At 68.4% G+C, this 222,746-nt stretch carries 213 protein-coding genes and 1 riboswitch (1 of these 214 cut by a window edge); of the genes, 129 read left to right on the forward strand and 84 right to left on the reverse strand.

The window, feature by feature from the left end:
- The first annotated feature begins 833 nt into the window (after window positions 1–833).
- Together R0232_RS43565 and R0232_RS43570 are read left to right on the forward strand one after the other, a co-directional pair.
- The gene (locus R0232_RS43565) at window positions 834–1,463 is read left to right on the forward strand and encodes a lipase family alpha/beta hydrolase (protein ID WP_296779215.1); all 630 of its coding nucleotides are present in this window, start codon (window positions 834–836) and stop codon (window positions 1,461–1,463) included.
- A gap of 241 nt (window positions 1,464–1,704) precedes the next feature.
- Window positions 1,705–1,911 carry a hypothetical protein gene (locus tag R0232_RS43570; RefSeq protein ID WP_296779218.1) on the forward strand — a complete coding sequence of 69 codons (207 nt, stop codon included), beginning with the start codon at window positions 1,705–1,707 and terminating at the stop codon, window positions 1,909–1,911.
- A gap of 84 nt (window positions 1,912–1,995) precedes the next feature.
- Here the strand turns inward: R0232_RS43570 and R0232_RS43575 are convergent, their stop codons facing one another.
- A complete protein-coding gene (locus R0232_RS43575) occupies window positions 1,996–2,136 on the reverse strand; it encodes a hypothetical protein (protein WP_296779220.1) in 141 nt (46 codons plus the stop codon).
- 647 nt (window positions 2,137–2,783) lie between these two features.
- On the opposite strand from R0232_RS43575, the gene R0232_RS43580 reads away from it, so the two are divergent.
- Together R0232_RS43580 and R0232_RS43585 are read left to right on the forward strand one after the other, a co-directional pair.
- Window positions 2,784–5,042, forward strand: coding sequence for a TonB-dependent receptor (locus tag R0232_RS43580; RefSeq protein WP_431513491.1), 2,259 nt, complete (start codon window positions 2,784–2,786; stop codon window positions 5,040–5,042).
- Between the two features lie 13 nt (window positions 5,043–5,055).
- A complete protein-coding gene (locus R0232_RS43585) occupies window positions 5,056–6,102 on the forward strand; it encodes an enolase C-terminal domain-like protein (RefSeq protein ID WP_296779225.1) in 1,047 nt (348 codons plus the stop codon).
- On the opposite strand, the gene R0232_RS43590 is transcribed toward R0232_RS43585, so the two are convergent.
- Window positions 6,062–6,646, reverse strand: coding sequence for a TetR/AcrR family transcriptional regulator (locus tag R0232_RS43590; RefSeq protein ID WP_296779227.1), 585 nt, complete (start codon window positions 6,644–6,646; stop codon window positions 6,062–6,064). The two genes, R0232_RS43585 and R0232_RS43590, sit on opposite strands and share 41 nt — an antisense overlap.
- Window positions 6,647–6,722: 76 nt before the next feature.
- Between R0232_RS43590 and R0232_RS43595 the strand changes: the two genes are divergently transcribed.
- From R0232_RS43595 to R0232_RS43640, 10 genes are all read left to right on the forward strand, one after another.
- The gene (locus tag R0232_RS43595) at window positions 6,723–8,330 is read left to right on the forward strand and encodes a serine hydrolase domain-containing protein (protein ID WP_296779229.1); all 1,608 of its coding nucleotides are present in this window, start codon (window positions 6,723–6,725) and stop codon (window positions 8,328–8,330) included.
- A complete protein-coding gene (locus R0232_RS43600; RefSeq protein ID WP_296779232.1) occupies window positions 8,323–9,627 on the forward strand; it encodes an MFS transporter in 1,305 nt (434 codons plus the stop codon). Before R0232_RS43595 ends, R0232_RS43600 begins: the two co-directional genes overlap by 8 nt.
- A 13-nt stretch (window positions 9,628–9,640) precedes the next feature.
- Entirely contained in the window at window positions 9,641–11,104 is a 1,464-nt protein-coding gene (locus tag R0232_RS43605; RefSeq protein WP_296779234.1) for a M81 family metallopeptidase, read from the forward strand.
- A complete protein-coding gene (locus tag R0232_RS43610; RefSeq protein WP_208512614.1) occupies window positions 11,101–12,228 on the forward strand; it encodes an aminotransferase class I/II-fold pyridoxal phosphate-dependent enzyme in 1,128 nt (375 codons plus the stop codon). Before R0232_RS43605 ends, R0232_RS43610 begins: the two co-directional genes overlap by 4 nt.
- Before the next feature lie 97 nt (window positions 12,229–12,325).
- Entirely contained in the window at window positions 12,326–12,709 is a 384-nt protein-coding gene (locus tag R0232_RS43615; RefSeq protein WP_296779237.1) for a RidA family protein, read from the forward strand.
- Entirely contained in the window at window positions 12,699–13,937 is a 1,239-nt protein-coding gene (locus tag R0232_RS43620) for an NAD(P)/FAD-dependent oxidoreductase (protein WP_296779239.1), read from the forward strand. Before R0232_RS43615 ends, R0232_RS43620 begins: the two co-directional genes overlap by 11 nt.
- Before the next feature lie 373 nt (window positions 13,938–14,310).
- Window positions 14,311–14,736: an energy transducer TonB gene (locus tag R0232_RS43625; RefSeq protein WP_281078575.1), complete on the forward strand. Its 426-nt coding sequence runs from the start codon at window positions 14,311–14,313 to the stop codon at window positions 14,734–14,736.
- 125 nt (window positions 14,737–14,861) lie between these two features.
- The gene (locus R0232_RS43630; protein ID WP_431513492.1) at window positions 14,862–15,734 is read left to right on the forward strand and encodes a MotA/TolQ/ExbB proton channel family protein; all 873 of its coding nucleotides are present in this window, start codon (window positions 14,862–14,864) and stop codon (window positions 15,732–15,734) included.
- Between the two features lie 87 nt (window positions 15,735–15,821).
- Window positions 15,822–16,256 (forward strand): ExbD/TolR family protein, encoded by a 435-nt coding sequence (locus R0232_RS43635; RefSeq protein WP_208512619.1) that lies wholly within the window; start codon window positions 15,822–15,824, stop codon window positions 16,254–16,256.
- Window positions 16,257–16,266: 10 nt separating this feature from the next.
- Window positions 16,267–16,695: an ExbD/TolR family protein gene (locus tag R0232_RS43640; RefSeq protein WP_208512620.1), complete on the forward strand. Its 429-nt coding sequence runs from the start codon at window positions 16,267–16,269 to the stop codon at window positions 16,693–16,695.
- Window positions 16,696–16,788: 93 nt separating this feature from the next.
- Here R0232_RS43640 and R0232_RS43645 read toward each other — a convergent pair whose 3' ends face one another.
- Window positions 16,789–17,712 carry a GlxA family transcriptional regulator gene (locus R0232_RS43645; RefSeq protein WP_208512621.1) on the reverse strand — a complete coding sequence of 308 codons (924 nt, stop codon included), beginning with the start codon at window positions 17,710–17,712 and terminating at the stop codon, window positions 16,789–16,791.
- A gap of 245 nt (window positions 17,713–17,957) precedes the next feature.
- Between R0232_RS43645 and R0232_RS43650 the strand changes: the two genes are divergently transcribed.
- Window positions 17,958–18,761: a LuxR family transcriptional regulator gene (locus R0232_RS43650; protein WP_208512622.1), complete on the forward strand. Its 804-nt coding sequence runs from the start codon at window positions 17,958–17,960 to the stop codon at window positions 18,759–18,761.
- A gap of 95 nt (window positions 18,762–18,856) precedes the next feature.
- Here R0232_RS43650 and R0232_RS43655 read toward each other — a convergent pair whose 3' ends face one another.
- The gene (locus R0232_RS43655; protein ID WP_208512623.1) at window positions 18,857–19,453 is read right to left on the reverse strand and encodes an acyl-homoserine-lactone synthase; all 597 of its coding nucleotides are present in this window, start codon (window positions 19,451–19,453) and stop codon (window positions 18,857–18,859) included.
- Between the two features lie 401 nt (window positions 19,454–19,854).
- Between R0232_RS43655 and R0232_RS43660 the strand changes: the two genes are divergently transcribed.
- The 6 genes from R0232_RS43660 (at window position 19,855) to R0232_RS43685 (ending at window position 24,290) form a co-directional block, all read left to right on the forward strand.
- On the forward strand, window positions 19,855–20,217 hold the full coding sequence (locus R0232_RS43660) for a chorismate mutase (RefSeq protein WP_208512624.1): 363 nt from the start codon (window positions 19,855–19,857) through the stop codon (window positions 20,215–20,217).
- The gene (locus tag R0232_RS43665) at window positions 20,196–20,543 is read left to right on the forward strand and encodes a helix-turn-helix domain-containing protein (protein ID WP_408908480.1); all 348 of its coding nucleotides are present in this window, start codon (window positions 20,196–20,198) and stop codon (window positions 20,541–20,543) included. The genes R0232_RS43660 and R0232_RS43665 overlap by 22 nt, the downstream gene beginning before the upstream one ends.
- A gap of 194 nt (window positions 20,544–20,737) precedes the next feature.
- Window positions 20,738–22,540, forward strand: coding sequence for a phage integrase family protein (locus tag R0232_RS43670; RefSeq protein WP_431513493.1), 1,803 nt, complete (start codon window positions 20,738–20,740; stop codon window positions 22,538–22,540).
- A gap of 126 nt (window positions 22,541–22,666) precedes the next feature.
- Complete coding sequence (locus tag R0232_RS43675) at window positions 22,667–23,047, forward strand: nuclear transport factor 2 family protein (protein ID WP_296779253.1); 381 nt, start codon at window positions 22,667–22,669, stop codon at window positions 23,045–23,047.
- Window positions 23,044–23,475, forward strand: a complete 432-nt coding sequence (locus R0232_RS43680) for a PaaI family thioesterase (RefSeq protein WP_296779255.1) — start codon at window positions 23,044–23,046, stop codon at window positions 23,473–23,475. The genes R0232_RS43675 and R0232_RS43680 overlap by 4 nt, the downstream gene beginning before the upstream one ends.
- Window positions 23,472–24,290 carry a helix-turn-helix domain-containing protein gene (locus R0232_RS43685; protein WP_208512629.1) on the forward strand — a complete coding sequence of 273 codons (819 nt, stop codon included), beginning with the start codon at window positions 23,472–23,474 and terminating at the stop codon, window positions 24,288–24,290. The genes R0232_RS43680 and R0232_RS43685 overlap by 4 nt, the downstream gene beginning before the upstream one ends.
- On the opposite strand, the gene R0232_RS43690 is transcribed toward R0232_RS43685, so the two are convergent.
- Window positions 24,278–27,280, reverse strand: a complete 3,003-nt coding sequence (locus R0232_RS43690) for a CHAT domain-containing tetratricopeptide repeat protein (protein ID WP_296779260.1) — start codon at window positions 27,278–27,280, stop codon at window positions 24,278–24,280. The two genes, R0232_RS43685 and R0232_RS43690, sit on opposite strands and share 13 nt — an antisense overlap.
- Before the next feature lie 170 nt (window positions 27,281–27,450).
- On the opposite strand from R0232_RS43690, the gene R0232_RS43695 reads away from it, so the two are divergent.
- From R0232_RS43695 to R0232_RS43705, 3 genes are all read left to right on the forward strand, one after another.
- Window positions 27,451–27,891, forward strand: coding sequence for a hypothetical protein (locus tag R0232_RS43695; protein ID WP_296779262.1), 441 nt, complete (start codon window positions 27,451–27,453; stop codon window positions 27,889–27,891).
- A gap of 5 nt (window positions 27,892–27,896) precedes the next feature.
- Window positions 27,897–28,754, forward strand: a complete 858-nt coding sequence (locus R0232_RS43700) for a zinc ribbon domain-containing protein (protein ID WP_296779263.1) — start codon at window positions 27,897–27,899, stop codon at window positions 28,752–28,754.
- A gap of 122 nt (window positions 28,755–28,876) precedes the next feature.
- Window positions 28,877–29,095 (forward strand): hypothetical protein, encoded by a 219-nt coding sequence (locus tag R0232_RS43705; protein ID WP_296800631.1) that lies wholly within the window; start codon window positions 28,877–28,879, stop codon window positions 29,093–29,095.
- 7 nt (window positions 29,096–29,102) lie between these two features.
- Here R0232_RS43705 and R0232_RS43710 read toward each other — a convergent pair whose 3' ends face one another.
- Complete coding sequence (locus tag R0232_RS43710) at window positions 29,103–29,504, reverse strand: PaaI family thioesterase (protein WP_296779269.1); 402 nt, start codon at window positions 29,502–29,504, stop codon at window positions 29,103–29,105.
- A 176-nt stretch (window positions 29,505–29,680) separates the two neighbouring features.
- Here R0232_RS43710 and R0232_RS43715 point away from each other — a divergent pair, with 176 nt between their 5' ends.
- Together R0232_RS43715 and R0232_RS43720 are read left to right on the forward strand one after the other, a co-directional pair.
- Window positions 29,681–30,118, forward strand: a complete 438-nt coding sequence (locus tag R0232_RS43715) for a RidA family protein (RefSeq protein WP_296779274.1) — start codon at window positions 29,681–29,683, stop codon at window positions 30,116–30,118.
- On the forward strand, window positions 30,115–30,435 hold the full coding sequence (locus R0232_RS43720) for a putative quinol monooxygenase (RefSeq protein ID WP_208508169.1): 321 nt from the start codon (window positions 30,115–30,117) through the stop codon (window positions 30,433–30,435). Before R0232_RS43715 ends, R0232_RS43720 begins: the two co-directional genes overlap by 4 nt.
- A gap of 20 nt (window positions 30,436–30,455) precedes the next feature.
- Here R0232_RS43720 and R0232_RS43725 read toward each other — a convergent pair whose 3' ends face one another.
- Both R0232_RS43725 and R0232_RS43730 read right to left on the reverse strand, forming a co-directional pair.
- Entirely contained in the window at window positions 30,456–31,208 is a 753-nt protein-coding gene (locus tag R0232_RS43725; RefSeq protein WP_296779282.1) for an SDR family oxidoreductase, read from the reverse strand.
- Window positions 31,209–31,221: 13 nt separating this feature from the next.
- Entirely contained in the window at window positions 31,222–32,034 is an 813-nt protein-coding gene (locus R0232_RS43730) for an alpha/beta fold hydrolase (RefSeq protein WP_431513494.1), read from the reverse strand.
- 408 nt (window positions 32,035–32,442) lie between these two features.
- Here R0232_RS43730 and R0232_RS43735 point away from each other — a divergent pair, with 408 nt between their 5' ends.
- From R0232_RS43735 to R0232_RS43750, 4 genes are all read left to right on the forward strand, one after another.
- Entirely contained in the window at window positions 32,443–37,557 is a 5,115-nt protein-coding gene (locus R0232_RS43735; protein ID WP_431514668.1) for a trifunctional serine/threonine-protein kinase/ATP-binding protein/sensor histidine kinase, read from the forward strand.
- On the forward strand, window positions 37,554–38,258 hold the full coding sequence (locus R0232_RS43740; protein WP_431513495.1) for a response regulator transcription factor: 705 nt from the start codon (window positions 37,554–37,556) through the stop codon (window positions 38,256–38,258). Before R0232_RS43735 ends, R0232_RS43740 begins: the two co-directional genes overlap by 4 nt.
- A gap of 101 nt (window positions 38,259–38,359) precedes the next feature.
- Window positions 38,360–38,749 (forward strand): response regulator transcription factor, encoded by a 390-nt coding sequence (locus R0232_RS43745; protein WP_296779298.1) that lies wholly within the window; start codon window positions 38,360–38,362, stop codon window positions 38,747–38,749.
- 163 nt (window positions 38,750–38,912) lie between these two features.
- The gene (locus tag R0232_RS43750; protein ID WP_296779302.1) at window positions 38,913–39,944 is read left to right on the forward strand and encodes an ATP-binding protein; all 1,032 of its coding nucleotides are present in this window, start codon (window positions 38,913–38,915) and stop codon (window positions 39,942–39,944) included.
- 191 nt (window positions 39,945–40,135) lie between these two features.
- On the opposite strand, the gene R0232_RS43755 is transcribed toward R0232_RS43750, so the two are convergent.
- Complete coding sequence (locus tag R0232_RS43755) at window positions 40,136–41,485, reverse strand: pyridoxal phosphate-dependent decarboxylase family protein (RefSeq protein WP_296779306.1); 1,350 nt, start codon at window positions 41,483–41,485, stop codon at window positions 40,136–40,138.
- Window positions 41,486–41,711: 226 nt separating this feature from the next.
- Between R0232_RS43755 and R0232_RS43760 the strand changes: the two genes are divergently transcribed.
- Window positions 41,712–42,212: an Lrp/AsnC family transcriptional regulator gene (locus tag R0232_RS43760; protein ID WP_057595974.1), complete on the forward strand. Its 501-nt coding sequence runs from the start codon at window positions 41,712–41,714 to the stop codon at window positions 42,210–42,212.
- A 22-nt stretch (window positions 42,213–42,234) separates the two neighbouring features.
- Here the strand turns inward: R0232_RS43760 and R0232_RS43765 are convergent, their stop codons facing one another.
- Complete coding sequence (locus R0232_RS43765; protein ID WP_431513496.1) at window positions 42,235–43,527, reverse strand: epoxide hydrolase family protein; 1,293 nt, start codon at window positions 43,525–43,527, stop codon at window positions 42,235–42,237.
- Between the two features lie 218 nt (window positions 43,528–43,745).
- Between R0232_RS43765 and R0232_RS43770 the strand changes: the two genes are divergently transcribed.
- Window positions 43,746–46,622 carry an ATP-binding protein gene (locus tag R0232_RS43770; protein ID WP_431513497.1) on the forward strand — a complete coding sequence of 959 codons (2,877 nt, stop codon included), beginning with the start codon at window positions 43,746–43,748 and terminating at the stop codon, window positions 46,620–46,622.
- 24 nt (window positions 46,623–46,646) lie between these two features.
- Here the strand turns inward: R0232_RS43770 and R0232_RS43775 are convergent, their stop codons facing one another.
- Window positions 46,647–47,879: a hypothetical protein gene (locus tag R0232_RS43775; RefSeq protein WP_296779315.1), complete on the reverse strand. Its 1,233-nt coding sequence runs from the start codon at window positions 47,877–47,879 to the stop codon at window positions 46,647–46,649.
- Window positions 47,880–48,017: 138 nt separating this feature from the next.
- Here R0232_RS43775 and map point away from each other — a divergent pair, with 138 nt between their 5' ends.
- From map to R0232_RS43790, 3 genes are all read left to right on the forward strand, one after another.
- The gene (gene map, locus R0232_RS43780) at window positions 48,018–48,809 is read left to right on the forward strand and encodes a type I methionyl aminopeptidase (protein WP_296779318.1); all 792 of its coding nucleotides are present in this window, start codon (window positions 48,018–48,020) and stop codon (window positions 48,807–48,809) included.
- A gap of 132 nt (window positions 48,810–48,941) precedes the next feature.
- On the forward strand, window positions 48,942–49,244 hold the full coding sequence (locus R0232_RS43785; protein ID WP_296779319.1) for a hypothetical protein: 303 nt from the start codon (window positions 48,942–48,944) through the stop codon (window positions 49,242–49,244).
- On the forward strand, window positions 49,244–50,989 hold the full coding sequence (locus R0232_RS43790; protein ID WP_431513498.1) for a RecQ family ATP-dependent DNA helicase: 1,746 nt from the start codon (window positions 49,244–49,246) through the stop codon (window positions 50,987–50,989). The genes R0232_RS43785 and R0232_RS43790 overlap by 1 nt, the downstream gene beginning before the upstream one ends.
- On the opposite strand, the gene R0232_RS43795 is transcribed toward R0232_RS43790, so the two are convergent.
- The gene (locus R0232_RS43795; protein ID WP_296779325.1) at window positions 50,961–52,049 is read right to left on the reverse strand and encodes a YihY/virulence factor BrkB family protein; all 1,089 of its coding nucleotides are present in this window, start codon (window positions 52,047–52,049) and stop codon (window positions 50,961–50,963) included. The genes R0232_RS43790 and R0232_RS43795 overlap by 29 nt on opposite strands.
- A gap of 176 nt (window positions 52,050–52,225) precedes the next feature.
- On the opposite strand from R0232_RS43795, the gene R0232_RS43800 reads away from it, so the two are divergent.
- A complete protein-coding gene (locus tag R0232_RS43800; protein WP_296779328.1) occupies window positions 52,226–52,558 on the forward strand; it encodes a hypothetical protein in 333 nt (110 codons plus the stop codon).
- A 13-nt stretch (window positions 52,559–52,571) separates the two neighbouring features.
- Here the strand turns inward: R0232_RS43800 and R0232_RS43805 are convergent, their stop codons facing one another.
- The 5 genes from R0232_RS43805 to R0232_RS43825 are packed head-to-tail and all read right to left on the reverse strand — an operon-like array spanning window position 52,572 to window position 57,631.
- Entirely contained in the window at window positions 52,572–53,564 is a 993-nt protein-coding gene (locus tag R0232_RS43805) for a Bug family tripartite tricarboxylate transporter substrate binding protein (RefSeq protein ID WP_296779330.1), read from the reverse strand.
- A gap of 33 nt (window positions 53,565–53,597) precedes the next feature.
- A complete protein-coding gene (locus R0232_RS43810) occupies window positions 53,598–54,398 on the reverse strand; it encodes an enoyl-CoA hydratase-related protein (protein ID WP_296779332.1) in 801 nt (266 codons plus the stop codon).
- Window positions 54,395–55,723 (reverse strand): CaiB/BaiF CoA transferase family protein, encoded by a 1,329-nt coding sequence (locus R0232_RS43815; RefSeq protein WP_431513499.1) that lies wholly within the window; start codon window positions 55,721–55,723, stop codon window positions 54,395–54,397. The genes R0232_RS43810 and R0232_RS43815 overlap by 4 nt, the downstream gene beginning before the upstream one ends.
- A 25-nt stretch (window positions 55,724–55,748) precedes the next feature.
- Complete coding sequence (gene gcvA / locus R0232_RS43820; protein ID WP_431513500.1) at window positions 55,749–56,660, reverse strand: transcriptional regulator GcvA; 912 nt, start codon at window positions 56,658–56,660, stop codon at window positions 55,749–55,751.
- Between the two features lie 5 nt (window positions 56,661–56,665).
- Window positions 56,666–57,631, reverse strand: coding sequence for an AraC family transcriptional regulator (locus R0232_RS43825; RefSeq protein ID WP_296779342.1), 966 nt, complete (start codon window positions 57,629–57,631; stop codon window positions 56,666–56,668).
- 136 nt (window positions 57,632–57,767) lie between these two features.
- On the opposite strand from R0232_RS43825, the gene R0232_RS43830 reads away from it, so the two are divergent.
- On the forward strand, window positions 57,768–58,610 hold the full coding sequence (locus tag R0232_RS43830) for an oxidoreductase (RefSeq protein ID WP_431513501.1): 843 nt from the start codon (window positions 57,768–57,770) through the stop codon (window positions 58,608–58,610).
- Here the strand turns inward: R0232_RS43830 and R0232_RS43835 are convergent.
- Complete coding sequence (locus tag R0232_RS43835) at window positions 58,601–59,326, reverse strand: FadR/GntR family transcriptional regulator (protein ID WP_203207964.1); 726 nt, start codon at window positions 59,324–59,326, stop codon at window positions 58,601–58,603. The two genes, R0232_RS43830 and R0232_RS43835, sit on opposite strands and share 10 nt — an antisense overlap.
- Before the next feature lie 98 nt (window positions 59,327–59,424).
- Between R0232_RS43835 and R0232_RS43840 the strand changes: the two genes are divergently transcribed.
- A complete protein-coding gene (locus R0232_RS43840) occupies window positions 59,425–60,111 on the forward strand; it encodes an RraA family protein (RefSeq protein ID WP_057596250.1) in 687 nt (228 codons plus the stop codon).
- Window positions 60,112–60,167: 56 nt separating this feature from the next.
- Window positions 60,168–60,968, forward strand: a complete 801-nt coding sequence (locus R0232_RS43845; RefSeq protein ID WP_093352892.1) for a transporter substrate-binding domain-containing protein — start codon at window positions 60,168–60,170, stop codon at window positions 60,966–60,968.
- 21 nt (window positions 60,969–60,989) lie between these two features.
- Here R0232_RS43845 and R0232_RS43850 read toward each other — a convergent pair whose 3' ends face one another.
- The gene (locus R0232_RS43850) at window positions 60,990–61,118 is read right to left on the reverse strand and encodes a hypothetical protein (protein WP_431513502.1); all 129 of its coding nucleotides are present in this window, start codon (window positions 61,116–61,118) and stop codon (window positions 60,990–60,992) included.
- A complete protein-coding gene (locus R0232_RS43855) occupies window positions 61,096–62,058 on the reverse strand; it encodes a hypothetical protein (RefSeq protein WP_431513503.1) in 963 nt (320 codons plus the stop codon). The genes R0232_RS43850 and R0232_RS43855 overlap by 23 nt, the downstream gene beginning before the upstream one ends.
- Before the next feature lie 169 nt (window positions 62,059–62,227).
- On the opposite strand from R0232_RS43855, the gene R0232_RS43860 reads away from it, so the two are divergent.
- Together R0232_RS43860 and R0232_RS43865 are read left to right on the forward strand one after the other, a co-directional pair.
- Window positions 62,228–62,857 (forward strand): ABC transporter ATP-binding protein, encoded by a 630-nt coding sequence (locus R0232_RS43860; RefSeq protein WP_366929000.1) that lies wholly within the window; start codon window positions 62,228–62,230, stop codon window positions 62,855–62,857.
- 112 nt (window positions 62,858–62,969) lie between these two features.
- Window positions 62,970–63,236, forward strand: a complete 267-nt coding sequence (locus R0232_RS43865) for a hypothetical protein (protein ID WP_208508194.1) — start codon at window positions 62,970–62,972, stop codon at window positions 63,234–63,236.
- A gap of 34 nt (window positions 63,237–63,270) precedes the next feature.
- Here the strand turns inward: R0232_RS43865 and R0232_RS43870 are convergent, their stop codons facing one another.
- Both R0232_RS43870 and R0232_RS43875 read right to left on the reverse strand, forming a co-directional pair.
- On the reverse strand, window positions 63,271–63,960 hold the full coding sequence (locus R0232_RS43870; protein ID WP_431513504.1) for a glycosyltransferase: 690 nt from the start codon (window positions 63,958–63,960) through the stop codon (window positions 63,271–63,273).
- Window positions 63,961–64,031: 71 nt separating this feature from the next.
- A complete protein-coding gene (locus R0232_RS43875) occupies window positions 64,032–66,455 on the reverse strand; it encodes a catalase (RefSeq protein ID WP_431513505.1) in 2,424 nt (807 codons plus the stop codon).
- A 189-nt stretch (window positions 66,456–66,644) separates the two neighbouring features.
- Here R0232_RS43875 and R0232_RS43880 point away from each other — a divergent pair, with 189 nt between their 5' ends.
- From R0232_RS43880 to R0232_RS43895, 4 genes are read left to right on the forward strand one after another with little or no spacing between them, the layout of a single operon-like run.
- Window positions 66,645–67,397, forward strand: coding sequence for a Crp/Fnr family transcriptional regulator (locus R0232_RS43880; RefSeq protein WP_296779367.1), 753 nt, complete (start codon window positions 66,645–66,647; stop codon window positions 67,395–67,397).
- The gene (locus tag R0232_RS43885) at window positions 67,390–67,608 is read left to right on the forward strand and encodes a hypothetical protein (protein ID WP_208508198.1); all 219 of its coding nucleotides are present in this window, start codon (window positions 67,390–67,392) and stop codon (window positions 67,606–67,608) included. The genes R0232_RS43880 and R0232_RS43885 overlap by 8 nt, the downstream gene beginning before the upstream one ends.
- A 7-nt stretch (window positions 67,609–67,615) precedes the next feature.
- Window positions 67,616–68,017, forward strand: a complete 402-nt coding sequence (locus tag R0232_RS43890) for a hypothetical protein (protein WP_431513506.1) — start codon at window positions 67,616–67,618, stop codon at window positions 68,015–68,017.
- Between the two features lie 38 nt (window positions 68,018–68,055).
- Window positions 68,056–68,268 (forward strand): hypothetical protein, encoded by a 213-nt coding sequence (locus tag R0232_RS43895; protein WP_431513507.1) that lies wholly within the window; start codon window positions 68,056–68,058, stop codon window positions 68,266–68,268.
- Window positions 68,269–68,296: 28 nt separating this feature from the next.
- Here R0232_RS43895 and R0232_RS43900 read toward each other — a convergent pair whose 3' ends face one another.
- Window positions 68,297–68,626: a hypothetical protein gene (locus R0232_RS43900; RefSeq protein ID WP_431513508.1), complete on the reverse strand. Its 330-nt coding sequence runs from the start codon at window positions 68,624–68,626 to the stop codon at window positions 68,297–68,299.
- Between the two features lie 307 nt (window positions 68,627–68,933).
- On the opposite strand from R0232_RS43900, the gene R0232_RS43905 reads away from it, so the two are divergent.
- Together R0232_RS43905 and R0232_RS43910 are read left to right on the forward strand one after the other, a co-directional pair.
- Window positions 68,934–69,170, forward strand: coding sequence for a hypothetical protein (locus R0232_RS43905; RefSeq protein WP_208508202.1), 237 nt, complete (start codon window positions 68,934–68,936; stop codon window positions 69,168–69,170).
- Between the two features lie 140 nt (window positions 69,171–69,310).
- The gene (locus tag R0232_RS43910) at window positions 69,311–69,520 is read left to right on the forward strand and encodes a DUF3606 domain-containing protein (protein WP_431513509.1); all 210 of its coding nucleotides are present in this window, start codon (window positions 69,311–69,313) and stop codon (window positions 69,518–69,520) included.
- A 12-nt stretch (window positions 69,521–69,532) separates the two neighbouring features.
- Here the strand turns inward: R0232_RS43910 and R0232_RS43915 are convergent, their stop codons facing one another.
- The 7 genes from R0232_RS43915 to R0232_RS43945 all read right to left on the reverse strand — a co-directional run bounded on the left by R0232_RS43915 (window position 69,533) and on the right by R0232_RS43945 (window position 78,914).
- Window positions 69,533–70,366, reverse strand: a complete 834-nt coding sequence (locus R0232_RS43915) for an inositol monophosphatase family protein (protein WP_431513510.1) — start codon at window positions 70,364–70,366, stop codon at window positions 69,533–69,535.
- A 46-nt stretch (window positions 70,367–70,412) separates the two neighbouring features.
- Complete coding sequence (locus tag R0232_RS43920) at window positions 70,413–71,441, reverse strand: LLM class flavin-dependent oxidoreductase (protein WP_431513511.1); 1,029 nt, start codon at window positions 71,439–71,441, stop codon at window positions 70,413–70,415.
- Window positions 71,438–72,178: an ABC transporter ATP-binding protein gene (locus R0232_RS43925; protein ID WP_431513512.1), complete on the reverse strand. Its 741-nt coding sequence runs from the start codon at window positions 72,176–72,178 to the stop codon at window positions 71,438–71,440. Before R0232_RS43925 ends, R0232_RS43920 begins: the two co-directional genes overlap by 4 nt.
- On the reverse strand, window positions 72,175–73,176 hold the full coding sequence (locus tag R0232_RS43930) for a FecCD family ABC transporter permease (protein WP_431513513.1): 1,002 nt from the start codon (window positions 73,174–73,176) through the stop codon (window positions 72,175–72,177). The genes R0232_RS43925 and R0232_RS43930 overlap by 4 nt, the downstream gene beginning before the upstream one ends.
- A complete protein-coding gene (locus R0232_RS43935) occupies window positions 73,173–74,084 on the reverse strand; it encodes an ABC transporter substrate-binding protein (RefSeq protein ID WP_431513514.1) in 912 nt (303 codons plus the stop codon). Before R0232_RS43935 ends, R0232_RS43930 begins: the two co-directional genes overlap by 4 nt.
- Before the next feature lie 2 nt (window positions 74,085–74,086).
- On the reverse strand, window positions 74,087–76,171 hold the full coding sequence (locus R0232_RS43940) for a TonB-dependent siderophore receptor (protein WP_431513515.1): 2,085 nt from the start codon (window positions 76,169–76,171) through the stop codon (window positions 74,087–74,089).
- Window positions 76,172–76,357: 186 nt separating this feature from the next.
- A riboswitch (cobalamin riboswitch) is annotated at window positions 76,358–76,614 on the reverse strand.
- A 74-nt stretch (window positions 76,615–76,688) separates the two neighbouring features.
- A complete protein-coding gene (locus R0232_RS43945; RefSeq protein WP_431513516.1) occupies window positions 76,689–78,914 on the reverse strand; it encodes an ATP-binding protein in 2,226 nt (741 codons plus the stop codon).
- Between the two features lie 317 nt (window positions 78,915–79,231).
- Between R0232_RS43945 and R0232_RS43950 the strand changes: the two genes are divergently transcribed.
- The 5 genes from R0232_RS43950 to R0232_RS43970 all read left to right on the forward strand — a co-directional run bounded on the left by R0232_RS43950 (window position 79,232) and on the right by R0232_RS43970 (window position 87,103).
- Window positions 79,232–80,818, forward strand: a complete 1,587-nt coding sequence (locus R0232_RS43950; protein WP_431514669.1) for an acyl-CoA carboxylase subunit beta — start codon at window positions 79,232–79,234, stop codon at window positions 80,816–80,818.
- A gap of 90 nt (window positions 80,819–80,908) precedes the next feature.
- On the forward strand, window positions 80,909–82,075 hold the full coding sequence (locus R0232_RS43955; RefSeq protein ID WP_431513517.1) for an acyl-CoA dehydrogenase family protein: 1,167 nt from the start codon (window positions 80,909–80,911) through the stop codon (window positions 82,073–82,075).
- A gap of 15 nt (window positions 82,076–82,090) precedes the next feature.
- A complete protein-coding gene (locus R0232_RS43960; protein WP_431513518.1) occupies window positions 82,091–84,169 on the forward strand; it encodes a biotin carboxylase N-terminal domain-containing protein in 2,079 nt (692 codons plus the stop codon).
- Complete coding sequence (locus R0232_RS43965; protein WP_296779406.1) at window positions 84,162–86,003, forward strand: acyclic terpene utilization AtuA family protein; 1,842 nt, start codon at window positions 84,162–84,164, stop codon at window positions 86,001–86,003. The genes R0232_RS43960 and R0232_RS43965 overlap by 8 nt, the downstream gene beginning before the upstream one ends.
- A gap of 56 nt (window positions 86,004–86,059) precedes the next feature.
- A complete protein-coding gene (locus tag R0232_RS43970) occupies window positions 86,060–87,103 on the forward strand; it encodes a Bug family tripartite tricarboxylate transporter substrate binding protein (RefSeq protein WP_431513519.1) in 1,044 nt (347 codons plus the stop codon).
- A gap of 11 nt (window positions 87,104–87,114) precedes the next feature.
- On the opposite strand, the gene R0232_RS43975 is transcribed toward R0232_RS43970, so the two are convergent.
- Window positions 87,115–87,969: a LysR substrate-binding domain-containing protein gene (locus R0232_RS43975; protein ID WP_431513520.1), complete on the reverse strand. Its 855-nt coding sequence runs from the start codon at window positions 87,967–87,969 to the stop codon at window positions 87,115–87,117.
- A gap of 71 nt (window positions 87,970–88,040) precedes the next feature.
- Between R0232_RS43975 and R0232_RS43980 the strand changes: the two genes are divergently transcribed.
- The 5 genes from R0232_RS43980 (at window position 88,041) to R0232_RS44000 (ending at window position 93,367) form a co-directional block, all read left to right on the forward strand.
- Entirely contained in the window at window positions 88,041–88,940 is a 900-nt protein-coding gene (locus R0232_RS43980) for an enoyl-CoA hydratase/isomerase family protein (RefSeq protein ID WP_431513521.1), read from the forward strand.
- Window positions 88,941–88,980: 40 nt separating this feature from the next.
- Window positions 88,981–90,165 carry a CaiB/BaiF CoA transferase family protein gene (locus R0232_RS43985; protein WP_431513522.1) on the forward strand — a complete coding sequence of 395 codons (1,185 nt, stop codon included), beginning with the start codon at window positions 88,981–88,983 and terminating at the stop codon, window positions 90,163–90,165.
- Window positions 90,162–91,409: a CaiB/BaiF CoA transferase family protein gene (locus R0232_RS43990; protein ID WP_431513523.1), complete on the forward strand. Its 1,248-nt coding sequence runs from the start codon at window positions 90,162–90,164 to the stop codon at window positions 91,407–91,409. Before R0232_RS43985 ends, R0232_RS43990 begins: the two co-directional genes overlap by 4 nt.
- A gap of 61 nt (window positions 91,410–91,470) precedes the next feature.
- Complete coding sequence (locus R0232_RS43995; RefSeq protein ID WP_431513524.1) at window positions 91,471–92,640, forward strand: acyl-CoA dehydrogenase family protein; 1,170 nt, start codon at window positions 91,471–91,473, stop codon at window positions 92,638–92,640.
- A 121-nt stretch (window positions 92,641–92,761) separates the two neighbouring features.
- On the forward strand, window positions 92,762–93,367 hold the full coding sequence (locus R0232_RS44000) for a class I SAM-dependent methyltransferase (protein WP_431513525.1): 606 nt from the start codon (window positions 92,762–92,764) through the stop codon (window positions 93,365–93,367).
- Between the two features lie 16 nt (window positions 93,368–93,383).
- Here R0232_RS44000 and R0232_RS44005 read toward each other — a convergent pair whose 3' ends face one another.
- Entirely contained in the window at window positions 93,384–94,178 is a 795-nt protein-coding gene (locus R0232_RS44005; RefSeq protein ID WP_208508216.1) for an AraC family transcriptional regulator, read from the reverse strand.
- A gap of 144 nt (window positions 94,179–94,322) precedes the next feature.
- Between R0232_RS44005 and R0232_RS44010 the strand changes: the two genes are divergently transcribed.
- From R0232_RS44010 to R0232_RS44035, 6 genes are all read left to right on the forward strand, one after another.
- Window positions 94,323–95,561 (forward strand): MFS transporter, encoded by a 1,239-nt coding sequence (locus R0232_RS44010; RefSeq protein ID WP_431513526.1) that lies wholly within the window; start codon window positions 94,323–94,325, stop codon window positions 95,559–95,561.
- An 18-nt stretch (window positions 95,562–95,579) separates the two neighbouring features.
- Window positions 95,580–97,208: a thiamine pyrophosphate-binding protein gene (locus R0232_RS44015; protein ID WP_431513527.1), complete on the forward strand. Its 1,629-nt coding sequence runs from the start codon at window positions 95,580–95,582 to the stop codon at window positions 97,206–97,208.
- Between the two features lie 169 nt (window positions 97,209–97,377).
- A complete protein-coding gene (locus R0232_RS44020) occupies window positions 97,378–98,841 on the forward strand; it encodes a tannase/feruloyl esterase family alpha/beta hydrolase (protein WP_431513528.1) in 1,464 nt (487 codons plus the stop codon).
- A 107-nt stretch (window positions 98,842–98,948) separates the two neighbouring features.
- Complete coding sequence (locus R0232_RS44025) at window positions 98,949–100,148, forward strand: PQQ-dependent sugar dehydrogenase (protein ID WP_431513529.1); 1,200 nt, start codon at window positions 98,949–98,951, stop codon at window positions 100,146–100,148.
- 57 nt (window positions 100,149–100,205) lie between these two features.
- Window positions 100,206–100,925 (forward strand): response regulator transcription factor, encoded by a 720-nt coding sequence (locus R0232_RS44030; RefSeq protein ID WP_208514190.1) that lies wholly within the window; start codon window positions 100,206–100,208, stop codon window positions 100,923–100,925.
- A complete protein-coding gene (locus tag R0232_RS44035; RefSeq protein WP_431513530.1) occupies window positions 100,922–102,292 on the forward strand; it encodes an ATP-binding protein in 1,371 nt (456 codons plus the stop codon). Before R0232_RS44030 ends, R0232_RS44035 begins: the two co-directional genes overlap by 4 nt.
- 1 nt (window position 102,293) lies before the next feature.
- On the opposite strand, the gene R0232_RS44040 is transcribed toward R0232_RS44035, so the two are convergent.
- A complete protein-coding gene (locus R0232_RS44040; RefSeq protein WP_431513531.1) occupies window positions 102,294–103,211 on the reverse strand; it encodes an MBL fold metallo-hydrolase in 918 nt (305 codons plus the stop codon).
- A gap of 343 nt (window positions 103,212–103,554) precedes the next feature.
- Here R0232_RS44040 and R0232_RS44045 point away from each other — a divergent pair, with 343 nt between their 5' ends.
- Window positions 103,555–104,043, forward strand: a complete 489-nt coding sequence (locus R0232_RS44045) for a tripartite tricarboxylate transporter TctB family protein (protein ID WP_208514180.1) — start codon at window positions 103,555–103,557, stop codon at window positions 104,041–104,043.
- 40 nt (window positions 104,044–104,083) lie between these two features.
- Complete coding sequence (locus tag R0232_RS44050) at window positions 104,084–105,595, forward strand: tripartite tricarboxylate transporter permease (RefSeq protein ID WP_093352978.1); 1,512 nt, start codon at window positions 104,084–104,086, stop codon at window positions 105,593–105,595.
- A gap of 43 nt (window positions 105,596–105,638) precedes the next feature.
- Here the strand turns inward: R0232_RS44050 and R0232_RS44055 are convergent, their stop codons facing one another.
- The 4 genes from R0232_RS44055 to R0232_RS44070 form a co-directional block, all read right to left on the reverse strand.
- Window positions 105,639–106,364 carry a hypothetical protein gene (locus R0232_RS44055; protein WP_431513532.1) on the reverse strand — a complete coding sequence of 242 codons (726 nt, stop codon included), beginning with the start codon at window positions 106,362–106,364 and terminating at the stop codon, window positions 105,639–105,641.
- Window positions 106,364–106,738, reverse strand: coding sequence for a hypothetical protein (locus R0232_RS44060; RefSeq protein WP_431513533.1), 375 nt, complete (start codon window positions 106,736–106,738; stop codon window positions 106,364–106,366). Before R0232_RS44060 ends, R0232_RS44055 begins: the two co-directional genes overlap by 1 nt.
- Window positions 106,739–106,838: 100 nt before the next feature.
- Window positions 106,839–107,291 (reverse strand): RidA family protein, encoded by a 453-nt coding sequence (locus tag R0232_RS44065; RefSeq protein ID WP_208514179.1) that lies wholly within the window; start codon window positions 107,289–107,291, stop codon window positions 106,839–106,841.
- Window positions 107,288–108,637 carry an aminotransferase class V-fold PLP-dependent enzyme gene (locus R0232_RS44070; RefSeq protein WP_431513534.1) on the reverse strand — a complete coding sequence of 450 codons (1,350 nt, stop codon included), beginning with the start codon at window positions 108,635–108,637 and terminating at the stop codon, window positions 107,288–107,290. Before R0232_RS44070 ends, R0232_RS44065 begins: the two co-directional genes overlap by 4 nt.
- A 212-nt stretch (window positions 108,638–108,849) precedes the next feature.
- Here R0232_RS44070 and R0232_RS44075 point away from each other — a divergent pair, with 212 nt between their 5' ends.
- Window positions 108,850–109,668: a helix-turn-helix transcriptional regulator gene (locus tag R0232_RS44075; RefSeq protein WP_431513535.1), complete on the forward strand. Its 819-nt coding sequence runs from the start codon at window positions 108,850–108,852 to the stop codon at window positions 109,666–109,668.
- Between the two features lie 25 nt (window positions 109,669–109,693).
- Here the strand turns inward: R0232_RS44075 and R0232_RS44080 are convergent, their stop codons facing one another.
- Window positions 109,694–110,815 carry a branched-chain amino acid ABC transporter substrate-binding protein gene (locus R0232_RS44080; protein WP_431513536.1) on the reverse strand — a complete coding sequence of 374 codons (1,122 nt, stop codon included), beginning with the start codon at window positions 110,813–110,815 and terminating at the stop codon, window positions 109,694–109,696.
- 200 nt (window positions 110,816–111,015) lie between these two features.
- On the opposite strand from R0232_RS44080, the gene R0232_RS44085 reads away from it, so the two are divergent.
- Window positions 111,016–111,603 carry a TetR/AcrR family transcriptional regulator gene (locus R0232_RS44085; protein ID WP_093352991.1) on the forward strand — a complete coding sequence of 196 codons (588 nt, stop codon included), beginning with the start codon at window positions 111,016–111,018 and terminating at the stop codon, window positions 111,601–111,603.
- A gap of 19 nt (window positions 111,604–111,622) precedes the next feature.
- Here the strand turns inward: R0232_RS44085 and R0232_RS44090 are convergent, their stop codons facing one another.
- Window positions 111,623–112,516: a LysR substrate-binding domain-containing protein gene (locus R0232_RS44090; RefSeq protein WP_431513537.1), complete on the reverse strand. Its 894-nt coding sequence runs from the start codon at window positions 112,514–112,516 to the stop codon at window positions 111,623–111,625.
- A 106-nt stretch (window positions 112,517–112,622) separates the two neighbouring features.
- Between R0232_RS44090 and R0232_RS44095 the strand changes: the two genes are divergently transcribed.
- The 3 genes from R0232_RS44095 to R0232_RS44105 all read left to right on the forward strand — a co-directional run bounded on the left by R0232_RS44095 (window position 112,623) and on the right by R0232_RS44105 (window position 115,658).
- Entirely contained in the window at window positions 112,623–113,519 is an 897-nt protein-coding gene (locus R0232_RS44095) for a DMT family transporter (RefSeq protein WP_431513538.1), read from the forward strand.
- A gap of 98 nt (window positions 113,520–113,617) precedes the next feature.
- A complete protein-coding gene (locus R0232_RS44100; RefSeq protein WP_431513539.1) occupies window positions 113,618–114,604 on the forward strand; it encodes an AraC family transcriptional regulator ligand-binding domain-containing protein in 987 nt (328 codons plus the stop codon).
- 19 nt (window positions 114,605–114,623) lie between these two features.
- The gene (locus R0232_RS44105; RefSeq protein WP_431513540.1) at window positions 114,624–115,658 is read left to right on the forward strand and encodes an SDR family oxidoreductase; all 1,035 of its coding nucleotides are present in this window, start codon (window positions 114,624–114,626) and stop codon (window positions 115,656–115,658) included.
- On the opposite strand, the gene R0232_RS44110 is transcribed toward R0232_RS44105, so the two are convergent.
- On the reverse strand, window positions 115,648–116,070 hold the full coding sequence (locus tag R0232_RS44110; protein ID WP_431513541.1) for a MerR family transcriptional regulator: 423 nt from the start codon (window positions 116,068–116,070) through the stop codon (window positions 115,648–115,650). The two genes, R0232_RS44105 and R0232_RS44110, sit on opposite strands and share 11 nt — an antisense overlap.
- Before the next feature lie 84 nt (window positions 116,071–116,154).
- On the opposite strand from R0232_RS44110, the gene R0232_RS44115 reads away from it, so the two are divergent.
- The 15 genes from R0232_RS44115 (at window position 116,155) to R0232_RS44185 (ending at window position 132,557) form a co-directional block, all read left to right on the forward strand.
- On the forward strand, window positions 116,155–116,901 hold the full coding sequence (locus R0232_RS44115) for an alpha/beta fold hydrolase (RefSeq protein ID WP_431513542.1): 747 nt from the start codon (window positions 116,155–116,157) through the stop codon (window positions 116,899–116,901).
- Window positions 116,902–117,012: 111 nt separating this feature from the next.
- Window positions 117,013–117,489 (forward strand): MaoC/PaaZ C-terminal domain-containing protein, encoded by a 477-nt coding sequence (locus R0232_RS44120; RefSeq protein WP_431513543.1) that lies wholly within the window; start codon window positions 117,013–117,015, stop codon window positions 117,487–117,489.
- Window positions 117,486–118,268: an enoyl-CoA hydratase/isomerase family protein gene (locus R0232_RS44125; RefSeq protein WP_431513544.1), complete on the forward strand. Its 783-nt coding sequence runs from the start codon at window positions 117,486–117,488 to the stop codon at window positions 118,266–118,268. Before R0232_RS44120 ends, R0232_RS44125 begins: the two co-directional genes overlap by 4 nt.
- A 9-nt stretch (window positions 118,269–118,277) precedes the next feature.
- On the forward strand, window positions 118,278–118,664 hold the full coding sequence (locus R0232_RS44130) for a Zn-ribbon domain-containing OB-fold protein (RefSeq protein WP_431513545.1): 387 nt from the start codon (window positions 118,278–118,280) through the stop codon (window positions 118,662–118,664).
- Window positions 118,661–119,818: an acetyl-CoA acetyltransferase gene (locus R0232_RS44135; protein WP_431513546.1), complete on the forward strand. Its 1,158-nt coding sequence runs from the start codon at window positions 118,661–118,663 to the stop codon at window positions 119,816–119,818. Before R0232_RS44130 ends, R0232_RS44135 begins: the two co-directional genes overlap by 4 nt.
- A gap of 7 nt (window positions 119,819–119,825) precedes the next feature.
- On the forward strand, window positions 119,826–121,478 hold the full coding sequence (gene paaN / locus R0232_RS44140; RefSeq protein WP_431513547.1) for a phenylacetic acid degradation protein PaaN: 1,653 nt from the start codon (window positions 119,826–119,828) through the stop codon (window positions 121,476–121,478).
- Window positions 121,479–121,515: 37 nt separating this feature from the next.
- Complete coding sequence (locus tag R0232_RS44145) at window positions 121,516–122,877, forward strand: phenylacetate--CoA ligase family protein (RefSeq protein WP_431513548.1); 1,362 nt, start codon at window positions 121,516–121,518, stop codon at window positions 122,875–122,877.
- Window positions 122,874–124,094, forward strand: coding sequence for a CaiB/BaiF CoA transferase family protein (locus tag R0232_RS44150; protein WP_431513549.1), 1,221 nt, complete (start codon window positions 122,874–122,876; stop codon window positions 124,092–124,094). Before R0232_RS44145 ends, R0232_RS44150 begins: the two co-directional genes overlap by 4 nt.
- 72 nt (window positions 124,095–124,166) lie before the next feature.
- Window positions 124,167–125,276 carry a hypothetical protein gene (locus tag R0232_RS44155; protein ID WP_431513550.1) on the forward strand — a complete coding sequence of 370 codons (1,110 nt, stop codon included), beginning with the start codon at window positions 124,167–124,169 and terminating at the stop codon, window positions 125,274–125,276.
- 19 nt (window positions 125,277–125,295) lie between these two features.
- Window positions 125,296–126,309 carry a 2Fe-2S iron-sulfur cluster-binding protein gene (locus R0232_RS44160; RefSeq protein WP_431513551.1) on the forward strand — a complete coding sequence of 338 codons (1,014 nt, stop codon included), beginning with the start codon at window positions 125,296–125,298 and terminating at the stop codon, window positions 126,307–126,309.
- A gap of 51 nt (window positions 126,310–126,360) precedes the next feature.
- Window positions 126,361–127,527 (forward strand): ABC transporter substrate-binding protein, encoded by a 1,167-nt coding sequence (locus R0232_RS44165; RefSeq protein WP_431513552.1) that lies wholly within the window; start codon window positions 126,361–126,363, stop codon window positions 127,525–127,527.
- A gap of 22 nt (window positions 127,528–127,549) precedes the next feature.
- The gene (locus R0232_RS44170; RefSeq protein ID WP_431513553.1) at window positions 127,550–128,587 is read left to right on the forward strand and encodes a branched-chain amino acid ABC transporter permease; all 1,038 of its coding nucleotides are present in this window, start codon (window positions 127,550–127,552) and stop codon (window positions 128,585–128,587) included.
- The gene (locus R0232_RS44175) at window positions 128,584–130,371 is read left to right on the forward strand and encodes a branched-chain amino acid ABC transporter ATP-binding protein/permease (RefSeq protein WP_431513554.1); all 1,788 of its coding nucleotides are present in this window, start codon (window positions 128,584–128,586) and stop codon (window positions 130,369–130,371) included. The genes R0232_RS44170 and R0232_RS44175 overlap by 4 nt, the downstream gene beginning before the upstream one ends.
- Complete coding sequence (locus R0232_RS44180) at window positions 130,368–131,132, forward strand: ABC transporter ATP-binding protein (protein WP_431513555.1); 765 nt, start codon at window positions 130,368–130,370, stop codon at window positions 131,130–131,132. Before R0232_RS44175 ends, R0232_RS44180 begins: the two co-directional genes overlap by 4 nt.
- A 15-nt stretch (window positions 131,133–131,147) precedes the next feature.
- On the forward strand, window positions 131,148–132,557 hold the full coding sequence (locus tag R0232_RS44185) for an FAD-binding oxidoreductase (RefSeq protein ID WP_431513556.1): 1,410 nt from the start codon (window positions 131,148–131,150) through the stop codon (window positions 132,555–132,557).
- Window positions 132,558–132,567: 10 nt separating this feature from the next.
- On the opposite strand, the gene R0232_RS44190 is transcribed toward R0232_RS44185, so the two are convergent.
- On the reverse strand, window positions 132,568–133,062 hold the full coding sequence (locus R0232_RS44190) for an Lrp/AsnC family transcriptional regulator (RefSeq protein WP_261216279.1): 495 nt from the start codon (window positions 133,060–133,062) through the stop codon (window positions 132,568–132,570).
- A 119-nt stretch (window positions 133,063–133,181) separates the two neighbouring features.
- On the opposite strand from R0232_RS44190, the gene R0232_RS44195 reads away from it, so the two are divergent.
- From R0232_RS44195 to R0232_RS44270, 16 genes are all read left to right on the forward strand, one after another.
- On the forward strand, window positions 133,182–136,691 hold the full coding sequence (locus R0232_RS44195) for an indolepyruvate ferredoxin oxidoreductase family protein (RefSeq protein WP_431513557.1): 3,510 nt from the start codon (window positions 133,182–133,184) through the stop codon (window positions 136,689–136,691).
- Between the two features lie 16 nt (window positions 136,692–136,707).
- Entirely contained in the window at window positions 136,708–137,046 is a 339-nt protein-coding gene (locus R0232_RS44200) for a YciI family protein (RefSeq protein WP_431513558.1), read from the forward strand.
- A 35-nt stretch (window positions 137,047–137,081) separates the two neighbouring features.
- Complete coding sequence (locus R0232_RS44205; RefSeq protein WP_431513559.1) at window positions 137,082–137,642, forward strand: MarR family winged helix-turn-helix transcriptional regulator; 561 nt, start codon at window positions 137,082–137,084, stop codon at window positions 137,640–137,642.
- A gap of 187 nt (window positions 137,643–137,829) precedes the next feature.
- Entirely contained in the window at window positions 137,830–138,834 is a 1,005-nt protein-coding gene (locus R0232_RS44210) for a Bug family tripartite tricarboxylate transporter substrate binding protein (protein WP_431513560.1), read from the forward strand.
- 15 nt (window positions 138,835–138,849) lie between these two features.
- The gene (gene hppD, locus R0232_RS44215) at window positions 138,850–139,914 is read left to right on the forward strand and encodes a 4-hydroxyphenylpyruvate dioxygenase (RefSeq protein ID WP_431513561.1); all 1,065 of its coding nucleotides are present in this window, start codon (window positions 138,850–138,852) and stop codon (window positions 139,912–139,914) included.
- A 4-nt stretch (window positions 139,915–139,918) separates the two neighbouring features.
- Window positions 139,919–140,242 (forward strand): YciI family protein, encoded by a 324-nt coding sequence (locus R0232_RS44220; RefSeq protein WP_422099405.1) that lies wholly within the window; start codon window positions 139,919–139,921, stop codon window positions 140,240–140,242.
- Between the two features lie 7 nt (window positions 140,243–140,249).
- Window positions 140,250–141,440, forward strand: a complete 1,191-nt coding sequence (locus tag R0232_RS44225) for a homogentisate 1,2-dioxygenase (protein ID WP_431513562.1) — start codon at window positions 140,250–140,252, stop codon at window positions 141,438–141,440.
- Window positions 141,437–142,417 carry a fumarylacetoacetate hydrolase family protein gene (locus R0232_RS44230; RefSeq protein WP_431513563.1) on the forward strand — a complete coding sequence of 327 codons (981 nt, stop codon included), beginning with the start codon at window positions 141,437–141,439 and terminating at the stop codon, window positions 142,415–142,417. The genes R0232_RS44225 and R0232_RS44230 overlap by 4 nt, the downstream gene beginning before the upstream one ends.
- Entirely contained in the window at window positions 142,414–143,793 is a 1,380-nt protein-coding gene (locus R0232_RS44235; RefSeq protein ID WP_431513564.1) for an FAD-binding oxidoreductase, read from the forward strand. The genes R0232_RS44230 and R0232_RS44235 overlap by 4 nt, the downstream gene beginning before the upstream one ends.
- Before the next feature lie 38 nt (window positions 143,794–143,831).
- Window positions 143,832–144,797 carry an ABC transporter substrate-binding protein gene (locus R0232_RS44240; RefSeq protein WP_431514670.1) on the forward strand — a complete coding sequence of 322 codons (966 nt, stop codon included), beginning with the start codon at window positions 143,832–143,834 and terminating at the stop codon, window positions 144,795–144,797.
- Window positions 144,798–144,815: 18 nt separating this feature from the next.
- The gene (locus R0232_RS44245; protein WP_431513565.1) at window positions 144,816–145,742 is read left to right on the forward strand and encodes an ABC transporter permease; all 927 of its coding nucleotides are present in this window, start codon (window positions 144,816–144,818) and stop codon (window positions 145,740–145,742) included.
- The gene (locus tag R0232_RS44250) at window positions 145,736–146,530 is read left to right on the forward strand and encodes an ABC transporter ATP-binding protein (RefSeq protein ID WP_431513566.1); all 795 of its coding nucleotides are present in this window, start codon (window positions 145,736–145,738) and stop codon (window positions 146,528–146,530) included. Before R0232_RS44245 ends, R0232_RS44250 begins: the two co-directional genes overlap by 7 nt.
- Before the next feature lie 125 nt (window positions 146,531–146,655).
- On the forward strand, window positions 146,656–147,831 hold the full coding sequence (locus tag R0232_RS44255; protein ID WP_431513567.1) for an alpha-hydroxy acid oxidase: 1,176 nt from the start codon (window positions 146,656–146,658) through the stop codon (window positions 147,829–147,831).
- On the forward strand, window positions 147,828–148,187 hold the full coding sequence (locus tag R0232_RS44260) for a RidA family protein (RefSeq protein WP_208510501.1): 360 nt from the start codon (window positions 147,828–147,830) through the stop codon (window positions 148,185–148,187). The genes R0232_RS44255 and R0232_RS44260 overlap by 4 nt, the downstream gene beginning before the upstream one ends.
- A 24-nt stretch (window positions 148,188–148,211) precedes the next feature.
- Window positions 148,212–149,516, forward strand: coding sequence for an MFS transporter (locus R0232_RS44265; RefSeq protein WP_431513568.1), 1,305 nt, complete (start codon window positions 148,212–148,214; stop codon window positions 149,514–149,516).
- Window positions 149,517–149,544: 28 nt separating this feature from the next.
- Window positions 149,545–150,654, forward strand: a complete 1,110-nt coding sequence (locus tag R0232_RS44270) for a M14 family metallopeptidase (protein ID WP_431513569.1) — start codon at window positions 149,545–149,547, stop codon at window positions 150,652–150,654.
- Between the two features lie 4 nt (window positions 150,655–150,658).
- Here the strand turns inward: R0232_RS44270 and R0232_RS44275 are convergent, their stop codons facing one another.
- A complete protein-coding gene (locus R0232_RS44275; protein ID WP_431513570.1) occupies window positions 150,659–151,552 on the reverse strand; it encodes an SDR family oxidoreductase in 894 nt (297 codons plus the stop codon).
- Window positions 151,553–151,645: 93 nt separating this feature from the next.
- On the opposite strand from R0232_RS44275, the gene R0232_RS44280 reads away from it, so the two are divergent.
- Entirely contained in the window at window positions 151,646–152,482 is an 837-nt protein-coding gene (locus R0232_RS44280; protein WP_431513571.1) for a helix-turn-helix transcriptional regulator, read from the forward strand.
- A gap of 204 nt (window positions 152,483–152,686) precedes the next feature.
- Here the strand turns inward: R0232_RS44280 and R0232_RS44285 are convergent, their stop codons facing one another.
- The 3 genes from R0232_RS44285 to R0232_RS44295 all read right to left on the reverse strand — a co-directional run bounded on the left by R0232_RS44285 (window position 152,687) and on the right by R0232_RS44295 (window position 155,671).
- Window positions 152,687–154,156 (reverse strand): MFS transporter, encoded by a 1,470-nt coding sequence (locus tag R0232_RS44285; RefSeq protein WP_431513572.1) that lies wholly within the window; start codon window positions 154,154–154,156, stop codon window positions 152,687–152,689.
- 196 nt (window positions 154,157–154,352) lie between these two features.
- On the reverse strand, window positions 154,353–155,213 hold the full coding sequence (locus R0232_RS44290) for a LysR family transcriptional regulator (protein ID WP_208510495.1): 861 nt from the start codon (window positions 155,211–155,213) through the stop codon (window positions 154,353–154,355).
- A gap of 95 nt (window positions 155,214–155,308) precedes the next feature.
- On the reverse strand, window positions 155,309–155,671 hold the full coding sequence (locus R0232_RS44295) for a hypothetical protein (protein WP_431513573.1): 363 nt from the start codon (window positions 155,669–155,671) through the stop codon (window positions 155,309–155,311).
- Window positions 155,672–155,799: 128 nt separating this feature from the next.
- On the opposite strand from R0232_RS44295, the gene R0232_RS44300 reads away from it, so the two are divergent.
- Window positions 155,800–156,588, forward strand: coding sequence for an AraC family transcriptional regulator (locus tag R0232_RS44300; protein ID WP_431513574.1), 789 nt, complete (start codon window positions 155,800–155,802; stop codon window positions 156,586–156,588).
- A 72-nt stretch (window positions 156,589–156,660) separates the two neighbouring features.
- Here R0232_RS44300 and R0232_RS44305 read toward each other — a convergent pair whose 3' ends face one another.
- Window positions 156,661–157,227 (reverse strand): MarR family winged helix-turn-helix transcriptional regulator, encoded by a 567-nt coding sequence (locus R0232_RS44305; protein ID WP_208510492.1) that lies wholly within the window; start codon window positions 157,225–157,227, stop codon window positions 156,661–156,663.
- 141 nt (window positions 157,228–157,368) lie between these two features.
- Between R0232_RS44305 and R0232_RS44310 the strand changes: the two genes are divergently transcribed.
- The 5 genes from R0232_RS44310 to R0232_RS44330 all read left to right on the forward strand — a co-directional run bounded on the left by R0232_RS44310 (window position 157,369) and on the right by R0232_RS44330 (window position 161,589).
- Window positions 157,369–157,818 carry a VOC family protein gene (locus tag R0232_RS44310; protein WP_208510491.1) on the forward strand — a complete coding sequence of 150 codons (450 nt, stop codon included), beginning with the start codon at window positions 157,369–157,371 and terminating at the stop codon, window positions 157,816–157,818.
- Window positions 157,819–157,842: 24 nt separating this feature from the next.
- Window positions 157,843–158,529: a flavin reductase family protein gene (locus R0232_RS44315; protein WP_431513575.1), complete on the forward strand. Its 687-nt coding sequence runs from the start codon at window positions 157,843–157,845 to the stop codon at window positions 158,527–158,529.
- Between the two features lie 10 nt (window positions 158,530–158,539).
- Window positions 158,540–159,343 (forward strand): 2-oxo-hept-4-ene-1,7-dioate hydratase, encoded by an 804-nt coding sequence (gene hpaH, locus R0232_RS44320; protein ID WP_431513576.1) that lies wholly within the window; start codon window positions 158,540–158,542, stop codon window positions 159,341–159,343.
- A gap of 169 nt (window positions 159,344–159,512) precedes the next feature.
- Window positions 159,513–161,096, forward strand: coding sequence for a 4-hydroxyphenylacetate 3-hydroxylase family protein (locus tag R0232_RS44325; RefSeq protein WP_431513577.1), 1,584 nt, complete (start codon window positions 159,513–159,515; stop codon window positions 161,094–161,096).
- 1 nt (window position 161,097) lies between these two features.
- Window positions 161,098–161,589: a flavin reductase family protein gene (locus R0232_RS44330; RefSeq protein ID WP_208510488.1), complete on the forward strand. Its 492-nt coding sequence runs from the start codon at window positions 161,098–161,100 to the stop codon at window positions 161,587–161,589.
- A 72-nt stretch (window positions 161,590–161,661) separates the two neighbouring features.
- Here the strand turns inward: R0232_RS44330 and R0232_RS44335 are convergent, their stop codons facing one another.
- A complete protein-coding gene (locus R0232_RS44335) occupies window positions 161,662–162,600 on the reverse strand; it encodes a LysR substrate-binding domain-containing protein (protein WP_431513578.1) in 939 nt (312 codons plus the stop codon).
- A gap of 219 nt (window positions 162,601–162,819) precedes the next feature.
- Between R0232_RS44335 and R0232_RS44340 the strand changes: the two genes are divergently transcribed.
- Together R0232_RS44340 and R0232_RS44345 are read left to right on the forward strand one after the other, a co-directional pair.
- Complete coding sequence (locus tag R0232_RS44340; protein ID WP_208510486.1) at window positions 162,820–165,750, forward strand: FAD-binding and (Fe-S)-binding domain-containing protein; 2,931 nt, start codon at window positions 162,820–162,822, stop codon at window positions 165,748–165,750.
- Window positions 165,751–165,769: 19 nt separating this feature from the next.
- Window positions 165,770–166,693, forward strand: coding sequence for a dihydrodipicolinate synthase family protein (locus tag R0232_RS44345; RefSeq protein ID WP_208510485.1), 924 nt, complete (start codon window positions 165,770–165,772; stop codon window positions 166,691–166,693).
- Between the two features lie 15 nt (window positions 166,694–166,708).
- Here R0232_RS44345 and R0232_RS44350 read toward each other — a convergent pair whose 3' ends face one another.
- Window positions 166,709–167,557 (reverse strand): helix-turn-helix domain-containing protein, encoded by an 849-nt coding sequence (locus R0232_RS44350; RefSeq protein ID WP_208510484.1) that lies wholly within the window; start codon window positions 167,555–167,557, stop codon window positions 166,709–166,711.
- Window positions 167,558–167,715: 158 nt separating this feature from the next.
- Here R0232_RS44350 and R0232_RS44355 point away from each other — a divergent pair, with 158 nt between their 5' ends.
- The 4 genes from R0232_RS44355 to R0232_RS44370 all read left to right on the forward strand — a co-directional run bounded on the left by R0232_RS44355 (window position 167,716) and on the right by R0232_RS44370 (window position 172,918).
- On the forward strand, window positions 167,716–169,278 hold the full coding sequence (locus tag R0232_RS44355; protein ID WP_281077857.1) for a sugar ABC transporter ATP-binding protein: 1,563 nt from the start codon (window positions 167,716–167,718) through the stop codon (window positions 169,276–169,278).
- Between the two features lie 19 nt (window positions 169,279–169,297).
- The gene (locus R0232_RS44360; RefSeq protein ID WP_208510483.1) at window positions 169,298–170,383 is read left to right on the forward strand and encodes an ABC transporter permease; all 1,086 of its coding nucleotides are present in this window, start codon (window positions 169,298–169,300) and stop codon (window positions 170,381–170,383) included.
- Between the two features lie 62 nt (window positions 170,384–170,445).
- Complete coding sequence (locus R0232_RS44365; protein WP_208510482.1) at window positions 170,446–171,552, forward strand: substrate-binding domain-containing protein; 1,107 nt, start codon at window positions 170,446–170,448, stop codon at window positions 171,550–171,552.
- Between the two features lie 118 nt (window positions 171,553–171,670).
- Window positions 171,671–172,918 carry an LVIVD repeat-containing protein gene (locus R0232_RS44370; RefSeq protein ID WP_431513579.1) on the forward strand — a complete coding sequence of 416 codons (1,248 nt, stop codon included), beginning with the start codon at window positions 171,671–171,673 and terminating at the stop codon, window positions 172,916–172,918.
- A gap of 112 nt (window positions 172,919–173,030) precedes the next feature.
- Here R0232_RS44370 and R0232_RS44375 read toward each other — a convergent pair whose 3' ends face one another.
- Complete coding sequence (locus R0232_RS44375) at window positions 173,031–173,942, reverse strand: bestrophin family protein (protein WP_431513580.1); 912 nt, start codon at window positions 173,940–173,942, stop codon at window positions 173,031–173,033.
- Between the two features lie 128 nt (window positions 173,943–174,070).
- Here R0232_RS44375 and R0232_RS44380 point away from each other — a divergent pair, with 128 nt between their 5' ends.
- Window positions 174,071–174,526 carry a hypothetical protein gene (locus R0232_RS44380; protein WP_431513581.1) on the forward strand — a complete coding sequence of 152 codons (456 nt, stop codon included), beginning with the start codon at window positions 174,071–174,073 and terminating at the stop codon, window positions 174,524–174,526.
- Window positions 174,527–174,621: 95 nt separating this feature from the next.
- Here the strand turns inward: R0232_RS44380 and R0232_RS44385 are convergent, their stop codons facing one another.
- The 3 genes from R0232_RS44385 to R0232_RS44395 all read right to left on the reverse strand — a co-directional run bounded on the left by R0232_RS44385 (window position 174,622) and on the right by R0232_RS44395 (window position 176,921).
- Window positions 174,622–175,254, reverse strand: coding sequence for a glutathione S-transferase family protein (locus tag R0232_RS44385; RefSeq protein ID WP_431513582.1), 633 nt, complete (start codon window positions 175,252–175,254; stop codon window positions 174,622–174,624).
- Window positions 175,255–175,297: 43 nt separating this feature from the next.
- The gene (locus R0232_RS44390) at window positions 175,298–176,047 is read right to left on the reverse strand and encodes an SDR family NAD(P)-dependent oxidoreductase (protein ID WP_431513583.1); all 750 of its coding nucleotides are present in this window, start codon (window positions 176,045–176,047) and stop codon (window positions 175,298–175,300) included.
- Between the two features lie 127 nt (window positions 176,048–176,174).
- Window positions 176,175–176,921 (reverse strand): SDR family NAD(P)-dependent oxidoreductase, encoded by a 747-nt coding sequence (locus tag R0232_RS44395; RefSeq protein WP_431513584.1) that lies wholly within the window; start codon window positions 176,919–176,921, stop codon window positions 176,175–176,177.
- 159 nt (window positions 176,922–177,080) lie between these two features.
- On the opposite strand from R0232_RS44395, the gene R0232_RS44400 reads away from it, so the two are divergent.
- The gene (locus R0232_RS44400) at window positions 177,081–177,989 is read left to right on the forward strand and encodes a LysR family transcriptional regulator (RefSeq protein ID WP_398492556.1); all 909 of its coding nucleotides are present in this window, start codon (window positions 177,081–177,083) and stop codon (window positions 177,987–177,989) included.
- A gap of 21 nt (window positions 177,990–178,010) precedes the next feature.
- On the opposite strand, the gene R0232_RS44405 is transcribed toward R0232_RS44400, so the two are convergent.
- Both R0232_RS44405 and R0232_RS44410 read right to left on the reverse strand, forming a co-directional pair.
- On the reverse strand, window positions 178,011–179,108 hold the full coding sequence (locus R0232_RS44405) for an alpha/beta hydrolase family protein (RefSeq protein ID WP_431513585.1): 1,098 nt from the start codon (window positions 179,106–179,108) through the stop codon (window positions 178,011–178,013).
- On the reverse strand, window positions 179,105–180,076 hold the full coding sequence (locus tag R0232_RS44410; protein WP_431513586.1) for an SDR family oxidoreductase: 972 nt from the start codon (window positions 180,074–180,076) through the stop codon (window positions 179,105–179,107). The genes R0232_RS44405 and R0232_RS44410 overlap by 4 nt, the downstream gene beginning before the upstream one ends.
- Window positions 180,077–180,159: 83 nt before the next feature.
- Here R0232_RS44410 and R0232_RS44415 point away from each other — a divergent pair, with 83 nt between their 5' ends.
- Entirely contained in the window at window positions 180,160–180,789 is a 630-nt protein-coding gene (locus R0232_RS44415; protein ID WP_431513587.1) for a TetR family transcriptional regulator, read from the forward strand.
- A gap of 123 nt (window positions 180,790–180,912) precedes the next feature.
- Here the strand turns inward: R0232_RS44415 and R0232_RS44420 are convergent, their stop codons facing one another.
- The 13 genes from R0232_RS44420 to R0232_RS44480 all read right to left on the reverse strand — a co-directional run bounded on the left by R0232_RS44420 (window position 180,913) and on the right by R0232_RS44480 (window position 194,377).
- Window positions 180,913–182,343 (reverse strand): aldehyde dehydrogenase family protein, encoded by a 1,431-nt coding sequence (locus tag R0232_RS44420; RefSeq protein WP_431513588.1) that lies wholly within the window; start codon window positions 182,341–182,343, stop codon window positions 180,913–180,915.
- A 22-nt stretch (window positions 182,344–182,365) separates the two neighbouring features.
- A complete protein-coding gene (locus R0232_RS44425; protein ID WP_093345264.1) occupies window positions 182,366–183,067 on the reverse strand; it encodes an ABC transporter ATP-binding protein in 702 nt (233 codons plus the stop codon).
- Window positions 183,054–183,839, reverse strand: a complete 786-nt coding sequence (locus tag R0232_RS44430; protein WP_208510471.1) for an ABC transporter ATP-binding protein — start codon at window positions 183,837–183,839, stop codon at window positions 183,054–183,056. The genes R0232_RS44425 and R0232_RS44430 overlap by 14 nt, the downstream gene beginning before the upstream one ends.
- A complete protein-coding gene (locus R0232_RS44435) occupies window positions 183,836–184,786 on the reverse strand; it encodes a branched-chain amino acid ABC transporter permease (RefSeq protein ID WP_208510470.1) in 951 nt (316 codons plus the stop codon). The genes R0232_RS44430 and R0232_RS44435 overlap by 4 nt, the downstream gene beginning before the upstream one ends.
- Window positions 184,783–185,655, reverse strand: coding sequence for a branched-chain amino acid ABC transporter permease (locus R0232_RS44440; protein ID WP_093345272.1), 873 nt, complete (start codon window positions 185,653–185,655; stop codon window positions 184,783–184,785). Before R0232_RS44440 ends, R0232_RS44435 begins: the two co-directional genes overlap by 4 nt.
- 11 nt (window positions 185,656–185,666) lie before the next feature.
- Window positions 185,667–186,830, reverse strand: a complete 1,164-nt coding sequence (locus R0232_RS44445) for an ABC transporter substrate-binding protein (RefSeq protein WP_208510469.1) — start codon at window positions 186,828–186,830, stop codon at window positions 185,667–185,669.
- Entirely contained in the window at window positions 186,827–187,678 is an 852-nt protein-coding gene (locus R0232_RS44450) for an NAD(P)-binding domain-containing protein (RefSeq protein ID WP_208510468.1), read from the reverse strand. The genes R0232_RS44445 and R0232_RS44450 overlap by 4 nt, the downstream gene beginning before the upstream one ends.
- On the reverse strand, window positions 187,678–189,036 hold the full coding sequence (locus R0232_RS44455) for an MmgE/PrpD family protein (protein ID WP_431513589.1): 1,359 nt from the start codon (window positions 189,034–189,036) through the stop codon (window positions 187,678–187,680). The genes R0232_RS44450 and R0232_RS44455 overlap by 1 nt, the downstream gene beginning before the upstream one ends.
- A gap of 9 nt (window positions 189,037–189,045) precedes the next feature.
- Window positions 189,046–189,984, reverse strand: coding sequence for an NAD(P)-dependent oxidoreductase (locus R0232_RS44460; RefSeq protein WP_431513590.1), 939 nt, complete (start codon window positions 189,982–189,984; stop codon window positions 189,046–189,048).
- Window positions 189,985–190,181: 197 nt separating this feature from the next.
- A complete protein-coding gene (locus R0232_RS44465; protein ID WP_208510465.1) occupies window positions 190,182–191,138 on the reverse strand; it encodes a helix-turn-helix domain-containing protein in 957 nt (318 codons plus the stop codon).
- A gap of 139 nt (window positions 191,139–191,277) precedes the next feature.
- Complete coding sequence (locus R0232_RS44470) at window positions 191,278–192,777, reverse strand: diguanylate cyclase (protein WP_431513591.1); 1,500 nt, start codon at window positions 192,775–192,777, stop codon at window positions 191,278–191,280.
- 613 nt (window positions 192,778–193,390) lie between these two features.
- On the reverse strand, window positions 193,391–194,053 hold the full coding sequence (locus tag R0232_RS44475; RefSeq protein ID WP_431513592.1) for a Crp/Fnr family transcriptional regulator: 663 nt from the start codon (window positions 194,051–194,053) through the stop codon (window positions 193,391–193,393).
- A gap of 24 nt (window positions 194,054–194,077) precedes the next feature.
- Window positions 194,078–194,377 carry a hypothetical protein gene (locus tag R0232_RS44480; protein ID WP_431513593.1) on the reverse strand — a complete coding sequence of 100 codons (300 nt, stop codon included), beginning with the start codon at window positions 194,375–194,377 and terminating at the stop codon, window positions 194,078–194,080.
- Between the two features lie 556 nt (window positions 194,378–194,933).
- On the opposite strand from R0232_RS44480, the gene R0232_RS44485 reads away from it, so the two are divergent.
- Window positions 194,934–196,214, forward strand: a complete 1,281-nt coding sequence (locus R0232_RS44485) for a hypothetical protein (RefSeq protein WP_431513594.1) — start codon at window positions 194,934–194,936, stop codon at window positions 196,212–196,214.
- A 96-nt stretch (window positions 196,215–196,310) separates the two neighbouring features.
- Here R0232_RS44485 and R0232_RS44490 read toward each other — a convergent pair whose 3' ends face one another.
- From R0232_RS44490 to R0232_RS44510, 5 genes are all read right to left on the reverse strand, one after another.
- Window positions 196,311–196,922, reverse strand: a complete 612-nt coding sequence (locus tag R0232_RS44490; protein WP_431513595.1) for an MFS transporter — start codon at window positions 196,920–196,922, stop codon at window positions 196,311–196,313.
- Between the two features lie 9 nt (window positions 196,923–196,931).
- Window positions 196,932–197,474 (reverse strand): hypothetical protein, encoded by a 543-nt coding sequence (locus tag R0232_RS44495; RefSeq protein ID WP_431513596.1) that lies wholly within the window; start codon window positions 197,472–197,474, stop codon window positions 196,932–196,934.
- 48 nt (window positions 197,475–197,522) lie between these two features.
- Entirely contained in the window at window positions 197,523–198,320 is a 798-nt protein-coding gene (locus R0232_RS44500; protein WP_431513597.1) for a hypothetical protein, read from the reverse strand.
- A gap of 221 nt (window positions 198,321–198,541) precedes the next feature.
- Window positions 198,542–199,336, reverse strand: coding sequence for a crotonase/enoyl-CoA hydratase family protein (locus tag R0232_RS44505; RefSeq protein WP_431513598.1), 795 nt, complete (start codon window positions 199,334–199,336; stop codon window positions 198,542–198,544).
- Window positions 199,329–200,093 (reverse strand): IclR family transcriptional regulator, encoded by a 765-nt coding sequence (locus R0232_RS44510; RefSeq protein WP_431513599.1) that lies wholly within the window; start codon window positions 200,091–200,093, stop codon window positions 199,329–199,331. Before R0232_RS44510 ends, R0232_RS44505 begins: the two co-directional genes overlap by 8 nt.
- A gap of 123 nt (window positions 200,094–200,216) precedes the next feature.
- Here R0232_RS44510 and R0232_RS44515 point away from each other — a divergent pair, with 123 nt between their 5' ends.
- From R0232_RS44515 to R0232_RS44530, 4 genes are read left to right on the forward strand one after another with little or no spacing between them, the layout of a single operon-like run.
- On the forward strand, window positions 200,217–201,365 hold the full coding sequence (locus R0232_RS44515) for an acyl-CoA dehydrogenase family protein (RefSeq protein ID WP_431513600.1): 1,149 nt from the start codon (window positions 200,217–200,219) through the stop codon (window positions 201,363–201,365).
- On the forward strand, window positions 201,362–202,441 hold the full coding sequence (locus R0232_RS44520; RefSeq protein WP_431513601.1) for an acyl-CoA dehydrogenase family protein: 1,080 nt from the start codon (window positions 201,362–201,364) through the stop codon (window positions 202,439–202,441). Before R0232_RS44515 ends, R0232_RS44520 begins: the two co-directional genes overlap by 4 nt.
- On the forward strand, window positions 202,438–203,715 hold the full coding sequence (locus tag R0232_RS44525; RefSeq protein ID WP_431513602.1) for a CaiB/BaiF CoA transferase family protein: 1,278 nt from the start codon (window positions 202,438–202,440) through the stop codon (window positions 203,713–203,715). Before R0232_RS44520 ends, R0232_RS44525 begins: the two co-directional genes overlap by 4 nt.
- 43 nt (window positions 203,716–203,758) lie before the next feature.
- Window positions 203,759–204,769, forward strand: a complete 1,011-nt coding sequence (locus R0232_RS44530) for a Bug family tripartite tricarboxylate transporter substrate binding protein (protein WP_208509813.1) — start codon at window positions 203,759–203,761, stop codon at window positions 204,767–204,769.
- A 149-nt stretch (window positions 204,770–204,918) separates the two neighbouring features.
- Here the strand turns inward: R0232_RS44530 and R0232_RS44535 are convergent, their stop codons facing one another.
- The 8 genes from R0232_RS44535 to R0232_RS44570 all read right to left on the reverse strand — a co-directional run bounded on the left by R0232_RS44535 (window position 204,919) and on the right by R0232_RS44570 (window position 213,695).
- The gene (locus tag R0232_RS44535; RefSeq protein ID WP_431513603.1) at window positions 204,919–205,212 is read right to left on the reverse strand and encodes a YciI family protein; all 294 of its coding nucleotides are present in this window, start codon (window positions 205,210–205,212) and stop codon (window positions 204,919–204,921) included.
- A gap of 13 nt (window positions 205,213–205,225) precedes the next feature.
- A complete protein-coding gene (locus tag R0232_RS44540) occupies window positions 205,226–206,194 on the reverse strand; it encodes a tripartite tricarboxylate transporter substrate binding protein (protein WP_431513604.1) in 969 nt (322 codons plus the stop codon).
- A 39-nt stretch (window positions 206,195–206,233) separates the two neighbouring features.
- On the reverse strand, window positions 206,234–207,139 hold the full coding sequence (locus R0232_RS44545; protein WP_431513605.1) for an SMP-30/gluconolactonase/LRE family protein: 906 nt from the start codon (window positions 207,137–207,139) through the stop codon (window positions 206,234–206,236).
- A gap of 170 nt (window positions 207,140–207,309) precedes the next feature.
- Entirely contained in the window at window positions 207,310–208,023 is a 714-nt protein-coding gene (locus tag R0232_RS44550) for a hypothetical protein (RefSeq protein WP_431513606.1), read from the reverse strand.
- A gap of 68 nt (window positions 208,024–208,091) precedes the next feature.
- The gene (locus R0232_RS44555; protein WP_431513607.1) at window positions 208,092–208,703 is read right to left on the reverse strand and encodes a GyrI-like domain-containing protein; all 612 of its coding nucleotides are present in this window, start codon (window positions 208,701–208,703) and stop codon (window positions 208,092–208,094) included.
- Window positions 208,704–208,736: 33 nt separating this feature from the next.
- Window positions 208,737–209,525: a helix-turn-helix domain-containing protein gene (locus tag R0232_RS44560; protein WP_431513608.1), complete on the reverse strand. Its 789-nt coding sequence runs from the start codon at window positions 209,523–209,525 to the stop codon at window positions 208,737–208,739.
- A 17-nt stretch (window positions 209,526–209,542) separates the two neighbouring features.
- Complete coding sequence (locus tag R0232_RS44565; protein ID WP_431513609.1) at window positions 209,543–212,089, reverse strand: penicillin acylase family protein; 2,547 nt, start codon at window positions 212,087–212,089, stop codon at window positions 209,543–209,545.
- A gap of 106 nt (window positions 212,090–212,195) precedes the next feature.
- A complete protein-coding gene (locus tag R0232_RS44570) occupies window positions 212,196–213,695 on the reverse strand; it encodes an MFS transporter (RefSeq protein WP_431513610.1) in 1,500 nt (499 codons plus the stop codon).
- Window positions 213,696–213,833: 138 nt separating this feature from the next.
- On the opposite strand from R0232_RS44570, the gene R0232_RS44575 reads away from it, so the two are divergent.
- Both R0232_RS44575 and R0232_RS44580 read left to right on the forward strand, forming a co-directional pair.
- Window positions 213,834–214,754, forward strand: a complete 921-nt coding sequence (locus R0232_RS44575; protein ID WP_431513611.1) for a LysR substrate-binding domain-containing protein — start codon at window positions 213,834–213,836, stop codon at window positions 214,752–214,754.
- Window positions 214,755–214,887: 133 nt separating this feature from the next.
- Window positions 214,888–215,628, forward strand: coding sequence for an SDR family NAD(P)-dependent oxidoreductase (locus tag R0232_RS44580; RefSeq protein ID WP_431513612.1), 741 nt, complete (start codon window positions 214,888–214,890; stop codon window positions 215,626–215,628).
- Between the two features lie 3 nt (window positions 215,629–215,631).
- On the opposite strand, the gene R0232_RS44585 is transcribed toward R0232_RS44580, so the two are convergent.
- The gene (locus R0232_RS44585) at window positions 215,632–216,039 is read right to left on the reverse strand and encodes a winged helix-turn-helix transcriptional regulator (RefSeq protein WP_431513613.1); all 408 of its coding nucleotides are present in this window, start codon (window positions 216,037–216,039) and stop codon (window positions 215,632–215,634) included.
- 56 nt (window positions 216,040–216,095) lie between these two features.
- Between R0232_RS44585 and R0232_RS44590 the strand changes: the two genes are divergently transcribed.
- From R0232_RS44590 to R0232_RS44610, 5 genes are all read left to right on the forward strand, one after another.
- Window positions 216,096–216,482 carry a YybH family protein gene (locus tag R0232_RS44590; RefSeq protein WP_431513614.1) on the forward strand — a complete coding sequence of 129 codons (387 nt, stop codon included), beginning with the start codon at window positions 216,096–216,098 and terminating at the stop codon, window positions 216,480–216,482.
- A gap of 168 nt (window positions 216,483–216,650) precedes the next feature.
- Window positions 216,651–218,567 carry a bifunctional metallophosphatase/5'-nucleotidase gene (locus R0232_RS44595; RefSeq protein ID WP_431514671.1) on the forward strand — a complete coding sequence of 639 codons (1,917 nt, stop codon included), beginning with the start codon at window positions 216,651–216,653 and terminating at the stop codon, window positions 218,565–218,567.
- Between the two features lie 215 nt (window positions 218,568–218,782).
- Window positions 218,783–220,126, forward strand: a complete 1,344-nt coding sequence (gene gdhA / locus R0232_RS44600; RefSeq protein WP_093353132.1) for an NADP-specific glutamate dehydrogenase — start codon at window positions 218,783–218,785, stop codon at window positions 220,124–220,126.
- A gap of 65 nt (window positions 220,127–220,191) precedes the next feature.
- On the forward strand, window positions 220,192–220,464 hold the full coding sequence (locus R0232_RS44605) for a type II toxin-antitoxin system Phd/YefM family antitoxin (protein WP_296787229.1): 273 nt from the start codon (window positions 220,192–220,194) through the stop codon (window positions 220,462–220,464).
- Window positions 220,461–220,781 (forward strand): type II toxin-antitoxin system RelE/ParE family toxin, encoded by a 321-nt coding sequence (locus tag R0232_RS44610; protein WP_296787232.1) that lies wholly within the window; start codon window positions 220,461–220,463, stop codon window positions 220,779–220,781. Before R0232_RS44605 ends, R0232_RS44610 begins: the two co-directional genes overlap by 4 nt.
- A gap of 40 nt (window positions 220,782–220,821) precedes the next feature.
- Here the strand turns inward: R0232_RS44610 and R0232_RS44615 are convergent, their stop codons facing one another.
- The 3 genes from R0232_RS44615 to R0232_RS44625 form a co-directional block, all read right to left on the reverse strand.
- A complete protein-coding gene (locus R0232_RS44615) occupies window positions 220,822–221,400 on the reverse strand; it encodes a dihydrofolate reductase family protein (RefSeq protein WP_431513615.1) in 579 nt (192 codons plus the stop codon).
- Window positions 221,401–221,643: 243 nt separating this feature from the next.
- Window positions 221,644–222,606, reverse strand: coding sequence for a Bug family tripartite tricarboxylate transporter substrate binding protein (locus tag R0232_RS44620; RefSeq protein ID WP_398492006.1), 963 nt, complete (start codon window positions 222,604–222,606; stop codon window positions 221,644–221,646).
- 27 nt (window positions 222,607–222,633) lie between these two features.
- Window positions 222,634–222,746: the final stretch of a metallophosphoesterase gene (locus R0232_RS44625; RefSeq protein WP_431513616.1), read on the reverse strand. The gene runs 1,963 nt beyond the window's last position; only the last 113 of its 2,076 coding nucleotides appear in the window; its start codon lies off the right edge, out of view — the gene reads right to left on this strand; it ends in the stop codon at window positions 222,634–222,636.

Here is a 222,746-nt window from a genome sequence, read left to right on the forward strand (position 1 = left end):
GTCGATTCTAACATTGGCCTGCTGTCCGCAGTCGTCGTCGGCCAGGAAGAGATGTGCGGAAGCGTCAAAATTCGGATTCGTGGCACGGGGGGTATGAAGCGTCTTCGAGCGCTGTCGCCGGTCACCGGCACGAGAAAATGCCAGGCAAGCAATACCGCCGTCGATGAACGAGCTGATTGAGTATTAGCGAGGGTTTCCCCAGGCCAAGTGCGTTCCTTCAGACCAATTGAACCGACACGAGGAATTGCAGTTTCGGGCGCCACAATCTTGTTTGTACCTTACTTTTCTTGCAGTTTTCCATCGATAAATATGACTTCAAGTCGTTGCGAGATGCGTAAATGAAAAGAGCCCTGGCTCCCAGTCGATTCACGTTTCGCCAAGAAAAGAGCGCGGACTGCGTCGGGAGAAATGCGCTGCCGGCAAAAAAACAAGTCACATTGGAAGTTGTTTTGAAAATTCGGATTGCTGGCACATTTTCCGTCATACCGGCTGCAAGGACAAAAATGGCTTGGCGCGGGCTCTAAGGGCCGCACTGTGTTCGATGACTGGGGGCTGATGATGTGGAACGTAATGTCGCGCGACAGCGATGCCGTGAAGCATGGTTCGTGAATGCGATCGAAGTCCATCGACCACGCTGACCGCAGCTGATCTCCAGCGGGTGGTGGCCCGGTAGCGGTCTTTCCACCACAGCGCAGCAAGCCCACCGCCTACGGTGTGTGGCAGGCCCCGGCCGCCCACTGCGTGGCCTTAGCCCCTTTTCCCCGTCAGGCCCCATGCTTCATACTGCCCCAAGCGCACCTCCCTCCTTTCTGCTGCTGCTTGAGGGCCGCGCGATGGCCGAAGTCGCAGCCACCTTCGCTTGCTGGCCGCTACTGCAGATGGCGCCGCGCGGCGACGGCCATCCCGTACTCGTGCTCCCCGGCCTGGGCTCCGATGACAACGCCACCCATCTTCTGCGCCATTACCTCGGTTCGCGCGGCTATGACGCCCACGGCTGGAAGCAGGGGACGAATTGGGGCATCCGGCCCGGTCTGGAAGCCCGGCTCGAAGAACGCCTTGACTATCTCGCGGCCACATCGAAGGGGAGTGTCAGCGTGATTGGCTGGAGCCTGGGCGGCGTGTACGCGCGGACGCTGGCAGTCCGCCGGCCCTCGGCGGTGCGATGCGTGATTACTCTGGGCGCGCCACTAAACGGGAGCGCAGCGAAGCGATCGTTGTCCGTACCCACGACTTCGATTTTCAGTCGAACCGATGGCATCGTATCCTGGCGATCGAGCATGCAGTCGCGCGAGGCTGCGACCAGCGAAAACATCGAGGTCCATGCGAGCCACTTGGGCCTCGGCAGTCATCCGTCGGTGCTCTATGCGATCGCAAACCGCCTTGCCCAGGGGCCCGGTGAATGGCGGCGATTCGTCGCACCGCGCCAACTGGCCGAACACTTTCCCGATCCGCACCGGCCCTGAAGCGAAAGCGTGGGCGCGGGTGCCGGAAGGCGCGTCCGCGAACCTGGCCAGATGGACGTTGCATGCCGTCGACAAACGTCGCAACACAGGACGTCGGCGCAGGCTGCTGACCGCTCCATGATGGATGCCCCACGTAGTGCCGGGCTCATGTCCGACGAACTGCCGCCGTCGCTTCCATAATTTAGCGGCCTCTCACTGCGGTTGTGCGTGCGAGCTAGAGCACTCTCAGCCAAGGATCACGATGACCGATCCCACGAACGAGCCCGCGTCCGCGCGGCGGGCGCCTTCGCGCCAGCTCCTGAGCTTGCGGATCAATGGCGCGCCGCAGGCGCTCGAGGTCGAGGCCTGGGTCAGCCTGCTCGATCTGCTGCGCGACCGGCGCGGAGTGACTGGCAAGGCCCTCGGCCGCACGTGTCAGAGGAACATTTTTCGTTACGCTCCCCTTTGAGGTGATGGTCAATATATTTGCGCAGCACCTTGAACTTGGCATCGAACTTCGCGTTGATCTCCTCGGCGTTCTGGATCTGGGCGATCAAGTCCTTGGCGCTGGCGCGCTCGACCTCGGCCCCTTCGAGCCGACGATTTGATCATAGGCCGCGAAGAGCGTCTTCACGTTCTTGTGATCCGCGCCGAGCAGGGTGCAAGCATCCGACTCGGCGCGCTGGGTGGTCATGAGAATTTTCTTTGCAGTTTGTGGGAGCCGTGACATTCAGCTCGAGCCTGCTGATCCGGCATGGGTCAGTCGACGCCGTTTTCCGGCTCCGTAGACGCGATCAGGAGCTTACGCGCCGCCGAGAGAGTCGCCGGATTTGGAGTGCGAATACTCTACGGCGGGTTTCCCTCTCGCACAGCCGACGTGCTGAGGCTCGCATACAAAGCCCGGAATTGCGCCATCTTCAGCAGCTGCAATGAAGCCCACGCTCGGGTCTGAGGCCACAACAACCGCCTAGTACGACAGAACGGCCCGTTTCACGACAGCTGACACGCAGCCCCAACGGGCGTGAACGTCACGCGAGGACACTTGCGAGACCGAGGCGACCGCAGGGCGGGCCCGCACGTTACTCGGCGCGCTACGCCCTGATCGGACTCCGGCACTTCATGCCCACGTACCTATAGCGACCGCTCCGGGCTTCGATGCAGTTCGGCTGCGCGCTGTGCACCAAATCTAGCAGCTCCTTCCTTTGTGCGGCCGCGAGCAGGCGGCCACGGCTGCATTCTTTCGGATGCATGCACGGACTTTTGAACTACCCCTTGCACCTGCGAACGAAAAACCGCACAATCCAAAAAAAACGAAGCCTCATTCATTTTGATAGGAGACAAATGCTAGTTCTTCGAGATCAACTTCGCGCGCACCGGCGCCCTGCTTGGCTGCGAGCCACGATCGCCATTGCCTGTGGCAGCGTGCATCTTTACGCCAGTGCGCAGTCAGAAGCATCACCGGCTGTGCCCGCCGCCGAGTCCGTTACCCCCAAATCAATTGAATCGATCAGCGTCACCGCGCAGCGGCGAAGGGAGCCTGCAAGAGAGGTCCCGTTGACGGCGGACGTGCTCAAAGGAGAGGACATGGAGCGCGGCGGTTACCAGTCGCTGAGTGACCTGGCCGCGTTGCTGCCGGGCATGAACCACAACCAGTCGGGGGGTGGCACAGGCGGAAGCCAGATCACGATGCGCGGTATCTCGACGGGCTCGCAAGTCGGCGCGACGGTGGGCATGTACGTGGATGACGTTCCATTCGGCTCGAGCTCCGCCTATGCGGGTGGAGGCTCGTCCTCGCTGGACCTGGGCCTGTTCGATCTCGCGAGCGTCGAGTCGCTTCGTGGACCCCAGGGAACGCTGTATGGCGCCGGCGCCATGGGGGGGCTGATCAAGTATGTGGCAGTAGAGCCGGATCCGAGCGCGTTCAGCGGCCAGGTCACCGCTGAAGCCTCCGGCGTGCACGGCGGCAAGGCCGGGCACGTCATGCGCGGCATGCTGAACGCGCCGCTGAGCGACGGCGTCGCCGGCTTGCGGGCGACCGTTTATCAGCGTTCGGATGGCGGATTCATCCGTGACGTCAATCGCTCCGGACGCCTGGTGGACGGTTCGAAGACGGACGGTGCTCGCGTCGCCTTGCTGCTGACGCCTTCGAAGGACGTGACTGTCCGGCTGACCGCGTTGACCCAGAACCAGGAGCGTGACGGCGCCTCAACGCAAGACATGGACATCGCGACAGGTCGACCTCTCTACGGCGCACTGACGAAGCGGCTCATGTTGAGCGAGCCATCCGAGGTCCGCAACGACCTGGTATCCGCAGCACTCAAGGTGGACCTGAAGTGGGCCACGCTCGATGCGATCACCGGATGGCAGCGCACCTCGAGCGCGGGGCGCGTGGACACCTCCGCACTCTACGTGCCGTTGCTCGCTCCGCAAGGGATCGTCAACAGTGCCTACGGCATGGACTATGGCTTCAGCAACCGGAAGTTCACCCAGGAGGTGCGTCTGACCTCGCCGCGCAGTCGGCAGTTTGAATGGCTGGGGGGCTTCTTCTATACCGACGAAACCGGCTCCAAGACGCAGCATCTCAGCCCGTTCAACGCGTTCGCGCAGCCGACGAATCCGATTCTGGCGGATGCCAAATTTCCATCGACCTTCCGTGAAACCGCCATCTTCGGCACCGGCACTTACTACATCACGCCGGATGCCGACGTCACCATGGGGGTGCGCCACAGCCGTAACAGCCAACGCCTGGATCAGCAGTTCAGCGGCATCTTCGCGCCAAAGCCCCAGCCTGCGTCTCAGTCATCGGAGGGTGTGACGACCTGGTTGCTCACAGGAAGATGGCGTCCTGCCGAACATCAAGCGATCTATGTGCGCGCTGCGAGCGGATACCGCCCGGGGGGGCCGCTGCCGCTCATCGTGAATCCATTGACCGGCGCACCGCTCACGAACTCCTCCTTCAAATCCGACAGCTTGTGGAGCTATGAGCTGGGCTGGAAAGGCGACGTGATACCGGGCCGCTTGTCGACTGAGGTGGCGCTGTACCAGATCGACTGGAAGGACATGCAGGTGTTCACGTCGAGCGCGGGCTTCTCCGGCATCGGAAATGCGGGGCGCGCGCGTTCTCGCGGCCTTGAATGGACGATGCGGGCTGCCCCGATCGACTCGCTGCGATTGGCTACCTCGCTCAGCGTCATCGACGCGAAGCTGGTGGACGACAGCCCTGATCTGGGCGGAAGGGCTGGCGATCGACTGCCCAATACGGCGCGCGTATCGGCCGCGGTGCAGGCTGACTACAACTTCAGCGTCAGCGGCTATCCGGCGTACTTCGGCGCGACGCTGCGCTATACGGGCGACCGCTTGAACAGCTTCAAGTCCTCCCCCGGCATTCCGCAATACAGGTTGCCAGCCTACACCGCGATCGACCTGCGCGGCGGCGTACAGGTGGGTAAGGTCAATGTGGGTCTGTTCGTGCGCAACTTGACCAATCGCCGTGGACAGACGGCAGCGGACACCACGCTGAGCACTGCGGGCGGACCGGCACGGGTGAACCTGATCACGCCGCGCACCATCGGGTTGCAGTTTTCGATGGACTTCTCCTGAGGGTGAAGACGCGATGGAAATTCTCGCGTCCGCGCAGGACATCCTTTTCAAGCAGCCGTTGGCCATCGCCGGGCGTGTGCTGTCGGGTCAGTGCGTCCTGAACGTCGACGCGCGCCACGGGCCTCATGTCGTGCACGCGGAGGCTGCCGGTGTGTTCTACCGCGGCGAGGATGGCCTCCGAATGAAGCAAGACATCGAGGCCATGCGCGAATGGGTGCCGCAAGACCTTCTCGGCGCGTGGCGCGAAGTTCAGAAAATGCCCACAGGTGGCGCGCGCAATGCGCTCGATTGGGTGCTCTGGCAGCTCATGGCAGCGCACCGGGGAGAACCCGTCTACCGCATGGCATTTCTGCCCTCGCTGCGTCCACTCCTCACCATGGTGACGCTTGGCGTCGACGATCCGGAACAGATGACGCAGGTGGCGCGCTTGCATCCGAGTGCCAAAGCTCTCAAGCTCAAGCTCGAAGGCAACGACATCGATGTCGATCGGGTCAATGCGGTGCGTGCGGCACGGCCGGACGTCACGCTCTCCATCGACGCGAACGAGGGTTGGTCGATGGCCCATCTCGAGCGAATGATGGGTACGTTGCTCGCCTGCAGGGTGGCGCTCATCGAACAGCCACTGCCCGCAGCCAACGACCGCGATCTACAGGGCTACTTCTCGCCGATCCCGATCGCCGCGGACGAGTCGTTGCAGACCATCGAGGACCTGGACCAAGTCGCACAGAGATATCAGGTTGCCAATATCAAACTCGACAAGTGCGGCGGCCTGAGCGCTGCCATGCTGTTGATCCGCGCTGCACGCGAGCGCGGCATGAAAGTAATGGTCGGCTGCATGGGGGGACGATCTCGTGCCATCCAGCCGGCGTTCATCGCGGCCCAATGGGCCGATCTGGTCGATCTCGATGCGCCCCTGCTGATGGCTTCGGACACCGCGCCAGCGGCAACCTATGCGGATGGCTACATCGGCTTTGACGATACAGCCTTCGCCATCGAAACAAGTGAACGGCCGCCATGGGCTAACGCTTCACCTTCACGGGGGCGCCATGCAGCAACTTGATCAGCAGCCGTGCGGCCTTGAGTTTGGCTTCCGCATGGGTAGGAACCCCGATCAACATCTGAGCTTGAGCCGCTACAAGCAGCGCCAGCATCGATTCGCCGATGGCGAGCACTTCAGTGTCATCTCCATGACCAGATGCCTGGCCGATGCGCACCACGGCCTCGAGCAGGGCGCGGCGCAAGCTCTTGAAGTTTCTGGTGACAACGGCTTGGACCTCGGGGTTGCGTCGCGTGATGGCGGCTACTTCGAGTGCCGTGCGCGCCGTCTGGTTGCTGGCATCCGGCCGCTCCTGAGCCTTCAGCAGGCCCTCGACAAGACCGAGCAACTCGCCCGCACTGGTGCACTGCTCGAAAGGCGATGCATTGACGTCTGCCGCTTCGATCAACTGAAGCAGGACGTCCTCCTTTGCACGGAAGTGCACGTAGATGGTGCCGATCGAAAGGCCCGCTTGGGTGCTGATCTCGGCCATCGATGCGTCGGCGACTCCCTTGCGCTCAAAAACGACGCGGGCGGCGTCCAGGATTTGCTTGCGCACCGACGCCATGTGGCTCTCATCTCGTTTGGGCATGCCGCTTCAAAAAATAATGATTGATTGTTCATTTTAGGACTGAATAAATACCATGACCCTTGACCGCACAGAAAAGCTGGAAGCCGTGCTTTCCTCGCTCCACCGCAACGACGCTCCCGGCCTGGTGGCGAGCGTGCAGCACCATGGGAAAACGTTGCTGCGCCGGGGCTACGGCATGGCGAGCCTGGATTCGGGCGTCATCAATACGCCCTCCACAAAGATGCGTATCGGCTCGACGAGCAAGCATTTCGCCTGCGCGCTGGCGCTGCTGCTTCGCGATGAAGGCGTGCTTTCGATCGACGAGCCGGCGAGCCGTTGGCTGCCCGAGCTCCCAGCAAGCCAGGGCGTGCGCACGCTTCGGCAGTTCATGAACCACACGGGGGGCACGCGCGACTATTTGGACCTCTCGTTGTTGTCCAACGGAATGACCGTGGTGCCGAGCGAAGGGGCCTTCGAGTATCAATGCCGACAGCAAGAGCAAAACTTCGAGCCTGGCGAGCAGTTCATGTACAACAACGGTGGATACCGCATGTTGTCGAAGGTGCTCGAGCGTGTGCTTGGCGTATCGTTGGCGCAGGGGCTGCGAGAGCGGTTGTTCGAGCCGCTGTCGATGAACGACACCTTCCTATGGTGTACGGACCTCGATCCGCTGCTGGGCAGCGCAACATCGCACATTGCCAAGGCCGAAGGCGGGTTTTCAAAGGGGATTTTCCCTTCCGTCATTCTGGGCGAAGGTGGCATCGCTTCCACATTGGATGACATGCAGCGCTGGCTGAGCCATCTCATCACGCCCAGGATCTGGCCCCAGGCGCTGTCGCAGGAAATGATGGCGCCGACCGAGCTGAACAATGGATACCTCAATCCGTACGGCTTCGGTCTCATTCGTGAGACTTGGCGCGGCGTGCGGATCTTTCATCATGCCGGGGGCGTGGTGGGCGGGACATGTCAGATGCTCGCGGCGCCCGAGCATGGCGTACAGATCGTGGTCATGAGCAACCGCAGCGACGTGACCGCGGCGGAGATCGCACAACAGCTGCTGATCGTGATGCTCGAGGATGAGCTCGAACCGCCGGAGGCTCCGGTGAGCCCGCAGCATTCGGATGCGCTGTGCGGTGACTACCACTGCGCCTTGAACGGTCGCCACTTTGCCATCGCGAAGCACGAAGAGACCCTGGTCCTTCGCAGCTTCGGGCTTCCGCTGCCGTTGACTCAGGCGACATCGGATGTGCTGCGCGTGAACCTGCTGTCGGTGATTGCCTTGACGGTCGAACTCGTGCGCGGCGATACCGAAAGGGTTATCGCCATCGACGTTATCGAGCAAGGACGCCGCTATCGGTGTGATCGGGTTGGGGACGCCGAAAAGGGGCCGCAGGTCGTCGAGCGCTTCGCGGGTAAATGGCACAGCAATGAACTCGGTGGCGATGTCGTGATTGGCGAAGGGCGCCCCGAATCGATGCGCGTCGCGGGACTGTATGGCCGTAGCACGTACAAGTTGGAACCCTTGCTCGAAGACACATGTCTGATGGTCAGCGAAGACCCCGCAGTACCCCTGCACGGCACGCTGCGACTTGTGACTGGCAAGGATGGCCAACGCGAGATGCTGTTGGATACCGCACGCACACGACAGCTACGGTTCACAAGGGATCGCGCCCATGGCTGAGATGCGCGCGCCCTCGCGCATAGCCCTGGCTGGATTCGGTGCCGGGGCGTTCGGCTCGACTTTGAGTTCTGGCGTGGTGCCTCTGCTCTTTCTGTTCTACCTGACAGAGTTTGCAAAGATACCACCCGCACTTGCAGGCGTGCTGTTGGCCATTCCCAAGCTCGCTGATCTGCTGCTCGACCCATGGATCGGGCGCCGGAGCGACAACGCCGCGCGCGCGGCGGGCAGTCGAAGTCATCTGATTGCCTTCAGTGCCTTCTCGCTCCCCTTGATTCTGGTGCTGCTCTTTGTGCCAACAGTGGCCTTTCCGATGCCGGTCAGGATCTTTGTGCTGGGGTCCTTCTTGGTCCTGCAATCGCTGTTGCTCACCGTGTTCACTGTAGCCCACACTGCAATCGCGAGTGATATGTGCGATGGCATGGAACATCGCAGCACCTTGATGTCCTCACGCGCACTTGGACAAACCATCGCAGGACTTTTGGTGACCGTGTTGGCGCCGCAGATCGTCGCACGCTTCAGCGCATTTCATGGCGGTTACCTCGGCGCAGCACTGGTCCTCGCCGCCGGCGCTTTTGTCGCTTTGGGTGTCTGTTGGTGGGTTGTGCGGCGGGTTCCATTGCGCACCGGAGTCGAGCGAGAGCGGCCGCCGTCGCTGCCGAAGGCTCTGCGGGCAACGCTACGCAACAAGGCCTTCTACGGCGTCGCTCTGATCCTTGTGCTGCTCGGCACCAGTTCGACTGCGCTCTTCAGCGCCTTGCCCTACGCCAACAAGCATTTGCTCAAGGCAGGTCCAGAAAACCTCTCGGTACTGCTCACGCCGATCTTTGTCGCCCTGCTGGCGGGAGTCGCCGCGGCGCCATGGGTCGCGCGTCGCGTTGCACCCGCGCGCATCCTCGGCGGCGCGCTATTTTTGGCGCTCGTCGGCGTCGTCTGGTTCACGGCCGGGCCGCGCACGCTGACGTCGATGGTCGCCGGGGGCGCGATGTTCGGTGTCGCGTGCGGAGGACTTACGGTACTGATCACCACACTGGCAATGGAGACTGCCACGCGGTCGTCCGCGAAAGGCGAAAGCCTCGGGCTCTACCTCGGCGTTCTCTTTTCCGCCGAAAAGCTTGGCCAATCGCTCGGCGGCATCGTCGTCGGGATCGGGCTCGACTGGGTCGGGACCCTGGGCGCGACGCCCGATGCGCCTTCGCTACAGCGCCTGGCTTCGCTGTGGATGGCGGCGCCGGCTTCGGTACTCGTGCTCGCGCTGGTGATGGTCGCTTCGCTCGCGCCACGTTTGCGTGCGCTTTAAGACAGGCTTTTTCATGAAGATTTTTACTTCTGCGCTGGTCACGGAGACCAACACGTTCTCGGAGCATCCAACCACGCTCGCATCGTTCGAGGAGCTTGGCATCATTCGTGGGCCCACGCCGGCGCGAGCGCTGGGCGATGTTGGCCCGATTGTGGAGCAGTGGCGTCTTCGCGCGCGCCGCTATGGCGATGATGTGATCGAAGGCGTGTATGCCATCGCGCAGCCGGCGGGGCGCGTGAGGGCCGAGGCATACGCACAGTTGCGTGGGGAGATCCTCAACGCAGCGCGCGCAGCGATGCCGTTGGACATGGTGCTGTTGTTCCTTCACGGGGCCATGGTGGCCGAAGGCGAAGACGACTGCGAAGGAGATCTGATCCGGGCCATGCGCGAACTCGTGGGCCCGCAGTGCGTGATCGGCGTTGAACTCGATCCGCACTGTCACATGACGTCCACCATGACCCAGCATGCCGATGTCATCATCCTCATGCGCGAGTACCCGCATACCGACTACGAAGCCCGGGCCACGGAGCTGTTCGATGCGTGTCGGGCCGCGGCAAGCGGCGTCACGCGTCCGGTCATGGCTGTGGCGGATTGCCGCATGGTTGGCTTCTATCCCACGACCATCGAGCCGATGCGCGGGCTTGTGAACTGGATGAGCGAGGTGGAAGCGCGCCCTGGCATCCTGTCGGTGAGTCTCGTGCATGGATTTCCATGGGGCGATGTGCCGGATGCAGGGACCAAAGTGCTCGTGGTGGCGGACGGCGACGCCGCCTTTGCCATGGCCCAGGCAACGGAGCTCGCACAGGCGCTCTATCGGATTCGTCATGCGATGCTGCCCCGCCTGGAAACCGTCAGGCAGGCGCTCGATGGCTTCGATGCACAGGGCGGAAAGCCACGACTGTTGGCAGACGCAGGCGATAACCCGGGCGGCGGGGCGCCAGGCGACCACACCGTCCTGCTCGCCGAACTGGTGCAGCGCACGAAGTTGCGTAGCGCTGTGGGGATGTTGGTAGACCCGGAGAGTGTCCAGGCGTGCTTCGAGTCAGGTATCGGAGCCCGCTTGCAACTGAGCCTGGGCGGCAAGGGGGGCGCGGTATCAGGACAACCGCTCGAGGTCGAAGCAAGTGTTCGGGGACTCGCACTCGACCATGTTCAGTGGGTTGGGAATATTCGCGACCCACTCGGTCGCGCTGCATGGATCCGAGTCAACGCCACGGACATCGTCCTGAGCAGCCGACGGCAACAGACGCTGTCGCCCACCGCTTTTACCGGCCTGGGCGTTCCACTTCACGAAGCGCAGGTCATCGCGGTGAAGTCCAGCCATCACTACTACGCGGAGTTCTCCAAGCTATCGACCGACCGGCACGTGATCGAAACCGGTGCTGCACTGTCGATGGACTTTGCGCATCTTCCGTACCGCAATCGACATATGCACTTCTTTCCCGCGACGGACAACCCGTCTCCGCATTTGGCATGAATACCACTACCTCCCTCGCTGCCGGCGAACGACAACCCCGTCTTGTCGGGTCGCCCAGTGGCGCGTCGATGATGGTTGACGGGCGGGAACTGCTTTGCTTTGGCGGTTCGGCCTATCTCGGTCTGGGCGGCATGCCCGAGCTCGTCGAGGCAGGTTGCTCCGCATTGCGGCAGTTCGGCGCGAGCACCCATCTTCCGCGCCACTATGGTTTCAGCTCGGGCGCGAACCAGCAGGCCGAGGCTGAAGCCCGTCGATTCTTCGGCGCGGAAGCTGCGATGTACTTCGGAACCGGCTATTTGTTCGGCCTCGTTGCTCTCACCGGTCTAGCACTCGACTGCGATGTCATATACATCGACGAATCGGCTCACTACAGCCTGCGGGACGGTGCGCATGCGACGGGAAAGCCAATTCATTCGTTTGCCCACTGCGATGCGGAAGACCTGGCGCGCGTTCTCGTGCATACCCTCAAACGCGGTCAACGGCCACTTGTTGCAACAGACGGCATGTTCGCGACGACGGGTGCGATCGCGCCGCTTTCGGCTTACGCACAGGTCATCGCATCTTCAGATGGGTGGCTGGTCGTTGATGAGTCGCATGCCTTCGGAACGATCGGTCCGCAGGGGCGGGGCAGCGCGGAACTTGCGCAGCTGCCTTTCCATCGCCTGGTGGTCGGTGGCTCCGCGGCCAAGGCTTTCGGAGCGCACGGAGGACTGGCACTCGGTGATGCGCGGGCCATCGCACAACTCTGGCGGACACCGGTGGCGCGTGGCGCGGTGCTGGGTTGCTCCGCTGGCGCCGCAATGACCGCGGAGAGCCTGCGCCTGATTCGCAAGCGCCCCGAAATCCTTCAGCGCTTGCGAGAGAACGCGCGTTCGCTCAAGGCGGGGCTGCGCGCACTGGGTCTGACGGTAGAGGACAACGCCGGACCGATCGCTGCCTTCGTGCATGGGGACAGTCTTCGCATGCAGCGCATCCAGCGCGCACTCTGGGACCAGGGCATCTTCGTTGCGTATTCCACCTATGTGGGTGCCGGACCCATGGGCGTGCTGCGTTGCGCTGCCTTCGCGGACCACACGCCTGAGCAGATCGCCCGGCTGCTCGGGGCATTGCGCAAGCTGCTGTAAACCGCGCGCAGCCCGATCGCTCGTAACGCTGAGTCGAGCTTTTCATCTTTCAACCCAAAGAAGTTCTCTGTGCCCCAAGGGCGAGACAGAACACATCATGACTCTTACTGCCAACCAACTTCCGTTTTCCAAGCTTCGCAGTACGAATGGGCTGCTTTTCCTTTCCGGTGAGCTCCCGATTCCAGATGCCGGACCCATACCTGAGGACATTGCGCTTCAAACTGATCTGACACTCCATCGCATCGATGCCTCGCTCCGTGGTGTCGGCCTGAGCTTGGCGAGTGTTGTGCAGGTTACCGTTCACCTCGCGCGGGCGGAAGACTTTGCGGCGTTCAATGCAGCGTACCGCAAGCACTTTCAATCGCCGTATCCGACGCGCACGACCGTGGTCGCGCAGCTATTGCTGCCCGGAGCGCGCATCGAGATCACGGTGATCGCAGCCATGGAACCAGCAACTGAAGCCACATCCGATGCCAGATGAAATCGTGGTGTTGGGAGCGGGCATGGTCGGCACCTGCACGGCCCTCGAACTGACGCTGCGCGGGCATTCGGTCACGCTGGTCGATCGCTCGCCGATTGGTCGGGAGACGAGTTATGGCAATGCGGGTGTCATTCAGCGCGAGGCCGTCGAGCCCTACACGTTTCCGCGCGACTTGAAGGCACTGATGCGGGCTGCCCTGGGACATGGGCTGGACATCAACTATCACTTCACCGGCCTTTTGGCCGCTCTACCTCAATTGGTGCGCTACTGGAGGAACTCGGCCCCCTCCCAGCATCGGCGCATCAGTCGTGAGTATGCCGGTCTCATCGAACATGTCACCGATGAACACGGGCGCTACATCGCCCTTGCTCGAGCAGAAGATCTCGTGCGGCGCAAGGGCCTTCGCTTGATGTACCGAACTCAGGGCGCGTTCGAGGATGCGGTCGTTCAGGCCGAGCGTCTGAACCAAGAGTACGGCATCTCCTTTGACGCACTTGACAGCCATGACATGGCGTTGGCCGAGCCGTCGTTCCGAAGGCCCGTCGCCGGTGCTGTGCATTGGGTGCAGTCATGGAGCGTGAGCGACCCAGGGGCGCTGGTCGAACGCTACGCCAAAGCCTTCGCGCGACGGGGCGGCCATTTTTTGCGTGCCGATGCGATCGCGCTGCAGGAGCGTTCCGTTGGATGGGAGGCGCGCCTCGACGGGGGCATCCTGCACGCACGGCATGTGGTGGTCGCGCTTGGGCCTTGGTCCGATGCATTGATCAAGCCCTTGGGTTACCGGTTGCCGCTGTTCGTCAAACGCGGTTATCACAGGCACTACGTCGGGGGTGACGGGGTGCTGGTTCCGACGTTGGACGCCGAGCGCGGCTACGTGATGTCCTCGCAGCGCCGAGGCTTGCGCATTACGACAGGCGCAGAGATTGCACGCATCGATGCGCATCCGACCCCACGCCAACTCGCCGGTGCAGAAGCCGAGGCGCGCGAACTGTTGAGTTTGGGAATTCCCGTCGAAGACGAGCCTTGGATCGGCGCGCGGCCATGTTGCGCCGATATGAAGCCGGTCATCGGGCGAGCGCATCGACACCGGGGACTGTGGTTCAACTTCGGGCACGGGCACCACGGATTCACGTTGGGGCCGGCGGGGGCACGGCTTCTGGCTGACCTCATCGAGTGCAAGCAGCCATACACGGAGGCGAGGGCGTTCTCACCCTCGAGGTTCGCATGAACGGATCGCTCAACGCTTTTGTTGCCATCGATGCATCTGCATCGACTTGTTTCTTGCCGGCATCTGGTCGGCAGATCGACGGCTAGGGGATTGATCAATGGATTTCAGTGAAAGCCGAAGACCCGGAAGCAAGGTGGTCGGGTTCTGTATCGTGGTGGGGCTGCATCTGCTTTTGGGCTGGGCGCTGGTAAGCGGATTGGCGCGTCGGGTCGTGGAGGTCGTGAAACCACCCGTTGAAGTCAGCATCCTGGAGGAGCCCAAGGCACCGCCTCCCCCGCCGCCACCTCCCCCGCCGCCACCTCCCCCGCCGCCGCAAGAGCCACCCCGACGGCCCCCGCCTCCGCGCAAAGTGGCGCCGCCGCCGCCAAGCTACATGCCTCCGCCGGAGGTCAATGTTGCTCAGCCTGCAGACCCACAGCCGTCCATCACGGCCAGCTCTGTGCCGCCCCCTCCCGCGCCGGTGGTGATTGCGCCGCCAGCCCCGCCCGCTGCGCCTCGAGCCTTGGGTACACCTGCACGGATCGACGTGTCGTCTTGCGAGAAGCCCGAATATCCGAGGTCGGCACTGCGTGCGGAAGTCACCGGGACCACACGCATACGCTTCACGATCGATGCCTCGGGACGCGTGGCGAAAGCGGAGATAGATCGACCCTCAGGACCCACCCGAGAGCACCGCTCGTTGGACGCGGCGGCGGTGGAGGTCCTGAGCAGGTGTCCGTTCAAGCCCGGTACCGATACCGAGGGGCAGCCAGTAGGCGGTGCGGTGGCCACCGTCGAGTACGTGTGGAAGCTCGAATAGTGCCTTGTCCGCCGCCGTGCTCCCCCCGCCCCACATCCGCGTCCCAGGTCGCCCGAGAAGCGGCCAGGCTCGATCCACGTGCCAGTGATGCACGTCCTATCAAATTTTCTAATGGAGAAGCTCTCATGACCCTCGTCAAATTCCTTCGCAGCACCATGCTTGCTGTCATATCTGTCGCCCTGCTTCTTGGCGCACTGGCTGCATCGGCCCAAAGTGCGCTGAGCCCGGCGGCGCCGGCAGCCAGTGCGACGCCAGCAGCGAACACCAACGCGAGCGTATCCTCATCGGCGACGGGCGAAGGCCAGGGGAATGCCGCCGGTGGATCGTCTTCCACCCATGCCATCGAGAATCCCTACGGCTTGAGCGCCCTGTGGGCTCAGGGTGACTTTGTCGCCAGAGGCACGCTGATCATCATGGTGATCATGAGCATCGGCAGTTGGTGCATCATCTTCGTCAAGCTGTACGAGCAGCAGAAACTGCTCAACGCCGCCAATGCGGCCAGCAAGTCGTTCTGGAAGGCCGGCAGTGTGCAGGCTGGCGCGCAAACATTGCGCAACGGAAGCGCTTTTCGCTATATCGCCGAGCAGGGCTTGACTGCCAGCCAGCATCACGAGGGGACACTGGTCGAGCAGATCGATCTGCACACCTGGGTGACGATGAGCATCCAGCGCGCTGTGGAGAAGGTGCAGAGCAGGCTGCAGGATGGGCTCGCCTTTCTTGCGACTGTCGGTTCTACCGCGCCTTTTGTGGGACTTTTTGGCACGGTCTGGGGCATCTACAACGCACTGACGGCGATCGGTGTATCTGGCCAAGCTTCAATCGACAAGGTGGCTGGCCCCGTCGGTGAGGCGTTGATCATGACCGCCATTGGCCTGGCTGTCGCGGTGCCTGCGGTGATGGGGTACAACTGGCTGATCCGGCGCAACAAGAGTGCCATGGAGCGGGTGCGCAATTTCAGTGGCGATCTTCACAATGTGTTGATCGGAGCCAAGCGATGAGCCTCGTCGTTCTCATACCGGCTTATCTGCTCCAGGCCTATGGAACGGTGGGCTTGTCGTCGCCGCCCGTCAAGACGGAGCCATGAAATGGGAATGAACGTCAGCGCCGACGGAGATGATGAGGCTTTGAACTCCAGCATCAACACGACCCCTTTGGTCGATGTGATGTTGGTACTGCTGATCATCTTCTTGATCACCATCCCGGTTGTGACTCAGTCCATCAAGCTCGAACTCCCGAAAGAGAGAAACGTCCCCACACAAACCAAGCCGGAAAACATCGTGCTTGCGGTCAGTCGCAATGGCGAAATGTACTGGGGAATCGAGCGTATGCCCGACGTGGAGACAGTGGTCGCGCGACTGAAGACCATCGCAGTCAAGGAGCCGCAGCCCGAGGTCCACATCCGCGGCGACGCGGAGGTTCCGTACGAGGCGGTCGGGCGACTGGTGGCGGCCTGTCGACGGGCAGGCATCCAGAAGGTTGGATTCATCACCGAGCCGCCTGCGGGTAGCGCGAGTCGATAGGAGAGCAAAAATGGCAATGAGTGCAAGCAGCGGCCACGGCGATGAAGAGATCATCGTCGACATCAACACGACACCGCTGATCGATGTCATGTTGGTCTTGTTGATCATGTTCATCATCACGATCCCCATCCAGACGCATGCTGTAAAGATGAACATGCCGATCCCGAGCAGTGATCCGCAACCGCCGATCGCTACGAAAGAGATCCGCATCGAGGTCGAAACCGATGGAACGATCGGATGGAACGGAGAAGTCGTTTCAGGGCGACCTGATCTCGAGCGACGGCTGGCGACTGTCGCCGCACAGCCCGATCAGCCCGAAGTGCATCTGCGCCCGAGCAACAGTGTTCCCTATAAGCATGTGGCAGGCATCATGGCCAGCGCGCAGCGCCTCGGTGTGGTCAAGATTGGGATCGTCGGCAGCGAGCAGTTTACCAACTGACACACTGTCGGAAAGAGGCGGGGCCGTCGCCTTCGCATCTGACCGGGCCTCGACGCCCGCAGGAGGCCGAAAGAGCGATCGGAAGACTTTTGGTCAGTTGTGGCCGCTCCTGAGAGTCCCGGCCCAGTACTGCCGGCGGTATTCACTCGGCGACATCTTGAGTACCCGCAAGAATGCCCGTCGCATGACTTCTTCTGCGGAAAAACCGCAGCGCAAGGCAATGGCTTTGAAGGACATCGGCGTTGTCTCGATCTCATCGCAAGCCCGGCTGAGACGGAGCAACTCCAGCGCGCGTGCCGGCGTGATGCCAGTGGTCCGAAGATAGAAGCGACCGAAGGTTCTTGGCGTCATCGACAATCTTTCGGCGAGCGTGTTCACTGACAGGCGCTTGTGCAGGTTTTCGACCATCCAAGCATGCAGGGCAATGACACGCGTGTCCCCAGTTGCGCGTTCGGGAAGGTCGCTGCGAAACCGAAACGGTGTAGCGATCGGCTCCCAGGAGGCGCCGATCTGCGCGGTCACCCTGATGGCGATAGGCTGCCCGAGGTCGTCTGCCACCAGCTTGAGCGCGAGCTTCATTCCCGAGGAGGCCGACACAGCATCCCACAGGCGGCGTGTATCCGATGGGGCTGCTCTTTGATGCGCGGCATCGGCGACTGTGAAGCCGATGGTCCCGACCGACGCGATGCGACCGATTTGCGATCGATGCTCGAGGATCCATTCTCTCGCTCGCCTCATGTGTATGGAGGAGTTGCCCAGCATGTTCCATGCTGCACCACCGATCACCATCGCCGTGTGAACTGCTTCGCTCATATTCGATGGCAATTCGCGTGCGTTCAGGAAGGCGCTGCCTGCGCCTTGGACCGGCGTTGGCGCAGGAACGAACGTGTGGATCTCATAGAACGATCTTCCATGGCTCTCAGAATGAGCAACATTGGCGGCCTCGAAGACCTGCATCGCCGCGGCAACATCGAACAGTTCGAATCCGTCGACAACGATCAGCCAGATTTGCGCCATTAAAAGAGACTTGCGGTAGTGGGCGCGCCGAGAAATTCGGGCTCAACGCTCGTGGTTGATCCTAGATGCCGTTGCTTCGAAATGACTGCGAACGTGCTGCCGTGGCGAGAAGGGTGGAATATTTGTCGGTGTGTCGAATAAAAACTGTTCTTAGACTGTCTTGCGTCCAATTGGTTTTTCCGTCTCCATGCCCTTTAGAGCTGCACGGTGATTGATGTAGAAATTCGTTCAATGAAAGTTCGACAGTGAAGAAAATTCGCTACCTACCATTTTTGGAACAACGCCTCGGCCGCACGCTGCGGCTCGCCAAGCCTCGACTGAGCGAAAGCTTCATTCGAACGAACAACTTCTTTCTGGAGATCCACGATGCGTTGAGACGAGCTTTGGGAGCGGCTTCCAAGTTCGAAGTGATTGCGCGGGGGGCGCGACGTTTGGGGTTTGAGCACTGTGCCTATGGCGTAAGGTTCTTCGACTCTTTCGCCCGCCCGAAGACGCTGATGATCAATAACTATCCGTCGATCTGGCAGCACCGTTATCGTGAACAGGACTATCTCGCGATCGATCCGACGGTGGCGCACGGAGTTCGCTCGCGCGCGTCGTTGGTCTGGCGTCAGGAAGTCTTCGAAGCCACGCCGCAGCTTTGGTCGGAAGCGCGTGAGGCGGGATTGCGTGTGGGTTGGGCCCAATCTTCCTTTGATCCGAACGGCAGCGTTGGGATGCTCACGCTGGCGCGATCGCGAGAGATGCTCTCGCCGGCAGAACTCCTGGGGCGAGGAGCGCAGATGCAGTGGTTGGCGGATGCTGCACACTTTCACCTTTCGGACGCGCTCTGGCCGGATCAACATCGGGTGTATCCGGCGCTCACGACTCGGGAGTTGGATGTCTTGCGATGGACGGCAGACGGGAAGACGTCGGAAGAGGTTGCCATCTTGTTAGGTGTTTCGCCTAACACAGTCAACTACCACGTGAAGAACGCAATCCGAAAACTGCATGTGACAAACAAGGCTGCGGCGGTCGCGCGTATGTTGCGTCTTCGGCTGCTGATGTGAGAATGCGCAAGGTGGTGACGACGTCGCTCGAGGGTCCGATCGCTACTCTGAGAGGGCTAGGCGTAGTAGACATACCACGAGCATCGAGCCAACATTCAGAGAACTGGTTGAAGGCATGAGCGGCTGCGCATCGAGGGCTCGATTTCGATCCGACATGCGTACACGAGAAGCTGGTTCAGGCAAACTGGTCTGCCCATGCGATGTGCAACGATACCGGCGCGTCGAAGAATGCGCTCAACCCCGAGCGGCGAAACCGTGATCAGTTCGTCCGCACCACCGAAGGCCGCGAGCCGCATGACGACGTCCAGCAGTGCCAACGCGCGACCAGGTGCCTCGCCTGGCTCCTGGGTTGCTGTATCGGAAGCGTCGAGGTCGATGACAGCGAATCTGGAAAGCTCCCACACCTTCGCGCTGCGCGGAGGTGGATGGCCATCAAGCAGATCCGCAAAAACGTCGCTCAGCAGGTAGGGCCGATCGGTCGGAAGAAGTCTGGCAACGCCTCGCAACCGGGCGTCTCGTTCGCGAGCCATGACATACAGGGTGTCGGCACGGTCGAACTGATCGAGTTCGGTGATGCCATCGTTTGCGAGCTTCCAGCCAAGTTTCTCGACGAATACGCGATAGCGGTAGTGCGCCATTGCCGAAAATGCGCTGGTCGACAAATTGTTGGCTGTGCCTGCGACGATGTGCATGTTTCGCTTTCGCTGGGTTGACGAGCTTGATTAGATGAAAGCGAAAGCAGTTTAGGAACTACCAGATTTGACGAAAGCCATCGGCTGGGGCCGCCGCTCGGCCACCGCCTGCCGAGTCCGAACACGTTGTGGGGATCTGGGTAGGAGAAAAGTTCAGGACATCTCGTTGCGCGGTGGCACTGGATGGCCCGCCGCCGGGATTTTCGCGATGCCGGGGCCTTTGAGGGAAATTGCGTCGCACGAAACCCGTGCCGGTGCACAGCGGGATAGTCCTTGTACGGCGCGGCTTGGCGCTCGCTGCACGGTGAGATCCGAGCGCCTTGATTTGCTTGCCATGCAAGCCTTGCTGTCGATGGCGGAAGCGATAAGGATTGCGTCCAGGAACACTTTTCACCGGACGCATGCAATCACCATCCTCGTTCTACGCGCTTGACATTCAGGCACCAGGCGCCAGCTCCGATCAAGCGCTCGTTACTCTGAAAGCACTTCACGATCAGCTCGATGGTGTAGACGAGCGTCTGCTCCAGGCACTTCGCCAACGGCTGGACTGTTGCTGGCGCATCGGTCTTCACAAGCGCAAGCACGGTATGTCGCTTCTGGAGCCTCGGCGCATGGATCTGGTCCAGCGAAGGGCTGCGATATTTGGTGCCGACCACGGCATTCGCGGCGGCTTTATGCAAGCGCTTTATTCGCTGATCATCGATGAGGCATGTCACCTCGAGCTTGAAGCCATGAAGATGCCATGCGACAGCGGATTGAGCTGACGTCGCTTGGACGGCCGCGAGCGGCTGGATCGGATGCCTTGGTAACACCTTTATCTACACACGGGGACGACACAGCAAGCCGCCCCGCGATCGGGGGTCCATCGAGACGGCCGAGTGCCCGATGGGATACGCAGAGCGGTAGGAACTTGTTCGATCTCCGTACGGCAGCTTGCCTGTCCCAAAAGCAGCTGGCCAGAATTGCCGGTGTGCCGTGCTCGATGATCTCTCGCATAGAACTTGGCCAAGTTCAACCGCCGCCGGACGTTCTTGAGCGAATCGCATGCGCGATCGATCTGGTGGTGGCGGGTCGTTTTTGCTCCCTGTAGGAAGTCGTTGGTGGGCGTGGGCAGACGCCAAGGGACGGGGGAAGGCCGCACTGTGCGGTGTCTTCCAGCCCAGATCTCTTGATGGGACGATAGTTAGAATGGGTGAGGGTAGAGCGTCCGGCATCGCAGGCTTGCATGTGTCGTCCGACAAGGCATGCTGCGACGCCGCTATCGTCCTGTCTCCGAGATTCCACATGAAAACTCACCGCCAACGCTTGCAGCGCGCGCACTTCGCGTTCATGCGGGCGTTGATTCAGGGGCTCGACGCCCGAGCGAGCTGGGATCGGTATCTGCGTCTTGAGGGTGAGTCGGCAGACATGCGCAACGTAAGGCGCACGATCGGCTGGATGCGCGATGCCTTCGCGGCTGCTGCGCGGCGTGAGCGCCGCCCCGGTACTGCACGGCTGATCCTGCTGGATCCTGAACGCTTTGCAAGCTCGCCCAAGCTGCCGACGCTGGAGGATTTCGCCCGCGAGCAGGGATTGGAAGACTTTTCCCATGCCGAGCAGATCGAGGCTTACGAGGCGGCGCATCCAGGCGCCGGTCCCAGCGATGGTGTCGGGCAGGGCGTCGCGAGTTCGCGTCGCGCGCGGGTTGTGCAACGCCAGCTTGAAGCGCTGCGCTGGCTCGAAGACCTGACTGCTGAAGATCCTCGACCTGACGATCCGGTAAGCGCTTGGTTGAATCCCTTACTGGCTGGCCGGTTGGAGCGAAGTGGGTTACGTACGCTGCGGGAGTTGGTGGAGCACGTCAATCAGAGCGGCGCGCGCTGGTGGGTCAGGGTACCCGGGATCGGTGCGCACAAGGCGGCGCGAGTGGCTGAGTGGCTTCAAGCGAATGAGCAAGCACTCGGCCTGCGCGTGGGGCGACACGCGCTGCGAAAGCGTTCGCAACTTGCCTTCGACGAGCTCCATGCGGCGGTGCAGCCTGCGATGGAGCTTCGGCCTCTCGAGAAGTTGATGCTGCCCCCTTCTCTGGACGGCAGCCGAGGGGCATTTCGGTGTGCTCCTTCGATTGAAGGCAAGTCGCCTGAGAGCAACGATGTCGAGGCTGTTCTTGAATGGCTTCACAGCCGGGGTGCGTCATCGGGTTTGGAGATCTCGTCGATGCCGCCGGTGCTCAGCGCCACTCGGCGGTCCTATCGCAAGGAAGCCGAACGTCTGCTTCTGTGGGCCACGCTCGAGCGTGGCAAGCCACTGTCGTCGCTCACGGCAGATGACGTTGGTGCTTACGCAGATTTCCTCGTCTCACCGCCCGCCGCATGGTGCGGTCCGCGTCACCATCAACGCTGGTCGCCGATGTGGCGACCTTTCGAAGGCGCGCTCTCTCCTTCGGCACGGCGCCAGGCGCTGGTGATCCTGCGTAGCCTTTTTTCACATCTCGTGCATCGCGGGTATCTCACATGCAGCCCCTTTGCGACCCACGCTTTGCCTGTGATTCCCCCGGTGGCAGTGCAGTCTGATCAAGCAGATCCAATGCAGTGGGATCACCTAGACCGGCAGTTGGGACTACAGAGCGACGAGGAGGCGGTGCGCCGGCTGCGTCGGGCGCTGCGATGGATCCGTGCCACCGGTTTGCGGATCGGTGAAGTGGTTTCGCTACGTTGCGAAGACCTTATTCCGCCCAGAGTCGAGGAAACTGCCGACGCCGAAACGGCGTGGCTGCTCGAGGTCAAGGATGCCGCAGGCATGACCAGGCGACTGCCGATTGCGGCCGCGCATGTGCGCGAACTGGAGGAGGAGCTGGCGCGCCATGGACTCGAGCCACATGTGGACGCGCAAAGCAATCGCGGCATTGCGGTACTTGCGCGCTTCGCTGCTGGGGTGCCTCGGCCTCCCCCCTGGTCCGCCTCAGGCTTGCACAAGGCGATGAAGCGTTTCCTGCTCCAAGCGGCACAGGGACTGGACGAGGCACAGGCAGCACAGGTTCGACGTCTCAACACGCACGATCTGCGCCGCGTTGCGCGACGCGCGACGCCCGGATCAGCCGCGGCATGAGTCGCGGTGGGGGCACGTCTGACTACGTCCAAGGTCATCGACAACCCAGGCGTCGCGTCGCATGATGGCCGACGTCGGCCGGCCCGTTGGGCCCCGGCGCCCCTCCCGGATTCGAAAGCCTTTCCCATGCCCACAGCAGAGACCCTCGAGAAATTCATCGCGCGCGTGGAGTCCAACTTCCACGCCGAAGCCCTCGCCGAGTTCTACACCGAGGACTCGTCCATGCAGGAGAACCAGTCGCCCCCGCGCGTGGGCCTGGCCGCCAACATCGCGCGCGAGCGCGCCACGCTGGCCCGCGCCTCCGCGGTCCGTTCGCAGTGCGTGCGGCCGGCCTTCGTGCAGGGCGACCATGTCGCGATCCGCTGGATCTTCGAGTTCGACTGGCTCGACGGCAGCAGCAGCCGCATCGAGGAGATCGCCTGGCAGCGCTGGTCGGGCGAGCGCATTGCGGCGGAGCAGTTCTTCTACGACCCCGCGCAGATGGCGCCGAAGAAGCCCGCGCCATGAGCGAGCCCAAGCAACTGGCCTACGCACGCTCGGTGCTGCAGGCCCAGCCCTTCAGCGTGCTGCTGGGTACCGAGATCCTGGCCTTCGGCCCCGCACTCACCGAACTGCGCCTCGCGCTGCGACCCGAGCTCAAGCAGCAGCACGGCTTCGCCCATGGCGGCGTGCTCAGCTACCTGGCCGACAACGCGCTGACCTTCGCGGGTGGCAGCGCGCTGTCCGATGCCGTCGTCACCGCCGAGTACAAGATCAACTATGTGCGCCCCGCGCAGGGCGACACGCTGCTCGCGCGCGCTCGCGTGCTGCACGGCGGCAAGCGCCAGGCCGTCTGTGCCTGCGAGATCTTCGCGATCGACGCCGAAGGCGGCGAGAAGCTGGTGGCCGTCGCCCAGGGCACGATCTCCGCGATGGGCGAGCGGCCGGCCGTGTGAGCATCGCGCTGATCCTGCGCCGCACGCGGCTCGAGCACGGCATCAGCCAGCTCGAGCTGGCGGGGCGTCTCGACGTCTCGCAGCGGCACATCAGCTTCCTCGAATCGGGTCGCGCGCTGCCGAGCCGCAGCCTGATCCTCGCGTGGATGGCCGAGCTGGGCGTGCCGGTGTCGGTGCGCAACGCAGCGTTGTTGCAATGCGGCTTCGCACTGCCGCAGCCCGACGAGGACACGCAAGGCGCCGAAGCCACCCTCGTGCGCGAGGCCGTGCGTCGCACGCTCGAGGCGCACCTGCCGCATCCGGGCCTGGCCTTCGATGCCGACTGGAAGACGGTGGAGCAGAACCGTGGCGCGCGCTGGCTGTCGTCGGTCGTGATGCCCGGGCTCTGGCGCACGGCCGGCGGTGGCGGCATGGGCCTGGACATCATCACGGCCATCGGCCATCCGCAGGGCCTGTTGTCGCGCGCCCGCGAACCCGAGGCCACGGCCGCCGCGCTGCTCACGCAACTGCGCGCCGAAACCTGGAGCCGGCCTGCGCTCGCCTCGCGCGTCGAATGGCTTGCGCGCGCGCTCGAGCGCCGCTATCCGGGCCGCATGCCCGAACGCGGCCGCGCGGTCGGCGTGCCGTATTTCAGCTTCGTCTTCGACACCGAGTTCGGTGCGCTGTCCTTCGAGGTCATGCAGAGCGTGTTCGCGCTGCCGCAGGACGTGACGCCGGCCTCGCTGCGCGTGGAGATGTGGTTCCCGCGCGATCGTGCCACCTCCGAGGCGATGGCGCGCCACGTTCCCTTGGCGCCCGCGCTTCAGGTGCCGTAGAGCACGAACGGCGCCCAGTAGGCGGGCTTGCGCAGGCGTTCGCCGTATTCGCCCTCGGCGAAGGCACGCTTGGTCTCCGCCAGCGCGCGTTCCACCGGCAGCCTGCGCTCGATGCGCGCGAAGAAGGCCTCCATGAAGCGGGCCGTGCTCTCGTCGCTGACCGGCCACAGCGTCATCACCGTGTTGACGTTGCCCGCCACGTACAGCGCATAGGGCAGTCCCATCACGCCGTCGCCCGCCACCACCTTGCCGATGCCGGTCTCGCAGGCCGACATCACAACCAGGTCGCTGCGCAAGGTATAGCCCGGCCATTCCGCGGCCGTGACATAGCCGTCCACCGACGGCGGGTTGTCGACCTGGCCCAGCACCAGCGCGCTCAGCGCCGGCACGCTCGGGCTCAGGTAGCCATGCACCGAGAACAGCAGGTGCCGGTACTTCGCGAGCTCGCCGCCGCGGTCGAGCCGCTGCAGGTTCTGCTCGGTCGCGTCGGCGCCGCTGATCACCTCGACCTGGCGATGCCGGAACACGCGCGCGATGCTCTCGAGTTCGCGCTGCGTGCCAGGCAGGTTCTCCCAGCTGTTCTCGCGCAATTCCTCGACCGCCGCGCCGATGCCTTCCTCGCTCTCGGCCGAGGCCCGGGCCGACAGCAGCGCGTCGTCGCCGGCGGCCGCGCCGCGTTTGGCCGAAGGCTGTGCCGCCCGTGCATTGCCTTCGTACACCGGATTGCCGATCGCCAGCATCGCCTTGCGCGGCGGCAGGCGGCCGTAACTGGCCGCGCGGCGCTGCAGCAGTTCCATCATCGAGAGCGACTGCACATAGCCCACGCTGTGGCGCTGCGCGAGCAGCTCGCCGTCGACGGGCAGCGCCTCGAAGGGCAGCATCGCGAGCGCGCCATCGGGAGAGACGATCAGCCGCCGCCGTGTGCCGATGCTCGCCTGCAGCGGCGCGATGAGCCGCCGCGACAGCCATTGCCCGATCGGCGCCGTATCGCTCACGCGTTGCGCGCCCTCCTGCGGCGGCTGCGCGGCCGGTGCCACGCGATAGCGCTCGGGCCCGAGCTGCCACACCGCCTGCCCCTCGCCGAGCGCATCGCCCACCAGCCGGCGGTAGGCATCGATGCTGTCGGCCAGGCCGGGTAGCGGTGCGAGCTCGGTGGCCTGCAGCAGCCCGCTGCCGTCGACCACGAAGGCCATCACGCGGTCGCCATCGAGCAGGTAGCTCACGAACACGCTGTCGGCCGGCAGCAGCCGCTTCGCATCGGCCAGCGAGGCGAGGTGCGGCTGCGACTGCTGCGCGTACTTCGGATGCTGCGAACGCAGCCGCCGCTGCAGGTCGGCATAGGACAGCACCACGCGGTTGCGCTCGGCCTCCAGCGTCTGGCGCCGGTCGACCTGCGCGCCGGTCTCGTCGAGGCTGCGGTCGATGCGCGCCAGCTCGGCCTCGTGCCGGTCGACCGCTTCCTGCTCCTTCGCGGGCAGCAGCCGGCCGCGGTTGGCCTGCTGCAGCGCCGTGCTCTCGATCAGCGTGCGCGCCTTCGACAGCTCCGCGATCTCGAAGGCCCGCGCGTTCTCGCCGTCGCGCACGCTGGCCAGCGCATGGTGGCGATAGCCTTCCACGTAGCGTTCGAACAGCGCGCGCCGGCTCTTCACGCTCAGGCCGTGCTGCGCCCGCAGCGCTTCCACGTCGCGCTGGAACTGCGGCATCAGCGGCTTCACCGTGTCGAGCCGGTCGGCTGCCAGCGCGGCGCCCATGCGCTCGATCAGCGACAGCAGCGTTTCGGGATGCGCGTCGCCCAGCAGCGCGCGCCGGCCCTCGTGCGCGCGCTCGAACAGCGCGAGCGCCTCGTTCGCATCGCCGGCCGACAGCACCGAGCGGCCCAGGCTGTGCACCGCGGCCAGCGTCAGCGGATGTTGCTCGCCCATCAGCGCGACGCGGATGTCGAGCGCCTCGCGCGAGCGCTGCGCCGCTTCTTCGTGCCGGCCCTGCGCCTCGAGCACGCTCGCGTAGACGTTGAGCGCGTAGAGCGTGTCGGGATGGCCCGCGCCGCGCGCGGCCGCGAGCTGCGTCCAGGCCATGCGCGCCTTGTCGTGCGCCGCGCCGAGCCGGCCCATGCGCCGCAGCTCTATGGCCTCGGCGCTCGCGGCCCGCGCGCTGCGCGGATCGGCGTCGCCGTGGGCCGCGGCCGTGAGCTCGTGCACGCGCTGCGCATAGGCCAGGGCCTCGCGGTGGCGGTACAGCGCCGAGTAGGTGGCCGACAGGCTGGCCAGCGAACTCAGCGTGTCGGGTGCCTGCGCGCCCAGAACGCGGCGGCGCGCTTCGTAGACCTGCTCGTGCAGCTTCAGCGCCTCGGCGAAACGGCCGAGGTCGGTGAGGTTCACCGCCACCGCATTGCGCATGCGCAGCGTCGTCGGATCGTCGGCGCCCCATTGCGCCTGCGCGGCTGCCGCAAGCTCGTCACCGATCGCCAGCGCCTCGCCGTAGCGGCCCGATTCGCCGAGCGTGCCCGCGAGGTTGTGGCGCGCGACCAGCGTGTTGCGCGCGGCCGGGCCGGCCGATTTCAGCGTAAGGCGATGGATCTCCTCCTGCAGTGCGAGCGCCTCGCGGCAGCGGCCGACCTTGCACAACTGCAGCGCGAGTGCGTTGCGGCCCGACAGCGCCGCATTGGCCTCGCGGCCCCAGAAGGCATCGCGCCAGGCTGCGCGCTGTTCGAGCCATGCCAGCAGCGCGGCATCGTCGGCGCGCGCATCGCTGTTGTCGGCGAGCCGGCCGAGGATCAGGTCCTTCGCGAGAAAGGCCTCCATCGACAGCGAAGTCGCCTGCTCACGCGGCAACTGCCGCAGCGCGCGGCGGAGCAGTTCGTCGCTGTCGCGAAAGCGGCCGGCTTTCTCGAACTCGTCGGATTCGCGCACGAGGCCGCCGACTTCCGAATAGGCCGCGCCCAGCGGCGGAAACGGCGGTGCGGCCGCGGCAGCCAGCGGCAGCAGGAGCACTGAAAGAAGGAGGCGGTGGAGCAGCGTGGGCAATGGCATCTTTCGCGCGGTGGATGCCCCGAAGCTAAGGGCGCCGGCGCAGCTTCACGACTACGAGCTTTCGTAGCGCGAGGCCCGCTGCGATGGCGCGAGACTTTGGTCTTCGGCAATGGCGAATGGCGAGGCAATCGATGTTCAAAGGAAAGTTCTCAACCCTGGTCTTCCTGCTCTGCGGCGCGGCGTACTGCCATGCCGCCTCCAGCCTCGAGCTGATCACCGATGCCGAAGCGAAGCTGCCTTCGGCCTATCTGGAGAACAAGCGCGCCGGCCTCACGCGCGGGCCCGGCATCGAGGTCGCGAGCCCGAGCACCGAGGCCGGCCGCGAGGCGGTCGCGCTGAAGATCGGCTTCAAGCCGCGCGGCGGCGTCGTGATCGATCCGAAGACGGTGAAGGTGCAGTACATGAAGGAACCGGTGGTCGATCTCACCGAGCGCGTGCGGCCCTACATCAGCGACACCGGCATCGCGATCGATGCCGCACGCGTGCCCGCGGGCGAGCACCAGCTGCGCGTGCAGGTCGGCGATGCCGAGGGTCGCGTCAGCAGCAAGTTGATCCAGTTCAAGGCGCAGTAGGCCGCATGGGCGTTGCCGCAACCTCGCCGGACGCGCCGCGCACGGTCGCCTGCCCCTACTGTGCCGAACCCATCGCCGAGCAGGCGCTGGCGTGCCGGCACTGCGGGCGCGACCTGTTCTTCTTCGCGCCGTTGCGGCGCGAGCTCGAGGCGCTGTCGCGGCGGGTCGCGGAACTCGAGGGGGCGCTGAGTGCATCGCGCAGCGCGGCGGCGATGCCCGTTGCCGCTCCCGTGGACGCGCCGGTCGCGGCACCGGAAGCAGCCGAGCCCGCGATCCCGCCAACCCCGGCACAACCCCAGCGCCCCGGCATCGGCTCGGTGCTGCTGTTCCTCGTGCTGCCCGTGCTGTGCCTGGTCGCGATGCATGCCGTCACCATCGTGCTGCTCGACCTCAACGAGCTGTACCTGCGCGTGGCCTCGGTGATGCTGCCGCTGGGCCTGGGCATGCTGTTCGTCGCGCTGTTCAGGGTGCGGCTGCCCTACCAGCTGCTGATGGCCGTGGCCATCGCCGTGCTGTCGGTGCTCGGCATGGCGGCTGTCATCGCCTACACCGACGACGTGCCGCTGATGCCGCAAGGCGCGCGCGAATGGCGCGAGATCCTCTACTACGTGACGAGCATCGCGTTCAGCCACATCACGGGCATCTTCACCGGCCTGCTGGTGTTCCATCGCCGCAACCGCGGCATCGACCGGCTCTCGCACCGCCTCGCGAGCGCGCTCACCGACGGTTCGCCCGCACCGGGCAAGGCGCAGCGGCTGCGCCAGTACACCGAGCGCATCCGCGACTTCATCACGCTGGTCACGCCGATCGTGACCGCCATCGTCTCGGTGGTCACGGGCATCGTGACCTTGCTCAAGAAGTAGGGAAGCACCGGCCGACCATCGCCAATGTCCTGCATGCGCTGTCGCCGAAGGATGGCGTGCCGCGCCGTGCTCGCTGGCGAGGCTGTGCGTTTCACCCGCACAAGCCCGCCAAAGGAGGTCCCATGGCAGCCAATACTCGCAGCGCCGAGCACGCAGAGAACACCGAGCCGCTTCCGCGCGAGGAGCCCGAGGTCACCCGCGAGGAGTCGGTGCCGACCGACGGCCGCGACACCGAAGGCGAGAAGCTGATGAAGGAAGTGAAGAACCCGAAGCTCCACGAGCCGGGTCTGGCCGAACACAAGACGCCCGAGAAGGCCGAGGGCGGCAAGAAAGCCGCCTGATCCTCGGTCAGTCGAGCACGAGCTGCGTCTGCGTCACCAGTGCACAGAGCCGCCCGTCGGCATTGGTGACCGAGGTCTGCCACACCATCGTCGTGCGGCCCCGGTGCAGCGCCACGCAGGTGCCGGTCACGGTCGTGCCCAGCTTCGCGCCCGCGATGAACTTGGTGCTCGAATCGGTGGTGGTCGTGCGCTTGCCCTCGGGCAGGTTCGCGATCGTGCCGACCGCGCCCAACGTGTCGGCAAAGGCCATGTAGGCGCCGCCGTGCAGGATGCCGCCGGCGGTGCAGAGGTCGGCACGCACCTCCATCTGCGCCACCACGCGATCGGGTTCCAGCACGGTGAGGCGCACGCCCATCAGGCCGGGGAAGATCGGTTCCAGCAGTTGCTGGAGCGAGGCGATGTCGAGCATGCGGGTCTCCTTGCGTGTGCGTCGATCCTAGCCAGCAGCGGGCGCATCGCCAGGCGGGTTTTCCGCGTCGCTGCCCGCGCGCGGAAAGTGCTTGACCTCCAGTGCACTCGAGCCCTTGCAATGGCGGCGGCCCCGATGGGCCGATGCTTCCACCGCCATTGAAAGGACCTCTCCCGATGACCCATGCACCGAGCTCCACGCTGTTCCACAACCCCGCGACCCTGCCGCCACCGGTGGGCTACTCGCACGTGGTGCAGTCCCGGGGCGGCCGCCTCATCCACGTGTCGGGTCAGGCCGCGCGCGACGCCGATGGCGCGCTGGTCGGCGAAGGCGACTTCACCGCGCAGCTGCATCAGTGCTTCCTCAATATCCAGCACGCGCTCGAAGCCGTGGGCGCGTCGATGGCCGACCTCGTCAAGCTCAACTACTTCTGCGACGAGCGCGTGCCCCAGGTGGACCTGCGCTCGGTGGTCGTCGTGCGCGACCGCTTCGTGAACACGCAGCGGCCGCCGGCCAGCAGCTTCGTCGTGGTCAAGCGCCTGGTGCGGCCCGAGTGGCTGATCGAGATCGAGGCCGTGGCGCATGTCGCCGCAATCGAAGGGAGCGACGCATGATCGCGGTGCTCGGGCATATCGAGGTCGACCCTCGGGCCGCCGAACGCCTGCGGCAACTGGGCATGGTGCTCGAGTGCGCTACGCGCGCGGAGCCGGGCTGTCGCCACTACGCCATCGGATTCGACGCGCAGGTGGCGGGGCGTGCATGGCTCAGCGAGCTGTGGGACGACGACGGCGCCCTGCAGGCCCATTTCGAGACGCCCCACATGAAGGAATTCCGCGCCTGCCTCGCGGCGCTGCCGGGACTGGCGGTCGATGCGACGCGCTACCGCGTCGAGGCCGGCGAGGTGCTTGTGCGGCGCGGGCATCGGACATGAGAGCGCCGCGGGCGACGCCTTCAGAGCGTGAGCCCGCCGTCGATCGTGAAGCTCGCGCCGGTCACGTAGCGGGCTTCGTCGCTCGCCAAGTAGGCGATCAGGCCCGCGATCTCGCGCGGCTGCGCGACCCGCTTGAGCGGGCTCATGCCGGCCAGCGCGTCGATCGCGCCGGCATTCATGTCGGTGTCGGTCGGGCCGGGCTGGACGTTGTTGACCGTGATGCCGCGCGGCGCGAGGTCCAGCGCCACGCCCTTGACCAGGCCCGCGACTGCGGTCTTCGTCAGCTGGTAGACGCTCGCGCCGGCCAGGCCGGTGCGGATCGCCACGTTGCTGCCGATCGTGACGACGCGTGCGCCGTCGCGCAGGTGCGGCAGCGCGGCCTGGATCGCGAGGTAGACGCCGCGCACGTTCACGTCGAGCATGCGGTCGAGGTCCTCGAGGCTCACCGTGTCGATGGTGCCCATGCGCAGCAGGCCGGCGTTGACCACCAGCACGTCGATGCTGTCGAAGCGCTCGACCGCGCGCGCCACGGCGTGGCGGATTGCCGCGGGATCTGCGCTGTCCGCCTCGATCGCCAGCGCCTGTGCGCCGCCGGATTCCACGGTGGCCACCACTTCGCTGGCCTTGTCGGGGCGCGACACGTAGGTGAAGGCCACGGCATGGCCGTCGGCCGCGAGGCGCTGCACGGCGGCGGCACCGATGCCGCGTGCCCCGCCGAAGACCAGTGCCGTCTTCACGCCGTTAGTGCCCTTTGTGATGTTCATGTCGTTCATGGCGTGCTCCTTCTCAACGGCTCGCAGCCTCGACGATCACGCGCGTGACCGCCTCGGGCTGCGAGGTCATCACCACATGCGAGGCGCCCTTGACCACCACCGTCTTCTTCGCATGCGCGCGCTCGGCCATAAAAGCCATCGCGGCCGGCGGAATGTTCTTGTCGCGATCGCCATAGACGAACCACGAGGGCACCGACTTCCAGGCCGGCGCCTGCGCCGCTTCGTTGAGCGCGGCCTCGGCGATCGGGCGCTGGCCCACGGCCATCAGGCGCGCCTGGGCCAGCGGCACGTCGGCGGCGAACTGCGCGGGAAACTTGCCCTGGTCGATGTAGAGGTCCTTGCCGCCGTCGGCCAACGGCACCGGCGGTGCCAGCGTCGGGCCGAGCGTGCTGCCCGGAAACTGGCCGGTGAGACCGAGCGCGGTTTCGCCGGCCTCGGGCGCGAAGGCCGCCACGTAGACCAGCGCCTTCACGTTGGGCTTGCCGTTGGCGGCCGCCGTGATGACCGAGCCGCCATACGAGTGGCCCACGAGCACCACGGGCCCCTTCACCGAATCGACCACGGCGGCGACCGAGGCCGCGTCGGAGGCCGGACCGCGCAGCGGATTCGCGGCCGCGATCACGGGGTAGTGGCGTTTCTGCAGGTCGCGCACCACGCCGTTCCAGCTCGACGAGTCGGCGAAGGCGCCGTGCACCAGCACGATGGTGGGTTTGGGCGCCGGTGCGCCGGGCGCGGGCTGCGCGAAGGTGGCCAACGGCGCGAGGGCGGCGAGGCCGAAGGCGCCGGCGAGGAGGGTGGCGCCGAGGCGGCGGGAGATCGGGGTCATGGTGTCTTTCCTTGCTTGAACAGGGGGAGGAGGGTGGTCGGCATCGGCCGATGGCGCTGAATCTAGGGGTGCTGCCGCACGTGCCCGCCGCGCTCTGTATGCCTGTGTGTCCAGGCGACCCATGAGCACATTACTTTTCATGCCGGGGTGTCAAAACCCCGCTTCGGCGCCGTCGCCTAACAACGCCTAACACCCGCCAACGCCAGCCGCCGTCGCTGCGCGACCAGCGCGGTTCCAATCGAAGCCGACAGTCAGAAGCAGCCGAGGGACCGGGAAACATGGACGGCGCATCTGCATCGCACGGCCGCCGCGGCGGCCCGCTCAACGCAGGAGGCTCACACCATGCAGGATCAGGAACTCGGTGAACGCAACCCGGCGGCGGCGCCCGATCCGCTCGAACGGCAGGCCATGCCGTTCCAGGACTTTCGCGAGCTCAGCGGCGGCATGCCGCGGCTCGAACGCGCGCGGGCCGGCGCCGGGCCCACGTCGCTGGTCGCGGGTCGGGGCCAGGCCACGCCGGCCGCGGCCGCGCTGCTGCAGCGCGAGTACGGCATGCGCCATGTGCTGCGCGACGACTGGGCCGCGCTTCCCGTCGCGCTGATGCCGCACGGCGAAGGCGCGCTGCTGGTGCTGCGCGATCCGGGTGGCGAGACCGTGCGCGGCAGCGGCGCGCGCGCCAGCGACACGGCGGCCTTCCTCGATCTCGCGCTGCGGCTCGTCGCCGCCGTCGGCGCGATGCATGCGGCCGGCGTGCTGCATCGCGCGATCACGCCCGACCGCCTGCTGCTCGCGCCCGACGGCCGCGCCTGCCTCACCGGCTTCGGCCATGCCGCCACCCTGTCGGACGCCGAGGCCGCGCCCGATCACGGCGAGGCCGCCTGGGACGAGGACTGCTTCCATTACATGGCGCCCGAGCTGGGCGCGCGCATGAACCTGCGCGTGGACGCGCGCGCCGATCTCTATTCGCTGGGCTGCGTGCTCTACGAGTTGCTGACGGGCCGCCCGCCGTTCCAGGGCGAGGATGCCGCGGCACGCGTCCATGCGCATGCGACCCGCACCGCGCGCGCGCCCGGCGAGCTGGTGGCGGGCGTGCCCGAGCAGCTCTCGCTGCTGATCATGAAGCTGCTCGAGAAGGCGCCCGAGCAGCGCTACGCGGACGCCGCCGGCGTGCTGGCCGACCTGCGCCGCTGCGACACCCTGCTGCGCGAGCGCGGCGGCATCCCGCGCTTCGCGCTCGATGCCCATTCGGCGCTGCGCCGGCTGCCGCGCCTCACGCGCGTGCTGGGCCGCGATGCCGAACTCGAGGCGCTGCTCGCGCTGTACCGTGGCGTTGCGCTCGATGCGCGCTCGCGCGTGGCCTGGGTCTCGGGCCACTCGGGCATCGGCAAGTCGACGCTGCTGCGCGAGGCCATGCTGCGCATGCAGCAGTCGTGCGCGCCGCTGCTGGCCACGGCCAAGAGCGAGGAGGGGCGCCGCGGCCGGCCCTATGCGCTGGTGGTCGATGTGCTCGAGCAGCTGCTGCAGTTCGTGCTCGGTTGCGCCGAGGACGAGTTCGCGCTCTGGCGCCGCCGCATCGCCGCCGCGGCCAAGCCGGTCGACCGCACCCTCGCGGGGCTGCTGCCCGCGCTCGCCGTCGTGCTCGGCGCACAGCCCGAGCCACCCGATGCGCCCGACGCCGCTCCCGGCCTCGAGCGCGAACGGGTGCTCCAGGGCATGGCGCGGCTGCTGGCCTGCTTCGCGAGTTCGGCGCGGCCGCTCGTGATCCTGCTCGACGACCTGCAATGGGCCGATGCCGGCACCCTGCAGGTGCTCGAGCGCCTGCTGCACCAGCACGAGGACGCGGCCCTGCTGCTGGTGGGCGCCTACCGCGCGGGCGAGGTGGCCGAGGACCATCCGCTGCGCGCCGGCCCGCTCGCGCAGGTGCCCGGCGCCGCGCGCATCGAACTCGGCCCGCTCGACGAAGCCGCGCTGCGCGAGATGATCGCGCAGGCGCTGCAGCAGGCTCCCGACGAGGTCGACGAACTCGCGCGCGCCATCGGCCACAAGACCGGGCGCAATCCGCTCTTCGCGCACCACCTGCTGCATCTGCTGGCCGACGACGGCGTGCTCGTCTACGACGCGGACAGCGCCTCATGGCGCTGGAGCCTCGAACGACTCGCCTCGCACCCGGGTGTGGACAACGTGGCCGAGCTGATGGCGCGCCGCTTCGAGTTGCTGCCTGCGTCCGCGCAGGCGGCGCTGCGCGTCATGGCCTGCCTCGGCCACCGTGCCTCGGCCGAGTCGCTCGCGGTGGCCATGGGCCTGGCGCCCGGCGCCGAGGCGACGCGCGCGCTCGATGCGGTGCTCGAACCCGCGCTCGAGGCCGGCAGCGTGCACCGCGAGGGCGAGGACTGGGTGTTCTGGCACGACCGCATCCGCGAAGCCGCCTACCTCTCGCTCGCGGCCGGCGAGCGTCCGGGCCTGCACCTGCAGATCGTGCGCCGCCAGCTCGCGAATCAGGGCATGCACCAGGGCACGTATCAGGGCGCGCCGTCGCAGCGCTTCACGCTCGCCGTGCAGGCCAGTCTCGCGCGACCGGCCGTCGACGCGCCCGAGGAGCGGCGCGCCTTCGCGCGGCTCAACCTCGAGGCCGGCCGGCAGGCCAAGGCCGCCACCGCCCATCACTCGGCGCTCGGCTTCTTCCGTGCCGCGCTGGCCTTCCTGGGCGAAGACGACGCGAGCGAGGACGGCCTGCATGCACGCGCCCTGTGCGGCGAGGCCGAGTTCATGACCGGTGCGCTCGAGGTGGCCGAGGCACGGCTGGCGGCGCTCGAGCAGGTCGCGGGCGAGGGCATCTTCGGCGCCGATCTCACGCGTCTGCGCGCGGCGCTTTACACCACGCTGGGCCGTTTCGACCGCGCGCTCGACGTCGGCCTGGCCTTCCTGCGCAAGGCCGGCATCGAGCTGCCGCGCCAGCCCGATGCCGCCGCGGTGGACCGCGAGCATGCGGCCCTGCAGGCCTGGATCGAGCGCCACGGCATGGCCGCCTTCCGGCAGTTGCCGATCGTGGCCGACCCGCTGCGCCGCGCCATCACCGACATCTTTGCCGACCTGATCCCGCCCGCGCTCTACACCGACCAGAACCTGGTCGACCTGATCCTGCTGCACATGGCGCGGCTGGGCATCGCGCACGGCCATGCCGATGCCTCGGCCGACGGCTACGTCTGCATGACGCAGGTGTTCGGCGTGCGCTACGGCGACTACGCCACGGCGCGCGAGTTCGGCGCGCTCGCGCTGCACCTGGTCGACGAGCGCGGCCTCGCGCGCTACCGCGGCCGGGTCTACATGACCTTCGGCACCATGGTCGTTCCGTGGTCGCAGCCCGCGCGCGCGGCACGTGACTACATCCGGCGCGCCTACGAGCTCGCCGTGGCGAGCGGCGACCACACCTTCGCGATCTACTGCGGGCGCAACCAGGCCACGGGCATGCTGTTCGCGGGCGAGCTGCTGGGCGACGTGCGCGACACGGTCGAGCGCGGCCTGGCGATTGCGCGCGACGCCAACTTCCAGCTCGTGATCGACGCGTTGCTCGCGCAGAAGCAGCTGTTGTCGCAACTGCAGGACGGCAGCGACGGCGACCCGCAGGCGCAGCCGCGCGTGCCACGCGAGGGCGATCCCGCCACGCTCGTGGACTTCGCGTTCTGGGTCTATCGCCTGCAGGCCGCGCTGCTGTTCGGCCGGCTCGACGAGGCACTCGAGGCGCGCCGCCGCGCCGAGGCCTGCGCCGATTCGGCGCGCACCTTCGCCGAGAGCGGCGACCTGCCGTTCTACGGCGCGCTGGCGCTGCTCGCGCTGCCCGAACGCGACGCCACGCAGCAGGCCGCGCTGCGGCGCGACCTGGCCCAGCTCGAGACCTGGGCCCTGGCCTGCCCCGGCAACTTTCTCGCGCGGCACGAACTGGTGCGCGCAGAGCGCCTGCGCATCGATGGCGATCCCGCGGCCGCGGTCGAGGCCTATGCGCGCGCCGTGACGCATGCGCGCCGCCACGGCTTCACGCAGGTGGAGGCGCTGGCGGCCGAACGTGCCGGTGCCTTCCATGCGGCGCGCGGCGACGAGCTGTCGGCCTACGGCAATCTGCGGCATGCGCGCGGCGCCTGGCAGCGCTGGGGCGCCATGGCCAAGGTGCGGCTGCTGCAGGCCGAGTACCCCGGCCTGTTCGAGAGCGACGAGCAGGTGGGCGCCGGCAGCCGGCTGCAGGCGCTCGATGCGCAGGCCGTGCTGCGCATCTCGAACGCGCTGGCCAGCGAGATCGTGCCCGAGCGCCTGGTCGACACCCTGCTGCGCACCGCGCTCGAGAACGCCGGTGCCGAGCACGGCACGCTGGCGCTGCTGCGCGAGGACGCCTGGCAACTGCGCGCGCGGGCCTCGGTGGTCGACGGCACGATCGCCGTCACGCAGGAGGCCGCGGCTTTCGGGCCCGACGTTCTGCCGCTCGGCATCGTGCAGGCCGTTGCACGCACCCAGCAGCACATGGTGATCGACGATGCGCGCGAGAACGCCGCGCTTGCGCAGGACGACTACATCCGCCGGCGCCGGCCGCGCTCGGTGCTGTGCGTGCCGCTGATGCGCCATGCGCGCCTGGTCGGCGTGCTCTACCTCGAGAACAACCTCGCCTCGCACGTCTTCACCCCGGCCAAGGCCGAGGTGCTCGAGGTGATCGCCTCGCAGGCCGCCTTCGCGCTCGAGAACGCTCGCCTGTACGAGGAACTGGTCGACCAGAACCGGCAGCGTGCCCGTGCCGAGGAGCAGTTGCGCGGCGCGCTCACCGACCTCGAGCGCGCGACCCGGCTCAAGGCCATGGGCGAGCTGGTCGCGTCGATCGTGCACGAGGTCGGCCAGCCGATCGCCGCCGTCGACACCTCTGCGAGCGCCGCGCTGCGCTGGCTCGACCGCAGCCCGCCCGACATCGCCGAGGCGCGCGAGATGCTCGCCCACATCGGCAAGAGCGCGCTGCGCGCGCGCAGCATCATCCAGGCCCTGCGCGCCAAGGCACGCAATGCCGAGCCGCGGCTCGCGGCCTTCGATCTCAACGAGGCGCTGCGCGAAGCGGCCGTGCTGGTGGCCGGCCCGCTCGACACGCTCGGCGTGGCGCTCGAGCTGCGCGGCCTGGAGGCCCCCGTGCTGGTGCATGGCGACCGCGTGCAGCTGCAGCAGGTGGTGGTCAACCTGCTGATGAACGGCGCCGAGGCCATGGCTTTGCTGCCGCCGGGCCCGCGTCCGCTGTGCCTGAGCTGTGGCGGCGATGGCGAGGGCCGCGTGCGCGTGACCGTGGACGACGCCGGCACCGGCATCGGCGCAGAAGCGGGCGAGCACCTGCTGAAGCCGCTGTTCACGACCAAGGCCGATGGCATGGGCATGGGCCTGGCGATCTGCAAGTCGATACTCGACGCGCATGGCGGCACCTTGTCGCTGTCGCGGCGCGAGCCTGCGGGCACGCGCGCCGTCTTCACCTTGCCCCTGTCCGAACCCGGCCTCGCCCCATGACCTCTTCCCAAAACCTCCTCACCAGATCCCCGGGCACCCCGCTCGCCGGCGACGCGCGCGTGGTGTTCGTCGTCGACGACGACGACCTGGTGCGCGCCGCCATCGGCAGCCTGCTGCGCTCGGTCGACCTCGAGGTGCGCGCCTTCGCCACCACCGAGGAGTTCCAGGCGGCACCGCGCGCGCCCGGGCCCTCGTGCCTGGTGCTCGACGTGCGCCTGCGCGGCCAGAGCGGCCTTGCGTTCCAGCAGGCCCTGCGCGAGGCCGGCCGTCCGCACATGCCGATCATCTTCATGACCGGCCACGGCGACATCGCGATGACCGTGCGCGCCATGAAGGCCGGCGCCGTCGACTTCCTCACCAAGCCCTTTCGCGACCAGGACATGCTCGACGCCGTGGCCGCCGCGCTCGATGCCGATGCCAGGCGGCTCGACACCGACCGCGCGCTCCAGGCCTCGCGCGACTGCTGGGCCCTGCTCACGCCGCGCGAGCGCGAGGTGGTGCAGCACGTGGCCTCGGGCCTCATGAACAAGCAGATCGCCGACCGCATGGGCATTGCCGAGATCACCGCGAAGATCCACCGCGGCCAGGCCATGCGCAAGATGGAATCGCGCTCGGTCGCCGAGTTGGTGCGCAAGATGGAAGCGCTCGGCGTCGTGCAGGGCCTGCCGCGCGCGCAGCCGGCCGTCGCGCACCATACCTAGAGATGATGGCGCCGCGCCGTGCCGCCGGTATTCTGCAAGCCCGGGTCGTGCCCGCGTGTCCTGCGCCATCGTCCAGAGCCCGGTAGAGAACGGGAAGCCTCTTGTCCCTGTCAGCCATCGATCTCGTTTCCATCGTCGACGACGACCCCTTCGTGCGCGCCGCCACCAGCAGCCTGGTGCGCTCGTTCGGCTGGGAGGCGCGCGCGTTCGAATCGGCAATGGACTTCCTGGCCTCGGGCCTGCAGCGGCAGACCCGCTGCCTCGTGTGCGACATCCGCATGGAGGCCATGGACGGCATCGAACTGCTCGAGCGCCTCGACCGCGACGGCCTGCGCGTGCCCACGCTGTTCATCACCGCCTATGCCTCGGCGCACACGCGCGAGCGCGTGCGCGCCAGCACCGCGCTGTGCCTGATCGAGAAACCGATCGACGCCGCCGAACTCGAGGCCTGGATCCGGCACGCCTTGCACGACGCCGAGGCGCGGCGCTGAGGCGCAGCGCCCGCGCCATCGTCTCTTGCCGCGCCAGCCGCGCGCATGCCGGGGGCAAACCTTCGTAGGGGTTGGGCGAACGCTGGTGCGATGGTGGGCGGCCCACCTCGCGTGATGTCATCGCTTCCATGCCGGCCGGTGCGTCGGCGACAGGAGATTTCAGATGACACGCAGCCTTCAGACCCCCATCGCCCTCGAATCCGAAACACCCGCCAAGGCGATCCCGCGCACGCAGGGCCTGGCCTTGTACGCCGCTCGCGCGTTGGCACTTGCCGCCCTCGGCCAGAACACGCACGCCGCCACGCTCGCGCCCATGGTCTGCAGCATCGACGACGGCCTGCTGTGGATCCTCGGCGTATCGGTGCTCGTCGTGCTCGCGCTGATCGGTGCCGGCCTCGGCCTCGAGCTCCTGGCCTACCGCGCCGGCGCCGTGCGCATCGCCCGCGCCCTCGAATCGCACGGCGGCGATGCCCGCATGCCCGAACTGCCCGAGAGCGGCCCGCGCGCCATTGCACGACTGGCGCGCGCCATCAACAAGGGCCGGCGCCGCCGCGTCGAACGCGAGGCCGAGCACCTCGACGTGCAGGCCGCCTATGCCCACGACCTGCGCACCCCGCTCACCCGCATGGGCCTGCGCTGTGAGATGCTCGACGACCCCGCGCTGCGCGAAGCGATGCAGCGCGATCTCGCCGAGATGCAGGAGCTGGTCGAGGCCAGCGTCGCCAGCGCGCGCATGCAGCGCAGCGTGGCCGAGCCACTGCAGCGCGTTGATGCCGACGGCCTGCTCGACAACCTCGTGCGCGGCTACCGCGACGCCGGCCGTGCCATCGCACTCGACGGCCGCATCGGCCAGCCCGTGGTCGCCTGCCCGCTCGCGCTGCGGCGCGTGCTGGCGAACCTGATCGACAACGCGTTGCGCTATGGCAGCGACGTGCGGGTGTGCGCGCACGTCGATGCGCAACGGCTGGTGCTGGCGGTGGTGGATTCGGGGCCGGGGATCAAGCCGGCGCAGATCGATGCGGTGTTCGCGCCGTGGGTGCGGGGGCGGCAGGGGCAGGAGGACAAGCCTGGGTCTGGGCTTGGGCTGGCGATTGCGCGGCGGTTGGCGCGGTCGATGCAGGGGGAGTTGTCGCTGCAGAACCGGCGTACTGGAGGGTTGGAGGCGCGGTTGACGTTGCCGTTGGTGGTGGCGTGACGCCGTGGCAGAGGAGAGTGGGGCGGGTGCGATTGGGGCGGCGCGGATTTGTCACCCTCAGTGTGGTGCGGACGGAGAAGGGCTATAGATCGAGACGCGCCGGGGTTCCCTTATTCAGTCTTACGTCGCATCGCGGGCGAATAAAGCATCCCTGGTTAGCGACCGGCTCAAGGGGCACGGCCGGTGGTTCGTTACGAAAAGGATTTGGAGATATGAACGCCTGAGGCGAGCACCGCGTCGGCGCATGACGACAGCATCCGAATCGTCTCCCGCATGTCGCTCTCAGTGGCATCCGGATGAATGGCACAGATTCGCAGCACGGTTCGATTGCGCAAGCGCGTCGTCAAGACCGTCGCAAAACCCTCCTGAAGTGCCCGCGATGAAATCTCGCTGTTCAGCGCATCGAGCGCCTCCGGGCTCATGGCCGCATCCGTCATGCGGAAGGTGACGATGCCCAACTGCGCGGGCGACACGATGTCCCAGCGAGGATCCTTCTCGAGCTCGTCCTGAGCCCAGGTTGCCAACCGGCAACCATGCGCAATCGCCTCGCCCATGGCGTCCGACCCCAGCACCTGCAAGGTGAGCCACAGCTTCAGTGCGCGTGCCGGCCTGGTGAGTTCGACGCCGAGGTCCCAGAAATTGATCTGTTCGGCGTCGGTGTCGGCATGCGCATCGAGCAGGTATTCGGGGCGGGTATGGAAGACCTGCGAGAGGTGTTTGCGCTGACGCACGAAGACCATCCCACAGCCGTAGGTCTGGAACAGCCACTTGTGCGCATCCCAGCTCAGGCTGTCGGCCTCGCCGATGCCGTCGAGCAAACCCCGATGCGATGGCGACAGCGCGGCGGATGCACCGTACGCGCCATCCACGTGCATCCACATGTCGTGTGCGTCGCACAGTGCGCGAATCCGTCGCAGTGGATCGATGCTGCCGGTGTTCGTCGTGCCTGCGCTCGCAACCACGGCAAAAGGCCTGAGCCCATCGGAGATGTCCTGCTCGACCGCGGCCGCCAGAGCTGTCATGTCCATGCGGAACGCGGCGTCGGTAGGCATGCGGCGAATCTGATGCGGCAGAAGCCCGAGGATCTTCAGCCCCTTGGCAACGGATGAATGGGTTTGCTCCGAAACGTAGGCAACGCCTTGCAGGCGCTGCGCCGGCTCGAGCTTGAAATCGCGCGCCATCGCAAGCGCCGTCAGGTTGGCCATGGAGCCCCCCGACACGAACAGGCCGCCGGCCGAAGGCGGGAGCCCGACCTGTGCCGCCAGCCACTGAATGAGCGCCGCTTCGATGACGCTGGCCCCCGAACTCTGCAGCCAGCTGCCGGCGTGGACGTTGTGAACAGCGGTCAAGTAGTCGCCCAGGGCCGACAGCGGCGAAGACGGTCCCGGAATGAAGGCCAGGAACCGGGGATGGTCCATGCGCGCACGCCAGGGGTAGACCTCGTCCAGCATCTGGTCGATCACCTCTTCCAGCGGCCGGGCCTGTGCGGGCACGCCGATCGCGCGAAGCGACTCGGCGCTGGCGTGATCGATCACTTCCACCGGACGTTGTTCGCGGGATGAATGGCCGACCGGACTCATGCGAGACAGGACCCGCGCCCATGCTTCCGGTGGCACCTCTCCGAGCAGGCGGCTGGGTGGGGCTCCCTCTGATGCTGGGAGAGGAAGAGCGAGGTCCGAAGCTGCAGGCATGTTGTTCACCGAATGATGTTCTGTCTTTGGCTTATTCTCCCGAACATCATTCAGCTGCCCTAGCGCTTTCAGAACCATGGCCAAAAATACGAACCAGCTTCAACCGGAGAGCAAGGCACCCGCCCGCCTGGACGCTGTCGACCGAAGACTGTTAGGGCTTCTCGCGAACGACAGCACGCTCAGCTATGCCGCGCTGGGCGAATTGCTTCACCTGTCGGCGCCCGCGGTGCACGAGCGGGTGAAGCGGCTCAAGCGCGACGGGGTGATCCTCGCGACCGTGGCGCGCCTCGATGGCGCGAAGCTGGGGCGGCCGCTGCTGTGCTTCGTGCAGGTGATCACCAGCACCGTCAAGCGTGCCCGCCAGATCGCGGCGCTCGAATCGCTTCCCGACATCGAGGAGATCCACATCGTCACCGGCGACAGCGGCCTCCTGTTGAAGGTGCGCACGCGCGATGCGCAGGCGCTGGAAGTGCTGCTGGCGCGCATCCACGAGGTCGAGGGCGTGGAAGGAACGCGCACGCAGATGGCGCTGCGCACGCTGGTCGAACGAGGGCCCAGTCCGCACGCGGCGGATTGACGACAGGGCCCGCGCGTTCGGCTCAGCGCAACGACCTGAATGCCGCCCGCACCTCACGGCTGAACAGCTCCGGTTGCTCCCAGGCCGCGAAGTGCCCGCCGTTGTCGACTTCGTTCCAATAGATGAGCTTGTGATAGGCCCGGTCCGCCCAGCTGCGCGGCGCCTGATAGATCTCGCCCGGAAACACCGTCACGGCCGCGGGCAGCGAGATGTCCACCGCATTGAAGTTGTTCGAGTGATCTTCCCAATAGATCTGCGCCGCCGAGGTCGCGCTGTTGGTGAGCCAGTACAGCGAGATGTCGTCGAGCATCTCGTCGCGCGGGAGCACGCGCTCGGGCACGCCGCCCGAATAGGTCCAGGTCGCGAACTTGTCGTAGATCCAGGCGGCCTGGCCCACGGGTGAGTCGGCGAGGGCGTAGCCCAGGGTCTGGGGGCGCGTGACCATCATGGCGGAGTAGCCCGAACTGTTCCTGTAGAAGTCGTCGAGCTTGTCGAAGGCGGCGCGCTCCTTCGGCAGCAGGCCGGCGGGCGCGGGGCCGCCCGCGGCGAGGATGGCGGCGATCTCGGCGGGCACGGTGCCGGGCATGTTGACGTGGATGCCGATCAGGCCCGGCACCTTCTGGATCGCCATGCGGTGCGAGATCACGGAGCCGCAGTCGCCGCCCTGCGAGACGAACTGCCTGTAGCCCAGCCGCGCCATCAGCACGCCCCAGGCGCGCGCGATGTGGTTGGAGTCCCAGCCGGTGGCCTCGGGCTGGCCCGAGAAACCGAAGCCCGGCAGCGAGGGCAGCACGAGATGGAAGGCATCCTCGGCGCGGCCGCCATGCGCGGTGGGGTCGGTCAGCGGGCCCACGACCTTGAGCAGCTCGAAGATGGAGCCGGGCCAGCCGTGGGTCATGATCAGCGGCATCGCATCGGCGTGGCGCGAGCGGATGTGGGCGAACTGGATGTCGAGGCCGTCGATGGTGGTCACGAACTGCGGCACGGCATTGAGCCGCGCCTCGCCCTTGCGCCAGTCGTAGTCGGTGGCCCAGTAGCGCACCAGCGAACGCAGGGTGGCGAGGCGCACGCCCTGCGAAGTGTCGGTCACGGTCTCGGCACTCGGCCAGCGCGTGGCGGCGAGGCGACGGCGCAGGTCGACGAGGGTCTCGCGATCGACGGCGACGCGGAAAGGCCGCACCGAGGTGTCGTCGGGGCCGGTGGCCGAAGGCGGGCGCAGCATGGCGAAGGCGCCGGTGGCGGCCGACGCGGCGCTGAAGGCCATCGAGGTGGCGAGCAGGCGGCGGCGCGTGAGGGAGGAAATCGGTTCGGTCATGGCGTGGTCTTTATGAAGTGAAAGCCACTCGATTGAAGCCAGCCGATGTATCCCGCATGTGTGAAGAATCGGCCGATTCGCATGCCTGTGTATTCGAAGGGCGACGCGACACACGGCCATACAAATCCGCCGCGCGCCGGCCCCGCGAAGCCCGCGCCGGCAGCATGCGGCTCGGGTATCCTCGGCGCGCCCCGACGCCCGCAGATTCCCCACCCGCCATGAGCGACGCACCGCCCTCCGGGGCCGACGACATCCTTCACTTCGGACCCTTCACGCTGCGCGTGGGCGAACGCCTGCTCGCGCGCGACGGCGAACCGGTGGAGCTCGGCGGTCGCGCGATGGACGTGCTGCTGGTGCTGGTCGCGAAGGCCAACGCGATCGTGAGCAAGCAGGAGTTGATGGCGCGCGCCTGGCCCGGCATGGTGGTGTCCGACGGCAGCCTGCGCTACCAGATCACGATGCTGCGCCAGGCCTTGAACGACGGCCAGGACGGCGCGCGCTACCTGTCGAACGTGGTGGGCCGCGGCTATTGCTTCGTCGCACGCGTCACGCGCGGCGAGGCCGTGGCCGAAGTCCGAGCCGACGCAGCAGCGACGGTGGGGCCGATCGAACCGGGCCTGCCGGCGCAGCCGCTGGAACTGCTGGGCCGCGCCAAGGACCTGGCGGCGATTCCGGCCCAGCTCGCCAGGAGCCGCTTCGTCACCATCGTGGGTTCGGGCGGCGTGGGCAAGACCTCGGTCGCGATCCGCGTGGGGCAGGACATGTTGAGCGGCTTCGACGGCGCGGTGGTGTTCGTCGACCTCTCGATGCTGGCCGACCCCGGCCTGGTGCCGAGCGCCATTGCCTCGATGCTCGGGCTGTCGGTGCGCTCGGCCGATCCGGTGCCCAGCCTCGTCGCCTACCTGCGCGGGCGGCGGATGCTGCTGATCCTCGACAACTGCGAGCACGTGATCGCGGCGGCTGCGTCGCTGGCCGAGCGCATCTTCCAGGCCGCGCCCGGCATCCACCTGCTCGCGACCAGCCGCGAGGCGCTGCGCGTGCCGGGCGAGCACATCCATCCGCTCGACCCGCTGGCCACGCCGCCCGACCAGCCCGGCCTGCTCGCGCGCGACGTGCTGCTGTACCCGGCCACGCGCCTGTTCATGGACCGAGCCGGCGCGAGCGGCGCAATGCCGGCGCTCGACGATGCCGACGCGCAGGTCGTCGCGGGCATCTGCAGGAAGCTCGACGGCCTCGCGCTCGCGATCGAGCTCGCGGCGCGCCGCGTGACCACCTATGGCCTGCGCCAGACCGCCGCGCTGCTCGACGAGCGGCTGGCGTTGTCGTGGCTCGGCCAGCGCACGGCGCGGCCGCGCCACCAGACGCTGCAGGCCACGCTGGACTGGAGCTACGAGCTGCTCGACCCGCGCGAGCGCGAGGTGCTGTGCCGGCTCGCGGTCTTCGTCGGCCGCTTCTCGCTCGAGGCCGCGCGGCAGGTGGTGGCCGACGAGGCGCTGACGCAGGCGCAGGTGGTCGACGCGATCGCGAGCCTGGCCGAGAAATCGCTGCTCGCGGTGCATCGCGCGGGCGGCTCCGCGCAGTACCGCCTGCTCGAGAGCACGCGCGCCTATGCGCTCGCCAAGGCCGATGAGCAGACCGCCGAGGCGAGCGCGCGCCGCCATGCGCTGCACTTCCGCACGCGGCTCGAGCGCATGGCCGCCGAGCACGATGCGTTCTCGGGCGACACCGCGCGTGCCTCGGACCTGGCCGACCTCGGCAATGTGCGCGCGGCGCTCGCCTGGTGCTTCGACCGCGGCGGCGACAGAGACCTGGGCCTCTCGCTGGCGGTGGCGGCCGTGCCGGCCTTCATGGCGATGTCGCTGCTGGCCGAGTGCCATGGCTGGTCGAAGCGCGCGCTGGCCGAACTCACGCCCGCCGCGCGCGGCAGCGCGGTGGAGATGCACCTGCAAGCGGCCGTCGGCCTCTCGCAGATGTTCACGCGCGGCAACAGCGACGAGGTGCGGCATGCGCTCGAGCGCAGCCTGCAGGTGGCCGAGGTGCTCGGCGACGGAGCGAGCCAGGTCCAACTGCTGGCGCGGCTGCAGATCTTCCACGAGCGCATCGGCGACTTCGTCGAGTCGCTGAGCCATGCGAATCGCTGTGCGCGCGTGGCGGCCTCGATCGACGACCCGACCGCGCGGGCCATCGCGGATTCGCTCGTGGGGTTGTCGAACCACCTGCTGGGCGACCAGGCCGGCGCGCGGCATTTTCTCGAGGCCGCGATCGCGGGATCGACGCTGTCGCGGCAGGGCACCAGCATCTACTCGGGCTTCGACTTCCACAACCGCGCCTGCATCTCGCTGGCCCGCACCCTGTGGCTGCGGGGCCACCCGTCGCAGGCGATGGCGCTGGCGCAGCGCGCGGTCGACGAGGCGCGCGAACTCAACCATCCGGTCACGCTGTGCATCGCGCTGATCTGGGCCGTGTCGGTCTATCTCTGGGCCGGCGATCTCGAGCGCGCCGAGCGCGACATCGACAGCTTCATCGCCTTCGCCGAATCGCATTCGCTGACGCCCTACCTCGCGGTGGGCCGCGGCGTGAAGGGCGAGCTCTGCGTGCGGCGCGGCGATGCCGAGCAGGGCGTGCGCGCCTTGCAGGGCTGCCTGGTCGAGCTGCGCGAATCGCGCTACGAGCTGCTGACCTCTGCCTTCAACCTCACGCTCGCGGAAGGCCTGGTCATGACCGGCCGGCACGACGAAGCCCTGGCCCTGATGGACGACACGCTCGCGTTGGTCCATGCCAAGGGCGACCTCTACAACCTGCCGGAGTTGCTGCGCGTGAAGGCGCGCGCGCTGTCGGGCGGGCCGGCCCCGCGTCTTGCGCAGGCGCAGCAATGTCTGGACGAGGCGCTGGCGGTCAGCCGCCAGCAGGGCGCGCGTTCGTGGGAGCTGCGCGTGGCGATGGACCTGGCGTGGCTGTGGGCCGATGGCGAGCGCGCGCAGGAGGGCCGCGATCTGCTCGCGGACGTGTTCGCCCGCTTCACCGAGGGCTTCGAGACGACCGACCTGCAGGAGGCCGCGCGCCTGCTCGACGGCGCGGAGGATGCGGCGGGCTGAACGCGGCGTTCGTCGCTGTCTTGCTCACTGGAGCCGCACGGCCTCCACCGTCGTCGCCAGTTCCTGCAGCCGCCGCAGGCAGTCGCCCTCGGGATAGCCGAGCACCTTCCAGCGCGGCACGGCCAGCGGCAGCCGCTCGATCAGGTGGCCCGCATGCTCGGCGAAATGCGGCCACGCGACGATGGTCGGGGTTTCGCCCGCGACCTCGCAGAGAAAGACCAGGTCGGCTTCGGGCAGCCAGGTGTCGACGCCCTTGGGCAGCACGGCATAGCTGATCACGGCGCCATCGGAGTCGCGCTGCAGCAGGCTGTGCTTGGCGACGAAGACGTCGACGCCGGCCGCCACGTGGGCCTTCTCCAGCACCTCCTGCTGGTCGTTATAGTCGACCGCCTTTTCCTCGCGCAGCAGCGCCGTGAGCTGCACACCGGCCTGCCCGGGCGGGGTCCACAGCGACCATGCCTTGTCGCGCAGCCTGAACATCTCGGCGCTCAGCGGGCGCGACTGCTCGCGCAGCACCCGGCGCGCGGTGGCGATCATGTTCTCGAGCGCGTCCGCATCGCCGGCACCGCAGACCAGCAGGCAGGTGCGGTTCGGCGCCATCGCCACCGGGTCGCCGTCGAGCGGCAGCTGCCAGGCAAGCTCGTGCAGGAAGATGCGGCCGGCGTCGTAGTAGTCGCCGTAGTTCGACACGTAGAGCCCGGGCGCGAGCTGGCCGAAGGCCGGCGCGGCCTTGTGGCGCAGGTTTTCGACCGCGATCTCGAAGGCCTGCTCGAAGCCGATGCCCCAGCGCTTGAGGTCGTGGGGGCTCACCTGCGCGATCGCATGGTCGCTGTCGATGGCGACGGCCGCGCCGAGCGTCGGCGAGAAGGGGGTCCACACCATGGTGTCCTCGAGCTTCTTCGAGAAGTCGCCATGCGAGATCCGCGCGAGGTCCACGCCGGCGAGACGCCGCAGGATCGGCAGCAGCCGCGGCCGCGCTTCTTCGAAATCGGCGGGCCGGTCGCTGCCGATGCCCGCGACCCCCAGCGCAAAGCGCGCGATCTGCTCGCGGCGCTCCGCCGGCCGGGCCTGGCAGTAGTCGGTGTAGAGGTTGTGCAGGTAGATCGTGCCGCCGTCGGCGCGGCGGATCAGGAACTGCTCGGGATCGAGGACCAGCTTCTCTTCGGGGAGAAGGCGTTGCAGCTCCTGCAGGAGCAATCGGGCGACCTGTTCGGTGCCGGGCTTCCGGTCGAAAAGGCGGCGGATGAATGACAGCATGTTCCCCTCCTGCGAACCAGTATAGGCAGCGCCCGTGTCACGCCGGCACATCCTTCCGGGCGAGGGTCGATGCAACGAAGCATGTATGATTCATATATGTTTCGTATATACGACATGCATTGAAGGTGTTGAGTACCCATGGCATCCGGCATCCACATCAAGTCCCCCGAGGAGATCGAGAAGGCGCGCCAGGCCGGCCGGCTCGCGGCCGAAGTGCTCGCCATGATCGAGCCGCACGTGGTGCCGGGCGTGAGCACCGAAACGCTCGACCGCATCTGCCACGACTACATCGTGAACGTGCAGGGCCTCATCCCGGCCAACGTGGGCTACCAGGGGTATCCGAAGACCATCCTCACCTCGGTCAACCAGGTGGTGTGCCACGGCATTCCCTCGCCCGACAAGATCCTGAAGAAGGGCGACATCGTCAACATCGACGTGGCCGTGATCAAGGACGGATGGTTCGGCGACACCAGCCGCATGTACTTCGTCGGCGCGCCCAGCGTGCTCGCGCGCCGGCTGGTGGAAACGACCTACGAAGCGATGCGCGCCGGCATCCTCGCCGTCAGGCCGGGCGCCACGCTCGGCGATGTCGGCCATGCGATCCAGTCGGTAGCGCAGCGCGAGCACTTCGGCGTGGTGCGCGAGTTCTGCGGCCATGGCATCGGGCAGGTCTACCACGAGGACCTGCAGGTGCTGCACTACGGACGCCGCGGCGAGGGCCTGCGGCTCGTGCCGGGCATGGTGTTCACCATCGAGCCGATGCTCAACGCGGGCGGGCGCGAGATCCGGCACCTGCCCGACGGGTGGACGGTGGTGACCAAGGACCGGTCGCTGTCGGCCCAGTGGGAGCACATGGTGGCCGTGACGCCCGAGGGGCATGAGGTGCTCACGTCCTGGCCCGGGGGCACGGGGAGCTACGCGCCGGTCTGAGGTGCCTGTCGAGGCAATCCGCATTCGTAGACATCGATGGCGGCCCGGATGCGCGAATTTCCTACTTCCGACGCGCCCGATGGCTCCCAGTCTGTGCGTCTGTCTCCCAAGGATTTCAAGGAAACGACGCACATGGCAACCAGCAGCATCCTCGGCGGCGAGCACGCCCCGACCGCCCCCAAGGGCACCGACGCCGGCGCCCTCGGCCCCAGCGATTCCAGCGACAGCGGCAGCGATGCCGCGGGCGACGACCGCGCCATCATCGACGGCGGCGAGGAACCGGCGACCAACGCGGACATCCTGCCCGACCGCGTGGGCGTCTTTCCGGACGCCGCGACGGAAGTCGCCGACGCCGTCGACGACCCCGAAGCGCTGAGCGCCGAGGAACTTGCCGACGAGAACGACGGCGAGGACGACGACGAAGAGACCGCCTGATGCCAAGCGTTCCCGATGCGGCGGCGCGCCTCAAGCACACGCTGCGCCACGTGTTCGGCCATGCCCGCCTGCGCGCGGGCCAGGCCGAGGTCATCGAGCGCGTGATGGCCGGCCGCTCGACGCTGGCCGTGATGCCCACCGGCGCCGGCAAGTCGCTGTGCTACCAGCTGCCGGCCCTGCTGCTCGAGGGCCGCACGCTGGTGGTGTCGCCGCTCATCGCGTTGATGAAGGACCAGTGCGACAAGCTGCGGACGCTGGGCATCGCCGCCGTGCAGGTCAACAGCGCACTGGGCGCCGAAGAGCTGGAACGGGCCGAGCAGGCGATCGACGACGGCAGCGCGCGCATCGTGCTGGTCACGCCCGAGCGGCTGTCGGACCCCGCGTTCGTGCGGCGCTTGTCGACCCATCCCGTGGCGCTGGTCGCGGTCGACGAAGCGCATTGCATTTCCCAATGGGGCCATGACTTCCGGCCCGCTTTCCTCGAGATCGGTCCGGCCGTGCGCGCGCTCGGCGGCCCGCCCGTGCTCGCGCTCACGGCCACCGCGGGCGAGGAGGTGGCGGCTGACGTCATGAAGAACCTGGGCATTCCGCGCGCCGGCCTGATCGATACCGGCGCCTACCGCGCCAACCTGCAGTTCGCGGTCGAGCAGATGACGCAGGAGCCGGATCGCCAGCGGCGCATCGTCGAACTGGTGCGCGAGGAGGCCGGCAGCGGCATCGTCTACGCCGCCACGGTGAAGGCCGCGCAGGAGGCCTTCGATACCCTGAAGGCGGCCGATCAATCGGTCGCGCTCTATCACGGCAAGCTCGGTGCGCGCGAACGCGCCGAGGCGCAGGAAGCGTTCATGGCGGGCAGCGCGCGCGTGATGGTCGCGACCAATGCCTTCGGCATGGGCATCGACAAGCCCGACATCCGCTTCGTCGTGCATTGCCAGATGCCGTCGAGCCTGCATGCCTACTACCAGGAGGCCGGCCGCGCGGGTCGTGACGGCGAGCGCGCGCGCTGCGTGCTGCTGTTCCATGCCAAGGATCGGTCGGTGCAGCAGTTCTTTCTCGCGGGCCGCTATCCGCAGCTCGAGGACCTCGATGCCGTGTACCGGCAACTGCTGGCGGAGCCGCCCGCGCCCGAGGGCTGGACCGCCGCGAACCTGCTCGATTCGCTGGAGCGTCCGCGCACGCGCATGCAGGCGGCGATCGCCTTGCTGCGGCAGCAGAAGCTGCTGGCCATCGACCGGCGCGGGCGCATCTCGCTGCGTCAGGCGATGGCCGAGCGCGCCGACTTTGGCGCGATGCTCGACGGCTACAAGGCGCGGCGCGAGCAAGACCGCGAGACCCTAGAGCGCATGCTGGCCTATGCGCAGTCGGGCCAGTGCCGCTGGCAGCTGCTGCTCGACGATCTCGATCCCTCGGCCACCGCGAAGCGCTGCGGCACCTGCGACAACTGCCGGCGCATCGCGGCGCACGAGGCCGCCATGGCGCAGCCCATCGTGGTGAGCGAGCAGACCGCGAAGGCCGCGACGCGTGAGCGCGCGCCTTTCGCCGAGAGCGATCCGGTAAAGGTCAAGCGCTTCGGCGCCGGCGTCGTCGTGGCATCGACCGACGGGATGGTGACGGTGGCTTTCGAGGATGGCAGCCGGCGCTGCTTTCATCCCGACTACGTGAGCCGCCGGCGCGCGTCGCGCAAGAGGGCGGCCGGACTCGCGGCGGCTGGCGCCGCTAGCTTCGCGGTGCCCGCACCGGCCTGATCCGCCGCGTGCGGCGCGTCGCCAGCGCCATGAAGAGCGCGCCGCTGGCGAACACGGCCAGTGTCGATGCCAGCCCGCGCGATGCGCGATGGCCATCCTCCGACAGCACGCGCGCGCTCGGGCCCTGGCTGTCCGTGCCCACCTCCGCCTGCCGCGCGGCTTCCTCTGTGGCCGCCTGCGCCTTGCCTGCGGCCACCGACCCATGGGCATTGGCATAGACCTTCGTGAACTCCGCCCCCAGCAGGAAGATCTGCGCCGCGTAGTAGACCCAGGCCAGCAGCACCACCAGCGAGCCCGCGGCCGCGAAGGATTCGTTGACGCCGCTCTTGCCGAGGTACAGGCCGATCAGCACCTTGCCGATCTCGAACAGCACGGCAGTCACGCCGGCGCCGATCCACACGTCGCGCCAGGCAATGGGCGCGCTCGGCATGAACTTGAAGATCATCGCGAACAGCACGGTGAGGATCGCGAGCGAGACGAGGACGTTGAGGCCCTGCAGCAGCACCTCCCATCCCGGCAGCAGCGCGGCGCTCCAGCTTCCCAGGGCGGCCAGCGCCGCGCTCACCACGAGCGAGACCATGAGCAGGAACGCGAGGCCGAGGATCAGCCCGAACGACAGCACGCGCGCACGCAGGATGCCCCACACGCCCTGCGGCTTCACGCGCTCGGGCACATGCCAGATGCGGTCGAGCGCGCTCTGGAGTTCGGCGAAGACCGTGGTGGCGCCGACCACCAGCACGACGATGCTGATCGCGCCGGCCACCAGCCCGCGCGAGGGTTCGCTGGCGCTGCGGATCAGCCCCTGCACCGCGAGCGCGCCTTCCGCGCCGATCAGGCCCGAGAGCTGCGCCGCGATCTGGCCCTGCACGGCTTCGGCGCCGAACAGCGCGCCGGCCACCGCGATCACGATCACCAGCAGCGGCGCCAGCGAGAACATCGTGTAGTACGAGATCGCCGCGCCCATGCTCGGCGCGAAGTCGTCGATCCATGCCATCACGGCGTCCTTGCACAGGCTGAGAAGACCGGGCGAGCGGGCGGTGCGGGTCGAGGAGGAGGCCATGGCCGGTACCGTGCCCGCGCGTTCGCGGAACGGCCGTAGGAAACCGGCGGCTCATGGCGTGGGTCGCGTGGGGTGCGCGTTGGCTGACAGGGGAGGGCGCGGATGCCCCACCCGGGCGGATGCGGCATGGCGGTTCATTGAAGTCTTCTCTTCACCACTTCAGGAAAGTCTTCTTCATGAACCGAATCACCCGAATCCTTTGCGTTAGCGGTTTTGCTCTGGCCGTCGTGCCCGCCCTGGCTCAATCCGGTGGCAGCGGCGGCGGCGGGCCGGGCCTGAACAGCTCGGACAGCGTCGCGACGCAACCGAAGAATGGCGGCACCTCGGCCACCACCCAGCCTTCCGCGACCAGCCAGGGCAATTCGATGTCGGGTGGCAACCTGAACCCGCAGGGCAAGGCGTCGAACCAGAAGACGCGCCCCGGCACGAACTCGTCGATGGGTTCGAAGGCGGGCGAGAACCCCAACACGCAAACCACGGGCCAGGGCCGGACGACCAGCCCTCAGTAAGCGGGCGCGGAGGTCACTCCGGCTCGATGCCGGCGGCCTTGATGACCTCGCTCCATCGGCGCGACTCGGTGGCCTGGAATCTCGCAAGCTCTTCGGGCTCCGTGGTCCACGCGGAGGCGCCCGAGGCCTGCAGGAAGCTTTGCGTCCGAGGTCCACCGACGGCGGCGGTCAACGCCTCGCGCAGCTTCGACACCACGGGCGCCGGCGTGGCGGCCGGCACATAGGCGGCGAACCAGTAGCCGAGGTCGTAGCCCTTGATGCCCGATTCGTCGAAGGTGGGCACGCCGGCGAGCGCCGGCACCCGCCTGGCGGACGAGACGGCGATCGCGCGCAGGCGCCCGCCCTCGATCTGGGGAATGCCGGTCACGGTGTCGACGATCATCATGTCGAGCTGCCCGCCGATGAGGTCGGTCATGGCGCTGGGGTTGCTGCGATAGGGCACGTAGAGCAGGTCGGTGCCGCTCATCTGCTTGAACATCTCGCCGGCGATGCGGCTCGACGAGTTGCCCGCGCCGAAAGAGAGCTTGCCCGGTGCAGCGCGCGCGGCGGCGATGACGTCGGCGAGGCTTTTCAGGCGCGAATCCGGGCGCACCACCAGCACCATGCCGCCGCGGCCCAGGCCGGTCACCGGCTTGAAGTCTTTCACGGGATCGTAGGGAAGCTTCTTGAACAGGTGCGGGTTCGCGACCTGCGTGGTGTTGGTCGTGATCAGCACCGTGTAGCCGTCGCCCGCGGCCCGGGCCACCTCCTGGCTCGCGATGAGCCCGCTCGCGCCGCCCTTGTTCTCGACGACGACCGGCTGCTTGAGGCGTTCCGCGACGCTGGCGCCGACCGCCCGCGCGAGCTGGTCGGTGGCGCTGCCCGCGCCGAAGGGAACGACGAGCACGATCGGCTTGCTCGGATAGGGGGCGGCTTGCGCCCACACGGCGGGCATCGCCATCGTCGCGGCCGCGAGGACGCAGGCCGAACGGACGATCCGGAAAAGCTGGCTGGCGGTGTTGTTCATCTGCTTGTCTCCTGTCTTGCTTGTTCTCGATGGCTACCGGGCGCCGCGCTCGTTCGCGAGGAAGCCGCGCACCGCGTTCTTGTGCTCGTCGCCGCACAGCAGGATGGCCTGCATCGAGGCTGCCTGCTCGAGCGCGCCGGCCAGCGTCGATTGGCTGGCATCGCGAACGAGGCGCTTGGCCATGCGCATCCCATGGGGCGGGTTCTTTGCGATCCGCTCAGCGAGCTTGCGTGCTTCCTCCTGGAGCTGGCCCGCGCCGAACACCTGGGAAACGACGCCCAGGCGCAGGGCGGTCTGCGCGTCGATGAACTCGCTCGTCAGCGTGAGCTCCATGGCCTTCGACAGGCCGACGAGGCGCGTCAGGAACCAGGCGCCGCCGATGCCCGACACCAGCCCGAGGCGCAGGAAGCTCTCGGAGAAGCGGGCGTCCTCGCTGCACAGGCGCACATCGCACATGAGCGACAGGTCGAAGCCCGCGCCGATCGCGAGGCCGTTGATCGCGGCGATGACCGGCACCTCGATGCCGTGCACCGCATGCGTGATGCGATGCAGGCGCTTGAGCAGCCGTTCGCGCACCTGCGTCGTGCTGCCCGCCATCAGGTCGATGCCGTCGCGCATGTCGTTGACGTTGCCGCCGGTGCAGAAGTTCTTGCCGCTGGCGCGCAGGACCACGCAGCGGACCTCCTCGTGCGCATTGACGCGCTCGAGCGCATCGGCGAGCGCCGAAGTCATCGCGAGGTTCAGCGCGTTGCCGGTGGCGGCGGACTGCATGGTGATCGTGAGAACGGGGCCGTCGATGCGCGATGCGACGAGGTCGGAAGGGGAGGAGGTCATGCGGTGAGGCTTTGGGAGGGAGGGGTGGTGATGGCGCCGCAGCGAAGCAGCGCGTCGATCTCTTGCTGGGAGATGCCGTAGGCCGTGAGAACGGCCGCGGAGTGCTCTCCCACGAGTGGCGGCGGTGTGGCGCGCGCGCCCTCACCGCCTGCGTTTCCGATCGCGAATCCGGGCATGCGCACCGCTCCGGCGATCGGATGCTCGATCACGGTTTCGACGCCGCTGCCGCGGTACTGGAGCGAGGACGTGACTTCCGCATAGCCGGCGATCGGCGCGCAGAGGATGTCCACTGCTTCGAGCGTCGAAAGCCAGGCCTCGGTCGGGCGCTGCTGGAACGCCGCGGCCAGTTGCTGGAACAGCGCGTCGCGATGCCTGACCCGCGACACGTTGTCTGCGAACAGCGGATCCTTCTCGAGCGCGGGCTGGCCGATGGCATGGCAAAGGGCGCTCCATCGCTCGGGCTGGTAGGCCGCGACCATGATCCAGCCATCGGCGGTCGGAAAGGCTTCGTTCGGTGCCGCATACGGTGCGGCGCTTCCGCTCTTGCCGGGCTCGATGCCGCTGGCCAGGTAGGACGCAAGCCCCACCTGCTGGAGCATCAGCGTCGCGTTGTAGAGGCTGACGTCGATGTGCTGGCCCTCGCGTCCCTGCTGCACCGGGACGAGGGCACCGAGGATCGCGATGGTCGCCAGGTAGCCGGTCGCCATGTCGGCGATGGGGCTCGGGACTTTCGAGGGTGGCGACCCCGCCGGGCCGAGGGTGCTCATCAAGCCCGCGACCGCCTGGATGATCCCGTCCACGCCGGCCTTGCCACTGGAAGGACCGTGCTGCCCGTAGGCCGAGATCGAGCAGTAGACCAGCGAGGAATTGGCGTCGCGCACGCTGTCGAAGTCGAGGCCGAAGCGCTTCATCACGCCGGGCCGGAAGCTTTCGATGACCACGTCCGCGCAAGCCATCATGCGCCGCATGAGGTCCCGGCCCTGCGGTGTCTTGAGGTCGACCGCGAGGCCCTGCTTGTTGCGGTTCACGCTGAGCGAGATCACGCTCTCGCCGTGGATCCAGGGCGGTCCGATGCGCCGTCCCATCTCTCCTTCGGGCGACTCGATCTTGACGACCTCGGCGCCGAGATCGCCGAGCAGCATGCCGCACAACGGACCCGCGACGACGTGCGAGAAGTCGAGCACGCGCAGCCCGGCCAAACTGGTTCCCAACATCTGTTCTTGCCTCTTGTTCTCGAAGCCGGCGATATGCCGGCGTCCACCGTCAGCGGGTGGTTTCAACGAGGCTCGAGAATAGAAATCGGCTGCCCCGCGGGCAAACGACATTTGCTGCCGAGGCTTTGACTTTTTGTTAAAGCGCCGAGGGCATCGTGGTGCTCGACGCGGCGACCGCGTCCGCCAGCCAGCGCCGGAACGCCGCCAGCTCGACCGATTCCTCGCGTTCGCGGGGCGAGGCGAAGTAGTAGGTGTGGTCGCCGCGATCGAGCGCGAGCCCGAACGGCATCACCAGCCTTCCCTCGGCGAGGTCCTTCTCGACCAGCGCCTTCTGCGCCATGGCCACGCCATGCCCCTCGACCGCCGCCTGGTAGGACAGCAGCGAGGTCTCGTACTTCATGCCCTGGTAGGCGTTGACGCCGGGCGCGCCGGCCGCGCGCAGCCACAGCGCCCAGTCGTCGATGCGCGCGAGCGAGTGCAGCAGCGTTTCGGAGGCCAGCTCGCGCGGCTCCCGCGGAACGGTGGCGCCCGCGCGCGGCGCCATCACCGGCACGAGTTCGTTCGGCACCAGCTTCTGCACGATCAGCCGCGGCCAGTGGCCGTCGCCGAGTTCGATGCCGGCGTCGATGTCCTCCCGGCTGAAGTCCAGCGGCGCCGCCGATGCGGTCAGCTGGACGTCGATGCCCGGATGCAGCTGATGGAAGCCCGCGAGCCGCGGAATCAGCCAGCGCACCGCGAAGGTGGCTGGCGAGCGGATCCGCAGCACGCGCCGCCGGTAGCCGCCACCCATCGCGGCGTTGGTGGTCTCCCGCAAGGCCATGAAGAGGGGCGTGATCTCCGACAGGTATTTCGCGCCCGCGGGCGTCAGCGACAGGCCGCCATGCTCGCGGCGGAAGAGCTGGAAGTTCAGGAACTCCTCGAGCACGCGGATCTGCCGGCTGACGGCCGCCGGCGTCACGAACAGTTCCTCGGCCGCCTTCGAGATGCTCAGCAGGCGCCCCGCGGCCTCGAACATCTTCAGCGGGTTGAGCGGCGGAAGCGGTGTCATGGTCTTCAGTGCGCGGCCACGTACAGCGCATGCGGCGAGGGATCGGGCCGCGCGAACGCCTCGCGCATGCGCGCGGCCTCCTCGGCCGGGCCGCGGCCGAACATGCGCTTGAACTCGCGGCTGAACTGCGAGGGGCTTTCGTAGCCCACCTGCGCGCTGGCATGCGCGGCCGTGACCTGGTGCCGGGCCATGATCAGCCGGGCCTGGTGCAGGCGCGTGGTCTTCAGGTACTGGATCGGCGAGGTCGACGTGACGGCCTTGAAGTGCGAATGGAACGAGGTGGGGCTCATGCCCGCTTCGTCGGCGAGACCGTCGATGTCGAGCTTCTGGTCGAAGCGCGCATGGATGGTGCGGATGGCCTTCGCGATCTTGCCGAAGTGGCCCTGGCGCGTGAGCGAGGCCCGGATGGCGCTGCCCTGCTCGCCGGTGAGAACGCGGAAGTAGATCTCGCGAACCAGGTCGGGGCCGAGGATCGGCGCCTCGAGCGGCGAGTTCATCGCTTCGAGAAAGCGCAGCACGGCGCGGGCCAGGCGCTCGTCCATCGGGGTCGACATCAGGCCCTTGGGCGCCGCGCCTTCGGCCAACCCGTGCTCGTCGAGCTTCATCATCAGCTCCGCCGCGACCTGGAAGTCGAGGCGAAAGTAGATCGCCAGCAGTGGCTCCTGCGCCGATGCGTCCGTGTCCATCGAGAAGGGAACGGGCACCGACACGGCCAGGTAGTGCTGCGCGTCGTAGAGGTAGACCTCGTCGCCGAGAAAGCCGCGCTTGCGGCCCTGCAGCACGATGACGATGCCGGGCTCGTAGAGCACCGGCGCGCGGGCGAGCGGCCGGTCGGACCGGAGGATCCGGACATCGGGCAGCACGGTGAGGTTGTAGCCTTCGATCGGCGCCAGGGGCTGCACCAGATCGACCATCTGCCGCTGCACAGGGGAGACCTTCGGCGGTGCGTTGCGTGGACGAGCGTCGTTCATGGGAGCCGCGAATCTGCCACAGCCGGGCCGCCGGGTCCACGGCTTCGTAGTTTTAGGCAAGCCATGTGTGCGACTCGGCATATCGCGACCGTGCTGCGATTTCTACGATCGGTGCCTGATCTTCAAGGAGCCGACCATGACCCAGACCTCATCCAAAACCTTCCTCATCACGGGCGTCAATTCGGGATTCGGAAAAGCCTTCGCGGCAGCCGCCCTCGCGCAGGGGCACACGGTGCTCGGTACCGTGAGGAATGAAGGCAACAAGGAAGCCTTCGAGCGCAGCGTGCCGGGCCGATCGCATGCCGTGGTGCTCGACGTCACCGATTTCGACGCGATCGAGCGTTCCGTTCCCCAGCTGCTCGCCGAGCACGGGCCCATCGACGTGCTGGTCAACAACGCGGGCTACGGGCACGAGGGCACGCTCGAGGAGTCCAGCCTGGCCGAGATGCAACGCCAGTTCGACGTGAACGTCTTCGGCGCGGTCGCGATGATCAAGGCCGTCCTGCCCTCGATGCGCACGCGCCGCCGCGGCCACATCGTCAACATCACCTCGATGGGCGGCTTCATCACCATGCCCGGCATCGCCTACTACTGCGGCAGCAAGTTCGCGCTCGAGGGCATCTCCGAGGTGCTCGGCAAGGAAGTCGCGGGCTTCGGCATCCATGTCACCGCGGTCGCGCCGGGCTCGTTCCGCACCGACTGGGCCGGGCGCTCGATGGTGCGATCGGAGCGCAGCATCGCGGACTACGACGCGCTCTTCGATCCGATCCGCGAGGCCAGGCAGGCCAAGAGCGGCGCGCAAACTGGCGATCCCGCGAAGGCGGCGCAGGCGTTGCTCGCGCTGGTCGAGGCGCCGAATCCGCCGGCGCACCTGCTGCTGGGCACCGACGCGCTGGAGCTCGTGCGCGCCAAGCTCGCGGCGATGTCCGATGAGATCGATGCCTGGGAAGCGGTGACGCGCTCGACCGATCACGCCTGAGGTTCGCGCAGCAGCGCATGCAGCGCCGCCGCCATGTGGGCCTGCATGGCGGCCGCGGCGCCGGCCACGTCGCCCTCGCAGATGCGGGCCACGAGTTCGGCGTGGCCGTCCTGCACCTGCTGCAGGCTCTTGCGGGTCTTGCGCCGTTCCATGCCCTGGCGCGACAGCGATTCCAGCGACGCGCGGATCGAGCCGATCATCTGCCACAGCAGGGGGTTGCCGCTGGCGCGCGCGATCTCGACGTGCAGTTCGGTGTCGAGCGCCGCGTAGGTGGCCGGGTCGCGCAGGCAGCCCTGCATGCGCGTCACCAGCGCCGTCATGCGCTCGATCTGGGCCGGCTGCCGGCGCGCGGCCGCGAGCGCCGCGGACTGGCCTTCCAGCGCCGCGCGCACGGCCATCAGGTCCTCGGTGGAGTTGTCGAGCACCTGCAGCGCGCGCGCGAAGTAGATCGACATCGCGGTGGCGTCGAGGTCGCGCCGGATGATCGGGCTCTTGCCGTTGGCGATGTCGACCACCCCCATGCCCTTGAGCGTGCGCAGCGCCTCGCGCACCACGGGCCGGCTCACGCCGAGGATCTCGGCCAGCCGGCCTTCGCCGGGCAGCGCGGCGCCGGGCGCCAGCCGCGAGCGCTCGATGTAGCCCAGCAGGCTCTGCACGGCCTGCTCCGACAGCGGCACGCGCTCGAGCTTGTCCAGGACGAAGGGGTGGGCGGTCATCGGCTACCTATCATATAGGGTGAGAGCTTGCGACCCGGGCGGGCGCCCCGTTCAATCGGGCCATTGATCGACTGGCTGACCGAACGAACGAGACAAGCATGTGGAAAGACGATGACGAGCTGTTCCAGCTCATGAAGACCAAGCTGTTCCCCGCCGTCGTGGGCGACATCCTCGACACCATGGGGCTGCTGCGGCAGTTCCTGCCGCCGGCCATCCGGCCGGTGGAGCGCTCGATGGTGATCGCAGGCCGCGCGATGCCGGTGCTCGAGACCAACTGCTTCGCGCGCACCGAGCCCGAGGGCAAGACGCCGCTGAGCCGCCAGCCCTTCGGGCTGCTGTTCCAGGCGCTCGACGACCTGAAGCCCCACGAGGTCTATGTCGCGACCGGCTGCGCGCCGCAGTTCGCGCTCTGGGGCGGGCTCATGACGACGCGCGCCCAGCACCTGAAGGCGGCGGGCGCGGTGCTCGACGGCTACTCGCGCGACACCAACGAGGTGCTGGAGCTCGGCCTGCCGGTCTTCTCGCTCGGCGGCTATTCGCAGGACCAGGGCCCGCGCGGCAAGGTCGTCGACTACCGCGTGCCGGTGGAGATCCAGGGCGTGCGCGTTCGTCCGGGCGACATCGTGTTCGGCGACCAGGACGGCGTGCTGATCGTGCCGAAGGAGGCCGAGGTCGAGGCCTTCCGCCGCGCGCTCGAGAAGGCCAGCACCGAGAACGCGGTGCGCACCGCCATCCGCAACGGGATGAGCACGGTCGAGGCCTTCGAGACCTTCGGCGTGATGTGACGAGCTCGCTTCGCCCTTCCCTCGTTCCCCGCCGACCCATTCACAAGGAGACTCAGATGTTCGATTCGATGTCGCGCCGGCAACTGCTGGCGGTCGCGGCCGGTGCCGCCATGGCCGGCCTGTCCGGTGCCGCCGTGGCGCAAAGCGCCGCGGAAATCCAGAAGAAGGGCCAGCTCACGATCGGGCTGCTCGTGGACTTTCCGCCCTACGGCACCACCAATGCGCAGAACCAGCCCGACGGCTACGACGCCGATGTCGCGCGGCTGCTGGCCAAGGACCTCGGCGTCAAGCTCAACCTCGTACCCGTCACCGGGCCGAACCGCATCCCGTTCCTGCTGACCAACAAGGTCGACCTGCTCGTGGCCTCGCTCGCGATCACGCCCGAGCGCGCCAAGCAGGTCGACTTCTCGGCGCCTTATGCGACCGCCACCGTGATCCTGTATGGCGCGAAGAAGGTCGACATCAAGAGCGCGGCCGACCTCAAGGGGCGGCGCATCGGCGTGGCGCGCGCGAGCGTGCAGGACGTGGCGCTGACCGCCATGGCGCCCGAGGGCACCGAGATCCGCCGCTTCGACGACGATGCCTCGGGCATGCAGGCGCTGATCTCGGGCCAGGTCGATGCGATCGGCTGCTCCACCACCGTGGCCGCGCAGATCGCCAAGCGCGTGCCGCCCGACACCTACGAGAAGAAGTTCACCGTGCGCGAGCAGGTCATGGCCATCGCCATGCGGCCCGGCCAGGCCGAGCTGAAGAAGACGCTCGACGAGTTCGTCGCGCGCAACCGCGCGAATGGCGAGCTCAACAAGCTGTACCAGAAGTGGCTGGGGACGGACTTTCCGGTGATTGCGGCGTCCTGACGCCCTCGCGGCGTCAGGTGTTCAATGGAAGAACAACGCGATGAGGATGATCACCGGGATCGGCACGCCGAGAAAAAGCAGCAGAAGTGAGCGCATGGGGATCTCCTGAAAGGTTTCGGGGGGCGAGTCAGAGATCGCGGCGGCGGCCACCGTAAGTCGCCGCGAAGCTCGCGACGAAGGCACCGATCAGCATCGAGACCACCAGCCACAGCGCCGTGTAGGCCGAGGCTTTGCGGGCTGCGTCGGCCGCTTGCTTGGTCTTGGCTTGAGCATCCCGCAGCGCGGCCTGTGCCTTCGCATAGACATCGTTCACGCGCTTTTCCGCGTCTTGCTGAGTCATGCCGGTGCGTTGCGCTACGACCTGGCCGACGTATCTCGTGTCTTCAGGAGGCAGCGCGCCGGTACCGATGCTGTTGACGAAGATCCGCGCGATCTCCGCATTCGAGGCCGTGCGATCCTGCGGGGCTGGCGGCGAGACGGCAAGCGTGCCGGCATCGCTCGCGGTGGTCGACGTCGCGCCGGCATCCTGACGGAACAGCGAGTCGACGAAGTAGCCGAGCGGACCGGTCGATGACCCGGACCCGGACTGCGACGTCGATGCCGCGACTCCCGCACTTCCCCCGGCAGCGGCAGCAACGGTGGCCGCACCGCCCGCGACGGCACTTCCGGCCTGTACGCCAGCGCCAAGAATGGCGCCCACCGCGGAGCTCAGGAGCGCCGCGGTCAGCAGGGTGGCGACGGCCCAGGCGAGAAAGCCATGGGCCGTGTCGCGGAAGTACACCTCGTCTGTATGAACCCCCGCCCACTTCGTGCGCAGTCGCCCCGCCAGGTAGCCGCCCAGGCCGGAAGCGGCGAGCTGCGTGAAGCTGAGCCAGAGGATGGTCGCGATGCCAATGGCGCTTGCACTCGCGCCTTCACGGGCCCAGGGGCTGACGGACGACATGCCCAGGCCGGTGCCGAGCAGCAGCAGAACCAACGACAGCGAAGCCGCACCCGCCGCGCCGGCGATGATGGCGCCCCACGATACGCCGCTCTGGCTGACGGACCCTTCAATCGTATGGACCGGTGAATCGACGCCGTAGGGGGACATGGCTGCTCCTTGTTGTAGACCTTGCACTCTCGACGTCGGCACGACCCTCGGGGTCGGCTTTCAGCGCGAGCGAAAGTAGGTAGCAATCCCGTGGCCGTCATCCAGGGGGCCGTTCCCGGAGGCGCAGCGAGCCGGACCGGTTTTGCGTTAGGGTCGGCGCATGAATCCAATGGCAACCGCGCCCGTCCTCGTCGTCAAGAACTTGAGCTTCGCCTACCCGGGTCGCCCCGCGCTCCTGTCCACCTGGAGCGCCAGCATCGGCGCCGGCCTGACCCAGCTCTACGGTGGCGACGGGAGCGGAAAGTCGACGATCCTCCGGCTGCTTGCAGGGAGCCTTCGCGGCGAAGGCCGACTGGAGCTCGCTGGAGCGCGCCTGGACCAGGAGCCCGAGGCCTATGGCCGGAACGTGTTTTTCGTCGACCCGGAGACCGACGCCTTCAACGACATCCCGGCGACGCAGTGCACCGCGTCGTTGAGTGCCGGCGATCCAGGCTTCGATGAAGCGAAGTGGCGCGCCCTCGTGGAGGGCTTCTCCCTGACGCCGCACCTTGAGAAGCCGATGTACATGCTCTCCACCGGATCGAAGCGAAAGGTCTGGCTGGCGGCCGCGCTCGCGTCGGGACGCGCGCTCACCTTGCTCGACGAACCGACCGCGGCGCTCGATGCCAACTCGATCCGCTTCCTGTGGCGCACGCTCGCCGACGGCGCTGGCCGGCCCGACCGCGCGATCGTGATCGCGAGCGCCGAACGCATCGAAACCGTGCCGCTGTCGGGCTTGATCGAGCTACCGTCTTCCTAAGGCAACGCGCGGTGCTCGTCGCAGCCCGAACGCCGATCACGCGACTGGCAACCCCACGTTTGGGGGATGCGACGAAGAACATGGTGTCCCGGGCTTTTGCGAAAATCCGCGCATGCTTCTTCCTCCTCCGAGCGGTACGGACCGCGTGCAGGGCCTCGCGGCGCGGCTTGGCTGCACAGTGGCCGAACACTGCGAACCCTATGGACAATTCAAACCCGCCGTGCTGGGCAGCCTCTCGGGGCTCGCGTTGACGCTCAAGGAGTTCGGCGGGCGCTGGGACAGGGTCGAGCGTGTCTACGTATTCGCCAACTGGCCGATGCTCGAGGCGGCGCTCGAGTACTGCGTGAGGCACAAGGACGAAGCGCGCGCGTCCGCTTGAACGGCACGCTTCCGTCCGTGGGAGGCGGTGGCCGTCAGGCGACCGCCGGCTTGCCCAGGAACTGGGAGGCCACCGCGTTCAGCAGCGCATCGGCGAAGCCTCCCGGTGCACGCGCCACCTTTCTCGCGCTCGTGCAAACGCGTGGCCGCGCGCTCCAGCAGATCCTCGCGCCGGTGCGCTCCAGCTCGGTCACCAGGGCGACGTCCTCGCTGCAGGCCAGCTCCTGGAAGCCTCCGGCACGCAGATAGGCGTGCGCGGCCACGCCGAGGTTCGCGCCGTGCACATGACGATGCCCATCGACATCGAGGTAGCTCGTGGCGAAGTGCCGCGACAGAAAGAGGGCGTTCTCGCCATGGGGCGTCCAGTCGGTCACCTCGACCGTGCCGCACACTGCCTCGGCGTCGAGCGCGAGCTGCTGCGACAGCCAGTCCTCGGCGACCAGGGTGTCGGCATCGGTGAAGGCCAGCCAGCGCGCGCCGAGCGCGAGCAGCGCGCTGGCACCGGTGGCCCGGGCCAAACCGACGTTGCGCGCGTCGACGTCCAGCACGCGCGCGCCCGACCGCGCGGCGATCGAAGCCGTCGCGTCGCTGCAGCGGTCCGCCACCACGACGATCTCCACGCGTTCGCCGCCAAGGGCGGGGTCGCGGGCGCAGGCCCTTGCCCGCGCGAGGCAAGGCCCGATCAACATCTCTTCGTTGTGCGCGGGAATGACGATTCCGATCATGGTCCTGCTTCAGAAGGCCTCGGTGGAGGCGACAAGGAACTGGCGCACCATCGCTGCGCGACAGGCGCGCATCAGTTCTTCGGCGGATCGTTCTCGCGCTCGAAATGGCGCAGCGGCATGGCGGCGATGAAGGCCGCGATCGCCGCATCCGCATCGGTGGCGTCCGCGAGGACCAGTCCGGCATCCGCCGAGCCATCGGGCAGCGCCAGCGGGATCTGAGCCTCGGCCAGCAGGGCTTCCGAGGCACCGAAGGCCAGGATCGTCTTGCAGTGCCAGTACTGCGCGCGCAGGAACTCCAGCGTGTGGGCATCGGCGTCCAGGGATTCCACCGCGGCGGCGCCATCGGGCAGGACGAGCGCGTCGAACAGGAAGCCCGGCGAGTTCTCCATCGTGGCGTCCGCTTCGAAGCTCTCGCCCGCGGCACCGCTGTAGGTTCCGAGCCTTGCGGCAACGAGGCGCGGCACGGCACCGGCCTCGACCAGTGCGCTGATTAGCTTCGCGAGCGACGTTCCTTCCACGCCATGCGCGATCAGGATCGCCACCTTGCGCGTGCGGATGCCGCCATCGCCCGGTCGCGCCAGCAGTGACAGCGGCGGCGACACCTCGACCTCGGGCTGGGCCGGGTTCTCGAGTGCCTTGGGCAGAGGCGCGGGCAGTGCCATGCCCAGGTCCTGCGCGAGCCGCGCCGCCAGTTCGGGCGATGCATTCGCGAGGCTCGCGACCACGCGCTCGCGGATCGCGGGCACCGTCACCTTGGACAACTCGAAGCGGAACGCGTTGCCGATGTGGGCTTTCTCGACGTCCGACTGGCTCTCGAAGAACAACCGTGCCTGGGTGTAGTGGTCGGCGAACTTCTCGGGCTTGATGCGCACCTTGTCGGCGCTCTCCTTCGCATCCAGGCGCTTGGCGATGCTGGTGAAGCCCTGCGCGGCGCCGGCCTGGAACGGGCAGCCGCCCGCCAGCGAGTTCGGCTCGTAGGCGACACGGCCGCGGTGGATGGCCTGCCGGTGCATGCCGTCGCGCTGGTTGTTGTGCACCTGCGCGATCGGCGCGTTGATCGGCAGTTCGTGGAAGTTCGGTCCGCCCAGGCGGCTGATCTGCGTGTCCACATAGGAGTGGATCCGGCCCGCCAGGAGGGGGTCGTTGGTGAAGTCCAGGCCGGGCACGATGTGCGCGGTGCAGAAGGCCACCTGCTCCGTCTCGGCGAAGAAGTTGTCGGGGTTGCGGTTGAGCACCATGCGCCCGACGATCTGCACCGGCACCAGCTCCTCGGGGATCAGCTTGGTGGCGTCGAGGATGTCGAAGCTGAACTGCTCGGCCTGTTCCTCGGTGAAGATCTGCAGGCCCAGTTCCCACTCCGGGTACTCGCCGGCCTCGATCGCCTCCCACAGGTCGCGGCGATGAAAGTCCGGGTCGGCGCCCGAGATCTTCACGGCCTCCTCCCACACCAGCGAGTGGGTGCCGAGCTTGGGTTGCCAGTGGAACTTGACGAGGAAGGACTCGCCCGCGTCGTTGACGAGCCGGAAGGTATGGACCCCGAAGCCCTGCATCATCCGGTAGCTGCGCGGGATCGCGCGGTCCGACATCTGCCACATCAGCATGTGGGTCGACTCGGGCATCAGCGAGACGAAGTCCCAGAAGGTGTCGTGCGCGCTCGCTGCCTGCGGCATCTGGTGATGCGGCTCGGGCTTCACGGCATGGACGAGGTCGGGGAACTTGATCGCATCCTGGATGAAGAACACCGGCATGTTGTTGCCGACCAGGTCCCAGTTGCCTTCGTCGGTGTAGAACTTGACGGCGAAGCCGCGCACGTCGCGTGCCGTGTCCTTGGAACCGCGTTCGCCCGCGACGGTCGAGAAGCGCACGAACACCGGCGTGATCTTTCCCGCCTCCTTGAACGGCGCAGCTTTGGTGTACTTCGTCAGCGGCTCGTAGGCTTCGAAGAAGCCATGCGCGCCCGAGCCACGCGCATGGACGATGCGCTCGGGAATGCGCTCGTGGTCGAAGTGCGTGAGCTTCTCGCGCAGGATGAAGTCCTCGAGCAGCGCCGGCCCGCGCGCGCCTGCCTTCAGGGAGTTCTGGTTGTCGGCGATCGGCACGCCCTGGTTGGTGGTGAGCGCCTGGCCCGAGGCGTCCACCCTCACGCGGTCCAGCGAATCGATGGTCGCATTCACGCCCTCGAGCGCCGCACTGCCCGTCTTGGCCGAGGCATTCGCCTCCGAGAGCGTGCTCCCCGTGGGCAAGCGCGATGCCGGGGTGGCGGTCGCGCCCACGGGCGCGGACTGTGCATTCGCCAGGCCATGCTCGAGCGCCTTGTTCGGATTGGCGAGCATGGCGGCGGCGAGCGCCTGCGCGTCGATCATCTTCTGCGCGGGAAGGTCGTCCTTCCCAGCGGCTGTGGGCGCCGGTGCAGCGGGACCGCTGTCCGTGTTGCGTGCTGCCGCGCGCGCCGCATCGAGGTTGGCAACGGAAGGGGTGGCTTTTTTCTTGGACATGGGGAGGGGCCTCGCTTGGAGATGGGTCGTGGAAGGAGCGCGACTCTGAGGACCGGCGCCGACCCCGTGCGTAGGACAAAAACCTCTTTGATCCGAATTTGCCGCGTCGCGTTTTCGCGGGCTCAAACTTGATGCAGGTTAATGCGACGTGCCGCGATGCGGTGCACCATCCGACATGAGGACTCTTCCATGCTGACCGAGAACGTACTTCGCAACCGTGCTGCAGAAATCTCCAACGCCGAACGCGACCTCCTGGAAGGCGCGATCTCCCACACGCAGACCTACCCGGCCGGCAGCCTGGTCGTTCGCCAGGGGGTGCCGGTCGACATCAGCACGCTGCTGGTGAAGGGGCTCATGACGCGCCACGTCGATGCGCCGGATGGCCGCCGCCACCCGGTGGCGCTGCATGTGCCCGGCGATTTCGTCGATCTGCATGCCTATGCCCTGAAGAAGCTCGACCACGATGTCGCCGCGTTGACGGACATCACCGTCGCGGTCTTTCGCCACGCCTCGCTCGAAGAGATCCAGGCTTCGCAGCCCGGTCTCGCGCGGCGGCTGTGGTTTCTCACGCTGCTGGACGCGGCGATGCACCGGCAATGGATCTACAGGCTGGCAAGCCTCAACGCGGCGCAGCGCGTGTCGCACTTCCTCTGCGAGACCCATGCCCGCCTGCTGGCGATCGGCGCGTCCGAGGGCCACGCCTTCACGTTGCCCATGACGCAGGCCGATATCGGCGAGGTCTGCAGCCTCACCAATGTCCACGTCAATCGCGTGCTGCGCGAACTGCGCGAAGCCGGCCTGTGCAATGTCCGCGGCGCGAACGTGCAGATTCTCGACCTGACGGGCCTGGTCGAAAGAGCCCGGTTCGATCCGCAGTACCTCTACCTCAACCCTGAGACCGCGGCACGCGCGGTCGGCCAGACCGGGAGTCCCCATGAGTGATCGCCGCACGATTCCCGGACCGCGCGAAGACGCCGGCCACGCCACCGCCGAGGATGGCGTGGTGATCCTGGATGGCCCCGATGGGGTGGCCGTGACGATGACGGCGGATGCTGCCGCCTTGACGGCGGAGCGTCTGCACGCGGCTGCGCTGCAGGCGCGAGAGCAGATGGCCGCCGCGAAGCCTGGAGTCGAAGGTCAGCCGCGTGCGTAGAAAGGCATTGAACGAGCGCGAGTTGCGCGTGCTGGCGAGCATGAAGCTGCTCTCATACTTCGGGCAGCAGCAACTCCCAGCCGAATGCACGTCGAGGGATGACATCGAGCGGCTGCTCGGCCTGAACGCCGCGAACCTCATCAAGGCGAGCTTCGAGGCGCCGGTGAGGGAACGCTCGGGCGATGTCTACATTCCGCGCGCGGTCGTGATGGAAGTGACGGCGGAAGGGCATTCGGCATTGGCGCGCGCTCGGCGGCAGCAGCCCGAGCATTTCGACGACATGCCGGCACGCCCGCCGCGCGCGAGACGCGTTTCGAAGACGGCCGACGAGGGCGCCGAGAAGGGGATGGAAACCGTCCGGACGTCTGGCGAGGTCGGGGTGCTACCCCGAGATTTTTCCGATTCCTGATCTATCCTTCGCGACCGCCGGAGGACTGCAACATGCCCATGGACTTTCTTCGCCGTATCAAGGATTCCCGGTTTCCGCTCGCGCTGCACGACGAGGCCGACATCCGCAACGCGATCGTGCTCGAGGCCGCAGGGCTGATCGAGGCACAGCTTCCTTCCCCGGACGTGCCGCTGACACACGGCGCCTCGATCATCTTCCGCATCACGCCCGAAGGCCGGGCCGCGATCTCGAAGGCCGAGCGATCGGAATGACGACGGGGCCGGGTCCGGCCGCGCCAAGCTACCAGTTGCGCAGCGAAGCTTCCGGCTCGCTCGCGGACCAGCGCCTGGCCGAGCCGGTCTGTCGCGGCCCTTCGCGCACATCGCTCGCCAGTTCCATCAGCGCGGCCATGCCGTCGGTCAAGGCATGGTTCCAATGCCTGCAAGGCCGCTGGCTCCTCAGCAATTCGCGCCAGGTGGACGGATCGGCGCCTTGCTCCAGGAGCACCCAGAAATAGCGGCCCGGGTCGGGTTCGATCACATGGACGGAAATGCGCCGCAGCGGGCTCGCGGGCGCGGCGTCGGTTGGCGGTGGACTCTGGTGTTCTGTGCCGTGGGCAGCATCGGCCATGCGTGTGTCTCGGGTCATTGGGTTGAATGAATGGAGCCGAACACTCCGACCTCGCAGCACTTCGTCGCGTAGGCGCTCCGCGCTTCGCGCGGCAGGGCGCGGCGCACAGTCCATTCCCCGGCAGCTGAATGTCCTACGCCCGCGTGGGTGAAGCTCGGGCGCCTGGGACCCCGCCTGTCCTCTAGCTTGATGAAGCGACGGATCTCGGACCATCCCGATGCACGCAGGTCCCTTCTTTCGCATGCTGCTGGCGGCCGTGGTGGCGCCCCGTTCATTCACCCGCGGGCGACAGCCTGGAGACTTTCGAATGACGAACGAACATGCTTTTGTGTATGGCGGCCATGCCTTCCGGCTGGTACTCGAGCCGGATTCGCGCGGGCCCTGCAAGGTCGCGGTGGATTGGATGGCGCAGCCGGACCAGCCAACGCGCTTGCCGCAGGACGCCGATCCCTATGCGACCGCCGAAGAAGCGTTGCGGCATGGCCAACAGCAAGCCATGCGGTGGGTTCACGACCGAACAGGCGACGGGCAGGGACGGGCCTAGAGGATCTGGCCTTCTCGTTTCCACGCGCGGGCAGCACTCACGCCGTCAGAGGCGAACCGGTGGTCCGCCGCCGGCTTCGACATCGCTTCCGCACTCGCCCCTCGCGAATGCCTTTCATCCACCCCTTCACAGGAGACACCATGGCATCCACCCCTCACCCATCCCAGAGCATCGATACGAAGAGCGCTTCGGACATCAAGGAACTCGCCCGCAAGCTCGACGCCACCCACGAGCAGGTCGAGGAAGCCATTCGCGCCGTCGGTTCGAACGCCTCGGACATCGAACTTCATCTGAAGGGGTCGCGCAGCACCACCAATGCCGAGCGCGTCGACGAGGCGAAGAGGAGTTGACCCTGGCGCAGCTCAGCCCAACAGGGCCGCACGCACCGCGTCGTAGCTCGCGCGATCGGCGGTGCAGATCAGCCCGCCGGTCCGGTGCGCAGGCCGGTACGCCGAGCCGTCGTGATGCGCCGCGTAGCCGCCCGCTTCGCGATGCAACAGCCAACCCGCGGCATGGTCCCAGGGCATGAGCTTGTTGTAGAACAGGGCGTCGATGTCGCCCGCGGCCGCGAGCCGGTACTCGTGCGCGGCGCAGCGGAACCAGTTGGTCATGCCCAGGCGCGACAACCGCGCATTGACTTCGCTGCGAAGCGGCTCGGGCAGGAAGTTCGTGCCGACGATGGCTTCCATTTTGTCGACGGGCACGGCGGGCGCGACCTGCAGCTGGTGCTTCGTGCCCGTGGCCGATTCGATCCACGCGCCCTCGCCGCGGATCGCGAAGGCCGTGTCGGCGCGCACCGGATCGTGGATCGCCGCGGCGACCACCTCGCCGCGCACGGTCACGGACGCCATCGTGCCGAACAGCGGCAGGCCGTTCGCGAAGTTCTTGGTGCCATCGAGCGGGTCGACGATGAAGGCCAGCTCGGCGTCGTCGATGGCGTCGAGCAGCGCGGGGTCGCGCGTGCAGGCCTCCTCGCCGATCAGCACGGCCTCGGGGTGGCGCGCGCGCAAGGCCGTGAGCACTGCGGCCTCGCAGACCTCGTCGGCGTCGGTCACGATGTCGAAGGACGAGGTCTTGCGCCGGCGGTCGACGCTGTGGAGCGTTTGAAAGCGCGGCATGATCTCTTCGCGGGCGGCGGTCGCGAGAAGCGATCCCAGGAACGCGAGGTCGTTGGAAGTGAAAGGCGAAGCAGGCATGCGAGGTACCAGGGGAGTGGGCTCGCAGGAGGATAAGGCGGTTCCTTCAGCCCCGCTTGAGCACCGGCAACACTTCTTGCGCGAACAGCCGCATCCCGCGCAGGGCCACCGCGTGGTCGAGCACCCCGTTGCCATTGAAGACGCAGCGCAGTTGCCGAATACCGTTGCGTGCGGTGAGGGCCTGTATCTGTTTCAGACAGGAAGCCGGATCGCCGACGATCGCCTGCGTGCGCAGCACCTCGGCAGGATCGCGCATCGCCAAAGTGCCAGGGGCCTGCCCGCGCAGGATCGCGAAATGCTCGCGCCGGCGATGGAGCAGAGGCAGCAGCGCATCGAACTGCTGCCGTGCCTCGGCCAGGGTCGCGCCGATGCAGACATAGCGTGAGAGCGACGAGCGCGCGAGGAATGAAGCACGTCGCTGCACCACCGCTCCACCGTCGAGCGAAGCGAAGGCCGCCTCCACATGCGCGAGCTGCGCCGGCTCGGGCGGCTCCAAGCTCAACAGCAGTGGCAGGTCCTCCGCGACGGCGAAGCGAATCGTCTCTTCGGTCGAGCCTGCGATGTACAGCGGCGGCGCCGAGGTCAAGAGGTGGCGGATCTGCTGCGCCTCGAAGTGCCAAGGGCCTTGGTTCGACGACACGCTCTCGCCGCGCAGGGCCGCGATCACCAGGCGGCAGCCGTGCGCGAAGCGCTCGCGCGTCTGCTGCGGATCGATCTCAAGCGCGCGCAGGGTCGATGCGTCGGTGCCGCGCCCGAGGCCCGCGTCGAAGCGGCCATCGCCCTGCAGCCCGAGTTGCGCGATCTCCTCGGCCAGCAGCAGCGGATGGTGCAGCGGCACCACCAGCGCGGAGACGCCGATGCGCAGGCGCTCGGTGCGCGCGAGCAACGCGGCCGCCAGTAGCAGCGGCGAGGGATAGGGGCCGCCCTCGGCCAGCAGGCGGAATTCATGGAACCACGCGCCGTCGAAGCCCAGCCGCTCGGCCTCCTCGAAGAACGCGAAGAACTCGCGCGACGGGCCGAGCGTGGCCTCGCGCGACCAGCCGGCCAGGTCGATGCGCAATGCGGATGCGGTCATGGCGCGGGGGCGGCCGTGAAGAAGCGCAGGCCGCCGCTCGAGAAGGCGGCGATGCCCGGGCCATAGGCCTGCGCCAGGCGTTCGTCGCTCAGCACCTCGGCGGGCGATCCGGTCGCCACCAGCCGGCCCTGGCCCAGCAGCGCGAGCTGGTCGCACCAGGCGCTGGCCACATGCAGGTCGTGCAGCACCACGAGCACGGCGCGCGTGCGGGCGCTGTCGCGCAACAGGGCCATCAGGCGGTGGTGGTGCGGAATGTCCAGGTGGGCCGCGGGCTCGTCGGCCACCAGCAGGCGCGGGTCGTGGGCGAGCGCGCGCGCCACGCCGACGCGGGCGCGTTCGCCGCCCGACAGCGAGGCATGGCGGCGGTCGATCAGCGCATCGAGCTCGAAGCGCGCGACCAGCGCGGGATCGGGTGCGCGGCCCGGGCGCTGCAGCTGCAGCATCTCGCGCACGGTCAGGTCCCAATGGCTCTCGCCGTGCTGCGCGACATAACCGATGTGGCGCGCGAGCTCGGCCGGTTTCCATCGGTCGAGCGCGCGCCCGAGCAGCGCAATGCGGCCCTCGCGCGGGCGCACCAGTCCGAGCGCGGCGCGCAGCAGCGTGGTCTTGCCCGAGCCGTTGGGGCCGACGATGCCGAACAGGCCGCGCTCGGGGATCGCGAGGTCGATGCCATCGAGCAGGGTGCGGCCCGAGGCCTGCACCCGCAGGCCGTCGAGGCGCAGGGCATCGGTCGTCATCCGCGCCTCCACAGCAGCAGCGCGAGGAAGAAGGGGCCGCCGATCAGCGCCGTCAGCAGGCCCGCGGGGATCTCGCTCGGAGCCATGGCCGAGCGCGCCAGCGCATCCACCAGCACCATGAGGCCGCCGCCCGCGATGGCGCAGGGTACGGTGAGCCGCGCATGCAGCGGGCCGATCCACCAGCGCATCAGGTGCGGCACGATCAGGCCCACGAAGCCGATCAGGCCGCCCCAGCTCACGGCCAGTGCGGTCGCGAGCGAGGCCACGAGCACGGCACGGGCCGAGAAGGAGGCGGCGCGCACGCCCATCGCATGGGCCGTGTCCTCGCCCAGGCCGAGCGCGTCGAGGCCGCGGCCCAGCGCGCGCACCAGCAGCACCAGCACCAGCAGCACGGGCGCGAGCACGGCGATCTCGCCGCTCGTGGGCGTCTGCACGCCACCGAGCTGCCACGAGATGATGGCGCGCAGGTTGGTCGACTCGTCGCCGAACACGATCACGATGAGGCTGCGCAGGGCGGCCAGGATCGCGGCCAGGCCGACGCCCGCGAGCAGCAGGCGGTTGCTCTGCCAGCCACCGCCGAGCCTGCCGGCCAGCAGCACCAGCCAGCTCGCGCCCCAGGCGCCCGCGAAGGCCAGCACCGGCAGGCTCAGAGCGGTGGGCACCAGCGCCGGCAGCAGCAGCGAGACCGCGGCGCCCACGGCTGCGCCGCTGGCGCTGCCGAGCAGGTAGGGTTCGGCCAGCGGATTGCGGAACACGCCCTGGAACACCAGGCCCGCCAACGACAGGCAGGCGCCGACGAAGAAGGCCCCGGCCACGCGCGGCGCGCGCCACACGCGCACCAGTTCGGCCTGCAGGGTGCCGGTGCCCCACCACTGGGTGGGCCAGACCGTGGCGGCGCCCACGCTCAGCGCGAGCACCACGGCCGCGGCCAGCAGCAGGAGCAGCACGAGCCAGACCGTGGTCGCCGATGCGCGTCGGCCGTCGGTGGCGTGCCTCATGCGAAGCGCTCCGGATGCAGCGCGCGTGCGTACTGCTCGACGGCCTCGATCTGGCGCGGGCCGGGAATCAGCTTGTGGCCGCGCTCGAGCACGACCACGTGCTTCGTGCGCACGGCGCGCAGCGTGTGCCAGCCGGGGCGCTGGCCGATCAGCGCCGGATCGCGCGGCACCTGTTGCAATGAAATGATCACGTCGGGGTCGCGCGCGAAGATCGCCTCGGCGCTGACCTGGGCCGCGCCCTGGAGGTCGGCGAACACGTTGCGTCCGCCGGCCCAGCCCAGCGCGTCGTTGGCATAGTGGCCCGTGCCCACGGTCTGGAAGGCGCCGCGCGCGGCGGCCGCCGTTTCGAAATAGACGCTGCGGCGCGGCGCGCCCTCGAGCCGGCGTTCGATCGCGGCCAGCCGCGCCTGCATGTCCTCGCGCACTCGGCGGGCCTGTTCGTCGGCACCCGTCGCGCGCCCGAGCAGGTCGATGTTGCGGAACACCGAGGGCAGGTCAGGATGCGCGAGCACCACGCAGGGAAGCTTCGCGCGGTCGAAGGCATCGACCAGCGACAGCGCCGAGTGGTGCGAGGGCGTGACCACGAGCAGGTCGGGCTGGAAGGCGGCGACCGCCTCGGCCGAGTAGCCGAGCGCGCCGCCGATGCTGGGCTTGGCGCGCGCGTCCTCGGGCCAGCGCACGCGCCCGCCGATGGCCACCACGCGGTCGGCCAGGCCCAGCGCCCAGGCCAGCTCGACGTTGCTCGGGAACACCACGACGATGCGTTGCGGCGCGCGCGGCACGACGACGCGCCGGCCCAGCGCATCGACGAGCTCGCGCGGGAAGCCGCCCGACGGCGCCTGCTCGGCGCCCGCGGGCAGAACGGCCGTCATGCACACCATGCCGAGGATCGCGTCGCGCCGGTTCACGCTCAGAAGGTGTAGCGCGCGCGGGCGAACACCGTCCTCGGTGCACCGGCGTTGCCAGCTTCCTGCGCCGACAGGTCGTCGGCGATGTAGTACTTGTTCGTCAGGTTGTTCACCCCAGCCTGCAGTGTGAGCGAAGGATTGACGCGGTAAGCCACGGCTACGTTGAGCAGCAGGTAGCCGGGCAGCTTCTGCGGATTGACCGCATTGTCGCGGAGGTAGCGGCTGCCCACGTAGCTGGCGGTGCCGGTCACGGCCCAGGCGCCGTGCGCATAGGTCAGGCCCGCGCCCGCGATGTTGTGGGCCGACATGCGCACGCGGTAGCCGCCGAAGTTGGTGCTGCGCGCGCCGCTGTCGGTGTAGGTCTGGAAGTCCTTGAGCCGCGCGTCCTGCCAGGTGTAGTGCAGGTAGCCGTTCCAGCGCGGCGAGAGCTGGAACTGCCACTGGGTTTCGATGCCCTTGGTGCGCGAAGTCGCGTTGCTGAAGACGAAGGAGTCGGGGCCGTTGCGGTAGGAGCGCTGGCCGTCGATCTTCTCGGCCTCGAACAGGCTGAGCTGGTAGCTCCAGCGGTCGTCCGCCGCGCGGCCCTTCACGCCCACTTCCTTGCTGCGCGTGATCTCGGGCCGCAGGATGTCGGGCACCACCACGCCGCCGCGCGTGTTGAGCGCCACGGCCTGCGGCCGGAAGCCTTCGCTCCAGTTCGCGAAGACGGCGTGCGAGGAGGCATCGCCCTGCAGGAACAGCCAGTCCACGCCCGCGCGCGGGCTGGTGTGGCTGCCTTCCTGCGCCGAGATCACCTGCGTGCCCGTGCGGCCGAGCGTCTGCTCGAAGCGGTCGTGGCGCACGCCCAGCGTGAAGCCGACCGGGCCGTATTCGAAGCGGTCCTGCAGGTAGACGCTGCGCACCTCCTGGTCGAAGCGCGAGGAGGTGATGCTGCCGCGCACGCCGCGCGGATCGTTGCGCACGTTGCTCACGGGGATGTCGTAGAACGGCCCGCGGTAGGTGGGCGCGTTGCTGAAGCTCGGCGAGTCGAGGCCCTGCCAGCCGCGCTCGAGGTTGAAGCCGGCCTGGAACTCGTTGCTCCAGCCCTTGCCCGCCATCAGGTGCGTGGCCGCGAGCTCGTGGAAGACGCCGCGGTCGGCGGTGTAGCTCTCGGAATAGCCCTTGCTCACGGCCGCGGGCGGCGGAACGATGGTGATGCCGCCCGCGAAGAAGCGGTTGTAGCGCGCGAAGCTGCTCAGGTGGTTGATCGACCAGCCGGCGCCGAGCTCGAAGCGGTTCTTCCACGAGAACGACTGGTAGTCGCCCGTGACGTAGGAGTCGGGAATGCCGTAGTTGTCGCGCGATGTGATGCCGAAGATCGGCTTGCCGTTGACCAGCGGCACGATCGAGCCGCGGTCGCCGCGCACGCGCGTGTCGTAGAGCTGGAAGCCGGTGGTCCAGTTGCGCGTGACGGCGAAGTCGCCGCCGAGCAGCACGGCCGACTGCGCGCGGCCGGCATCGCGCTGGAAGCCGTTGTGGTCGCCGTTGGCCACGCCGATGTAGAGGTTGCCGCGCTCGAAGTCCCAGCGGTAGCGCAGGCTGCCGTCGAGGCGGCCGTAGCTGCCGACGGTGGCCGTGAGGCTGCCGCCCGCGCGCTCGGGCTTCATGAAGAACTGCGCCACGCCGCCGATCGCGTTCTTGCCGTAGAGCGCCGAGGCCGGGCCCTTGATGAACTCGAGCCGGTCCACCAGGTCGGGCGCGATCAGCGTGATGTCGGCATTGCCCTGCAGCAGGCGCAGCGGCACGCCGTCCATCAGCACCAGCACGTCCTGTGTGTCGCGCAGGCCGCGGGTCTCGAAGCGCGAGTAGTAGTTGCCCTGCGTGCCGTACTGCAGGCCCGGCACGCTGCGCAGCGTGTCCTCGAGCGTGACGGCGCCCACCGCGTCGAGCTGCGCGCGTTCGACCGCATAGGTCGCGAAGGGCAGCCGCAGCGTGTCGGCCTCCTGGCGCGTGGCGGTGGAGATGGTCTTGCGGTCGTTGACGGTGGTGGGCGGCAGCGAACCGGCTCCCTCGGCGTCCTGCGCCGAAGCGACCGAGGCGAGCAGCATGACGCCGGATCCGATGAGGGCTTGGTGGGGTCTGACGCGACCGCGCCTGGAGATGTTGCGCACGTGGGCTTCCTTCGGGCCCGCGCTCCCGCGGGCCATGAGAACAAACCGGGCGCCGATGGATGCTGCAAGCGACCGGGTCCGCGCCCACGCGTGACCGGCCCGGCTTGCCTGCACTCCCGCAGCGACCGAACGAGGCGAAGGCCGGTATCCGGGCTTGCGGAGCGCCGCGAGGCATCGAGCGATGCTTCGCGGCCGCGATCCTCGCCTTCCCATGCAGAGGCACAGTGGCCGCCGGTGCCCGCGAAGGCATCGACTGTGAGGACCGCGAATCCGCCGACCGTTGCGGGGGCAGCGCAGGAATGGCGCCCCGTGGGGCTCGTCACCTGCTTCCCGTTTAACGCCGGTCACGGGACCGGCGCACCTTCGCGCACGCCGGCTTGGGTGATGCTTTCGTTTGCATCGGCCGGCGGGGCGGATTATAGGAGCGGGTCTTGCGCCGTCTGGCGCGAAAAGCTCAGGGTGTGGGCGTGTGTGGCAGCCGCACCGTGAACACCACGTAGCCGTCGTCGTGCGCATAGCCGATGCTGCCGCGGTGCGAGCGCACGATGGCCTGCGCGATGTGCAGCCCCAGGCCCAGTCCGCCCTTGTTGCGCTCGTTGGGCACGCTGCGCTGCTTGAAGGCGCTGAACAGGTCGGGCACCAGCGCGGCGTCGATCGGCGGCGCGCGGTTGGCCACGCTGAACACCACGTGCGCCTCGGTCTGCTCGAGCCGCAGGCGCACCGCCTCGCCGGGCAGGCCGTGGTGGCGCGCATTGCTCACGAGGTTGCCGACCAACTGCGCCATGCGGTCGGGGTCGGCCAGCACGGGCAGCGATCTGGGTGCGTCCAGCTCGAGCTGCGAGCCCGGGTAGGCAGTGCGCGACTCGTCGACTGCGTCTTCCAGCAGCCGCGCCAGGTCGATCTGCGCCGGCACCACCTGCAGGCCCATGCCGCTTTGCAGCCGCGAGGCATCGAGCACCTGGCCGATCAGCCGCGCCATGCGGCTGCTCGAGGTCTGGATGCGCTGGCCCAGCCGCGCGCCGGCGTTGCTGCCGTCGGGCAGGCTGCGCTCGAGCAGCTTGGCCGCCATCGTGATCGACTGCAGCGGGTCGCGCAGGTCGTGGCCGAGCACGGCCAGCAGCTCGGTGCGGGCCTTGTAGGTGTCGGCCAGCCGCGCCGCGCTGGCGCGGATCAGCTCGTCGCGCAGCTGGCGCGCGAAGTCGAGATCGTTGGCGCCCCAGGGCACGCTGGTGTCGCGCACGGTCTGCTTCCAGACGTCGAAGGAGCCGCGCGGCGTGAGCCGCGGCCCGAGCGGGCCGCTCACGTAGTGCTTCTCGGGCTTGCCGCCCCAGTTGATGGTCTCGACCTGTTCCTTGCGCGCGAGCACCAGCCAGCCGTTGTCGATCGCGTCGAAGCGCAGCGCGAGAAAGCCGCACCACACGCCGCCCAGCGAACGCAGGTTCTCGGGCAGTTGCTCGCGCTCGTGCAGCGCCACGATCTCGTCGCCGTTCTTCGACGCGGTGAGCCACTGCATCAGCGCCGCCGCGGCCTCGCGCGGCATATCGCCTTCCACGTGCAGCCGCGACTGCTCGGCGATCACCGCCGCCTGCGCGTCGAAGGCATCGGCCAGCGGGCGCGCCAGGCCGATCAGCGCGCTGAAGGTGTCCTCGGCATGCAGCACGGCCTCGATCAGCGAGCCGCGCAACTGCGCCGCGCTCGAGGCTCGGCCCGCCTGCTCGCGCGCCAGCAGGCTCTGCACGTTCGAGGCCAGCACCTGCGCGAGCACGTCGCAGGCCATGCGGATGGCGTAGGGCACCCGGTGGGCGCTGCGGTGGTGGCAGGCCAGCATGCCCCAGAGCTGGCCGTTGATGACGATCGAGATGCTCATCGACGCGCCCACGCCCATGTTGCGCAGGTACTCGATGTGGATCGGCGACACGCTGCGCAGCGTGCACTGGCTCATGTCCAGCGGCGGCAGCTGCGGATCGGCCACGTCGAGCCCGACCGGCGCGGACTGCACGTCGGCGATCAGGCGCAGGGTGTTGATCACGTAGAGCCGGCGCGCCTGGGCCGGGATGTCGCTGGCCGGATAGCGGCGGCCCACGAAGGGCTCGAGCGCCTCGTGGCGGCGCTCGGCCACCACCTCGCCGCTGTCGTCGTGGCGGAAGCGGTAGGCCATCACGCGGTCGAAGCCCGTGAGTTGCCGCACGGCTTCCACCGAGAGATTGAGCAGGCCGTCGATCGAGCCCTGGCGCTTGAGCCGGTCCATCGCGCGGTGCGCCTTGAGCGCGAAGTCCGAGACCGCGTCCGCCGTGGCGTCGCGGGCTTCGAATTCGGCCACCAGCTCGTAGCCGACGCGGTGCAGGATCAGGTCGAAGCGGCGCTCGCCGAGTCTGACCTCGAAGTTGATCGGCGAGCCCTCGCCGGTATCGACCGCGACGCCGTTGGCCTCGTGCAGTGCCTCGTGCACCAGCGCGTCGCCCATGAAGTGGCTGGCCGACAGGCGTTCGCCCAGGGCGGGTGCCGTGTCGCCCAACAGCGCACGGGCATTGGCGCTGACGCGCGTCAGCGTGAGGGTCGAGGCATCGAACGCGAACAGTGCGCCATGGTGCTGCACCAGGCCCGGGATGTGGATGGGCTCGCTGTCGCAGTTCGCCAGGGTGACGGGCTGCGTCGGTGTGGGATGGGGCGGCCGTTCCAAGTGGCGGTGAGCGCTTCGCGCGTTGTGTGAGGGTGAGAAAGTCACGGGTCGCGCCGGGTGCGCGAAGGTGGAACAGGGCATTCTGCCTGACCTGCCGACGGGGCTTCGGCAGGCGGGCGCACAGGGGCCAAACATAAGCTTCTCTTATCGAATCCCGGGCAAGTTCTAACTGGAAATGTCCTGGCAAGGCGCCCATCATCGAGTTCCAGAGAGACATGACTTGCCGCCTCGACGCGAGCGATGCGCCCAGCGCTTCATAGGACAAGATGAACCCAGAGAACAACGACCAAGAGACGAGCCCGCGCACTTCGGCTGCGATGCCGACGGCCGGCGAGCGCAACCGCGAGCACATGCTCGCGATGCTGAATCAGGTGCGGGCGCTCGAACAGCGGGCGGTCGACAAATCCGCGAGATCGGCCGAGGCGTTTCACGCGCGAGGCAAGCTGCTGCCCAGGGAGCGGCTGGCCCACCTGCTGGACGCGGACCGTCCTTTTTTCGAGCTGATGACGCTGTGCGGCTACTGCGGGATCGAGGACCCGGACCCGGCCACCAGCGTGCCGGGGTCCGCCCTCATCGTCGGCATCGGTCACATCGAAGGCGTGCGTTGCATGGTGGCGGTGAACGATGCGGGCATCAGCGCTGGCGCGATGCAGGCGCTGACGGGCCAGAAGCTGATACGGGCGCAGGAGATCGCCCTCGCCCAGAAGCTGCCCTTCGTGCAACTGGTGGAGAGCGCAGGCGGCAACCTGCGCAAGTACCGGGTCGAGCGCTTCGTGGTCGGGGGCGGCATGTTCTACAACCTGGCGCGGCTGTCGGCGGCCGGCGTTCCCGTGGTGTCGCTGATCCACGGTTCCTCCGCCGCCGGCGGTGCCTATCTGCCCGGCCTGTCCGATCACGTGATCATGGTGCGCGGACAGGCCCATGCCTATCTCGCCGGTCCGTCGCTGTTGCGGGCGGCCACCGGCGAGGAAGCCAGCGACGAGGAGCTCGGCGGCGCCGACATGCATGCCGGCGTGTCTGGCCTCGCGGACCATGTGGCCGACAACGACCTGGACGGCATCGCGCGTCTTCGCGACGTGGTCGACACGATCGGCTGGCGAGACGCGCCTGAGAGCCGGCGCTGGGACGAGCCGCTGGACGCCGCCGAAGACCTTTTGGGCCTCATGCCAGCCGACACCCGCACCCCGATCGACATGCGCAGCGTGATCGCGCGCATCGTCGACGGCTCCCGGTTCAAGGAATTCAAGGCGATGTACGGCGCACACACTGTTTGCGGCCACGCCCATATCGAGGGGCACCCGGTCGGCATCCTGACGAACAACGGGCCGCTCGACTGCGACGGTTCCACCAAGGCGGCCCAGTTCATCCAGCTTTGCGTGCAGCTGGGCCGGCCCCTCGTCTTCCTGCAGAACATCACGGGCTTCATGGTCGGCCGCGAGCATGAGCAGGCGGGGATGATCAAGCACGGAGCGAAGCTGATCCAGGCGCTGTCCAATGCGACGGTGCCTCGTCTGACGGTGCTGTGCGGCTCGTCCTTTGGCGCGGGCAACTACGGCATGTGCGGGCGCGCTTTCCGTCCCGACTTTCTCTTTTCGTGGCCGACCGCACGCACCGCGGTCATGGGCGGCGAGCAGGCGGCGATGACGATGCGCCTGGTCGCCGAGAACGCCGCCCGCCGCCATGGGCGCGCCATCGACGAACAGGCCCTCGAGGCGGAAAGCCGGGACATCGTCGCGACCTTCGATCGCCAGTCGAGCGCGATCCATACCAGCAGCCTGCTGCTTGACGACGGAATCATCGATCCGCGGCACACGCGCTCCTGGCTGGGCATGGCCTTGGCCACGTCCGCGCAGGCGAGGCAGCGCGCGGTGCAACCGATGCAGTTCGGCGTCGCCCGCCTCTGACCCCCTTCGGCGTCGACTGCGGGCAGGGCCTCGAGGCCCGGGCCCGGCGGCTCGCCGCCCCCAAGGCTTTTAACTCAAGGAGACACCTTCATGATGACCCCCGAACACGTGGCGCTGCAGGACAGCGTGAAGAAGCTGATCGAGCGCGAGATCGAGCCCTTTGTCGATCAATGGGAGGCCGACGAGATCTTCCCGGCGCACGAGGTGTTCAAGAAGCTCGGCACCGCGGGCTATCTGGGCGTGAACAAGCCGACGGAATTCGGCGGCATGGGGCTCGACTACTCCTACGAGATCGCCTTCTGCGAGGCGATCGGTGGCATCAGCTCGGGCGGCGTGGGCATGGCCATCGCCGTTCAGACTGACATGGCCACGCCGGCGCTGGCGCGCTTCGGTTCCGACGAGTTGCGCGAGACCTTCCTGAAGCCCACTGTCGCGGGTGACTTCGTCGTGTGCCTGGGGGTGTCGGAAGCGGGCGCAGGCTCGGACGTGGCCTCTCTCAAGACCACCGCACGCAAGGACGGCGACGACTATGTCATCAACGGCTCGAAGATGTGGATCACGAGCGGCCTGCAGGCCGACTGGATGTGCCTGCTGGCCAACACCAGCGACGGCGACGTCCATCGCAACAAGTCGCTGATCTGCCTGCCGTTGCGGGAGAACGGCAAATTGCGCCCCGGCATCACGATGAACAAGATCAAGAAGGTCGGCATGTGGTCGTCCGACACGGCCCAGGTGTTCTTCGACGAGGTCCGGGTGCCGCAGCGCTATCGCATCGGGGAGGAGGGCAAGGGCTTCACCTACCAGATGCGGCAGTTCCAGGAGGAGCGCCTGAGCGGCGCGACCCGCCGCGTGACGGCGCTGACCCACGCGATCAGCGAGACCATCGAGTACACGCGCGAACGCAAGGCCTTCGGGCGCTCGATCCTCGACAACCAGGTGGTGCATTTCCGGCTGGCCGAGCTCAAGACGGAGGTCGAGATGCTGCGTTCGCTGATCTATCGCGCCGCGCAGGTGCACATGTCGGGTGGCGACATGACTGAGCTGGCCTCGATGGCGAAGCTGAAGGCTGGCCGGCTGTGCCGCGAGGTGACCGATTCCTGCCTGCAGTACTGGGGCGGCATGGGATTCACCTGGGAGAACCGCGTGTCGCGCGCCTGGCGTGACCTGCGGCTGATCTCCATCGGCGGTGGCGCGGACGAGATCATGCTGACGATCATTTGCAAGCACATGGGCATCCTGCCGAAGCGGCCGGCCTGATCCGCGGAGAGCAAGATGCGTTTCGACACACTGCTCGTCGCCAACCGCGGCGAGATCGCATTGCGAGTGCTGCGCAGCGCGCGCAAGCTCGGCTTGCGCACCGTCGCGGTCTACTCGGATGCCGACGCCGGCAGCCTGCACGTGCGCGAAGCCGACCTGGCCGTGCGCATCGGGCCGGCCGATGCCGCCCGCAGCTACCGCAACGGCCAGGCGCTGATCGAGGCCTGCCGGCGCAGCGGCGCGCAGGCCATTCACCCGGGCTACGGCTTCCTGTCCGAGAACGCCGAATTCGCTCGAGCGGTCGCGGACGCCGGCCTGACCTTCGTGGGTCCTTCGGCGGAGGTGATCGCACTGATGGGCAACAAGGCCCAGGCGAAGACGGCGATGCAGAAGGCGGGCGTGCCGACCGTGCCGGGAGAGCAGGGTTGCGCGACGGACGAACAGGCGGCGGCGGCGGCCGAGCGCATCGGCTTTCCGGTCATCCTGAAGGCCGCCGCCGGCGGCGGCGGACGTGGCATGCGGGTCGTGCGCGATGCTTCGGGCCTGGCCGCCGCGCTGCGCCAGGCACGCTCGGAGGCGCTGGGCGCGTTCGGCTCCGACGAGATCATCATCGAGCGCGCGATCGTGCGCGGCCGCCACATCGAGATCCAGGTGCTGTGCGACGAGCATGGCCGCTGCCTGCACCTGGGGGAGCGAGACTGCTCGACGCAGCGGCGTTTCCAGAAACTCGTGGAGGAGGCGCCCTCGCCGGCGGTCGATGCCGGGCTGCGCCGCGCGATGGGCGAAGTCGCCGTGCGCGCCTGCGAAGCCATCGGATACCACGGGGCCGGCACGCTCGAGTTCCTGCTCGATGACCAGGGCCGCTTCTATTTCATGGAAATGAACACGCGGCTGCAGGTCGAACACGGCGTGACCGAATTGGTCACGGGCCTTGACCTGGTGGAGCAGCAGTTGCGCATGGCGCGCGGCGAGCGACTCGCTTTCGCGCAGGAGGATGTCCGCATGCGCGGCCATGCCATCGAGGTGCGCCTGTGCGCGGAGGATCCCGCCGCGGGCTTCCTGCCGCAGGTTGGCCGCGTCGATCTCTGGCGGCCCTCGCCCGACATCCGGGTCGACAGCGCCTTGCACGACGGCATGGAGATCGGCTCGAACTACGACTCGATGGTCGCCAAGCTCATGGCCTGGGGCGAGACACGCGAGGAGAGCACCAGCCGCCTGGCACGGGCCTGCGAGCGCACGGCGCTGCTGGGCGTGCGGACCAATCTCGGCCTTCTTTCGCGCTGCCTGCGCCACCCCCGCTTTGCCGCGGGTGAGGTCACGACGGACTTCCTGGCCGGCGAAGAGATGGGAGGGCCCGGCTGGCAGGCCCGGCCATCGGTGCATGCGCGCGCGGCCGCGGCCCTGCTGCTGGCCGGTGCCGTGGGGCGGGATGCGCACGGACTGCGGGTGCTGCCCGCCGGGCCGGGCCAGGCGCGTGCGCTGTGGCTCGCGGACGTGACGCACACGCCGGCCGCGGAAAGCGCGGAGTTGGCAGCCGCCTGCGCCGTCGAGCTGCGGCCATCGGCGGACGGCCGCGCGGTGGGCATCGTCTTGCGCCCGGGTGAACCCGTGCCTCTGCGCGATGCGAAGCCCGGCGGGAAGCACGACGCCGAACTGGTCGTCGAGGTGGGCAACGTGCGCTGGGAACCCGTCCCCGGTCCCTGCCCGGGCGGCACGCTCGGGCTCGCGGTCGATGGCGTGTATCGACAGCTCATGTGCACGTCGCCTCGCGCGGACGAATGGTGGCTGCAGGATGCGGCGGATTCGTTCGTGTTCCGGCGGCTGTCGCGCTTCGAGGCAGGCGACGCGCAATCCCGGGATGGCAGCCTGCGCGCGCCGATGAGCGGACGCGTGATCGCCGTGATGGTGGCGCAGGGCGACCTCGTCGAACGCGGCCAGACGCTGGCGGTCCTGGAGTCCATGAAGATGGAAATGCCGCTGTCGGCGCCGCGCAGCGGGCGTGTCTCGAGCCTGTCGGTTCGAGAGGGCATGCAGCTCAACGCCGGTCAGGTGCTGGTCGAGATCTTCGGATCGCAGGAGCGCGCGAATGGGTGAGAACGCAAAGTCCGAGCGCGCGATCGTGATCGGTGGCGCATCGGGATTCTGGGGCGACTCGCAGATCGCCGTTCCGCAGCTGCTGCAGGAGCAGGACCTCGGCTATCTGGTCTTCGACTACCTGGCCGAGACGACCATGGCGATCCTGCAGCGCGCGCGTCTGCGCACGCCCGAGCTGGGTTACGCCACGGATTTCGTGAGCGCTGCGCTCAAGCCCAACCTGCGCGAGTTGAAGCGGCGCGGCGTGCGACTGGTGTCCAACGCCGGCGGCCTCAATCCCGCGGCATGCCGCGATGCCATCCTGGCGCTGGCCCGCGAGCAAGGGGTGGATCTGACGGTCGCGACCGTGTCCGGCGATGACGTGCTCGCGCTGCAAGAGCGCTTCCTGCCCTGGCCCGGCAGCGATGCGCCGGCGACGCCGCCGCGGTTGATGTCGGCGAACGCATACCTCGGCGCCTTGCCGATCGCCCGCGCGCTGGCCGGTGGCGCCGACATCGTCGTCACGGGACGCTGCGTGGACAGTGCCGCGCTGCTGGGCATCGCTATCCACGAGTTCGGCTGGTCGATGCAGGACTACGACCGCCTCGCGCAGGCGAGCCTGGCCGGCCACCTGGTGGAGTGCGGCGCCCAGGCCACGGGCGGACTGGCCACGGACTGGGAGCGTGTGCCCGATTGGAGCGACATCGGATACCCGCTGGTGCGCATGACGGGCGATGGCCTGTTCGAGCTCTACCAGCCGGCCGGCGCGGGCGGGCTGGTGACGCGACAGACCGTGGGCGAGCAGTTGCTCTACGAGATCGGCGATCCGAAGGCCTATGCGTTGCCCGACGTGGTCTGCGACTTCTCCGAGGTTCGCATCGAGGAACTCGCCGGCTTCGAGGCCAGCGGCGGCCGCGTGCGCGTGACCGGTGCGCGCGGCGCGGCGCCCAGCGACTTCTACAAGGTGACCGCGACCTATCAGCAGGGCTACCAGATCGCGCTGATGATGGCTATCCGTGGGCAGCGAGCGCTGCCCAAGGCCGAGCGCACTGCGCAGGCCCTGCTGTCGCGCAGCCGTGCGTTGATGGCCGGTGCCGGTCACGCCGACTACAGCGACACCCTGGTGGAGCTGCTGGGCGCCGAATCGATGTACGGGCCGCATCGACGCGTACGGGACAGCCGCGAGGTGGTGCTGCGCATCGCCGCCCAGCACGACGAAAAGCATGCGCTGGCCTTTCTGCAGAAGGAGGCCGCGTCGGCCGGTACCTCGATGGGACCGGGAACGCGCAGCCATTTCGGCGGCCGCTCGGACATCCAGAGCGTGATCCGCACGGCGTCCTTCCTGTTGCCCAAGCAGGAGGTCTCGGTGCAGTGGCAGATGGGCGGCGCGACGGCGCGGGTGGCCTCGGAGCCGGGAATGCCCGGCGCGGAGCGCGCGAGCGACGCTGCGCCACCGACCCGGCGGACGGAGCAGACCGATGGGAAGACCGCGGCGCGGCAACTCGTGCGCGTGCCGCTCGGCACGCTGGCGGTGGGCCGCAGCGGCGACAAGGGCGACGACGCCAACATCGGGCTCATGGCACGCGATGCGGCGTGGCTGCCCGTCATCGGCGCGCAAGCCACCGCCGAGCGGGTGCACGCGTACTTTGCGCATCTGGTCGACGGGCCGGTTACGCGCTATGCGCTGCCGGGCATCGGCGCATTCAACTTCGTGCTCGAAAAGGCTCTCGGCGGCGGGGCCTCCTGCAGCCTGCGCTCGGATCCACTGGGCAAGTGCTACGCGCAGATGCTGCTGGACATGGAGATCGAATGCCCCGCCGATCTTCTGCCCGAAGGGCCGGGCGCAGCGCCCTGAGGGCGCACACACCGCCATTCGATCCCACCCAACCAGAAAACCAGGAGACAGACACCATGCCCATCACACATCCGTCCGTTCGCCACTCTGCGTCCAGTCGCCCGTGGCGCCATGACCGACTGCGTCGTGCAGCCGTGGCCGGGCTGGCGATCGCCTTGTGCGCGACGGTCGCCCTGGCCCAATCCGGCCCGGCACCGGTGGCCGAGCGACTGGACAAGCCCGTGCGCATCATCGTCGCCTATGGCGCGGGCAGCGCCTCCGACAGCATCGCCCGGCTCGTGGGAGAGGGCTTGTCCAGGCGCTCGGGCAAGCCGGTGATCGTCGAGAACAAGGCGGGTGCCGACGGCAACATTGCCGCCGAAGCAGCGGTGCGTGCGCCGACGGACTCGCACACGCTGCTGGTGTCCGGCTCGTCGACGCATGCGGCCAATGCCACGGTCTACAAGAAGCTGGCCTACGACCCCGAGGCCGATTTCACGCCGCTGGCCACGATGGCGAGCACGCCCTTCGCGCTGCTGGTCAATCCCAAGCGCGTGCAGGCGGCGACATTCAAGGACTTTCTCGCCTGGGCCAGGAGCGAGAACGCGTTGTCCTTCGCGAGTGCCAACGTGGGCGGGCGCATCACCGGCGAACTGTTCAAGCAGAGGGCCGGCCTGAAGGCGGTGAACGTGACCTACAGAAACAGCAGCCAGGCCATGACCGACCTGATAGGGGGGCAGTTCGACTACTACCTGTGCGACATGGTCACGGCGCTGCCGCAGATTCAGGGCGGGACGGTTCGCGCCCTGGCCATTTCCAGCCCCGAGCGCGTGAGCTCGTTGCCTGACGTGCCGACGCTCGCGGAGAGCGGCTTCGCGGACTTCGACGTCAGCTCGTGGATCGCCATCTGGAGTGCCAACGCTTCCACGCCGCAGCCCACGTCGAGGCTGTTGTCGCGTTGGGTCGGCGAGATCCTCGATTCGCCGGAAGGGCGTCGCTTCCTCGTCGGCAAGGGCCTGGTGCCCGCCAGGGTCGAGGCATCGCACCTGCTGGAGCTGCAGCGTCGCGACACCAGGCTCTGGGGCAAGATCATCATCGACGCGGGCATGCAGCAGCCATGAAGGTGGCTCCTTCAGCGCGGAGAGATGAGGCGACTGACGTCCAGCGCGCTTTCGCTCAACTTGCCCGGTCGGGCGTACAGCCGGTAGCCGATGGTCGGCAGCGCGGGCAGTCCCGCGTGGGGGTCCAGGACCTTGAGGTCGGGCGCGAGCATCTCCACGGTGCGCGGCGTGATCCCCATGCCGGCGCGCAGCGCCGCGCGTATGCCCGCGAGCGTCGACGTCTGGAAGGCGGTGCGCCATGGAATACCTGCCTCGGACAGCGCCTTGATCGCCATGTTGCGGAACGGGCAGCTGCCCTCGATCAGGATCAACGGCACCGGTGCGCCGGCCTGGTGGTGGTAGCGCGCGCCGGCGATCCAGGTCACGGGGGAGGTGCGCAACACCACCTGGTCGAACTCCGGGTTCGGTACCGGATCGAGCATGACCACGAGATCGACCTCCCCGCGGCGCAGGGACGAGGTCAGCCAGCGGCTGCGCCCGACCTGGATGTCCACACGCAGGCCCGGAAACGCCTCCGCGCACATCTCCAGGTAGCCGGGGATCAGCGAGTCGACGGAGTCCGCGCAGGCGCCGACCTTCACGGGTTCGTCGAACGCCCGTTGCGCCATCGCGCGATAGGCCTCGTCGTTCAGGCCCACGATGCGGCGTGCGTACTCGAGAAAGCGGCTGCCCTCGGTGGTCAGGCGCTTGTTGCGCCCGACGCGCTCGAACAGCGCGCAGCCCAGCACCGTTTCGAGCTTCTGCATCTGCTGGGACACCGCAGCCTGGGTGCGGAAGACCTTCTCCGCCGCGATCGCGAAGTTCTCTTTCTCCGCCACCGCGACGAAGGTACGCAGCAGGCCGATGTCGAGGTTGCGGAAGCTCATGGAGTCGGCATCGACGCGCGCGCAGCAGAAGAGACGAACGCCTTGATTTTCAACATGCAGGATCGAACAGCGTGAATTCCAACTCCACCCCCACCCCTGGTGCTTCCGCAGGAATGCCTGTGACCGAAAGCGCGCCGTTCGTGCTGACGGCGGTGCACGGCGCCATTTTCCGAATCGAGCTTAACAGAGGCGATGCGAGGAATCCGCTGGGCGCGGACATGGTCAAGGCCCTGTCGCTGGCACTCGACCATGCCGAGCGATCGGACGCGGTGCGGGTCATTCTCTTCACCGCCTCGGGCAAGGCATTCAGCGCGGGCGGCGACCTCGGCAACATCGCGGACCGCCTCGCGGTGAAGCCTGGCGCCGACGGGCAGGACCCGATCGCGGCGGGCAATCGCCGCTACGGCGACTTTCTGACGCGGCTGGTCCGCACGCCCAAGATCACGGTTGCCTGTGTTCACGGTGCTGCGATGGGCGGCGGTGCCGGCCTCGCCTGCGCGGTGGACATCGCCATCGGCTCGCCCGCGGCCCGCTTCGGCTTTCCCGAAGCAGGCATCGGCCTCGTGCCGGGGCAGATCCTGCCCTTCGTCAGCGCTCGGCTGGGCGCACAGGCGGCGCGCCGGCTCATGCTGACGGGCGAGCGGATCGACGGGGTCGAGGCCCACCGCATCGGCTTGCTGGACTACCTCGCAGAATCGGATGAGGCACTGCCCGCACGCACGCGCGACGTGCTGCAGCTGCTCGTTGCCACCGCACCCGCGGCGAGCGCGGCGACCAAGCGCATGACCGCGCAGGTGCGCACGCTCGATGCACAGCCGCCAGAGGCACTCATGTGCTACCTCGACGCCGCGTCACTCACCTTTGCGCAGCAGATGCGCTCGGAGGCCGTGGAAGGCGTCACCGCCGCGCGTGAGCGTCGGCGTGCGCGATGGAACACGGGGGCCGTACTGCCCTTGCTTGCAACGCACTGAACGGCGAACAGCGCCTCACACACACTGGAGAACGAAAGACATGGCATCGCTCGATGGTTTGAAGGTCGTGGACCTGTCCCGGGTCCTGGGTGGCCCGCTGTGCGCCCAGATCCTGGGCGACCACGGCGCCGACGTGATCAAGGTCGAAGGTCCGATGGGCGACGAAACGAGGACCTGGGGGCCGCCTTTCGACGAGGTCGGCATGGCCTCCTATTTCGCGGGCATCAATCGCAACAAGCGGACCGTGTGCCTGGACCTGGGCATGCAGCAAGGGCGCGAGGTGCTGATGCAGTTGCTCGGCGATGCCGACGTGCTGATCGAGAACTTCAAGATCGGCACGCTGGAGCGCTGGGGCATGGGCTTCGATGACGTGCTCTCGAAGCGCTTTCCGCGGCTGATCCATTGCCGGGTCACCGGCTTCGGGGGCACCGGCCCGCTGGGTGGGCTGCCTGGCTACGATGCCGCGGTGCAGGCGCTGGGCGGCATCATGAGCATCAACGGCGACCCCGAGGGAGAGGCCACCAGGGTCGGCGTGCCGATCGTCGACGTGACGACGGGCCTGAGCGCCGTCATCGGCGTGCTGCTTGCGCTGCACGAGAGAGAGCGAAGCGGGAGGGGGCAGTCGATCGAGTCCGCGCTGTACGACAACGCGCTGTTCTCGCTTTATCCGCATTCGATCAACACGCTGTTCACGGGGCGGGCACCCGTGCGATCGGGCAACGGCCATCCCAACATCGCGCCCTACGACACCTATGCGACGGCCACGGAACCGATCTATCTCGCGGTGGGCAACAACGGTCAGTTCGGGCGGCTGTGCGAGGCCGTGCAGCGAAGCGATCTCGCCGCCGATCCGCGCTATGCCACCAACGCGCAGCGGGCCGTTCATCGTTTCGAGCTCAAGCGGGACCTGGAGGCGGCGTTCAGCGCGTTCGAGGCGCAGCCGCTGTTCGAGCGACTGGTGGCGGTGGGTGTGCCGTGCGGCGTGATCCACAACGTCGTGGAAGCGCTGAACCATCCGCACACTGCGCATCGCGGCATGGTGGCCCGGATCGGTACCTTCAAGTCGGTGGCATCGCCGGTCAAGCTTAGCCGTACGCCGGCGAGCTACCGGGCGGCGCCGCAGGAAATCGGCGCCAGCACGGTGCAGGTGCTGCGGGAGGCGGGTCTGACCGAATCGCAGATCGAGCAACTGCTGGCGCAGGGCGTGGCGCTGCAACGCAAGTGAAGCCGTCGTCCGCCAGCCGCTCGGCGGCCGATGTGGCATCCGATGGCGGAAAGACCGGGCCGCTGCGAGGGCTGCGGGTCCTGGACATCTCCACCATCGTGGCTGCGCCCACCGCGGCCGCGCTGCTCGGTGACTATGGCGCGCAGGTGACAAAGATCGAGTTGCCCGGCAGCGGTGACGGGCTGCGCAATTTCGCGCCCTTCAAGGAGGGCAGGTCGCTGTGGTGGAAGGCGACCAATCGCGACAAGAGGCTGTTGACGCTGGACCTGCGCCATCCGCGTGCCAGGCCGATCTTTAGCGCGCTGCTGGCGGAGACGGACGTCCTGATCGAGAACTTCCGCCCTGGAACCCTCGACGGCTGGGGGTGGTCGCGCGACGCGTTGTGGCAGGCCCAGCCTCGCCTGGTCATCCTGCGCGCGACCGCGTTCGGCCAGGATGGCCCCTATGCCGCGCGCCCGGGTTTCGCACGGGTGTTCGAGGCGATGGGTGGCCTGGCCTACATCACGGGGTCGCCCGAAGGGCCGCCGATGCATGCGGGCTATCCGATCGGGGATGCCATCGGCGGATTGTTCGGCGCGCTGGGCGTCATGGCCGCGCTGTGGAAGCGTGCGCGTGCACCCGATCTCCTGGGCGAGGACATCGATTTGTCCCTGACCGAGGGCGTTCTGAAGCTGCTGGATTTCTTGACGCTCAAGCAGGAACTGCTGGGCGAATCGCACGAGCGATCGGGCAACCTGAGCCAGTACGCCGCGCCCGGCGGCGTGTACCGCAGTCGCGACGGGCAATGGGTGTCCCTGTCCGGTAGCACCGATGCGATCTTCGCCGCCAATTGCAAGGCGATCGGCCGTGAGGACTTGGCCGCGAACGCGCGCTACGCCACGAACCGGCATCGATGCGAATCGGCCGCGGTGCTCAACGCCGTTTTCGGGGATTGGTTCGCGCTGCACGACCTCGACGAGATCGTCCGTCTGTTCGAGCGAGCCGGCGGCACCCTGGCGCCCGTGTATTCGGCGCGCCAGATCGCCGAGGATCCGCAGATGCGGGCGCGGGGATTTCTCCAGGCCGTGGAAGACCCGGATCACGGCCGGGTGCATCTGCCGGGCGTCGTGCCTCGATTTGCGCTCGATCCGTGTGCGATTCGGCGCACGGCAGGTGGCCTGGGCGTCGACAACGCCGAGGTCTACGGGGGCCTGGGCCTCGCCCCGGCGGAACTCGAATCCCTGGCGCGCCAGCGCGTGATCTGAACACCTCGGGGCACCCTTGGGGCGCCCCGCGACACCGAATTCTCATTGCAGGAGACCGACCATGGATTTCACGTTGACCGGGGAACAGCGCGCGCTGGTGCATGCCATCGAGCGGCTGTGCGAGGACTTCCCGATCGAGTACTGGCGCGAGCAGGACGAGAAGGCGGTGTTCCCGCATGCCTTTCACCAGGCCGTAGCCGCCAGCGGGTTTCTTGGCATCGCGATGCCCGAGGCCCAGGGCGGTGCAGGGCTGGGCATCACCGAGGCGGCGCTGATGATGCGCACGATCAGCGCGAGCGGCGCCGGCATGACGGGCGCCTCGGCGATCCACATGAACATCTTCGGCCTCAACCCGGTGGTGGTGTTCGGCAGCCCGGCGCAGAAGGCGCGCTTCCTGCCGCCGCTGATCGAGGGCACGGAGAAAGCCTGCTTCGCGGTGACCGAGCCCGATGCGGGGCTGGACACCGCGCGCCTGAAGACACAGGCGCTGCGACAGCCGGATGGCAATTACCTGCTCCATGGCCGAAAGATCTGGATCTCCACCGCCCAGGTGGCCGACCGGATGCTGATCCTCACGCGCACGACGCCGCTGGAGGACGTGGCCAAGCCCACCCAGGGTTTGACGCTCTTCTACACCGCGCTCGACCGCAGTCGCGTCGAAGTGCGCGAGATCCACAAGCTCGGCCGTGCCGCGGTGGATTCCAACATGCTGTTCATCGATGGCCTGGCGGTGCCGCACGACGATCGTATCGGCGAGGAGGGCCGCGGCTTCGAGTACATCCTGCACGGCATGAACCCGGAGCGCATCCTGATCGCCGCCGAGGCGGTGGGCCTGGGGCGCGCGGCACTGCGCATCGCGGCGCAGTACGCGAGCGAGCGCGTCGTTTTCGGTCGGCCCATCGGGCAGAACCAGGGCGTGTCGCATCCGCTGGCGCGCGCCTGGATGAACCTGGAGGCGGCCGACCTGACGGTGATGAAGGCCGCCGCGCTCTACGACGCGGGCGAGCCCTGCGGCGCCGAGGCCAACACGGCCAAGTACCTCGCGGCAGAGGCCGCGCACGATGCCTGTCAGAACGCCATCCTCACGCTCGGCGGCATGGGCTACGCCAAGGAGTACCACGTCGAGCGCCTGCTGCGCGAGAGCTATATCCCGCGCATCGCACCGGTGAGCCCCCAGATGATCATGAACTTCATCGCGGAGCGGGTGTTGGGCCTGCCGAAGTCCTATTGATGGCTTCCCCCAGGCCCGACCGAGGAGCGTCAGGCCGTCTGCGATCATGCGGTACTTTCCGCCGCCGGCAGCTTCCCGGTCCTGCCGGCCTTCGCGAACCACTCCCTGAAAGACAACCTGCATGCAATCTGCCGACGCGGCGACCTTCGACGAGGCCTACTACCGGCGTTACTACTTCGACAAGAAAACGAAGGTGGTCGACCCGCAGCACGCCGAGCGTCTCGCGGCCTTCGTCTGTTCGTACCTCAAGTACCTGCGCGTGCCCGTGCGGCGCGTGCTCGACATGGGCTGCGGCATCGGCCACTGGCGCGATGCCATCGCGTTGCATTTTCCGAAGGCCAGCTACCACGGCGTGGAGTTCAGCGAGTACCTGTGCGAGCGCTACGGCTGGGAGCGGGGCTCGGTGGTCGACTACCGCGCCAGGGAGCGCTTCGACCTCGTGATCTGCCAGGGCGTGCTGGCCTACCTCGAACCCTCCGATCTGAAGAGCGCGCTGCGCAACCTCGGATCGCTGAGCGCGGGCGCGCTCTACCTCGAGGCCGTGACACAGGAGGACTTCGAGCAGGACGTGGTCGACGAGGACCTCAGCGACCCGCGGCTGTTCCGCCATCGCGCGCAGGTTTATAGGCGCGGGCTGACGCGCGGCTTCAAGGAAATGGGTGGCGGCGTGTGGTTGAGCCGCCAGGCGGAGGTGCCGACCTTCGCGCTGGAGTGCACCGACGCCTGACCCGTAGCGCGCCGGCTCAGGGCTCGGCGAAGAACTGGCTCGGCGTCTGCCCGAAGTGCTTGCGGAACATGGTCGCGAAGGCCCCGGGACTGTCGTAGCCCAGGCGCAGCGCGATGTCGATGATCTTCTCGCCATCGGCCAGCAGCTCCAGCGCGCGCAGCAGCCGGGCCTGCTGGCGCCACTGGCCGAAGGTCATGCCGGTTTCCTTCATGAACAGGCGCTGGATGGTCTTCACGTCGAGCGACAGCCGCCCGGCCCAGTCGGCCAGGGTGGAGGCATCGTCCAGGCGCTGCTGCAGCCGTTCGCAGATGCGCAAAAGCCGCGGGTCGGCGGGCATCTGCAGGTGCAGCGGCAGCACGGGCAGGCTGCGCAGCTCGTCGAGGATGAAGCGCATCAGCCGGCCGTCGCGGGTGCCGGGCGCATAGGGTTGTTTCACTTCCATCGCCGCGCGGATCAGTTCGCGCAGCAGCGGGGGAATGCCCACGGCCTGCGTCGCGGTCAGGGTCTTCGGCGCCACCTCGGGCTTCACCAGCAGGCTGCGCATGTGGACCTCGCCGACGCAGCGGATCTCGTGCGCCATGCCCGCGGCCATCCAGATGGCGCGCGTGGGCGGCACCACCCAGCGGCCGGCCTCGGCCTGCACCACCATCACGCCGCGCAGGGCATAGATGAGCTGGTGCTTGGTGTGCTGGTGCGACCGGATATGCCAGCCGGCGGGGTAGTCGGTGGCGCGGCCCGCGATCGGCGAGGACTCGCCCTCGATCTCGCGCAGCACCTCGGGCAATGACTTGGGACGGCGCGGGAGGTTCATGTCCTTTTTGCGAAAGGTGTTGGTCGGTTGGCGCAAGACAGGCGAAGCGCATCCTCCCATAATTCCGGGGCGCCGGCGGCCCGTTCCTCCCGAACTCGCGCCCCTCGTGCCGGCCGGTCCCGTCTCCCCAGTGTGAAAGTTCCCATGCCGCCTTCCGCGACCGCCCCCCTCGAATCCCAGGCCACGCCAGCGAGCGTTGCCGCCGCCAGTCCCGCGAAGGCCAAGCCCGCCGTCGGCATCCTGGGCGCCATCAGCAGCGCGCACATGGTCAACGACATGATGCAGTCGCTGATCCTCGCGATGTACCCGATCCTCAAGGGCGCGTTCTCGCTGAGCTTCGCGCAGATCGGCCTGATCACGCTGACCTACCAGCTCACGGCCTCGCTGCTGCAGCCGCTGATCGGCCTGTTCACCGACCGGCGTCCGCAGCCCTACTCGCTGCCCATCGGCATGACGGCCACCCTGATCGGCCTGCTGCTTTTGGCCTTCGCGCCCAGCTTCGGCATCGTGCTGCTGGCCGCGGCCTTCGTGGGGCTCGGCTCGTCGATCTTCCATCCGGAGTCCTCGCGCATCGCGCGGCTCGCCTCGGGCGGCCAGCACGGGCTCGCGCAGTCGGTGTTCCAGGTCGGCGGCAACCTCGGCACGGCCATCGGACCGCTGCTCGCGGCCGCGGTCATCGTGCCCTTCGGCCAGCACAGCGTGGCCTGGTTCGGCCTGGCCGCGCTGCTGGGCATCGGCCTGCTGCTGCAGGTGAGCCGCTGGTATGCCTTCCATCACGTCACGGCCGGCGTGCGCAAGAAGGGCGCGGTCGAGTCGCCCTATCCGCGCCGCGTGGTGCTGGGCGCCATCACGGTGCTGCTGGTGCTGATCTTCTCGAAGTACTTCTACGTGGCGGGCATCAGCAGCTTCTACACCTTCTACCTGATGGACCGCTTCGGCCTCACGGTGCAGAGCGCGCAGCTGCACCTGTTCTTCTTCCTGTTCGCCTCGGCCGTGGGCACGGTGCTCGGCGGGCCGGTCGGCGACCGCATCGGCCGCAAGCCGGTGATCTGGGTGTCGATCCTGGGCGTGGCGCCGTTCGCGCTGCTGCTGCCGCATGCGGACCTGTTCTGGACCACCACGCTGACCATCGTCATCGGGCTGGTGCTGTCCTCGGCCTTCTCGGCCATCCTCGTCTACGCGCAGGAGCTGATGCCGGGCAAGGTCGGCATGGTCTCGGGGCTGTTCTTCGGCTTCGCCTTCGGCATGGGCGGCCTGGGCGCCGCGGTGCTGGGCCTGCTGGCCGACCACACCAGCATCGCCTTCGTCTACCAGGCGATCGCCTACCTGCCGCTGCTCGGCGTGGTCGCGGCGCTGTTGCCCGGAAAATCGCGCAAGTCATAGCTCCCCCTTGTCCGTTGCATGCCCTCCACCCGAATCTTTCGCGGCGCCGATGCGCTGATCGAATGCCTGCGCGCAGCCCGCGTCGCACGCATCTTCACGCTCTCGGGCAACCACGTCATGCCGGTGTTCGACGCGGCCTTCGGCTCGGGCATCGAACTCGTGCACGTGCGCCACGAGGCCAGCACCGTGCACATGGCCGATGCCTGGTCGCGGGTGTCGGGCGAGGTCGGCATCGCGCTGGTCACCGGCGGTCCAGGCCATGCGAATGCCGTGGCCGCGCTGTACACCGCGCAGATGGCCGAGGCGCCGGTGGTGCTGCTGTCGGGCCATGCGCCGAACGACCAGTTGGGCCAGGGTGCGTTCCAGGAGATGCGTCAGGCCGACATGGCCGAGCCGGTCTGCAAGGCGTCGTGGCGCTGCGCCAGTGCCGACGCGGTGGCGGGCGATGTCGCCAAGGCCATCCGTATCGCGAAGTCGGGGCGGCCCGGCCCGGTGCACCTGAGCCTGCCGAGCGATGTGCTCGAGGGCGCGACCACCGTGCCCGCCTTCGGCCCTGAAGCCTTCGCGCCCGAGCCGCGGTTGCTGGACCCTGCGCTCGCGACCGAGCTGGCCCGGCAGCTCGCCGAGGCCGAGCGCCCGCTGATCCTCGCGGGCCCGTCCTGCCTCACGCGCAATGGGCGCGCGCTGATCGCCGCGCTGGAGCAGGCCACGGGCGTGCCGGTCGCCGGCATGGAGAGCCCGCGCGGCATCGGCGATGCGAGCCTCGGCGCCTTCGCGCAGCTGCTGGCGCGCGCGGACTGCGTGCTGCTGCTGGGCAAGCGATTGGACTTCACGCTGAAGTTCGGCACCGCCTTGGCCGTCGATGCGCAAGTGCATCAGATCGATCCCGATGCCGATGAACTCGCGCGCAGCCGCCGTGCCCTCGGCGAGCGCCTGCGCACCGAAGCGCAGGCCGATGCCTGGCCGGCGATGCAGGCGCTGACCGCGGCCGCGGAGGGCGCCAGGAACCCGTCGTGGCTGCAGGAAGCGCACGCGTGGCTCGCCTATCGCCCCGCCGCATGGAACGACGCGCGCGCCTCGCTGCCGCAGCGCCTGCACCCGGTACAGATGCTGCGGCCGCTGCAGGCCCTGCTCGACAGCCATCCCGAGTCGGTGCTGGTCTGCGATGGCGGCGAGATCGGCCAATGGGCCATGGCCTGCCTGAGCGCGCCGCACCGCGTCAACAACGGCGTGGCGGGCGCGATCGGCGCCGGACTCGCCTATGCGCTCGGCGCGCGCTGCGCGCAGCCGGAGGCGCCGGTGATCGCCGTGATGGGCGACGGCACCGTGGGCTTCCACATCGCCGAGTTCGACACCGCCATTCGCCACCGCCTGCCCTTCGTGGCCGTGGTGGGCAACGACGCGCGCTGGAACGCCGAATACCAGATCCAGCTGCGCGACTACGGGCCCGAGCGGTTGATCGGCTGCGAGCTGCAGCCCACGCGCTACGACGCGGTGGCGCAGGCCTTCGGCGCGCACGGCGAACTCGTCACCGAGGCCGATGCATTGCCCGACGCGGCACGGCGCGCGATCGCGAGCGGCAAGCCCGCCTGCCTCAACGTGATGATCGAGGGATTGCCCGCGCCGCAGATCCGGCGCGAGGCTTGAGGCGTCGCGGGCCACGGGCGCCCGAAGTCATTCGATTGGCGCCGCAGGGATAGTGCGGTCCATTCCAGCGCGATCAAGAATTTCACCGCCTCTGGAAGAAGGCGTGGTCCCCGCTCCGGCTCAGGCGTGGGGTCTTGTGAATTCGAACCGATCACGTTGGAGACACATCTTGACCAAGACAGAGAACCTCGCGCGGTGGATCCGCGCGCTGCTCGTGGCGCTGGCCTGCGGCGCACTCGCCTCGTGGGCCCAGGCGGCCACCGACATTGCCAACACCCTCGTGCGCACGTGCTCGAACCAGCTCGATGGTTCGCAGTACGGGGACGCCGTGCTCAAAGACTTTCGCGGCAGCCGCTTTCCCTCGCCGAAGACCGGCGGCTTCAAGGTCACGTCCGTCCAGCAGGTCTGGCTCGCGCTGCCGGCCTACTGCCTGGTCAAGGGCACGATCCAGCCCACCTCGCCCGGCGGCGTCGACCCAGCCGTGAAGGACCCGAGCTACCGCGTGCGCGACATCAACTACCAGATCTACATCCCGGCGCAGTGGAACGGCAAGTTCGTGCAGCTCGGCGGCGGCGGCTTCGCCTGGAAGTCCGACGTGGTCGCCGCCGGCACGCAGACCAGCCAGCAGTTCGCGCTGCCGCTGCAGGGCATGGCGCTGGCCAACTACGCCGTGGTGCTCAGCGACGCGGGCGCCGACGGCTCGAACGGCGCCTTCGATCCCGACTTCGTGCGCCCGGGCCGCAACCTCGCCGATGTCGCGAGGCAGGAGATGGTGAAGAACTTCGGGCAGGACTCGATCAAGAAATCGCTCGACGTCGGCCTGTACCTGCTGAAGAAGCTCACCGGCGCGGCGCCCACCGACACCTACTTCGTCGGCATCTCCACCGGCGGCCGGCAGGCGCTCAAGGCCATCGCCAACTGGCCCGATGCCTACGACGGCATCGTCGCGGGCGCGCCGCCGGTCGACGAGACCAACCTGCTGAAGACCTTGCAGGTGCCCGACACCGTCAACGACTGGACGACCAACTGGGCCAGCGCCTCCGCCATGCTCACCAGCCTGTTCGGCCAGGACGTGTCGCCCCAGACCATGAGCGACGGCCTGGGCGCGACCTCGCGCTACCTGGCGGACGTCGCGATCGAATCGGGCGCCGACTACGACGGCTACCACCGGCTGCTCGACCAGCTGGCCCCGGTGTGGAACGTGCGGCCCGCCGAGCTCGTGCCCTTCCTGCGGATGTCGGCGCGGCAGAAGCGGGACGGCGGCAAGGGCAAGAAGATCGTGATCTACCAGGGCACCTCGGACTTCCTCGTGCCTTGCACGCAGGCCGGCGAATTCGTCAGGCAGCTGAACGGCCTGCCCGCGGGCGGACAGGTCGCGGCCGCCGACATCCGCAACACCGTGCGCGCCTATTTCGTCGAGGACTACAGCCACGGCTTCTACAACACGAATGCCGTGCTCAAGCGGCTCGGCCTCACGCCCCTGCAGCTGAACTGGAACGCGCTGGCCGATCTCGACCGCTGGGTGCACGACGACCAGGCGCGGGGTGGCGCGCCTTCGCTGGCGCGCAATGCCTCGGGGGAGATTCCTACGGCGCAGGCCTTGAGTGCGTGGAGGTGCGTCGCGTCCGAGTGAGGCTCGAACATGGACAAACGGTAATGTTCGCAGCGTTCGTGCGCGCCCGATCGTTTTTATGATCCGAAGCGATGGCGGCCTGTCACGGGGTCGCCGTTCCGCTCGACATGAACACCGCACCCCGTCCCTCCCTGTCGATCTCGCTGCGCGCCGGCCTGCTGTGCGTGGGTCTCCTGCTCGGGCATGCCGCCGATGCGGCGCGCGGGCCCGCGCCCTCCGCCTTCCAGACCAGCACCTATGCGGCCGGACTCGAGCTGCCCTGGGGCATGGAGTTCATGCCCGATGGCCGCCTGCTGGTGACCGAGCGCGCGGGACGCCTGCGCATCGTGGATGCGCAGGGCGACAAGGTCTCGACGCCGGTGCGCGGGCTGCCGGCCGTTGACCGGCGCAGCCATGGCGGGCTGCTCGACGTCACGATCGATCCGGGCTTCGAGGCCAACCGTCTCATCTACCTGAGCTACACCGAGGTCGATCGCCGCCGCAGCCGCGCCGGGCGCAACGGCATCGCGGTGGCGCGGGCGCGGCTCAGCGACGACGGCGCGCGCGTCGAGCAGCTCAAGGTGCTGTTCCGCCAGACGCCGAAGATCGCGGTCGGCGAGAACCTCGGCGGGCGGCTCGCGGTCTCGGGGGACGGCCATCTGTTCCTCACGCTCGGCGACCGCTATGCGCCCGAGGACCGCATGCGCGCGCAGTCGCTGGGCTACTACCAGGGCAAGACGGTGCGCATCCGCACCGATGGCGGCATTCCGGCCGACAACCCCTTCGCGCAGCGCGCGGGCGCGCGGCCCGAGATCTGGAGCCTCGGCCATCGCAATCCGCAGGGCGCCTTCGTGCATCCGCGCACCGGCCAGCTCTGGGTGGCGGAGCACGGACCGCAGGGCGGCGACGAGATCAACGTGGTGCGCAAGGGCCGCAACTACGGCTGGCCCCTCGTCAGCTTCGGCTGCGAGTACAACACCTGCGCGCCGATCGGCGAGGGCACCGCCAAGCCCGGCCTCGCGCCGCCGCTCGTGCACTGGGACCTGCCGGCGATCGCGCCGAGCAACCTGATCCTCTACACCGGCGACCAGTTTCCCGAGTGGAAGGGCAGCGTGCTCGTGGGCGCGTTGGCCGGCAAGGCCGTGTGGCGCATCGAGCTCGCGGGCGAGGACGCCGCGCCGCGCGTGGTGCGGCGCGAGCCGCTGTTCGCCGAGCTCGGCGAGCGCATCCGCGACATCCGCCAGGGGCCCGATGGCGGCCTCTACCTGCTGGTGGACGGGGTGCAGGGCCGCGTGGTGCGCGTCGCGCGCGCCGACGCGAGCCTGTAGCGCCGGCAGCGGGCGGCAGCGGGCGGCACAATCGCAGGCGTGATCCATCCCACTCCCCTGTGGCGTTGCCTCATCGTCGAGGACGACGCCGACAACGCCCGCTACATCGCCGAGGGCTTCCGCGCGCTCGGCCACGTGGCGGTGATCAGCCGCGACGGCACCGATGCGCTGGCGCGCGCCACCAGCGAAGCCTGGGACCTCGTGATCCTCGACCGCATGCTGCCGAACGAGGTCGACGGCCTGTCGATCCTCGCGACCCTGCGCGCGCTCGGCAAGAAGACGCCGGTGCTGGTGCTCAGCGCGCTGAGCGCGCTCGACGAGCGCGTGCGCGGCCTCAAGGCCGGCGGCGACGACTACCTGGCCAAGCCCTTCGCGTTCTCGGAGCTGGCCGCGCGCGCCGAGGCGCTGGTGCGGCGCTCGCGCACCGGGCCCGAGATCCGCACGCTCGAGGTGGCCGACCTGTCCATCGATCTCGCGAGCCGGCAGGTGAAGCGCGCGGGCCGTCCCATCGCGCTGCAGCCGCGCGAGTTCCGCCTGCTGGCCTACCTGATGATGCATCCGGGCCAGGTGGTCACGCGCACCATGCTGCTCGAGGCCGTGTGGGACTACCAGTTCGATCCGCAGACCAACGTGATCGACGTGCAGGTGAGCCGGCTGCGCGGCAAGCTCGACGCAGGCGGCGCGCCGACCCTGATCCAGACGGTGCGCGGTGCGGGCTACCGGCTGGCGCCGCCCGAACCCGAAGCCGCGCCGGCCGCCGCGCCCGCGCGCCGATGATCCCGGCGCTGCGCCAGCTCTGGCGCTCGGTCGGCTTCCGGCTGGCCTTCTACTACGGGCTGCTGGTCGCGATCACCATGCTGGCCTCGCTGGCGATCGTCTACATGCAGACCGTGGGCGTGCTGCAGCAGCGCATGGTGCGCCAGGTGGCGGCCAGCGTGCAGCAGCTGGTGGTGCGCCACGAGGCGCGTGGCCTCGAGGGCGTGGCGGGCGAGATCGGGCACGTGCTGGCCGACGACCGGCATTCCGACAACGAGGTCTACCTGCTGGTGGACCGCGAGGGCCGCAAGCTCGCGGGCAACCTCGACCAGATGCCCTCGAGCGCGCCCGACGCGGGCGACGGCGTGCACCGGCGCGTGCTGCGCGGCGGCCAGGGTGCCATCGCCTACCTCGTGATGCGGCCGTTGCCCGACGGTGCCACGCTGGTCGTGGGGCACGACCTGCGCGACCAGGAGTCGATCGAGTCGCTGGTGGCGAGCGCCAGTGCCGCGGCCGGCATCGTCGCGGTGCTGCTGCTGATCGGCGGCACCTTCGTGTTCCGGCAGGAGCTCGAGCGCAGCGTGGGCGCGGTGCGGCGCACGGCCGCGCGCATCGCGGCCGGCGAGCTGCAGGAGCGTGTCGCGCCTTCGGGCGAGGAGGACGAGTTCGCGCTGCTCGAGCAGGACATCAACGCCATGCTCGACCGCATCGAGTCGTTGATGGACGGCGTGCGCCATGTCTCCAACACCATCGCCCACAACCTGCGCACGCCGCTCACGCGCGTGCTGGTGCGGCTGCGCGCGGTGGAGCTGGGCCTGCCGTCCGACGATGCGCAGCGCGGTGCGGTGGCGACCGCGATCCGCGAGCTCGAGGAGCTCGCGGTGGTGTTCGAGAAGCTGCTGCAGATCGCCGAGGTGGAGGCGGGCGCGCGGCGCCAGCAGTTCGCGCCGGTGGCGCTGCACGTGATCGCCGACGACGTGGCCGAGCTCTACGAGGCCGTGGCCGAGGTGCAGGGCATCGTGCTGCGGCGCGCGCCGTGCGAGGCGGCCACGGCGCTCGGCGACCGCGACCTGCTCGCGGGCGCGGTCGCCAACCTGGTCGACAACGCGCTCAAGTACTGCGGCGCGGGTGCCGTGGTGTGCATCGGCACGCAGACCGTGAACGGCCGCGCGCAGCTCTTCGTGCAGGACGACGGCCCGGGCATCCCGGCCGCCGAGCGCGAGCGCATCGGCGTGCGCTTCCACCGGCTCGACCGCAGCACGCCCGGCCATGGCCTGGGCCTGGCCAGCGTGCGCGCGGTGATCGCGCTGCATGGCGGGCAGCTCGCATTCGAGGATGCCGCGCCCGGGTTGCGCGCGCGCATCGATCTGCCCGGCGCGGGCGACTGACTCAGTAGTCCCAGAGCACCGGCACCCAGCGGAAGGCGTCGCCATCCACCGCCACCCGGCCGACCGAGGGGAAGGGCAGGTGGGCCGCCACCAGCAGTCCGCGGTTCTGCGCCAGTTCCCTGAACAGGCCGACGCGCACGCGGGTCGATTCCTCGGGGTCGTGCTCGAAGCCGTTCTGCCAGTCGGGATGGTCGAAGGCCACCGGGAACATGGCGTCGCCCGCGAAGGTCAGGCGCTCGCCTTCCGACGTCAGGTCGACCACGCTGTGGCCGGGCGTGTGGCCGCCCGTGAGGCGAACCACCACGCCGGGCGCGACCTCGTGCCGGTCCTCGAAGATCCGCAGCCGGTCGCGGTACTCGTTGTAGAAGCTCGTGGCGGTCGCGCGCAACACCGGGGGCACCGGCGTCGGCATCACGGTGTGGGAGAAGTCGGGCGAGGTCCAGAACGCGACCTCGGCGGCGGCCACGTGGATGCGGACGTCGGGGCGCAGCCGCGCCTTGACCTCGGGCACCAGCAGTCCGCCCACGTGGTCCATGTGCATGTGGGTGATGATCACGTCGGTCACGTCCTCGAGCTCGATGCCCGCCGCGGCCAGCCGCTGCGGGAACTGGCCGGCGCGCGGGAAGCCCGCGAACTGGCCGCCCAGGCCGGCGTCGATGAGGATGGTCTGGTCGCCGCTGCGGGCCACCATCACGTTGAGCGGCCAGTCGAACTTGTCGGGCGGCATGAACATGTGGTCGAGCCACTTCGCGAGGTCGGCCGGCGTCGCGTTGGTGGCCATGGTCGAAGTGGGCAGCGGCAGCACGCCGTCGCTGACCACCAGCGCATCGATCTTGCCGATCTTCAGCGCGTAGCGGGACGGCACCAGGTCGTCGGACTTCTGGCGCGGGGGAGGCAGGGTGTTGTCTACGGTAAGCATCGCGGTATCTCCAAGAGGACGGCCCGATCGCCGGGCCAAGGCGGCCAGGGGGCTGGCCGCGGATCGCCGTCCAACGCCGGGGTTGTCGGGCACGGAACACGGCACGGGGCCGATGTCATCGAGCGTAGGGAGGACGACCGCGCGGCGGTAGGCCTGCAACGGGACGCACGGTGGTGCCCGATACGCACCAAAGCCGCGGCGCGGGCGCGTCACATTGCCGAACGGCAATGGTGTGTTCACGCACAGCGTGGGCGCGAATTCCTAGGATCGGCGGCTCGCACTTTCACGTGCCAGCCGCATGGGCCGCGCCGCGGTCCCAGGAAATTCCCAGGAGACATCAACGGTGAGAATCAAGAGTCAGAGAGACTTCTGCTCGGGCGTGCTCTTCAGCGCCTTCGGCGTGGCCTTCGCATGGGGCGCCACGAACTACAACGTCGGCACCGGCGCCCGCATGGGCCCGGGCTACTTCCCGCTGATCGTCGGCATCCTCATCGCCCTGATGGGCGTGCTGATCACGCTCAAGGCGCTGTCGGTGGAGACCGACGACGGCGAGCCGATCGGGCGCATCGCCTGGAAGCCGCTGGTGTTCATCATCAGCGCCAACCTGATCTTCGGCGTGCTGCTCGGCGGGCTGCCGAGCATCGGCCTGCCGTCGATGGGGCTGATCGTCGCGATCTATGCGCTGACCTTCATCGCCAGCCTCGCGGGCGACAACTTCGGCTGGAAGGGCGTGACCCTGCTGGCCACCGTGCTCGCGCTCGGCAGCTACCTGGCCTTCGTGGTCGCGCTCAAGCTGCAGTTCCAGGTCTGGCCGACCTTCATCGCCGGCTGATTTCGCTACAAGAAGAACGAAAAAACAAGACAAGAGAACCATGGACCTGATCACCAACCTCTCGATCGGCTTCGGCGTCGCCTTCACGGCGCAGAACCTGGTCTACGCTTTCGTCGGCTGCCTGCTGGGCACCCTGATCGGCGTGCTGCCCGGCATCGGCCCGGTCGCCACCATCGCGATGCTGCTGCCCGCGACCTATGCGCTGCCACCGGTGTCGGCGCTCATCATGCTGGCCGGCATCTACTACGGCGCGCAGTACGGTGGATCGACCACCGCCATCCTGGTCAACCTGCCAGGCGAGTCATCCTCGGTGGTGACAGTGATCGACGGCTACCAGATGGCGCGCAAGGGGCGGGCCGGGCCCGCGCTCGCGGCCGCGGGGCTCGGTTCCTTCTTCGCCGGTTGCGTGGGCACGCTGATCCTGGCCGCCTTCGCGCCGCCGCTGACCGAGCTGGCCTTCAAGTTCGGCCCGGCCGAATACTTCTCGCTGATGATCCTGGGCCTGATCGGCGCCGTGGTGCTGGCTTCGGGCTCGTTGCTCAAGGCCATCACCATGATCCTGCTCGGCCTCGCGCTGGGCCTGGTGGGCACCGACGTGAACTCGGGTGTGGCGCGCTACAGCTTCGACATTCCCGAACTCACCGACGGCATCGGCTTCATCGCCATCGCAATGGGGGTGTTCGGCTACGGCGAGATCATCGCCAACCTCGCGGTGCCCGAGCACGAGCGCGAGGTCTTCACCGCCAAGGTCAAGGGCCTGTGGCCCACCAAGGAAGACTTCCGCCGCATGACGCCCGCGGTGCTGCGCGGCACCGCGCTCGGCTCGGCCCTGGGCATCTTGCCCGGCGGCGGTGCGCTGCTGTCGGCCTTCGCGGCGTACACCATCGAGAAGAAGATCAAGCTCAAGAACGGCGAGGTGCCGTTCGGCAAGGGCAACATCCGCGGCGTGGCGGGCCCCGAGTCGGCCAACAACGCCGGTGCGCAGACCTCGTTCATCCCGCTGCTGACGCTGGGCATTCCGCCCAATGCCGTGATGGCGCTGATGGTGGGCGCGATGACGATCCACAACATCCAGCCGGGCCCGCAGGTGATGACCAGCAACCCGGAACTGTTCTGGGGCCTGATCGCCTCGATGTGGATCGGCAACCTGATGCTGATCGTGCTGAACCTGCCGATGATCGGCATCTGGATCAAGCTGCTGACCATTCCCTACAAGTGGCTGTTCCCCTCGATCGTGCTGTTCTGCGCGGTGGGCGTGTACTCGGAGAACAACAACACCTTCGACGTCTGGATGGTCGCGATCTTCGGCATCGTGGGCTACCTGTTCCTCAAGCTCAAGTGCGAGCCCGCGCCGCTGCTGCTGGGCTTTATCCTGGGCCCGATGATGGAAGAGAACCTGCGGCGCGCGCTGCTGCTGTCGCGCGGCGACTGGAGCGTGTTCGTCACGCGGCCGCTGTCGGCCGGGCTGCTCGCGGCGGCGCTGCTGCTGCTGGTGGTGGTGCTGCTGCCTTCGGTGAAGGCGAAGCGCGAAGAGGCGTTCGTCGAGGATTGAAGGGGGATGCCGTCCCCGGGGGCTCCAGGGCAGGAGCGGGTGCCTACGACCCGTTGCCCGAGCCCTTCATCCGGGGATTCCCTTTCTTCGTGAGCTTGGTGGTCAATTGGGCGGCGGCGACGGTAGTGTCCCAGGTGCTGCCGCCCTTGACCTTGGGAGCCGGCGAGTCGACCGTGGCGCGGTTGGGCTCGCGGCCCTTGTAGTGCCTTGCGGCGTCCAGCACGTCGCGTGCCTTGAACCTCGGGTCCAGCTCCTCCAGCTTCGCCAGCAATGTGGCCGTCGAGATGATGTGCGCATTGCCAGGAAGAGCACCGGGCGTGGATCGCAAGAAGAAGTCGTCTTCTGCGATGACCAGGCAAGGTGGTCCGGGCGGTTGCCCGATGAGTTCGGACACGTAGCTGTTGATGGAGAGTTCTCCGCTGTTGGGCGCCAACGGTGACGGAGCAGGCATGTTGCTGGTCGCGTAGAAGTCTCGCAACTGTTGGCTTTCCGTGTACCGCTCGTAGATGCGCGCCGCCGAGATCGCCATCTGGCCGAAGACGGTTTTCTCGATGACGATCCGCCCGGCGTGTTTCTCAAGGAAGTCGGAGATTCGCTGGGCATCCTCGCGGGTGCTGCGATGCCTCGTGGCCTCGAACTCCACCATGTCGGTGACGACGAGCTGGACCTGTTGCGCGTCGAAGACCAGCAGCACTTCGAGCGCATTGGCATGGGCGAGCGTGATCAGCGGGCCCGTGTCCGGTAGGACGATGCGGATCTTCTCGGCCATTACCCTCTCGCCTTCCTCGAACGAGCGGTACGCGCACCGGTTTCTCCCAGCGATCGCATCGCATCATCCGCCGCTTGCTTCATGACACGCGTGTCCTCGGCTGAGGCCGACGGATGCTCGATGCCATGGAGATTCATTCGTTGCAGCAGATCGCCATACCAGTCCAGCCCGAGCTGCTGCATGGCGATGGCGCGCGGCAGCACGCCGTGGGCGTAGGCCCCCAAGATGGCCTTCTCGGCCACGTGAGCATTCAGGAGCATCGCCGCGGGACGGCGATTTCGCTCGATCAAAACGCTGGCGCCCTCGTCCTTCTCGACGGCATCGAAAAGCTCGCCAAGCTGGCTCTTGACGTCGGTGGCGGTCACGACTTGCATGGAAGGGTCCTGGAGTGAAAGTGTGCATTTTAGAATAAATGCACATTTCTCTCTCAATGGACGGAATTTCGGCCGGGCCCGCCGTTGAAGTGGAGCGGCGCTACTTCGCGGCGATGCACTCCACCTCGATGCGCGCATTGAAGGCCAGCGCGGTCGCACCGAAGGCACTGCGCGCCGGATACCGGCCTTCGGCGAAGTAGCCCTTGTAGACCTCGTTGAAAGCCCCCCACTCGCTCATGTCGGCCAGCATGGCGGTGCACTTCACCACGTCGGCCATGGTGTGGCCATGCGCTTCGAGCGTGGTCTTGATGTTCTCCATCACCTGCTTCGACTCGGGGCCGATGCCGCCCGGCGGCAGCTTGAGGCTGCCGGGGAGGTTGCCGATCTGGCCCGACAGGTAGAGTGTGCGGCCGACCTGCACGGCCTCGGAGAAGGGCAGGGTGGTGGGCAGCACCTTGCCCGAATTGAGATGCCGCGGCGCGACGCTGCAGGCGCTGGTCGCGAGCACGAGGCAGGCCAGCGCGGCGCCACCGATGAGGGTGTGGCGTTTCATGGCGTTCCGATCGCGGCGAGGAATCTGGCGATGTCGTCCATGTCGTTGTAGACGGACGGCGAGATGCGCGCATGGTTGGCGCGCAGCGTGATCTCGATCTTGTCGGGAGCGAGCCGACTCGCGAGCTGCGCGGCATTGGCGTAGGCGAAGGTCACGATCGGCGAGCTGCTGTCGGGCGGCGTCACCACCTGGAAGCCCTTGGCGCGCAGGCCGGCCTGCAGCGCATCGGTCATCGGCTTGCGCCAGGCCTGGATCTTGTCGACGCCCACGCTCTGGATCCAGTCGATGGACGCCGCGCAGGCGGCCTCGATGGAGGAGGCCGGGAACGAGCCGCTGAAGTAGCCCGACACCGAATCGATCTGCACGCTTTCGTAGGGCACGCTGCCGGGCGGGTCGAGCGGATAGACGTGCAGGATCGGCGCCGCGAAATTGCGCGTCTGGCGGTAGCCGTACCAGGGCCGCTGCAGCTTGGGCAGCAGGCTCTTGCGCACGTAGAGGAAGGCGAAGCCGAAGTCGCCCATCAACCACTTGTAGGTGCCGCAGCCCGCGAAGTCGACGCCGGCCGCCTTCACGTCCACCGGCACGGCGCCGGCCGACTGGATCAGGTCGACGTAGACCAGCGCGCCGCGCGAATGCGCGAGATCGCACACGGCCTTGAGGTCGTGCGTGAAGCCGTTGTAGAGCGACACGTGCGAGATGGCCACCAGCTTGGTGCCGGGTGAGATGGCCTTGTCGAGATCGGCCAGCGCGATGCGGTGGTTGGCGTCCATCGGCACCGTGAGCACGTCGAGGCCGCGCAGCCGGTATTGCTCGTACATGTAGAAGGAGCCGACGAAGTGCAGCGCGTCGGTGACCACGCGGCCGCCCGATTCGGGCAGGCCGAGCGCGCGCGTCACGAGGTACTCGCCCATCGAGGTGCTGGGCACGTAGGCGATCTCGTCGGCATCGGCATTGATCAGCGCCGCGAACTTCGCGGTGGCGGTCGCGCTGCCGCTCGCGAGCGAGAGCTTGGACTGCGCGTAGGAACTCAGCGCATCGGTGGCGTACTGGTTCCACGGGTGGTCGGCCGCGCCGTTGAGGTACACGCGGTCGGCCACGCCGGGGAACAGCGCCTTGGCGGGCAAGGTGGGCGTGTCGCTCGGCGGGGCCGGCGGCGGCGCGGCCGAGGCGAAGGGCAGGAAACCGCCCGACGAGCCCGAGCCACCGCCGCAGGCGACGAGCTGGCTGCCGAGCACGCCCGCGACGGAAGCGCCGCCGAGGGACTTGAGCCAATGGCGGCGGGAGGTGACTGGCGGCGAGGCCGGCAGGGGCGCCGCGGTCGCGGCGGGATGGTTCGAACTCGGCATGATATGAACTCCTTGTTGATGTATCAACGAAATGTTGAATTTCTGGGCGCACCTTGCCCTACAGTTGCCGCGTCGTTTCGGGCGGACCCCAGGGCCGGCCGGACCTGCAAGACATGTGCCAGAATCAACGCCAGATCAAGTATTCAACAGTTTGTTGAAATCAAGGATCAGGGCTTTCACTCCCCTTCGACCTTCCTTCGACTTCCGCGTCCATGCCAGCCACCCGCAAGACCGCCGAGACCTCCAGCTCCCGTTCGACCGCGCAGCAGCCGTCGGCCTCGCGCGCACGCCAGCGCGCGGCCAAGCCCTCGAAGGCCGCGACGGTGTCGCCGGCCATCGCCGAGGAGCGCCGGCGCATCGTCGAGGTGCTCAAGCCCGTGGTGGAGATGATGGGGCGCATGCTCGGGCCGAACACCGAACTGGTGCTGCACGACCTGACGCAGCCCGATGCCTCGGTGGTGGCGATCGCCAACGGCCACGTGTCGGGCCGCAAGGTCGGCAGCACCATCCTCAGCGGCCCGAAGGACGACCGCGCCTTCGGCGCCGCCTGGTCGGCGGCCACCGACCTCTCGGGCAGCGGCCACTCGGTGGTCAATGTCTATCCCACGCTGACCGGCACCGGCACGCCGCTGAAATCGGCCACCGTGATCTATCGCGATGCCGACGGCACGCCGTTTGCGGCGCTGTGCATGAACGCCGACCTCACCGTGTTCAAGCTCGCCCATGCCTGGCTCGAGCATGCGATCCAGGGCGCGCCTGCGCCCGCGGCCACGCCCGAGTCGCGCGAGGAATCGCCCGACATGGACCTGTTGATGGGCGAGATCATCCGCTCGGCGATCCGCACCTTCGGCAAGCCGGTGCAGCTCATGAACAAGGAGGAGAAGGTGCACGCCGTCGAGGAGATGCTGCGGCGCGGCCTGTTCATCGTGAAGGGCAGCGTGGGCCGCGCGGCGGCGGCGCTCGACATGTCGCGTTTCTCGATCTACAACTACCTCGACGAGATCCGCAAGCGCGAGGGGTTCACGAAGTAGGACCGGAGTCGCGCAGGGTGCAACGCTACGGCGCCACCACCAGCTTCCCCCCACGCACCTGATAGATCGTCACCGTGCCCCGCAGGTTGTCCCCGCGCGCATCGAAGGCGATCGGTCCGATCAGCCCGGTGAGCGTCACGCCCGCGAGCTTCGGTCCATACACCGCGGGATCGGTGGAGCCGGCCTTCTTCATCGCCTCCACCAGCACCATCACCGCGTCGTAGGCATAGGGCGCGAACACGATCACGTCGGCGCCGAAGCGCGCCTTGTATCGCTGGTTGAAGGCCGCGAAGGCGGCCATGGCCTCGCGCGGCGCGCCGGCCTGCGAGCAGTAGGCGCCCTCGTTGGCGCCGGCCGCGAGCTTGCTCCATTCGCCGGTGCACACGCCGTCGCCTGCGATGAAGGTCGCGTTCACGCCGAGCTGCTTCATCTGCCGGTTGACCAGCGCGGCCTGCGCGTCGGCGCCCGCGTAGACGATCACGTCGGGCTTGAGGCCGCGCAGGGTGGTGAGGATGGCCGAGAAGTCGGTCGCGCGGTCGGTGCCGAACTCGCGCTTGAGCACCTTCACCTGCGCCTTGCCGAGGTCGGCCACCACCTGGTCGGCCAGGCCCTGGCCATAGGCGGTGCGGTCGTCGATCACGGCGGCGGTCTTCGCCTTCAACGTGCGCGCGACGTAGCCGGCGATGCCGTCGGCCTGCTGCACGTCGGTCGCCATGAGCCGCGCGGCGAACCTGTAGCCGGCGCGCGTGTACTGCGGGTTGGTCGCGGCCGGCGCGACCTGCGGGATGCCGGCGTCGTTGTAGACGCGGGCCGCGGGAATGGTGGTGCCCGAGTTGAGATGGCCGACGACGCCGTTGACCTGCATATCGGCCAGCTTCTGCGCCACGGTGGCGGCACTGGCGGGATCGGCCCGGTCGTCCTCGACCACCGTCTCGAAGCGCAGCCGGCGGCCGCCGATCGTAAGGCCCTGCGCGTTGAGGTCCTCGATGGCGAGCCGCGCGCCGTTCTCCATGTCCTTGCCGAGATGGGCGATGGCACCGGTCAGCGGGGCGGCGATGCCGATGCGCACGGGCGCATCCTGCGCCTGCGCAGTGGTGGCGATGGCGACGACGAGCGAGGCGAGGGCGTGGCGTACAGCGGGATTCATGCGCGGCTCCGTGGGGCGGGTGGGTCGGGAGGATCAGGAAGGGGCCCCGCCGCGAGGCCGCGAGGCCTCGGTTAGAGTAGGCCGTCCGGACGGAATAAATTTCGCTGTTTCGCCCAGCTACGTACAGGGCGGGCGGACGAAACATGCGCGAGGCGCGGGTGTTTCGAACGAACCATTTTTCTTTTGCAGGCGATGCCGACATGGCCAGAACCAAATCCGAGAACTTCGACGACATCCGGGCCACGATCCTCGACGTGGCCGCGTCCCTCTTCGCCAAGAACGGCTTTCGCAACACCAACATCATCGACATCGGCGCCGCCTGCAACGCGTCGAAGTCGCGCATGTACCACTACTTCCCCTCGAAGGAAGCGATGCTCGCGGAGATGCTCGGCGAGCACGTGAGCGCGCTGGTGGCGATCGCCTCGGACCTGGTGTCGGCGCCGATCGATCCGCGCGCGCGGCTGCGCAACTACTTCCTCGCGCATCTCAAGTACTACTACGAGCAGCGCGACCGCCACACCGTGCTGATCGAGGACGTCTACCACCTGCCCGAGGAGGTGCGCGCGCAGGTGAATGCCAACGAGCAGAAGCTGGTGGGCTTCCTGTGCGCGCTGCTGCGCGAGATCAACGCGCAGAAGTTCAAGGACCGCCAGGCCGCGACCACGCACGCGATGCTGATGTACGGCATGCTGAACTGGACCTACACCTGGTACCAGCCCACCGGGCGCCTGAGCCTCGAGACGCTGGCCGACCAGGCGAGCGACATGTGCCTGCACGGCATCGTGTAGCGCCCGCGCGGCCGCAGGGTCAACCGGCTGCTGGCTGGCCGTGCAGCGTGCCGAGCCAGTCGGCGAGCGCGGCGATGGCCGGCTCCTGCGCGCGGCGTCTGAGCACGCACAGCGAGATGCGGTCGCCGCTGGGCACGAAGCCCAGCGGGGCCGCGATGCGCGCCTGCGCCAGCTCCTCGCGCACCAGCACCGAGGGCGCGATGCCCACGCCGAGACCGGCGATGGTGGCCTGGATCATGTAGATCCACTGGCCGAACGAACGCCGCGGCCGCAGCCGCGCGGCGTCCAGCCAATGGGCCTGCGCCCAGATCGTCCAGCCGGCCGGATAGGACTCGGTGCCCAGCAGCGCATGCGACAGCACGTCCCGTGGCCGGGCCAGCGTCTTCGCCTGCGCGGGCGTGCAGATCGGCCCGATGTCGTTGTCGGCCAGCGGGATCTCGCTCACCTCGCGCGGATGCGTTCCGCGGCCGCAGTAGACCAGTGCATCGACGTGCCCGGCGCGCAGCCGGCCGAGGTCGCTGCCGGTCTGCAGGTTGAGCACGACCTGGGGATGCCGCGCCTCGAAATCGTCGAGCCGCGGGATCAGCCACTGCAGCATGAAGCTGCCGGGGCAGGCCAGCGTCAGCGCCGTGGCGGGCCGCTGGCCGCGGATCTCGGCGCAGACCTGGCCGATGTCGTCGAGCGCCCGCGCCGTGCTGGCGAACAGCCGCCGGCCGGCGTCGGTGAGCGTCACGCCCGCGGCATGGCGGTCGAACAGCTTGCAGCCCAGCCACGATTCGATGAGCCGGAGCTGGTGGCTCACCGCGCTGTGCGTGACGTTGAGCTTGTCGGCCGCGCCGACCACGCTGCCGGCCTGCGCGGCCGCGGCGAAGGCGCGCAGGGCCGTCAGCGGGGGGAGTTGCTGGAGGTCCATGGTGTGAATTGATTTCACGGCCAGTGTAGAGAAGGATCGCTGGCGAAGGCGGCCGAGTCGGCTTATCTTGGGCGGCTCCCGGTCCATCCCCTGCCCACCGTCAGCCATGTCCTCGAACGCCTCGCCGCGCGGCACCGCCGTCCTTCTCCTCGCGATCGTCATCGGTGCCTGGGGCGTCAACTGGAGCGTCGGCAAGGTGGTGCTGGAACACGTGACGCCGATCTGGGCCACCACGCTGCGCATGGTGCCGGCGTGCATCGTGCTGTGGGTGGTGCTGCCGGCCTCGGGCCGGCTGGCCGTGCCCACGCGGCACGACCTGCCGGTGATCCTGAGCGTCGGCCTGCTGCACATGGTGGCCTTCTCGGTGCTGGCCGCGTTGGGCCTGCAGTACCTGAGCGCGGGCCGCTCGGTGGTGCTGGCCTACACCACGCCGCTGTGGGTGCTGCCCGCGGCCCGCTTCTTCCTCGGCGAAGCCTTCACCGCGCGCCGCGCCGCCGGCCTGGGGCTCGGCGTGGCGGGGCTGCTGGTGCTGCTGCAGCCCGCGGCCGTCGACTGGCGCGATGCCGACGTGGTGCGCGGCCACGGTCTGATCCTGCTGGCCGCCGTCTGCTGGGCCGCCTGCATCGTCTATGGGCGCGCCCATCGGTGGACCACGCCGCCGTTCCAGTTGCTGCCCTGGCAGATGCTGCTGGCGAGCGTCGCGCAGCTGCTGCTCGCGCTGGCCATCGAGGGCGTGCCGCGCATCGCGTGGTCGATGGAACTGGTCGCGCTGCTGGGCTACAGCAACCTCATCGGCACCGTGCTGGCCTACTGGGCGATGAACACCGTGAACCGCGACCTGCCGGCCTCCGTGACCTCGATGGGGCTGCTGGGCGTGCCGGTGGTGGGCCTGCTGGCGGCCGATCTCGCGCTGGGCGAAAGGCCCGATGGCGCGCTGTTGCTGGCGACGGGACTGATCGTGGCGGGCATCGCGATCGGGACTTCGGTGCGGCGCGCACGGTAGCTTTCTGCAGGCCGTCGACCAGCGGTCCGCACCCCCGCGGTCCCCTTTTTGGCGCGATCGGATTTGTCGGGCTCTCCCCGCGCTCCTATTCTTTGCGCATGACTCGCCACGACACTTTTTCGGTGTCTCCCCTCGTTCTCGCAAAGTCCGGACTCCCCATCGAGCGGCTGTGCGAGCGTGCCGGCGTGAAGCCATCGAACGCGTGGAGCACGAGCGAGTTCTTCCGCATCTGGGCCGCGGCGGACGAGGCGTTCGACGATCCGTCCGCGGGACTTAGCTTCGGTGCCGAAGGGATCGCCCGGGGCTATGGCGTGGCCTCGATCGTGGCGCTGCACGCGCCCGACTTTCGCCGCGCGCTGGCGGCCCTCTCGCGCTACAAGCGCCTGACCTGCCCCGAGCTGGTCGAGGTCGAGACCGTGGGCGAGCAGACGACGGTGCGCTATCGCTGGCTGCTGGCGACGAGCGAGGTGCCGCGCCTGCTCGTCGACATGACCATGGCCTCCTTGCGGGAGCTGGCGCGGCATGGCAGCGCCGGACGGATCGCGCCCCTTCGATTGGAACTGGCGCGTCGGCCCCAGCATCAGGCGCTGCTGCGCCGCCACTTCGGATGTCCCATCGTCTTCGGGGCCACGCACGACGCGATGGTGTTCGACCGCGCGGCGCTCCACGTGCCGTTCGTCACGGCGGATGGCGGGGCCTTCGCGCGAGTGCTCGAGGGCCTCGAGCAGAGGGCGGCCCACGGCGAGGGCCTGTCCCCGCTCGTGGCCGAGACCCGCGTGGCGATCGCGCGCCAGTTGAGCGAAGGCCTGCAACCCAGCATCGCGGCGGTGGCTGGCCGGCTCCACCTCAGTAGCCGTACGCTCCAGCGTCGCCTGGACGAATACGAGACGAGCTTCCAGCAGCAGCTCGCCGCGGTGAGGCACACCACGGCGACACGGCTGCTCGCCAACACGGTGCTCGATCCGGTGGCCATTGCCATGCTGCTCGGCTTCGTCGAGCCCAATTCGTTCGCCCGCGCGTTTCGCGGCTGGGAGCGGACCACCCCTTCCCGTTGGCGCGAGCGTCAGACCGCCGACCAGGCATGAACCACGAAAGCACCCTCCCATGACCTCCACACGCGTCCTCGTCACAGGCGGCTCCGGCTTCATCGCCGGACACTGCATCCTCCAGCTGCTCGCGCAGGATCATCGCGTGCGGACCACCGTCCGATCGCTCGCCAGGGAGGCCGAGGTGCGGGCGTCGCTCGCGGACGCGGGCATGGTGCACGGCGACAGCCTGAGCTTCGTCGCTGCCGACCTCCTGCGCGACGAAGGCTGGGCGCAGGCCATGGCCGATGTCGACTTCGTTCTGCATGTCGCATCCCCGGTGCAGCCCGGGCACGTGGCGAACGAGGACGACCTGATCGTCCCCGCGCGCGAAGGCACGCTGCGCGTGCTGCGGGCCGCGCGCGACGCGGGCGTGAAGCGCGTCGTCCTCACCTCGGCGTTTCATGCCGTGAGCTGGGGACATCCCCACGACGCCCACACGTTCACCGAGAACGACTGGACCGTTCTCGACGGCCCCGGCGTCGATGCCTACGGCAAGAGCAAGACCCTCGCCGAGCGCGCGGCATGGTCCTTCATGACCGCCGAGGGCGGAGGGCTGGAACTCGCCACCATGCTTCCCGTCGCGGTGATGGGAACGGTGATGGGCAAGGACATCTCCGGGGCCAATCATGTGATCCAGCGCATGCTCGATGGGGACATGCCGGGTTTCCCGAACCTGTTCATCCCGATCGTCGACGTGCGCGACGTGGCCAACGCACACATCCTGGCGATGACCCATCCAGCGGCCGCGGGCGAGCGCTTCCTGCTCTCGAATGGCCGAGCGCTGGCGATGCGGGAGATCGGGGCCATCGTCAGGGCGGCGCTCGGCGAAGCGGCCAGGCGCGTTCCGACCCGCACGATCCCCGATCTCGTGCTGCGCGCGGTCGCGCTCTTCAATGCCGAGCTTCGCCCCTTCATTCCCGATCTCGGCCACGCCAAGAAGACCTCCAACGAGAAGGCTGGTCAGGTGCTCGGCTGGACACCACGCGACACTCGGGAGGCCATCGCGGCGGCCGCGAAGAGCATGGTGGCCAAGGGATTGCTCAAGGCCTGAGTCCGCGGCCCGCTTCGGGCGAACGCGGGCCGATCTTCGGCGGCTCGGGCGGAACCCCGGGCGCGCCGGCCTGCAGCCAGGCGATCTTCGCGTCGACGAAGCGCAGCATCGCGGCGAGTTCCTTCTGCTGCTGGCGCAACCTGTCCCGCCGCGCGCGCATGGCCTGCAGCATGCGGCCACGGCCGCCGGCACGGCGCTCGTTCATCAGCAGCTGGATCTCGGCGAGCGACATGCCCATGGCCTGGCCCGCGCGGATCGCGGCCACCAGGCGCAGGTCGCGCGGCGAGAACTCGAGATAGGGCCGCGTGCCGCCGGCCAGGCCCGTCTTCGGCTGCAGCAGGCCGCTGCGCACATAGAAGCGGACGGTGGCGACGCTGAGGCCGGCCTGCTGCGAGAACTCTGCGATCCACATGGAACGGCTCCGGGTGACTTGACTGTGAACTTGGCTTCATAGTTATAACAAGCTCATCGACATACCACCACCCGAGGACTCGCCATGATGAACACCGTACCGCTGCTGCTGCTTCCCGGCCTCATGAACGACGCGCGCGTCTGGGATCCCGTGCGACGGGCGCTGCCCGCCGGGCGCGATGTCGTCGTGTCGCCGACCGATGGGGCCGACACCATCGAGGCCCTGGCCGCCACGGCGCTGGCCGCGATGACCGACGAAAGCTTCGCGCTGGCGGGTTTCTCGCTGGGCGGTTACGTCGCGCTCGAGGTGTGCCGGCAGGCCGGCGCCAGGATCGCGGGCCTCGCGCTGCTCGACACCGGTGCAGGCGCCGATCCCCCTGAGGCCACGCAGAACCGGCAGCGGATGGTGGCGGCGCTGAGCTCGGGCGGCGCGAGCTTCGCCCAGGTGGTCGAGAGCTTCACGCCCCGCGTGCTGCACCCAGCGCATGCGCAGGATCGGGCACTGCTCGAGCTGCTCGCCGACATGGCAAGGCAGGTCGGCGGCGAGGGCTTCACGCGGCAGCAGAAGGCCGCGATGCAGCGCCGCGACGCGCGCGAGCTGCTGCCTGCGGTGAGGGCGCCGGCCCTGGTGCTGTGCGGTCGCGATGACCAGATCACGCCGCCGGCACTGAGCGAGGAGATGGCGGGCCTGCTGCCCGGCGATGTCGAGCTCGTCGTGGTGCCGCAGTGCGGCCACATGTCGACGCTGGAACAGCCCGTGGCCGTCGCCGAGGCCTTCCTGCGATGGCTCGCGCGCGTCGACGCCGTCGCGTCGCCGACGCGCGGCGGCTGACGACAACGCCCCTTTCGATCGCGCCTTTTCCCGCGGCTTCGGGTAAGCCCTAGCTGCCGCCAGGTCTTCGTCTTCATTTATATTCCGTCTGGAAGGTTAAATAAAGACGCGATGACCGACATCACCAGCACCTGCGGATTCCTAGAGCAGCACTTCGACCAGATCGAGGAGGGCGCGCACTTCCGTTCGCGCGGCCGCACCCTCACGGAAGCCGACATCGTTCAGTGGTGCGCACTGACCGGCGACTGGTATGTGCTGCACACCGACGCGCACCATGCGGCGCGCACGCGCTTCGGCCAGCGCATCGCGCCGGGCCTGATGCTGCTGGCCTATGCGGCCGGCCTGGGCATCCCGCCCGCGGCGCCGGCGATCGTCGCGAACTACGGCAGCGATGCGCTGCGCTTCACCGCGCCGGCCTTCATCGGCGACACCATCCATCTGGAAGCCGCCGTGCTCGAGAAGACCGTGAAGCGCCCCGGCACCGACGGCGTGCTGCGGCTGCAGTGGAACGTCCACAACCAGAATGGCTTGCTACTGATGGCCAGCGAGCTGCGCATCCTGATGGCCTTCGAGGGAGCCGCGCGATGAGCGGCGCCACTTCCACCGATGTGGTGCGCCTGACGCTGGAGTCGTCGCTCGCGACCATCGCGATCGACCGGCCCGCCGCGAAGAACAGCCTGCGCCTCGACGAGATGACGGCGATCGCCGATGCGATCGGCGAGGCCGTGTCGGCCGGTGCGCGCGCGGTGCTGGTGCGCGGCACGCGCCATGCCTTCTGTGCCGGCCGCGACCTCAAGGACACCGACCCCGGCACCGACGACACGCTCGCGATCCTGCGCGAGCGGATCAACCCGGTGCTGGTCGCCGTGCGCGACTGCCCGGTGCCGACGATCGCCGCGGTGCAGGGGCCCGCGCTGGGCTTCGGCTTCGGGCTCGCACTGGCCTGCGACATCGCGCTGGTGGCCGACGATGCCCTGCTCGGCAGCCCGTTCCGCAACATCGGCGCGGTGCTCGATTCGGGCGGCCACCATCACCTGCGCGAGCGCGTCGGGCCGCACCGCGCGGCCGAGCTGATCTTCCTTGGCCGCCTGTTCTCGGGCCGCGAAGCCGCGGCCATGGGGCTTGTCAACCGCAGCGTGGCGGCCGAGGCGCTCGACGAGATTGCGCTGCAGATGGCGCGCGAGATCGCGAGCGGCCCGACCGCCGCCTTCGCCGCGTCGAAGCGCATCCTGTCGCGCGCGCGTTCCTTCGAGGAGACGCTCGAGCTCGAGGCGATCGCGCAGGCCGAGGCGCTGGCCGGGCCCGACGGCATCGAGGGCATCGGCGCCTTCCAGCAGAAGCGCAGGCCGCGCTTCATCGGACGCTAGGGGATGGACATGACCCAAGCTCCCCACGCTCCCGACACCGCGCGCTCGCCGCGCGCCCAGTTCCTCGCCGCGCTGGCCGAAGGCCGGCTGGTCTACCAGTTCGACCATGGCGCGGGCCGCGCGGTCTTTCCGCCGCAGGCCGTAGGTCCAGGCGGTCGGCCCAGTGAACTCGAATGGCGCACCAGCCGCGGCGAGGGCACGGTCCACGCCTGCACCGAGGTGCAGCGGCGCGATGGCGCCTTCAACATCGCGCTGGTCGATCTCGACGAAGGCTTTCGCATGATGGCCACCGTGGTCGATACGGCGCCCGGCGCGCTGCGCATCGGCCTGCGTGTGGCCGCGCGCATCGAGCCCTGGAACGACGCGCACCGCGTGGTGTTCGGAGCGCTCGCATGACCGCAACCAATCTGCGCGGCGCGGCCGCGATCGCCGGCATCGGCAGCACCGGCTTCGCGACGATGCCGGCCCTGTCTTCGCCGTTCGACGCGATGGCGCTGGCCTCGGTGCGCGCGCTCGACGACGCGGGCCTCTCGCTGGCCGATGTCGACGGCGTGTTCGCGGCCGGGCTGCAGCTGTTCATGCCGACGCTGAGCCTGTGCGAATACCTGGGCCTGCGCCCGCGCTACACCGATTCGACCCAGGTCGGCGGCGGCGCCTTCCTCGCGCACCTCAACCATGCGCGCGCCGCGATCGCGGCCGGCCTGTGCTCGGTGGCACTGATCGCCTACGGCAGCACGCAGAGATCCGCGGGCGGGCAGTTCGCGACCCATTCCGAGCCCAACCCCTACGAAGTGCCCTATGGCTACCCGGGCCCGCTCGCCGCCTACGCGATGGTCGCGCAGCGCCACATGCACGAGTTCGGCACCACGCGCGAACAGCTCGCGCAGGTGGCGGTGAGCGCGCGTGACTGGGCGCGGCTCGACACCGAGGCACCCGATCCTGGGCCGCTGAGCATCGAGGACGTGATCGCGGCGCGGCCGGTGGCGCATCCCTTCACCGTGCGCGACTGCTGCCTCGTGACCGATGGCGGCGGCGCGCTGGTCGTGGTCTCGGCCGAGCGCGCCGCGCAGCTGCGGCGCAAGCCGGTCTACCTGCTCGGCGTGGGCGAGGCCGCCACGCACCGCAGCATCGCGCAGATGCCGGACCTGGTGCACACCGCGGCCAGCGTGTCGTCGGCCACCGCCTATGCGCAGGCCGGCGTGGGCCCGAAGGACATCGACGTGGTGCAGTTCTACGACGCTTTCACGATCATGCCGATCGTCTTCGCCGAGGACACGGGCTTCTGCGCCAAGGGCGAGGGCGGTGCTTTCCTCGATGGCGGCCGCGCCTCGCCGGGCGGCGACTTCCCGATGAACACCAGCGGCGGCGGACTCTCGCTCGGCCACCCCGGCATGTTCGGCATCTACACCGCGATCGAGTCGGTGGTGCAGCTGCGCGGCGACGCCGGCGCGCGCCAGGTGGCCGGCGCCGAGCTCGCGCTGGCCCATGCGCCGGGCGGCTACATGTCGAGCCAATGCACCGCGATCTTCGGCACCGCCGCCACGCTCTGAACCCACCATGACCCTCCAAGACCTGCAACTGAAACACGCCGGCCGCCTGGCCGATGCGATCGCCGCCGTGGCCCGCCGCGGCTACCACAGCGCCTATCCCGAGGATCCGACGCACCCCGTCTATGCCGACGGTTCGCGCGCAGCCGGCGAGGCCGCCGTGCGCGCGGCCTGGACGCAGCGCGACGGCGCGATCCGCGGCGAGGAACGCAGCGCCTTCGGTGTGCCCTTCGACACCGCCTATGCCGACGAGCCGGTCGATGCCGTGCTCGCGCGCGCCGAAGCCGCCGCGCCGGCCTGGGCTGCGCTCGACCCGACCGAGCGCGCCGCGGTGGCGCTCGAGATCCTCGAGGCGCTGCAGCAGCGCGCCTTCGAGATGGCCTTCGCCTGCATGCATGCCTGCGGCCAGCCGTTCGCGATGGCCTTCCAGGCCGGCACCGCGCATGCGCTGGACCGCGCGCTCGAGGCCGTGGCCATCGCCATGCGCGAGATGGGCGCCTATCCGGCGCGCGTGCTCTGGGAGAAGCCCGATGCGCGCCGGCCGCTGCGCGTGGAGAAGACCTTTGAGATCCTGCCGCGCGGCATCGCAGCCGTGATCGGCTGCGCCACCTTCCCGACCTGGAATTCCTACCCGGGCTTGTTCGCGAGCCTGGTCACGGGCAATCCGGTGGTCGTGAAGCCGCATCCCACGGCCGTGCTGCCGCTCGCGCTGTGCGTCGACACGGCGCGCACGGTGCTCGCGGGCCTGGGCCTCGACGCCGACGTGGTGCAGTTGCTGGTCGACACGCGCGCCGCGCCCAAGACCAAGGCACTCGCGCTCGATGCGCGCGTGAAGCTGATCGACTTCACGGGCGGGCCCGAATTCGGCAACTGGCTCGAAAGCCACGCGCGCCAGGCCTATGTCTTCACCGAGAAGGCGGGCGTCAACGCGGTGCTGATCGAGAGCACCGGCGACTATCCCGGCCTGGTGCGCAACCTCGCGCTCACGCTGAGCCTCTACAGCGCCCAGATGTGCACCACGCCGCAGAGCATCTACCTGCCGTGCGCGGGCATCCGGCTGCAGGACGGCACGGCGAAGACGGTCGAGGATTTCAAGGCCGACCTCGCCGGGGCCGTGGCCAAGCTGGTCGCCGATCCGGTGCGCGCCATCGAATTGCTGGGCGCGATCCAGAGCGATGCGACCGAGGCGCGCGCCGTCGAGGCGGCATCGCTTGGCGAGCCGGTGTTCGCCTCGCGCCGGCTCGCGCATCCCGATCTGCCCGATGCGGTGCTGCGCACGCCGGCCTTGTATGCGGTGCCGCCCGAAGCCCTGGACACCATCGCGCGCGAGCACTTCGGCCCGATCAGCCTGCTGATCGTGACCGAGGACGCCGACGCGGCGCTGCGGCATGCGAACGAGGTCACGCGTTCGCGCGGCGCGATCACCTGGTCGGTGTACTCGCGCGACGAGGCTTTCGTGCGCCGTGCGAAGAACGCGGCCGCCGATGCGGGCGTGCACCTCACGCTCGACATGACCGGCCCGGTGCTCGTGAACCAGTCCGCCGCCTTCAGCGACCTGCACGTGAGCGGCCACAACGCGGCCGGCAATGCGGCGCTGTGCGACACCGCCTTCGTGTTGCCGCGCTTCCGCGTGCTGCAGACGCGCCGCTACCTCGCCGCCTGAAGCGCGACCGCCCGCCAAAGAACAAAGGAGACGCCCCATGACCGAATCCCGCAATGCGCAGGCCGCGGCCGATGCCGCCGACGATTTCCTGTCGCTCGACGAACTGCAGGCGCGCCAGGACGCCAAGCTCGCCGCGCTCGGCCGCCGGCTCGCGGACTCGCCGCAGTGGCGGGCGCATTTCGCGGCGGCCGGCGCCTCGCCGCTCGACCTGAAGGACCGCGCCGCGCTGCAGGCGCTGCCGCTGCTCGAGAAGAGCCATCTGCGCGCGCTCTATCCGTACCCGCTGCTCACCGTGCCGCTCGAGCAGGTGGTGCGCTTCTGCGCCACCTCGGGCACCACGGGCCTGCCGGTGCTGTTCGGTTTCACCCAGAAGGATTGGGAGGGCACGCTGGTGCGCCAGCTCGCGCGCATCTACCGCACTGTGGGCGTGCGCGCGGGCGATCGCGTCTACCAGGGCTACGGCTACGGCCTGTGGATCGGCGGCAGCTCGATGGACGAGGCGCTCAAGGCCTATGGCGCGGTCAACTTCCCCGTCGGCCCGGGCCGCGGCGAGCTGATGGTGCAGTGGCTGCGCGACCATCGCCACACGGTCACGACCATGTCGCCGCTGTGGCTGATGACGCTGATCCAGCAGGCGCGCAAGGCCGGCATCGACCCGCGCCGCGACTGGGCGCTGCGCGTGGGGCTGTTCGGCGGCCAGTCGGTGTCGGCCACCTTCCGCAGCGAGATGGAGGCGCTGATGCCCGAGGGCTTCCTGGCGCACAACATCTACGGCACCACCGAGGCCGGCGGGCCGGTGCTCGGCGTCTCCTGCCCGCATTCGCACGGCGACGACGAGATGCACCTGGTCAACGACGACAGCGTGCTCAGCGAGATCCTCGACCCGCAGACCCTGCGCCCGGTGGCGCCGGGCGAGGTCGGCGAGATCGTGTTCACCACGCTCGACAAGGAGGCCTCGCCGGTGTTGCGCTGGCGCACGCGCGACCTGGTGCGCCGCTCGGCCCAGCCCTACCGCTGCGCCTGCGGCCGCCATGCCTATGCGCGCATCGGCCGCATCATCGGCCGCTCTGACGACATGCTCAAGGTGCGCGGCGTGCTGGTCTATCCCTCGCAGATCGAGGACGTGATCGCGGGCGTTGAGGGCCTGGCCAAGGATGCCTGGCAGATCTACATCGACAGCGAGCGCAGCGTGCTCGACCACATGGAAGTGGCCGTGGAGCGCGTGCCCGGCACGGCCTGCACGGGCGACGACCTGGCGCGCGAGGTGCGCGCGCGGCTCAAGGCCCGGCTGGGCCTCACGTGCGAGGTGCGCTGCCACGACGAGGGCGTGCTGCCGCGCTACGAGGCCAAGGCCACGCGCGTGCTGCGGCGCAGCGCCGCGGAGGTCACTCTGGCATGACGCAGCCGACGCAAACCACGCCGGGCGCGCTGGCCGGCCTGCGCGTGATCGACCTGTCGCGCGTGCTCGGCGGTCCCTTCTGCACCCAGATGCTGGCCGACCATGGCGCGCAGGTGATCAAGGTCGAGCCGCCGCAGGGCGACGAGACGCGCGACTGGGGCCCGCCTTTCCTCGACGGTGCCGCTTCGTACTTCCTCGGCGTCAACCGCAACAAGCACGGCGTCGCGCTCGACCTCTCGCTGCCCGAGGGCCGCGCGCTGCTGCTGCGCCTGCTGGCGGACGCCGACGTGCTGGTCGAGAACTTCAAGCCCGGTACGCTCGAGCGCTGGGGCATCGGCTACGAGGACTTCCTGCGCGAACGCTTCCCGCGCCTGGTGCACTGCCGCGTCAGCGGCTTCAGCGCCGATGGCCCGCTGGGCGGCCTGCCGGGCTACGACGCGGTCGCGCAGGCCATGACCGGGCTGATGTCGGTCAACGGCGAACGCGGCGGCGCGCCGCTGCGCATGGGCATCCCGGTGATCGACATCGCGACCGGGCTGCACGCGGTCATCGGCATCCTGATGGCGCTGCGCGAGCGCGAGCTGTCGGGCCGGGGCCAGTCGGTCGAGGCCACGCTGTTCGACACCGGCGTCTCGCTGATGCATCCGCACCTGCCCAACCACTTCCTGTCGGGCCGCGTCGCGGGGCGCAGCGGCAACGCGCATCCCAACATCTGTCCCTACGACGCCTTCGCCACGCGCAGCGTCGGCGTGTTCATCGCCGTGGGCAACGACGGCCAGTTCCGCCGCCTGGTCGCGCTGCTGGGCCGCGCCGAGCTGGCCGACGATCCGCGCTTCGCGCACAACAGCGAGCGGCTCGCGAACGCGGGGGCGCTCAAGGCCGAGCTCGAGGCGCTGCTGGCCACGCGCGACGGCGAGGCCATCGCGCAGGAACTGATGCGCGCGGGCGTGCCCTGCGGCCCGGTGCTCGACGTCGGCGGGGTGCGCACGCATCCGCATGCGCTGCACCGCGAGCGTTTCGTCGAGGCCGGCGGCCAGATGGGCGTGGCCTCGGCCGTGTCGCTGTCGCGCACGCCGGCCAGCTACCGCACCGCGGCGCCGGCCTTCGGCGCGCACAGCCTCGAGGTGCTGCGCGCCGCCGGGCTCGGCGAAGACGAGCTCGCCGAAGCCACCCGCGCGGGCGCGATTCCGCATGCGCGTTCTTCCTTTGCCAATTGATATGCCGTCTGGAAGGCTAATCAATGGTCCACCACCCCTCCCATCCGAACACATGACAAGGAGAGATTCCCGATGAACCCGTCCCCCACCCACCAGGACAACGCCCAGGACCCCGCCGCGCTCGCGCGCGCGCTGACCTCGCCGCCCGAGCAGGTGCTCGCCATGCCCGATCCACAGACCCTGCTCGCCGAGATCGAGGCCGCGCCCGGCATCGACGGGCCCAACATCTTTCCGCTCGAGTGGCACGTGGAGACGCCCAAGCTCTACGACATCTACGACGCCGCGCGCGATCCGGGCTGGTCGCCGCATACCCTGGCCTGGGACACGCTGCGCGTGGAGGACTACAGCCTCGACCAGCGCTACGCCATGGCCTACTGGTTCTCGCTGCTCGCGGTGTTCGACGGCTCGGGGCCGTCGGTCTTCGCGCGCGCCATGATCCACACCTACGAGAGCAAGGAAGAGGACCCGGTGCGCAAGTGCTTCTTCTCGGTCGTGCGCGACGAGATGAACCACGAGGAAGTGTGCGGCCGCGCCATCAAGCGCCTCACGCCCGGCGGCCCGCTCGGCTACGTGCCCGAGACGCCGCTCGGGCATCTCGCGCGCAACAACATCGAGTGGCTCTACTACAACGGCTCGCGCTACTGGACCGGCTTCAAGAACGGCGTCGACAAGTACCCGCTCGCGATCCTGTTCACCTCCTTCCTGTTCGGCGAGGTGGCATCGAGCACGCTGTTCCACGGCATGTACCAGCGCACCACCATCCCGGTGTTCAAGGAAGCCTTCAAGCGCATCGGCCAGGACGAGGGCCGCCACCTGGGCATCTGCCTGGCGGTGCTGCAGAAGCTGCTGCCGGTGCTGACCGAGGACGACAAGCAGATGATCAGCATCCAGCTGCGCGCGGGCTTCGTGTTCCTCTCGGGCATCCTGCACGAGCCGCCCGAGCAGTTCTGGAAGCTGCCGCCCACCTTCATCCCCGCGCAGCGCCAGATCGACGAGGTCGCGCGCAGCGCCGGCCTGGGCATCCTCACGCTCGACGAGCGCAAGGCCAACTGGAAGACGGCCGTGCTGCGCATGAAGGCCAACCTCGATCCCTACGGCATCGAATTCCCCGCGCTGCCCGAAGTCGGCATCGAGGGCAAGGAGGTGGTGTTCGATCCCGAGAAGGTGATCCCGATCTTCTAGGCGCATGACATCGATGAACATGAGCCGAACGATCCTCGTCAACGAGGCGATCCGCTTCGGCGTCCCCGAGGGAGAGATCATCCTGGACGCCGCGCTGTCGCAGGGCGTGGTGCTGCCGCACCAGTGCCGCGGCGCCTCCTGCGGCATGTGCAAGGCGCGCGTCACGCAGGGCACGGTCGACAACGGCTGGTCGCTGGGCCTCGCGATCTCCGACCAGGAGATCGCCGAGGGCTTCTGCCTGATGTGCCAGGCGCGGCCGCTCAGCGCCGAGGTGCATCTGCGCACGGTGCAGCCGATCCCGGGCGGCGAGGGCTCGGCCGTGCAGAGCTTCGAGGCGCGCGTGCTGTGCAACACGCCGCTGACGCCGCGCGTGCGGCGGCTGGTGCTGCAGGCGAGCGAGCCGGCGCGCTTCGAGGCGCAGGCCGGTGCCTATGTCGAGCTCGCGCTGCCGGGCCTTTCGCCGCACCGGCGCTACAGCCTCGCGACCGTGCCCTCGAGCGCGGGCCTGATCGAGCTGCTGGTGGCGCGTCATCCGGGCGGCGCGGCCAGCGGCCATATCCACGATCTGCTGCAGCCCGGCGACAGCATCGGCGTGACCGGTCCCTATGGCACCTGCCGGCTGCCCGAGGGCGAGGGCCCGGTGCTCGGCCTCGCGGGCGGCACCGGCCTGGCGCCCGTGCTTTCGATCATGGAGGACGCGCTCGCGCACGGCGACACGAGCCCGATGACGCTGCTGTTCTCGGTACGCGACGACGCCGAGCTGATGCTGATGGACCGTCTCGCGGGGCTGGCCCGCGCGCATCCGAACTTCCGCTATGCGCTGCTGGTGACCGAGGCGCACAGCCGCTTCTGCACGAAGCAGCAGTACGCGCCCTCGTGGCTGCGCGAGAACCATGGCTCGCTGGCGGGCGCCCGCGCCGTGATCGGCGGCTCGCCGGGCTTCGTCGCGGCCTGTTCCGACACCTGCATCGCGCTGGGCATGGAGAGCACGGCGATTTCCGCCGACAGCTTCACGCCGGTGGCGCAGACCTAGCGCGCTTTCGATTTCTTTCCCGGTACGACAGACACATAAAAGGAGACAACGATGATCGAGATTGCAAAGGCCCGCTTCCGGGCCGCCGCCTTCGGCGCGGCACTGTGCTTCGCGGCGCTTTCGGGCGCGCGGGCCGACATCAACGTGGGCGTGGTGGTCTCGGCCACCGGGCCCGCGGCCTCGGTGGGCGTGACCCAGCAGCGCACGGTGTCGGTGCTGCCCGCCACCGCGGGCGGCGAGAAGGTCAACTACATCCTGCTCGACGACGCGTCCGACACCTCGACCACGGTCAAGAACGTGCGCAAGCTGATCTCCGAGTCGGCGATCGACCTGCTGATCGGGCCGAGCCTCACGCCCAACTCGCTGGCCGTGCTCGACGTGCTGGTGGAAAGCGGCACGCCGATGATCAGCCTCGCGGGCTCGGGCGCCATCGTCGAGCCGGTGGACGACCGCAAGCGCTGGGCCTTCAAGACGCCGCAGAGCGACACCCACATGGCGACCGCGATCATCAAGCACATGGCCGACAACGGCGTGAAGCGCGTGGCCTTCATCGGTTTCAATGACGCCTACGGCGAAGGCTGGTGGCGCGAGTTCGGCAAGCTCGCCGAGCTGCGCAAGATCGAGGTGGTGGCCAACGAGCGCTACACGCGCACCGATGCCTCGGTCACCGGCCAGGTGCTCAAGCTGCTGGCCTCGCAGCCCGATGCGGTGTTCATCGCGGCCTCGGGCACGCCCGCGGTGCTGCCGCAGGCCACGCTGTTCGACCGCGGCTACCGCGGCAAGGTCTACCAGACCCATGGCGTGGCGAACAACGACTTCCTGCGCGTGGGCGGCGCCAAGCTCGAGGGCACCTTCGTGCCGGCCGGCCCGGTGCTGGTGGCCGAGCAGCTGCCCGACAGCCATCCGGCGAAGAAGCCCTCGCTCGAATTCATCCGCAAGTACGAGGCGCTGCCCAACGCGGGCCAGCGCTCCACCTTCGCCGCCTACCTCTGGGATGCGGCGCTGATCCTGCAGGACGCGGCGCCGCGCGCGCTCAAGGGCGCCAAGCCCGGCACGCCCGAATTCCGCAAGGCGCTGCGCGACGCGATCGAGTCCACGCAGGACCTGCATGCCACCAACGGCGTCTACAGCCTCGGGCCCAAGGACCACATCGGCCTGGACCAGCGCAGCCGGGTGATGGTGCGCATCGAGAAGGGCGGCTGGAAGTACATCCCCTGACGCGCGGCGGACACCACTGATCATGGACATGCAGATCTTCGGCCTGCTGGTGCAGGACGGCCTCGCGAGCGGCGCGGTCTATGTGCTGCTGGCGCTGGCGCTCGTGATGGTCTTCACCGTCACGCGCATCGTGTTCGTCCCGCAGGGCGAATTCGTCAGCGCCAGCGTGCTGACCATCGCGGCCTTCCAGCAGGGTCAGGCGCCGGGGCTGGCGGTGCCGGTGGCGGCGGTGGCCCTGCTGGCCTGCGGCATGGAAACCGCCGAGCGGCTGCGGCAGCGCAACCTCGCGGGGCTGGGCGGCCGGCTCGCGCTGCTCGGCGCGCTGCCGCTGGCGGCCTGCGCCTTCGCCTGGTTCGGCGTCGATGCGCACTCGCCGGCCTGGATGCAGACGGCCGCGGCGGTGGCGCTGGTCACGGCGATGGGGCCACTGATCTACCGCACCGTGTTCCGGCCGATGGGCAATGCCTCGCCGCTGGTGCTGCTGGTGGCGGCGATTGCGCTGCACTTCGTGCTGGTGGCGCTGGGCCTGTACGTGTTCGGGCCCGAGGGCTCGCGGCTGCCGGGCTTCGAACTGCCGGCCGGCCTGCTCACTGGACTGCCGGTGGCGCCGCAGACGCTGGCGGTGGTGGCGGCGAGCGCCGTGCTCGTGGCCGTGTTCTTCGCCTTCTTCGGCCACACGCTGAGCGGCAAGGCGCTGCGCGCCACCGCCGTGTGCCGCGACGGCGCGCGGCTGGTCGGCATCTCGCCCGACCACTCGGGTGAACTGGCGCTGACCATCGCGGCCTTCATCGGCGCGGTCTCGGGCGTGCTGATCGGCCCGTTCACCACCATCTATTACGACTCGGGCTTCCTGCTCGCGCTCAAGGGCTTCGTCGGCGCGATCGTCGGCGGGCTCTCTGGCTACGTCCTCGCCGCCGCGGGCTCGCTCGTGGTGGGCCTGCTCGAGGCCTTCTCGTCCTACGGCGCGAGCGCCGCCAAGGAGATCATCGTGTTCGCATTGATCGTGCCGCTGCTGTTGTGGCGTTCGCTGGCCGACCCGCATTCGCAGGAGGCTTCATGAGCTTTCGTTCCTGGGTGCTCACGGCCGTCGCCGTGGCGGCCGCCGCGGGCGTGGCGATGTTCGCGTCGAGCTACTACGTCACGCTCGCGAGCTTCGTGCTGCTCTACGCCACGGTGGCGCTCGGGCTCACGTTGATGACCGGCTTCGCGGGCCTGATCTCCTTCGGGCAGGCGGCCTTCGTCGGCATCGGTGCCTATGCGGCCGGCTACCTCGCGGTGGCGCACGGCGTGCCGGGCTGGGCGACGCTGCTGGCCGGTGTCGCGCTCGCCACGCTGTCGGCCGCGGGCATCGGCGCGCTCACGCTCTCGATGGGCGGCCACTACCTGTCGCTGGCCACGCTGGCCTGGGGCGTGGTCGTCTACTACGGGCTCGGCATCATCGAGCCGCTGGGCGGCTTCAACGGCCTCGCGGGCATTCCCGCGCTGAACCTGTTCGGCTTCGACTTCGCGTCCGAGCGCTCGATGTTCTGCCTGATCGCGCTGGGCTTCGCGCTCGCTTTCTGGCTGATACGCAACCTGCTCGATTCGCGGCTGGGCCGCGCGGTGCGTGCGCTGCGCGCCGGCGCCGACCTGCCCGAGGCCTTCGGCGCGCATGCGTTCCGGCTCAAGGTCACGGTGTTCTGCACCGCCGCGGGCCTGGCCGGCATGGCGGGCTGGCTCTACGTCTACATGCAGCGCTTCCTCAATCCCACGCCCTTCGGTCTGCAGATGAGCATCGAGTACCTGTTCATGGCGGTGATGGGCGGCGTGGGCGCGCTGTGGGGCGCGCTCGCGGGCGCCGGCGTGGTGGTGGTGCTCAAGCAGGTGCTGCAGGACGTGCTGCCGGCATTGCTCGGCCGCTCGGGCAACTTCGAGATGGCGGTGTTCGGCGTGCTGATGCTGCTGATCCTCGCGCGCGCGAACGCGGGGCTGTGGCCGCTGCTCGCGCGCTGGACGCGGGCCGCGCCCACCTTGCCGCGGCGGCCCGCGCCGCGCGGCGCACCGGCCGAGCTGCGCGCGCCCGCGCAGCACGCACCCGCCGCGCCCGGCGAGGTGCTGCTGCGCGTCGATGGGGTCGAGAAACGCTTCGGCGGGCTGGTCGCGGTCAACCGCGTCTCCTTCGAGGTGCGCGGCGGCGAGATCGTCGCGCTGCTCGGGCCCAACGGCGCGGGCAAGAGCACGCTGTTCAACCTGATCACCGGCCTGCTGCCCGCCAGCGCCGGCGCGATCCTGCTGCGCGGCCAGCGCATCGACGCGCTCGGCGCGCGCCACGTGGCCGCGCGCGGCGTGGCGCGCACCTTCCAGCACGTGAAGCTGGTGGCCGACATGAGCGTGCGCGACAACGCGGCGCTCGGCTGCCACCTGCTCGGGCGCGACGGCTGGCTGCGCGCCATGCTGCGACTCGATCGCCGCGAGGAGGCCGCGATCGAGGCCATGGCGCTGGCGCAGCTGCGGCGCTGCGGCCTCGAGGACCTCGCGGATGCGCCCGCTGCCAGCCTGCCGCTGGGCAAGCAGCGCATCCTGGAGATCGCGCGCGCCCTGTGCGCCCGCCCGCAACTGCTGCTGCTCGACGAGCCCGCGGCGGGCCTGCGGCACCAGGAGAAGAAGACCCTGGCCGCGCTGCTCAAGCAGCTGCGCGGCGAGGGCGTGACCGTGCTCATCGTGGACCACGACATGGAATTCATCATGGACATCGCCGACCGCCTGGTCGTGATGCAGTTCGGCCAGAAGATCGCCGAGGGCGAGGCGCAGGCGGTGCGCGACGACCCGCGCGTGCAGCAGGCCTACCTGGGGAGCGCGGCATGACGCTGGAAGCCCGCGCCCTGTGCGCGTTCCATGGCCGCATCCCGGCGCTGCACGAGGTCAACGTGGCGGTGCCGCCCTCGGGCATCGTCACCGTGGTCGGTCCCAACGGCGCCGGCAAGTCCACGCTGCTGGCCGCGCTCATGGGCCGGTTGCCGATGAGCGGCGAGGTCCGGCTCGACGGCACCGACCTGCGCTTCGTCTCGCCCGAGCGCCGCGTGGCCATGGGCCTGGCGCTGGTGCCCGAGCAACGCGACCTGTTCGGCACCATGAGCGTGGCCGACAACCTCGAGCTCGGCGCCTTCTGCTGGCGCCGCGCGGGCCGGCGCGCGATCGCCGCCGAGATGGAGCGCGTGTATGCGCTGTTTCCGCGCCTGGGCGAACGGCATGCGCAGCTCGCGCACACGCTCTCGGGTGGCGAGCGGCAGATGCTCGCGCTGGGACGCGCGCTGATGGCGCGTCCGCGCATCCTGCTGCTCGACGAGCCGAGCCTGGGGCTCGCGCCGCTGGTGGTGCGCGACATCTTCGCCACCGTGCGGCGGCTGCAGGCGCAGGGCGTGGCGATCCTGCTGGTCGAGCAGAACGCGCGCGCCGCCTTCGAGGTGGCCGACCATGCCTACGTGCTCGAGATGGGCCGCGTGAGCCTGCAGGGGCCGGCCGCCGAGGTCGCGCGCGACGCGCGGGTCGCCGACAGCTACCTGGGGCGGGCCGCGGCACCGTCGGCCGCTATCGAATCGATGCCGCCCGAGAAGCTGGCGGCCTGAAGAAGGAGACCCCCGATGAACGAACAATCCCTCACGCCGCGCGAACGCCCCGTTGCTGCCGTGATCCACCAGCTGCGCGAACGCTTTGGCGAGCGCTGCGCGACTGGCCAGGCGGTGCGCGACCAGCACGGAAAGGACGTGTCCTTCCATCCGCTGCATGCGCCCGACGCGGTGGTGTTCGCCGAGTCCACGGAGGAGGTGGCCGCCGTTGCGCGGCTGTGCCACGCGGCCTCTGTGCCGATGATCCCGTTCGGCACCGGCACCTCGTGCGAAGGCGGCGTCGCGGCACTGCATGGCGGCATCTGCATCGACCTCTCGCGCATGAATGCCGTGCTCGAGATCCACGAGGCCGACTTCGACTGCCGCGTGCAGGCCGGCGTGACGCGCAAGCAGCTCAACGCGGCGCTGCACGGCAGCGGCCTGCATTTCCCGATCGATCCCGGCGCCGATGCCTCGATCGGCGGCATGGTGTCGACGCGCGCCTCGGGCACCAACGCCGTGCGCTACGGCACCATGCGCGAGAGCGTGATGTCGCTCGAGGTGGTGCTGCCCGACGGCGAGGTGGTGCGCACCGGCGGGCGCGCGCGCAAGTCGGCCGCGGGCTACGACCTCACGCACCTGTTCACCGGCGCCGAGGGCACGCTGGGCATCGTCACCGAGGTGGGCCTCAGGCTGCATCCGCTGCCCGAGCAGATCGCGGCCGCGCGCTGCGGCTTTCCCGACCTGCGCGCGGCCATCGACGCGGTCACCGCGATCATGCAGACCGGCGTGCCGGTGGGCCGCATCGAGTTCCTCGATGCGCAGCAGGTCGAGGCCTGCAACCGCTATGCGAAGCTCGGGCTGCCGGTGATGCCCACGCTGTTCCTCGAGTTCCACGGCGCGCCCGAGAGCGTGGCGCAGCAGGTGCGCGTGGCCGAGGAGCTCGCGGCCGAGCATGGCGGCGTGGGCTTCGCCTGGGCCGACACGCCCGAGGAGCGCAGCCGGCTCTGGCAGGCGCGCCACGACGTGTGGTGGGCCGCGCTCGCGCTGCGGCCCGGCTGCCAGGGCATGCCCACCGATGCCTGCGTGCCGATCTCGCGCCTGAGCGAGGCGGTGCTGGCGGCGCGCGCCGACGTCGAGGAGCTCGGGCTCACCGCGCCCATGTGCGGCCACGTGGGCGACGGCAACTTCCACCTGTGCGTGGTGGTCGATCCCGCCGATGCCGACGAGATGGCGCGCGCCGAGACGCTCAACGCGCGGCTGATGCGCCGCGCCATCGCGATGGGCGGCACCTGCACCGGCGAGCACGGCATCGGCTACGGCAAGCTCGACTTCCTCGAACTCGAGCGCGGCGCCTCGATGCGCGTGATGGCGGCGATCAAGCAGGCGCTCGATCCGCGCGGGGTCATGAATCCGGGGAAGGTGCTGCGGCAGCGCAGCGTTTGAATCTTCTCCCCTAGAGCGGCACCCGCGTCAGGTCGAGCCGGGTGTCGTTCTTCACCTCGCGCAGCGCGACCGAGGTCTTGATCTGCCGGATGCCTTCGAGCTTCAGCATGAATCGGTGCAGGAAGCGGTCGAAGGCCAGCGCGTCGGGCACCACGATCTTGAGGATGTAGTCGCCGTCGCCGGTGGTGACCCAGCATTCGAGGATCTCGGGCGTGGCCTGCACCGCGCGCTCGAAGGCCGCCACCACCGATTCCGAATGCCGCTCCAGGCTGATCTGCGTGAACATGCAGCCGTGCAGGCCGACCTTGTTGCGGTCGACCAGCGCGACGAAGCGGCGGATGATGCCGCTGTCCTCGAGTTCGCGCAGCCGGCGCCAGCAGGGCGCCGAGGACAGGCCCACCTCGTCGGCCAGTGCCTGCACCGTCATGCGGCCGTCGGCCTGCAGCAGGTCGAGGATGCGGCGCGTGGGCGCGTCGGACAGCGGCGTCGAATCGGTCTTTCCCATGGCGGCGTTCTCCGGAATGAAACATGCCGGGTTGTCACCAACGCCGCATGGATCGCAATTATATATGCTGTCCAGACGGATTAATATTTGATCTTCCCCCCGATGGACGGATCCACACCATGCAGACAGAAGAAGCAGCGCCCGCGCTGGAGACAGGCTACCGGCTCGAAGACAACCGCACCGCGCGCGAAGGCCGCGTGTTCCTCACCGGCACGCAGGCGCTGGTGCGACTGCTGTTCCGCCAGCAGCAGGAGGACAAGGCCCGCGGCTGGAACACCGCCGGCTACGTGAGCGGCTACCGCGGCTCGCCGCTCGCGGGCGTCGACACCGAGCTGTGGCGCGCCAAGTCGGACCTGGCCGAGCACGGCATCCGCTTCCTGCCGGCGATCAACGAGGACCTGGCCGCCACGGCGGTGATGGGCACGCAGCAGGTCGGCCTGGACCCCGAGCGCGAGGTCGATGGCGTGTTCGCCATGTGGTACGGCAAGGGGCCGGGCGTGGACCGCGCGGGCGATGCGATCCGTCACGGCAACGCGGCCGGCACCTCGCGCCGCGGCGGCGTGCTGATGGTGGTGGGCGACGACCATGCGGCCACCTCGTCGTCGATTCCCAATGCCAGCGACCTGTCGCTGATGGGCTGGGGCATACCGATCGTGCATCCGGCCTCGGTCGACGAGTACGAGGCCTTCGGCCTCTGGGGCTGGGCCGCCTCGCGCCATGCCAGCACCTGGGTCGCGTTCAAGGCGATCTCGGAGACGGTCGAGAGCGCGCGCTCGGTCGAGGCCTCCTCGGGCGCGGCGCTCGCATTGCCCGAGCCGTCCGGGTTGCCCGACACCTCCGCGCTCGAATACCGCACCAGCGACTTCCTCACGCCGGCCGTCGAGCTGCGGCTGGCCGCCAAGCTCGAGGCCTTCAGCGCCTTCGCGCGCGGCAATCCGCTCGATCGCCTGGTGGTGCCGGCGCCCGGGGCCACGGCCGGCATCGTGGCGGTCGGTAAGTCCTTCCACGACCTGATGGAAGTGCTGCAGCGCTGCGGCCTCGGCGCCGACGACCTGCCGGCGCTCGGCCTGCGGCTCTACAAGCCGGGCCTGGTGTTCCCGCTCGATGCCGAGGGCGCCGACCGTTTCTGCGAAGGGCTGTCGCATGTGCTGGTGATCGAGGAGAAGGCCTCGGTGGTCGAGCAGCAGCTCAAGGACCGGGTGTTCAACCGCGCGCGCCGGCCCACGGTCTGCGGCAAGCAGGACCTCGAGGGCCATCCGCTGCTGACGTGGACCGGCCAGCTCTCGCCCGCGAGCATCGCCGCCGCGCTGCTGGCGTGGCTGCGCGCCGTCGACCATCCACTGGCCGCGCGTATCGACAGCGCGCGCTTCGCCGCGCGCGCGGCGCTGTCGAACGAGGCCGACGGCATGCGGCGGCTGCCGTACTTCTGCTCGGGCTGCCCGCACAACAGCTCGACCAAGGTGCCCGAGGGCAGCCAGGCGCAGGCCGGCGTGGGCTGCCACTACATGGCGAGCTGGATGGACCGCGGCACCGGCGGCCTCACGCAGATGGGCGGCGAGGGCACCGACTGGCTCGGGCGCGGCGCCTTCACGCGCGTGCCGCACGTGTTCCAGAACATGGGCGAGGGCACCTACTTCCACTCTGGCTACCTCGCGATCCGGCAGGCGGTGGCGGGCGGCGCCAACATCACCTACAAGATCCTGTTCAACGACGCGGTGGCGATGACCGGCGGCCAGCCCGTCGACGGCCAGACCAGCGTGCCGCAGATCTGCACCCAGGTCGCGAGCGAAGGTGCCCGCAAGGTGGTGGTCGTGACCGACGAGCCGCAGCGCTACCACGGCGTGACGCTGGCGGCGGGCGTGCAGCTGCGGCACCGGCGCGAGCTCGACATGGTGCAGCGCGAGCTGCGCGAGATCGCGGGCGTCACGGTGCTGGTCTACGACCAGACCTGCGCGGCCGAGAAGCGCCGCCGCCGCAAGCGCAAGAGCTATCCCGATCCGGCGCGGCGCGTGCTCATCAATCCCGAGGTCTGCGAAGGCTGCGGCGACTGCGGTACGCAGTCGAACTGCCTGTCGGTCGCGCCGCTCGAGACCTCGTTCGGCCGCAAGCGCCAGATCGACCAGTCGAGCTGCAACAAGGACTTCTCGTGCGCCGAGGGCTTCTGCCCCAGCTTCGTGAGCGTGCTCGGCGGCAGCCTGCGCAAGGGCACGGCGGCCGCGCCCGCGCAGGACCCCGAGGCGCTGGCGGCCGCGCTGCCGCTGCCCGCGCTGCCTTCGCTCGCGCAGCCCTTCGACCTGATGATCGCGGGCGTCGGCGGCACCGGCGTCATAACGCTCGGCGCGCTGATCGCGATGGCCGCGCACCTCGAGGGCAAGGGCATCTCGGTGCTCGACTTCACCGCGCTCGCGCAGAAGGGCGGCTCGGTCGTGAGCCACGTGCGCCTGGCCGACACACCCGATACGCTGCACGCGGTGCGCCTGCTGCCGGGCACCGCGCGCACCCTGATCGCCGCCGACCTCGTGGTGGGCGTGCTGCCCGACGTGCTGGGCGTGATCGGCGAGGGCCGCACGCGCGTGGTGGTCAATACCCACCTGCAGACCCTGGCCGAGTTCACGCGCCAGCCCGACCTGCCGTACCGCGAGGACGCGCTGCTCGCCAAGATCGAGGCCGCCGCGGGTGCCGGGCAAGTCGAGCGCATAGATGCGAACGCCACCGCCAAGGCCCTGCTGGGCGACGCCATCGGCGCCAACATGCTGATGCTTGGCCATGCCTGGCAGCAGGGCGGCGTGCCCGTGAGCCTGGCGGCGCTGATGCGCGCGATCGAACTCAATGGCGTGGCCGTGGCCGCCAACAAGCGCGCCTTCGCGGCCGGCCGGCTCACGGCCGCCGATCCGCAATGGCGCCAGACGCTGATGGGCGACCGTGGCAGCGTCGTCACGCTGAACCTGCCGCAGTCCTTCGAGAAGCTGCTCGAGGAGCGCGTGCGTTTCCTCACCGACTACCAGGACGCGCGCTATGCGCGCCGCTACCTCGACACCGTGCGCCGCGTGGAGGCCGCCGAGCGCGCGGTCGCGCCCGGCGCGCGGCGGCCGCGGCTGGCGGAGGCGGTGGCGCGTTCGCTGTTCAAGCTGATGGCCTACAAGGACGAGTACGAGGTCGCGCGGCTGCATGCGCGGCCCGAGTTCCTGCAGAACCTGCGCAGCCAGTTCGAGGGCGACTTCAAGCTGCAATTCCACCTGGCGCCGCCGATCTTCGAGAAGCGCGGAGCGGACGGCAAAGTGCTCAAGCGCAGCTTCGGCGCCTGGATGCTGCCGGTGTTCCGCACGCTCGCGGCGCTGCGCGGCCTGCGCGGCACGCCGCTCGATCCCTTCGGTTGGCTGGCCGAACGGCGCGAGGAGCGCGCGCTGGTGGTGGAGTACGAAGGGCTCGTCGGGCGCTTGCTCGACGGGCTGACGAGCGAGCGCATCGGCAGCGCGGTGGCGGTTGCGGCGCTGCCCGAGAAGATCCGCGGCTATGGGCACGTGAAGGCGCGCGGCATCGCCGAGTACCGCCGCAACCTGCCCGCGCTGCTGGCGGCGCACGATGCGCCGCCGCCCGCGATGCAGCCGCCCGCGCTGAAGACCGCCTGATCGAGGAGCACCCGCCATGCCCATCGCCCTCGATTGCCGCTATCGCCCCGGAGGCGCGCACGACCGCCTGCCGATCCGCGCGGTCCACCTCGACTACATGATCGCGAACCAGGCGCGCGTGCTGCACGGCGGCCCGTCGCTGGCCGACGGCGAGCTTGTCGGCATGTACCTGCTGCTGGCCACCGACGACCCCGCGCAGGCCGACGACTTCCTGGCCGGCGAGCCCTATGCGCGCGCCGGGCTCTTCGCCGAGGTGCGGCGCACGCTCTTCACGGGCTACCTGCCCGAGCCGCGCGAAGGCTTCCTGCAGGAACTGCGGCGCGAGGCAGCGCGCGGGGTCTTGGCGCCGGACTGAGGCCGTGCGGCGTGCCTGCGCTAAAGTCCCCGGCCATGCCGTCCAAAGAGAGTGCCTCCCCCCTGCCCCGCGATGCCGCCAGCGTTCAACCCGACGGCATCCTGCGCTTGAACGACTGGCTGCCCTACCAGTGCTCGGTCATCACGAACCGCGTGAGCGGCATGCTGGCGCGCATGTACTCGGAGGAACTCGGCATCGGCGTGGTCGAGTGGCGCGTGCTCGCCAACCTGGTCGCGTTCTCGCCGATGTCGGCGACCGAGCTGTCGGAGAGCACGGCCATGGACAAGGTCAGCATCACGCGCGCGCTGAACCTGCTCGTGACCAAGAAGCTGGTCTCGCGTCGCGTGGATGCCAAGGACCGCCGCAAGGTCGTGCTGCGCCTCACCAAGACCGGCGCCGACGCCTACGAGCGCGTGATGCCGCTGGCGCGCGCCATCGAGCAGGAGCTGACCAGCGCGCTCACGCCGCAGGAGCTCAAGACCGTGCAGGCTGCCATGCAGGTGCTGGTGGCGCGCGCCAATGCCGCGCTGGACGACACGCGCGACTGGCGCGAGCTCGCGCCGGCCGACACCGTGCCGGCGGCCGCGGCCGTCTGAATCCCCGCGCGGCCGGCGCCGCGCCTTTCCCGTTGCGATCAATCCGCGCCGTGCGGAGGCACGCGCGCGCCCGCTTGCTGGTGACCCCACGGGCAGAAGCAAGAAATCAATTTCCAAAAGAAACAGTTTCAATATGAAATGAATAAGCCTAGAATCCGGCGCACCCCCTAAAAACAGGAGACAAGCCATGATTCGACGCCGCGACATCCTTGCCGGTTCGGCCTGCGCCGCAGCGGGTGCGCTGATCCCGGTCTTCCCCCTGGCGGCCGCCGCCGAAACCTCGCCCACGCTATCGAAGACGGCGCGCATCGTGATGGGCTTTCCCGCGGGCGGCTCGGGCGATTCCATCGCGCGGCTGCTGGCCGAACGCATCAAGGGCAGCTACGCGCCGGTGGTGCTGGTCGAGAACCGCGTGGGCGCGGGCGGACGCCTCGCGATGGACCACGTGAAGGCGGCGGAGGCCGACGGCAGCGCGCTGGTGCTGGCGCCCGCCTCGGTGATGGTGATCTATCCGCACGTCTACAAGCGGCTGTCGTACGACCCGCTCAAGGACTTCGCGCCGGTGTCGACCGTGTGCACCTTCCAGTTCGGCCTGAGCGTGGGGCCGGCGGTGCCGCCCGAGGTGCGCACCGTGCAGCAGTTCGCGCAGTGGTGCAACGCCAATCCCTCGAAGGCCAGCTTCGGCTCGCCGGGCGAAGGCACGATGGCCCATTTCGCGGGCGTGGTGATCGGCAGGGCCGCCGGCATGAACCTCACGCACGTGCCCTACAAGGGCGGCGCGCCCGCCATCCAGGACGTGGTGGGCGGCCAGATCGCGGCCTCGGTCAACGTGCTGAGCGAGCCGCTGCCGTTCGCGAAGGAAGGGCGCATCCGCGTGCTGGCCACCACCGGTTCCGCGCGCTCGCCCTACCTGCCCGAGGCGCCCACCATGCGCGAGGCCGGCTTTCGCGACTTCGACATCCAGGAGTACTTCGCCGTCTGGGCGCCCGCCCGGACGCCGCCGGCCGTCGCGAACGCACTGGCCGCGCAGATCCGCGACGCCGTGGCCACGAAGGAGCTGCAGGAGGCCTATGCCGCGCGCGCCTTCCTGCCGAGCGCGGTGACTCCGCGCGAACTCGACGCCATGGTGCGCGCCGACCTCGCGAAGTGGGCGCCGATCGTGCAGTCCACCGGTTTTTCCATCGACAGCTGAAGCCAGGAGAATTCAATGACCCAGAAGGAACGTGCAGAGGTGCTCGGCACCGCGTTCATGGAGTTCGCAAGTCCCGACCCGCAGGCGCTGGCCGCCGTGCTCGAACGCATGGGCTTTCGCACCGTCGCGCGGCACCGCGCGGGGCATGCATTGCTGATGCGGCAGGCGGGTGTCGAGTTCATCGTCGGCACGCGCCAGGATGGCCATGCGATGCGGTTCGCCGCCCACCATGGACCCTCGTGCGCCGGCATGGCTTTTCGCGTGCCCGACAGCGCGCGGGCGATGGCGCTGGCGCGCGAGCGCGGCGCGCAGCCACTCGACGCGGCGGCGGGCTCGCTGCTGCCGGACTGCGCGCTGCAGGGCATCGGCGGCAGCGCGCTCTACCTGGTCGACGACGCGGCGCTCGCGGCGCTGCACGCGCAGTTCGAATTCGATCCGGCCGCCGTGCCCGACACCGGCGCGGCCTTCGCGCCATTCGTGCGCGTCGACCACGTCACCCACTGCGTGCACCCGGGCAACATGCCCCAGTGGGTGGACTTCTACAAGAACATCTTCGGCTTCGAGGAGGTGTTCAAGTTCGTCGCCGGCGACGCCAGCAACGGCTTCGACACGATCGCGGTGCGCGATCCCGCGAGCACGGCCTGCGTGACCGTGGTGTCGCCGATGGGTCGCAGCTCGCAGATCCAGGAGTTCATCGACGAGTACAACGGCGAGGGCATCCAGCACATCGCGCTGTTCAGCGACGACCTCTACACCAGCGTGGAGCGGCTGCGCGGTGCCGGCGTGGAGTTCCTGCCCACGCCCGCGGCCTACTACGACGCGCTCGACACGCGGCTGCCAGGCCATGGCGAGGACGTGGCGCGCATGAAGTCGCTGGGCATGCTGCTCGACGGCGCCGCCACCGGCGAGAACCCCGACGCGCGTGCGCGGTTCCTGCTGCAGATCTTCACGCGCAAGATGATCGGGCCTATCTTCTTCGAGGCCATCCAGCGCAAGGGCGACACCTCGTTCGGAGAGGGCAACGCCAAGGCGTTGTTCGAGGCCATCAAGCGCGAGCAGGCCGGCGCGGACGCGCACTGAGACCATGGCCTGGCTCGTCCGTTGCCTCTATCGCCCCGGCGGCGCGCAGGACCGCCTGCCGGTGCGCGCCGACCACATCCGCCACATGCTGGCCTGGTTGCCCCGCACCGTGTTCGGCGCGGCGCTGCTCGACGCCGATGCGCGCGAGCCGATCGGCATGGTGGTCGCGCTGTCGGTCGCCTCGCGCGCCGAGGCCCGGCGCTTCATCGACGCCGAGCCCTACAGCCGCGCGGGCCTGTTCGCCACCGTCGAGCTCACGCCGCTGGTCCAGATGACTCCGCCCCACACGCCCGAATTCCTGCAGGCCGAACTGCGCAAGTGCCCGTGAACCGTTCATGAACAAACCCATCGTCCTTCCCATGCGCGCCGGCATCGCCTCGCGCCAGGCCCACGCGGACATCCCGCCCGGCACCTACGAGCGCGAGATCGGCCGCGAGGGCTTCGGCGGCCAGGCCACGCACATGTACCACCGCCATGCGCCCACGGCCTGGCTGCGCTGGGACGGCCCGCACCGCCCGCGCGCCTACGACCTCAACCAGCTGCCCGCCGCCGCGCAGGGCCTCGACGGCGCGCTCGACTGCCCGCTCGACGCGCCGCTGGTCGCGGGTAATGCCCACATGCGGCTGCGCTGCTGGAAGCCCTCGGCGCCGATGCGCCACCTGGCGCGCAACGCCGACGGCGACGAGCTGCTGTTCGTCCACGAGGGCGGCGGCGATCTCTACTGCGACTACGGCCACCTGCGCCTGCGCGACGGCGACTACCTGCTGCTGCCGCGCGGCACCGCCTGGCGCTACGAGCCCGCGGCGCCGTCCTTCCTGCTGCTGCTCGAAGCCACGGGCGACAGCTTCCGCCTGCCCGAGCGCGGGCTGCTTGGCGAGCATGCGTTGTTCGATGCCGGCGTGCTCGACGTGCCGCAGCTCGACGAGGCCTTCGTCGCGCAGCAGCACGCCGCGCGGCGCGAGTGGGCCGTGCGCATCCAGGCGCGGCACCGCGTGTCCACGCTGACCTATCCGCACGACCCGCTCGACGCGCTGGGCTGGAAGGGCACGCTCGCGCCGGTGCGCCTCAACTGGCGCGACATCCGGCCCGTGCTCAGCGCGCGCTACCACCTGCCGCCCTCGGCCCACACCACCTTCCTGACGCAGCGCGTGGCGGTCTGCACCTTCTGCCCGCGGCCGGCCGAGACCGACCCGGGCGCGCTGAAGGTGCCGTTCTTCCATTCGAACGACGACTACGACGAACTGCTGTTCCTGCACGCGGGCCGCTTCTTCAGCCGCGATGGCATGGGGCCGGGCGCGATGACCTTCCATCCCGCCGGCTTCCCGCACGGGCCGCATCCCGCGGTCTACCGCAACAGCCTGTCGGCACCGCGCACCGAACTGCACGAGGTCGCGATCAACATCGACGCGCGCGATCCGCTCGACATCGGCCCGGGCATGGCGGCCTTCGAGCGCGCGGAACATGCCGATTCCTGGCGCGGCTATCTCGATGCGCCCGAAGACAAGACCGAACAGGTGACCGCATGAGACTCGCGACGCTGAACAACGGCCGGCGCGACGGCCAGCTCGTGGTGGTGTCGGCCGATGCGCGGCGCTGCCTCGTCGTGCCCGAGGCCGCGCCCACCTTGCAGGCCGCGCTCGACGACTGGGAGCAAGCGGCGCCCCTGCTGCGAGCGGCCGCGGCCCGGCTCGACGCCGAACCCGCCGTGGGCCGGCCGCTCGAGCTCGCGGCGCTCTTGGCGCCGCTGCCACGCGCCTACCAGTGGGTCGATGCCAGCGGCTACCTGTCGCACATGGAGCGCGTGCGCCGCGCGCGCGGTGCCGAGATGCCGCCGTCGGCGCGCACCGAGCCCGTCATCTACCAGGGCTTGTCGGACCGCAACCTCGCCTGGTGCGAGGACATCCCCGCCGACCCGGCCTGGGGCGCCGACCTCGAGGGCGAACTGGCCGTGATCGTCGGCGACCTGGGCCCCGCGCCCACGCCCGAGCAGGCGCTGGCCCAGGTGCGGCTGCTGGTGTTGGTCAACGACGTCTCGCTGCGCGCGCTGATCCCGGGCGAACTGGCCAAGGGCTTCGGCTTCTTCCATGGCAAGCCCGCGAGCGCCTTCGGCCCCTTCGCCGTCACGCCCGACGAACTGGGCGCCGACTGGCGCGAGGGCCGCGCCTTCGGCCGCCTGCGCGTCGAGGTCAACGGTCAGGTGCGCGGCGAACTGCGCACCGGCGACGACCAGGACTTCAGCTTCGTCGACATCCTGCGCTACGCCACGCGTACGCGCGGACTCGGCGCGGGCAGCATCGTCGGCGCCGGCACGGTCTCCAACCGCGATCCATCGCGCGGCGTGGCCTGCATCGTCGAGCAGCGCACGCTGCAGCAGCTCGCGGGGCAGGGCCCCGACGCGCTGGCGCCGTACCTGGTGCCGGGCGATACCGTGGGCCTGTCGTTCCACACCGACGACGGGCGCGAGCTGTTCGGCCGCATCGAGCAGAAGGCGGTGGCCGCATGAACGATGCCACCCTGGCCTGCATCGACGACCTGCGCGGCTGGCTCGGCGAGCGGCTGTCCACGGCGCCGGCCGTGCGCGACCAGCATGGCCGCGACACCACCTTCCATCCGGTGATGCCGCCCGATGCGGTCGCGTATCCGCAGACCGTGGCCGAGGTGCAGCGCATCGTCGCCACCTGCGCCGCGCGGCGCGTGCCGCTCGTGGCCTTCGGCACCGGCACCTCCTGCGAGGGCCACATCGCGGCGCTGCGCGGCGGCATCAGCCTGGACACGCGCGGGCTGGACCGCATCCGCGAGGTCCGCGCGGCCGACATGGACGCGACCGTCGAGGCCGGCGTGACCCGCAAGAGCCTCAACGCGCACCTGCACGGCACCGGCCTGCAGTTCCCGGTCGATCCGGGCGCGGACGCCTCGATCGGCGGCATGGTGTCCACGCGCGCCTCGGGCACCAACGCCATGCGCTACGGCACCATGCGCGAGAACGTGATGGCGCTCGAGGTGGTGCTGCCCGACGGCGAACTGATCCGCACCGGCACGCGCGCGCGCAAGTCCGCGGCCGGCTACGACCTCACGCGTCTGTTCGTCGGCGCCGAGGGCACGCTCGGCATCGTGACGGCGGCGACCGTGCGCCTGCATGCGCTGCCCGAGCACGTGGCGGCCGCCACCTGCGCCTTCGGCACCTTGCGCGCCGCGGTCGACACCGTGATCGAGACGCTGCAGGCCGGCGTGCAGCTCGGCCGCGTCGAACTGCTCGACGCGCTGCAGGTGGAGGCCGTGAACCGCTACTCGCGGCTCGGCATGGCGGTCGCGCCCACGCTGTTCTTCGAGTTCCACGGCAGCGAGCCCGAGGTCGCGCACCAGGTGAAGGTGGTGCGCGAGATCGCGGCCTCGCACGGCGGCCAGGACTTCGCGTGGGCGCACCGGCCCGAGGACCGCAGCCGGCTGTGGCAGGCGCGGCACGACATCTGGTGGGCCAACAAGGGCCTGCGCCCCGGCGCCGAAGGCCTGCCCACCGACGTCTGCGTGCCGATCTCCGAGCTGGCCGACCAGATCGAGGCCGCGCAGCAGGACGTGCAGGCCGAAGGGCTGATCGCGCCGATCTGCGGCCATGTCGGCGACGGCAACTTCCACCTGTGCTTCATGGTGGACCCGTCGGACGCCGCCGAGATCGCGCGCGTGAAGGCCGCCTATGCGCGGATGATCCGGCGCGCGCTCGCGGTCGGCGGCACCTGCACCGGCGAGCACGGCATCGGCCACGGCAAGGTCGAGTTCCTGCGCGAGGAGGCCGGCGGTGGCTTTCGCGTCATGCAGGCGCTGCGCGCCGCGCTCGATCCGCTCGGCATCCTGAACCCCGGCAAGGTCACCGGGTTCTTCTGAGTTCGTCGACCCCCTCAACCCCTGGAGATCCTCCCATGATGAAACGCCCCTTCCGGGTGGCGCTGCTCGCGCTCGTCCTCGCTCCTTTCGCCGCGCTGCCGGCGCACGCCGCCGATGCGCACGTCAGCGTTACGGCCATCGTCGACCACCCCGCGCTCGACGCGGCGCGCCAGGGCATCGTCGAGGAACTCGCCGCCGCCGGCTACGTGGTCGGGAAGAACCTGCGGCTGGACTACCAGAGCGCGCAGGGCAACACCGCGACCGCGGCCCAGATCGCACGCAAGTTCGTCGGCGACCGGCCCGACGTGATCGTCGCGATGTCCACGCCCTCGGCGCAGACCGTGGTCGCGGCGACGCGCGAGATCCCGATCGTGTTCAGCGCCGTGACCGATCCGGTCGCCGCGAAGCTGGTCAAGTCGTGGGAGGCCACGGGCGGCAACGTCACGGGCGTGTCGGACCTGCCGCTTCTGGACAAGCACCTGGCCCTGCTGCGCCAGGCGTTGCCGACGGCCAAACGCATCGGCGTGGTCTACAACCCCGGCGAGGCCAACTCCGTCGCCGCGATCGCTCAGCTGAAGAAGCTCGCGCAGCCGGCCGGCCTGAGCGTGATCGAGGGTGCCGCGCCGCGCACCGTGGACGTGGCGAGCGCGGCCCAGAGCCTGGTGGGCAAGGTCGATGCGATCTACGCGCCGACCGACAACAACGTGACCTCGGCCTTCGAGGCCCTGGCCAAGGTGGCGGACCAGGGCCGGGTGCCGCTGATCGCGGCCGACCCCTCGCTCGCGGCGCGTGGCGCGGCGCTGGGCATCGGCACCAACTACCACGACCTCGGCCGCCAGTCGGGCAAGCTGGTGGTGCGCGTGCTCAAGGGCGAGGCACCCGGCAGCATCGCATCGCAGGTCAGCCCGACGCTGGAGCTGCTCGTGAACCAGGCCGCGGCGCGGCGGCAGGGGCTGGCGCTGTCCGACGCGCTGCTCAAGTCCGCGACCCGCGTGATCGACTGAGCGCCGGCCGGAGCATCGATGTCCCTCATCGCTTTCCAGGGCTCGCTCGAGGTGGGCCTGATCTTCGCGCTGGTCGCGCTCGGCGTCTTCATCTCGTTCCGGGTCGTGAACTTTCCCGACCTGACCGTCGACGGCAGCTTCCCGCTTGGCGGCGCGGTGGCCGCGACCCTGCTGGTGGGCGGCTGGCATCCGCTGGCCGCGACGGCGGCGGCCTTCGCCGCGGGTGCGCTCGCGGGCCTCACGACCGGCTGGCTGCACGTCAAGCTCAAGATCATGCAGCTGCTCGCGGGCATCCTCGTGATGATCGCGCTCTATTCGATCAACCTGCGCGTGATGGGCAAGCCCAACGAGCCCTTGCTGGGCGCGTCGACGGTGTTCAACACGCCACCGCTCGAGGCGCTGCCGGGGCCGTGGACCACCGCGCTGGTGCTGCTGGCCGTCACGCTGGCGGTCAAGTTCGCGCTCGACCGTTACTTCGGATCGGAGGCCGGCCTGGCCATGCGCGCCACCGGCGGCAACGCGCGGATGGCGCGCGCGCTGGGCGTGTCGACCGACCGGCTGTCGCTGTTCGCGCTCGCGCTGTCCAACGGCATCGTGGCGCTGGCGGGCGCGCTGTTCGCGCAATCGCAGGGCGGGGCCGACGTGTCGATGGGCATCGGCACCATCGTGATCGGGCTGGCGGCCGTGATCATCGGCGAGACCCTGCTGCCCATGCGCAGCATCGCCTGGGCCACCCTCGGCTGCGTGGTCGGCGCGGTGCTCTACCGCATGCTGGTGGCGCTGGCGCTCAACAGCGACTTCGTCGGCTTGAAGGCGCAGGACCTCAACCTCGTCACGGCCGTGCTGGTGACGCTCGCGCTCGTGATGCCGGCCTCGAAGCGTTTCCTGGCCCGGCGGCGCGGTGCCCTTGGCGCATCGAAGAAGAAGGAGGCCGGCGCATGCTGAAGGCACTGGACCTGCGCGTGACCTTCCATGCGGGCACGCCGATGGAGAACCGCGCGCTGCGCGGGATCGACCTGAGCATTCCGCGCGGCGAGTTCGTCACCGTCATCGGCTCGAACGGTGCCGGCAAGTCGACCCTGCTCAACGCGCTCAGCGGCGACCTGCTGGTCGACAGCGGCCGCATCTTTATCGACGAGGTGGAAGTCACGCGCCTGAGCGCCTGGCAGCGCAGCGCGCTCGTGGCGCGCGTGTTCCAGGACCCGATGGCCGGCACCTGCGAGGCGCTGAGCATCGAGGAGAACCTCGCGCTGGCCTGGCGGCGTGGCGAGCGGCGAGGGCTGCGCGCGGCGCTGCGAGGCGAACTGCGCGAGCTGTTCCGCGACCGGCTGCGCAGCCTCGACCTGGGGCTCGAGCAGCGGCTGAACGACCGCATGGGCCTGCTATCGGGTGGCCAGCGCCAGGCCGTGAGCCTGCTGATGGCCTCGCTCAAGCCCTCGCGCATCCTGCTGCTCGACGAGCACACGGCCGCGCTCGATCCGAAGACCGCGGCCTTCGTGCTCGCGCTCACGCAGCGGATCGTGGAGGAGCAGCAGCTGACCGCGATGATGGTCACGCACAGCATGCGGCAGGCCCTGAGCCATGGCTCGCGCACGCTGATGCTGCACGAGGGCCGCGTCGTGCTAGACGTGAGCGGGCCGCAGCGCGCCGGCATGGACGTGCCCGACCTGCTGCAACTGTTCGAGCACACGCGCGGCGAGGCGGTCGCCGACGACGCGCTGCTGCTCGGATGAACCCTGCGCGCATCGGGCTTTCGCGCGCCGCCGGCACGGCGCATGAAACATGCCGCGGCTTCCTCGCCGAAGGCCAAAGCGCCATTAAATATGCCGACTGGACGGCTTAATATTTTTGTTCGACCATGACCCACTACCTGCAAGCGCACTGCATCGACGACTTCCGCGAACTGGCCCGGCGCGCGCTGCCGCGCATGGTGTTCGACTACATTGATGGCGGCTCGGGTTCCGAGTCGAGCGTGCGCGGCAACCGCAGCGCCTTCGACCGCGTCCGGCTGCTCGGCTCCGCGCCGGTCGACGTCTCGCAGCGCAGCACCGCGATGCAGCTGTTCGGCCGCTCGTGGACCCTGCCGCTGATCATCGGCCCCACCGGGCTGGCGGGCGCGGCCTGGCCCGGCGCCGACCGCTGCCTGGCGCGGGCCGCCCGCGCCTTCGGCATTCCATTCGTGATGAGCACGGCCGCCACCGCGACCATGGAAGCCGTGGCGGAGGCGGCGCAGGGCAACGCCTGGTTCCAGCTCTACGTGTTCCGCGACCGCGCGATGAGCGCGCGCCTGATCGACCGGGCACGCGACCTCGACTTCGCGGCACTCGAGGTGACCGTGGACAACCCGGTCGCGGGCCGGCGGCTGCGCGACGAGCGCAACGGTTTCAGCCTGCCGCTGCGCTGGACCCCGCGCAAGCTCGCGAGCGTGCTCGCGCGGCCCGGCTGGGCCTGGCGCTCGCTGCGCGCCGGCGCGCCACGGCTCGAGCTGATGGCCGGCGAGCTCGGCCTGCGGGCCACCCACACCATCGCGCAGACCATGCAGGCCCAGCTCGATCCTTCGCTGGGCTGGGACGACATCGCCTGGGTGCGCGAACGCTGGCCGGGCAAGCTGATCGTCAAGGGCCTGCTCGATCCCGCGCAGGGCCGCCGCGCGCAGCAACTCGGTGTCGATGCCATCGTGATCAGCAACCACGGCGGGCGGCAGCTCGACGGTGCCGTCGCGCCGATCGAGATCCTTCCCGAGTTCGCGAGCGAGACCGGTGGCCGCCTGCCGCTGCTGCTGGACAGCGGCGTGCGCACCGGCAGCGACATCGCACGCGCGCTCGCGCTCGGCGCCACGGCCGTGCAAATCGGGCGGCCCACGCTCTACGCGGTCGCCTCGGGCGGCGAGCCGGCCGTTGCCAGGGCGCTGGCCCTGCTCAAGGAGGAATTCGAGGTCTGCCAGTGCCTGATGGGCGCCGGCAGCGTGGCGTCGATCGGCGCCCACATGGTGCGCGGGGCCGCGTCCGTGGCACCGCAAAAGGAGACGGCATGAACATCGAGCGACTGCACGCCGACGAACGCATGAGCCAGGCCGTGGTGCATGGCGGCATCGTCTACCTCTCCGGCCAGGTGGACCTGGTGCAGCCCGCGGCGACCGTGGGCGAACAGATGGCGCGCATCCTGCGGCGCATCGACGCGCTGCTGGCGCAGGCGGGCTCGGACAAGTCGAGGCTGCTGAGCGCCACCGTCTGGCTCGCCGACATCGACGGCTTCGCCGAGATGAACCGCGCGTGGACCGACTGGCTGCCGCCCGGGTGCGCACCGGCGCGCGCGACCGTGGGTGCGCGGCTCGCGCTGCCCGCGCTGCTGGTCGAAGTGGCGGTGATCGCCGCCACCGGCACCGACTGACATTCCTTCCCTCCCTCGACGCCCATGAGCACAACCCCCCCGCACACCGCCATCAGCCGGCGCCAGACCATCGTCGCCACCACCATCGGCAACGGCCTCGAGATCTTCGACTTCACCGTCTACGGTTTCCTCGCGCTGGTGATCGGCAAGCTGTTCTTTCCCACCTTCAGCGGCTACGGCCAGCTGCTGCTCACGGTCGCGACCTTCGGCGTCGGGTTCATCATGCGGCCGCTGGGCGGCATCGTGATCGGCGCCTATGCCGACCGCGCAGGCCGCAAGAAGGCCATGACCTTGACCATCTTCCTGATGGCGCTCGGCTGCGCGGTGATCGCCTTCACGCCCACCTACGCGAGCATCGGCGTCGCGGCGCCGGTGCTGATCGTGCTGGCGCGGCTGATCCAGGGATTCTCGGCCGGCGGCGAGGTCGGTGCTTCCACCACGCTGCTGGTGGAGCACGCCACGCCGCGCAACCGCGGCTACATGGCGAGCTGGCAGTTCGCGAGCCAGGGCCTGGGCGTGATGCTCGGCGCGGTGGTGGTGGGCACGCTGACCTTCACGCTGTCGCCGCAATCCATGGAAAGCTGGGGCTGGCGCGTGCCTTTCTTCATCGGCATGCTGATCGCGCCGGTGGGCATGTACATCCGCCGCCATCTTCACGAGTCGCTCGAGATCGCGCCCGATGCGAGCACGAAGCCGCGCGAGAGCAGCCTGCGGATCGTCTGCACGCAGCATGGCGGCACGGTGCTCGCGGCCATCCTCACCATGGTGGGCGGCACCACGGCCGCCTACGTGATCACCTTCTACATGCCGACCTACGCGGTGCGCGAGCTGGGGCTCGCGCCTTCGGTCGCGCTGTTCGGCGCGGCGATCACGGGCCTGATCCTGTTCGTGGTGTCGCCGCTGGTCGGTGCGCTGTCGGACCGCGTGGGGCGCAAGCCGCTGATCCTGTGGAGCCGTGTGCTCCTCGTGCTGCTGATCTACCCGGGCTTCCTCTGGCTCAACGCCTCGCCCACGCCGGCGGTGCTGTTCACCGTGCTCAGTGTGCTGAGCCTGGGCCTCGTGGGCCAGACCGCGCCGAGCATCACGATGCTGCCCGAGATGTTCCCGAAGGCGGTGCGCGCCAGCGGCATGTCGCTGGTCTACAGCGTGGGCGTGTCGCTGTTCGGCGGCTTCGCACCCTTCATCAGCACTTGGCTGCTCAATGCCACTGGCAGCAAGCTCGCGCCGGCCTGGTACCTGGTCGCGATGACCGCGGTTTCCTTGCTGGGGCTGATCTGGCTGCGCGACCACACGGGCCGCGACATCGACGCGGCCGGTGCGCACGCCTGAAACGCTCGCCTCTTCCTTGAAGCTTTCCATGACCCTCTCCAATCACAGCAGCGCCGCCACGCGGCATTTCTCGGGCACCTATGTCGAGGCCCGCGCCAAGTTCCTCGAGGCCGCACGCGCTCGCGGCGCGTCGATCGAGTCCTTCGTCAACGCTGCCCACCGCGGCGCGCTCGGCGAGGAACTCGCGACCGACGTCGCGCTGCTGGGCGCCATCGATGCGAAGCTGCTGCTGCTCGTGACCTCGGGCACGCACGGCCCCGAGGGCTTCTGCGGCTCGGGCGCGCAGGTCGCGACCCTGCACGACGAGGACCTGCTCGCGCGCCTGCAGCAGGCCGGTGTGGCGCTGCTGCTGGTGCATGCCATCAATCCGCACGGCTTCTCGCACCTGCACCGTACCAACGAGGACAACATCGACCTCAACCGCAACCACATCGACTTCGGCGCGCCGTTGCCGGTGAATGCCGAGTACACCGACGTGGAACCGCTGGTGCTGCCCGCGAGCTGGCCGCCGACGCCGGCCGACGAGGCGGCCGTGGCCGCCTACATCGACAAGCACGGCATGCGCGCTTTCCGCGCCGCCGTCACCAAGGGCCAGTACGTCTCGCCCGACGGCCTGTTCTACGGCGGCACCGCGCCCTCGTGGAGCAACAGGACCATCCGGTCGATCCTGCGCAAGTACGCGGCCTCGGCCACGCACATCGGGTGGATCGATGTGCACACGGGCCTGGGCCCCTATGGCCACGGCGAAAAGGTCTACCCGGGCCGCAACGCGCCCGAGGACCTCGCGCTCGCGCGCGCCTGGTGGGGCGCCGACGTCTTCGCGCTGTTCGGCGAGGACTCCGTGTCCGCGCATGTATCGGGGCCGGTGGTTTCCGCGGCCTACGACGAATGCCCGAACGCGCGCATCGCGCCCATGGGCCTCGAGTTCGGCACCATCCCCGTCGACGACATGCTGTTGCGGCTGAGCGCTGACACCTGGCTGCGTCGCCACCCGGAAGCGCCCGAGTCGCAGCAGCGCGAGATCCGCCAACAGCTGCGCGATGCCTTCTACTGCGACAACGACGAGTGGAAGGGCATGGTGCTGGGGCAGACGCGCGTGGTGCTGCTGCAGACCTTGCAGGGCTTGCGCGAGGCCTGATCGTTCAGGCCGTCTGCAGCCGCTCCAGGTCCGCAATCAGCCCCGGCCCCGTCGGCTGCCACCCCAGGGTCTCGCGCGTCCATGCGCTCGACGCGGGCAGGTCCATCCCCGCGAACATCGCGAGCCAGCCGAAGAAGCCCGCTGCTTCCTCGGGCGCGAGCGAGCGGACCGGCAATTGCAGCCGCCGCCCGAGCGCCTCGGCGATCTCGCGCATTGCCACGCCTTCCTCGGCCACCGCGTGGTACTTCGCGCCCGGCGCGGCCTTCTCGACCGCGAACCTGAAGAGCCGCGCCACGTCGAGCACATGCGCCGCGGGCCAGCGGTTGAGGCCGTCGCCGACATAGGCGCAGGCGCCTTTGTCGCGGTACATCTCGATCAGCGGGCTGATCAGGCCCTGGCGCGCCGTGTCGTGCACCTGTGGCAGCCGCACGATCGACACGTTCACGCCATGCGCCTTGGCGGCGGCGTTCGCCGCCTCTTCCGACGCCGCGCGCGGATGCGTGTCGGCGCCCACGGTCGGATGGTCTTCCTTCGCCGGCTGGCCCGCCACCGTGTTGGCGATGCCGGTGCCGGAGGTGACGACCAGCGGCCGATCGGAACCCGCGAGCGCCGCGGCCAGCGCATCGATGACCCGGCGGTCGTCCTCGCAGTTTTGCACGAAGCGCGAGAAGTCGTGGTTGAAGGCCAGGTGGATTACGCCATCGGCGCGCTCGACGCCGGCGCGCAGGCTGCCGGCGTCCTCCAGGCTGCCGTGCAGCACCTCGGCGCCGGCGGCCTGCAAGGCGGCCGCCTTCTCCTGTGAACGGCTCAGGCCGATCACCTGGTGGCCGGCCGCCACCAGTTCCTTGACGACGGGCAGGCCGATGAAACCGGTCGCGCCGGTGACGAACACTCGCATGGGAAAGACCTCCAGGTTGGGTTGGAGGCCAGTCTCGGACCGCGAGCCATCCCGGTAAAGTAGTGACGTTATCGTGGTATGGCGGCTAACAGCATGAGTGCAATGGCAAACGGCAATCCGGCGGACGGCAATGCCCTGGGCAACTACCTGAAGGATCGCCGCGCCCGGCTCGATCCCACGGCCTTCGGCTATTCGCCGGACCGTCGTCGCACGCCCGGCCTGCGCCGCGAGGAAGTCGCGCAGCGCGCCCACATCAGCGCCACCTGGTACACCTGGCTCGAGCAGGGCCGTGGCGGCGCGCCCTCGGCCGAGGTGCTCGAGCGCATCGCCCAGGCGCTGGTGCTCACCGAGATCGAGCGCGAGCACCTCTACCTGCTGGGCCTGGGCCGGCCGCCCGAGGTGCGCTATCGCCAGCCCGAGGGCGTCACGCCGCGGCTGCAGCGCGTGCTCGATGCGCTGCATCCCTGTCCCGCGCTGATGCGCACCGCGACCTGGGACGTGGTGGCATGGAACCGCGCCTCGAGCGTGATGCTCGTGGACTACGGCCTGCTGCCGCCCGGCCAGCGCAACATCCTGCGCTTCATCTTCCTCGACCCGCGCGCCCGCGCCGCGCAATACGACTGGCAGAGCGTCGCGCGCTTCGCGCTCGGTGCCTTCCGCGCCGACGCCACCCGCGCCGGCGCCGCGGCGCTGGTGCAGCCGCTGGTCGACGAGCTGTGCCGGCTGAGCCCTGAATTCGACGCGATGTGGCGCGACAACGACGTGGTCGGCGTGCACGGCGAGACGGTCAAGCACATCCGCCATCCGGTGCTCGGGCCGCTGGCCTTCGAGTACTCGTCGTTCGCGGTCGATGGGCGGCCGGACCTCAGCCTGGTGGTCTACAACCCGACGACGCCAGGGGATGCGCAGAGGATCGGGGCGTTGGTCTGAAAGGGGGTGGTGTGGCCGCCTGGCTTCACCCGGTGCCTGCCCTCGTGTCGGTCCAGCCTTCGACGTACCTGCGGAGCTTCGAGCCTGGAGCACGTCCTCGTCGCCGGAAAGACAGAGGGGGCGTGCGCCCGGCAAGAAGCCAAGCAGGAGCGCGTATCAGAGAGAGAGGGGGAATCGGCCCTGTGCCCCTCCATGCGGAGCGGGTCAGGAGGGTGTCGCGCCTCTTCGCGAACGTGCGCCGGCAACCGGGAGGAGAAATGCCAGGATGCTTCCGACGCCCAGCAGGGCGATGTTGCAGGCAAGTGCGAGACTGAACGCATGGGCGTATGCGCCGGGATCCGGATGGGCGCCGAGTGCGGCGTAGAAGATCCCGCCGACAACCGCCACGCCAAGCGCCGCGCCCACCTGCAAGGCGGTCATGACGACGCCCGCGGCCAGCCCTGCATGACGCTCCTCGACATCCGCGAGCACGGCCTTGATCAAGGCGGGCATCACGATGCCGTACCCGAGTCCCGCACACGCCAGGCCCGGAACAAGACCCCCGGCGAGCGGAGAAAACAACGGCAAGACCACCCCGGCCACCACCGCGCCGAATCCCACGATCTGCAGGACGAAGCCGTACACCAGCGTGCGCGTCGCGAGGCGCCGTTCGATGAAGGGCGATGCGATCGAACTCAGGAAGAAGCCCAGGGCGAAGGGCAACGTGGCAAGCCCGGCTTCCTGAGGGCTGGCTCGAAGTCCTCCCTGGAGGTACACGGAGAAGGTCAGGTAGAACGCGGACAGCATGTAGAAGACCGTGCCCATTGCCGCCCCCAACGAAAACCGGCGGGTGCGGAACAGCGAGAGTTCGACCAGCGGATCGCCGCCATGGGCGGACAGATGGGTCTCGTGGCGAATGAAGCCGACGAATGCCACGACGCTCGAGGCCAGCATGAGCATCATCCAGCCCGGCCAGCCGGTGGTCGGCCCTTCGATCAGCGGATAGACCACGCATCCAAGCGTGACGGACAGCAGCAGGACGCCGCGAACGTCGAGCCGTTTGGCGCGAGACGAGCGACTCTCTTCGAGCCAGAAGATGCCACCCACGATCGCGACGATGCCGATCGGCACATTAATGAGGAAGATGGCTTGCCAGCCAAGGCCGAAGGGACGCATGGCGATGAGCAGGCCGCCGAGCAGCTGTCCCCCGATGTTCGCCAGGCCGAAGGTCGCGCCGTAGAGACCCAATGCACGCGCCTGCGCTTTGCCCGCGAACATCACGCGGATGGTGGCCAGGACCTGGGGCGCCATGATGGCGGCTGCCAGCGCTTGAAGAATGCGCCCCAGCAGCAGCATCCGCGCGGACCCGGCGAAGCCGCACACCCATGAGGCGACGACGAAGCCCGCGGCGCCGCTCAGGAACATGCGCCTGCGGCCGTAGAGGTCGCCGAGTCGGCCCCCGGTGATGAGCATGACGGCGTATGTCGCGGCGTACGCGGATATCACGAACTGCACGTCGCCGGAATCGGCATGAAGGTCTTGCCGGATCGACGGCAGCGCGAGATTCACGATGGTGAAGTCGAGAATCGGAAGAAATGCTCCGCACAGCAGCACCGCGAGAGCAAGCCAGTGCCGGGAGGCGAGTTGAACCGGCGGTGTCGCCGGGCGAGAGGAGCGCTCTGGAGAAGAGGACATGGAAACTTGTCTGGGAGCACTGCGAGGTGCTTCACGATGGATCTGGCCTCAGTCTCCCCGTGCGTCGTGTCGAAGTACAGACACCCGGAATGATTTCAATAACAACAGGAATGCATGCCCTTGGCCTGTTCCCCGGTGGGAGAGGCGAGCACGACGGCCACCACCGAGATCGCCCGAGTGTCGGGAGGGCGAGACCCTACCGCCGAGCAGGCTGCGCTGTTCGCCAGGAGGCCGCGAGCGCATCGATGGCGCGGCGAGCCCGCGGGTCCGTCAGCGTGGTGTGCAGGACCACTTCCGAATCGGGCAGGCGCGGCAATCCCAGTTCGGGCCCGATGTCGAAGGTGCCGATGGGCGCCAGGCTGTACGGCATCGCAGCGATGGCCAGGCCGGCAGCCACGGCGGCACCGACCGCGCCGATGCCGCCGCCGATGAACACTTCCCGCCAGGCGATGCCCGCCGCATCCAGGGTCCGCGTCGCGAGGTTGCGTATGCCGCATGTCGTCGCCAGGGAAGCAAGGTGCAAAGGCTTCGTGGTGTCCAGCTCGCCCTGCGGCTTGGCGAACCAGCCCAGGCGCTCGCACAGGAGCAGCTCGCCGTCGTCGTCGTGGCCATCTTCTCGGCGCACGATGATGGCGTCGAGCGCGCCGCGATCGAACATGTCCATGAGCTTGCGGGACGCTTCGATATGAACCTCGATGACGAGGTCCGGCATATGCGCACCCAGGTTGGCCAGGAGCGCGGGCAGGGCGGGTCCTGCGACCTGGTCGCTGAGACCGAGCGCCAGACGACGCGGCGCCGCGGTGAGGCCATTCACCGCGACTTCATGTGCGGTGATGAACTGCCGGGCCGGCTTCAGGAAGTTCGCCCCGCGGCTCGACAGGCGGACTTTGCGAGGGGTGCGTTCCAGCAGGCGATAGCCCAGCCGATCCTCCAGGCGCTTGACCTTGACGCTGACCGCTGCCTGGGAGCTACCAAGTGCCTCGGCAGCTTTGGTGAAGCTGCCGAGATCGGCGACGAGCACAAAAGCGGCGACAGATTCGACGTCCAGCGTGACCACTCAACCATCCGAAAGTGTGATGCCAAGAGGATCGATCATAAAACCGATGGCCTCCTTGTCGAACGAGCTGCGCCAGCACGCGGCCCGAGCGTTCGTCAACGGCCGAGGAGCCGGCCCGCCAGTTCCTCGGCGCCGGCCTTCGATGCGGCGACTTCCATCGGCACGCCGAATGCCTTGGCGGCCATCGCGGTCTGGGCCTGGAAGGCCTCGCGCTGGACTGCATCGGGCTCGATGATGATGACTGCCTTGCAGAAGGAAGCCAGCGCAGTCTTGTTGCGCTTGAGCCATAGTCCGCGCGCCTTGCGGTCATCATGCGACTCTTGCGGCTGGCCCTCCTCCATCAGGAGAACGAAGGGGCTGGCGTGCTCGAGCAAGGCATTCATCTCGCGCTCCCATTGCGTGGCGTAGCCCGGACGGACGGCGGTGGCGCGGGACCGCACGACGGGGAATTCGCTCACGTCGTGCACGGTGAAGTGGTCTGTAGATTCCATGGCCCGAGCGTAGGGCGCCCGTTCGCACATTCGATAATGAGAGGGGGACAGCGAGCAATGAGATCTGGCCAATTTCAGTCGAGGCAGGAACGCCGATGGCGCAGGTGAGCGAGCGCGCCGATGGGCCGCTGCTGGTTGCCTTCCAGGGCAGCGATGCGCCCGGCAACGAGTTCCGACTCGGAACGCGCGAGTACGACTGGCACTGCCATGTGAGAGGGCAACTCTTCTGCATCGAGCAGGGCCTGGTCCAGGTGCGGACGCCCCATGGGGCCTGGCTGATGCCGCCCCACCGCGCAGGATGGATTCCTGCGGGCGTGCAGCACAAGGTGAGCGTCAGTGGCGCGCTGAGCGGCTGGGGGCTCATGCTCAGGCCCGATGCGGCCGCGGTGCTTCCGGCGCAGCCGCGCGTGCTGGGCGTGAGCGAGGTGCTGAGGGCGCTCGTTCGACGGGCGGCAGGCTGGAGCCTGAAGGACGCGCTGCAGCCCGAGCAGGAGCGCCTGTGCATGGTGCTGCTGGACGAAGTCCGGTTCGCGCCTCACGAGCCGCTTCATCTGCCGCTGCCGACCGAGCGACGCCTGCTGCAAATCGCGCAACGGCTGATCGATCATCCCGAGGATCCGCGAACCTTCGCGGAGCTTGCGTCATGGGCAGGCTTGTCTGCACGCACGGCACGCCGGCATTTCGTCGTGCAGACCGGCATGAGCCTCGCGCGGTGGCGGCAGCACGCCCGCCTTGCGAATGCGCTCGAACGGCTTGCGAACGGCCATGCGGTGGCCGATGTCGCCGACGCCCTCGGCTATGCGACGCCGAGCAACTTCATCGCGATGTTTCGCCGGGAGTTTGGCCAATCGCCAGGAAAGTACTTCGCCGATCGGCGGAGCTGACCGCCGCGTGCCTGCGCGGCGCGGGCTCAGGGTCTGGCGCTGCGAGCCTCGATGGGATCGACAGCCCGCTGCTCAGCTGGCGTGCGCCTTCAAGTGAACCCAGACCTTGCCAAGAATGGCTTGCAGGGTCTCGCATTCCTTGGCCGTCAGCGCAGAGGCAATCGTCTCGCAGGCGTGCCAGAAATGCGGCAGCGCCTCGTTGAGAAGCTTGCGCCCGCTCGGCGTGAGTTCCAGCAGCAAGCTGCGGCGATCCTCGGTGTGCGAACGACGGGCCAGGAGCTTTCGGTCTTCCAGCCAATCCAGCAGGCCGGTCACGCTGGAGCGGGTCACGTCGAAGTATTCGGAGATGTAGCTCGGTGTCAGCGCCTTGACCTCCAGGAGGCCTCGCTCGGCCAGTCCGAAGAGCATCAGGATGTCGAACTTCTTCTCCGTCACGCCGAACGCCGCGAGCCGCGCGTTGACGGAGGCCGTGACGTCGTCGCTGAGCCAGAGCATCAGGAGGCCGGCCGCGGCGAACTTGGGGTTGAGCTCCCTGGAACTCGTCTGCTTGAGCAATTCGAGATGCGGCGCCGCGGCTTGCGCCGCGCTGCGCTCGATGGGGTCCGCCTTGGCGGCTCGGTTCTGCGCTTTCGCTTTCATGTGAGCCCGATCCTAGCAGAGCACTCGGGAAATCCCTGAGGCAAACAAATAGTACGTCACACGTATCATTCGTTTACCGTACTAAATGTTCGAGGCATCCCGCCTCGGCTTCTTCGGCTCTTCACAACCTCAAGGATCGCCATGCCCATCAAAGTTCTGGAACTGCACCACGTCGGATTCGGTGTCAGCAACGCTGTCGCCGACCAGATGCGCGACTTCTATCAAGACCTGCTCCAGTTGCCGCAGGACGAGACGCGCTGGAACATCCCCGGCATCCACGGCTACTGGATCAATCTGCCCAACGGCACCCAGGTCCACATCCTCGGCAGCGATGGACCCTCTCCCTATGCCAAAGGCCCGGGGCAGGATCCCGTGAAGAACCACATTGCCGTTGGCGTGGAGGATGTGCTGGCGGCCGAGCAGGAGTTGATCCGTCGCAACGTCGAGTACTTCACGCTCGACAACGTGGCGTCGCCGAGCCTCAAGCAGCTGTTCATCCACGACCCGGCCGGAAACATGGTGGAGATCCACCAGAAGAACGCCCGCCGTCCTGGCGTGCCGCAGGCCCAGGCCGACGCCGGCAAGGCTTGAGCCCACGGTTCGAAGCGAGTCGGCATGTACTTCTCACTCCCGGAACTCAGCGCGGAGCAGCGCAACAAGCTGTTGCATTCGACGATCGTTCCGCGTCCGATCGCGTGGATCGTCACGCGTAATCCGTCGGGCGCGGTGAACGTCGCACCCTTTTCCTTCTTCAACGTGCTGGCAGGCGACCCTCCGATCCTCTGCGTGTGCATCGGTTCGCGCCAGGGCCGGCTCAAGGACACGGCATTGAACATCGCCGCCACGGGGGAGTTCGTCGTCAACCTGGTGTCGGCGTCGCAGGCACGGCGCATGAACGTGACCGCGATCGAATTCCCCCAAGAGGTGGATGAAGCGGCCGAGGCAGGGCTGCAACTGGTCGATTGCCACAGCGTCGGCGTGCCCCGCATCGAGGACAGTCCCGCGTCCTACGAATGCCGCACGCGGCAGAGCATCGACATCGACGGCCGCCGCAGTCTGGTCATTGCGGACATCGTGGGGGCGTACATCACCGACAAGGCCATCGTCGATCGGGAGGCCATGCACTTCGATCCGGTACCGATGGATCTCATTGCACGGCTTCACAACCCCGGCTGGTATTGCCAGGTCAAGGACCCGTTCCAACTGGTGACGCCGTCCGTCGATCGCTGGGAAGCGATCAAGCAGACCGACCCGGCGCTGGCCTCGCTGCGCGCGCCCGTGCGCGACGGCGATCGAGCCTGAGGAGAAACGCATGCTTTCAGCTGATCTGATCCGCAGCCTGGCGTTGGAGCTCCACGGCAGCGAGAAGTCCCGCGTGCAGGTCGAGCATTTCTCCAGGCGCTTCGCGGACATGGGCATCGAGGACGGGTATGCCATTGCACGCGAATGGATGAAGCTCAAGCGCGGCGAAGGGCGCACGGTGAAGGGACACAAGATCGGGTTGACCTCGCGCGCCATGCAGCAGGCAAGCCAGATCACCGAGCCCGACTACGGCACCTTGCTCGACGACATGTTCTTCGAGCAGGGCGGCGACATTCCCTTCGATCGCTTCATCGCGCCGCGCATCGAGGTCGAACTGGCCTTCGTGCTCGGCCGGAGGCTGCAGGGACCGGAGGTCACGCTTGTCGACGTGCTGGCCGCGACGGACTACGTCGTGCCGGCGATCGAGATCATCGATGCGCGCATCGAGCAGTTCGACCGCGATTCCCGGGCGATGCGCAAGGTGTTCGACACCATCGCCGACAACGCGGCGAACGCGGGCATCGTGCTCGGTGGCCGGCCGGTCAAGCCCGATGCCGTCGATCTGCGCTGGGTCTGTGCGCTGCTGCACCGGAACGGCGTGATCGAGGAGTCGGGCGTGGCCGCGGCGGTGCTCAACCACCCGGCCACCGGCGTGGCCTGGCTGGCTAACAAGCTCGCGCAATGGGACGAGCACCTCGCGGCCGGCGAGGTGGTGCTTTCGGGCTCCTTCACCCGGCCTGTCGCCGGCCTCAAGGGCGACAGCTTCCATGCGGACTACGGGCCGCTCGGCTCGGTGAGCTTTCGACTGGCTTAGGCACAGCGCCTCTTTTCAAGCTATTCGCGACCTGGAACTGCAAGAGCCTGCGCTCCTGCAGCGGGAGCGGTGCGTCCATCGAGGACGCGCCAAGCGATTTCATTCGTGTGGCAGATAGTCAGTCACACGAAACATGTTGGGACCGATGAACTTTCACAAGGAGAACGCTATGAACCGATCGATGAACGAAGCTGCCTTCCAGGGCAAGGACCTGTCCGGATTTCTCAAGGGCGAAGGACACGAGGGGATCTACACGGGCGACGAGTACCTGCGCAGCCTGAACGACGGGCGCGAGGTCTGGATCAACGGCGAGCGAGTCGCCGACGTGGTGAGTCATCCGGCGTTTCGCAATGCCGCCCGCATGACGGCGCGCCTGTACGACGCCATGCACGATCCGCAGCGCCGCGCGCTGATGACCGTGCCGATCGAAGGCAGGGAGGGCTATGTGACGCATCGCTTCTTCCAGGCGCCGCGCAGCGTGCAGGAGCAGGTGGCCAGCCGCGATGCCATTGCCGAATGGTCGCGCATGACCTTCGGCTGGATGGGCCGCACGCCCGACTACAAGGCGGCGTGGATCGGAACCCTGGGGGCCAACGAGGGCGCCTATGCCGAGTACCAGCCGAACGCGGACCGGTGGTACGACTTCTCGAGGCGCCGCGTGCCCTACATCAACCATGCCATCGTGAACCCGCCCGTCGACCGATCGCTGCCGGTCGAGCAGTCCGACGTCTTCATCCGCGTGGAGCAGGAGACCGATGCCGGCCTGATCGTGAGCGGTGCCAAGGTCGTTGCCACGGGCGCGGCGCTCACGCAATGGACGTTCGTGGGCCACTACGGCGTGGTGCACAAGGACAAGCGGTTCTCGCCGATCTTCATCGTGCCCACGGGCGCGCCCGGCGTGAAGCTGATCTGCCGCAACTCCTACGAACAGGCCGCGGCCGTGATGGGCAGTCCGTACGACGCGCCGCTGTCGAGCCGGCTGGACGAGAACGACTCGATCCTGATCCTGGACAAGGTTTTCGTTCCGTGGGAGGACGTGCTGATGTACGGCGTCGATCTCTCGAACACCTTCATCAAGCAGTCGGGTTTCCTCGGGCGCACCCTGATGCACGGCTGCACCCGGCTGGCCGTGAAGCTCGACTTCATCGTCGGCCTGTTCCTCAAGGCGGTCGAGATCACGGGATCGAAGGAGTTCCGCGGCGTGCAGGCGGCCGTGGGCGAGGCCATCGGGCTGCGCAACGTGATGTGGGGCCTGTCCGATGCCATGGCGAATTCGGCGCAACCCTGGGGCGACGGCTACTGCGCGCCGAACGTGCACACGGCGCTCGGCTACAGGACCATCCAGTCCGATGCCTATTCCCGCGTTCGCAACCTCATCCAGAAGACCGTCGCCAGCGGCCTGATCTATCTGCCGTCGCATGGCGCCGACTTCAAGAATCCCGCCATCCGCGGCTACCTCGACCGCTATGTGCGCGGTTCCAACGGGATCGACGCGCAGGAGCGGGTGAAGGTCCTGAAGCTGCTCTGGGACGCGGTCGGCTCCGAGTTCGCGTCCCGGCACGAACTCTACGAGATGAATTACTCCGGCAGCTACGAGCAGAGCCGGCTCGACCCGCTCACGGTCGCCGAACACAGCGGCTTGACGGACCGGATGAAGGGCTTTGTCGACCAATGCATGTCGGAGTACGGGCTCGACGGTTGGCTGGCGCCTGACCTTCGCGCCGCCGGCGAGGCGGTGCGGGGAGGCCTCTGAGATGAGCAGCCAGATCGCTCCCGCCGACTTCCGGCGCGCCATGGCGAGCTTCGCGACCGGCATCACGGTGATCGCGGTGGAGGGGCCCGACGGGGTGCATGCGATGACCGCGAGTGCCTTCATGTCGGGGTCGCTCGCTCCGCCCCTGGTGGTGCTCTGCGTCGATCGCAAGAGCCGCATGCACGACCTCCTGCTCGGCGCGGATCGCTTCGGCGTGAGCGTGCTGAATGCCGCGCAGCAGGAGGTCAGCAGCCATTTCGCGAACCAGGCCAGGGCGCCCGAGGCGCCGCGCTTCAGCCGTCAATGGGGCGCGCCCGTCCTGCAGCAGGCGCTCACGCGGATCGTGGCCGCGCACGAGTCGCACCATGACTGCGGGGACCACACGCTGTTCGTCGGGCGCGTGGAGCAGATCGGCCACGAAGGCGGGCCGCCGCTGCTGCACTTCGCGGGGCGGTATCACCGGCTGGCCGGTCTCGAGACGGCGACGGCGTAGTCGCGCGGGCCATGGCGGCCAGGCGAAAGCGCCCGCCATGGCATCGCGTGGCGCCGAGGCCCTCTGGCGAGATCACGCGGGCGTGAGCGGGATCGGCCGATCCTGCGCACGCCGCGGCGATCCGTCGCGCTGTTCCAGAAGCCAGTCCCGAAACGCGATGATGGGCCGCAAGGAGAGCTTCTCCGGGGGGATGAACAGGTGGTACGCGGCGCCGGTCCTCAGAGGAAGGTCGAAGGCCGTCTCCAGCACGCCGGTTCGAAGCTCGTCCTCGACGAGGAAAGCCGGAAGCAGCCCCACGCCGATGCCCGAGGCCACCGCCTGGATCAGGTGCGAGGTCAGTTCAAACTGAGGGCCCAGTCGCATCCGGTTGACGGGCAGCCCCTGCGACACGAACCAATCCTTCCAGACATAGGGGCGCGCAGCGACGAGCAGCAGCAGGTGCTGCGAGATGTCCGCGGGCGACTTCATGGGGAGCGCCTTGTGCAAGGCGGGACTGATCACGGGGACGACGACTTCGTCGATCAGCGGATAGGACACGAGCCCGGGCCGGACGCCGTCGCCCACGCCGATGGCGACATCCATGCCCGCGAGTGCCAGATCGAACTCTTTCACGCGCGAGTGCATGTGCACGAGGATGCCCGGGTGGGCGCCGTAGAACGAGTTCATCCGCGGCATGAGCCACTTGGCCGCGAAGGTCGGCAGCGATGCCAGATGCAGCGAGCCGCCGCCCGTCCGGTACGCGATGGCCTGCAGCGAGGCACTGCTGATGCGCTGCAGTGCGGCACTGACTTCTCGCTGGTACATCGCACCGGTGTCGGTCAAGGCGATCTTGCGGCCTTCACGACGGAAGAGGGGAACCTCCAGCAGCTCTTCGAGTGCCTGCACCTGCCTGCTCACGGCACTTTGCGTCAACGAAAGCTCGGCTGCCGCTCTCGTGAAGCTGAGGTGGCGCGCGGCGGCCTCGAAAGCCACCAGCAAGGACATGGACGGTGTCAGGCGTCGAGGATTCATTCATAAAGCTCATGCATTAACTGCAGAACATACGTTTTTCCCCGGCGTAGGTAAAGGGGAGACTTGGTGGCTGATCGATGCCGGAATTCCGGCTCATTCGAATAGCGAATGCAAAGCAAGAGATAGGTCCATGAACCCCAACCCCTGCGAACCCATTTTCCTCGCCTCCAGCGATGCTGGCCTGGGCGCGTCTTGTGTGCGGCACACCACGCCCGAAGCATGACGACGATCTCCCCGCCCCAGCGCTGGGCCGCGCTCGAAAGGGAGCTTCGCGCCGCACTCGGCGCCTCGGTACGTTTCGACGACGGCCATCGGGCGGTGTATGCCTCCGATGCTTCCAACTATCGCCAGGTGCCCATCGGCGTCGTGGTGCCCCGATCCGTCGACGAGTTCGCCGAGGGCGTCGGGATCTGCCACCGGCACCAGGCGCCGGTTCTGCTGCGCGGTGGCGGCACCTCGATGGGCGGACAGACAGTCAACGTCGCGGTCGTGTTCGATCTGTCGGCCTTCTGCAACGACATCCTGGCGCTCGACCCGATCGCCGGCACTGCGCTGGTGGAGCCGGGCGTCGTCTGCGACAAGCTCATCGCCGCCGCGGAGGTGCATGGCCTGACCTTCGCACCCGACCCGTCGACCCACAGCCGCTGCACGCTGGGCGGAATGATCGCCAACAACTCATGCGGGCCGCATTCCGTGATGGCCGGCAAGACGCTCGAGAACGTCGAGGCGCTGGAGGTCATGACCTACGACGGCGCGCGCTTCTGGGTCGGTCCGACCTCGGAAGAGGAACTGTCGCGGGTCATCGCGGCCGGTGGCCGCCAGGGCGAGATCTACGCGAAGCTGCGCGACTTGCGCGATCGCTATGCCGAGTTGATACGCGGCAAGTTTCCGGACATCAAGCGCCGCGTCTCCGGCTACAACCTCGACCAGCTGTTGCCCGAGAACGGCTTCAACGTGGCGCGGGCCCTCGTCGGCACCGAAGGAACCTGCGCGCTGACCTTGCGTGCCAGGGTGCGGCTGGTGAGGAGCCCACCTCGGCGCGTCGTGCTGGTTCTCGGCTTCCCGGACATCTACGTCGCGGCCGACGCGGTGCCCGAATACCAGCGTTTCTCGCCGATCGCCATCGAAGGACTGGACCGCGCCATCATCCGCGGGCTGCAGGCGCGCAACCTTGCGCAGGCCGAGATCGACCTGCTGCCCGAAGGCGATGCCTGGGTCATGATCGAGTTCGGTGCCGATTCGCTCGAAGACGCGACGGCGCAAGCGGAACGGGCGGCCGCCTATTTCAGCGAGCGCCCGACGGGTCCTCGTCCCTCCAGCTGGGTCGTATCCGATCCCGCCATTCAGCGGCGCATGTGGTCGATTCGCGAGAACGGCGCCTCGGCCACGCAGCTGTCGATCGACCCCGCCATCCCCGACCCGCAGGTCGGGTGGGAAGACGCGGCGGTCGACCCGCTTCGGCTAGGGGACTATCTGCGCGCCTTCCAGGCGCTGGTCGACCGCTACGGCTACCGGACCTCCCTGTTCGGTCACTTCGGCGATGGTTGCGTGCATGCGCGCATCACGTTCAACCTTCGCACGGTCGAAGGGGTGGCGCAGTTCCGCGCCTTCATCCGCGAAGCCGCGCAGCTCGTCGTCGATTGCGGCGGGTCGCTCACGGGCGAGCACGGCGACGGCCAGGCGAGGGCCGAGTTCCTGCCGATCATGTTCGGCGACGAGCTCATGGACGCCTTGCGCGAGTTCAAGCGCATCTGGGATCCGTCGAATCGTCTCAACCCCGGCAAGGTCGTCGATGCCTATCGTGTCGACGACAACCTTCGCATGGGGCCGCGCTACAAGGTCGTGAAGCTGCAAACGCGCATGGACTTCCGTGGTGCCGAAGGCGACGGGTTCCAGCGCGCCGTGGAGCATTGCGTGGGCATGGGGCGCTGCCGCAGCACGCAGGCCAACACGATGTGCCCGAGCTACCGGGCGACCAGGGAAGAGCGATTCTCCACACGGGGGCGTTCGCGGCTGTTCTGGGAAATGCTGCAAGGCGACCTCGTGAAGGAGGGCTGGAACAGCGAGCCGCTGAAGGAGGCGCTCGACACCTGCCTGGCCTGCAAGGGCTGCAGGAGCGACTGCCCGACACACACGGACATGGCGTCGTACAAGGCGGAGTTCCTGTCCCACTACTACGAGCGGCACATGCGTCCGCGCCAGGCGCTGGCCATGGGGCGCATCGGCGACTGGGCGCCGTTGGCCGGCAAGTTGCCGTGGCTGGCGAACCTGCTGACCCAGACGCCGGGCCTGTCCTCCATCGCCAAGCGGGTGGCCGGCGTGGCCGCGGATCGCGACATGCCGAGATTCGCGGCGAAGACGTTTCGCCGCCTGAGCAGGACCAGAAAGCCTGCCGATGCGACGCGCCAGCGAAAGGTCATCCTGTGGGTGGATACCTTCTGCGAGCACTTCCATCCCGAAGTGGCGAGCGCCGCGGTCGAGGTGCTGGCGGATGCCGGCTTCGAGGCGGTGCTTCCAGCGACACCGCTGTGCTGTGGCCGACCGCTCTACGACTTCGGCTATCTGGACCTAGCGCGCGAGAAGCTGCGCCAGACGCTCGCGGTGATCGACCGGCAGCTGGACGAAGCCAGCGACGGCCCGGTGGCCGTGGTCGGCCTCGAGCCGGGCTGCATGTCGGTCTTCAAGGACGAGCTGCTCAAGATGTTCCCCGACGACGCGCGCGCCCGGCGCCTGGCCGACAGCGTCTGCCTGCTGGGCGACTTCCTTCACGACCATGGCTACCAGCCCGCGCGCATGGAGGTCGACGTGCTGGTGCATGCGCACTGCCATCAGAAATCCCTCTTCGGCACGAAGGGGGAGGTGGCGCTTCTGCAGGCCATGGGGGCGCGGGCGGTCCATCTGGACAGCGGATGCTGCGGCATGGCCGGCTCCTTCGGGTTCAACCCGGAGCACATCGAGATATCGAAGGCGGTTGGCGAACTCGTGCTGCTGCCCGCGGTTCGTGCGGTCAGCGCCGACACCGTGATCCTCACGAATGGCTTCAGCTGCCGCGAGCAGATCCGACAGGGGACGGGCCGCGAAGTGCAGCACCTCGCCGAGTTCCTTCTCGCGGCGTTGCGTCGCCCCGCCCAGGGCACGCCCACCGTTTGACGCAAAGGCCGACACGACCATGACCGACAGAATCCGAGGCGTTCTCGCGCCGGTGCTGACGCCTTTCAACGCGCAGCTCGAACCCGATGTCCCGCGCTTCATCGCGCACTGCCGATGGCTGCTTGGCCACAAAGCCGGCCTTGCGGTCTTCGGCACCAACTCGGAGGCTGCGTCGATCACGGCCTCCGAACGAATGGCGTTGACCGACGCGTTGCTCGAAGCGGGCCTGCCGGCCGGCCGGATGATGCCCGGCACGGGGGCGTGCGCGCTGCCCGAGGCGGTCGCGCTCTCGCGGCATGCGAGCAAGGCCGGTGCGGCAGGGTTGCTGGTGCTGCCGCCGTTCTTCTTCAAGGGCGTCTCCGAAGAGGGCGTGTTCGCCTACTACGCGGAGATCATCGAACGCGTGGGGAGCGGCTGTGCGCGGATCTACCTCTATCACATTCCTCAACTCACCTGCGTGCCCATCACGCTCTCGTTGATCGAGCGGCTGCTCAGGCGCTACCCGGAGGTGATTGCCGGCGCGAAGGATTCATCGGGCGACTGGGCCCACACGCAGGCAATGATCGACAACTTCGCAGGCGCCGGCTTCGATGTGTTCCCGGCCAGCGAGTCGTTCCTGTCGGCGGCCCTGCCCCTCGGTGGCGCCGGCTGCATCAGCGCCACGGTCAACGTGAATCCTGCAGGTATTCACCGCGTGTTCGAGGGCTGGCGCAGCGCCGAAGCCCCGCGGCTTCAGTCGGATGCCGATCGTGTTCGCAAGGTGTTCCAGGGCCCTCAGATGATCCCCGCGATGAAGCAGGTCCTGGCCAGTTGGTCGGGGGATCCGCAATGGGCGACGGTGCGTCCCCCGCTCGTCGAGCTCGACAAAGCGGCCGGCGACAGGGTCATTGCCGAGTTGAACGCCATGGCCTTCGACATGCAGGGCTACCCAGGCGCTCGATAGCAAGGCGCGGCCTGGCTACGGGCCCACCGCGAGCGCGCTGCCGCTGTTGAAGAAGTCCTTGGTGTAGGCGCTGGGCGTTTTGCCCGTGAACGAGGTGAACGCGAGCGTGAACGCCGCCACGCTGTTGAAGCCGACCTCGAGCGCCGTCTGCGTCACGGACAGCCGTCTGAGCGTCAGTAACTCGATCGCGCGGGCCATTCTCAACTCCTTGAGAAAGCGTCGCCAGCTCATGCCGAGCTCGTCCTGGAAGTGGCGGCGCAACGTCCGGACCGAAGTGCCGGCGGCCTCCGCCGCGAGCTCGATCGTCACCGACTCGAGCCGCGTGCGGCTGTAGGCAATGGCCCGCTTCAGCTCGACCGAATCGCCGAATGGAATCCACATCATGCGCGAGCACTGGAACCACTCCTTGCAAAGAAGGCCCAGCGCGTTGAAGTACGCGTTGGCGACCGGGTCGTCCACGGCGCGGTCGCGCCCCCAGCGCAGCGCATAGCCGAGCATTTCCTTGGCGAGGCTGTTCGTGGGTGCCGCCCAGCAGCCCTCGTGTTCCCACACGGTGTGCTGCGCGCTCAGGTGCACCACGCCGACCACCGCATCCGCACTCGTGTAGATGCGATACGGCCTGCCGTGCGGCACGAAGATCATGTGCGCGGGCAGCAGCGTCCATTGGCCGTGGGGCCCTTCGATCTTCACGCTGCCCTGCTCGATGCACAGGATCTTGTTCTTGGGGTCGCCCAGCGAGCCGATGCGCAGCTTCCCGGGTTTGACCTTCTCCACGCACTCCGCGAATTCATCGGTGCACTTGAACGGATTGCCGGGGTCGTCCTGCGGCATTTCCCAATCGGCGCGGGCGCAGTCGGTGCTCATTGCGGATGTCTCCAGGTGCGTCTCGGTCGCGCGATGTCTGGCCGTATTTCGATGATCGCGTGGCCGTTTTTAGATTGAAGCCTCTTGGGGCCTGATCGAATAATACTAAAAACAAAAATAGAACCACAAAAGAACTGAATTCGGCCAAAGAGCCATCCATGGAGCGAGACATGACAGCGACCCATCCCCGCGAGAAGGAGCCCTCCCTCTCGCAACCCGCCCCGATCCTCGCGGTGAAGCACATCGGCAAGCGCTTCAACGGCGTGCCGGTCCTCAAGGACATCAGCTTCGACGTCCACCCCGGCGAGATCGTGGCGCTGCTCGGCGAGAACGGCGCGGGCAAGTCGACCTTGATCAAGATCCTCGCGGGCGTGCACGCGCCGTCTTCCGGCGGCCTGCTGTTCCGGGGCGAGCCGGTCGATGCGCGGGCCCTGCATGGCCAGCTTGCCTTCGTGCACCAGGATCTCGGGCTCGTCGACTGGATGACGGTCGCGGAGAACATCGCGCTCGCAACCACGTACGCCAGCCGCCATGGACTGATCGCGTGGAAGCAGGTCCGCGAACGGGCACGCGAGGCGCTGGCGCTGGTGGGTGGTGACATCGACCCCGACCAGCGCGTGGCATCGTTGTCGCGTGCCGAGCGATCGCTGGTCGCCATTGCGCGCGGCCTGTCCAGCCGCGCCGACCTGCTGGTGCTCGACGAGCCGACAGCCAGCCTGCCCGAGAGCGAGGTGCAACAACTGCACCAGGTGCTGCGCAAGCTGCGGGCTCAGGGCGTCGCGATGATCTACGTGTCGCATCGGCTCGACGAAGTGTTCGCGCTATCCGACCGGATCGTGGTGCTGCGCGACGGCAGCCGGGTGGCGGATCAACCCACGCATGCGACGCAGCCCGCCGAGCTGATCCGCCACATCGTCGGCAGGGAACCCGACTCGGTCTTCGTGCGCCCACCGGTGACCGCGGTCGCGCCCGTCGCCTTGTCGGTGCGTCGGCTGTGCACCGAAGATGCCGGTCCACTGAGCTTCGACGTGCGGCGCGGCGAGATCCTGGGCCTCGTGGGCCTGCGTGGCGCGGGGCATGACAACGTGGGCAAGGCCTTGTTCGGCGCCGAGCCGATTCTGTCGGGCACGGTGCTGCTCGACGGGCAGCAGGCCGACCTGTCGACGCCGAGCGCCGCTTTGCGCAGTGGGCTGTGTCTCGTGGCCGGAGATCGCTACGGCGAGTCGATCGCGCCGGGGCTCAACATTCGCGAGAACCTGTTCCTCAATCCGAAGGCCACGGGGCGCACGCCGTTCGCGCTGCGTTCGGCGGCGAACGAAGCCGACGAGGCGCTGGAGCTCGGGCGGCGCGTGGCGCTCAGGCCCAACGATCCCAACGCGCTGATCGAAACCCTGTCGGGCGGCAACCAGCAGAAGGTGGTGATCGCACGCTGGCTGCGCATCGGCGCGCAGGTGCTCGTTCTCGAGGACCCGACGGCTGGCGTCGACATCGGCGCGAAGGCCGAGATCTACCGGCTCCTGGGCGACGCGGTGCGAACCGGCATGGCCGTGATCCTGATCTCCTCGGACTTCGAGGAAACCGCGCAGATCTGCCATCGCGCACTGGTCTTTCGCAACGGCGCCATCGCGCGCGAACTACCGCTCGAGCAACTGAGCGTTTCCGAGCTGCTGCATTGCGCATCGCTCGACTACGGCGTCGCGCCGTCCCTCCCCCTTCATTGAACGCCCGAGGTCCTCCACCATGCAATCCCTCAAATCCAATGCGCTCGAACCCACGCGGCGCGAACTGGCGGCTCTGCCGCCGCTGTCGCGCTTCACGCGGCTGCTGCCCGTCTTCGGGCTGCCGATCCTCACCTTCCTGCTGGTCGCGCTCTTCACGGTCACGCTGCCGGACACCTTTCCCACGCTGCTCAATGCGCGATCCATCACCGGAGACAAGTCGATCATCGCGATCCTTGCGCTCGCAGCCATGATCCCGATGTCCACCGGCCGCATCGATCTGACCGTGGGCTACGGCATCGTGATGTGGCACATCCTGGCCATCAGCCTGCAGACGGTGTACGGCTTCGACTGGCCGGTGGCGGTGCTGGTCGTGCTCGCGCTCGGTGCACTGCTGGGGCTCGTGAACGGCATGCTCGTGGAGATCGCGCAGATCGACTCGTTCATCGCGACGCTCGGGACGGGCACGGTGCTGTATGCCCTGGCCATGTGGCACACGGGGGGCAGGCAGGTGATCGGCACGCTGCCCGTTGCGTTCACCTCGATCTTCTCGACCTCGCTGTTCGGACTGCCTATCGCGACCACCTATGTGATCGTGCTCGCCATCGTGCTGTGGATCGCGGCGGACTACCTGCCGATCGGCCGCTACTTCTACGCCATCGGGGCCAACCCGCGTGCCGCCGCGCTCAACGGCATACCGACGCGGCGCTACGTGATGCTGGCGTTCGTGGGTTCGGGCGTGCTGACCGCGTTCGCCGGCGTGGTGCTCGCAGCCAAACTGCGCATCGGCCAGGCCAGCGTCGGTCTCGACTATCTGTTGCCCGCGCTGGTCGGTGCCTTCCTGGGGTCGACCACCATCAAGCCGGGCCGCGTGAATGTCTGGGGCACGGTGTTCGGCGTGGCGATCCTGGCGGTGGGCATCGCGGGCATCCAGCAAATGGGCGGCGATTTCTATGTCGAGCCGCTCTTCAACGGCGCGACGCTGCTGGTCGCTATCGGCATCGCGGGCTACGCCCAGCGTCGCCGCCGCAGCCCGCGCCGCGGCCCCGCCGGCAACACACCCGTCACGGCGCCGGCCGAAGAGGGCGGTGGATCCCACCGCCGCTGACGCCCATCGAGCTTCCCCCACCAACGAGCCATTCCCCCACCAAGAGCCAAACCGGAGACATCATGAAACGAGCACGCATTCTTTCTGCCACGGCGATCCTGCTGGCCAGCCTGTCGGCCCATCTTCATGCCGCGGACGACATCGTCGCGCAGGCAAAGGCGTACACAGCGGAGGCGACGAAGTCCAGCCTGCCGTGGTCCGGTCCGACCACCGGACCGGTGGCCCAAAAGAACAAGACGATCGTGTTCGTCTCGGCAGATCAACGCGACAGCGGTCCGCGCGGCGTTGCGCAGGCCGTGCAGCAGGCGGCAAAGGCGATCGGATGGACCTATCGGGTCATCGATGGCCAAGGCTCCATCTCCGGGCGCTCCGCGGCGCTGAACCAGGCCATCGCACTCAAGCCCGACGGCCTCGTGCTGGGCAGCGTCGATGCCAAGGAGCAGTCGGCGCTGATCCAGCAGGCCGCCTCGAGCGGGATCAAGATCGTGGGCTGGCATTCGTCGGCGAAGCCCGGTCCCGCCCCTCAACAAGGCATCTTCACGAACCTGACCACCGATCCCCTGGACGTCGCGAAGGCCGCCGTGATGTACGTGATCGCGCAGTCCAACGGCAAGGCCGGCGTCGTGATCATGACCGACTCGACCTACGAGGTCGCCACCGCCAAGGCGGATGCCATGGCCGCCTTGGTGAAGCAGTGCGCGGGGTGCCAGCTTCTGAAGATCGAGGACACGCCGCTGTCGGATACGGCGGCCCGGATTCCGCAACTCTCCGCGACGCTGCTTCAGCGCTATGGCGCGAAATGGACCTGGGCTCTGACCATCAATGACATGCCATTCGACTTCATGTCGCCGACGCTGCAGCAAGCCGGCTACAAGGGAACGGGCCCGCTGCTCGGTGTGTCCGCGGGCAACGGCAGCGAGTCCGCGTTCCAGCGCATCCGCAACAACGACTACCAGGCCGCCACCGTGGCCGAACCGGTTTCGCAGCAGGGCTGGCAGGCCGTCGACGAGTTGAATCGCGCATTCGCCGGTGCTCCCGCGACCGACTACACCTCGCCCGTGCACCTCGTCACGCACGCCAACATCGGTCTCGAAGGCGGCAAGGACAACGTCTACGACCCCGACAACCGCTACCGCGACATCTACCGCCAGATCTGGAAGACGAAGTAGGCCTTCATTCCCGAGCGTCGCCGCGAATCGCGTTGGCTTTCGTCGGCCTTCGTCGGCTCTCGGCGGCGCGTCGCAAACAACCCGCACCCACATTCAGCAGATGACAAAGACATCCACCATGACACCCGACTTCGCGCGCAATCTTCGCCTGGTCGGGCACAGCGACCAGGGCGGCCGGGCAGACGGCGTGCAACTGATGGTTCATCGCGGCTACGCGTACATCGGTCACATGTTTTCCAAGGGCTTCAGCGTGGTCGACGTTCGCGACCCTCGACACCCTCGGACCGTTGCCTACCAGCCGGCACCGCCGAACACCTGGAACATCCACCTGCAGACCCATGACGACCTCTTGCTGGTGATCCATGCGAAGGACATGTTCGCGGCCGACGAGTTTCAGGATGAGCGCGAATACTATCAAGGCGCACTGGGACGCAAGGTGGGCACCGCACAGCCCGATCGCAACGCGAGAAACTGGCGCGCCGGTCTTGCCGTCTACGACATTTCAAAGGGAGACAGACCTCGCGAGATCGGGTTCATGCCCATCGAGGGCGGCGGTGTGCACCGCGTCTGGTACACGGGGGGACGCTGGGCCTACGCGTCGGCGCTGATCGACGGCTTCTCCGATTACATGTTCATCACGATCGACATGTCGGATCCGACGCAGCCTCGAGAAGCGGGCCGATTCTGGTTGCCGGGGATGAATATCGCGGGCGGTGAATCACCGTCATGGGATGCGTCTCGACGCTACGGACTGCATCATCCCATCGTGCACGGCGACACGGCGTACTGTGCATGGCGCGATGCGGGCCTCGTCGTGCTCGACGTGAGCGATCGCTCGAAGCCGAGCCTGCTCGCACATCGAAACTGGTCGCCTCCGTTCGGAGGCGGAACGCACAACTGCCTGCCGTTGCCCGATCGCGATCTGCTGGTCGTGCTGGATGAGGCGGTGCTCGACCATCAGGAAGATGGCGAAAAGCCGATCTGGATCTTCGATGTGCGCGAGCCGTCGAATCCCGTCAGCATCTCGACCTTTCCCAGCCCTCGCGAGACCGACTACAAGCGCAAGCCGGGGCATTTCGGCCCGCACAACTTGCACGAGAACCGGCCCGGAAGCTTCGTGAGTTCGGAGCTGATTTTTGCGACCTACCAGAATGCCGGGGTTCGGGTGTTCGATATTCGCGATCCCTTTCAACCGCTCGAGGTCGGCGCCTTCGTTCCGCCGCAGCCGGAGCAACTGATGGATCGCCGACCGAACAGGGCGAAGGTGATCCAGTCCTGCGATGTGTTCGTCGATGCCGGCGGACTGGTCTATTCGACGGACTACAACGGCGGGCTCTACATCCTCGAGTTCGACGGACTTCGCTGAAAGGAAGAGCCGCGCCGCTCATGGCCTTCGACTCACGCGCAGGACCAAGTTGGCCGCCGTGTGGTCGAGGACTGGCAATTTCCCGCGGAATCTGCGCACGAACCCCGACTGCCTACGTCTGCACGTACCCCACGCCCTTCGCGCTCGGCACCGGCAGCGTCTCGCCCATCATCTCGCGCACGCTCGCCTCGATGGTGTGCGACATCGCATCGAGCGCGAGGTCGTTGGGTTCCATGCCGAAGGGTTCCTCGATCTCCGCGCCGAGCGCTTCGAGCGCGAAGAAGGTGTAGGCGATGAAGGCCACCACCACCGGCGTCATCGCGCCGATGGCATCGACCAGCCCGAAAGGCAGCAGCACGCAATAGAGGTAGATGGTGCGGTGGATGATGACCGCGTAGGTGAACGGGATCGGCGTGCCCGCGATGCGCTCGCAGCCGCCCAGCGCCTCGGTGAGCCGGCCCAGCGGCAGCTCGATGGCCTGCGCGAGCTCGGGCGCGAGCCGGCCCTGCAGGCGCTGCGCCTGCAGCCATTCGCCGACCATCAGCAACAGCACGGCGGGCTTGAAGCGCACCGTTCGCAGACGTGCGCAGTCCTCTTCCGGCAGCAGGCGCGCGAGGTCGGCCGCTGCATCGGTGCCGCGCAGTTGATGCCGCAGCGCGTGCACGAAGGCGATGAGCCGCGCGACCGGCAGCGCGATGCCCTCGCGCGAGGGCAGCAGCGTGATCAGCTGGCGCACCAGCGTGCGCGTCTCGTTGAGCAGCGTGCCCCAGAGCGTGCGCGCCTCCCAGTAGCGCGCGTAGCTCGTGCCGTTGCGAAAGCCCAGGAAGATCGCGAGCGTGAGGCCGATCAGCGAGAAGGGCACGAAGTTCAGCGGCACCTTCCACTGGAACAGCTGCCCGTGCAGCACGGTCACGAGGATCGCGAAGCCGGTGGTCCACAGCAGTTGCGGCACGATCGACGACAGCACCGAGCCGTGCCAGACGAACAGCATGCGCAGCCAGTGGGGACGGGGGCGGACGATCATGGGGCGGCCATTATCGCCAGCGCCGCGGCCCGTGCGTCCTCGGCCTACAGGCGGCTCGCGCGGTGTTTGCAAGAATGCACCCGGCGATCTGTTCGTCGACCGATGAATGAACCAGGAGGAAGATACGCATGCCACACCGTCTCCCATGGCCGGTTTCCGGCCTCGCCCTGCTCGGCGCCCTCGTCGCCGTCCAGGCCCACGCACAAAGCGATGCCCAGGTCTATGACAACGCGATCGAGCAAGCGGCGCGCGTGTGTCCCGGCCACTCCGCCGAGCGCAGCCGGCCCGGCATCCGCGCCGTGGGCGTCGGCGCCTTGCGCGTGCTCGCGCAGCGCCGCATCACGATGTGCCCCGACCGCCGCCTCGACGCCGCCACGCCGGTGGTCTGGTATGGCCGCGCGGGTGTCTTCGCCTGGAACCCCGAGGTCAAGGAAGCCGTGGCACTGGTCGCATCCAAGGTCGATGCGATGACGCGCAAGGACGAGTTCCCGGCCGACACGCTGGTGTGGAAGGCCGACGGCAGCGAGGCCCAGGGCGTGACGGTGCCGATGTTCGAGCGCAGGGCGCGGCCCGCGGGCGGCTGAGGCGCGCAGCCGAAGCCTCAGCCGGAGCGGTGCCGCTCGATCCACGCATCGAGCCGGCCGTACACGCGTGGTCGTGACGATGCCGATCGAAGAGTTCAGGCCAGCGCGCTGGGGCGCGTGGACACCACAGCGTACCAGCGCTGCAACGCCGGGTACTCGTCGGTGACGACCACATCGATGGCTTTGGCAGCGAAATCTACGGTAACCAACAAGGTGATGTCGGCCACCGAGAACTGTTCGCCTGCCACGTAGGTCGAGCTGGCCAAGCGGGCATCGATGTCCGCGAAGAGGTTCTTGACCCGCTGCTTGCCCCGTTCTACCAACTCGCTGATCTGCGCGTAGTCGTGCGGCCCGGCAATCGCGCGGTTCTCGAGCCCGGGCGCCCTGTTGCGGATCGCCTCCATCACCGAGGCGAAGCCCTCCTGTTCGATGCGGCGCTCCCACATGGCCGTCAGTGCCTTCTCCTCGTCCGTGGCACCAAAAAGAAAGGGCGCTGGCTGTGTGTCGTCGAGGTAGCGGCTGATGACAGGCACTTCGCCGATGGCGGTGCCATCGTCCAGCACCAGCGTCGGCACGACGCGGCGTGGATTGATGGCTTGGTATTCGTCGGAATGCTGCTCGCCCCGACCCAGATCAATCGGGACAAGCGGAAGGGGCAGGCCTTTTTCGGCCAGCAACATGCGCACGCGCCGCGAGTTGGGGGAGGAGATGGAGTGATAGAGCTTCATGATCGGTTCGCATGAGAGAGAGGAAGGAATTGACAGGGCAGCTTCAGAGCTTCGAGCCGCTGTCGACGTGCAAGGTGTGGCCCGTGACCCAGCGAGCTTCGTTGGACGCCAGGAACGCCACGGCATCGCCGATGTCCTCCGGCTGAGCCAGGCGCTTGAGTGCCTGCATGCCCAAGGTGGCGGCGCGCCCGGCATCCGCCTTGGTGAAGCTGGACATCTCGGTCTCGACCACGCCCGGTGCGACCGCGTTGACGCGAATGCCGCGCTCGCCGAGCACCGTGGCGAAATGCTTCACGAGCGTGTCGATGGCACCCTTGCTCGCGGCATAGGCAGACAGGGTGCCGACCGACGCGCGCGCAGCCAGTGAGGAAACCAGCACGATGCTGCTGCCTTCGCACAGCGCCGGCAGCAATTGCTGCACCAGGAAGAACGGCGCGCGCACGTTCACGGCGAAGAGATGGTCGAAGTCCTCCACGGTCGTGTCCTCGATCGAGGAGGCCTTGGAGACGCCGGCGTTTGCCACCAGCACATCGAGGCGGCCGCCAATGATGTTGCGCACGCGCTGCGCCAGGTCATGCGGTCCGGTGGGCGAGTGCAAGTCGGCTGCGACCTTCTCCGCCTTGCCCCCTGCACCGCGGATCTCGTCGACAACGGCGATCGCTTCCTTCTCGCCGCTGCCGTAGTGAACCAGTACCTGGGCCCCGGCGCGAGCGAGGGCCAAAGCGCTGGCTCGTCCGATGCCGCGCGATGCGCCCGTGACCAGGGCGGTCTTGCCAGAAAGGGTGTTGTTCACGGCGTGCTCCTCAGATTTCAACGGCTTCGAGCGGGAAACGATGCGCGTCGGCGAAGGCTTTGCTGCGCTCGCTGAGCGATGGACGGTCGGACATGGTGGAACCCCTGCATGTGCGGTTCATGGAGAGTCAGCCGGCGGTCTTGCCGCCGTCCACCGTGACGATCTGGCCCGTCACGAAGGCGGCCCCTTCCGAGGCCAGGAAGAGCACGGCGGCAGCGATCTCGTCCGGCTTGCCGACACGGCCCAGGGGCACCCCCGCGGCCAGGGCCGCCCTGTTCTCCGGCGTGCCTGTGAAACGGTCCAGCATGCCGGTGTCGGTCGGGCCGGGAGCCACGGCGTTCACGCGCACGCCGGAGGCCGCGACTTCGAGCGCGGCCGACTTCGTCATCCCTTCGACGGCATGCTTGCTGCCCGCGTAGATCGAGGCGTAGGCAGCACCTTCATGCCCATAGGTCGAGGAGATGTTGACGATGCTTCCGCCGCCCTGCGCGGTCATCGCACGCAGCTCGTGTTTCATGCTCAGCAGCGTGCCGAGCACATTGGTGTCGAAGGTCGCGGCGTAGCTCTGCGCCGTCTGATCGACGATCGGGCCAGGCTGGCCTTCCGTGCCGGCGTTGTTGACCGCGACATCGAGGCGGCCGAAGCGAGCGACGGTCTGGTCCACCAATCGGCCGACCTCGGTGTCGTTGCGCACGTCGGCTTCGATGAAGAAGGCCTGCGCGCCCAGTGCCTGGAGTTCGGCTTCGAGCGCCTTGCCTTGCGGCACGCGGCGTCCGGAGACGACGAGGCGGGCATGGGTGCGGGCGAATGCCAGGGCGGTGGCACGGCCGATGCCGGTGAGGGCGCCGGTGATGAGGACAACTGGTTGGTTCATGATGAAAAATCCTGTGGGCATGACGATGGAAGCATGGATGGCTCGACTGACCACTTCGCTGCCGGTCGCGTCTCCATAGGGGAGAATCTAGGGATTCGGCGCAACTTTTAAAAAGACTTTGTGGGCTGGTGGGCATGCCTGTGAAGCATGAGGATGCACATGGAACTGCGACATCTGAGGTATTTCATCGCGGTCGCGGAGACGGGCAGCCTGACCGTCGCGGCCGAGCGGCGCCTGCATACCTCGCAGCCGTCGCTGAGTCGACAGATCCGCGACCTGGAAGACCAGGTCGGCGTGGCGTTGTTGCATCGAAGCGCCCGCGGGGTGGAGTTGACGGCGGCCGGCAAGGCGTTCATCGACCATGCGCGGCTGGCGCTGACCCAGGTCGACGCGGCTGTCGAAGCTGCTCGGCGGGCCGCGCTGCCTTCGAAGCAGCGCTTCGCGCTGGGCTTCCTGACGGGGCAGGAGATGACCTGGTTGCCCCGAGCCATGCATCTGCTTCGAGACGAGTTGCCGAACATCGACGTGACGGTCTCCAGCGACTATTCCCCCGATCTGGCGGATGCCGTGGCACGCGGCAAGCTGGATCTGGCCTTTCTGCGCGCCGAGCCGGGCTTCGACCTCAGCTACCGAACCGTGGGCCGAGAGCCTTTGGTGGTTCTGATGCCCAGCGATCATGCGCTGACGGCTCGGGCCGCCGTCACGCCGCAGGACCTGGTCGGCAGTCCGTTCATCGGCATGGCCAACAAGGCGCGGGTGTTGCAGGCCGTGGTGGACGACTACCTGGTGCGCTCGGGCGTGAAGATCACGCCGACACAAGGCGTGGACAACCCCGCCATGGTGATGTCGCTGGTCGCCTCGACACGTGGCCTGGCCCTGATTCCCGACTATGTCGAGAACCTGCTTCCCTGGTCGGTCGTCAGCCGTCCGCTGGCAGGCGAGGTGCCGACCATCGATCTCGTGGTGGGGTACAGCAAGTCCAATGCGTCGCCGGCGCTCCAGCTGTTTGTTTCCAGGCTGGGAGAGTTGGTGGCGAGGGCAGCGGACAGGCCCGCCGCGGCATCGTGAGATCAGTTGGCGCTCGAAAGGCTATGCCGGGCGGTCTTGGGTCGAGTCCGGTGCGACGTCCCGGAAGGCTGGGCTCGGACTCGTGCGGGCGCGCGTCATCCTGACTGTCTGTGCGCTATCGGGCCTGGGGGCTCGCGCCAGGATGGACTGCCAGGTCGTTTGCCACCGTGCGAGCGCCGTGCCGTCGTGCTCGAAGATCAGGTCGAAGAATGCCAGTGCGAGATCCGCGGTGGCGACCTTGACCTTGGGGTTGAGCGATGGACCGCCGGTCAGCGAACGATCGGTGAACATGCTGTGGGAACCGCCCTGGAACACGGCCAGCAGCTTGTGGGGATTGGTGATTGCATCGAAGACGGCCAGTCGATCGTCCACGCCTGAGCGGTAGCCCGGGATCTCGATCACGTCCTCGGTCGCCGTCACATGGATGGTTGGAATCGACACCTTGCCCAGCACCGCCGCCAGATCGGGTTCGCCATAGAACGGCGGCGCAGAGATGACGACTGCCGCCGAGAAGCGGGAATCAAGGCAGTCGAGCGTCAGGCCGTTCCTCACGATCTGCGCGCCGATCGTGAGGAGCGTCGTGTTCGCGCCGTAGGAATGGCCCGCCGCCACAAGGCGCTGGCGGTTCACCGCAGCGCCAAGACTGCCCGTTTCGTCGGAGAGCATTCGGTCGAGCGCGAAGCGCACATCGGCGGCACGCGCGATGGCCTCCTTTTCCTGAGCCGCAGCCTGCAAGCGGCCCACCACGCCGAATGGGTTGCCCCGCCAAAGCTGCGCATCGCTGCCGACATGCTGGACATGCAGACTGGCGACACCACGGGTCGACCAGTGTTTTCCGAGATAGCTGTAGCCCTGCCGCGAACCGCCGATTCCGTGCGAGAACACCACCAACGGCACCGACACGTCGGACGTCGCAACCGTTGGCCAGTACAGGCGCGCCGGCACCGGGCGGGATCGCGCCTGGTCGACCCAGTCGAAATCCATCACCCGATAGGGCGGCTCTGTGGGTTGCGCTGTCGCTTTCGTCGGGCCTGAGGCCAGCGCAGCCCACAGCAACATGGCATTGACTTGCCGCCGGCTCAGATTCATCTGCATGTCTTGGGTGCTGCGATGTTTCATGCGCGCGAGGGCTGGATGACATCGAGCGGTTCCGCGGACTTCCGACCATCGCGGGTGGGAAACACCGCACCGGTCAACGCCTCCGACTCCAGCCACAGCTTCGCAGCGACGTTCTTGTCCAGTGCCTGAGGCGGGATCCTGGCCAGGACCGGATAGCCGCGCGTTTCGCCGAACTTGTTCGGGCCGTAGTAGGCGCCGCCTCGCGCTTGCGGCGAGGTCGCGGCGAAGAGGGTGGGCAACGCGCCCTGCGCCGCCGGCTGGAACAGGAACCACATGTAGCGGCGAGCGATGCCCGCGGCGCTCCATGCGCCCGCGCCGTTGGGCAACAGATCGGTGCGCGAAACGCCGGGGTGGGCAGGGATGCTCTGAATGCCCCAGCCCCCGGCATCGCTGCGGCGTTGCAACTCGAGGGCGAACATCAGGCACGCGAGTTTCGATTGACCGTAGACCGGCATCGGCCTGTAGCCGTGCCGAGCCTGCAGGTCATCGAAGTTGATCGCGCCGCTTCGAGCGGCAACACTCGACAGGCTGACCACGCGCGGTTGGTTGCCTTGGCGTAGCAGGGGGAGGAGCCTGGCGGTCAAGGCAAAGTGGCCCAGGTAGTTGGTGCCGAACTGCATCTCGAATCCGTCGGCAGTCGCCAGGCGTTTGGGCGGTGCCATCACCGCCGCGTTGTTGATCAGCAGGTCCAACCGGTCGTGCGAACTCCGAAGGCGCTCGGCAAAAGCCTCGATGGAATCGAGGCTCGCGAGATCCAGCGCCCCGAAAACCACTTTCGCGTCGGGAACGCTTTGGCGAATGAGGTCGACTGCCGCCGCCCCTTTCGACGGGTTGCGACCTGCAATGACGACGTTCGCACCTGCACGGGCCAACGCGAGCGCGTCCTGGAACCCAAGACCACCGGTGCCGGTGACGACCGCGGTGCGGCCGCGCTGGGAAGGAATGTCGGAAGCTGTCCAGTGGGCCATGTCTTAGCTGGGAAGAGGGGGACGGTAGAATCAGTGCATATAAAACAGCACTGAGTGCATAATTTAATGCACTTCGTGCAGCTATGCAAGAGGCCATCGAAATGCCAGGAAATCCCTCGCCCGCGGGCACGGTGCCCACAGAGGGCCTGCGGGAACGCAAGCGCCGCGAGACACGTCAGCGCATCGCCGAGGTCGGCCAGCGCCTGTTCCTCGCCAACGGTTACGAAAGCACCACGCTGGACGCCATTGCGGCGGAAGCCGGTATTTCGCGCCGGACCTTCTTTTCGTACTTCAAGTCGAAGGACGAGATCATCGTGTTCTGGCAACAGACCGGATCGGCCAGTCTGTATGCCGATCTGCTGAAGACATCGCCCGATGTGCCGCCGCTCGATGCGGTCCGCGATGTCATGGTGAAGCACATCTCGCTCTACACGACCGAGCAGATGACGGCGCTCGACAATCTCATGCGATCGAGCGAAGCGCTTCTTGCGCGCAAGCAGACGCACTACGTGGAGCAGGAGCAGGCGCTCTTCAGCACGCTGTGCGAAGTCTGGCGGCAGCCCGAGCGCCGTACGTCGCTTCGGATGGTGGCCATGGTGTCCACCGGTGCGATGAGATTGGCGCTTCAAGCCTGGAGAGACCAGACCGGCCCGCGAAAGCCGGTGGCCAGGTTTCTGCGGGACGCCTTCGACAGCCTGCGAACGGAGCTTTGAGGGCGCACCTCGGGGCAGGCCGCCGACGGCTTCTTCAAGCCCGAACCGGGCTGACCGGTTGAAGGCTCGCGTTGCTCGAAGCGCCGACCATGCCGCGATGCCAAGGACGGGGTGCGCGCCCCGTTACTTCGGAATGCTGATCACCTGTGGCTGCGTGACCGCCTTGAGGCCCTCGGCACCGAATTCCACGCCCCAGCCCGAGCCCTTGACGCCGCCGAAGGGCACCATCGGATGGATCGCGCCGTGCTGGTTGATCCACACGGTGCCGGCCTGCAGCCGCACGGCAACCGCGCGCGCCTGCGCCACGTCGGAAGACCACACGGAGGCGCCGAGTCCGACGTCGAGCCGGTTCGCGCTCGCGATCGCATCCTCGAGCTCGCGGTACTTGATGATGGGAAGCACGGGGCCGAACTGCTCTTCGTCCACCAGCGCGGCACCATCGGCCAGGCCGGTCACGAGCGTGAGCGGATAGAAGTTGCCGGCACCTTCGCGCGCCTGACCGCCGCAGACGATCTCGCCACCATCGCGGCGCGATGCCTCCACCAGGCGGCTCACCTTGTCGAACTGCATCCGGTTCTGCACCGGCCCCATGACCACGCCGGCACCGAAGCCGTCGCCCATCGGCACCGTGGTTGCGATCTTCCTGAGTTCGTCCACCACCGCGTCGTGCAATGACTCCGGCACGTACAGGCGCTTGATGGCCGCGCAGGTCTGTCCCATGTTGATGAAGGCGCCCCAGAACAGGCCCATGGCGATGGCGGCCGGGTCCGCGTCGGCCAGCACGATGGCCGCGTCGTTGCCGCCCAGTTCCATGGTGGTCGGCGTCAGATGACGCGCCGCGATCGCCGTGATCTTGGCGCCGGTCGAACCCGAGCCCGTGAACATGATCTTGTCGATCTGCGGGTTGTCGACCAGTGCGGCACCCACTTCTCCCGGACCGCTGACGCTGTTGAGCACGCCCGGCGGCAGGTGCTCGGCCATGATCCGCACCATCTCGAGCGTGCCGATGCTCGTGTATTCGGAAGGCTTGATGACCACCGTGTTGCCGGCCCGCAGCGCCGGCACGATCTGCCAGATGGCGATCAGCAACGGCCAGTTCCACGGCGCGATGGCGGCGATCACGCCGTAGGGCTTGCGGTGCACTTCGTAGCGCCGGCCATCGTCTTCGAACACGGTTTCCACCGGCAGATCGAGGCTGGCGGGCACCCGGGTCCACGCCTCGCAACCGGCCAGCTCGAACAGCGCGCCGGGCACCTGGTCCGGCCCCAGGCCGCCGAGCGGCTTGCCCTGTTCGCGCGTGACCCATTCGGCGAGGTAGGTCGCGTTGCGCTTCAGGGCGTCGGCCACGTGCTCGAGGTGCTCGCGTCGCTTGCCATCGGGCAACGCGGCCCACGCCGGCTGAGCCGCCTTCGCGGAAGCGATCGCCTGCGCGATCTGCGCCGGCTCGGAATGCGGCACCAGCCCGATCGCCTCGCCATTGGCGGGGTTCTTCGATTCGAAGGTCCGGGCGGAGGGGACGGCGCGGCCGTCGACGGTGTTCGTGAAGGATTTCAATGACTTCTCCGGTGAATGTTTTTCAGACGCCCAGGTAGGCGTTGCGAACCGCCGGGTCCGCGAGCAGCGCGCGGCCGGTGCCGCTGTGCACGATGCGGCCGGTCTCGAGCACGTAGCCGCGGTCGGCCACGGTCAGCGCGGCGGCGGCGTTCTGCTCGACCACGAGGATGGTCACGCCCTGTGCGCGCAGTCGCACCAGCACCTCGAAGATCTGGTCGATCAGCAGGGGGGCGAGGCCAAGGGAAGGCTCGTCCAGCAGCAGCAGCTTGGGCCGGCTCATGAGCGCGCGGCCGATGGCCAGCATCTGCTGCTGGCCCCCCGAGAGATCGGAGGCCACGCGGCGGCGCATCTCGCCGAGCACCGGAAACATGGCATAGACCATGTCGGTGTCCGCCGCGATCTCGGCGTCCTTGCGCCGGTAGGCGCCCAGGCGCAGGTTGTCGGCCACCGAGAGGGGCTTGAACACCTGCCGGCCTTCGGGCGCATGGCCCAGCCCCATGCCGACGCGACGGTGCGGGCTCATCGCGTCGAGCTTCGCGCCTTCGAGCCAGACGCTGCCACCGAGCTGCGAGTGCAGGCCCGAGATGGTGTGCATCAAGGTGGTCTTTCCCGCGCCGTTGGCGCCGAGCAGCGCCACGATCTCGCCGGCGTGCACCTCGAGCGTCACGTCCTTGAGCACCGACACCCGCCCGTAGGCGGTACACAGGCCTTCAACCCTCAGCATGGGCCAGCTCCTTTGCGTGACTACCGAGATAGGCCGCGATCACATCCGGGTTCTCGCGCACCTCTTGCGGCGTGCCCTGGGCCAGGATGCGGCCCTGGTTCAGCACCAGCACCTGGTGGGAGAGCCGCATCACCATCTTCATGTCGTGCTCGATCAGCACCACCGACACCTCGCCCGCGATGCCGCGCAGCATGTGCTCGATCTCCTCGGTCTCGACGGCGTTGCAACCGGCCGCCGGTTCGTCGAGCAGCAGCACCTTGGGCTCGCTGGCCAGTGCGCGCGCGATCTCGAGGCGCTTGAGCACGCCATAGGAGAGGCTGCCGGCCACCGCGTTCGCATGGGCCGCGAGGCCGGTGCGCTCCAGCGCCGCCATGGCGCGCTCGCGGCTTTGCCGGTTCTGCCGGCCCACCGAGGGAAGGCGCAGCAGATCCTCGAGCAGCGTGGTGCTTTCCCAGCGAGCGCGACCGACCATGACGTTGTCGAGCGCGGTCTGTTGTGCAAACACCTGCAGGTTCTGGAAGGTGCGCGACATGCCCTTGCGGGCCAGCCTGAACGGCGGCAGGCCGCTCACGTCCTCGCCGCCCATGCGTACGCTGCCCGAGCGCGGCGTGTAGAGGCCGGACACCATGTTGAAGAGCGTGGTCTTGCCCGCGCCGTTCGGTCCGATGATCGACAGGATCTCGCCCGTCGGCGCGTCGAAGGAGACACCGTCCACCGCGACCACGCCGCCGAAGGCGATGCCCAGGTCCCTGACTTCGAGTGCCGCGCTCATTTGCTGGCCCTCCGCAGCAGCTGGCCCAGCGTGGGCACGATGCCCTGGCGCAGGAAGATCATCGACAGCATGATGATCAGCCCGACCGCGATGTCCTGGTAGTCATGGAAGGATGCGAGCAATTGCGGCAGCAGGGTCAGCAGTGCGGCGCCGACCAGCGCGCCGAAAGGTGTCGCGGCGCCGCCGATCACCACCATCGCGACGAACTCCACCGAGGTCATGAAGCCCGCGAGGTCCGGCGTGATGAAGCCGTTCATGAGTGCGAGCGTGCTGCCGGCCACCGCCGCATAGACCGATGCGATCACGAAGGCCTGGAGCTTGCGCCGCGCGACGTCCACGCCCATGCTGGCGGCCGCCACCTCGCTGTCGAGGATCGCGCGCAGGGCGCGGCCGGTCGGACTGTCGCGCAGCACCATCGCGACGGCGACGCCGGCGACCATCAGCGCGGCGCTGATCCAGTACCAGGTGCTCGGCGATTCGAGCGCGAAGCCGGCGATGCCGAGCCGCTTCACGTCCATGCCGTCAGGGCCGCCGGTGAGTGCGACCTCGCTGGTGATCACCAGCCCGATCAGCAGCGAGAAGCCCAGCGTCGCGATGGCGAGGTAGTGGCCCTTGAGCCGCAGGATCGGCTTGCCGACCAGGTAGGCGATCAGTCCCGCCAGGACGATGCCGCCGGCCGCCGCCACCACCACCGGCACGCCGTAGCGCGCCGGCAGCACGGCGCTGGCATAGGCGCCGATGCCGAAGAAGCCCGCATGGCCCAGGCTGATCTGCCCGGCCATGCCCATGAGGATGTGCAGGCCGACGGCGGCCAGCCCCATGATCCACACCAGTGCCGCGATGCGCATCACGTAGCTGGAGCCCGCCACGACGGGCAGCAGCGCCACGATCAGCACCAGCAGCGCCAGGGCGCGCCAGCCCGCGTTGGAAGCTCGAAGTGCTTTCATACGCGGTCCACCAGTTTGCTGCCGAGCAGGCCGTTGGGCATCACCAGCAGCATCAGGATCAGCGCGACGAAGGCGACGCCGTCCTTGTAGACGGAGGTCACGTAACCGGCCGCGCCGGCTTCGAGCAGGCCCAGCAGCAACCCGCCGAGCACCGCACCCACCGGATTGCCGAGGCCGCCGAAGATCGCGGCCGAGAAGCCCTTGAGCGCCAGCAGCGCACCGATGTCGTAGCGCGTCAGCGTCACGGGCGTGACCAGGATGCCGGCGATGGCACCGAGCGCGGCCGACAGGCCGAAGGCGAGCACCAGCACGAAGGAGATGTTGATGCCCACCAGGCGCGCCGCCAGCCGGTTGGCCGCGCTCGCGCGCAGGGCCTTGCCGGTGAGGGTCTTGTCGAGGAAGAGCCAGAGCGCGAGAAACATCACGATCGCGCTGCCCAGCACCCAGAGGCTCTGCGGCAGCACGCTCGCGCCGCCGACCGCGATCGGCGTGTTGCCCGAGAAGGGCGCCAGGTTGTGGAACTGCTTGTCGAACAGGAGCCCGGCCACGCCGCGGATGAAGATCGATGCGCCGAGCGTGATGATGATGAGCGTCACGGGCGAGGCATCGCGGGCGCGCTCGATGGCGAGCTTCTGCAGCAGGATGCCGACGATGACCGCGACGGCCACCGCCGAGGCGGCCGCCAGCCATACCGGCAGCCCCATGGCGATCAGGAACACCGTGGTCATGCCACCCAGCATGACGAACTCGCCCTGCGCGAAATTGACCACGTCCGAGGCGGCGTAGATCAGCGTGAAGCCGATCGCCACCACCGCGTAGACGGCGCCGACCGTGAGTCCGGAGAAGACGAACTGGAGAAACTGCGACATGGAGTGCTTCGTCAGTCGATCAGCAGCCAGTCGCCGTTCTTCACCTCGAGCATCCGGAAGGCCTCGACCGTGAGGCCCAGGTGGTCCTGCGGCGTCATGTTCACCACGCCCGACGTGCCGACGAAGCCGCGGGTCTGCTCGAGTGCGTCGCGGATCTTCCTGGGATCGGCGCTGTTGGCGCGCTTGATCGCCTCGACCACCATCATCAGGCCGTCGTAGGCACCACCGCCGAAGGTGGAGACGGGCTGGCCCGTGGCCTTCTCGTAGGTCGCCATGTAGCCCGTCACCACCGGCTTCTGCGGATCGCTGGCCGGCAGCTTCGACGCCACCAGCAGCGCCGCGGCCGGCAGCCGCACGCCTTCGGCGGCGGCGCCGGAGAGCTCGATGTAGCTCTTCGACGCCACGCCGGGGTTCTGGTAGAGCGGAATGCTCTTCATGTCGAGCTGGCCGTAGTTGCGCGTCAGCACGGCCGGGCCCTGGCCCGAGGCGCCGGTGTTGAGGATGGCCTGCACGCCCGGCGTGGCCTTGATCTTCGCCAACTGCGGCGTCATGTCGGTGTCCTGCGCGCCGTAGGTCTGGTCGATCAGGATCTTGATGCCGTACTTGTCGACCACCTTGAGGCACTGCTCGCGCATCGAGGTGCCGAATCCGTCGGTGCCGGCGATCAGCGCGATCGACGTGAAGTTGCGCTTCTTCATGTCCGAGAACACGCGCTCGCAACCCATGCGGTCGGTGTGCGGGCTCTTGAAGACGTGCTGGCGCACCGGCTCGATGATGTTCACGCTGCCGGCGAGCGACATGAAGGGGAGCTTGGCCGCTTCGAACACCGGGATCATCGCCATCGTCGTGCCGGTGGTGGAGCCGCCGACCATCGCCACCACGTTGTCGCGTTCGACCAGGCGCTGGGCGAAGGTGCGGGCCTTGTTGGCATCGCCCGCGTCGTCGTAGGTGACCAGTTCGATCGGCCGCCCGAGCACGCCGCCGGCGGCGTTGATCCGGTCGGCATAGAGCTTGAGCGTCTTCGCTTCGGGGTCGCCGATATAGGAAGCCGCGCCCGTCACCGACAGCACGGAGCCGATGCGGATGGGTTCGGCCGCCTGCACCGAGGCAGCGAGGCCCAGGGGCAGGGCGATGGCAAGCGCCAGGTGGCGAAGGCGCGCGGAAATTCTTTTCATGGAACTGTCTCCTTGTCGTTGGCGGGGGTGGTGAATTCGATGAGCAGGCGCGTGAGGCCCGGTGCCGAGGCAGGCGCTGCCAGCTGGCCGTCGCGGCTTTGGGCGAACAGCCCGAGCGCCAGTCCGGTCGCGAAGCCTTGGCCGGAGCTGCCGGCCTGCTCGAGCGCCTCGCGCTCGGCGCCGCGGCGGATCGCGGCAGCGATGCGGGCGCGAAGGCCGGCGGGCGCGAGCCCGATGCGGTCGCCGACCAGCAGCGCTTCGGCACTGGCCGCCAGCACGTCGGCATGCACGTGGGCCTCGACCAGGCGCAGCGCCTGGCCGCATCCCAGCGCGCCACCGGCAACGAGCTCGAGGCCCAGCGTGCGCAGCACGGGCAGTGCGACGTCGAGTGCGGAGTCGTCGTCGCAGCCATGAACGATGGCGGCGGCAGCGGCGTCTTGCGCGTCGCCGCACAGGGGCGCGTCGATCAGCACGATGCCGCGCTGCGCGAGTCGTGCGCCGAGACTGCGGGTGAGCGTTGGATCGGCAGCGCCGAGATCGACCACGATCGCGCCCGCGTGCAGGCCCTGCGAGACGGACGCGATCCGTTCTCGTACCGCGAAGCCCGGCGGCGCGAAGAGCAACAGGCCGGACGCCGACAGCCCGGCCAGATCGTTCGCCGCGCGGCACTGGAACTCCTGCGCGAAGGCGCGGGCCCGCGCGGCGTCGTCGTCATGCACCACCAGCACATGGCCGGCGCGCGCAAGGCTGGACGCCAGCGCCCATCCCACGCCGTCGAGGCCATCGAAACCGACCGCCGCGCCCGTGGCGTTGGCCGGCGTGCCGGAACCGATCACGCCCGCGTCCATCAGGCGACCAGCAGCGGAATCAGGCTGCGTACGTCGGCGACTTCGGGCAACGCGCGCAGCGCCTGCAGGTAGGGTTCGATGCGCTTCGCCGCAATGGGTCGTGGCGCATAGGCCAGGCAGTCGTCGAAGCGCGCGCGGTGCTGCGTCTCGTCGAGGTCGGCGCCCGGAAAGCCCGGCGCGATGTCGAGCGAGCGTCGCAGGCTGCGGCCATCGACGGTGTGCACAGTGAGGTCGACCGCGGTATGGCCACGCGCATCGAGCGCGGCATCGGGCACGACCGTGATGCGGTCGATCAGCGTGCGCAGCGCGGGATCGAGCACCTGCTCCGGCGCGAAGTGCGCGAGCTTCGACGCGCGGCGCGCGAAGGCATTGGCCACGCAGTAGGCGGCGCTGAACTGGCCGTCGACGCGCGGGTTGGTGCCCGGATCGAAGGGCTTGCCGACCAGCCGGAAGGCGTAGGGCGGCAAGCGCACTTCGGCCGCGCGCAAGTCCTCGGCCGAGACGCCGTCCTCGAGGAGCGACAGCGCCAGCTCGGTCACGCCCTGCGTGACGCCGCAGCTCGGGTATTTCTTGAAGACCATGCGGTGCAGGCGCCAGGTCGTGCCCACTCCTTCGCCGACGGCGTCGAGGTCCAGCGTGCCGCGGCCATAGAGGTGGCCGTAGCCGTAGTGGCCCGAGAGGAAATTGACCGGCCCCGTGACACCGCGGCGCGCCAGCTCGGCACACTGCACGCCGGCCTGCGCAACCCAGCCCTGCACCACGCGCACGCCCAGCGAGCCATCGACATGGCTCTGGAAGCTGCCGCCGCAGCGGTTGAATGCCAGCGCCAGTGCATGCAGGGTCTGCTCGCTCGTGAGGCCGAGGATGCGCGAGGCAGCCGCGGCGGCAGAGAACACGACCGCGATGCCGGTGGGATCGAAGCCGTCGTACTGGGCTTCGCTGAGGTTGAGCCTCGAACTCAGCTCGGCACCGGCCGCCAGCGCGGCCAGAAACTCCGAGCCGCTGCAGCCGCCCGCCAGCTCCGCGGCCGCGAAGGCCGCCGGCAGCAGGGCCGAGCCGATGTGCGGGCCGGGAGCCATCGCGTCGCAGTAGTCGAGCGCACGGCACATCGTGGCGTTGAACTGGGCCGCGGCATTGGCGGGCAGGCGATCACCGTAGACCAGCGTGGTCGCCTGCGGCGCACCGCCGGACTCGGCAAGCACCGTGCGCAGGGCCTCGATGCCGTCCTCGGCCGCGCCCGCGATACCGGTGCCGGTCACCGCCATGACCATCCAGCGCAGGATGCGGCGCGCGTCCTCAGGCACCTCGTCGGCGCGCAAGGTGACAACGAACTCGGCGAGTCGGCGTTCCAGCTTCATCGCGCCACCTCAGGCCTGGCGCGGCGTGGCACCGGGCTCGATCACCGTGCCGGACTGCTGCTCGACCCAGCGGCCCAGTTCGCTCACGCTGGCACCGGGCCCGGCGAAGCGCGAAGCCGCCATCCACAGCTGCTGGCCCAGCGCCGAGATCGGCGCCGAGGTCTCGGTCTCGCGCGCCAGCGCGTTGGCGATGCCGATGTCCTTGAGCATCAGCTCGAGCTTGAAGGGATCGTCGAAAGTGCGGCTCAGGATGCGCTTCTCGATGTGGGTCTTGCTGATCCACGACATGCCGGTGGAGACGTTGAGCACGCGCACCATCTCGGCCGGGTCGAGGCCGTAGCGCTTGCCCATCGTCAAGCCCTCGCAGGTGGCACTGAAGGTCATGGCCGTGATCAGGTTGTTGATGCACTTCATGGCATGGCCGCTGCCCACCTCGCCCAGGTGAAACACCGAGGTCCCCATGCGGTCGAGCAAGGGCCGCACGCGCTCGAGGTCCTCGGTCGCGCCGCCGGCCATGAAGACCAGCGCGGCCTCCTGCGCCCCCCATTGCGCGCCCGACACCGGGGCGTCGACCATCGCGATGCCGGCCGCGGCCAGTTGCTTCGCGGTCTGCTGGGTCAGCCAGGGTTGCGAGGAAGAGGTATCGAGCAACAGCGTGCCGGGCCGCCAGCCGGCCAGCAGGCCGTTCTCGCCGAGCGCCACCGCCTGCACGACTTCTCCGTTGGGCAACATCGTGATCACGATGTCGCTGCGGGCCGCAACCTCCCCGGGCGTCGCCACCGCGACCGCCTCGCCGCCGAGCGTGCGTGCCAGTTCCCGCGCGGCTTCCAGGTTCGCATCGTTGAGCGTCAGCCGATGCCCGGCATGCGCCAGGTGCGTCGCCATCGGCGACCCCATCACGCCCAGGCCGATGAAGCCCACATTCAAACTCTCGCCAGCTGTTTCCATAAGGTCCTCGAGATCAGCTTCGCGGAGTCGGATGCTGGCGATGCGCCAGTCATGCCCGAGCTCCGTCGATGATGGATCGAGGTTATGAAAAGGAAGCCGAACGGGCTTGCACCTTGATGCGGCGCCTTGGCTGACCGTGCACAAGCGCCCGGGTATTTACCCTGAGGCCGACGAGCGCCGGCCGAAGTGAACGCGCGTCAGTGGCCGGCGATCTGCTGGTTGCGCCAGCGGCTCGGGCTTTGGCCGAACTTCTCGCTGAACACGCGCGAGAAATGCGCCGCGTCCGAGAAGCCGAGTTCGAAGGCAACCTGCGTGATGGTCGTGCGCTCGGACTGCTCGACCAGCCGCTGCGCCGCCACGGCCAGGCGCCGGTTCATGATGTAGCTGCTGGGCGTCTGGCCGAGGGCGTTGAAGGCCGCGTACAGGCTGCGGCGCGACATGCCGCATTCGCGTGCCACCAGTTCGGGGCTCAGTTCGGGCTCGGTGAGCCGGCCCTCGATGAAGGCCTGCACCTTCTGCAGCCGCTGGGAGATGGCACCGTCCTGCTTCGGCGAACTGCCGTGGATCTGCGCCACCGCGGTGCCGATCAACGCACTGATCGAGTCCTGCATCACGATGGCGCCCTGCTGCTCGAGTTCGACGAAGCCGGACAGCATGCCCGAAAGGGCCGAGCGTGCGATCTCGGCGGTTCCGCGTGTCGGCAGTACCTTCCCGGTGACGAACTCGATGCCCGGGTTCCAGCGTCCCATCTCGGAGACGGGCACCAGCAGCACCATGAAGCGCGATCCGTTCGAGGTTTCGACCGAGTAGGGGCGAGAGGTGTCGTAGATCGTCCATTGGCCGGGATCGATCGTCACCGAATGACCGTTGTGTTCGATCAGGTTGCGGCCCTGGATCTGCCAGATCACCTTGAAGTAGCGGTCCTGGTCTTCCGACGCCAGGGCGCGCGTGCGCATGACACGGTGCGCGCTGCTGTGGATGTCCGCCACCACGCAGCGGTGGAAGCGCGCGATGCAGGCCTGCCCCGAAAAGTGCTCGGAAGGCTGGAGATTCTGGGCCTGCAGCGTGAGGATCTTCGACGACATCGTCTCGCCCCAGCGGCTGAAGACGTTGGTGCTCAGCGGCTCGGGTTCGAAGGCTCGTTCGGTTGGCACGGTCCGCATCAAGGCAAGCGAATCCGGCACGGTCTGAGGCAGGGTCATTCGGGGCTCCATTTACCTCGCTCGGCGTGGCTGCCGAGGTGTGTCTGTCGTCTCTTCGGTAAAAAGCTTAACAGGGCTGCCCTCGAGTCACTCAACCCATCGCCTTGTCGCGCCCACTTTCCTTGGCCTTGTAGAGCGAGCGATCTGCCGCTTCGATGAGTTGCAGCTTCCAGTTTGGGGAGTTCATGCCATTCAATGTGGCCGCGCCGGCACTGGCGGTGACGCGCCCATGGGGGCTGGCGCTGTGCGGGATGTTCAGAGAGCGGATGCGGTCGAGCAATGCGTTGGCCAGCTCGCATGCCCCTTTCAGTTCGGTATGGGGCAAGATGATCGCAAGCTCCTCGCCCCCGTATCGAGCGACCAGATCGCCCGGGCGGTGAACGTTGTAGGCCAATGTGTCGGAGACGATCTTCAGGCATTGATCCCCGGCCACGTGGCCATAGGTGTCGTTGAAGCGTTTGAAATAGTCGAGATCGAAGAGCAGCAGCGACAAAGGCGTGTTCTCGCGTTCTGCCCGTCGCGCTTCCAGCTCCAGCGCCTGCTCGAAAACCCGACGGTTGGCCAGGCCGGTGAGCGAATCCTGTGACGCCAGCACCTCCAGGCGGTGATTGGCCTGCAATAGTTCTTCCCGCGCCGCTACCAGCGAGGATTCCGCGCTGACGCGACCGTTGATGTTGACGATCAGCCGCAACCCCGCCGTCGTCACGGCGGCCAGCAATGCGACCACGACGCACAATGTCAGCAACGACTGGTGTCGCCAGGCAGAGAGCATTTCATCCCTGCCGAGGGCCACGGTCGTCACGATCGGATAGTGGTCGCCCTTTCGAAAGGCGTAGAGGCGATGGGTCCCGTCCAACTGGGAGCGAAAAGACGCGGTCCCCCTGGTAGCAATCTCGCTGTAGTAACGCCGAAAGTTGGGCGATCCGGACAGGTTGCGGCCAATGTCTTCGACCCGCGAAGGGTAACGCAGCAGCAACTGTCCATCGGTTGTGGTGAGACTGATGGCACCGCTTTTCCCAATATCGATGGCGCCGAATGGTTGCAGGAAGTCACCGATATCCAGCGTTGCAACAACGACGCCGGCAAAGTTTCCGTCGCTGTCCTGCAGGCGACGACTGACGGTGAGCTCCCATTCGCTGCCCGGGCGACTGCGAGCCGCCGAGCTGATGAAGATGTCATGGGTGGCGTTGTCTCGATGGTGAACGAAGTAGGCGTTCTTGCTGCTGTCGGTCAGTCTCGGATCCTCTGAATGGGTCGGCATCAGGCGATGGCCTCGAGCGTCGACGATGAAAACACTGTCGAGTTGATCGAGCAGTCCTTCCCGGTGGCTGACGAGCGACTGCATGCGCTGCAGATTCCTGGGCGCGCGACCTTCGGACTCCAGGTTCTCGACCACACTCAACAACATGGCGCTTTGAGAAAAGATGCCTTCGGCGTAAGTGCTCAATGCCTGTGCCAGATTGAGGCTGTTGGTATTGATTTCATTCAGGGTGCGCTGGCGCGTTGCCCAGATCTGCCAAATGGTGGCGCACGACACTGACACTACGACGGTCAATAGCAGAAGCTTGGCCAGGCGAAGATCTCGCTTCATTTTTTTAATTGCTGAACTTCCCCAGTTGGCCAGTCATGCGTGAGCCAGAAGCGCTCATCGCTTGCTCAAGTCTCGCAGCTGAAGCGCAATGTGCTGAGAAATACCGCTGCGATCATGGCCGCCGCTCGCTCATCGGCGACGATGCTCTTCAAGCACATGGGAGGCTCGTCTTCATGGCGAAGATCGCGCAGTTCCAGCGAATAGCGTAGAACGAGATCTCTGTCCGTTCTGAAAGATCGCCCCTTCTTCAGCAGCCAGGAGTCGACCTCCTCCCTGGGTGCCAGGCGAAACAAAGCACTCGCCGGATGAGAGGAGCGACGGAATTCGCTCAGTTGAAAGGGGAGGCTGAACCGACAAAGTATCGTGCCATGACCCGCTAAGGCGTGCGGCTGCCAATCGTCCCGACGCCCATCTGTCAATTCGGGTGGCGGGTCTTGCTCTCCAGGGCTGCTCATACGGTACGAAAGTCAGCTGGTTTTGCTTATGTGAGCAAAAAAGCAATGTGTAGAAGAACGTACTATAGATAAGGATCCGCTCCGAAATCGGCTCTGCCCCTTTTTTGCATCGAGGATGTGTGGCATGGCACAAAGGCGCATCAATAATGTGATCGGAATCACAGCTTTGGTGGCCCGATTTCTTCGCGCAGCGAAGATGGTGTTCCAGCTTTCGCATCCATCTGCAGATGAACGGCATGTCGATCTTTTCGCAACAAGCCTCGAACCTGCAGATCGCGCATCGCTCGGTTGACGACTTCGCGTGAAAGTGCCGTGTACGACGCGATGACTCCTTGTGAAATGCGCTTGTCATAGCCACCATTTCTGCCAGGTGCCAAAAGCGTGAGTTCATGCATGGCACAGGCGATTCGAGCCTCCGATGTATTCGAAGAAATTTGCTGCAAATGCTTTCTGAGGTTTGCAACGCGCTCGATGGTGAGTCTGAGAAGCTCCAACGCGACTTGGGGATACTCCCTGCAGATCGTCCAGATGTCGTCCGCCGGGACGAAGTAGACGGAAGTCGGCAGAGCGGCCACGAGAACGTATGTCGGTTCGGTTGCTTCGAGATGGAGGTACAGATCACCTTCGCGAACGAAGTCTGTCGTGACGTCTTCGTCTACGACCACCCGAAGCAGGCCTGAGGCAACCAGACATACTTTCTTGATTCGCTCATCTGTCGCACATACCTTCTCATTGCGCCGGTAGGTCTTCAACTCACTGCGGCTTACGAGGTACTCGCGCTCGGTGGTGGGAAGGTGTTTGAACAGGCTGTGTAGATACATGGGTGCAAGCGGAATCGAGCTGAGTCACAGGTTCATCGGCCCGACATGGGCTTCAGGGCTGGAAGACGGATGCGGCGGAATGGCGCGGCCGTAGGAATTGCGCGCGAATTGCCGATTCTTTTTTGAATCTTTCTTCGAAGGACGCTTGCGCGATGCCGGGTCGTCGAGCATTGGCGCGATGGTTCGTGAACCGAGCTCGGTCGGCGTCGTGTAGCGCGCCGCTCGAATGGCAAGCGCGTTGTGCATTCCGGGCGAATGTGCCGAGGTGAAGGCCGTCAGGAAGAGATCGACGACGCCCTCGATGTCGGGTGCGAAGAAGTCCAACCAGTGACGATCGTGCCGACCTTGGGCGCCGCATCGAGCCCCGACGGAAGCGAAGCCGACTGGGCCAAGGCCGTGCCGCCTGCGAGCAAGAAGGCGGCGGCGATGAAGAGGGTGCGGACTGCCATGGGATGCTCGTTGCGGGGTGGATGTTCCAGGGGCATCTCACGCAACGTGCCAACGTCGAGATCTTTTGAGATCAACGACTTACGGAAACTTCCGCGCCCGCATGCGGATGATTCGGGGACAGCGTGCGTCCGCTTTCCGGACACCTCCATTGCGCGACGCAGGAAGTGCACGGTCAGCGGGATGATGCTGGCCAGCCGCTGATTGCCGGGATGTGCAACCTTTGAAGCTTCGAGCTTCTGTCTTGAATCGCCGGTACTTCGCCCAAGTCGTTGCAACACAGGGATCAATAGCCTGATTGCCACCTGACGGTTCGCGACTGAAAAGAAAAGAACCGCGTTGAAGAGAAATTCTCTTCAATGCTGTCAGCGTCAATTTCTCGGTGCCCGTTAGGTTCTTCCCGTGCCGCGATGCACGCAAATCGAGAAGAACAATGAGCAATAAATCTTCATTCTCCATTGTCAAGATTTCGGCAATGACCTTGGCACTCCTGGCCGCGGGCTGCGTCGTGCAGCCACCGCTGGTGTCCCGTGCGACGGTTCAACCCGTGCCGGTCGCATCCGTTGCTCCGCGTGTCGTCAGCGTGTATGTCGATCCGCCGCTGTATCAGCCCCCGCCGATTGCGGTGGCATGGGCGCCGCCGCCCATGTTGGTGGAGAGACCGCCGTCGCCTCCCTTCGCGGGTGCGGTCTGGACTGGTGGCTATTGGACATGGCAGGGCAACTGGATATGGGCCGCGGGACGTTGGGCCACGCCGCCCGAACCAGGCTATACCTGGGTACAGCCTTACTACGAGCATCGCGATGGATTGGTGGTCTTCATCACCGGCCATTGGTCGGCGCCGGGCGTCGCGTTCATTCCTCCGCCGCCGGGCCTTGGCCTGGTGGTTTCTGCCGCAGCAGCAGGCGTGGTGGCCGGGCTCGCGCCCATTGGACCGCAGGGCGTATTCGTTCCCGCACCGCCCGGCTCGCGACTCGGCTTGATCGTGCCGGCACCCGTGGGAACTCCACCCGCGGTGGTCGTCAGCGCGCCGCCGGTGACCAACGTCGGCATGCGCGTGCAGAACACGACCATCTACAACGTGACGAACAAGACGACGAACGTCACCAATGTCACGAACATCAACGACACGCGCACGGTCACGGTGGTGGCGCCCGCCGGCGCAATGGCCAGCGGCCGCCCCTTCGAAGCCGGAGTTCCGGCAAGCGCCCATCTGGCCGCTGCGCTGCCTCCCGTCGTGCATGCGATAGCCCCCGTCCCGGACAGCGCGAAGCCGGTCGCGGCGCTCGTGCCTGGGCATCAGCCCGCCGCCTCCCGGCCTGTCGAGCCCGCGCGGCAGACAATCACGGCCCTACCGCAGGGCCCCACGGCGCCCGCCCAGTTGCATCCTCCGGTGGCGTCCCCTCCTATTGCGGCCAAGGTGGCTGAGCCCGCCGTGCCGGCCGTAGCCTCCGCACGGCCGACGCCTGAGGCGCCACGAAGGGCGGGACCTGTGATAAGCGGACAGCAGCGTCCGCAACCCGTTGCCCCCGCATTGATCGAGAGAGAACGCCAGGTCAACGCGGCACGCCGATCGGATGAGAAACAGGTCTCGCGCGTGGATGAGTCGATGCCAAGAGAGCGCCCAGCGCTGTCTCCGCACGTCCAAGCGCAGCACCCACCGATTTCGTCCCAGCATGGCGAACCACTGCGCAAGGAAGAGCACAGGGAGTAAGACTGCGGTGCGGCGCTCAGCTTGTGGCGATGCGCCGTGGATCGACGGCGCCGGCGCAAACCAAGAGTCTTCTTCGAACGAATCACGCCGCCGTATCTAAGTGCCGCGCATCGTCATGCTTGGGCTTGCTTTGCTGTCCCGCTGCGCCAGCCAAAACAACGGCAGCGCCAGGATCGCTGCTGCGGAGAGCACCACGAATGCGGTGCCAAAGCGCAACTGCGACCCGACCACCCAATTCGCCACGCTTGGACTGAATGCGGCGCCGACGCCCTGCAGCGTCATGACAAAACCCAGCGCCGTGTTGAAGCACCCGGTCTGTCGCTTGAATCCCGAGGCGTGAGACAGGCCCAGAGTCAGCGCCGCCATGGCAGCGCCCATCATCGCGCCGGCGATGCCGGTGATGATCTGAGACGCAATCAGGAGCGCAACCGAGAAGGTGCCGAATGCCATCGCACTGGCGGCCGTCACCGCAATGGCGGCAACGGCCATCATCGCGCGTTTGGCCTGGCTGCTATCGACCCAGACGCCCGCGAGCGGGGTCATGACCACAGCTGCAAGGCCGCCGGCTGTCATCGTGGCACCGATGACCTCTTGCTGTACATGGCTCCCTTGCAGGTATGTTGCGAGAAACGGGCCCAGGCCATCGCGCGCATCTGCCATGAAGAAAGCCAGGCAAGTCAATGCCAAAAGGGATGACTGTCGGGCCATGGCGCACGCTCAAAGCGATTCGCCGTTCACGCGGTGCGCTTCGATCACCCACCCACTGTCCGTGACGAGCGGATGCGCCGTGCCTTCGGCCTGTACCTGATCTCCGATCTTCAGTTGCAGGCGCTCCATTCCTTGCGGACGGAGGTGGACGAAGTCGCCGCTGTCCAGGACGACGCCATTGGCGGCGCCATGCCTGGCAAAGTTCAAGCGCACGACCTTCCCACGCGCCTGCGTTTCTCGTGCGGCCGTTCTGGTCGCGCGACCGTCGACGGCGGCTATTCGCTCGAAGCGGTAGACCACGTGTTCGCCGTCGCCCTTCGGCGAAGGTTTGGTTTCGTGGCCTTCGACGACCAGCGCCTGGTCGCGACGAAGGCTCAGCAACTGGGCGACGCCCGCGGCGTCGTGGGGATCGACCGCAAACTGCGTGACGATGCCCTCCGTGTCGATCAGCAATCCTTCTATGCCGCCTTTGGGGCTGTAGAGCAGATGCTGGAAGCGACCCTCAACGGACCAGATGTCGTTGTGTTCGGGGGGATGATGGTGACGTGGCATTTGGAGGTCCTCGGAGGTTGTGTGTCGAGAAATGTTCTGGCAGCTTCTTCAGGAGGCCGGTCGCACCATCGGGCGTGGCAGGTTCGGCACGCGCTGCTGCCGTTCGCCAGGGGGACGCGGAGCATCTCGAAGCTCGGGCAGAACACCAGGGCCGGCGACCACTTCGGCGACCGTGTCCGCCGTCGGGCCCAGGCCGGTGGCCTCGAGCACCGTGCCCTGCGCGCCGCGCGTGCCCCAGCCGCGCGCATGGAGTTCGGCGCCCGGCCGCAGCTGGTCGCGGTACATCGCGCCCACGTGCGGCGGGAAGCGCACGATGGTCTGGTCGGCCAGCAGCACGCCGCGCACGTCGCCGCGGTCGGTGTAGAGCAGGCGCTCGATGCGGCCCTGCGCGCTCAGCGCGTCGAGCGCGCCCGGTTCGCGCGGTGGCCGCGGCGGTGCCATGCCGGGTGCGGGCGGGGTGTCGACCAGGCTGCGGCCGTTGGCTTCGAGCGAGCGCATGCGCAGCACCGGCACGCCGGGCGCGCGCCAGCCGCCGACCTGCACCGTGTCGCCGGGCTGCAGCAGCTGCATCGCGTCGCCGGGCTGCAGCAGCTGCATCGCGTCGGCCGACAGGTGCGGCGGGAACGCGACCTGGGTGCCGTCGGCCAGCAGCAGGCCGTCGGCCTCGCCGCCGGGGTTGAGCAGGAAGCGCTGCACGCGACCGGTGACGATCGTGCCGGCCTCGGGCGCGGCGGCCGCGGCGCCCGGGGGCTGCGGAGCACCGGGCGGCGGAGGGGGCAATTGGGCGAAGGCCGTGCCGCCCGCGAGCAGGAGGGCGGCGGCGATGAAGGGGGTGCGGACTGTCATGGGAGGCTCCTTGCGGGTGGATGTCCCAAAGACATCTCACGCAACGTGCCAACACCGGAACCCTTTGAAATCAACGGCTTGCGAGCGCCGCCGCGGCGGCATCCGGATGATCCGGGGACAGCGGGCGTCCGCTTTCCGGACACCGCGTCGCGGCAAACAAGAATCCCGCCCCGAAGCGACGCGAGCAAGACCTGCCGGTCTGACCCCAGGGCCGGGCAGGCTCAGTGGCCTTCGTAGCGCGGCGAGCGCTTCTCGGCGATGGCCGCCATCGCCTCGCGGTGGTCGCTCGTGTGCTGCGCCAGCGCCTGCATGGACGAGGCCATCTCCAGCGACGCCGCGAGGTCCATGCGCTGCGAATCGCGGATCAGGCGCTTGGACAGCCGCAGCGCATGCCGCGGCTGCGACGCGATCCGCCGTGCCAGTTCCATCGCTTCCGCGAGCAAGCGCTCGTCGTCGACCACGCGCGAGACCAGCCCGGTCGCCAGCGCCTGCGCGGCATCGACGAAGTCACCGGTGAAGGTCATCTCGTAGGCCTTCGACAGCCCGACCGCGCGCGGCAGGAACCACGCGCCGCCGTCGCCCGACACCAGGCCCACACGCAGGAAGCTCTCGGCGAAGCGCGCGCTGGTGCCGGCCAGGCGGATGTCGCACATCGCCGCCAGGTCGCAGCCGACGCCGACCGCCGCGCCGTTGACGGCCGCGATCAACGGTGCCTCCAGGTTGTAGAGCGCCGCCGGAAGGCGCTGCACGCCGTGGCCGTAGCCCAGGCGGATGTCGGCCGGCGCGGGCAGTCCGGCCGTGCGCTCGCCGATCTTCTTGACGTTGCCGCCGGAACAGAAGGCCTTGCCCGCGCCGGTGAGGATCACGCAGCCCACGCCGAGGTCGGCGTTGATGCGGTCCACGTACGCGATCAGCGCATCGATGATGGCCGGCGAGAGCGCATTGCGGGTCTCGGGATCGTTCAGGGTCAGCGTGACGACACCGCCGTCCTGCTCGTAGCTCACTGCTTCAGTCATGGGGTTCCTCTGTGAAAGTCATGAACCGGCCCACCGCCTCGCGCAGCACCTGCGCGTAGTGCTGTTCCCGATCGACCAGCAGCTGGCTCAGCGTGGCGATGCCGATGGCGAGCGGCCGCCCGCCTTCGACCGTGGGCAGGCGCATGGCGATGACGCCGGAGTAGGGCGTGACCTGGTGCATCGACAGCGCATAGCCGCGGGCACGGTCTTCGGCGAGACGGGCGAACACCGCGTCGGCGTCGATGGGGAAGGGTGGTTCCTTGAGCGCGTTGTGCTTGCGGATCAGGCGCCGGATGGTGGCGTCGTCCATTGCCGTGAGCAGCATGCGGCCGGTGCCGGAGTTGAGCATCGGCCGGCGCGAGCCGATGTGCAGGTGCATGCGCACCACGTTGGTCCCCTGCAGCACGCGCATGTACTGCGCATGCAGCCCGTTCTGCGCCGCCAGCACGATCGTCTCGCCCGTGGACTCGTTGAGCGAGCGCAGCAGCTGCATCAGCTCGCCGTGCAGGAACGGCGTGACCTCGAGCCAGTCGCCCAGCAGCGCGACCCGCATCGACGGCATGTAGGTGCGCGTGCCCGCGTCGTAGTGCAGGTAGCCGAGCGTGACCAGGCTGCGCATCAGCACCGAGGTGCTCGAGTGCGGCCATTCGTGCCGGTCGGCGACCTCGGCCACGCTGGCCTCGCGCTTGATCTCATCGAAGAACTCCAGCAGCGACAGCACGCGCGCCGCGGACTTGACGAGCCCTTGTTCGTTCATGGAAGCCTCCACTTCTCAAAACACATCCATGTGATCTTAAGACAGTATTCGGTTTTCAGTGGACGATCTCGGAGCCCGCGACGCAGAATCGCCGCATGACCACCGAGACCCACCACCCCCGACATGCACGAATTCCGGTTTGAGCGCGTCGAACTGCCCGCATCGGTCGAAGCCCTGCGGCAGGACGTGCGCGATTTCGTCGCCGAGCAGCGCGCCGCCGGCGCGCTGCCGATGCGGCACAACTCCTGGCACCGCTACGACGCGGCCTTCAGCCGCCAGTGCGGCATTCGCGGCTACATCGGCATGACCTGGCCGCGGCAGTACGGCGGCCACGAGAAGACCCGGCTCGAGCGCTTCGTCGTCACCGAGGAACTGCTGGCCGCGGGCGCCCCGCTCGGCGCGCACTGGGTGGCCGACCGCCAGAGCGGCTACCAGATCCTGACGCACGGCACCGAGGCCGCGCGCCAGGCGATCCTGCCGCGCATCGCCGCCGGCGAGTGCTTCATCGGCATCGGCATGAGCGAGCCCGACACCGGCTCCGACCTGGCCGCCGTGAAGACACGCGCGGTCCAGGTCGAAGGCGGCTGGCGCGTCAACGGCACCAAGGTCTGGACCAGCAACGCGCACCGCGCCCATTACCTGATCGCACTGGTGCGCACCGCGGCGCCGACCGAGGATCGCCACTCCGGGCTCAGCCAGCTCATCGTCGACCTGTCGCAGCCGGGCGTCACCGTGCGCCCGATCGTCAACCTCTACGGTGGGCACGACTTCAACGAGGTCGTGTTCGAGGACCATTTCGTGCCCGACGACATGGTGCTCGGCCGGATCGGCGGGGGCTGGAAGACGGTCGGCGGCGAACTGGTCCACGAGCGCGCCGGTCCGGACCGCTTCATGAGCACCTACCAACTGCTGCTCGAATCGATGCGCGTGCTCGGCCCCGAGCTCGACGATCGCGCCGCCGGCGCGCTCGGCCGCGTCGTCGCGCACCTGGCCACCGTGCGTCGCATGTCCACCTCCATCGCCGGCATGCTCGAAGCCGGCCGCGAGCCCGCCGTCGAGGCCGCGCTGGTGAAGGACATCGGCACCACGCTCGAACGCGAGATCCCCGAGGTGTTCCGCGACCTGATCCCGGTCGAACCTTCGATGGGCGAGGGCGGCCGCTACGGCGAGCTGCTCGGCATGTCGACCCTGCGTTCGCCGGGATTCACCTTGCGCGGCGGCACGCGCGAAATCATGCGCGGCGTCATCGCGCGCGGACTGGGGCTGCGATGAGCACGATCGAACAGGATCTCGTCACCACCATCGACCGCATCGCGGCCGACCATTGCGACCGCGCTGCGCGCGAGCAGGCCGAAAAAGGGCAATGGCCCGCGCCGCTGTGGCAGGCGCTCGCCGACGTCGGCCTGACCGCCGCGACGGTTCCCGAGGCGCACGGCGGCCCCGGCCTGGAATTCGACGATGCGATGGCCGCGCTGCGTCGCAGTGCCTATCACGCGCTGCCGGTTCCGCTGGCCGAGACCTTCGCGGCTGCGCGCCTGCTGGTGGCTGCCGGCCTGATCGTGCCATCGGGCGCGCTCACGGTCGCGCAAGGCGGCGAGTCCGAACCGTTGCAACTCGTCGAGCGCGATGGCGTGCTGCGCCTGACCGGCATCGCCCGTCGCGTGCCATGGGGCGGGCAGTGCGCGGCGACCGTCGTCGTGGCGCGGCTGGACGGCCGCGAGATGCTCGCCGTCGTCGACGGTGCCGCGGGTTTCGTCGCCTCCGAGCGCAATCTCGCCGGCGAGCCGCGCGCGATGCTCGAATTCGACCGCGCCGCGGTGCTGGCCGCCGCGCCGCTCGAGCGCGCCTCGGCACGGCTCGCGGAAGAGGGCGCGTTGATGCGCAGCGTGCAGATGACGGGCGCGCTGTCGCGCTCGCTCGAGCACGCCATCCAGTATGCGAACGAGCGCGTCGCCTTCGGCCGCCCGATCGCCAAGTTCCAGGCCGTGCAGCAGATGCTGGCCGTGATGGCCGGGCATGCCGCCGCGGCCAGTGCCGCGGCCGACTTCGCCGTCGAGCGCTCGGCCGAGGAAACGAACCGGCTCGCGGTCAGCGTCGCCAAGTCGCGCGTCGGCGAAGCGGCCGGGCGCGGCGCGGAGATCGCGCACCAGGTGCACGGCGCGATGGGCTTCACGCACGAACACAACCTGCACTGGTCGACGCGGCGTCTCTGGGCGTGGCGCGACGAGTTCGGCGGCGACGCCTTCTGGCAGATGCAGCTCGGCCGCGCGGCCGCCGTGGTCGGTGCCGATGCGCTCTGGACCTTCCTCGCCACCATGTCGGCCCCGAGCCTGGAGGTTGCCGCATGACCACGACCGCAAACGCCAGGCCCGGCGCGCTCCACGGCGTGCGCGTCGTGGACCTCACCTCGGTGGTGCTCGGGCCGCTGGCCACGCAGATCCTCGGCGACTACGGCGCCGACGTCGTCAAGGTCGAGGGCATGGAGGGCGACCATTCGCGCGCGCGCGGCGTCACTGTGCATCGCGGCATGGCCTCGATCTACCTGGCGATCAACCGCAACAAGCGCTCGATCGCGGTCGACCTGAAGACGCCCGAGGGGCGCGCGGTGCTCGAGCGGCTGATCGCGGGCGCCGACGTGGTGGTCCACAACATGCGCGTGCGCGCGATCGAGAAGCTCGGCTTCGGCTACGACAGCGTCAAGGCGCTGAACCCGCGCGTCGTCTATTGCGCGGCGACCGGCTTCGACCAGGACGGCCCCGACCGCGACAAGCCGGCCTTCGACGACATCATCCAGGCGGCCTGCGGCCTGGTCGCGCTGAACGAGGCCGGCCAGGGCCGGGCGGGCTATGCGCCCACGCTGGTGGCCGACAAGACCGCCGGCATGGCCGTGGTGAACGCCGTGCTCGCCGCGCTGTTCCATCGCGAGCGCACCGGCGAAGGCCAGTACGTGGAGGTGCCGATGTTCGAGACGCTCGTCTCGTTCATGCTCACCGAGCACCTGGCCGGCAAGACCTTCGTCGGCAGCGATCGCGGCGGCGGCTACCAGCGGCTGCTGACCGGCGGGCGCAAGCCCGCGCCGACGCTCGACGGCGAGATCGCCATCCTGCCGTACACCGCGCGGCACTGGACGGCCTTCTTCACGGCCGCCGGGCGGCCCGACCTCGTCGTCGAGTACGCGGTGAACGACCGGCAGGCGCGCAGCGACAACATCCCGGCCATGTACCGCTCGATGGCCGAGATCACGGCGGTTCGAACCACGGCCGAGCTGATGCGCATGTGCGAGGAACTCGACATCCCGGCGACCACCATCTACACGATCGACGGCCTGCTGGAGCACCCGCAGCTCGAGGCGGTCGGGCTGTTCGAGACGGCCGAGCATTCCTGCGAAGGCACGCTGCGCTACGTCCGGCCCGCGACCAAGTTCGCGGCGACGCCCGCCTCGGTGCGCTCGCAGGCACCCGTGCTGGGCCAGCATTCGTCCGAGCTGCTGCACGAACTCGGCTTCGACGCCGCGGCCATCGACGACCTGCGCCGGCGCGGCATCGTCATCCAGGGCGATCCGCGCGTGTCCGATTCGCTGTCGTTGCCGGGCGTGACAGCCGCCGCCGAAGGCCCGGGCTGAACCCGGCGCTCGAGGCGAATCCACCCACAAGGAGACAGACACCATGACTTGCCGAGACCCCGGGCCTTCGTACCGTCCCAGCCGACGCGCGCTGCTGCGCACAGCCTTGCTCGCGGGCGCCGCCGGGGCACTGCCCGATTTCGCGAGCGCGCAGGGCGACTACCCGAACCACGCGATCACGATGGTGGTGCCGTTCCCGCCCGGCGGGCCGACCGACGTCGTCGCGCGCCTGCTGTGCGAGCGCCTCGGGCGGGCGCTGAAGCAGGCGGTCATCATCGAGAACCGCCCCGGCGCGAACGCCAACATCGGCACGGGCGCCGTCGCCAAGGCGCCGGCCGACGGCTACACCGTCCTGTACAACACCTCGTCGATCGTGATGAGCCCCGCGCTGTACCGCAGCCTGCCCTATGACCTGAACCGCGATTTCGCCCCGGTCGCGTTGACGGCGACGGTGCCGCTCGCGCTGGTCGTCAACAACGACCTGCCGGTGCGCAACGTCAAGGAGTTCGTCGCCTACGCGAAGGCCCATCCGGGCAAGCTCTCCTACGGCTCTGCCGGCTCCGGCAGTCCCACGCATCTCGCCGCGCTGCAGTTCGCCCAGGCCGCGGGCATCGAGGCGACGCACGTGCCCTACAAGGGAACCGCGCCCGCCGACATCGACCTCGCGGCGGGACAGCTGCAGTTCATGACCGACACGATCAACACGATCGCGTCCTTCGTGAAGGGCAAGCGGGTGCGCATGCTGGCGCTCATGACGCCCCAGCGCGTGTCCCTGTATCCCGATGTTCCGACGCTCGCCGAATCGGGCTTCCCCGGTTTCGAGGCACAGGCCTGGCAGGGCATGCTCGTGCCGGCCGGCACGCCAGCCGCAGTCGTCGAGAAGCTCAACGCGGAGATCAATCGGGTGCTCAAGAGCAAGGACGTGCTGGATGCGCTGGCCCTGCAGGGCGCGGGGCCGCTGGGTGGCACGCCGCAGGAGTACGCGGCCTATCTGAAGAAGGAGCTCGGGCGCTGGACGACGGTGATCAAGGGGGCGGGCGTGACGATGGACTGAGATGTGGCGAGGGCCACTTGAAGCGTGGCCCTGGTCGATATCGGTCTGCGCGGCTTCGCCTGCCGGTCGATGATCGCCAGGCTCGCCTCAGGCAGCCCCGCCATGTGCCGGCAGCGCCATCGCGACGCACACGGCCGCGGCGGGACCGTTCACTTCGTGCGTCGCCGGTCGAAGAAGGCCTGCCGCCAGGGCATGACGCGCACCGAGGCGAACAGGCCACCCTGTGCGAAGGGGTCGTCGCCGATGAAGCGTTCCGCGTCCGCGCGGTCCTCGGCGTCCACGATGATCAGCGCGCCGATCGCGCGGCCGTGCTCGTCGAGCACCGCGCCGCCGGCCAGCATGCGCTGCTGCCGCTCGCTCAGGTAGTCGAGGTGCGCCGGCTTGAGTGCTTCGCGCAGCGCCTGTGCGTCGGGCTGGTCGAGCGCGAGGATGACGTAGGGCATGCGGCGCTCCGGTTCAGCTCGGCGTGATGCCGGCCTTGGCGATGATCTCGCCCCAGGTCTTCATCTCGCGCGCGATGAAGGCCTGGAACTCCGCCGGCGTGCTGCCCACCGGCTCGGCGCCGTTGACCGTCAGCGCCTCGCGCGTGGCGCGGGTCTGCAGGGCCTTGCGCACCTCGGCGCTCAGGCGTTCCACGATGGCCGCGTCGGTGCCCGCGGGCGCGAGCACGCCGGTCCAGGCACTGACGTCGAAGGGCTTGCCCGTGGCCTCGGCGACGGTGCGCACCTCGGGCAGCGAGGGCGAGCGCCGCGCGGTCGACGCGGCCAGCGCGCGCAGCTTGCCCGACTTCACGAGCGGCGCGGCCGCGACCACGTTCGCGAACATCAGGTCGACGTGGCCGCCCATCAGGTCGGCCAGCGCGGGGCCGGTGCCCTTGTAGGGCACGTGCGTCATCGTCACGCCCGATTGCAGCGCCAGCAGTTCCATCGAGAGGTGGTCGGCCGTGCCGCTGCCGGTGGAGGCGAAGGACAGGCGCTTGGAGCGTGCCGCCGCGAGCGCATCGTCGAAGGACTGGATCGACGAGGTGGACGAGGCCACCATGATGAACGGCGACTGCACCGCGAGGCCGATCGGCGCGAAGGCCTTCGCGGTGTCGAAGGGCATGCTCTTCATCATCCACGGGTTGGTGGCATGCGGCACGCTCGCGACCAGCAGCGTGTAGCCGTCGGGCGCCGCCTTGGCCACCAGCTCCGAGCCGATCAAGGTGCTGGCACCGGGCTTGTTGTCGACGAAGAAGGACTGGCCCATCGACTCCGACAGTCCCATCGCGATCGCGCGCGCCACCACGTCGGTGCCGCCGCCCGCGGTGAATGGGACGACCACGCGCACCTGCCGGCTCGGATAGGGTGTCGCGGCGCGCGCCGGCGGCAGGGCGGCGGCGGCGCAGGCGCCGGCCAGGGTGACGATGAATTCGCGGCGGATCATGGGAGTCTCCAGGGATGTTCTGGTGCGCGTGCCTCGGGGCTACGCGTTGAAATGCAGCCGCAGGCCCGGCGCGGGCCAGGGCAGCGAGACGAGCTGTCCGGTGCCCGACAGCGTGACGTAGGCGGTCTGCATGTCCGGCCCGCCGAAGCAGAGGTTGGTGACGTAGCTGTCGGGAAAGACCAGCTGCCGCAGCAGCGCGCCATCGGGCGCGATGACCGAGACCGCGCCGGTGATCAGCGTGGCGACGCAGATGTTGCCGCCGGCCTCGAGCGCGAGGCTGTCGAAGCGCTGGAAGCCCGGCAACCCGCAGACGATGCGCCCGCCATGCGGCGAGGGAAAGGGATGCTTGCGCACCACGCCGGGCTCGACGATGTCGAAGGCCCACAGCCGCGCCGTCTCGGTCTCGGCCACGTAGAGCACGCGCGCGTCGGGCGAGAGGCCGATGCCGTTCGCCGACAGCAGCGGATAGGCCACCTCGACGATGCGCGAGCCGTCGGGCAGCGCGTAGTAGACGCCGCCGTAGTCGCGCAGCCGCGCATGCTTCTTGCCGAAGTCGGTGAAGTAGAAGCCGCCGTGCGCGTCGAACACGAGGTCGTTGGGCGACGACAGCCGATGGCCATCGCAGTGCGTGTAGAGCAGCGTGTGCTCTCCCGTGCGCAGGTCGAAGCGGCGGATGCTGCCGCCTTCGTAGTCGGCCGCGGGCCCGGTCGAGGTGAAGCGGCCCGGCACATAGGCGCTGCCGCCGTTGTCGCAGACATAGAGCGCGCCATCGGGCCCGATCGCCGCGCCGTTCGGACCACCGCCGCAGTCGGCGACCACGTGGCGCTCGCCATCGGGCGAGATCCGCACGACGTGGCCCGCGCGCATCTCGACCAGCAGCACCGAGCCGTCGCCCAGCGCCACCGGTCCTTCAGGAAATTGCAGACCCTCGGCCAGAATCCTCATGCGTTCCTTCTTGCCGCTGTCGATGCCATGGGGCTCGAAAGGGGCTTGTCTCTCAATGATTCGAGCGCTGAAGATACGTGAGGGGCCGTGGCGGCTCAATCACAATTAACTCATGCGAGAAATGATCAAAAGTCATTGCTCGCGAACGCGGGCTCCTGGCCCGGCGTCGTTCAGGCGGCGCGGACCCAGTGGCCGGACGCAGGATCGGGCGTCGCCGCTTCGCCATCCACCAACACCTGCTCCTCCGCCAGCCGCGATGCCGTCGACGGATCGACATCGAAGCGGATCCCCAGCGCGCGGACCAGCGCCTCGTCGTCGATCGGCAGCTCCCAGGTCAGGAACACCTGCAGGGTGTCGCGTTCCGCGCCGAAGTCCGCCGCATCGAAGCCCTTGCCGTCGCGCCGGATGACGGCATGCGGCTGGCAGGTGTCGAACAGCATCACCGTGCCGCGCGCGAGCGGGAGGCGCACGCCGGCCGAGGGAAAGTGCACGTCGAGGCCGAGGTCCTCGCCGAGGAAGAGATTGCAGAAGGCCGCGCCGCCGTACTGCGCGCCGTCGTGGTGGTAGCGCGCGCCACGGCAGGCCATCAGTGCCACGTCGGCATCGCCCGGCAGGCCGGGCAATCCCTGCGTGCGCGCCCAGTCGGCCACCGCCTGCACGCACTGGCCGTACGCGGGCCAGCGCGTTCTCGCGCGTGCCAGCGACAGCGGCTCGACGTCGCCGGGCTCGAGCATCAGCTGCGTGCTCGCGTCGCGCCGCCAGTCGGCCACCAGGCGCGCCGGCGGCTCGGGAATCTCCAGCCTCGACGCGAGCACGACCGGGCTCACGCTGCGGCTGCGCAAGGCATCGCCGCGCCAGAAGTACGAGGTCAGACGCTCAGGCATGGCGAGGCGGGAAAGGGACGGAAGCCATCGGCAGGCAGTGTAGGGGCCGCGTGTCGCGCGACGACGCGTCAACCCATCGGCTGCCGGATGATCGTTCGCCATCGGCTCGGATCGGCTCGCCGCACATCGCTCAGATAGATCTCGTGGTGCTTGCCGCGCAGCCCCGCGCGGGCTTCGATGAAGGCGTGCACGCGCTCGATCGTCGGGCCTTCCTGCGAGAACGGACCGACGTGCAGCACCTGGGCGCACAGGCCCTCGGCGAAGGTCTCGAGCCGGAGCTTGTCGAGCGCGGGCAGCGCCTTCTTCCGTCGCACCGCCTCGATGGCCGACAGCACCAGGTCGCGCGCCACCACCTCGGGCTGCATGATCATCATCGTCCAGCGCCATTGAGAGCGGTCGTTGGCCACGAAGGCCGAGAGGTCGTCGGCCCACCACAGGCCCTCGAGCGGCATCACCGCATAGTCGACGGCGCGCGCGCCCTGCTTCCTGTGCATGAACTTGGCGGCATAGGAGACGGAGAACAGCGCCTCCACCGCCTGCGCGTAGGCCTTCGAGCCGTTGGGATCGCCTGCGCCGTCGATCATCAGGAAGTCGAAGGCGGGCACGTCGACCTGCGTGACTTCCCTGGCCGAGGGGCGGTAGAGCGCGCCGAGCGTTTTCTTGGGGTCTATCTTTTCCATGGATGATCGTTGCGCTTGGCGTGTGTTCGGCCCTCAGACCGCGATGAAGCGGAAGCTCGCGGGCAGCGTCTCCGAAGGCTTCATCGCGAACATGCGGCGCGCCATGTTGGCCAGGTGCGCGGCATCGGCAAAGCCGCCGGCCTGCGCCGCGTCGGTGATGCTGGGCTTGCGCGCCGCCTCGGCGACATAGCGCAGCGCCGCATGCAGCTTGAGCCAGGCGCCGAACTGGCTCATGCGCAGGTCGAAGGCGTCGACGAACAAATGGCGCAGGCGGTCGGGCGACAGCGCGAGCGCCTCGGCATGCGCGGTCGCGCGCAAGGCCGCCGTGGCGGGATCGCGCAGGCGCAGCGCGAGCGCGACGGCGCGCGGGTCGATCGGTGCCGATGGCGGCTGGTCGGTTGCCAGGTCCTGTTCGAGACGCGCCACGGTGGCGGCGAGCGCGGCCGCGTCCCCGCCGCCGGTCTTCAACGCATCGAAGGCCTCGACCAGTGCCGCGATGCCCGGCGCCTGCAGCAGGTGGTCGAGCCGCCGCACGCGCTGGTCCTCGCACGTGCCCGGCGCGAGCTTCTTCAGCAGCTGCGCGAGCGGCGTGGTCGGCACCGGCCACAGCGTGATCAGTCCGCGGCCGGTGCCGGTGCTGCTCACGTGGGCCGCATGCACCATCACGCGGCCTTCGTGCACCCGCGGTCCCTCGCGCACGCGCCACGGTCCGAGCGGACCGATCAGCAGCGAGCCCGTGGTGTTCATGGCCGGGTCGTAGGCCTCGCTGTCGGCGGCGAACAGGAACCAGTCGGCCGCGACCCAGAGCGCGCCTTGCGGCATGGCCGGTCGCGCGGCGTTCACGGGTGGTAGCGAAGCTGTGTCGGCGCCGCATCGAGGGCGCGCACTTCGCTGTCCTTCAGCGGCACGGACTTGAAGTCGAGCCGGCGGTGGCGTTCCACCTGGTCGGCCAGGTGCGGGCTGGGCTTGCCGGCGAGGTCGATGAAGCGGCTCTGGCCGCCCGTGGGCACGAGGCTCTGCAAGGGCGGCTTGGCGGCGTCGATCTGCATGAGGGCGTTCCAGTCTTCGTTGCCATTGTGCGGGATGCCCGCCGGCATCAGGCCCAGCGCGACGGCGGCGCTGCCCATCAGGCTCATCGGCCCGCGGCCGATCGCGGGCGCGTCGGGCCCGGCCCCATCGAAGGCGCGCTGGTCGAAGTAGCGCCAGTAGCCGCGCTGCTTCCAGGCGGTCATGTCGCTGCCGCCGAAGCGCGCCGCGAGCGCGGCCAGCGTGGCGTCGAGCGTGCGGCGGATCACGGCGTTCCTCGGCTCGCCGTTGAAGTAGTCGTAGGCCAGCGGCCGGCCGGCGGCCTCGCCCTGCAGCGCGCGCAGCAGCAGGCTGGTGCGGTACTGCACGTAGACCGGCGCATCGAGCTTCTCGGCCCAGTCGCCGATGTCGTCCTCGAAGATCGCCTTCAGCGCGAGCGCGCGCCAGGTGTCGAACAGCACGAGGCCCGGGTCGTCGTAGCGGCCGTCGCCGTCGCGGTCCTGGTAGCGGCCGTTCCAGCCCAGCATGCGCTCGACCGCCTCGCGCCGCGCGGGGTCGGTGTCGTCCGCGACCGCCGCGCGCAGGTACGGCGCGAAGAAGGCCGGCGTGGTGGCCGACAGGTCGATGCCGCCGAAGCCCTCGGCCAGCGCGCGGTTGAAGTCCTTCATGTCGTCCGGCGTGAGGCCCGTGCGCGTGCCCACCAGGTCGCGCGCGAGCCAGGTGCGGAAGTGCTTGCCGTAGCGTGCGGTGTCGCCGTGGCTGCTGGCGGGCGTGGCCTTGTTGTTCCAGGCGAAGAAGTAGCCGGCCTCGGGGTTGGCGCCATTGGGCCATTGCTCGAAGGGCAGGAAGCCGTGCCACTCGGCGCTGCCGTCGCCCGGCGTCGGCAGGCGCGGATCGACGCCGGGCGCGCGCACCGGCTGCAGGCCCGTGTGCCAGAGCTCGATGTGGCCGTCCTCGCCGCCATAGGAGATGTTGTAGTTCTGCACCGTCTTGCGCACGCCGGCGCGGAACTGCGCGAGCGAGCGCGCGCGGCCCAGGTCGATGGTGGATTCCCACAGCCGCATCTCCTGCCCCCAGATCGCGTACTTGAGCGCATAGGCCTGCTGCCGCGTGGAGGCTTCCTCGATCACCGGCCCGTGCACCGAGCGCCGGACCTCGAGCACCACCGGCGCGGCGCCGCGCACCGCGATGCGTTCCTCGCGCCGCTCGAAGCGCCGCCAGCCGCCGTCGAACCAGTATTGCTCCGGGTCGGCGGGATTCAGACGCAGCGCCATGGTGTCGACCAGGTCCGACTCGCCGGTGGTGATCAGCCAGCCATGCTGCGGACCGCGGCCCATGACCGGCGGGCCGAAGCCGATCACCAGGCCCGCGGTGTCGAAGCCGCCGCCCGACAGGTGCATGTCGACGCCGTCGGCGGTCGACTGCAGCATCATGGCCTTGCCATCGGCCGAGCGGCCGGGGCCGATGGTCAGCGAACGGCTGGCACCGCGCGACAGGCCGATCGAGCGGTCGATGCGCTGGCGCGCCAGCGTGGCCTCGCGCCAGGCTTGGCCGATGGCGGCGGCACCGGGATCGATGGGCTGCTGCGGTGCGGGCTTGTGCATCGTGGCCGGTGCGCGCGAACGCGCCGCACCGTCGCCCGGCAGGATGGTGTCGGCATCGGGGTCGTCGAGCACCACGATGTCGTCGAAGATCCTGCGCGCCTCGGCCGTGCCGTGGCGCGCGCTCATCTCGCCGAGAAACGCCAGGTTGTTGAGTTCCTGCCCGCCCGCGCCGCCGTAGAAGCGCGCGGTGTAGATGTGGATGCGCGCGGCGTCCTCCTCGCTGAAGGGCTGCAGCGCGAGGCCGTGAAGCCGGTATTCGATCGGCAGGTACTTCTGCGGCGTCTGCAGTGCCTGCGCGACGTAGGCATTGATGCCCTGCACGGCCGCGCTGAACAGGCGCCGGTATTCGGCCGGCAGCGCATCGAGCATCGCGCGCACCTCGGCGTCGGTGTAGCCGGTGGTGCGGGCCTGCCGGTCGAGCGGCAGGACTTCCGCGCCCAGCACCTCGGCCAACGTGCCCTTGCCGAGCCGGCGCAGGAATTCGAGCTGGAACAGCCGGTCCTGCGCCGCCGCATAGCCGGCGCCGTAGAGCGTGGCCTCGGCCGTCTCGCCGCGCACGTGCGGCACGCCCAGGGCGTCGCGGTGGATGCTGACCTGCTGCCCGGCGGGCGTGTCGCCGCCGCCTGGAAGCGGCGCGAAGCCGATGCCCCCACCGCCGCCACCCCCGCCGCAGCCCGTGGCCAGCAGCATCGCCATCAGCGCGGTCGCCGCGCCGGTGCGGCCGCCGCGACGCGGCAGCCTTCGTTGTTCCACCATGCCATGTCTCCTCGTGTTCTTCGATGAACGACCGCGTTGCGCGGATCGCGCGGCGGATTATTCGAAGAAGCCACCAGCCTGGCTTGAAGAGAACGGCTGCGGGCGTTCAGGATCGCTCGGCGCGCCACCAGGCGAGCACGGCGCCGAGCAACACCAGCACAGCCAGCACCGCGGGCACGGCGGCGATCGCACCGCGGAACGCCTCGACCGCCGCCGCGCCGCCCGAGGCCAGCGCGCCGAACTGCCCGGCCGCCACGGCATTGAGCAGCTCGCGCGGCACCGGCTCGCCGATGGCGGCCGCGAGCCGCGGCGCCAGGGCCTGCACCAGCACCGCACCCGGCACGATGGCGCCGAGCGCATCGCCGAGCAGCCGCAGCACGTTGAAGGCGGCCGATCCGGTGCCGGCCAGCGCGTTCGGCAGGCTGGCCATCGCGAGGTAGTCGAGCAGGCCGTAGAGGCAGCCGGCGCCGCTGCCGCAGACGGCGAGCGCCAGCCACTCGAGCGCCGCGGGACGCGAGAGATCGGTCCACGCCAGATACAACAGGCCCAGGCCGGCCGCCATCGCGAGGCAGCCGCCGACCAGCACGGCCCGCGTGCCGATGTGCACGGCCAGGCGCGAGGCGAGGGCCGGCATCACCATCGCGGGCATCAGCAGCGCGAGCAGGGTGCGCCCCGCGCTGTTCGCGTCGTGGCCGCGCGCGGCCTGCTGGTGCAGCGGCACGTAGATGAACATCGCGACCCATACCGTGGTGAACAGCAAGGTCAGCAGGCAGGCGAACACGAAGCCGCGGTTGCGCAGCAGCGCGGGCGGCAGCAGCGGCGCCGGATGCCGGCGCTGCGAGCGCGCGAACAGCGATCCCGCGACCAGCGCGAGCGCCAGGCAGGCGAGCACGGCGCTCGCGCCCCAGCCATGCTCGGCACCGAGGATGCCGAAGGCCATCGCGGCCGCGATGGTCGTGAAGCCCAGCACGGCGCCCACGCGATCGAAGCGCGCGCCCGCCGGCCGGCCCGCATGGCCGCGGAAATTCCACAGCGCCAGCGCGAGCGCGGCCAGCACCAGCGGCAGATGGATCGCGAGCGCCGCGCGCCAGCCGCCCTGCGCGGCCGCGGCGCCCGACAGCAGCGCACCCAGCGTGAGGCCGACGCCGCCGCAACTGCCGAGCCAGCCGAAGGCGCGCTTGCGTTCGGCCTCGCCATGGAACACGGCCGTGAGCGCGGCCGGGCCGCTGGCCGCGAGCAGCGCGCCGCCGGCGCCCTGCAGGAAGCGCGCGACCAGCAGCCATTCGGTGCGCGTGGCCAGCACGGCCATCAGCGTGAAGGTGCTGAAGATCGCGCCGCCCGCGATGAAGCTGCGGCGCTGGCCGATGCGGTCGGCGAGCGCACCGGCCGGCAGCAGGAAGGCGGCGAAGCTCAGCACGAACAGGTTGAGCACCCATTGCAGCGCGCCGAAGCCGATGCCGAAGGCCGCGCCGATCGGCACCAGCGCCACGCCCGCGGCCGTGATCGACATCGCGATCGCGGCCATCGAGAGGCAGGCCGCGGCCAGGGTGGCGCCGCGCGTGGCGGCATCGGCCGGCGTCGGGGTGGTGAGAATGGAGGTCGGCATCGGCACGCGCATCGTCAAACCGCCCAGGCTACGCAATCGCGGCCGCGGCCGCGATACCGGCGCTGGCACGCCGCGTTGCAGCCGTGGAACGCGGCGCCGCGCCACGCTCGAGGGAAACGCAAGAAAGGCATCGACAGCATGGTGGAAGACCTCAACGACCTGCTCCTGTTCGCCCGCGTGGTCGAGGCGGGCGGCTTCTCGGCGGCCGAGCGCGAGACCGGCACGCCCAAGTCGCGCCTGAGCCGGCGCGTGGGCGCGCTCGAGAAGCAGCTCGGCGTGCGGCTGATCCAGCGCTCGGCGCACCGCTTCCAGGTCACCGACGTGGGCGAGCGCGTCTACCGCCACGCGCGCAGCATGGCCGACGAGGCGCAGGCGGTGCGCGCCACCGTCGACGAGACGCTCGGCGAACCCGCGGGGCCGGTGCGCATCAGCGCCTCGCCGGTGTCGGGCGAGCTGCTGCTCGGCGGCTGGCTCGGCGAGTTCAGCCTGCGGCATCCGAAGGTGCGCATCACGCTCGACCTGTCGAACCGCTTCGTCGACCTGCTGGGCGAGCGCATCGACCTCGCGATCCGCTATGCGAGCCAGCCGCTGGCTTCGGCCGACATCGTCGCGCGGCCGATCGGCGTGGGGCGCATGGAACTGGTGGGCGCGCCCTCGCTGCTGGCGGCGCATGGCGAACCCACCGAGCCGGCCGACCTGCATCGCTTTCCCGCGCTGGGCCAGGGCGGCGGGCCCGACAGCGTGCGGCCCTGGGCACTGGTCGATGGCGACGGCCGGACGCTGCTGCATCATCCGCAGCCGCTCTTGATCAGCGACAACTACCAGGCCCTGCGCGAGGCCGCGCTGCGCGGCGCGGGCCTGGTGCAGCTGCCGATCGAGGCCTGCCGCGATGCGCTGGCCGACGGCCGGCTGCGCCGCGTGCTGCCGGCCTGGCCCTCGCTGGCCACGCAGGCCTATGTGCTGTATCCGAGCCGCAAGGGCATGAGCTCCGCGGTGCGCGCGGTGCTGGCCCTGCTCGAGGCCAAGTACCGCGAACTCGAGCCACCCGGAGCGGGTTGACGAGGGCGTTGCCGCCGCTGGCGTTGCAGCGGCGGCAACGCCCCGTTGCGCCCGCACGGCTCGTGCAACGCGCCGCGCGGCCCTACCTTCGAAGCTTCCTTGTCATCCCTGTTCGCAGAGAAAGAAGCTTCCCATGAACACACCGAACCAGAAGATCGCCGTCGTCTCCGGCGGCTCGCGCGGCATCGGCGCCGCCGTGGCGCGCCGCCTCGCGCGCGACGGCATCGCCGTCGCGCTGCTGCACCGGAGCAATGCCGCCGCGGCCGAGGCCGTGGTGCACGGCATCGTGGCCGAAGGCGGGCGCGCATCCGCGTTCCAGGCCGACGTCACCGACGAGGCCGCGGCGAACGCGGCCGTGGCCGCCATCGCCGAGGCCTACGGCCACATCGACATCCTCGTGCATGCGGCCGGCACCTTCGTCGCGGCGCCGGTGGGCGAGCTCACGCGCGCGATGTTCGTCGAGCAGATGGACACCCATGCCTGGAGCACCATCGTGCTGACGCAGGCCGTGCTGCCGCACATCCCGAAGGCGGGCGGCGCCATCGTCAACGTGTCGACCGACCTGGTCCACATCCCCGGCGGCGGCACCGCGCTGTACTCCGCGGCCAAGGGCGCGGTCGAGGTGCTGACCAAGGGCTTCGCGATGGAGCTCGGCGCGCGCAACATCCGCGTCAACGCGGTGGCGCCCGCCATCACGCGCACCGACATGACCTCGGGCATCCCGGCCGATCACCTGCGCGAGGAGACCGCGCTCACGCCGCTGGGCCGGCTGGCCGAGCCCGAGGACATCGCCGACGTGGTGGCGTTCCTTGCGTCGAACGATGCGCGCTGGGTGACGGGGCGCACGGTGCTGACCGACGGCGGGCGGATCTAGGCTTCAGCGCTCCAGCAGCAACCGGTCGAGCCTGGGCGGCGGCGTGCTGTCCAGCGAGGCCGACCAGGCCTCGAGCTGGTCGAGCACGCGCTTGAGGCGCTGTCCCGCCTCGCTGAGGCCGTACAGCGCATGCGCACCGCCCGCCTCGTCGTCATGCCGCTGCACCAGCCGCGCCGCCGCGAGTTCGGCGAGCCGCTCGCCGAGCACCTTGGCGGACACGCCCGGCAGCCGGCGCGCGAGCTCGCCATGCCGCAGCGGCGCCGCGGCCAGGTGCCAGAGGACCAGCGCGCTCCAGCGATGGCCCAGCAGCGCGAGCCAGTGCTCGACCGGGCATTCGGCGGGCAGGCGCGGCTGTGGTGGCGTCGGGGCGCGGGCGCCGTGGATCTCTTGGACGACGGGTGCGGTTTCCATTTGGTAAGTCTCGCCGGGCAATGCTCGAATGATGCCCGTCATCGAGGAGCATCGACATGCCTGCCGTCACCCATCCCGCCGAACTCAACCCGCGCTTCGCCGCGCTCTACAACGCGCGCGACCTGGCGGGCCTGCTGTCGCTTTACGAGCCGGACGCCGCGCATCACAACGCGCAGACCGCCGCGACCGACCACGGCCTCGCGGCCATCGAGGCTTCGCTGCGGGCGCTGTTCGCGCTCGGCGGCACCATGACCTCGGGCAACAACTTCTGCGTGGTCAGTGGCGAGCTCGCGCTGCTGCGCGCGGACTGGACCCTTCGCGCGGCGGACGGCGACGTGGTCGCGCAGGGCAGCTCGGCGGAGATCGCACGGCGGCAGGACGACGGGGGCTGGAAGAGCGTGATCGACCACGCGATCGGCGCGAGCCTGGCGCGCGTGGCCTGAGCCGGCACCACCGCGCATCCTCGCATCGATGGCGCGGGCCGCGCATGCATGGCCCGTGCGCCGCAAGGCTGTCATCCCCGCTTCATCCGAGCTTCACACGATCCCGTTTTTCACAAGAGGGGATCAGTCTTGAAACGCATTCTGAGCGCGTCCGCATTGGCGGCCGCGATGTTGCTCGCTGCCTGCGGCGGCGGTGGTGGTTCGTCGGTGGCCTTCATTCCGCCGCCCGCATCGGGTGGCGGTGGCGATACGCCCGGCACGCCCACGGCCCAGCCGATGGATCTGACGATCCTGCACATCAACGACCACCACTCGAACCTCGACAGCAAGACCAAGACCTTGCAGCTGCGCAGCGCCAGCGGCGGTGCGAGCGGCCCGGTGCAGGTCGATGCGGGCGGTTTCCCGCGCGTCACGGCCGCCATCGAGGCGCTGGCCGCGAAGTCCACCAACGTGCTCAAGCTGCATGCGGGCGATGCGCAGACCGGCACGCTCTATTTCAACCGCGCGGGCGCCGACGGCGAGGCCGATGCCGCGCTGATGAACACCGTCTGCTTCGATGCCTTCACGCTCGGCAACCACGAGTTCGACAAGGGCGACAGCGGCCTGAAGAAGTTCATCGACTTCCTGCACAAGGGCGCGTGCAAGACGCCGGTGCTGAGCGCCAACGTCGACTTCGGCGCGAGCTCCGCGCTCCACCCCTCGCGCGCGCCGGGCTACGTCAACAAGTCCATCGTCGTGCAGCGCGGCGGCCAGTCGATCGGGCTCGTGGGCCTGACGATCGCGGCCAAGACCAAGGCCTCGTCGAGCCCCGACCCCGACACCACCTTCGAGGACGAGGCCGTCGCGGCCCAGCGTGAGATCGATGCGCTGAAGGCGCGCGGCGTGAACAAGATCATCGTGATGAGCCACATCGGCTACGAGTACGACAAGACCGTGATCGCCAAGCTCAGCGGCGTGGACGTGGTGGTCGGCGGCGACTCGCACACGCTGGTCGGGCCGGCCGGGCTGACGGCCTATGGCGTGGGCTCGCCCGCGGGGGCCTATCCCACGCGCGCGACCGACAAGGACGGCAAGCCCGTCTGCCTGGTGCAGGCCTGGGAATACAGCCAGGTGGTGGGCGAGCTCAAGGTGTCCTTCGATGCGCAGGGCAACGTGACGAACTGCGCCGGCACGCCGCACGTGCTGATCGGCGACGAGTTCAAGGTCGGCAGCGCTTCCAACGCGCCGGCCGCCACGCCCGAGCAGAAGACGGCGATCCTGGCCGACGTCGCGGCCAGCGGCTTCCTGCGCGTGACCGCGCCCAGCGTGGCGGCGGCAGCGGTGCTCAAGCCCTTCAAGGACAAGGTGGACGCCTTCACGAAGAGCGAGGTGGCCCTGGTGCCGACCGAGCTGTGCTCGCGCCGCGTGCCCGGCGGCGTGGGAACGGTCGACTACAGCCGTTCGAGCGTGGCCTGCAATGCGCTGGGCGAGGTCAGCCTGCGCGGCGGCGACATCCAGCAGCTCGTGGCCCAGGCCTACGTCGACGTGGCCAATGCCGAGTACGGCGGTGCCGACATCTCGCTGCAGAGCGGCGGTGGCGTGCGCGTGCCGCTCAACGGCCGCGTGACCGCCGCGAACGTGATCGAGGTGCTGCCCTTCGGCAACATGCTGTTCCGCCTCGACATCACCGGCCAGGAGGTCAAGCGCATGCTCGAGGACGGCATGCAGGCGGTCTACGGTCCCGGCGGCTCGACCGGCCCGTATCCCTACACCGGCAACCTGCGCTTCGACGTGGACGCGACCAAGGCCGAGGGCAGCCGCGTCGCCAACATCGAGGTGCGCAATGCCGCGGCCAACACCTGGGGCCCGCTGGACCTGACCAAGACCTACAAGCTCTTCGTGCTGAGCTTCAATGCCACAGGCGGCGACGGCTACAAGACCCTGGCCGCCGTGCCCGCCGCGCGCCGCCTCGACATCGGCGTGCTCGACGCGGACGTGTTCCAGACCTACATCGACGGGCAGGCCAAGGACGTCGGGACGGGGCTGCCGCTGCTGCGCAAGCTCGATGGGGCGCTGTACAGCACGAAGTCGTATGTGAAGCCCTGAGGGGCCGAACCAGCGGGCCGCGGGGCGCGGCTCGCCTCCCCAGCTTCGCCGCCAGCGGATGGACATCCGCTGGCGGCGAATTTGTTTTCAATCCAAGTTGGTGCTAATTCGAACCTTATCCCTACGATTTTCATTACTTTGGTGCATAACCTTGAGCCATTCGTGCATGAGAATGCACTATTTTGGTCAGAACGCACCTTTTTGGAGATAGAGGAATGAAGCACGCCAGCGCCCAAGACTTCCTGGCCCATGTGGCCCAGCGCAATCCCGGGCAGCCCGAATACCTGCAGGCCGTGACGGAGGTCATCCAGAGCCTGTGGCCCTTCATCGCACAGCATCCGCGCTACCAGACGCAGGCGCTGCTGGAGCGGCTGGTGGAGCCCGAGCGCGTGATCACCTTCCGTGTCTGCTGGACCGACGACCACGGCGACGTGCAGGTCAACCGCGGCTACCGCATCCAGCACAGCCTGGCCATCGGCCCGTACAAGGGCGGCCTGCGCTTCCATCCGTCCGTGAACCTGTCGATCCTGAAGTTCCTGGCCTTCGAGCAGACCTTCAAGAACGCGCTGACCACGCTGCCGATGGGCGGCGGCAAGGGCGGCTCCGACTTCGATCCCAAGGGCCGCAGCCAGGGCGAGGTCATGCGCTTCTGCCAGGCCTTCGCCACCGAGCTGTTCCGCCACGTGGGCGCCTACACCGACGTGCCCGCGGGCGACATCGGCGTGGGCGGGCGCGAGGTGGGCTACCTCACCGGCATGGTCAAGAAGCTCACCAACCGCGCCGACTGCGTGTTCACCGGCAAGGGCCTCTCCTTCGGCGGCTCGCTGATCCGGCCCGAGGCCACGGGCTACGGCAACGTCTATTTCGCGCAGGAGATGCTGCAGACGCGGGGGCGCAGCTTCGAGGGCCTGCGCGTGTCGGTCTCGGGCGCGGGCAACGTCGCCCAGTACACGATCGAGAAGGCCATGGCGCTCGGGGCCAAGGTGATCACGGTGTCCGACTCCAGCGGCACCGTGGTCGACGAATCGGGCTTCACCGCCGAGAAGCTCGCGGTGCTGATGGACGTGAAGAACCACCACTACGGCCGCGTGAGCGACTACGCCGAGCGCGTCGGCGCGAAGTTCGTCGCCGGTGCCACGCCGTGGCATGTGCCGGTGGACGTGGCGCTGCCCAGCGCGACCCAGAACGAGCTCGACGTCGAGGACGCGAAGACGCTGGTGAAGAACGGCGTGGTCTGCGTGGCCGAGGGCGCGAACATGCCGTCCACCATCGAGGCGGTCAAGGTGTTCGAGGCGGCCGACGTTCTCTATGCGCCGGGCAAGGCCAGCAATGCCGGCGGCGTCGCCACCTCGGGCCTGGAGATGAGCCAGAACGCCGCACGCCTGTCATGGCCGCGCGAGGAGGTCGACGCGCGCCTGCTGCAGATCATGCGCAGCATCCACGAGGCCTGCCTGGCCCACGGGCGCCGCGAGGACGGCCGCGTGAGCTATGTCGATGGCGCGAACGTGGCGGGCTTCGTCAAGGTGGCGGATGCGATGCTGGCGCAGGGTGTGGTTTGAGTCGTGAGGGTGGAGAACTGAATTCAGTCCATAATCGGTCCTTCTTTCGCGGAAGGACAGGCCCGATGAAGTTCTCGACCCAAGTCAAACCCATCAGCTATCTCAAGAGCCACGCTGCGGAGATCGTCAAAGACATCTCCGAAAGTCGCGAACCTCTGTTGATCACCCAGAACGGCGAGGCGAAGCTCGTGGTGATGGATGTCCGTTCCTATGAAGAGCACGAAGAGACGCTTGCGTTGCTGAAGCTCCTGGCATTGGGCAATCGCGAGATCGAGCAGGGGCGGTTTCGCGATGCCGACGAGGTGTTCGCCGACCTGGACAAAGAAGATCTCGAATGAGGGTCGTTTTCCTGCGGTCCGCCGAAGCGGACCTCAAGGACCTGAGAACCTACATCGTCAGGAAGTTCGGCAAGAAGGAATGGCTTGCGAGCTATGCCAGGCTCAAACAATCCGTGGCAATGATCGAGGAACATCCGCAGCTCGGCCGGATTCCCCCCGAACTCGAGGACCTCAACATTGCCCAGTACCGGCAGATCCTCTCGGGCATGAACAGGATCATCTACGAGGTTCGCGGCGACGTCGTCTACATCCACATCGTCTGTGACGCGAGGCGAGATCTTCAGGGGCTATTGATGAAGCGGATCGTGGGCTCGTGAGCTTCGATGTCGTTGCCGAGTGGAGTGCCCCGCCGTTCGGCTATCCCGTCTTCAACGCCCCGCTGAACTTGTAGCTGCCGAGCACCAACCCCGATGGCGTCGTCTTGCTGCCGACGAGTTCGAAGGCCCGCGCCGGCAACCCCTGCGCGAAAAGGCGCTTCCCGGTGCCCAGCAGCACCGGATAGACGATCAGCATCATCTCGTCGACCAGCCGGTGCTCGAGCAGCGTCGACGTCAGCGTGGAGCTGCCCCAGAGCACGAGGTCCGGGCCGGCGCTCGACTTGAGGCGGCCAACGCTCTCGGCGATGTCCGGTCCGAGGCCTTCGAACGGACCCCAGACCAGGCTGTCGGGGCGATGGGTCACGACGTACTTGGTCGCCGCATTCAGGCCGTCCGCCATCGGCCCGCCCGGCGCCTTGGGCCAGTAGTCCGACCACAGGTCGTAGGTGCGGCGGCCCAGCAGCAGGTCGAAGCGTTCGCCATGCGCGGCGAGGACCTCGTCGCGGCCCTCGGGCGTGCGGTAGGGAGCGGTCCAGTCGCCGTACGGGAAGCCGTCCTCGCTGGAGGACTGGATCACGCCGTCTAGCGATACGTGTTCCATGATCTTGAGCTTTCTCATGCGGGTCTCCGTTCCGTGTGCTGGAGGTTCAGATCTGCCGTGTCGCCTTGGATTCGCGCGTGTGGTGCGTGTTGTGGATGGTAGGTCACTCCGGCGGGCTGTTACCGATGCCGCCCTTGGCGCCGCGAGCGTGCATCGTTGGGGCGGTACCTGCGAGACGAGAACAGAGGAAGTCGGCCGCACCATGGCGAGTGCGATGGGCTCGGCGGCCGAATCGATCCGGTATCGACGCCGTCGCGTCCGTCACTGCGAGGCAGTGACGCCCGTGTCCTTGACGATCTGCTCGTATTTCTTCATCTCGGTGTCGATGAATGAACGAAACGCGCCGCCCTGCATGGGTGTCGGGGTCAGTCCCTGGTCTTCGAGGCCTTTCACCATGGCCGGGTCCGCCAACTCCTGCATCACATCCGCCGCGATGGAGTTCGCGAGCGCGGAGGGCATCGCCTTCGGGCCGAACACGCCGAACCAGTTGGTGAGCTGAAGATTCGGCATGCCCAGTTCGGTGGTGGTCGGTACATCCGGCAGCAGCTTCTCTCTTGCCGGCCCCGCGACCGCCAAAGGCTTGAGCCTGCCCGCACGGATTTGCTGCAGCAACGGTGGCGTTGTCGCCCAGAACAGATCGATCTGCCCGCCGATCAGGTCGGCGACGGCAAGCCCCGTTCCTCGATAGGGCACGTGGGTGAGCTGCATGCCGGTCTGGCGTGCAAGCAGTTCGCCGGCGATGTGCTGTTGGCCACCGGTCCCCGGCGATCCGTACGAGATCGACTGGCCGCTTCCCTTGCGCGCAATCAGTTCCTTCATGCTGCCGATCGGCGATTTGGGGCCGGCGGCGAGCACGAGGGGAGCCGAGGCGATCAGCGCGATGGGCGTAAGGTCCGCGATGGGGTCGTAGCGCATGTTCTTGAACACGAGCTTGTTCATCGAGACCTCGGGCGTGTAGCCCAGCAGCAAGGTGTAGCCATCGGGCTTCGCGCGCGAGACGGCCTCCGCGCCGATCATGCCGCTCGCACCGGTCCTGTTTTCCACCACCACCTGCTGACCCCATCTGGCGCTCAGCCGGGCGCCCAGCAGCCGCGCGATGATGTCTGTCGAACCCCCTGGTGCGTAGGCCACAACCAACTTGACAGGGTTGTCGGGGAACGCAGCCGTGGAAGCCGCAGAAAGCGTTGCGACGAACACGCCGCAGACAAGAGACTTGATGGACATGGCAGCGCTCCAGGCAGGATGGAAGAACTAGGACAGGCGGATCAGGAGGACTTGCGTTTCCTTCGGCAGGTCGCGGTCCGATAGACGGGCGCGCAGCGCGGCGAAAGGTTCCTGGCCGATACAGGTGGTGCCTTCGACCA

Source organism: Variovorax sp. DAIF25, from assembly GCF_050711835.1.
Lineage (GTDB): Bacteria > Pseudomonadota > Gammaproteobacteria > Burkholderiales > Burkholderiaceae_C > Variovorax.

Coding starts and splice junctions, on each gene's coding strand:
- R0232_RS43925 (WP_431513512.1), bottom strand. CDS start 72,178: ATGACGACCGATGCCCTGCGCCTCGACGGCCTGCGGGTGCAGGCCTCG.
- R0232_RS43790 (WP_431513498.1), top strand. CDS start 49,244: ATGCCAAGCGTTCCCGATGCGGCGGCGCGCCTCAAGCACACGCTGCGC.
- R0232_RS44395 (WP_431513584.1), bottom strand. CDS start 176,921: ATGAACCAACCAGTTGTCCTCATCACCGGCGCCCTCACCGGCATCGGC.
- R0232_RS44270 (WP_431513569.1), top strand. CDS start 149,545: ATGACCCTCTCCAATCACAGCAGCGCCGCCACGCGGCATTTCTCGGGC.
- R0232_RS43620 (WP_296779239.1), top strand. CDS start 12,699: ATGCCAGATGAAATCGTGGTGTTGGGAGCGGGCATGGTCGGCACCTGC.
- paaN (WP_431513547.1), top strand. CDS start 119,826: ATGACCCTCCAAGACCTGCAACTGAAACACGCCGGCCGCCTGGCCGAT.
- R0232_RS43830 (WP_431513501.1), top strand. CDS start 57,768: ATGACCCAGACCTCATCCAAAACCTTCCTCATCACGGGCGTCAATTCG.
- R0232_RS43860 (WP_366929000.1), top strand. CDS start 62,228: ATGGCAACCGCGCCCGTCCTCGTCGTCAAGAACTTGAGCTTCGCCTAC.
- R0232_RS44415 (WP_431513587.1), top strand. CDS start 180,160: ATGCAAGAGGCCATCGAAATGCCAGGAAATCCCTCGCCCGCGGGCACG.
- R0232_RS43605 (WP_296779234.1), top strand. CDS start 9,641: ATGAAGATTTTTACTTCTGCGCTGGTCACGGAGACCAACACGTTCTCG.
- R0232_RS43955 (WP_431513517.1), top strand. CDS start 80,909: ATGATGACCCCCGAACACGTGGCGCTGCAGGACAGCGTGAAGAAGCTG.
- R0232_RS43950 (WP_431514669.1), top strand. CDS start 79,232: ATGCCGACGGCCGGCGAGCGCAACCGCGAGCACATGCTCGCGATGCTG.
- R0232_RS44200 (WP_431513558.1), top strand. CDS start 136,708: ATGCCCATCGCCCTCGATTGCCGCTATCGCCCCGGAGGCGCGCACGAC.
- R0232_RS44080 (WP_431513536.1), bottom strand. CDS start 110,815: ATGAATCCCGCTGTACGCCACGCCCTCGCCTCGCTCGTCGTCGCCATC.
- R0232_RS44550 (WP_431513606.1), bottom strand. CDS start 208,023: ATGCCTGAGCGTCTGACCTCGTACTTCTGGCGCGGCGATGCCTTGCGC.
- R0232_RS44005 (WP_208508216.1), bottom strand. CDS start 94,178: ATGAACCTCCCGCGCCGTCCCAAGTCATTGCCCGAGGTGCTGCGCGAG.
- R0232_RS43590 (WP_296779227.1), bottom strand. CDS start 6,646: ATGGCGTCGGTGCGCAAGCAAATCCTGGACGCCGCCCGCGTCGTTTTT.
- R0232_RS44435 (WP_208510470.1), bottom strand. CDS start 184,786: ATGAAAGCACTTCGAGCTTCCAACGCGGGCTGGCGCGCCCTGGCGCTG.
- R0232_RS43675 (WP_296779253.1), top strand. CDS start 22,667: ATGCCCACAGCAGAGACCCTCGAGAAATTCATCGCGCGCGTGGAGTCC.
- R0232_RS44535 (WP_431513603.1), bottom strand. CDS start 205,212: ATGCCCTACGTCATCCTCGCGCTCGACCAGCCCGACGCACAGGCGCTG.
- R0232_RS44370 (WP_431513579.1), top strand. CDS start 171,671: ATGACACCCGACTTCGCGCGCAATCTTCGCCTGGTCGGGCACAGCGAC.
- R0232_RS43655 (WP_208512623.1), bottom strand. CDS start 19,453: ATGCACATCGTCGCAGGCACAGCCAACAATTTGTCGACCAGCGCATTT.
- R0232_RS44105 (WP_431513540.1), top strand. CDS start 114,624: ATGACCTCCACACGCGTCCTCGTCACAGGCGGCTCCGGCTTCATCGCC.
- R0232_RS44285 (WP_431513572.1), bottom strand. CDS start 154,156: ATGTCCTCTTCTCCAGAGCGCTCCTCTCGCCCGGCGACACCGCCGGTT.
- R0232_RS43910 (WP_431513509.1), top strand. CDS start 69,311: ATGGCATCCACCCCTCACCCATCCCAGAGCATCGATACGAAGAGCGCT.
- R0232_RS43580 (WP_431513491.1), top strand. CDS start 2,784: ATGCTAGTTCTTCGAGATCAACTTCGCGCGCACCGGCGCCCTGCTTGG.
- R0232_RS44075 (WP_431513535.1), top strand. CDS start 108,850: ATGCCAGCCACCCGCAAGACCGCCGAGACCTCCAGCTCCCGTTCGACC.
- R0232_RS44195 (WP_431513557.1), top strand. CDS start 133,182: ATGCAGACAGAAGAAGCAGCGCCCGCGCTGGAGACAGGCTACCGGCTC.
- R0232_RS44585 (WP_431513613.1), bottom strand. CDS start 216,039: ATGGAAACCGCACCCGTCGTCCAAGAGATCCACGGCGCCCGCGCCCCG.
- R0232_RS44375 (WP_431513580.1), bottom strand. CDS start 173,942: ATGATCGTCCGCCCCCGTCCCCACTGGCTGCGCATGCTGTTCGTCTGG.
- R0232_RS43985 (WP_431513522.1), top strand. CDS start 88,981: ATGGCATCGCTCGATGGTTTGAAGGTCGTGGACCTGTCCCGGGTCCTG.
- R0232_RS43670 (WP_431513493.1), top strand. CDS start 20,738: ATGAAAACTCACCGCCAACGCTTGCAGCGCGCGCACTTCGCGTTCATG.
- R0232_RS44235 (WP_431513564.1), top strand. CDS start 142,414: ATGAACGATGCCACCCTGGCCTGCATCGACGACCTGCGCGGCTGGCTC.
- R0232_RS44515 (WP_431513600.1), top strand. CDS start 200,217: ATGCACGAATTCCGGTTTGAGCGCGTCGAACTGCCCGCATCGGTCGAA.
- R0232_RS44130 (WP_431513545.1), top strand. CDS start 118,278: ATGACCCAAGCTCCCCACGCTCCCGACACCGCGCGCTCGCCGCGCGCC.
- R0232_RS44070 (WP_431513534.1), bottom strand. CDS start 108,637: ATGCCGAGTTCGAACCATCCCGCCGCGACCGCGGCGCCCCTGCCGGCC.
- R0232_RS43695 (WP_296779262.1), top strand. CDS start 27,451: ATGTTCAAAGGAAAGTTCTCAACCCTGGTCTTCCTGCTCTGCGGCGCG.
- R0232_RS44525 (WP_431513602.1), top strand. CDS start 202,438: ATGACCACGACCGCAAACGCCAGGCCCGGCGCGCTCCACGGCGTGCGC.
- R0232_RS44500 (WP_431513597.1), bottom strand. CDS start 198,320: ATGACAGTCCGCACCCCCTTCATCGCCGCCGCCCTCCTGCTCGCGGGC.
- R0232_RS43995 (WP_431513524.1), top strand. CDS start 91,471: ATGGATTTCACGTTGACCGGGGAACAGCGCGCGCTGGTGCATGCCATC.
- R0232_RS43795 (WP_296779325.1), bottom strand. CDS start 52,049: ATGGCCTCCTCCTCGACCCGCACCGCCCGCTCGCCCGGTCTTCTCAGC.
- R0232_RS44505 (WP_431513598.1), bottom strand. CDS start 199,336: ATGACTGAAGCAGTGAGCTACGAGCAGGACGGCGGTGTCGTCACGCTG.
- R0232_RS44260 (WP_208510501.1), top strand. CDS start 147,828: ATGAACATCGAGCGACTGCACGCCGACGAACGCATGAGCCAGGCCGTG.
- R0232_RS44605 (WP_296787229.1), top strand. CDS start 220,192: ATGAAGTTCTCGACCCAAGTCAAACCCATCAGCTATCTCAAGAGCCAC.
- R0232_RS43710 (WP_296779269.1), bottom strand. CDS start 29,504: ATGCTCGACATCGCCTCGCTCCAGCAACTGCTGGAACCGATCTTCCCC.
- R0232_RS44365 (WP_208510482.1), top strand. CDS start 170,446: ATGAAACGAGCACGCATTCTTTCTGCCACGGCGATCCTGCTGGCCAGC.
- R0232_RS44345 (WP_208510485.1), top strand. CDS start 165,770: ATGACCGACAGAATCCGAGGCGTTCTCGCGCCGGTGCTGACGCCTTTC.
- R0232_RS44265 (WP_431513568.1), top strand. CDS start 148,212: ATGAGCACAACCCCCCCGCACACCGCCATCAGCCGGCGCCAGACCATC.
- R0232_RS43565 (WP_296779215.1), top strand. CDS start 834: ATGGCCGAAGTCGCAGCCACCTTCGCTTGCTGGCCGCTACTGCAGATG.
- R0232_RS43840 (WP_057596250.1), top strand. CDS start 59,425: ATGTGGAAAGACGATGACGAGCTGTTCCAGCTCATGAAGACCAAGCTG.
- R0232_RS44220 (WP_422099405.1), top strand. CDS start 139,919: ATGGCCTGGCTCGTCCGTTGCCTCTATCGCCCCGGCGGCGCGCAGGAC.
- R0232_RS44615 (WP_431513615.1), bottom strand. CDS start 221,400: ATGAGAAAGCTCAAGATCATGGAACACGTATCGCTAGACGGCGTGATC.
- R0232_RS43750 (WP_296779302.1), top strand. CDS start 38,913: ATGACACGCAGCCTTCAGACCCCCATCGCCCTCGAATCCGAAACACCC.
- R0232_RS44115 (WP_431513542.1), top strand. CDS start 116,155: ATGATGAACACCGTACCGCTGCTGCTGCTTCCCGGCCTCATGAACGAC.
- R0232_RS44360 (WP_208510483.1), top strand. CDS start 169,298: ATGCAATCCCTCAAATCCAATGCGCTCGAACCCACGCGGCGCGAACTG.
- R0232_RS44025 (WP_431513529.1), top strand. CDS start 98,949: ATGAACACCGCACCCCGTCCCTCCCTGTCGATCTCGCTGCGCGCCGGC.
- R0232_RS43865 (WP_208508194.1), top strand. CDS start 62,970: ATGCTTCTTCCTCCTCCGAGCGGTACGGACCGCGTGCAGGGCCTCGCG.
- R0232_RS44610 (WP_296787232.1), top strand. CDS start 220,461: ATGAGGGTCGTTTTCCTGCGGTCCGCCGAAGCGGACCTCAAGGACCTG.
- R0232_RS43600 (WP_296779232.1), top strand. CDS start 8,323: ATGGCTGAGATGCGCGCGCCCTCGCGCATAGCCCTGGCTGGATTCGGT.
- R0232_RS44205 (WP_431513559.1), top strand. CDS start 137,082: ATGCCGTCCAAAGAGAGTGCCTCCCCCCTGCCCCGCGATGCCGCCAGC.
- R0232_RS43595 (WP_296779229.1), top strand. CDS start 6,723: ATGACCCTTGACCGCACAGAAAAGCTGGAAGCCGTGCTTTCCTCGCTC.
- R0232_RS43760 (WP_057595974.1), top strand. CDS start 41,712: ATGGCCAAAAATACGAACCAGCTTCAACCGGAGAGCAAGGCACCCGCC.
- R0232_RS44475 (WP_431513592.1), bottom strand. CDS start 194,053: ATGTATCTACACAGCCTGTTCAAACACCTTCCCACCACCGAGCGCGAG.
- hpaH (WP_431513576.1), top strand. CDS start 158,540: ATGCTTTCAGCTGATCTGATCCGCAGCCTGGCGTTGGAGCTCCACGGC.
- R0232_RS43895 (WP_431513507.1), top strand. CDS start 68,056: ATGGACTTTCTTCGCCGTATCAAGGATTCCCGGTTTCCGCTCGCGCTG.
- R0232_RS44400 (WP_398492556.1), top strand. CDS start 177,081: ATGGAACTGCGACATCTGAGGTATTTCATCGCGGTCGCGGAGACGGGC.
- R0232_RS44430 (WP_208510471.1), bottom strand. CDS start 183,839: ATGAGCGCGGCACTCGAAGTCAGGGACCTGGGCATCGCCTTCGGCGGC.
- R0232_RS43660 (WP_208512624.1), top strand. CDS start 19,855: ATGCAATCACCATCCTCGTTCTACGCGCTTGACATTCAGGCACCAGGC.
- R0232_RS44545 (WP_431513605.1), bottom strand. CDS start 207,139: ATGAGGATTCTGGCCGAGGGTCTGCAATTTCCTGAAGGACCGGTGGCG.
- R0232_RS43875 (WP_431513505.1), bottom strand. CDS start 66,455: ATGTCCAAGAAAAAAGCCACCCCTTCCGTTGCCAACCTCGATGCGGCG.
- R0232_RS43740 (WP_431513495.1), top strand. CDS start 37,554: ATGACCTCTTCCCAAAACCTCCTCACCAGATCCCCGGGCACCCCGCTC.
- R0232_RS43735 (WP_431514668.1), top strand. CDS start 32,443: ATGCCGTTCCAGGACTTTCGCGAGCTCAGCGGCGGCATGCCGCGGCTC.
- R0232_RS44490 (WP_431513595.1), bottom strand. CDS start 196,922: ATGGCCCGACAGTCATCCCTTTTGGCATTGACTTGCCTGGCTTTCTTC.
- R0232_RS43725 (WP_296779282.1), bottom strand. CDS start 31,208: ATGAACGACATGAACATCACAAAGGGCACTAACGGCGTGAAGACGGCA.
- R0232_RS43870 (WP_431513504.1), bottom strand. CDS start 63,960: ATGATCGGAATCGTCATTCCCGCGCACAACGAAGAGATGTTGATCGGG.
- R0232_RS44340 (WP_208510486.1), top strand. CDS start 162,820: ATGACGACGATCTCCCCGCCCCAGCGCTGGGCCGCGCTCGAAAGGGAG.
- R0232_RS44495 (WP_431513596.1), bottom strand. CDS start 197,474: ATGCCACGTCACCATCATCCCCCCGAACACAACGACATCTGGTCCGTT.
- R0232_RS44560 (WP_431513608.1), bottom strand. CDS start 209,525: ATGCCGCAAGGCGCGCTCTGGGTCGCGGCCGACTGGTTCCTGTTCGCC.
- R0232_RS43705 (WP_296800631.1), top strand. CDS start 28,877: ATGGCAGCCAATACTCGCAGCGCCGAGCACGCAGAGAACACCGAGCCG.
- R0232_RS44060 (WP_431513533.1), bottom strand. CDS start 106,738: ATGCAAGTCGTGACCGCCACCGACGTCAAGAGCCAGCTTGGCGAGCTT.
- R0232_RS44350 (WP_208510484.1), bottom strand. CDS start 167,557: ATGAGCACCGACTGCGCCCGCGCCGATTGGGAAATGCCGCAGGACGAC.
- R0232_RS43700 (WP_296779263.1), top strand. CDS start 27,897: ATGGGCGTTGCCGCAACCTCGCCGGACGCGCCGCGCACGGTCGCCTGC.
- R0232_RS43665 (WP_408908480.1), top strand. CDS start 20,196: ATGCGACAGCGGATTGAGCTGACGTCGCTTGGACGGCCGCGAGCGGCT.
- R0232_RS43680 (WP_296779255.1), top strand. CDS start 23,044: ATGAGCGAGCCCAAGCAACTGGCCTACGCACGCTCGGTGCTGCAGGCC.
- R0232_RS44035 (WP_431513530.1), top strand. CDS start 100,922: ATGATCCCGGCGCTGCGCCAGCTCTGGCGCTCGGTCGGCTTCCGGCTG.
- R0232_RS43930 (WP_431513513.1), bottom strand. CDS start 73,176: ATGAGGCACGCCACCGACGGCCGACGCGCATCGGCGACCACGGTCTGG.
- R0232_RS43960 (WP_431513518.1), top strand. CDS start 82,091: ATGCGTTTCGACACACTGCTCGTCGCCAACCGCGGCGAGATCGCATTG.
- R0232_RS44110 (WP_431513541.1), bottom strand. CDS start 116,070: ATGTGGATCGCAGAGTTCTCGCAGCAGGCCGGCCTCAGCGTCGCCACC.
- R0232_RS44330 (WP_208510488.1), top strand. CDS start 161,098: ATGAGCAGCCAGATCGCTCCCGCCGACTTCCGGCGCGCCATGGCGAGC.
- R0232_RS44280 (WP_431513571.1), top strand. CDS start 151,646: ATGAGTGCAATGGCAAACGGCAATCCGGCGGACGGCAATGCCCTGGGC.
- map (WP_296779318.1), top strand. CDS start 48,018: ATGGCATCCGGCATCCACATCAAGTCCCCCGAGGAGATCGAGAAGGCG.
- R0232_RS44055 (WP_431513532.1), bottom strand. CDS start 106,364: ATGGCCGAGAAGATCCGCATCGTCCTACCGGACACGGGCCCGCTGATC.
- R0232_RS44010 (WP_431513526.1), top strand. CDS start 94,323: ATGCCGCCTTCCGCGACCGCCCCCCTCGAATCCCAGGCCACGCCAGCG.
- R0232_RS43825 (WP_296779342.1), bottom strand. CDS start 57,631: ATGAACGACGCTCGTCCACGCAACGCACCGCCGAAGGTCTCCCCTGTG.
- R0232_RS44090 (WP_431513537.1), bottom strand. CDS start 112,516: ATGGACCTCCAGCAACTCCCCCCGCTGACGGCCCTGCGCGCCTTCGCC.
- R0232_RS44150 (WP_431513549.1), top strand. CDS start 122,874: ATGACGCAGCCGACGCAAACCACGCCGGGCGCGCTGGCCGGCCTGCGC.
- R0232_RS44225 (WP_431513562.1), top strand. CDS start 140,250: ATGAACAAACCCATCGTCCTTCCCATGCGCGCCGGCATCGCCTCGCGC.
- R0232_RS43815 (WP_431513499.1), bottom strand. CDS start 55,723: ATGTCGTTTGCCCGCGGGGCAGCCGATTTCTATTCTCGAGCCTCGTTG.
- R0232_RS43970 (WP_431513519.1), top strand. CDS start 86,060: ATGCCCATCACACATCCGTCCGTTCGCCACTCTGCGTCCAGTCGCCCG.
- R0232_RS44530 (WP_208509813.1), top strand. CDS start 203,759: ATGACTTGCCGAGACCCCGGGCCTTCGTACCGTCCCAGCCGACGCGCG.
- R0232_RS44015 (WP_431513527.1), top strand. CDS start 95,580: ATGCCCTCCACCCGAATCTTTCGCGGCGCCGATGCGCTGATCGAATGC.
- R0232_RS44120 (WP_431513543.1), top strand. CDS start 117,013: ATGACCGACATCACCAGCACCTGCGGATTCCTAGAGCAGCACTTCGAC.
- R0232_RS44460 (WP_431513590.1), bottom strand. CDS start 189,984: ATGGAAACAGCTGGCGAGAGTTTGAATGTGGGCTTCATCGGCCTGGGC.
- R0232_RS44305 (WP_208510492.1), bottom strand. CDS start 157,227: ATGAAAGCGAAAGCGCAGAACCGAGCCGCCAAGGCGGACCCCATCGAG.
- R0232_RS43940 (WP_431513515.1), bottom strand. CDS start 76,171: ATGCTGCTCGCCTCGGTCGCTTCGGCGCAGGACGCCGAGGGAGCCGGT.
- R0232_RS44275 (WP_431513570.1), bottom strand. CDS start 151,552: ATGCGAGTGTTCGTCACCGGCGCGACCGGTTTCATCGGCCTGCCCGTC.
- R0232_RS43770 (WP_431513497.1), top strand. CDS start 43,746: ATGAGCGACGCACCGCCCTCCGGGGCCGACGACATCCTTCACTTCGGA.
- R0232_RS44485 (WP_431513594.1), top strand. CDS start 194,934: ATGAGCAATAAATCTTCATTCTCCATTGTCAAGATTTCGGCAATGACC.
- R0232_RS44145 (WP_431513548.1), top strand. CDS start 121,516: ATGACCGAATCCCGCAATGCGCAGGCCGCGGCCGATGCCGCCGACGAT.
- R0232_RS44410 (WP_431513586.1), bottom strand. CDS start 180,076: ATGGCCCACTGGACAGCTTCCGACATTCCTTCCCAGCGCGGCCGCACC.
- R0232_RS43715 (WP_296779274.1), top strand. CDS start 29,681: ATGACCCATGCACCGAGCTCCACGCTGTTCCACAACCCCGCGACCCTG.
- R0232_RS44620 (WP_398492006.1), bottom strand. CDS start 222,606: ATGTCCATCAAGTCTCTTGTCTGCGGCGTGTTCGTCGCAACGCTTTCT.
- R0232_RS44210 (WP_431513560.1), top strand. CDS start 137,830: ATGATTCGACGCCGCGACATCCTTGCCGGTTCGGCCTGCGCCGCAGCG.
- R0232_RS44255 (WP_431513567.1), top strand. CDS start 146,656: ATGACCCACTACCTGCAAGCGCACTGCATCGACGACTTCCGCGAACTG.
- R0232_RS44510 (WP_431513599.1), bottom strand. CDS start 200,093: ATGAACGAACAAGGGCTCGTCAAGTCCGCGGCGCGCGTGCTGTCGCTG.
- hppD (WP_431513561.1), top strand. CDS start 138,850: ATGACCCAGAAGGAACGTGCAGAGGTGCTCGGCACCGCGTTCATGGAG.
- R0232_RS44450 (WP_208510468.1), bottom strand. CDS start 187,678: ATGGACGCGGGCGTGATCGGTTCCGGCACGCCGGCCAACGCCACGGGC.
- R0232_RS43965 (WP_296779406.1), top strand. CDS start 84,162: ATGGGTGAGAACGCAAAGTCCGAGCGCGCGATCGTGATCGGTGGCGCA.
- R0232_RS44575 (WP_431513611.1), top strand. CDS start 213,834: ATGGTGGAAGACCTCAACGACCTGCTCCTGTTCGCCCGCGTGGTCGAG.
- R0232_RS44190 (WP_261216279.1), bottom strand. CDS start 133,062: ATGGGAAAGACCGATTCGACGCCGCTGTCCGACGCGCCCACGCGCCGC.
- R0232_RS44185 (WP_431513556.1), top strand. CDS start 131,148: ATGAACGAACAATCCCTCACGCCGCGCGAACGCCCCGTTGCTGCCGTG.
- R0232_RS43835 (WP_203207964.1), bottom strand. CDS start 59,326: ATGACCGCCCACCCCTTCGTCCTGGACAAGCTCGAGCGCGTGCCGCTG.
- R0232_RS44160 (WP_431513551.1), top strand. CDS start 125,296: ATGAGCCGAACGATCCTCGTCAACGAGGCGATCCGCTTCGGCGTCCCC.
- R0232_RS44580 (WP_431513612.1), top strand. CDS start 214,888: ATGAACACACCGAACCAGAAGATCGCCGTCGTCTCCGGCGGCTCGCGC.
- R0232_RS44135 (WP_431513546.1), top strand. CDS start 118,661: ATGACCGCAACCAATCTGCGCGGCGCGGCCGCGATCGCCGGCATCGGC.
- R0232_RS44315 (WP_431513575.1), top strand. CDS start 157,843: ATGTACTTCTCACTCCCGGAACTCAGCGCGGAGCAGCGCAACAAGCTG.
- R0232_RS44555 (WP_431513607.1), bottom strand. CDS start 208,703: ATGGAAAAGATAGACCCCAAGAAAACGCTCGGCGCGCTCTACCGCCCC.
- R0232_RS43880 (WP_296779367.1), top strand. CDS start 66,645: ATGCTGACCGAGAACGTACTTCGCAACCGTGCTGCAGAAATCTCCAAC.
- R0232_RS43800 (WP_296779328.1), top strand. CDS start 52,226: ATGAACCGAATCACCCGAATCCTTTGCGTTAGCGGTTTTGCTCTGGCC.
- R0232_RS44380 (WP_431513581.1), top strand. CDS start 174,071: ATGCCACACCGTCTCCCATGGCCGGTTTCCGGCCTCGCCCTGCTCGGC.
- R0232_RS43585 (WP_296779225.1), top strand. CDS start 5,056: ATGGAAATTCTCGCGTCCGCGCAGGACATCCTTTTCAAGCAGCCGTTG.
- R0232_RS44300 (WP_431513574.1), top strand. CDS start 155,800: ATGGCGCAGGTGAGCGAGCGCGCCGATGGGCCGCTGCTGGTTGCCTTC.
- R0232_RS44040 (WP_431513531.1), bottom strand. CDS start 103,211: ATGCTTACCGTAGACAACACCCTGCCTCCCCCGCGCCAGAAGTCCGAC.
- R0232_RS44445 (WP_208510469.1), bottom strand. CDS start 186,830: ATGAAAAGAATTTCCGCGCGCCTTCGCCACCTGGCGCTTGCCATCGCC.
- R0232_RS43610 (WP_208512614.1), top strand. CDS start 11,101: ATGAATACCACTACCTCCCTCGCTGCCGGCGAACGACAACCCCGTCTT.
- R0232_RS44590 (WP_431513614.1), top strand. CDS start 216,096: ATGCCTGCCGTCACCCATCCCGCCGAACTCAACCCGCGCTTCGCCGCG.
- R0232_RS44125 (WP_431513544.1), top strand. CDS start 117,486: ATGAGCGGCGCCACTTCCACCGATGTGGTGCGCCTGACGCTGGAGTCG.
- R0232_RS44540 (WP_431513604.1), bottom strand. CDS start 206,194: ATGATCCGCCGCGAATTCATCGTCACCCTGGCCGGCGCCTGCGCCGCC.
- gcvA (WP_431513500.1), bottom strand. CDS start 56,660: ATGACACCGCTTCCGCCGCTCAACCCGCTGAAGATGTTCGAGGCCGCG.
- R0232_RS44595 (WP_431514671.1), top strand. CDS start 216,651: ATGTTGCTCGCTGCCTGCGGCGGCGGTGGTGGTTCGTCGGTGGCCTTC.
- R0232_RS43730 (WP_431513494.1), bottom strand. CDS start 32,034: ATGACCCCGATCTCCCGCCGCCTCGGCGCCACCCTCCTCGCCGGCGCC.
- R0232_RS44470 (WP_431513591.1), bottom strand. CDS start 192,777: ATGAAGCGAGATCTTCGCCTGGCCAAGCTTCTGCTATTGACCGTCGTA.
- R0232_RS43805 (WP_296779330.1), bottom strand. CDS start 53,564: ATGAACAACACCGCCAGCCAGCTTTTCCGGATCGTCCGTTCGGCCTGC.
- R0232_RS44520 (WP_431513601.1), top strand. CDS start 201,362: ATGAGCACGATCGAACAGGATCTCGTCACCACCATCGACCGCATCGCG.
- R0232_RS44425 (WP_093345264.1), bottom strand. CDS start 183,067: ATGCTGAGGGTTGAAGGCCTGTGTACCGCCTACGGGCGGGTGTCGGTG.
- R0232_RS43975 (WP_431513520.1), bottom strand. CDS start 87,969: ATGAGCTTCCGCAACCTCGACATCGGCCTGCTGCGTACCTTCGTCGCG.
- R0232_RS44175 (WP_431513554.1), top strand. CDS start 128,584: ATGAGCTTTCGTTCCTGGGTGCTCACGGCCGTCGCCGTGGCGGCCGCC.
- R0232_RS43630 (WP_431513492.1), top strand. CDS start 14,862: ATGACCCTCGTCAAATTCCTTCGCAGCACCATGCTTGCTGTCATATCT.
- R0232_RS44245 (WP_431513565.1), top strand. CDS start 144,816: ATGTCCCTCATCGCTTTCCAGGGCTCGCTCGAGGTGGGCCTGATCTTC.
- R0232_RS44570 (WP_431513610.1), bottom strand. CDS start 213,695: ATGCCGACCTCCATTCTCACCACCCCGACGCCGGCCGATGCCGCCACG.
- R0232_RS44180 (WP_431513555.1), top strand. CDS start 130,368: ATGACGCTGGAAGCCCGCGCCCTGTGCGCGTTCCATGGCCGCATCCCG.
- R0232_RS43915 (WP_431513510.1), bottom strand. CDS start 70,366: ATGCCTGCTTCGCCTTTCACTTCCAACGACCTCGCGTTCCTGGGATCG.
- R0232_RS44565 (WP_431513609.1), bottom strand. CDS start 212,089: ATGGTGGAACAACGAAGGCTGCCGCGTCGCGGCGGCCGCACCGGCGCG.
- R0232_RS44100 (WP_431513539.1), top strand. CDS start 113,618: ATGACTCGCCACGACACTTTTTCGGTGTCTCCCCTCGTTCTCGCAAAG.
- R0232_RS43720 (WP_208508169.1), top strand. CDS start 30,115: ATGATCGCGGTGCTCGGGCATATCGAGGTCGACCCTCGGGCCGCCGAA.
- R0232_RS44155 (WP_431513550.1), top strand. CDS start 124,167: ATGAACCCGTCCCCCACCCACCAGGACAACGCCCAGGACCCCGCCGCG.
- R0232_RS44440 (WP_093345272.1), bottom strand. CDS start 185,655: ATGTCGCAGTTTCTCCAGTTCGTCTTCTCCGGACTCACGGTCGGCGCC.
- R0232_RS44050 (WP_093352978.1), top strand. CDS start 104,084: ATGGACCTGATCACCAACCTCTCGATCGGCTTCGGCGTCGCCTTCACG.
- R0232_RS44085 (WP_093352991.1), top strand. CDS start 111,016: ATGGCCAGAACCAAATCCGAGAACTTCGACGACATCCGGGCCACGATC.
- R0232_RS44455 (WP_431513589.1), bottom strand. CDS start 189,036: ATGAAGCTGGAACGCCGACTCGCCGAGTTCGTTGTCACCTTGCGCGCC.
- R0232_RS43905 (WP_208508202.1), top strand. CDS start 68,934: ATGACGAACGAACATGCTTTTGTGTATGGCGGCCATGCCTTCCGGCTG.
- R0232_RS43900 (WP_431513508.1), bottom strand. CDS start 68,626: ATGGCCGATGCTGCCCACGGCACAGAACACCAGAGTCCACCGCCAACC.
- R0232_RS44240 (WP_431514670.1), top strand. CDS start 143,832: ATGAAACGCCCCTTCCGGGTGGCGCTGCTCGCGCTCGTCCTCGCTCCT.
- R0232_RS43645 (WP_208512621.1), bottom strand. CDS start 17,712: ATGGCGCAAATCTGGCTGATCGTTGTCGACGGATTCGAACTGTTCGAT.
- R0232_RS44165 (WP_431513552.1), top strand. CDS start 126,361: ATGATCGAGATTGCAAAGGCCCGCTTCCGGGCCGCCGCCTTCGGCGCG.
- R0232_RS43625 (WP_281078575.1), top strand. CDS start 14,311: ATGCCTCCGCCGGAGGTCAATGTTGCTCAGCCTGCAGACCCACAGCCG.
- R0232_RS44385 (WP_431513582.1), bottom strand. CDS start 175,254: ATGAAGCTCTATCACTCCATCTCCTCCCCCAACTCGCGGCGCGTGCGC.
- R0232_RS43920 (WP_431513511.1), bottom strand. CDS start 71,441: ATGACCGCATCCGCATTGCGCATCGACCTGGCCGGCTGGTCGCGCGAG.
- R0232_RS44095 (WP_431513538.1), top strand. CDS start 112,623: ATGTCCTCGAACGCCTCGCCGCGCGGCACCGCCGTCCTTCTCCTCGCG.
- R0232_RS43575 (WP_296779220.1), bottom strand. CDS start 2,136: ATGACCACCCAGCGCGCCGAGTCGGATGCTTGCACCCTGCTCGGCGCG.
- R0232_RS44325 (WP_431513577.1), top strand. CDS start 159,513: ATGAACCGATCGATGAACGAAGCTGCCTTCCAGGGCAAGGACCTGTCC.
- R0232_RS44000 (WP_431513525.1), top strand. CDS start 92,762: ATGCAATCTGCCGACGCGGCGACCTTCGACGAGGCCTACTACCGGCGT.
- R0232_RS43855 (WP_431513503.1), bottom strand. CDS start 62,058: ATGTCCCCCTACGGCGTCGATTCACCGGTCCATACGATTGAAGGGTCC.
- R0232_RS43845 (WP_093352892.1), top strand. CDS start 60,168: ATGTTCGATTCGATGTCGCGCCGGCAACTGCTGGCGGTCGCGGCCGGT.
- R0232_RS44355 (WP_281077857.1), top strand. CDS start 167,716: ATGGAGCGAGACATGACAGCGACCCATCCCCGCGAGAAGGAGCCCTCC.
- R0232_RS43785 (WP_296779319.1), top strand. CDS start 48,942: ATGGCAACCAGCAGCATCCTCGGCGGCGAGCACGCCCCGACCGCCCCC.
- R0232_RS44170 (WP_431513553.1), top strand. CDS start 127,550: ATGGACATGCAGATCTTCGGCCTGCTGGTGCAGGACGGCCTCGCGAGC.
- R0232_RS44335 (WP_431513578.1), bottom strand. CDS start 162,600: ATGAATCCTCGACGCCTGACACCGTCCATGTCCTTGCTGGTGGCTTTC.
- R0232_RS44405 (WP_431513585.1), bottom strand. CDS start 179,108: ATGAAACATCGCAGCACCCAAGACATGCAGATGAATCTGAGCCGGCGG.
- R0232_RS44310 (WP_208510491.1), top strand. CDS start 157,369: ATGCCCATCAAAGTTCTGGAACTGCACCACGTCGGATTCGGTGTCAGC.
- R0232_RS43635 (WP_208512619.1), top strand. CDS start 15,822: ATGGGAATGAACGTCAGCGCCGACGGAGATGATGAGGCTTTGAACTCC.
- gdhA (WP_093353132.1), top strand. CDS start 218,783: ATGAAGCACGCCAGCGCCCAAGACTTCCTGGCCCATGTGGCCCAGCGC.
- R0232_RS43615 (WP_296779237.1), top strand. CDS start 12,326: ATGACTCTTACTGCCAACCAACTTCCGTTTTCCAAGCTTCGCAGTACG.
- R0232_RS44230 (WP_431513563.1), top strand. CDS start 141,437: ATGAGACTCGCGACGCTGAACAACGGCCGGCGCGACGGCCAGCTCGTG.
- R0232_RS43640 (WP_208512620.1), top strand. CDS start 16,267: ATGGCAATGAGTGCAAGCAGCGGCCACGGCGATGAAGAGATCATCGTC.
- R0232_RS43775 (WP_296779315.1), bottom strand. CDS start 47,879: ATGCTGTCATTCATCCGCCGCCTTTTCGACCGGAAGCCCGGCACCGAA.
- R0232_RS44250 (WP_431513566.1), top strand. CDS start 145,736: ATGCTGAAGGCACTGGACCTGCGCGTGACCTTCCATGCGGGCACGCCG.
- R0232_RS43885 (WP_208508198.1), top strand. CDS start 67,390: ATGAGTGATCGCCGCACGATTCCCGGACCGCGCGAAGACGCCGGCCAC.
- R0232_RS44065 (WP_208514179.1), bottom strand. CDS start 107,291: ATGAAACGCCACACCCTCATCGGTGGCGCCGCGCTGGCCTGCCTCGTG.
- R0232_RS43810 (WP_296779332.1), bottom strand. CDS start 54,398: ATGACCTCCTCCCCTTCCGACCTCGTCGCATCGCGCATCGACGGCCCC.
- R0232_RS43765 (WP_431513496.1), bottom strand. CDS start 43,527: ATGACCGAACCGATTTCCTCCCTCACGCGCCGCCGCCTGCTCGCCACC.
- R0232_RS43570 (WP_296779218.1), top strand. CDS start 1,705: ATGACCGATCCCACGAACGAGCCCGCGTCCGCGCGGCGGGCGCCTTCG.